The sequence below is a fragment of the Vreelandella subglaciescola genome, from assembly GCF_900142895.1.
GTDB classification, from domain to species: domain Bacteria; phylum Pseudomonadota; class Gammaproteobacteria; order Pseudomonadales; family Halomonadaceae; genus Vreelandella; species Vreelandella subglaciescola.
The window spans coordinates 971,548-1,202,233 of the sequence record NZ_LT670847.1; the positions used below are offsets into that span (position 1 = coordinate 971,548).

At 60.1% G+C, this 230,686-nt stretch carries 203 protein-coding genes, 4 tRNA genes, 9 pseudogenes and 2 riboswitches (2 of these 218 running past the window's edge); of the genes and pseudogenes, 93 read left to right on the plus strand and 123 right to left on the minus strand.

The annotated features are described in order from the left end of the window. The 13 genes from B5495_RS04500 to B5495_RS04560 form a co-directional block, all read right to left on the minus strand. A protein-coding gene (locus B5495_RS04500) for an ABC transporter ATP-binding protein (RefSeq protein WP_079551680.1) crosses the window boundary here: on the minus strand, positions 1-469 show its 5' portion. 428 nt of this gene lie to the left of the window's left edge; only the first 469 of its 897 coding nucleotides appear in the window; the start codon lies at positions 467-469; its stop codon lies off the left edge, out of view. Between the two features lie 41 nt (positions 470-510). After that, positions 511-1,320, minus strand: coding sequence for an ABC transporter permease (locus B5495_RS04505; protein WP_079551682.1), 810 nt, complete (start codon positions 1,318-1,320; stop codon positions 511-513). A gap of 8 nt (positions 1,321-1,328) precedes the next feature. Then, complete coding sequence (locus B5495_RS04510) at positions 1,329-3,107, minus strand: polysaccharide biosynthesis/export family protein (RefSeq protein ID WP_231897228.1); 1,779 nt, start codon at positions 3,105-3,107, stop codon at positions 1,329-1,331. Next, a complete protein-coding gene (locus tag B5495_RS04515; protein WP_079551684.1) occupies positions 3,104-3,544 on the minus strand; it encodes a DVU3141 family protein in 441 nt (146 codons plus the stop codon). The genes B5495_RS04510 and B5495_RS04515 overlap by 4 nt, the downstream gene beginning before the upstream one ends. 246 nt (positions 3,545-3,790) lie before the next feature. Continuing rightward, positions 3,791-5,059: a serine hydroxymethyltransferase gene (gene glyA / locus B5495_RS04520; protein WP_079551686.1), complete on the minus strand. Its 1,269-nt coding sequence runs from the start codon at positions 5,057-5,059 to the stop codon at positions 3,791-3,793. 329 nt (positions 5,060-5,388) lie between these two features. Continuing rightward, positions 5,389-7,131, minus strand: coding sequence for an ABC transporter substrate-binding protein (locus B5495_RS04525; protein ID WP_079551688.1), 1,743 nt, complete (start codon positions 7,129-7,131; stop codon positions 5,389-5,391). A gap of 57 nt (positions 7,132-7,188) precedes the next feature. Next, on the minus strand, positions 7,189-7,461 hold the full coding sequence (locus B5495_RS04530; RefSeq protein WP_079551690.1) for a DUF2160 domain-containing protein: 273 nt from the start codon (positions 7,459-7,461) through the stop codon (positions 7,189-7,191). Positions 7,462-7,473: 12 nt separating this feature from the next. Next, positions 7,474-8,367, minus strand: a complete 894-nt coding sequence (locus B5495_RS04535) for a carbohydrate ABC transporter permease (RefSeq protein WP_079551692.1) — start codon at positions 8,365-8,367, stop codon at positions 7,474-7,476. A 1-nt stretch (position 8,368) separates the two neighbouring features. After that, on the minus strand, positions 8,369-9,247 hold the full coding sequence (locus B5495_RS04540; RefSeq protein WP_079551694.1) for a carbohydrate ABC transporter permease: 879 nt from the start codon (positions 9,245-9,247) through the stop codon (positions 8,369-8,371). After that, the gene (locus tag B5495_RS04545; protein WP_079551696.1) at positions 9,240-10,340 is read right to left on the minus strand and encodes an ABC transporter ATP-binding protein; all 1,101 of its coding nucleotides are present in this window, start codon (positions 10,338-10,340) and stop codon (positions 9,240-9,242) included. The genes B5495_RS04540 and B5495_RS04545 overlap by 8 nt, the downstream gene beginning before the upstream one ends. Position 10,341: 1 nt before the next feature. Then, on the minus strand, positions 10,342-11,430 hold the full coding sequence (locus tag B5495_RS04550) for an ABC transporter ATP-binding protein (RefSeq protein WP_079551698.1): 1,089 nt from the start codon (positions 11,428-11,430) through the stop codon (positions 10,342-10,344). Positions 11,431-11,717: 287 nt separating this feature from the next. Beyond that, entirely contained in the window at positions 11,718-13,202 is a 1,485-nt protein-coding gene (gene glpK / locus B5495_RS04555) for a glycerol kinase GlpK (protein ID WP_079551700.1), read from the minus strand. A gap of 179 nt (positions 13,203-13,381) precedes the next feature. Beyond that, entirely contained in the window at positions 13,382-13,981 is a 600-nt protein-coding gene (locus tag B5495_RS04560) for a LysE/ArgO family amino acid transporter (protein ID WP_079551702.1), read from the minus strand. A 98-nt stretch (positions 13,982-14,079) separates the two neighbouring features. On the opposite strand from B5495_RS04560, the gene B5495_RS04565 reads away from it, so the two are divergent. Further along, positions 14,080-15,027, plus strand: coding sequence for a LysR family transcriptional regulator ArgP (locus tag B5495_RS04565; protein ID WP_079554906.1), 948 nt, complete (start codon positions 14,080-14,082; stop codon positions 15,025-15,027). Positions 15,028-15,116: 89 nt separating this feature from the next. On the opposite strand, the gene B5495_RS04570 is transcribed toward B5495_RS04565, so the two are convergent. Beyond that, complete coding sequence (locus B5495_RS04570) at positions 15,117-15,932, minus strand: RNA-guided endonuclease InsQ/TnpB family protein (protein WP_331712897.1); 816 nt, start codon at positions 15,930-15,932, stop codon at positions 15,117-15,119. On the opposite strand from B5495_RS04570, the pseudogene tnpA (B5495_RS04575) reads away from it, so the two are divergent. Then, a pseudogene (gene tnpA / locus B5495_RS04575) lies at positions 15,916-16,233 on the plus strand (IS200/IS605 family transposase); the annotation flags it as partial. The gene B5495_RS04570 and the pseudogene tnpA (B5495_RS04575) overlap by 17 nt on opposite strands. A gap of 146 nt (positions 16,234-16,379) precedes the next feature. Here tnpA (B5495_RS04575) and B5495_RS04580 read toward each other — a convergent pair. Continuing rightward, complete coding sequence (locus B5495_RS04580; protein WP_079550240.1) at positions 16,380-17,798, minus strand: IS1380 family transposase; 1,419 nt, start codon at positions 17,796-17,798, stop codon at positions 16,380-16,382. A 68-nt stretch (positions 17,799-17,866) separates the two neighbouring features. Between B5495_RS04580 and B5495_RS04585 the strand changes: the two genes are divergently transcribed. The 11 genes from B5495_RS04585 to B5495_RS04625 all read left to right on the plus strand — a co-directional run bounded on the left by B5495_RS04585 (position 17,867) and on the right by B5495_RS04625 (position 23,696). Beyond that, the gene (locus B5495_RS04585) at positions 17,867-18,385 is read left to right on the plus strand and encodes a hypothetical protein (protein ID WP_079551704.1); all 519 of its coding nucleotides are present in this window, start codon (positions 17,867-17,869) and stop codon (positions 18,383-18,385) included. A gap of 60 nt (positions 18,386-18,445) precedes the next feature. Then, a complete protein-coding gene (locus tag B5495_RS15110; protein ID WP_079551706.1) occupies positions 18,446-18,640 on the plus strand; it encodes a helix-turn-helix transcriptional regulator in 195 nt (64 codons plus the stop codon). After that, on the plus strand, positions 18,637-18,906 hold the full coding sequence (locus tag B5495_RS04595) for a hypothetical protein (protein WP_079551707.1): 270 nt from the start codon (positions 18,637-18,639) through the stop codon (positions 18,904-18,906). The genes B5495_RS15110 and B5495_RS04595 overlap by 4 nt, the downstream gene beginning before the upstream one ends. Then, the gene (locus tag B5495_RS04600; protein WP_079551709.1) at positions 18,899-21,274 is read left to right on the plus strand and encodes a bifunctional DNA primase/polymerase; all 2,376 of its coding nucleotides are present in this window, start codon (positions 18,899-18,901) and stop codon (positions 21,272-21,274) included. Before B5495_RS04595 ends, B5495_RS04600 begins: the two co-directional genes overlap by 8 nt. A 444-nt stretch (positions 21,275-21,718) precedes the next feature. After that, the gene (locus B5495_RS04605) at positions 21,719-21,916 is read left to right on the plus strand and encodes a hypothetical protein (RefSeq protein WP_079551712.1); all 198 of its coding nucleotides are present in this window, start codon (positions 21,719-21,721) and stop codon (positions 21,914-21,916) included. Then, a complete protein-coding gene (locus tag B5495_RS04610; protein WP_079551714.1) occupies positions 21,906-22,298 on the plus strand; it encodes a DUF5681 domain-containing protein in 393 nt (130 codons plus the stop codon). Before B5495_RS04605 ends, B5495_RS04610 begins: the two co-directional genes overlap by 11 nt. After that, on the plus strand, positions 22,295-22,510 hold the full coding sequence (locus B5495_RS04615) for a hypothetical protein (protein ID WP_079551716.1): 216 nt from the start codon (positions 22,295-22,297) through the stop codon (positions 22,508-22,510). Before B5495_RS04610 ends, B5495_RS04615 begins: the two co-directional genes overlap by 4 nt. Further along, positions 22,497-22,667: a hypothetical protein gene (locus tag B5495_RS14580; RefSeq protein ID WP_154045217.1), complete on the plus strand. Its 171-nt coding sequence runs from the start codon at positions 22,497-22,499 to the stop codon at positions 22,665-22,667. The genes B5495_RS04615 and B5495_RS14580 overlap by 14 nt, the downstream gene beginning before the upstream one ends. Beyond that, positions 22,664-22,804 carry a hypothetical protein gene (locus B5495_RS14585; RefSeq protein ID WP_154045218.1) on the plus strand — a complete coding sequence of 47 codons (141 nt, stop codon included), beginning with the start codon at positions 22,664-22,666 and terminating at the stop codon, positions 22,802-22,804. Before B5495_RS14580 ends, B5495_RS14585 begins: the two co-directional genes overlap by 4 nt. Continuing rightward, a complete protein-coding gene (locus tag B5495_RS04620; protein WP_079551718.1) occupies positions 22,801-23,166 on the plus strand; it encodes a hypothetical protein in 366 nt (121 codons plus the stop codon). The genes B5495_RS14585 and B5495_RS04620 overlap by 4 nt, the downstream gene beginning before the upstream one ends. Then, complete coding sequence (locus B5495_RS04625) at positions 23,166-23,696, plus strand: hypothetical protein (RefSeq protein ID WP_079551720.1); 531 nt, start codon at positions 23,166-23,168, stop codon at positions 23,694-23,696. Before B5495_RS04620 ends, B5495_RS04625 begins: the two co-directional genes overlap by 1 nt. 167 nt (positions 23,697-23,863) lie before the next feature. Here the strand turns inward: B5495_RS04625 and B5495_RS04630 are convergent. From B5495_RS04630 to B5495_RS04640, 3 genes are all read right to left on the minus strand, one after another. After that, a tRNA-Arg gene (locus B5495_RS04630) sits at positions 23,864-23,940 on the minus strand. Between the two features lie 95 nt (positions 23,941-24,035). Beyond that, a complete protein-coding gene (locus tag B5495_RS04635; RefSeq protein ID WP_079551722.1) occupies positions 24,036-24,980 on the minus strand; it encodes an AEC family transporter in 945 nt (314 codons plus the stop codon). Next, complete coding sequence (locus B5495_RS04640; protein ID WP_331712891.1) at positions 24,980-27,031, minus strand: diguanylate cyclase; 2,052 nt, start codon at positions 27,029-27,031, stop codon at positions 24,980-24,982. Before B5495_RS04640 ends, B5495_RS04635 begins: the two co-directional genes overlap by 1 nt. Before the next feature lie 327 nt (positions 27,032-27,358). Between B5495_RS04640 and B5495_RS04645 the strand changes: the two genes are divergently transcribed. Next, complete coding sequence (locus tag B5495_RS04645) at positions 27,359-28,534, plus strand: hypothetical protein (RefSeq protein WP_079551724.1); 1,176 nt, start codon at positions 27,359-27,361, stop codon at positions 28,532-28,534. A 12-nt stretch (positions 28,535-28,546) separates the two neighbouring features. On the opposite strand, the gene B5495_RS04650 is transcribed toward B5495_RS04645, so the two are convergent. The 7 genes from B5495_RS04650 to B5495_RS04680 form a co-directional block, all read right to left on the minus strand. After that, positions 28,547-29,569 (minus strand): hypothetical protein, encoded by a 1,023-nt coding sequence (locus B5495_RS04650; RefSeq protein WP_079551725.1) that lies wholly within the window; start codon positions 29,567-29,569, stop codon positions 28,547-28,549. Between the two features lie 188 nt (positions 29,570-29,757). Continuing rightward, a complete protein-coding gene (locus B5495_RS04655; RefSeq protein ID WP_079551727.1) occupies positions 29,758-30,909 on the minus strand; it encodes a porin in 1,152 nt (383 codons plus the stop codon). 292 nt (positions 30,910-31,201) lie between these two features. Continuing rightward, complete coding sequence (locus B5495_RS04660) at positions 31,202-32,041, minus strand: ProQ/FINO family protein (protein WP_079551729.1); 840 nt, start codon at positions 32,039-32,041, stop codon at positions 31,202-31,204. Between the two features lie 19 nt (positions 32,042-32,060). Further along, positions 32,061-32,615 (minus strand): dihydrofolate reductase, encoded by a 555-nt coding sequence (locus B5495_RS04665; protein ID WP_079551731.1) that lies wholly within the window; start codon positions 32,613-32,615, stop codon positions 32,061-32,063. Further along, on the minus strand, positions 32,612-33,385 hold the full coding sequence (locus B5495_RS04670; RefSeq protein ID WP_231897267.1) for a thymidylate synthase: 774 nt from the start codon (positions 33,383-33,385) through the stop codon (positions 32,612-32,614). Before B5495_RS04670 ends, B5495_RS04665 begins: the two co-directional genes overlap by 4 nt. 118 nt (positions 33,386-33,503) lie before the next feature. Then, positions 33,504-34,325: a prolipoprotein diacylglyceryl transferase gene (gene lgt / locus B5495_RS04675; protein WP_079551734.1), complete on the minus strand. Its 822-nt coding sequence runs from the start codon at positions 34,323-34,325 to the stop codon at positions 33,504-33,506. Positions 34,326-34,412: 87 nt separating this feature from the next. Beyond that, positions 34,413-35,210 (minus strand): sulfite exporter TauE/SafE family protein, encoded by a 798-nt coding sequence (locus B5495_RS04680; protein WP_079551736.1) that lies wholly within the window; start codon positions 35,208-35,210, stop codon positions 34,413-34,415. Positions 35,211-35,349: 139 nt separating this feature from the next. Between B5495_RS04680 and B5495_RS04685 the strand changes: the two genes are divergently transcribed. Further along, on the plus strand, positions 35,350-36,123 hold the full coding sequence (locus B5495_RS04685; protein ID WP_079551738.1) for an NRDE family protein: 774 nt from the start codon (positions 35,350-35,352) through the stop codon (positions 36,121-36,123). 26 nt (positions 36,124-36,149) lie between these two features. Here the strand turns inward: B5495_RS04685 and ptsP are convergent, their stop codons facing one another. Then, complete coding sequence (gene ptsP, locus B5495_RS04690) at positions 36,150-38,429, minus strand: phosphoenolpyruvate--protein phosphotransferase (RefSeq protein WP_079551739.1); 2,280 nt, start codon at positions 38,427-38,429, stop codon at positions 36,150-36,152. Between the two features lie 39 nt (positions 38,430-38,468). Further along, positions 38,469-38,963 carry an RNA pyrophosphohydrolase gene (locus B5495_RS04695; RefSeq protein ID WP_079551741.1) on the minus strand — a complete coding sequence of 165 codons (495 nt, stop codon included), beginning with the start codon at positions 38,961-38,963 and terminating at the stop codon, positions 38,469-38,471. A gap of 234 nt (positions 38,964-39,197) precedes the next feature. Between B5495_RS04695 and B5495_RS04700 the strand changes: the two genes are divergently transcribed. Beyond that, positions 39,198-39,854, plus strand: coding sequence for a histidinol-phosphatase (locus tag B5495_RS04700; protein ID WP_079551743.1), 657 nt, complete (start codon positions 39,198-39,200; stop codon positions 39,852-39,854). Positions 39,855-40,140: 286 nt separating this feature from the next. Here the strand turns inward: B5495_RS04700 and B5495_RS04705 are convergent, their stop codons facing one another. After that, positions 40,141-42,741 (minus strand): ABC transporter permease, encoded by a 2,601-nt coding sequence (locus tag B5495_RS04705; RefSeq protein WP_079551745.1) that lies wholly within the window; start codon positions 42,739-42,741, stop codon positions 40,141-40,143. After that, the gene (locus tag B5495_RS04710) at positions 42,741-43,472 is read right to left on the minus strand and encodes an ABC transporter ATP-binding protein (RefSeq protein WP_079551747.1); all 732 of its coding nucleotides are present in this window, start codon (positions 43,470-43,472) and stop codon (positions 42,741-42,743) included. The genes B5495_RS04705 and B5495_RS04710 overlap by 1 nt, the downstream gene beginning before the upstream one ends. A gap of 100 nt (positions 43,473-43,572) precedes the next feature. Between B5495_RS04710 and B5495_RS04715 the strand changes: the two genes are divergently transcribed. Next, complete coding sequence (locus B5495_RS04715; RefSeq protein ID WP_154045219.1) at positions 43,573-44,172, plus strand: arylesterase; 600 nt, start codon at positions 43,573-43,575, stop codon at positions 44,170-44,172. A gap of 14 nt (positions 44,173-44,186) precedes the next feature. Here the strand turns inward: B5495_RS04715 and B5495_RS04720 are convergent, their stop codons facing one another. Next, complete coding sequence (locus tag B5495_RS04720; protein ID WP_079551749.1) at positions 44,187-45,059, minus strand: DMT family transporter; 873 nt, start codon at positions 45,057-45,059, stop codon at positions 44,187-44,189. 105 nt (positions 45,060-45,164) lie between these two features. Between B5495_RS04720 and B5495_RS04725 the strand changes: the two genes are divergently transcribed. The 3 genes from B5495_RS04725 (at position 45,165) to ettA (ending at position 48,738) form a co-directional block, all read left to right on the plus strand. Further along, positions 45,165-46,478 carry an MFS transporter gene (locus tag B5495_RS04725; protein ID WP_079551750.1) on the plus strand — a complete coding sequence of 438 codons (1,314 nt, stop codon included), beginning with the start codon at positions 45,165-45,167 and terminating at the stop codon, positions 46,476-46,478. 45 nt (positions 46,479-46,523) lie between these two features. Beyond that, the gene (locus tag B5495_RS04730) at positions 46,524-46,970 is read left to right on the plus strand and encodes a PAS domain S-box protein (RefSeq protein WP_079551752.1); all 447 of its coding nucleotides are present in this window, start codon (positions 46,524-46,526) and stop codon (positions 46,968-46,970) included. A gap of 106 nt (positions 46,971-47,076) precedes the next feature. Next, positions 47,077-48,738 carry an energy-dependent translational throttle protein EttA gene (gene ettA, locus B5495_RS04735; RefSeq protein WP_079551754.1) on the plus strand — a complete coding sequence of 554 codons (1,662 nt, stop codon included), beginning with the start codon at positions 47,077-47,079 and terminating at the stop codon, positions 48,736-48,738. 1,125 nt (positions 48,739-49,863) lie between these two features. On the opposite strand, the gene B5495_RS04740 is transcribed toward ettA, so the two are convergent. The 3 genes from B5495_RS04740 to purD all read right to left on the minus strand — a co-directional run bounded on the left by B5495_RS04740 (position 49,864) and on the right by purD (position 52,507). Next, entirely contained in the window at positions 49,864-50,205 is a 342-nt protein-coding gene (locus B5495_RS04740) for a histidine triad nucleotide-binding protein (RefSeq protein ID WP_079551756.1), read from the minus strand. Positions 50,206-50,315: 110 nt separating this feature from the next. Next, positions 50,316-51,188, minus strand: a complete 873-nt coding sequence (locus tag B5495_RS04745; RefSeq protein WP_079551758.1) for a phosphoribulokinase — start codon at positions 51,186-51,188, stop codon at positions 50,316-50,318. Continuing rightward, complete coding sequence (gene purD, locus B5495_RS04750) at positions 51,188-52,507, minus strand: phosphoribosylamine--glycine ligase (protein WP_079551760.1); 1,320 nt, start codon at positions 52,505-52,507, stop codon at positions 51,188-51,190. The genes B5495_RS04745 and purD overlap by 1 nt, the downstream gene beginning before the upstream one ends. Positions 52,508-52,644: 137 nt before the next feature. On the opposite strand from purD, the gene B5495_RS04755 reads away from it, so the two are divergent. Next, positions 52,645-53,358: a 16S rRNA (uracil(1498)-N(3))-methyltransferase gene (locus B5495_RS04755; protein ID WP_079554909.1), complete on the plus strand. Its 714-nt coding sequence runs from the start codon at positions 52,645-52,647 to the stop codon at positions 53,356-53,358. A 17-nt stretch (positions 53,359-53,375) separates the two neighbouring features. Here the strand turns inward: B5495_RS04755 and rloA3 are convergent, their stop codons facing one another. The 12 genes from rloA3 to rnr all read right to left on the minus strand — a co-directional run bounded on the left by rloA3 (position 53,376) and on the right by rnr (position 64,532). Then, the gene (gene rloA3 / locus B5495_RS04760; RefSeq protein ID WP_079551762.1) at positions 53,376-53,942 is read right to left on the minus strand and encodes a retropepsin-like aspartic peptidase RloA3; all 567 of its coding nucleotides are present in this window, start codon (positions 53,940-53,942) and stop codon (positions 53,376-53,378) included. 12 nt (positions 53,943-53,954) lie between these two features. Further along, positions 53,955-55,262 (minus strand): lytic murein transglycosylase, encoded by a 1,308-nt coding sequence (locus tag B5495_RS04765; protein ID WP_079551763.1) that lies wholly within the window; start codon positions 55,260-55,262, stop codon positions 53,955-53,957. A gap of 81 nt (positions 55,263-55,343) precedes the next feature. Further along, on the minus strand, positions 55,344-56,417 hold the full coding sequence (hemH, locus tag B5495_RS04770) for a ferrochelatase (RefSeq protein ID WP_079551765.1): 1,074 nt from the start codon (positions 56,415-56,417) through the stop codon (positions 55,344-55,346). Between the two features lie 201 nt (positions 56,418-56,618). Next, positions 56,619-56,921, minus strand: a complete 303-nt coding sequence (locus tag B5495_RS04775; protein WP_079551767.1) for a DUF6482 family protein — start codon at positions 56,919-56,921, stop codon at positions 56,619-56,621. A gap of 216 nt (positions 56,922-57,137) precedes the next feature. After that, on the minus strand, positions 57,138-57,431 hold the full coding sequence (locus B5495_RS04780; protein ID WP_079551768.1) for a hypothetical protein: 294 nt from the start codon (positions 57,429-57,431) through the stop codon (positions 57,138-57,140). 149 nt (positions 57,432-57,580) lie between these two features. Then, positions 57,581-58,969: a replicative DNA helicase gene (dnaB, locus tag B5495_RS04785; protein WP_079554911.1), complete on the minus strand. Its 1,389-nt coding sequence runs from the start codon at positions 58,967-58,969 to the stop codon at positions 57,581-57,583. Positions 58,970-59,191: 222 nt separating this feature from the next. Continuing rightward, positions 59,192-59,638: a 50S ribosomal protein L9 gene (gene rplI / locus B5495_RS04790; RefSeq protein WP_079551770.1), complete on the minus strand. Its 447-nt coding sequence runs from the start codon at positions 59,636-59,638 to the stop codon at positions 59,192-59,194. A gap of 15 nt (positions 59,639-59,653) precedes the next feature. Beyond that, positions 59,654-60,505, minus strand: coding sequence for a hypothetical protein (locus tag B5495_RS04795; protein WP_079551772.1), 852 nt, complete (start codon positions 60,503-60,505; stop codon positions 59,654-59,656). A 12-nt stretch (positions 60,506-60,517) separates the two neighbouring features. Then, positions 60,518-60,745 (minus strand): 30S ribosomal protein S18, encoded by a 228-nt coding sequence (gene rpsR, locus B5495_RS04800; protein ID WP_079551774.1) that lies wholly within the window; start codon positions 60,743-60,745, stop codon positions 60,518-60,520. A 59-nt stretch (positions 60,746-60,804) separates the two neighbouring features. Continuing rightward, the gene (gene rpsF, locus B5495_RS04805) at positions 60,805-61,203 is read right to left on the minus strand and encodes a 30S ribosomal protein S6 (RefSeq protein ID WP_079551776.1); all 399 of its coding nucleotides are present in this window, start codon (positions 61,201-61,203) and stop codon (positions 60,805-60,807) included. Between the two features lie 159 nt (positions 61,204-61,362). Next, positions 61,363-62,163, minus strand: coding sequence for a 23S rRNA (guanosine(2251)-2'-O)-methyltransferase RlmB (gene rlmB, locus B5495_RS04810; RefSeq protein WP_079554912.1), 801 nt, complete (start codon positions 62,161-62,163; stop codon positions 61,363-61,365). Between the two features lie 2 nt (positions 62,164-62,165). Further along, a complete protein-coding gene (rnr, locus tag B5495_RS04815; protein ID WP_079551778.1) occupies positions 62,166-64,532 on the minus strand; it encodes a ribonuclease R in 2,367 nt (788 codons plus the stop codon). A 281-nt stretch (positions 64,533-64,813) separates the two neighbouring features. On the opposite strand from rnr, the gene B5495_RS04820 reads away from it, so the two are divergent. From B5495_RS04820 to B5495_RS04830, 3 genes are all read left to right on the plus strand, one after another. Further along, a tRNA-Leu gene (locus B5495_RS04820) sits at positions 64,814-64,900 on the plus strand. Positions 64,901-64,962: 62 nt separating this feature from the next. After that, positions 64,963-65,049 (plus strand) — tRNA-Leu (locus B5495_RS04825). Between the two features lie 61 nt (positions 65,050-65,110). After that, a tRNA-Leu gene (locus B5495_RS04830) sits at positions 65,111-65,197 on the plus strand. Positions 65,198-65,433: 236 nt separating this feature from the next. Here B5495_RS04830 and B5495_RS04835 read toward each other — a convergent pair. Together B5495_RS04835 and B5495_RS04840 are read right to left on the minus strand one after the other, a co-directional pair. Continuing rightward, positions 65,434-66,279: a DNA/RNA non-specific endonuclease gene (locus B5495_RS04835; protein ID WP_079554914.1), complete on the minus strand. Its 846-nt coding sequence runs from the start codon at positions 66,277-66,279 to the stop codon at positions 65,434-65,436. Between the two features lie 104 nt (positions 66,280-66,383). Continuing rightward, positions 66,384-66,659, minus strand: a complete 276-nt coding sequence (locus B5495_RS04840) for an Lrp/AsnC family transcriptional regulator (protein ID WP_079551780.1) — start codon at positions 66,657-66,659, stop codon at positions 66,384-66,386. Positions 66,660-66,950: 291 nt separating this feature from the next. Between B5495_RS04840 and B5495_RS04845 the strand changes: the two genes are divergently transcribed. Continuing rightward, entirely contained in the window at positions 66,951-67,262 is a 312-nt protein-coding gene (locus tag B5495_RS04845; protein ID WP_079551782.1) for a high-potential iron-sulfur protein, read from the plus strand. A gap of 88 nt (positions 67,263-67,350) precedes the next feature. Here B5495_RS04845 and B5495_RS04850 read toward each other — a convergent pair whose 3' ends face one another. Further along, entirely contained in the window at positions 67,351-69,369 is a 2,019-nt protein-coding gene (locus tag B5495_RS04850) for an oxidoreductase (RefSeq protein ID WP_079551783.1), read from the minus strand. Positions 69,370-69,701: 332 nt separating this feature from the next. Between B5495_RS04850 and B5495_RS04855 the strand changes: the two genes are divergently transcribed. Both B5495_RS04855 and B5495_RS04860 read left to right on the plus strand, forming a co-directional pair. Next, positions 69,702-70,034, plus strand: coding sequence for a hypothetical protein (locus B5495_RS04855; protein ID WP_079551785.1), 333 nt, complete (start codon positions 69,702-69,704; stop codon positions 70,032-70,034). 191 nt (positions 70,035-70,225) lie between these two features. Then, a complete protein-coding gene (locus B5495_RS04860; protein WP_079551786.1) occupies positions 70,226-71,824 on the plus strand; it encodes a bifunctional GNAT family N-acetyltransferase/carbon-nitrogen hydrolase family protein in 1,599 nt (532 codons plus the stop codon). Positions 71,825-71,847: 23 nt separating this feature from the next. On the opposite strand, the gene B5495_RS04865 is transcribed toward B5495_RS04860, so the two are convergent. Together B5495_RS04865 and B5495_RS04870 are read right to left on the minus strand one after the other, a co-directional pair. Beyond that, positions 71,848-72,144, minus strand: coding sequence for an MGMT family protein (locus B5495_RS04865; protein WP_079551788.1), 297 nt, complete (start codon positions 72,142-72,144; stop codon positions 71,848-71,850). A gap of 27 nt (positions 72,145-72,171) precedes the next feature. Beyond that, the gene (locus B5495_RS04870) at positions 72,172-73,641 is read right to left on the minus strand and encodes an alanine/glycine:cation symporter family protein (RefSeq protein ID WP_079551790.1); all 1,470 of its coding nucleotides are present in this window, start codon (positions 73,639-73,641) and stop codon (positions 72,172-72,174) included. A 56-nt stretch (positions 73,642-73,697) separates the two neighbouring features. Here B5495_RS04870 and B5495_RS14590 point away from each other — a divergent pair, with 56 nt between their 5' ends. The 6 genes from B5495_RS14590 (at position 73,698) to B5495_RS04895 (ending at position 78,415) form a co-directional block, all read left to right on the plus strand. Then, positions 73,698-74,024 carry a hypothetical protein gene (locus tag B5495_RS14590; RefSeq protein WP_154045220.1) on the plus strand — a complete coding sequence of 109 codons (327 nt, stop codon included), beginning with the start codon at positions 73,698-73,700 and terminating at the stop codon, positions 74,022-74,024. Between the two features lie 14 nt (positions 74,025-74,038). Next, positions 74,039-75,061, plus strand: coding sequence for a succinylglutamate desuccinylase (locus B5495_RS04875; RefSeq protein WP_079551792.1), 1,023 nt, complete (start codon positions 74,039-74,041; stop codon positions 75,059-75,061). Between the two features lie 165 nt (positions 75,062-75,226). Further along, positions 75,227-75,997 carry an ABC transporter ATP-binding protein gene (locus tag B5495_RS04880; RefSeq protein WP_079551794.1) on the plus strand — a complete coding sequence of 257 codons (771 nt, stop codon included), beginning with the start codon at positions 75,227-75,229 and terminating at the stop codon, positions 75,995-75,997. Between the two features lie 96 nt (positions 75,998-76,093). After that, positions 76,094-76,798, plus strand: coding sequence for an ABC transporter permease (locus B5495_RS04885; protein WP_079551796.1), 705 nt, complete (start codon positions 76,094-76,096; stop codon positions 76,796-76,798). Beyond that, complete coding sequence (locus B5495_RS04890; protein ID WP_079551797.1) at positions 76,798-77,526, plus strand: ABC transporter permease; 729 nt, start codon at positions 76,798-76,800, stop codon at positions 77,524-77,526. Before B5495_RS04885 ends, B5495_RS04890 begins: the two co-directional genes overlap by 1 nt. A gap of 121 nt (positions 77,527-77,647) precedes the next feature. Then, positions 77,648-78,415 carry a transporter substrate-binding domain-containing protein gene (locus B5495_RS04895; protein ID WP_079551799.1) on the plus strand — a complete coding sequence of 256 codons (768 nt, stop codon included), beginning with the start codon at positions 77,648-77,650 and terminating at the stop codon, positions 78,413-78,415. A gap of 106 nt (positions 78,416-78,521) precedes the next feature. Here B5495_RS04895 and B5495_RS15000 read toward each other — a convergent pair whose 3' ends face one another. The 3 genes from B5495_RS15000 to purE all read right to left on the minus strand — a co-directional run bounded on the left by B5495_RS15000 (position 78,522) and on the right by purE (position 82,257). After that, the gene (locus B5495_RS15000) at positions 78,522-80,120 is read right to left on the minus strand and encodes a sensor domain-containing diguanylate cyclase (protein ID WP_331712892.1); all 1,599 of its coding nucleotides are present in this window, start codon (positions 80,118-80,120) and stop codon (positions 78,522-78,524) included. 466 nt (positions 80,121-80,586) lie between these two features. Beyond that, positions 80,587-81,702 carry a 5-(carboxyamino)imidazole ribonucleotide synthase gene (locus B5495_RS04905; RefSeq protein WP_079551803.1) on the minus strand — a complete coding sequence of 372 codons (1,116 nt, stop codon included), beginning with the start codon at positions 81,700-81,702 and terminating at the stop codon, positions 80,587-80,589. A gap of 54 nt (positions 81,703-81,756) precedes the next feature. Continuing rightward, complete coding sequence (gene purE, locus B5495_RS04910) at positions 81,757-82,257, minus strand: 5-(carboxyamino)imidazole ribonucleotide mutase (RefSeq protein ID WP_079554916.1); 501 nt, start codon at positions 82,255-82,257, stop codon at positions 81,757-81,759. 172 nt (positions 82,258-82,429) lie between these two features. Between purE and B5495_RS15080 the strand changes: the two genes are divergently transcribed. From B5495_RS15080 to B5495_RS04930, 4 genes are all read left to right on the plus strand, one after another. Further along, positions 82,430-82,711, plus strand: a complete 282-nt coding sequence (locus B5495_RS15080) for a helix-turn-helix domain-containing protein (RefSeq protein WP_079551805.1) — start codon at positions 82,430-82,432, stop codon at positions 82,709-82,711. Between the two features lie 302 nt (positions 82,712-83,013). Beyond that, positions 83,014-83,790 carry a sulfate reduction electron transfer complex DsrMKJOP subunit DsrO gene (dsrO, locus tag B5495_RS04920; protein WP_079551806.1) on the plus strand — a complete coding sequence of 259 codons (777 nt, stop codon included), beginning with the start codon at positions 83,014-83,016 and terminating at the stop codon, positions 83,788-83,790. Continuing rightward, a complete protein-coding gene (gene nrfD / locus B5495_RS04925) occupies positions 83,774-84,946 on the plus strand; it encodes an NrfD/PsrC family molybdoenzyme membrane anchor subunit (protein ID WP_079551808.1) in 1,173 nt (390 codons plus the stop codon). Before dsrO ends, nrfD begins: the two co-directional genes overlap by 17 nt. After that, positions 84,939-88,061 carry a molybdopterin dinucleotide binding domain-containing protein gene (locus B5495_RS04930; RefSeq protein WP_079551809.1) on the plus strand — a complete coding sequence of 1,041 codons (3,123 nt, stop codon included), beginning with the start codon at positions 84,939-84,941 and terminating at the stop codon, positions 88,059-88,061. Before nrfD ends, B5495_RS04930 begins: the two co-directional genes overlap by 8 nt. Before the next feature lie 15 nt (positions 88,062-88,076). Here the strand turns inward: B5495_RS04930 and ilvD are convergent, their stop codons facing one another. Beyond that, on the minus strand, positions 88,077-89,756 hold the full coding sequence (gene ilvD / locus B5495_RS04935) for a dihydroxy-acid dehydratase (RefSeq protein ID WP_079551811.1): 1,680 nt from the start codon (positions 89,754-89,756) through the stop codon (positions 88,077-88,079). Positions 89,757-89,874: 118 nt separating this feature from the next. Here ilvD and B5495_RS04940 point away from each other — a divergent pair, with 118 nt between their 5' ends. Then, positions 89,875-90,237 (plus strand): DUF5362 family protein, encoded by a 363-nt coding sequence (locus tag B5495_RS04940; RefSeq protein ID WP_231897230.1) that lies wholly within the window; start codon positions 89,875-89,877, stop codon positions 90,235-90,237. 132 nt (positions 90,238-90,369) lie between these two features. Beyond that, positions 90,370-91,002: a DUF1523 family protein gene (locus B5495_RS04945; RefSeq protein WP_079551814.1), complete on the plus strand. Its 633-nt coding sequence runs from the start codon at positions 90,370-90,372 to the stop codon at positions 91,000-91,002. A gap of 93 nt (positions 91,003-91,095) precedes the next feature. Here B5495_RS04945 and B5495_RS04950 read toward each other — a convergent pair whose 3' ends face one another. After that, positions 91,096-92,220 (minus strand): RNA-guided endonuclease InsQ/TnpB family protein, encoded by a 1,125-nt coding sequence (locus B5495_RS04950; protein WP_079551816.1) that lies wholly within the window; start codon positions 92,218-92,220, stop codon positions 91,096-91,098. A gap of 199 nt (positions 92,221-92,419) precedes the next feature. Here B5495_RS04950 and recC point away from each other — a divergent pair, with 199 nt between their 5' ends. The 5 genes from recC to B5495_RS04975 all read left to right on the plus strand — a co-directional run bounded on the left by recC (position 92,420) and on the right by B5495_RS04975 (position 103,970). Continuing rightward, complete coding sequence (gene recC / locus B5495_RS04955; protein WP_079551817.1) at positions 92,420-96,052, plus strand: exodeoxyribonuclease V subunit gamma; 3,633 nt, start codon at positions 92,420-92,422, stop codon at positions 96,050-96,052. Beyond that, entirely contained in the window at positions 96,049-99,732 is a 3,684-nt protein-coding gene (gene recB / locus B5495_RS04960; RefSeq protein WP_079551819.1) for an exodeoxyribonuclease V subunit beta, read from the plus strand. The genes recC and recB overlap by 4 nt, the downstream gene beginning before the upstream one ends. Then, entirely contained in the window at positions 99,729-101,816 is a 2,088-nt protein-coding gene (gene recD, locus B5495_RS04965; protein ID WP_079551821.1) for an exodeoxyribonuclease V subunit alpha, read from the plus strand. The genes recB and recD overlap by 4 nt, the downstream gene beginning before the upstream one ends. Before the next feature lie 45 nt (positions 101,817-101,861). After that, on the plus strand, positions 101,862-102,863 hold the full coding sequence (locus B5495_RS04970) for a bile acid:sodium symporter family protein (RefSeq protein WP_079551822.1): 1,002 nt from the start codon (positions 101,862-101,864) through the stop codon (positions 102,861-102,863). A gap of 135 nt (positions 102,864-102,998) precedes the next feature. Beyond that, entirely contained in the window at positions 102,999-103,970 is a 972-nt protein-coding gene (locus B5495_RS04975) for a glycerophosphodiester phosphodiesterase (protein WP_079551824.1), read from the plus strand. On the opposite strand, the gene B5495_RS14905 is transcribed toward B5495_RS04975, so the two are convergent. Together B5495_RS14905 and B5495_RS04985 are read right to left on the minus strand one after the other, a co-directional pair. After that, entirely contained in the window at positions 103,959-104,255 is a 297-nt protein-coding gene (locus B5495_RS14905) for a hypothetical protein (protein WP_079551825.1), read from the minus strand. The two genes, B5495_RS04975 and B5495_RS14905, sit on opposite strands and share 12 nt — an antisense overlap. Positions 104,256-104,468: 213 nt before the next feature. After that, complete coding sequence (locus tag B5495_RS04985) at positions 104,469-105,086, minus strand: Na+/H+ antiporter NhaC family protein (RefSeq protein ID WP_331712893.1); 618 nt, start codon at positions 105,084-105,086, stop codon at positions 104,469-104,471. A gap of 479 nt (positions 105,087-105,565) precedes the next feature. Between B5495_RS04985 and B5495_RS04990 the strand changes: the two genes are divergently transcribed. The 17 genes and pseudogenes from B5495_RS04990 to B5495_RS05070 all read left to right on the plus strand — a co-directional run. Continuing rightward, a complete protein-coding gene (locus B5495_RS04990; protein ID WP_079551828.1) occupies positions 105,566-106,975 on the plus strand; it encodes an aspartate aminotransferase family protein in 1,410 nt (469 codons plus the stop codon). Further along, positions 106,972-108,480, plus strand: coding sequence for an aldehyde dehydrogenase (locus tag B5495_RS04995; protein WP_079551830.1), 1,509 nt, complete (start codon positions 106,972-106,974; stop codon positions 108,478-108,480). Before B5495_RS04990 ends, B5495_RS04995 begins: the two co-directional genes overlap by 4 nt. 252 nt (positions 108,481-108,732) lie before the next feature. Next, positions 108,733-109,907 (plus strand): IS3 family transposase gene (locus tag B5495_RS05000; protein ID WP_154045292.1). Its coding sequence is split into 2 segments (ribosomal slippage): positions 108,733-108,988 and positions 108,988-109,907, totalling 1,176 coding nucleotides; the frame shifts between segments, so codons are not numbered across the junction. A gap of 617 nt (positions 109,908-110,524) precedes the next feature. Further along, on the plus strand, positions 110,525-111,811 hold the full coding sequence (locus B5495_RS05005; protein ID WP_079551832.1) for an NAD(P)/FAD-dependent oxidoreductase: 1,287 nt from the start codon (positions 110,525-110,527) through the stop codon (positions 111,809-111,811). A 31-nt stretch (positions 111,812-111,842) separates the two neighbouring features. After that, positions 111,843-112,973, plus strand: a complete 1,131-nt coding sequence (locus B5495_RS05010; RefSeq protein WP_079551833.1) for an ABC transporter ATP-binding protein — start codon at positions 111,843-111,845, stop codon at positions 112,971-112,973. Between the two features lie 10 nt (positions 112,974-112,983). Beyond that, a complete protein-coding gene (locus B5495_RS05015; RefSeq protein ID WP_079551835.1) occupies positions 112,984-113,907 on the plus strand; it encodes an ABC transporter permease in 924 nt (307 codons plus the stop codon). Further along, the gene (locus B5495_RS05020) at positions 113,904-114,701 is read left to right on the plus strand and encodes an ABC transporter permease (protein ID WP_079551836.1); all 798 of its coding nucleotides are present in this window, start codon (positions 113,904-113,906) and stop codon (positions 114,699-114,701) included. Before B5495_RS05015 ends, B5495_RS05020 begins: the two co-directional genes overlap by 4 nt. A 40-nt stretch (positions 114,702-114,741) precedes the next feature. After that, positions 114,742-115,806 (plus strand): ABC transporter substrate-binding protein, encoded by a 1,065-nt coding sequence (locus B5495_RS05025; protein WP_079551838.1) that lies wholly within the window; start codon positions 114,742-114,744, stop codon positions 115,804-115,806. Between the two features lie 63 nt (positions 115,807-115,869). Further along, positions 115,870-117,234, plus strand: a complete 1,365-nt coding sequence (locus B5495_RS05030; RefSeq protein WP_079551839.1) for a glutamine synthetase family protein — start codon at positions 115,870-115,872, stop codon at positions 117,232-117,234. Between the two features lie 17 nt (positions 117,235-117,251). After that, positions 117,252-118,067, plus strand: coding sequence for a hypothetical protein (locus B5495_RS05035; RefSeq protein WP_154045222.1), 816 nt, complete (start codon positions 117,252-117,254; stop codon positions 118,065-118,067). Next, the gene (locus B5495_RS05040) at positions 118,064-118,990 is read left to right on the plus strand and encodes a LysR family transcriptional regulator (protein WP_079551842.1); all 927 of its coding nucleotides are present in this window, start codon (positions 118,064-118,066) and stop codon (positions 118,988-118,990) included. The genes B5495_RS05035 and B5495_RS05040 overlap by 4 nt, the downstream gene beginning before the upstream one ends. Before the next feature lie 153 nt (positions 118,991-119,143). Then, positions 119,144-120,490, plus strand: a complete 1,347-nt coding sequence (gene aptA, locus B5495_RS05045) for an omega-aminotransferase AptA (protein WP_172824593.1) — start codon at positions 119,144-119,146, stop codon at positions 120,488-120,490. Between the two features lie 24 nt (positions 120,491-120,514). Beyond that, positions 120,515-122,011: a CoA-acylating methylmalonate-semialdehyde dehydrogenase gene (locus tag B5495_RS05050; protein ID WP_079551846.1), complete on the plus strand. Its 1,497-nt coding sequence runs from the start codon at positions 120,515-120,517 to the stop codon at positions 122,009-122,011. A 518-nt stretch (positions 122,012-122,529) separates the two neighbouring features. Further along, entirely contained in the window at positions 122,530-123,819 is a 1,290-nt protein-coding gene (locus tag B5495_RS05055; protein ID WP_079551848.1) for an NAD(P)/FAD-dependent oxidoreductase, read from the plus strand. A 147-nt stretch (positions 123,820-123,966) separates the two neighbouring features. Beyond that, complete coding sequence (locus B5495_RS05060; RefSeq protein ID WP_231897231.1) at positions 123,967-125,241, plus strand: Na+/H+ antiporter NhaC family protein; 1,275 nt, start codon at positions 123,967-123,969, stop codon at positions 125,239-125,241. A gap of 37 nt (positions 125,242-125,278) precedes the next feature. After that, positions 125,279-126,685: an NAD(P)/FAD-dependent oxidoreductase gene (locus B5495_RS05065; protein ID WP_079551851.1), complete on the plus strand. Its 1,407-nt coding sequence runs from the start codon at positions 125,279-125,281 to the stop codon at positions 126,683-126,685. A gap of 105 nt (positions 126,686-126,790) precedes the next feature. Beyond that, positions 126,791-127,834 (plus strand): annotated as a pseudogene (locus tag B5495_RS05070) (IS3 family transposase); the annotation flags it as partial. Between the two features lie 68 nt (positions 127,835-127,902). On the opposite strand, the gene B5495_RS05075 reads toward B5495_RS05070, so the two are convergent. From B5495_RS05075 to B5495_RS05135, 13 genes and pseudogenes are all read right to left on the minus strand, one after another. Then, on the minus strand, positions 127,903-128,454 hold the full coding sequence (locus B5495_RS05075; protein ID WP_079551853.1) for a cupin domain-containing protein: 552 nt from the start codon (positions 128,452-128,454) through the stop codon (positions 127,903-127,905). Positions 128,455-128,466: 12 nt separating this feature from the next. Then, positions 128,467-128,589 carry a hypothetical protein gene (locus B5495_RS15005; protein ID WP_079551855.1) on the minus strand — a complete coding sequence of 41 codons (123 nt, stop codon included), beginning with the start codon at positions 128,587-128,589 and terminating at the stop codon, positions 128,467-128,469. Between the two features lie 573 nt (positions 128,590-129,162). After that, positions 129,163-129,810, minus strand: a complete 648-nt coding sequence (locus B5495_RS05085) for a DDE-type integrase/transposase/recombinase (protein WP_172824526.1) — start codon at positions 129,808-129,810, stop codon at positions 129,163-129,165. 52 nt (positions 129,811-129,862) lie between these two features. Next, the gene (gene ltrA / locus B5495_RS05090; RefSeq protein WP_231897217.1) at positions 129,863-131,284 is read right to left on the minus strand and encodes a group II intron reverse transcriptase/maturase; all 1,422 of its coding nucleotides are present in this window, start codon (positions 131,282-131,284) and stop codon (positions 129,863-129,865) included. Between the two features lie 383 nt (positions 131,285-131,667). Then, positions 131,668-132,111 carry a helix-turn-helix domain-containing protein gene (locus B5495_RS05095; protein ID WP_154045225.1) on the minus strand — a complete coding sequence of 148 codons (444 nt, stop codon included), beginning with the start codon at positions 132,109-132,111 and terminating at the stop codon, positions 131,668-131,670. Positions 132,112-132,116: 5 nt separating this feature from the next. After that, on the minus strand, positions 132,117-132,623 hold the full coding sequence (locus tag B5495_RS05100; protein ID WP_154045226.1) for a hypothetical protein: 507 nt from the start codon (positions 132,621-132,623) through the stop codon (positions 132,117-132,119). Between the two features lie 76 nt (positions 132,624-132,699). Beyond that, positions 132,700-133,472: pseudogene (locus B5495_RS05105) on the minus strand (DDE-type integrase/transposase/recombinase); the annotation flags it as partial. Positions 133,473-133,619: 147 nt separating this feature from the next. After that, positions 133,620-134,918, minus strand: coding sequence for a 4-aminobutyrate--2-oxoglutarate transaminase (gene gabT / locus B5495_RS05110; RefSeq protein WP_079551862.1), 1,299 nt, complete (start codon positions 134,916-134,918; stop codon positions 133,620-133,622). A 24-nt stretch (positions 134,919-134,942) separates the two neighbouring features. Continuing rightward, a complete protein-coding gene (locus tag B5495_RS05115) occupies positions 134,943-136,436 on the minus strand; it encodes an NAD-dependent succinate-semialdehyde dehydrogenase (RefSeq protein ID WP_079551864.1) in 1,494 nt (497 codons plus the stop codon). A 51-nt stretch (positions 136,437-136,487) separates the two neighbouring features. Continuing rightward, positions 136,488-137,711, minus strand: coding sequence for a CaiB/BaiF CoA transferase family protein (locus tag B5495_RS05120; protein ID WP_154045227.1), 1,224 nt, complete (start codon positions 137,709-137,711; stop codon positions 136,488-136,490). Between the two features lie 12 nt (positions 137,712-137,723). After that, positions 137,724-138,902: an acyl-CoA dehydrogenase gene (locus B5495_RS05125; protein ID WP_079551868.1), complete on the minus strand. Its 1,179-nt coding sequence runs from the start codon at positions 138,900-138,902 to the stop codon at positions 137,724-137,726. 120 nt (positions 138,903-139,022) lie between these two features. Then, entirely contained in the window at positions 139,023-139,709 is a 687-nt protein-coding gene (csiR, locus tag B5495_RS05130) for a DNA-binding transcriptional regulator CsiR (protein WP_079551869.1), read from the minus strand. Positions 139,710-139,793: 84 nt separating this feature from the next. Further along, positions 139,794-140,288 (minus strand): annotated as a pseudogene (locus tag B5495_RS05135) (transposase); the annotation flags it as partial. Positions 140,289-140,506: 218 nt separating this feature from the next. Here B5495_RS05135 and B5495_RS05140 point away from each other — a divergent pair. The 3 genes and pseudogenes from B5495_RS05140 to B5495_RS05150 all read left to right on the plus strand — a co-directional run bounded on the left by B5495_RS05140 (position 140,507) and on the right by B5495_RS05150 (position 143,376). Continuing rightward, positions 140,507-141,946, plus strand: a complete 1,440-nt coding sequence (locus B5495_RS05140) for an APC family permease (RefSeq protein ID WP_079551871.1) — start codon at positions 140,507-140,509, stop codon at positions 141,944-141,946. Positions 141,947-141,967: 21 nt separating this feature from the next. After that, positions 141,968-142,143 (plus strand): annotated as a pseudogene (locus B5495_RS05145) (acyl-CoA dehydrogenase family protein); the annotation flags it as partial. Between the two features lie 51 nt (positions 142,144-142,194). Then, positions 142,195-143,376, plus strand: a complete 1,182-nt coding sequence (locus B5495_RS05150) for a thiolase family protein (RefSeq protein WP_079551873.1) — start codon at positions 142,195-142,197, stop codon at positions 143,374-143,376. Between the two features lie 391 nt (positions 143,377-143,767). On the opposite strand, the gene B5495_RS05155 is transcribed toward B5495_RS05150, so the two are convergent. The 3 genes from B5495_RS05155 to B5495_RS05165 all read right to left on the minus strand — a co-directional run bounded on the left by B5495_RS05155 (position 143,768) and on the right by B5495_RS05165 (position 147,508). Next, positions 143,768-145,783 (minus strand): TRAP transporter permease, encoded by a 2,016-nt coding sequence (locus B5495_RS05155; protein WP_079551875.1) that lies wholly within the window; start codon positions 145,781-145,783, stop codon positions 143,768-143,770. A gap of 27 nt (positions 145,784-145,810) precedes the next feature. Then, on the minus strand, positions 145,811-146,485 hold the full coding sequence (locus B5495_RS05160; protein WP_422822023.1) for a DUF1850 domain-containing protein: 675 nt from the start codon (positions 146,483-146,485) through the stop codon (positions 145,811-145,813). Positions 146,486-146,548: 63 nt separating this feature from the next. Then, on the minus strand, positions 146,549-147,508 hold the full coding sequence (locus B5495_RS05165) for a TAXI family TRAP transporter solute-binding subunit (RefSeq protein WP_079551877.1): 960 nt from the start codon (positions 147,506-147,508) through the stop codon (positions 146,549-146,551). A gap of 193 nt (positions 147,509-147,701) precedes the next feature. On the opposite strand from B5495_RS05165, the gene B5495_RS05170 reads away from it, so the two are divergent. Beyond that, positions 147,702-148,453, plus strand: a protein-coding gene (locus B5495_RS05170; protein ID WP_231897195.1) for an IS5 family transposase whose coding sequence is annotated in 2 segments (ribosomal slippage) — positions 147,702-148,008 and positions 148,008-148,453 — 753 coding nt in all. Because the reading frame shifts where the segments join, the coding sequence is not laid out codon by codon here. A 47-nt stretch (positions 148,454-148,500) separates the two neighbouring features. On the opposite strand, the gene lhgO is transcribed toward B5495_RS05170, so the two are convergent. Both lhgO and glaH read right to left on the minus strand, forming a co-directional pair. Beyond that, on the minus strand, positions 148,501-149,700 hold the full coding sequence (lhgO, locus tag B5495_RS05175) for an L-2-hydroxyglutarate oxidase (protein WP_079551880.1): 1,200 nt from the start codon (positions 149,698-149,700) through the stop codon (positions 148,501-148,503). Positions 149,701-149,805: 105 nt separating this feature from the next. Further along, positions 149,806-150,783, minus strand: coding sequence for a glutarate dioxygenase GlaH (gene glaH / locus B5495_RS05180; protein ID WP_079551882.1), 978 nt, complete (start codon positions 150,781-150,783; stop codon positions 149,806-149,808). A 192-nt stretch (positions 150,784-150,975) separates the two neighbouring features. Between glaH and B5495_RS05185 the strand changes: the two genes are divergently transcribed. The 5 genes from B5495_RS05185 (at position 150,976) to B5495_RS05205 (ending at position 155,450) form a co-directional block, all read left to right on the plus strand. Further along, positions 150,976-151,284 (plus strand): cupin domain-containing protein, encoded by a 309-nt coding sequence (locus B5495_RS05185; protein WP_079551884.1) that lies wholly within the window; start codon positions 150,976-150,978, stop codon positions 151,282-151,284. 167 nt (positions 151,285-151,451) lie between these two features. After that, on the plus strand, positions 151,452-152,204 hold the full coding sequence (locus tag B5495_RS05190) for an electron transfer flavoprotein subunit beta/FixA family protein (RefSeq protein ID WP_079551885.1): 753 nt from the start codon (positions 151,452-151,454) through the stop codon (positions 152,202-152,204). After that, positions 152,201-153,127, plus strand: coding sequence for an electron transfer flavoprotein subunit alpha/FixB family protein (locus tag B5495_RS05195; protein WP_079551887.1), 927 nt, complete (start codon positions 152,201-152,203; stop codon positions 153,125-153,127). The genes B5495_RS05190 and B5495_RS05195 overlap by 4 nt, the downstream gene beginning before the upstream one ends. 105 nt (positions 153,128-153,232) lie before the next feature. After that, complete coding sequence (locus B5495_RS05200; RefSeq protein WP_079551889.1) at positions 153,233-154,900, plus strand: electron transfer flavoprotein-ubiquinone oxidoreductase; 1,668 nt, start codon at positions 153,233-153,235, stop codon at positions 154,898-154,900. An 82-nt stretch (positions 154,901-154,982) separates the two neighbouring features. Beyond that, positions 154,983-155,450: a 3-hydroxyacyl-CoA dehydrogenase family protein gene (locus B5495_RS05205; RefSeq protein ID WP_079551891.1), complete on the plus strand. Its 468-nt coding sequence runs from the start codon at positions 154,983-154,985 to the stop codon at positions 155,448-155,450. Here the strand turns inward: B5495_RS05205 and B5495_RS05210 are convergent. From B5495_RS05210 to B5495_RS05245, 10 genes and pseudogenes are all read right to left on the minus strand, one after another. Beyond that, a protein-coding gene (locus tag B5495_RS05210) for an IS3 family transposase (RefSeq protein ID WP_154045228.1) occupies positions 155,423-156,576 on the minus strand; the annotation gives its coding sequence in 2 pieces (ribosomal slippage) (positions 155,423-156,342 and positions 156,342-156,576; 1,155 coding nt in all). The genes B5495_RS05205 and B5495_RS05210 overlap by 28 nt on opposite strands. Further along, a complete protein-coding gene (gene tnpC / locus B5495_RS05215) occupies positions 156,576-158,117 on the minus strand; it encodes an IS66 family transposase (protein WP_079551892.1) in 1,542 nt (513 codons plus the stop codon). Before tnpC ends, B5495_RS05210 begins: the two co-directional genes overlap by 1 nt. A 75-nt stretch (positions 158,118-158,192) precedes the next feature. Further along, positions 158,193-158,528, minus strand: a complete 336-nt coding sequence (gene tnpB / locus B5495_RS05220; protein WP_172824506.1) for an IS66 family insertion sequence element accessory protein TnpB — start codon at positions 158,526-158,528, stop codon at positions 158,193-158,195. After that, positions 158,525-158,881, minus strand: coding sequence for an IS66-like element accessory protein TnpA (gene tnpA, locus B5495_RS05225; protein WP_079550617.1), 357 nt, complete (start codon positions 158,879-158,881; stop codon positions 158,525-158,527). Before tnpA (B5495_RS05225) ends, tnpB begins: the two co-directional genes overlap by 4 nt. A 326-nt stretch (positions 158,882-159,207) precedes the next feature. Further along, complete coding sequence (gabT, locus tag B5495_RS05230; protein WP_079551894.1) at positions 159,208-160,506, minus strand: 4-aminobutyrate--2-oxoglutarate transaminase; 1,299 nt, start codon at positions 160,504-160,506, stop codon at positions 159,208-159,210. Positions 160,507-160,530: 24 nt separating this feature from the next. After that, positions 160,531-162,024: an NAD-dependent succinate-semialdehyde dehydrogenase gene (locus B5495_RS05235; RefSeq protein ID WP_422822024.1), complete on the minus strand. Its 1,494-nt coding sequence runs from the start codon at positions 162,022-162,024 to the stop codon at positions 160,531-160,533. A 49-nt stretch (positions 162,025-162,073) separates the two neighbouring features. Next, on the minus strand, positions 162,074-162,310 hold the full coding sequence (locus B5495_RS14735; protein ID WP_197685641.1) for a CoA transferase: 237 nt from the start codon (positions 162,308-162,310) through the stop codon (positions 162,074-162,076). 3 nt (positions 162,311-162,313) lie between these two features. Continuing rightward, positions 162,314-162,483, minus strand: a pseudogene (locus tag B5495_RS14910) (CoA transferase); the annotation flags it as partial. Between the two features lie 24 nt (positions 162,484-162,507). Continuing rightward, a pseudogene (locus tag B5495_RS05240) lies at positions 162,508-163,137 on the minus strand (transposase); the annotation flags it as partial. A gap of 68 nt (positions 163,138-163,205) precedes the next feature. Continuing rightward, entirely contained in the window at positions 163,206-163,961 is a 756-nt protein-coding gene (locus tag B5495_RS05245) for a gamma-glutamyl-gamma-aminobutyrate hydrolase family protein (RefSeq protein ID WP_079551897.1), read from the minus strand. Positions 163,962-164,227: 266 nt separating this feature from the next. Between B5495_RS05245 and B5495_RS05250 the strand changes: the two genes are divergently transcribed. The 6 genes and pseudogenes from B5495_RS05250 to B5495_RS05275 all read left to right on the plus strand — a co-directional run bounded on the left by B5495_RS05250 (position 164,228) and on the right by B5495_RS05275 (position 171,628). Next, positions 164,228-165,604, plus strand: a complete 1,377-nt coding sequence (locus B5495_RS05250; protein WP_079551899.1) for a glutamine synthetase family protein — start codon at positions 164,228-164,230, stop codon at positions 165,602-165,604. Positions 165,605-165,749: 145 nt separating this feature from the next. Continuing rightward, complete coding sequence (locus B5495_RS05255; RefSeq protein ID WP_079551901.1) at positions 165,750-167,234, plus strand: Na+/H+ antiporter NhaC family protein; 1,485 nt, start codon at positions 165,750-165,752, stop codon at positions 167,232-167,234. A 220-nt stretch (positions 167,235-167,454) separates the two neighbouring features. Continuing rightward, the gene (locus B5495_RS05260; RefSeq protein ID WP_079551903.1) at positions 167,455-168,747 is read left to right on the plus strand and encodes an NAD(P)/FAD-dependent oxidoreductase; all 1,293 of its coding nucleotides are present in this window, start codon (positions 167,455-167,457) and stop codon (positions 168,745-168,747) included. Positions 168,748-168,926: 179 nt separating this feature from the next. Continuing rightward, entirely contained in the window at positions 168,927-170,237 is a 1,311-nt protein-coding gene (locus B5495_RS05265) for an NAD(P)/FAD-dependent oxidoreductase (protein WP_079551904.1), read from the plus strand. 29 nt (positions 170,238-170,266) lie between these two features. Then, positions 170,267-170,718: pseudogene (locus B5495_RS14915) on the plus strand (transposase); the annotation flags it as partial. Positions 170,719-170,854: 136 nt separating this feature from the next. Further along, a complete protein-coding gene (locus tag B5495_RS05275) occupies positions 170,855-171,628 on the plus strand; it encodes a DUF1499 domain-containing protein (RefSeq protein ID WP_079551906.1) in 774 nt (257 codons plus the stop codon). Here B5495_RS05275 and B5495_RS05280 read toward each other — a convergent pair whose 3' ends face one another. Further along, positions 171,629-172,258 carry an NAD(P)H-binding protein gene (locus B5495_RS05280; RefSeq protein WP_079551908.1) on the minus strand — a complete coding sequence of 210 codons (630 nt, stop codon included), beginning with the start codon at positions 172,256-172,258 and terminating at the stop codon, positions 171,629-171,631. A 183-nt stretch (positions 172,259-172,441) separates the two neighbouring features. Here B5495_RS05280 and arfB point away from each other — a divergent pair, with 183 nt between their 5' ends. Both arfB and B5495_RS05290 read left to right on the plus strand, forming a co-directional pair. Continuing rightward, positions 172,442-172,855 (plus strand): alternative ribosome rescue aminoacyl-tRNA hydrolase ArfB, encoded by a 414-nt coding sequence (arfB, locus tag B5495_RS05285; protein WP_079551909.1) that lies wholly within the window; start codon positions 172,442-172,444, stop codon positions 172,853-172,855. 26 nt (positions 172,856-172,881) lie between these two features. Continuing rightward, the gene (locus B5495_RS05290; RefSeq protein ID WP_079551911.1) at positions 172,882-173,079 is read left to right on the plus strand and encodes a DUF1289 domain-containing protein; all 198 of its coding nucleotides are present in this window, start codon (positions 172,882-172,884) and stop codon (positions 173,077-173,079) included. A gap of 105 nt (positions 173,080-173,184) precedes the next feature. On the opposite strand, the gene B5495_RS05295 is transcribed toward B5495_RS05290, so the two are convergent. Then, a complete protein-coding gene (locus B5495_RS05295; RefSeq protein ID WP_079551912.1) occupies positions 173,185-174,321 on the minus strand; it encodes an RNA-guided endonuclease InsQ/TnpB family protein in 1,137 nt (378 codons plus the stop codon). Positions 174,322-174,375: 54 nt separating this feature from the next. On the opposite strand from B5495_RS05295, the gene tnpA (B5495_RS05300) reads away from it, so the two are divergent. From tnpA (B5495_RS05300) to B5495_RS05310, 3 genes are all read left to right on the plus strand, one after another. Then, on the plus strand, positions 174,376-174,789 hold the full coding sequence (gene tnpA, locus B5495_RS05300; protein ID WP_079551914.1) for an IS200/IS605 family transposase: 414 nt from the start codon (positions 174,376-174,378) through the stop codon (positions 174,787-174,789). A 93-nt stretch (positions 174,790-174,882) separates the two neighbouring features. Further along, positions 174,883-175,365: a methylated-DNA--[protein]-cysteine S-methyltransferase gene (locus tag B5495_RS05305; protein ID WP_079551916.1), complete on the plus strand. Its 483-nt coding sequence runs from the start codon at positions 174,883-174,885 to the stop codon at positions 175,363-175,365. Positions 175,366-175,512: 147 nt separating this feature from the next. After that, positions 175,513-176,187, plus strand: a complete 675-nt coding sequence (locus B5495_RS05310) for a hypothetical protein (protein WP_079551917.1) — start codon at positions 175,513-175,515, stop codon at positions 176,185-176,187. An 88-nt stretch (positions 176,188-176,275) separates the two neighbouring features. On the opposite strand, the gene B5495_RS05315 is transcribed toward B5495_RS05310, so the two are convergent. From B5495_RS05315 to fabV, 10 genes are all read right to left on the minus strand, one after another. Next, the gene (locus B5495_RS05315; protein ID WP_079551919.1) at positions 176,276-176,983 is read right to left on the minus strand and encodes a DUF3581 family protein; all 708 of its coding nucleotides are present in this window, start codon (positions 176,981-176,983) and stop codon (positions 176,276-176,278) included. A gap of 112 nt (positions 176,984-177,095) precedes the next feature. After that, entirely contained in the window at positions 177,096-177,803 is a 708-nt protein-coding gene (locus B5495_RS05320; RefSeq protein WP_079551920.1) for a trimeric intracellular cation channel family protein, read from the minus strand. A 14-nt stretch (positions 177,804-177,817) separates the two neighbouring features. Then, positions 177,818-179,164, minus strand: coding sequence for an N-succinylarginine dihydrolase (astB, locus tag B5495_RS05325; protein WP_079554919.1), 1,347 nt, complete (start codon positions 179,162-179,164; stop codon positions 177,818-177,820). A gap of 44 nt (positions 179,165-179,208) precedes the next feature. After that, positions 179,209-180,681 (minus strand): succinylglutamate-semialdehyde dehydrogenase, encoded by a 1,473-nt coding sequence (astD, locus tag B5495_RS05330; RefSeq protein ID WP_079551922.1) that lies wholly within the window; start codon positions 180,679-180,681, stop codon positions 179,209-179,211. Between the two features lie 42 nt (positions 180,682-180,723). Further along, complete coding sequence (gene astA / locus B5495_RS05335) at positions 180,724-181,752, minus strand: arginine N-succinyltransferase (protein ID WP_079551924.1); 1,029 nt, start codon at positions 181,750-181,752, stop codon at positions 180,724-180,726. Next, the gene (locus tag B5495_RS05340) at positions 181,752-182,828 is read right to left on the minus strand and encodes an arginine N-succinyltransferase (RefSeq protein WP_079551926.1); all 1,077 of its coding nucleotides are present in this window, start codon (positions 182,826-182,828) and stop codon (positions 181,752-181,754) included. The genes astA and B5495_RS05340 overlap by 1 nt, the downstream gene beginning before the upstream one ends. Before the next feature lie 23 nt (positions 182,829-182,851). Further along, complete coding sequence (locus B5495_RS05345; RefSeq protein ID WP_079551928.1) at positions 182,852-184,066, minus strand: aspartate aminotransferase family protein; 1,215 nt, start codon at positions 184,064-184,066, stop codon at positions 182,852-182,854. Between the two features lie 151 nt (positions 184,067-184,217). Next, positions 184,218-185,195 (minus strand): GlxA family transcriptional regulator, encoded by a 978-nt coding sequence (locus tag B5495_RS05350; RefSeq protein ID WP_172824528.1) that lies wholly within the window; start codon positions 185,193-185,195, stop codon positions 184,218-184,220. Between the two features lie 136 nt (positions 185,196-185,331). Then, the gene (locus tag B5495_RS05355; protein ID WP_079551930.1) at positions 185,332-185,535 is read right to left on the minus strand and encodes a hypothetical protein; all 204 of its coding nucleotides are present in this window, start codon (positions 185,533-185,535) and stop codon (positions 185,332-185,334) included. Positions 185,536-185,628: 93 nt separating this feature from the next. Then, positions 185,629-186,837, minus strand: a complete 1,209-nt coding sequence (fabV, locus tag B5495_RS05360; RefSeq protein WP_079551932.1) for an enoyl-ACP reductase FabV — start codon at positions 186,835-186,837, stop codon at positions 185,629-185,631. A gap of 233 nt (positions 186,838-187,070) precedes the next feature. Here fabV and B5495_RS05365 point away from each other — a divergent pair, with 233 nt between their 5' ends. Continuing rightward, positions 187,071-187,457 (plus strand): DUF7079 family protein, encoded by a 387-nt coding sequence (locus B5495_RS05365; protein WP_079551933.1) that lies wholly within the window; start codon positions 187,071-187,073, stop codon positions 187,455-187,457. Positions 187,458-187,493: 36 nt separating this feature from the next. Here the strand turns inward: B5495_RS05365 and B5495_RS05370 are convergent, their stop codons facing one another. From B5495_RS05370 to B5495_RS05385, 4 genes are all read right to left on the minus strand, one after another. Further along, positions 187,494-187,979, minus strand: coding sequence for a glutathione peroxidase (locus B5495_RS05370; RefSeq protein WP_079551935.1), 486 nt, complete (start codon positions 187,977-187,979; stop codon positions 187,494-187,496). Between the two features lie 88 nt (positions 187,980-188,067). Then, the gene (locus tag B5495_RS05375) at positions 188,068-188,685 is read right to left on the minus strand and encodes a LysE family translocator (protein ID WP_079551937.1); all 618 of its coding nucleotides are present in this window, start codon (positions 188,683-188,685) and stop codon (positions 188,068-188,070) included. 84 nt (positions 188,686-188,769) lie between these two features. Continuing rightward, positions 188,770-189,846: a tellurite resistance/C4-dicarboxylate transporter family protein gene (locus tag B5495_RS05380; protein ID WP_197685642.1), complete on the minus strand. Its 1,077-nt coding sequence runs from the start codon at positions 189,844-189,846 to the stop codon at positions 188,770-188,772. Between the two features lie 211 nt (positions 189,847-190,057). Further along, positions 190,058-191,518, minus strand: a complete 1,461-nt coding sequence (locus B5495_RS05385; RefSeq protein WP_079551939.1) for a catalase — start codon at positions 191,516-191,518, stop codon at positions 190,058-190,060. Between the two features lie 141 nt (positions 191,519-191,659). Next, a riboswitch (TPP riboswitch) is annotated at positions 191,660-191,769 on the plus strand. 92 nt (positions 191,770-191,861) lie between these two features. On the opposite strand from B5495_RS05385, the gene B5495_RS05390 reads away from it, so the two are divergent. Further along, complete coding sequence (locus tag B5495_RS05390; protein WP_079551941.1) at positions 191,862-193,313, plus strand: sodium:solute symporter family transporter; 1,452 nt, start codon at positions 191,862-191,864, stop codon at positions 193,311-193,313. 200 nt (positions 193,314-193,513) lie between these two features. On the opposite strand, the gene B5495_RS05395 is transcribed toward B5495_RS05390, so the two are convergent. Beyond that, complete coding sequence (locus B5495_RS05395; protein WP_231897232.1) at positions 193,514-194,809, minus strand: LLM class flavin-dependent oxidoreductase; 1,296 nt, start codon at positions 194,807-194,809, stop codon at positions 193,514-193,516. Next, entirely contained in the window at positions 194,809-195,609 is an 801-nt protein-coding gene (locus B5495_RS05400; RefSeq protein ID WP_079551948.1) for a 3-oxoacyl-ACP reductase, read from the minus strand. Before B5495_RS05400 ends, B5495_RS05395 begins: the two co-directional genes overlap by 1 nt. Before the next feature lie 70 nt (positions 195,610-195,679). Then, a riboswitch (TPP riboswitch) is annotated at positions 195,680-195,779 on the minus strand. 154 nt (positions 195,780-195,933) lie between these two features. Here B5495_RS05400 and B5495_RS05405 point away from each other — a divergent pair. Continuing rightward, the gene (locus B5495_RS05405) at positions 195,934-196,662 is read left to right on the plus strand and encodes a YebC/PmpR family DNA-binding transcriptional regulator (protein WP_079551950.1); all 729 of its coding nucleotides are present in this window, start codon (positions 195,934-195,936) and stop codon (positions 196,660-196,662) included. Here the strand turns inward: B5495_RS05405 and B5495_RS05410 are convergent. The 6 genes from B5495_RS05410 to ybaK all read right to left on the minus strand — a co-directional run bounded on the left by B5495_RS05410 (position 196,659) and on the right by ybaK (position 203,667). Further along, positions 196,659-197,513 (minus strand): mechanosensitive ion channel family protein, encoded by an 855-nt coding sequence (locus B5495_RS05410; protein WP_079551952.1) that lies wholly within the window; start codon positions 197,511-197,513, stop codon positions 196,659-196,661. The genes B5495_RS05405 and B5495_RS05410 overlap by 4 nt on opposite strands. A 40-nt stretch (positions 197,514-197,553) precedes the next feature. Beyond that, on the minus strand, positions 197,554-198,714 hold the full coding sequence (locus B5495_RS05415) for a hypothetical protein (RefSeq protein WP_079551954.1): 1,161 nt from the start codon (positions 198,712-198,714) through the stop codon (positions 197,554-197,556). Positions 198,715-198,759: 45 nt separating this feature from the next. Further along, a complete protein-coding gene (locus B5495_RS05420; RefSeq protein WP_079551955.1) occupies positions 198,760-200,670 on the minus strand; it encodes an ABC transporter ATP-binding protein in 1,911 nt (636 codons plus the stop codon). A 65-nt stretch (positions 200,671-200,735) separates the two neighbouring features. Continuing rightward, positions 200,736-201,605 (minus strand): PA4780 family RIO1-like protein kinase, encoded by an 870-nt coding sequence (locus B5495_RS05425; RefSeq protein WP_079551957.1) that lies wholly within the window; start codon positions 201,603-201,605, stop codon positions 200,736-200,738. Positions 201,606-201,630: 25 nt separating this feature from the next. Beyond that, positions 201,631-203,028: an ATP-dependent RNA helicase DbpA gene (dbpA, locus tag B5495_RS05430; protein ID WP_079551959.1), complete on the minus strand. Its 1,398-nt coding sequence runs from the start codon at positions 203,026-203,028 to the stop codon at positions 201,631-201,633. Between the two features lie 171 nt (positions 203,029-203,199). Continuing rightward, the gene (gene ybaK / locus B5495_RS05435) at positions 203,200-203,667 is read right to left on the minus strand and encodes a Cys-tRNA(Pro) deacylase (protein ID WP_079551961.1); all 468 of its coding nucleotides are present in this window, start codon (positions 203,665-203,667) and stop codon (positions 203,200-203,202) included. A gap of 398 nt (positions 203,668-204,065) precedes the next feature. Here ybaK and B5495_RS05440 point away from each other — a divergent pair. Further along, positions 204,066-205,471 (plus strand): annotated as a pseudogene (locus B5495_RS05440) (PhoH family protein). Positions 205,472-205,495: 24 nt separating this feature from the next. Here B5495_RS05440 and B5495_RS05445 read toward each other — a convergent pair. The 4 genes from B5495_RS05445 to B5495_RS05460 all read right to left on the minus strand — a co-directional run bounded on the left by B5495_RS05445 (position 205,496) and on the right by B5495_RS05460 (position 209,411). Beyond that, positions 205,496-206,494: a YihY/virulence factor BrkB family protein gene (locus B5495_RS05445; protein WP_079551962.1), complete on the minus strand. Its 999-nt coding sequence runs from the start codon at positions 206,492-206,494 to the stop codon at positions 205,496-205,498. Between the two features lie 3 nt (positions 206,495-206,497). Continuing rightward, positions 206,498-207,163: an alpha/beta hydrolase gene (locus tag B5495_RS05450; protein WP_079551964.1), complete on the minus strand. Its 666-nt coding sequence runs from the start codon at positions 207,161-207,163 to the stop codon at positions 206,498-206,500. 74 nt (positions 207,164-207,237) lie between these two features. Then, positions 207,238-209,007, minus strand: coding sequence for an SLC13 family permease (locus tag B5495_RS05455; RefSeq protein ID WP_079551966.1), 1,770 nt, complete (start codon positions 209,005-209,007; stop codon positions 207,238-207,240). 197 nt (positions 209,008-209,204) lie between these two features. Continuing rightward, positions 209,205-209,411: a cold-shock protein gene (locus B5495_RS05460; protein WP_079551968.1), complete on the minus strand. Its 207-nt coding sequence runs from the start codon at positions 209,409-209,411 to the stop codon at positions 209,205-209,207. A 306-nt stretch (positions 209,412-209,717) separates the two neighbouring features. Here B5495_RS05460 and msrA point away from each other — a divergent pair, with 306 nt between their 5' ends. Beyond that, positions 209,718-210,362 carry a peptide-methionine (S)-S-oxide reductase MsrA gene (gene msrA / locus B5495_RS05465; protein WP_079551970.1) on the plus strand — a complete coding sequence of 215 codons (645 nt, stop codon included), beginning with the start codon at positions 209,718-209,720 and terminating at the stop codon, positions 210,360-210,362. Here msrA and B5495_RS05470 read toward each other — a convergent pair. The 4 genes from B5495_RS05470 to B5495_RS05485 form a co-directional block, all read right to left on the minus strand. Continuing rightward, positions 210,359-210,847 carry a phosphatidylglycerophosphatase A family protein gene (locus B5495_RS05470; RefSeq protein ID WP_079551971.1) on the minus strand — a complete coding sequence of 163 codons (489 nt, stop codon included), beginning with the start codon at positions 210,845-210,847 and terminating at the stop codon, positions 210,359-210,361. The two genes, msrA and B5495_RS05470, sit on opposite strands and share 4 nt — an antisense overlap. Positions 210,848-210,909: 62 nt before the next feature. Further along, positions 210,910-212,229, minus strand: coding sequence for a prephenate-dependent tRNA uridine(34) hydroxylase TrhP (gene trhP / locus B5495_RS05475; protein WP_079551973.1), 1,320 nt, complete (start codon positions 212,227-212,229; stop codon positions 210,910-210,912). 164 nt (positions 212,230-212,393) lie between these two features. Beyond that, positions 212,394-215,453, minus strand: coding sequence for an AAA family ATPase (locus B5495_RS05480; protein WP_079551975.1), 3,060 nt, complete (start codon positions 215,451-215,453; stop codon positions 212,394-212,396). After that, complete coding sequence (locus B5495_RS05485) at positions 215,450-216,598, minus strand: exonuclease SbcCD subunit D (RefSeq protein WP_079551977.1); 1,149 nt, start codon at positions 216,596-216,598, stop codon at positions 215,450-215,452. Before B5495_RS05485 ends, B5495_RS05480 begins: the two co-directional genes overlap by 4 nt. A 110-nt stretch (positions 216,599-216,708) precedes the next feature. On the opposite strand from B5495_RS05485, the gene B5495_RS05490 reads away from it, so the two are divergent. Continuing rightward, positions 216,709-217,323: a CDP-alcohol phosphatidyltransferase family protein gene (locus tag B5495_RS05490; RefSeq protein ID WP_079551978.1), complete on the plus strand. Its 615-nt coding sequence runs from the start codon at positions 216,709-216,711 to the stop codon at positions 217,321-217,323. A gap of 43 nt (positions 217,324-217,366) precedes the next feature. Here B5495_RS05490 and B5495_RS05495 read toward each other — a convergent pair whose 3' ends face one another. Continuing rightward, on the minus strand, positions 217,367-218,275 hold the full coding sequence (locus B5495_RS05495) for a LysR substrate-binding domain-containing protein (protein WP_079551980.1): 909 nt from the start codon (positions 218,273-218,275) through the stop codon (positions 217,367-217,369). A 186-nt stretch (positions 218,276-218,461) separates the two neighbouring features. Between B5495_RS05495 and B5495_RS05500 the strand changes: the two genes are divergently transcribed. From B5495_RS05500 to B5495_RS05520, 5 genes are all read left to right on the plus strand, one after another. After that, on the plus strand, positions 218,462-219,466 hold the full coding sequence (locus B5495_RS05500; RefSeq protein WP_079551982.1) for a YeiH family protein: 1,005 nt from the start codon (positions 218,462-218,464) through the stop codon (positions 219,464-219,466). A gap of 281 nt (positions 219,467-219,747) precedes the next feature. After that, positions 219,748-220,752, plus strand: a complete 1,005-nt coding sequence (locus B5495_RS05505) for an FMN-binding glutamate synthase family protein (RefSeq protein ID WP_231897233.1) — start codon at positions 219,748-219,750, stop codon at positions 220,750-220,752. A 56-nt stretch (positions 220,753-220,808) separates the two neighbouring features. Next, positions 220,809-222,227 carry an IS1380 family transposase gene (locus B5495_RS05510; protein WP_079550256.1) on the plus strand — a complete coding sequence of 473 codons (1,419 nt, stop codon included), beginning with the start codon at positions 220,809-220,811 and terminating at the stop codon, positions 222,225-222,227. 244 nt (positions 222,228-222,471) lie between these two features. Further along, positions 222,472-222,945 carry a glutamate synthase-related protein gene (locus B5495_RS05515; RefSeq protein WP_231897234.1) on the plus strand — a complete coding sequence of 158 codons (474 nt, stop codon included), beginning with the start codon at positions 222,472-222,474 and terminating at the stop codon, positions 222,943-222,945. 63 nt (positions 222,946-223,008) lie between these two features. Then, positions 223,009-224,784, plus strand: coding sequence for a thiamine pyrophosphate-requiring protein (locus tag B5495_RS05520; RefSeq protein ID WP_079551986.1), 1,776 nt, complete (start codon positions 223,009-223,011; stop codon positions 224,782-224,784). Between the two features lie 18 nt (positions 224,785-224,802). On the opposite strand, the gene B5495_RS05525 is transcribed toward B5495_RS05520, so the two are convergent. From B5495_RS05525 to B5495_RS05540, 4 genes are all read right to left on the minus strand, one after another. Continuing rightward, entirely contained in the window at positions 224,803-225,810 is a 1,008-nt protein-coding gene (locus B5495_RS05525) for an ArsA family ATPase (protein WP_079551988.1), read from the minus strand. A 27-nt stretch (positions 225,811-225,837) separates the two neighbouring features. Continuing rightward, complete coding sequence (locus B5495_RS05530; RefSeq protein ID WP_079551990.1) at positions 225,838-226,128, minus strand: cory-CC-star protein; 291 nt, start codon at positions 226,126-226,128, stop codon at positions 225,838-225,840. A 48-nt stretch (positions 226,129-226,176) separates the two neighbouring features. Next, on the minus strand, positions 226,177-227,850 hold the full coding sequence (locus B5495_RS05535) for a carbon starvation CstA family protein (protein WP_079551992.1): 1,674 nt from the start codon (positions 227,848-227,850) through the stop codon (positions 226,177-226,179). A 121-nt stretch (positions 227,851-227,971) separates the two neighbouring features. Further along, positions 227,972-228,526: a YfaZ family outer membrane protein gene (locus B5495_RS05540; RefSeq protein WP_079551994.1), complete on the minus strand. Its 555-nt coding sequence runs from the start codon at positions 228,524-228,526 to the stop codon at positions 227,972-227,974. A 293-nt stretch (positions 228,527-228,819) separates the two neighbouring features. Between B5495_RS05540 and B5495_RS05545 the strand changes: the two genes are divergently transcribed. Further along, a complete protein-coding gene (locus tag B5495_RS05545) occupies positions 228,820-229,515 on the plus strand; it encodes an MgtC/SapB family protein (protein WP_079551995.1) in 696 nt (231 codons plus the stop codon). Positions 229,516-229,630: 115 nt separating this feature from the next. Here the strand turns inward: B5495_RS05545 and B5495_RS05550 are convergent, their stop codons facing one another. Further along, positions 229,631-230,686: the 3' portion of a uracil-xanthine permease family protein gene (locus tag B5495_RS05550; protein WP_079551997.1), read on the minus strand. The gene runs 288 nt beyond the window's last position; 1,056 of the gene's 1,344 nt are visible here — the last part of the coding sequence; its start codon lies beyond the right edge, outside the window; its stop codon occupies positions 229,631-229,633.

Consider the following 230,686-nt stretch of genomic DNA (forward strand, 5'->3'; position numbering starts at 1 on the left):
GATCGCCAACCGAGGTCGCCTCGTCAGAAAGGTAGACGTCAAAATCAAACGCCAGCGAAAGCCCGAAGTTAAGCCGCGCGCGCATGCCGCTGGAGTAGGTGCGTATGGGTTCGTCAAAGGCGTCGCCCAGCTCGGCAAATGCCCGCACCTTATCAATAACCGGCTGTACGTTTTGCCGCCCGCCGTGAACTCGCGCTACAAACTTGACGTTCTGCCGCCCGGTCATGCTGCCTTGAAAGCCGCCGGCCAGGCCAATGGGCCAGGAAACGCGGCAGCGGCGGCGGATGTTGCCCCGCTCAGGGCTATCCATGCCGGCAATAAGGCGCAAAAGCGTTGATTTACCCGCGCCGTTGCGCCCCACCAGCCCAACGCTAACGCCGGTGGGTATGCTCAGGTTGATATCGCGCAGCACCCAGTCGCTGCCGTGATGGTTGTGGTAGCGCTTGTAAAGGCCGTTAATTTCAATCATGGCTCATTGGCACCGGGGATAAAGAAAGGAGCTTAACGCTGTTACTGTGCTTTCAGCGCTGCTTTAAAGCGCACGTGCAGCAGCAGACCCAAGGCGATAACGCCCAGCGTGCATAGCCAGAAGTAGGTAGCGCTGGTGCCGTGTACCGTTTGGTAGCCGTCAAAAAACGCGGCGCGCAAGAGCTCCAGACCGTGCACAATGGGGTTATACATCAGGTATTCAAGCAGCCAGTGCGGCAGCTGGTTCAGCGGAAAAATAACCCCTGAGAGAATCAACAGCGGCATGTTGATCATGCGCACCACTTTCCCGACTTCAGGCACCAGGCTGCCTAATACCGAGACACTAAGCCCAAGGCCAAACCCCAAACACCAGAGGGAAAACCACCAGCCAAACGCTTGAACGCCGCTATCGGGAAATAGCTTCATGCCCAGCATTTCTGCCCCGAGAATAAACAGCATAAAAATAAAGGTACGCAGCATGCCTTCCAAAAAGTTACGCACGATGACCGGGTCTACCGGCTGCACCTGGCGGTAGGCAAACAGCGCGCTGTTGGAATCTACCGCGCCCAAGCCGCGCATCATGCCTTCGCGGATCAGGAAAAACCCCATGAGACCGGTGATCATCCACGGAATAAATTCAGCGTTGACGATTAACTTGTCACCACTGATAAACCCGCGAATCGCTACCATAATCAGCGTGAAGGCAAGCGGCTCGACGAGCATCCAGAACCAGCCCATGCGGTCAGTCATGGTGCGCGAAACCGCTTCACGCATGAACATGGCAAACCATACGCTGCGGGTTACCTGCCAGGGCGTGCGGGATGCTGTCCGCTTAGGTGTTGTATCAGTCATAGGGTGCGCTACAGGTCTACGGCAACTTTGGTGGCCACGGCAATTTGATAAAGGATTTGCGTCAGGCTGCTGGCAAGCTGCAGGTTGTGGGTCGGTGCCTTGGGCATCACCAGAATTTCATCGCCCGCGCGCACGTCAGTATCGTCTGCATTCACTACCGCACCGTTTTGGCGCACCAGCAGGATATGATCATCATCCGCACGCTGGGTAAGGCCGCCGGCGCCTTCGATGTAGTCTTCCGCACTCATGTTCGGACGATACACCACGGCCTGAGGTACAACGACTTCCCCACTGATGAGCAGTGAGTCGCTCGTTTCAGGAATGGTAATAACATCGCCATCGCGCAGGCGAATATTGGCAATCGACCCGCCGTGAGCCACCACCAACCGGCCGCTGGGTTCCAGCTCGCGGGCGCGCTGGATAAAGTTCTGGATCAGCTCGGCTTCCTTGGCGCGCACCTGGGCTTCTTCATTGGTGCTTGACGGCGCCCCCAGGTAGGTCGTTTCCAAACGGCGCAGACTTTCCTTCAGCGATTTTGCCTGCTGCCGTTTGACGCTTTCACGCTGTAGCGAAATATTATTGACCGATGTCATGGTCTTGGGCACGGCCACCGAGTCCAGCAGCTCGCCCAAACGTGCATCGCGTGGTAACGCGTAGCGCGATGGACCCAGGTAGCTGCCTTCAAGCTCAACGACGATAGTTTCACTACGCTGATCAGCGCTGAACATTACTTCATCACCGCTTTGTACCGTTTGGCGACTAAAACGCGCAAGCGGGTAATACTCGGCGATTGGGCCGTCACCTCGGCTGCCACGTAGCAGCACGTGAGATACGCCGCTTTCCAGCCGGGCCAGCCGGGCAATTTCTTCGCCGCTCAGCTGGGTACTGGTCAGTTCATAGCGATACGCCTGGTGAACATCTCCGGTGACGGCAATGGCCGGCCCGCGCTCTTCCACCACAATGGTATCGCCGTCTTTAAACTGAATATGCGGGATGTCACCGCTGATGAGAAAATCGTACAGGTCGATGGTTGATACGACTCGCCCACCGCGCTTGACGTGGATTTTGCGGTAGCTGCCAAGCGCCTGGTCAATGCCATTGGCCTGATCCAGAAAGTACAGCAGCGAGTCATTCGGCGTACCGGCATAGCGTCCGGGGTTTTCCACGTAGCCCGTCACGTAAATGGCAACCGGCTGAACGCCTTGCAGATTGGTATATACCTCGACCTGCTCCGGATAAATCGAGGTGATCGCCTGGCGTACGCTGGCGTCTACCTGCTGGCTGGTTTGCCCTTCGATGTCGAGCGGCCCGTAACCGGGAATAAAAATGTTGCCCTGTACGTCTACCGGCAGCGCCTTATCCAGAGTAATGGCGCCCCAGGCTCTTACGTTTACCTGATCACCCGGCTTAACACGATAGCCAGGATTGAGGCCATCGCCCATTGCCCCACGAAACCCTCCGGTAAACAGGTTAGCGCCAAACGGCTGCAGGCTTTCGATCAGTTCGTCCTGTTTCTGTTGCGAGACAGGGCCGTAAGTGCCGCTGCGCCAATCGGTACGTGAACTCGCTGCGTCCGTTTCGGACTGTTCGCCAGTCTCGCCACTGTTGCGGTTTGATTCTTGCGGCACAATGCTGTCGGGCAGGCTCAGTGTTTGCGCACTCGCGGTGGGAGATAACAGCGCACAGCCTACGGCAAGGCTTGCTAGCCATGCGGCTTTTTTACACGCGGTTTTGAGCGATACCACCACGCTATCAGGCGTCGTGACGGCGGGCATATATGGTGTCATTGGCTAACGCCTTTTGCTGTTTGGGTCACCAGGCGCTGCTCTACCCAGCCGTTGGGCCCGCGGCATACCAGCGCCTGACGGGTTTGCTGCGACGCCGTAACAATGCGCAGCTTACGGCACTCTCGCCCGCTGGCGGCAAAGTAGCGTGCCTCAGCCACCACTTCCACATTATTGCCCCAGGGGCTGGTGGCGGCCGTCACGGCGCTATTACCCGGCGTTTGATCGAGAAAGCCGTTAAGCGTGACGTTCTGGATCGGTTGCGCGTTATCGCCGCTTAAGACATAGCCTTGCTCGCTCGCCGGTGAGTTAAACGGCGCTTGGGCACAGCCAGCGAGCAGCACGGCAGCGGCCAGCGCGCACGCCGGCTTCTTCAACGTGGCTAACAAGCCCGGCGCGGCATGGGCCGCGGGCAATAATAAACGCTGAGGTATCAACATGCGGGTTTCCTTAAAAAAGACACGCTACCGCCCGGGGATTACACTGGACGCATTCCCTTGCCCTATCGATATAGCGATGTTTAGCGTAGACGGCACGCTTCCTTGTCCTGAAAACGCAGGCAGTAGTTTAGAGAATTAAGCCATCAAGTACTACGCCCACGTCAGCCTTGCCACATTTGGGGGCTATATGACGCAGGGAAGCCGGCTACGCGCTGCGGCGTAGCCGGTGAAAGGAGGGGCGTGTAATCAGTCGGTATAAACGGGGAACAGCGCGCAGAGTTTGGCAACTTCTGCTTTTACGCTGGTTTCAATCGCGGTGGTGTCATCGCCGTTGGTTAGCACGTCGAGGACATCGCAAATCCAGCCGGCCAGGCGGCGGCATTCGTCTTCGCTGAAGCCGCGGGTGGTGACGGCAGGCGTGCCGATGCGCAGGCCGGAGGTGACGAACGGGCTTTGCGGGTCGTTGGGCACGGCGTTTTTGTTGACGGTGATGTTGGCGCGACCCAGGGCAGCATCGGCATCTTTACCGGTCACGCCCTGCTTGATCAGCGAGAGCAAAAACAGGTGGTCTTCGGTGCCGCCGGAGACAATGTCAAAGCCGCGCTCGACGAACACTTCCGCCATGGTCTGGGCATTTTTGACCACCTGCTGCTGATACACCTTGAACTCGGGCGCCATGGCTTCTTTGAAGCAGATGGCCTTGGCCGCGATGACGTGCATCAAGGGCCCGCCCTGCCCGCCGGGGAAAACGGCCGACTGGAGCTTTTTCTCCATGGCTTCGTCGTTTTCGGCGGAGAGAATCACGCCACCACGGGGGCCGCGCAGGGTTTTGTGCGTGGTTGAGGTGACCACGTGGGCATGGGGCATCGGGTTGTCATAAATGCCCGCGGCCACCAGCCCGGCCACGTGGGCCATATCGACCAAAAAGTAAGCGCCGACTTCATCGGCGATCTGGCGGAAGCGCGCCCAGTCAACGATATGCGAATAGGCCGAGAAACCGGCAATAATCAGCTTGGGCTTATGCTCACGGGCAAGCTCGGCCACCTGATCGTAATCGATCAGTCCTTTATCATCGAGGCCGTACTGGATGGCATTGTAGTGCTTGCCGGAGAAGCTCGGGCGGGCGCCATGGGTGAGGTGGCCGCCGGCGTCGAGGCTCATGCCGAGAATGGTATCGCCGGGCTTGATCAGCGCCTGAAATACCGCGCCGTTGGCCTGGGAGCCGGAGTGCGGCTGGACGTTGGCGTAGGTGGCGCCAAACAGCTCTTTGGCGTAGTCGATCGCCAGGCTTTCGGCGATGTCGACAAACTCGCAGCCGCCGTAGTAACGCTTGCCGGGGTAGCCTTCGGCGTACTTGTTGGTCAGCTGAGTGCCCTGGGCTTCAAGCACGCGGGGGCTGGCGTAGTTTTCGGAAGCGATCAGCTCAATGTGATCTTCCTGACGCTGCTCTTCTTGCTGAATGGCGTCATAAAGGACGTCATCGAATCCGGCAATGGTCATGCTGCGGCTAAACATCGGCGATAAACCTCGTAGTAAAAGGTCAAGAATGAAGGGCAAACAGAGACAAATCCAGCCGCCATCATAACGCAGCCCATGGCGGGTTTCATCGCATGTTTCTCCGCCTGCGGATGAACGGTTTTCATGCGCAAAACATCGCGCCCTCAGCAACGGTAGTGGCCAGAAACACTTGACCACTACATTCTGGCCCTTTTTCAAAGCAAAAGGCTCCACTCGGTATGCACCGAGTGGAGCCTGGTTTTGTTCAGGCAACCCGTTACACGATCTTTAAGTGCCCCGGGAACGCCCGGGGCAACGGCGAGCGGGTCAGATGCCCCGCCCATACATCATTCGCGAGAACCGGCGGCCATCCACGCCTCCATCATGTCGTCGTAAGGCACCGTCGTGCCCTGCGGCATCTCGTTATCCAGCTTCGGCTTCGGCGACCCCGGCTGGTCGAGCCAGTACTGCGGATCACGCGCTTCGTTCAGGTTGGGGGCATAGGTATCGAAGACCTTGGCTCGCGCCAGGCGCTCCATGATGCCGTCAAGATCCCCGGCCAGGTTGTCGAGCGCTTCCTTGGGCGATATATCGCCGCTGACGGCCGGCGCCAGGTTCTGCCACCACAGCGGTGCCATGCGCGGGTAGTCCGGCACGTTGGTGGAGGACGGCGTCCAGTTGGACTCATTCGGGCTGCGATAGAATTCCACCAGACCACCCAGCTTGGGCGCCATCTCGGTCATCTGCTCGGAGAAGACGTCAGACTCGCGAATCGGCGTGAGGCCTTCCATGAGCTTCTCCAGGGAAACCGTCTTGGAGACGGTAAACTGGGCAAACAGCCAAGCGGCCGTACGACGATCCTCTGGCGTCGAATCGAAGAAGGTCCAGCCCCCAACGTCCTGATAACCGACCTTCATGCCTTCTTCCCAGTAAGGCCCCGTCGGTGACGGCGCCATGCGCCACTTGGGGTTGCCCTCTTCATCGGTGACCGGGAGTTCAGGGTCGGTCATGTCCGCCGTGAAGGCGGTGTACCAGAACATCTGCTGAGCGACATTCCCCTGGGCCGGCACCGGCCCGGCTTCGCCAAAGGTCATGCCGCTGGCTTCGGGCGGGGCATACTTGTCGAGCCAATCAACCATCTTGGTGACGGCGAATACCGCGGCCGGCGAGTTGGTGGCCCCGCCGCGAGACACGCTGGCCCCGACCGGTTGGCTCTGTTCGTTGACGCGAATCCCCCAGTCGTCCACCGGGTTGCCAAACGGCACGCCGGGGCTGCCCATGCCCGCCATGGAGAGCCAGGAGTCGTGAAAACGCCACCCCAGCGATGGGTCACGACGCCCATAATCCATGTGGCCATAGATCTTGGTGCCATCGATCTCGCCGACATTCTCGGTGAAGAACTCGGCGATGTCTTCGTAAGCAGTCCAGTTGGTCGGCACACCCAGATCGTAGCCATAAATCTCGCGGAACTGCTTCTGCAGATCCTCGCGCTGGAACCAGTCGTAGCGGAACCAGTAGAGGTTGGCGAACTGCTGAGTGGGCAACTGATAGACACTGCCATCCGGACCGGTGCCATACTGCAAGCCGATAAAGTCATCAAGAGCCAAGGTCGGCAAGGTATAGTCGGCCCACTCGTTCTCCATGGCATTGGAGATATTGACGGTGGTGCCGTAACGGATGTGTGTCCCGATGGAGTCGGTATCATTGACGTAGCCATCGTAAATATTGCGACCCGACTGCATCTGGGTCTGCATGTTGTTGACGACATCACCCTCACCAATGATGTTGTGCGTCAACTCGATACCCGTCAGCTCGGTGAACGCCTCGGCCAGCACGTCCCGCTCATAGATGTGCGTGGTCAGGCCCTCGGCGACGGTGTTGATCTCCATGCCTCGAAAGGGCTCGGCCGCCTTGGCGAACCACATCATTTCCTCGATCTGTTCCTCGCGGGAAAGCGTCGAGTCCTGGAAATGTTCATCAACCAGGCGCTCGGCGACGGCGCGAGCATCGTGACTGTCGGCATGCAGGGCACCGCTTGCCAGCATCACTCCGGCAGCCAGTAGAGAGAGTCTTATTGTTCTCGTTTTCATGTTGACCTCATTGGTTGTTGTCGTCCGTTCCTGGACATTCGGCTCCATGCGTTTCTGTCAGCCCCAGCGCATCAGGATCAGTAGCCAGAGCACCGATGCGCCCAGTGCCAGCCAGATGCTGAGCGGGGTGAACCCCACCACCGCCAGGTGAATATAGGCGGCTGAGAGCAGTCCGATGAAGAAGCGGTCACCACGAGTGGTCGAAATCGGCAAGAAGCCCTTGCGCTCAATCGTCGGCGAGATGACTTCCCAGGCCGTCATACCGGTCAGCATGGCCGCTATGGCGGAGAAGAAGATCGTAGTGGGCGTGGTCCAGACCATCCATTCCATAGCGCGTCCTCCTCAGGTCCGGCCCAGGGCAAAGCCCTTGGCAATGTGGTTACGAACGAAATAGACCACCACGATACCTGGCAGAATCGTCAACGTGCCCGCAGCGGCCAGGACCCCCCAGTCGACCCCCGAGGCCCCTTTGGTCTGCGTCATTACCGAGGCGATGGGCTGGGCACTGGTCGAAGTCAACGTACTGGCCAGCAGCAGCTCGACCCAGGAGAACATGAACAGGAAGAACAGGGTCACACCGATCCCCGAGCTGATCATGGGAATGAAGATCTTCACGAAGAATCGCGGAAAGTTATAGCCATCGATGAAGGCGGTCTCATCGATTTCCTTGGGGACGCCGCTCATGAAGCCCTCGAGAATCCACACGGCCAGCGGAATATTGAACAGACAGTGGGCCAACGCGACCGCTACATGCGTATCGAACAGCCCGACAGTGTAATAAAGCTGGAAATACGGCAGCAGGAATACGGCCGGCGGCGCCATCAGGTTGGTCAGCAGCCAGAAAAACAGATGCTTGTCCCCGATGAACTGATAGCGGCTGAAGGCATAGGCAGCCGGCAGCGCCACCACGATGCTGATCAGCATGTTCATCAGCACGTAAGTAATAGAGTTCACATAGCCCATGTACCAGCTGGGCTCGGTGAGGATCTTGGCGTAGTGCTCGGTGGTGACGTTCTCGGGCCATAGCGTCAGTCCACCGAGAATCTCGGTGTTGGACTGAAACGACATGTTGAGCAACCAGTAGATCGGCAACAGCACGAACACGATATAGGCTGCCATCAGCCCACGACGGCGCCACTTCCGAGAGGCTGGGCGGGCCTGGCGACGCCGCCGATTATCGGCGGCCGCGGCGCGCTGGCGTACGGCATCGGGAGTCGTGGGCGATGAATGACTCATGTCATGCCTCCTTGTTGTCGTCTTTCTGCATGTTCATGATCGCGGTGTAGAACACCCAGGTGACCAGCAGGATGATCAGGAAATAGATCAGCGAGAACGCCGCCGAGGGCCCCAGATCCTGCTGACCGATGGCCATGGTCGTCAGCGACTGGCTGAGGAAAGTCGTGGAGCTGCCGGGGCCGCCCCCCGTGAGTACGAAGGGCTCGGCATAGATCATGAAAGAGTGCATGAAGCGCAGCAGCACACCGATCACCAGCACATTGGTAAGCTTGGGCAGCTGTATGTAACGGAAGACAGCCCACTTCGAGGCACGATCGATACGCGCGGCTTGATAGTAGGCATCGGGAATCGAGCGCAGGCCGCTGTAGCAGAGCAATGCGATCAGCGGCGTCCAGTGCCAGACATCCATCAGAATGATGGTCGCCCAGGCATCCACCGGACTCGCCGTGATGTTGTAACCATAGCCGAGCTGGCGAAGGCTCCAGCCCATCAGGCCGATATCCCCCCGGGTAAAGATCTGCCAGATGCTGCCCACCACGTTCCAGGGAATCAGTAGCGGCATGGTAACGAGGATCAGCACGGCCGAGGCCTGCCAGCCCTTCTTGGGCATGATCAGGGCAATACCGATCCCCAGTGGCACCTCGATGGCCAGCACCGTTATCGAGAAGGCGAACTGACGCAACACGGCCGCCTGGAGGGCCGGGTCGTTGAGCATCTCCTTGAACCATTCGGTGCCGGTGAAAAAACGCGTATTGGCATTAAAGACGTCCTGGACCGAGTAATTCACCACGGTCATCAGCGGGATGACGGCCGAGAAAGCCACCAGCAGTAACATGGGCAGGATCAGCCACCATGCCCGGTTGTTATAGACCTTATTCATGGTCGATCTCCACGCGGTATTCGTCGACGTAAAGGCCGAGTCGCTCATCGGGAAAGCGCAGCCATGCTTTCCCGCTGGGCGTCGCCTGGTCTTCCCCGATACGGGCCTTGAGCGCCATGCTGCCCAGCGTCAAATAGACAATCGAGTAGGTGCCCAGATCCTGGGCGTGCTCGACCCTGGCCTCCATGCCAGACTCGACCGGCTCGGCATGCACCTCGATGAATTCGGGACGGATTCCCAGCTTGATATGGGCGGAACGCGCCTGAGCGACGGCATCATGAACGTGCTTCCCGACCCTCAGCTCGGTGTTACCGGCCATCACCTGCCCGTCACGGGCCATGACCTCCAGGAAATTCATGCCCGGGCTGCCGATAAAGTAGCCCACAAAGGTGTGGTTGGGCCTCTCAAAGAGCTCTCTGGGTGTGCCGAATTGCACCACCTGCCCCTCGTACATCACGGCAATCTTGTCGGCGAAGGTGGAGGCCTCAAGCTGATCATGGGTCACGTAGACCATGGTGATCTCGAAGCGCTGGTGGATCTCCTTGAGCTTGCGACGCAGCTTCCCCTTGAGCTGAGGGTCGATAACCGTAAGCGGCTCATCGAAGAGGATCGCCGAGACATCCTCGCGCACCAGCCCCCTGCCCATGGAGACCTTCTGCTTCTCGTCGGCGGTGAGGTTCTTGGCCTTGCGCTTGAGTTGGTCGGTGAGCTCCAGCACGTCGGCGACTTCCATGACGCGCTCATGGACCCGGGCCTCGGGGGTCTTCACGTTACGCAGCGGAAAGGCCAAGTTGTCGTAGACGGTCATGGTGTCGTAGATGACGGGGAACTGGAACACCTGGGCAATGTTGCGGGCCTCGGGGGGCAGGTCATTGACGACCTCGCCGTCGAAGAGCACCTCGCCACTGGAGGGCTCCAGCAGGCCGGAGATGATGTTGAGCAGGGTCGACTTGCCGCAGCCGGATGGCCCGAGCAGCGCATAGGCCCCGCCCTGGTGCCAGACGTGATCCATCTCGCGAATGGCATAGTCCTCCGGCGCAGTCGGGTTCGACAGGTAGGTGTGGGCCAGCGACTTCAGGGTGATTTCGGCCATGTCACACGCCTCCTAGATGCGTCGGGATATGCACCACCGCACCCTGGCGATCGAAGGCATAGACCTTGTGGGTCGGGAAATACAGTGTCACAGGGGCATCGACCGGGAACTCGTGGACCCCCTCGAGGTGTACCGTCATATGGAAGAGGTCGTTGTGCACATGAAGGAAGGTCTCGGAGCCGCTGATCTCCGCCAGATCGACGGTCATCTTCACCTCGACGTCATCCTTGTCGCGGGGCGTGAGCGAGATGTGCGATGCGCGCACGCCAAAGCGATACTCCCCCGGCGTCAGAGTGCGCAAGTCGTCGTTGATGGGGAAATGCAGCGTCTTGTCGAAGGTTACCTCGGCCCCGGAGATGGTCCCCTCGACGATGTTGATGGGGGGCTCGGAAAACATCTCCGCGGTCAGGATATCGCGCGGACGATGGTAGACGTCTTCCGTCCGGCCATACTGCAGCAGGCGCCCTTCATTAAGAACAGCGGTGTTGCCACCCAACGCCAGGGCCTCAGCGGGTTCTGTGGTGGCATAGACGGCGATGCAGTTGCGTTCGCTGAACACTGAACGCAACTCGTCGCGGAATTCCTCGCGCAGCTTATAGTCGAGGTTGACCAGTGGCTCGTCGAAGAGCACGACATCGGCATCCTTAACCAACGCGCGCCCCATGGCGGTCCGCTGCTGCTGACCGCCGGACAGCTCGAGAGGCAGACGATCAAGCAGATGCTCGATATGCAACATCTCGGCGACATCCCGCACCCGGCGGTCGATCTCGGCGCGCTCGACCTTGGCCAGCTGGAGGGGCGACGCGATGTTGTCGTAGACGGAGAGGGCCGGATAGTTGATGAACTGCTGGTAGACCATGGACACATTGCGCTTGCGCACAGAGCGCCCGGTCACGTCCTCCCCATCCATCAGGATGCGCCCCCGAGTCGGCGCATCGAGTCCCGCCATCAAGCGCATCAGGGTAGTCTTGCCGGCCAGCGTCCGCCCCAGCAGGACGTTGAAGGAACCCGGCTGCAGCTCCAGGCTCACGCCCGAGATGTGAGTGGCGCCACCGACCACGTGGTCGATGTTATCTAGGATCAAGGACATACAGATCTCGACAGTTCGTTGTTATGTTATGAGTTCTGAGACTGTTCAACACAACCTAGTCGAGATTCGCTTTCAAACACAAATATCTTCAACCGAAAACACTATCGATTTGACTGACGAGTCCGTTATTTTCAAGTTATATCACTGTTTCAAAATGGTATTTTGGATATATCAAACTTTTGTCCAAGAGCAATAGATCGGAGGGTGGCCGAAAGACTGGCATGCATACTGCGCTGCATAATGATCGAAAACGAACATTATATGCTTACAGCACGAACAGCAGCCGGCTATTGAGTACGCACCCGCTCGACGGCCTCTTTCCAGCCATCGTATAGCCGCGCGCGTTCTGCCTCGGCCATCTGCGGCGAAAAGCGCCGCTCGCACTGCCAAAGCCCGGCAATCTCGTCGAGGTCGCGATACCAGCCCAGGCGCAGCCCGGCGAGATAAGCGGCCCCTAGCGCCGTGGTCTCCAGTACCGTCGGCCGATCCACCGAGACGCCGAGCATATCGGCGAGAAATTGCATGACCCAATTGTTGGCTACCATGCCGCCATCGACCCTCAGGATGCCAGGCGATGCCGCCATATCGTCATCCATACACTCCTGCAGGTCTCGCGTCTGATAGCAGACGGCCTGGAGACCGGCGGCGACGATCTCGGCAATCCCGGTGTCCCGAGTCAGGCCAAGAATGGCGCCTCGCGCCTTGGGATCCCAGTGCGGTGCCCCGAGACCGGTAAACGCCGGCACCAGATAGACGCTGTGACCACTGCGCGTCTGGCATGCCAGGGCCTCCGTCTCGGCGGCATCGGCAAACAGTTGCAGGCCATCGCGCAGCCACTGCACAGTGGCTCCCGCCACGAAAATACTGCCCTCTATGGCGTAGGTGGGCGTGCCATTAAGCCGATAGGCCACCGTAGTCAGCAGGCGATTACGCGAGATCTCGGGGCTCTCACCGGTGTTGACGATCATGAAGCAGCCGGTGCCATAGGTGCTCTTGCCCATGCCCGGCGAGAAACAGGCCTGACCGACCAGGGCAGCCTGCTGGTCACCCGCCACGCCGGCGATGGGCAGTTCATGCCCCAGCCACTGGCGTTCTACTATACCGAAGTCGTCACTGGAATCCTGGACTGTCGGCAACAAGCTCGCCGGAATATCGAACAGATCCAGCAGCACTTCGTCCCAGCACTGCTCATGGATATTGAACAGGGCCGTACGCGAGGCGTTGGTCGCATCGGTGGCATGCACTCGGCCACCGGTCAGGCGCCAGATCAGGAAGGTATCAACGGTGCCGAAGGCCAGCTCGCCCCGTTCGGCCCGAGCCCGGGCACCAGGCACCTCATCGAGCAGCCAGGCCAGCTTGGTAGCCGAAAAGTAGGGGTCGATCAGCAGTCCCGTCCGCGCCTGAACATCATCGAGATGACCCGCCCGGCGCAACTCGTGGCAGGCCTCATCGGTGCGACGATCCTGCCAGACGATAGCGTTATACAGCGGCTTACCCGTGTACCGATCCCACACCAGGGTCGTCTCGCGCTGATTGGTGATACCGACCCCGGCGATCGCCTGGGAGGCCACCCCAGCCTCGGCCAACACCTCGCGGCAGGTGGTGAGAACGCTCTCCCAGATATCCTCCGGGTCATGCTCGATCCAGCCATCATGAGGAAAGTGCTGGGGAAACTCACGCTGCGCCATGGCGATGCGGCATCCCTGCCGATCGAAGAGGATGGCGCGGGAGCTGGTAGTGCCCTGGTCAATGGCCAAGAGATATGAAGCCATGGCAAGCATCCTGTTGTTGTAGTGGCCTGCGGATTTCGCTTTTAAACGCTAATGTTCGTTTGTGATCATTCAGACTACTCCAGCTGCCTACCTCGCTCAAATACCTCATGCCGCAGCCACTACGACGTTGGATCAAGAACCAGTTAATAACCCCCGCGCCACTGAATCGCTCGGACGCTTCAGCCGAGGGCCAGATTCAGGGCAATCACTGCCAACATCAGCGCAATTACGCCATCGATCAGCCGCCAGGCACGAGGCGTCGATAACCAGGGAGACAACAGGGCGCCACACCAGGCCAGTAGCCCGAACCATAGCATCGAGGCACTGCCCGCGCCCGCCACAAAGGCCACCTCACTCTCCTGCTGGGCTCCCACCGATGGAATCAGCAACAGGGTATCCAGATAGACCTGGGGGTTCAGTACCGTCACCGCCAGAGTGGTCAGGATAATGCCCAGAACACTCCGCTTTTCGGCCTCTGCCCGCTCCAGCCCCTGGCGTCCCATAATCGCTCGATAAAGGCCCTGGGCTGCCAGCCAGGCCAGAAACACCACGCCCAGCCAACGCATTATCGCCATGGCTTCCGGCATCGCCAGCAGCACGGCGCTGACGCCGAACATGCCAACGGTGATCAGCAACAGGTCGGTACTCATGCAAAGTCCGGCTGACCACCAATGGTGCTCACGACGCACGGCCAGACCAAGCACATAGGCATTCTGTGCGCCAATGGCAATAATGATGCCACCACTCACCAGCAGGCCTGTAAGATAACTTTCCCACATCGATATCATCCTTTATTGATCATTCAGCATGAATGACAGAATAGCGATACATCGTTATGATAAAAAATCATCTTTCTTATCCTGTATTAAATTTTCTTATGCTTGATTACAAATTGCTCAGCGCTCTGGCAACGGTCATCGAATGTGGTGGCTTTGAACGTGCCGGCGAGGCGCTCGGCCTCTCCCAGTCTGCGGTGTCACAGCGGATCAAGACTCTGGAAATTCGGCTGGGTCAGCCCGTGCTGGTGCGCCACCCGCAACTGACCGCCACACCAGCCGGACAACGCCTGCTGAATCATTATCAGCGAGTTTGCCTGCTTGAACGCGAGCTGGGCCAGACGTTACCCACGCTGGAGGCGGCCTCACCCCGCCTGCGAATCGCCCTGAACGCCGACAGCCTGGTGACATGGTGGGCCTCGGCCGTCAGTGCTTTCTGTCGACGCGAGAACGTTCTGATGGATCTGGTGATCGAAGATCAGGATGTGGGGCTCAAGCGCCTGCGAGATGGCGATGTGGCTGCCTGCCTGTGTGCCAGTGACCAGCCAATAGCCGGCGCTCGATGCGTATCACTGGGCACGATGACCTATCATCCCATGGCCACTCCCGACTATGTCGCCGATTATTTTCCCGATGGCCCCGGCGAGAAAGCCTTTCGTCAGGCACCGGCCATCGTTTATGGACCCAATGATCAGCTACAGCATCGTTTTCTGTCCCAGTTTGGCTACCACGGGCCCTTTCCGTATCATCTCTGTCCGGAATCGGAAGGCTTTGTACGTCTGGCCAGCGCCGGCATGGGGTACGGCATGATACCGATAATACAGGTACAAGAAGCCGTCGAACGAGGCGAGTTGATCAGCCTGGCACCGGGCCATGCGCTATCTGTGCCCCTCTACTGGCACTTTTGGCGCCACAGCGGGGATCTCATGGAGCGCCTGACTCAGGAACTTGCCGCCACCTCATTAGACGCTGACGGTGGCTTGCGAGGCCATGACGATAGGAAAAATCATCCTGAAAAAGGCTCTGCCGCCGCACTTGGCTATTCGTGACTGCTCCCCGCCCTAAGCGCTGACGCGCCACGGACGGGGCTTCCCACTTCAACGGCTGCTACCGACAACGTGCCGGCTTTACGCGAGCCTCAATGGGCAGAGACGGACAGCCCTTCCGCCTTTAACTGGATCAGGCCCTGACACTTGATGTTCAGGGCCGCGTTGATATCCCGATCATTTGAGGATGCACAATGAGGACAATCCCACGATCGAACATTCAGCGGCATTGAGGCCATCTTGTGCTGGCAGGCATGGCAGGTTTTGGAGCTGGGAAACCATTGATCTATTTTGACCAGGTGCTTGCCCTGTTCCTTCGCTTTGTACGCCAGCTTGGTGATCAAAGCATGCCACGACGCATCGCCAATATGCCTGGCGAGTTTGCCGTTCTGCATCATGTTTTTAACTTTCAGTGTCTCGACGATCACCGCTTGGTTGTCGTCAACGATCTGTCGAGAAAGTTTGTGCTGGAAGTCGTTGCGGGCATTGGCCACCCGCTCGTGAGCTTTGGCAACCAATAGGCGGGCTTTAGCCCGTTTGGCACTGCCTTTTGTCTTGCGCGATAGTGACTGCTGTTTACGCTTGAGGTTCTTCTGCGCCTGCTTGATAAAGCGCGGATTCGCTGTTTTCGTGCCATTGGAATCAATGGCCAGGTGCGAGAGCCCCATGTCGAGGCCGACAACATTAGCGGCCTCAATATCCATTAACGGTGCCGGTTCGGCTTGTTCCGTTTCAAACAGCAACGAGGCGTAGTGTTTGCCGGTGACAGTGCGAGACAGCGTGATGCTTTTCAGCTTACCGGCTATCGGACGGTGGATACGGGCTTTTATCGCCTTGAGCTTGGGCACCTTGATCCAGCTATCACCGGCCTTGACGCCGACACAGTGATAGCTGGACTGCCGTATTATTGAGTTCGATGGCGAGGAAGACCACGTTCATGTTCTTGTCGAGTATCCGCCAAAGCTAGCGATTAGCGTGTTGGTCAATAATTTGAAATCTACGTCATCCCGACGTATTCGATTATTAAATGGCCACATTCCGCGATTGAGTAAAAGTGCCGCACTGTGGTCGCGGTCGTATTTTGCGTGTAGCGCAGGAGGAGCGACGATCGAGACGCTTAAACCCGCCTTATTCATCAGGACGCCGAACGAGCGTTTTACGTCCCGTGGTGACCGGGACCGACCGGCTTTTATGTCATACGGTCGCTGAGTAGCCGATTAGCACATAGCTTTATCGTATCAATGCCGTGATATTTATAACTGAAGTTCATTGGTTTCGAGTGACGGCGCAGCCGTGGTCGTCGGCCTCCATAGTGGCCGTTTTGTCTGCTGGAAAAGGCTGAGTAATGCGACGTGTCAGGTCAATGCCGTCAGCCGCGGCAACCCTTTCAGTAAAGATGGCCACCATTTATCGGCGGCATCGCCGAGGTGCACGGTGATGCGCCGGGCGTGCACTGTCAGCGTGGCGGCCACCTTAAGCACCTGCTCGCGCATCCGCTTCAGGCTCCAGCCCTGCCGGGTCTGTCGTTCCAACAGGCAACGCAGCCCGTGTAGCACCTGATAAGCGCAGAGAGTCAGCAGCAGGTTTACCTCGTTGCGGGCCATGACGTCCTGGACGGTGGAGACACCGCGATCAGTCGAGGAGAGATGCAGGTCGAGCGCCGACTTCACCTCGCCCATGTGGGCTTCGGCGCTGCCGCGCTTGCGATAAAGCGCCAGGACCTTTTCCGGCGGCCAGTTGAACTTGCCGAGGTTGGTGACCAAAAAGAAGGCATGCAGCAGCAGATCATCGGGCCGCTCTTGTACCACCAGCACCACGCGCCGCGGCGCCGGCCAGGTACCGGCTTGGTACGCCAGGTCATGGCACCATTCCCGAGGTTGCTCGGGGGGCCGGCCGCGTGGCCGCTTCAGATGTGGCGCTGCCAGTGTCTGCAGGCCCGTATGACTGCGCAACCGGCCCAGATACTCGATGTCGCGATCTTCCAGCGCCTCAAGCGTGTCGTTGTCGGTGAAACCCGCGTCGATGCGTACCTTGACCTTGGCCCCGGTGCTCTCGTTGAGTCGCCGCACCAGATGTGGGATCCAGGTATCGGCATTCTCGGCTGGGCCGGCGTTACCTTCACGCAGCAGACCGCCCACCATGTCGCCGGTCTCTGCCAGCGAGGCCACCAAAGGCGAGTAGATTCTGGCCCCGTAAAGTCCATGAAACGCCGAACCGCCCTGGTGGCCGTGGACGTCGATCGGCAAGCCGTCGATGTCCAGCGTCAGATGCTCGGGGCGTTCGCCGCCGTCCAGCGAGGTCAGTCGCCAGACCGCCAGCCGCAGCAGGCCCTCATGCACGGTATCGATATTGTCGTCGCGGCCCAGGCACGTCAGCAGCCGCGACAGCGTCGCTTGAGATGGCCGGTCCTGAGCCAACGGCGTTGTCCCGCGGGCATCACTGCAGGCTAGCTGCCAGAGCGGGTCACGGCGGAGCGTGTCGGTATCGCTGAGGTCGATCCAGCCCATCGAACGCTGCAGCACCAGGGTACGCAGCTGGCTGGCTAACGAGTGGCGGACGCGATCCGGGTCGCGATGATCGACCAGATGGTCGTCCAGCGCATCGATCATGCCGCTGTTGTCGAGGGCTTCACGCAACAGCAAAGCACCGCTGTCGCTGGTGGTGCGATGGCCGCTGAGCTCGACGCGGATGGACCCGTTGCATGACGGGGTCCAGGGGGATAGGCTTTCACCCATGGCGAGTGGTCCTCTTGAGTCAAGTTCGGTTAGGAACATATTGATTCTACAAGAGAAACTGCTCGCCATCTTCTTTTCTGTCTCAGCCCGGTGAATAAGGCGGGGTGATGGATAGTGCAGTACTGGATAACGTCAGGGACAACGCCTTAACACAAGCCGCGATGAAGGCCACCGGCCTGACGCTTGAGGAGCTGGCGGCAAACGTAAAGATAGAGCCGGGCGAACCTATGTTTCCCGAAACATGGCCGCTTTCCTTCCCGGCTGGGCTTTTCCCGGATGCGTGCCTGCTAGCTGTGCATCCGCTAGCCGTCATGCTGTGGCTTTATTCCAACAACGCAGAGCACCACCCCGACTGCCAAGCCGCCGCCGGTCGTTACCTAGTCAAGCATGAGTATGCACTTGCGTACTCCGATGGGGTTGCCGTTCAAAAAGGACGCAGCACCGGCGGGGAAAACGCAGGCGTTGAGCGCAGGGAGGCAGCGCAGCAAAAGCACAGCGAAATAATCGAGCGTTGGCACAGCTTGGGCAGCAGGCCAGAACGCAACCGCGCCGCCATAATTGCGGAGCGGCTGGGCTATACGTCAAAGCATGTTAGAGAGGTATTGAGAAAAGCGAACCTGCGCTAAGCGCCCCCACCGCCCCCTACCAGAACCTTAGCAGCGTCCTACAACTGCCGAGGTTTACCGATGACTATCCAAGCAACATTCCTTAAAGACGTAGAAGCCTGCGAGCGTTACGGCGTGGCCCGTTCGACCTGGTGGCGCTGGCTGGCTGAAGGCGTGATACCTGCACCCGTGAAGATTGGCCCCCGCGCTACCCGTTGGCGCTTGGCTGACCTTGAGCGTTGGGAGCAAGCCCGCGCTGGGGAGGTGGCCCCATGAGCCCGCGCCTAACCCGCCTTGCTGCCGTTCTGGCGGCTGGCCCTATTACCCGTGAGCAAGCCGACGTTATCGCGCCAGCGAGCAATGGCCCGCACTACATCGGGGAGCTACGTCGCAAGCTGGGCATAGAATTAGAGTGTGACCGCGTGCCGTTCGTGACTAAAGACAACACCCCGTCATGGTATGGCCGCTACACCCCGACCCTTAAGGAGCGCGCCAAGCTGAGGGCGTTCGTGATTGAGCAAGGGGGCAGCCTTGATGACTAGCGCACAAAAAAACCCCGTCGTGGCAGCAACCACTGGCGAGGCTCAAGGTATTAATTCACCCCAGCAGGATAGCACCCCAGCCGCTGCCAAGCGACTGATAGAGGCGTTCCCGTGCTGCAACATCAAGCCCGGCAGCAAGCGGCCCAGCGGTAACGCATGGCAAGAAAACCCTATCACCCCTGAGCAGTGGGCAGGTGCTGGCGTTGGCGTCGTGTGCGGCCCCGTTGAGGGCTTCACGACGGCTGTGCATGGGCTGGATGCTGACATACCGCACCCCGAGGCCGCCGCCGCCTTCAAAGCGTGGCTAGACCAATACTTAGCCGAGCTCGGGGGTATGCCGCTGGAGCGCGTCGGCAAGGCACCCAAGTTCCTGGTACCGTTCCGCTTCGACGATGGCGAGCCGCTGGCAAAAGGCGAGTTCACCAGCAAGGCGCTATGGAAGGACGGGATCAAGGGCGACAACGCCGACAAGGTACAGCTTGAGGTGCTAGGCGCTGGAAACCAGTTCGTGGCGTATGCCACGCATCCCGACACCGGCAAGCCCTACGAATGGAGCGGCGGCCAGATTCACGACATTGAGCCGCACGAGTTGCCCGCCCTGAGTCGCGACAACCTGGCAGCGATAAAAGCCGAGTTCCTGCGCATTATGGCAGAGCACGGGCTGGCAGAGGACACGCTAGCCGTGGCTAAAGCAGCACCGGCCAAGCCCCGAGCCAACGTGAGCGCCAACGATGGCGGCATTATCGAAAAGGTGGTCGAGGCGTACCGCATTGGCGATATCCTGAGCGGCGCCGGATACACCAAAACCGGCACGCGCTGGCGTTGTCCGGATAGCTCAAGCGGCATTCCCGGCGTCGTGCTGCTGACCGGAGACGATGGTAAGGAGCGCGTTTATAGCCACCACGGCAGCGACGCGCTGGCGAACGGCTACGCGAATGACGTGTTCGATGTGGTAGTGGCGCTGGAGTACGGCGGTGCCTTTAGCCAGGCAGTGCGTGCCGAGGCTAACAAGCTAGACCCCGAAGGCCAAAGGCAACGCCAGCAGGAATACATGGCCGCCAATGGCGCAGAAAGAAAAAAGCTGGAGCGTGACGCCGCCAGCGCTGATGCCAAGGCAGGCCGCAAGGCAGCCGACGATGCCGAGCAAGAGGCCGCTACAAGCGACGACTTGCCACCGTTCCCCGACGACTTGATAGCCCTACCGCACGGCCTTGGCGAGCTGCAAAACTACGTTTACGGCACGATGATTTACCCAAGCCCGGCGGCTGCCGGCTTCACCGCGTTGGCTATCTATACGTCGCTGGCACAGTCGCACCTGACCATCAACAGCATGGGCGGGTTGGGCTTCAATGAGCAGTACATGATGCTTGGCGGCACTGGTAGCGGCAAGGAAGGCACCCGCAAGCCGTTCCGGTACATCCACGAACGGCTAAAGCGCCAGGTGTTTAACGCGGGCGCGTTGCCGCAAATCCTGCGCTCGGCACCATCCAGCAAGCAAGGGCTACACAAGCACCTGGAGGATGACAACTCGCTAGTGATGCTGAGCGATGAGTTTGGCGAATGGCTTTGCACCACCGAGAGCGGCTCACCCACACAACAAGCGCTTGGCTACCTGATGGAGATATACAGCTCGGCGCTGGAGACAGTTCACCCAGGCGGGGCCGTGATGAACAGATACGCGCCCGTCAAAAACCCCCGCGTCACGCTGTACACGACAAGCACCGCAGAACGGATGATTGAAACGATGACCGCCAGCCAAGCGGATAGCGGCTCATATAACCGTTTCGTTTATCTACCGATGGGCAAAACGCCCTCCGAAAAGCGTTATGAGGGCTTCGAATTTGAACCATGCCAGCGGACGATGGAGCCGCTTGAGTGGCTAGTAGCACAATCGGGCACGGTATACATATCACCCGAGGCAGGGGAACGGTTCAAGGAGCAGGACATGAGCGTAACCGAGCCCATCAAGCACATTGACCCGCCGTTCGGCGGGCGCCTTGGCGAGCAGGCAATCAAGCTAGCCGGGCTTGTGGCGCTGTCTGACAAGCGCACCACGATAAGCGCCGATGATATGGATACCGCCTTTGCGTTGCGTGTGGGGCTGTACAAGCGCACTAGGGCGCTATTTGCTGGCGAGGATGCAATCAGCGACAAGCATATATCTGTGAAGGCTGCCGACCAGATTCGCGGGCGCCTTGAGCAGAAGGCAGTTCTGTACCGCAGCCAATTACCGGCATTTAGCCGCGCTTACCGGCGGCTTTCCGTCGCTGAGCAAAACGCGGTGGTGGTGTCGCTTGTTGAGGATGGCTCAATGATTCAGGCCGAAGGCAGCAAGGCTCGCTTTGAATCACAGCTTTTTGACGGTTAAAGCGGTATGACGCACCGAAGCCCGGCCATTGTGCCGGGTTTTTTGTTTTTAGACGTCTAAAAAACGCCATTTATACAGTGGCGTCTAAATGCTAAAGCCCACAACCACGCGGGTTACAGGCGACATTTAGACATTTAGACGCTTTTAGGGGACACACCCCCTAGCGCCCATATTGGCGAACGCCGTGGCCGGTGTGTGTGTGTCTGTCTAAGTGTCTAAATATATATATAAAATAAACAACAAAGCCCACAACCATGCGGGTTACAGCATTTAGACGCTTAGCGCCTAAATGCGTCTAAAACGCCTAAAATCCCACACACAACCAGCCCGGCTAAGATTCCGCCGCCTACTGCCAACAAACCCAATAATAGCCTTAAACTACTGGAATAAACCACACAATAGCTTTATACTATCTGTAAGCCTGCACCGATAGGAGCCGGAATCATGAGCACAACGAAATCAAAAGGCGGACGCCCGGCAGGCAGCCGTAACGTCAGGCCAAGCAAAGAGGCCATTGCCGGCTACTACAGGCAGCTACAGCACGCCGCCAACCGTGGGGACGCAATGGCCCAAGCCGCGCTGATTCAGATTTATGAGCGGCATTGTTCAGAGCAGGCGGGGAGCAAGACGCATGGCGTTTGAGAAAGGCCGCAGCGGCAACCCGGCAGGCAGGCCCAAGGGCGTTAAAGATCGCCGCACAGAGTGGCGTGAGGCGCTGAACAAACACGGCAACGAGCTGGTGGCCAAGGCCGTCGAGCTTGCCCTGGAGGGAGACGCGCAGGCGCTAAAACTGTGCATTGATAGAGCTATTCCCGCCTATCGCCCGGCAGCCGAGCCGGTGGCCTTCAAGCTGACTGGCGACACCCTGACCCAGAAAGCAGAAAGCGTGCTGGCCGCCGTGGCCGCCGGGACATTGGACCCGCAGACCGGTAAGGCGCTGATGGATAGCATCGCCGGCTTTGCCAAGCTGGCCGAAATTGACGAAATCCGGCAGCGGCTCGACACGCTGGAGGAGCGGCAATGACCAGACGCAACACCACCGCCCGGCTAACGGCACTGGAGGCCCAGAGCCCAGAAAAAAGCGACCCGTGGAACATCCACGCCGGCTGCCAATCGCTTGGCCTTGAGGCACCCGAGCCGTACCCAGGCGAGACAACGCAGGAATGGCTACCACGGGTGCCGTTCGCGTCGCTGGAGGCGCTGGTGGCATGGGGAGATGCTAATGGCCGCCTTTGACACTGGCCGCCGTCTAGCCGCGCTTGAGCGCGAACACACGCCCGACAAGGTGACACGGATCATCATTCAGGGCGCGGGCAAACCCGACGGCCCCGCCGCTACCATGCAGCAACAGCCCGACGGCACGTGGATAAACACCAAGGAGCCAAAGGAATGAAACAGAAAACGCTTCGGGCGTCTGGCTTCCACAAGGCGCGTACTGGTGCCCAGGGCCGTAACGGCGGCCATATGCCCGGCCAGTCCAAAAAGCATTTAGCAAAGCAGCGAAAAGCCCAGGAGGGCAAGCGCACATGATTAAGCAACACAGCCCGAAGCTAGTCAGCACCGTAGCCGGACGCCTAGCGGCCATGCACGGCGATTTAAGCCCGGATAAGCTGCACCAAATCGCAGGCGACGCGATCCGGGAAGCGCTAATTCTAGGCGGCGGCACGGCCACCACAGACAGCGCCCGCACCGATGCCGCCATGCCGGCCCAAGGCTCGCGTAATGACAGCCGCCGCCATGCCGCTGCCGATGATATGGCCCAGCAGTGGAAGCGCCCCAAGGCTGCCACACACAGCGACACCGCGCCGCCTGCGCAAAGCAAGCGCGATGCTGCCACCACCGCCATGACCGAGCAATGGCGAAAGCCCACCGGCAATGCAGGGGGGCGCTAATGAATACAGTAGAGCAGGTTAAGCAAGAGATTACCGACGCCCAAGCCCGCCTTAAATCTGACGAGTCGGCACTGGGCAACGCGCTTGCCACAGGCCGCCCAACGGACGCGCTGGAGAGCCGTTGTGCTGGATTGCGTACCCAACTGCACCAGCTAGACCTGAAGCGTGACGCGGCCCAGCAAATTGCCGACGATAAGCAGGAAAAAGCGGATCTGAAAGAGGCCCGCCGGCTGACCAAGGCCGCCGAACAACACCGCGCCACGATCCTGACCCAAGGCGAAAAGCTGGCCGCCCTGGTGGAACAAATGGAGGCCGTGGCCGCTGAGATAGGCAAGGCTAACGCAATCCGCGACTGGCAGATTCCACTGAGCGAAGCGCACCGGCTAGGGATCGACCGTGACGAAACGAAAGCGGCGCGTTATTCGCTGCCCGACTTTGGTGGCTTGGGGGGCCGGGCGAAAAATGCGGTAGGAATGTACGTTGGCACGCAGGAGACAATGGCACAGCGCGGTACCCAGCACCTGACATAGCCGCACCATGAGCAAAGACGCCCGGCCAAGTGTCGGGCTTTTTTATGGCTGTACACCCACCCAGCCCAGCAGGGTAGCGAGCATTTTCTGTGGGGGCGTGTGTGGGGGCGAAGCGAGAAAAAGCGATTCAATGCCGGCGCTATATAGACGCAAGTCATTGATTTTATTGGTACCCCCATCAGGATTCGAACCTGAGGCCTTCCCCTTAGGAGGGGGACGCTCTATCCAGCTGAGCTATAGGGGCAATATGCGAGGGCTTGAAAAAGCGCGGCTAGTGTAACGCTTTGCGCCGTGGCCGCCAACCGCCTGCTCCGCTTGGATGTCTTCCATCCCGGAAAACTACACCCACCCAAGCACCTGTAGCACGAAGATGCCCAGCGTTACCGTGGCGCTGGCAGCGAGCGTGGTGATGGCGATGATATTGGCAGCCAGCGCCGGGTTGCCGCCCAGCACTCGGGCCATGACAAAGCTGCCCGCCGCCGTGGGGCTGGCAAAGTAGAGAAACAGCAGGCCCAGCTCGCGGTCGCGGAAACCGCAGAGAACGGCGCCCAGCGTCGCCAGCCCGGGCAGCCAGAGCATTTTGAACAGGCTGGCGCTGATGGCGACGCGACGACCCTCCCGGAGCGAGGCAATGGACAGCGTGCCGCCAATGCAGATAAGCGCCAGCGGCAGCGTGAGTGAGGCGAACAAATCACCGGTATGCATCAGCCAGCCGGGCAAGGTGATGCCCAGCGCAGCAAACGGCAGAGCGGCCAACACAGCAAGAATCAGCGGGTTGGTGGCAATGTTTTTGACCAGCGCGCCGGTACTGGCCTGACCTGGCTGAAAAGTGACAAGCGCCACGACCGAGAGGCTGTTGTAGAGCACAATCACTACGCCCAGCAGCACGCTGCCCGTCGACAGGCCGTAGTCACCGTACATGGCGGCGGCCAGCGCCAGCCCGACAATGCCGCAGTTGCCGCGAAACGCGCCTTGAATGTAGACACCGCGGTCGGCCCTGGCCACGCGATAGCGCGCCCACAGCCAGCACAAAGCAAACTGGGCGACGGTGGCCAGCGCGAAAAACGCCAGCATCGGTACATTCAGCGCCACGCTTAAATCTGCGCGAATCAGGCTGAGAAACACCAGCGCCGGCAACGTGGCCTTGAATACCAACGTTGAGGCGGTAGCCACAAAGGCTCCGTCAATCCAGCCGATACGCCTTAAGCCAAGGCCGACGAATACCATGGCGAAAACCGGCAGCGTCACCTCAAGCGTACGCGCAAAAATATCAATCAGGTGCATCAGCCGAACAACGCTCGCATACCGCCCTCGTTGGGGACACTGACCACCAGCGCGTTGCGCCCGCGCGCCTTGGCTTCATAGCTGGCCGCATCGGCGCGGGAGAGCGCCGCGTCTACCGTTTGGTCCGCGTCGTCAAATGTCGTCACGCCAATGCTTAACGTAACCCCGTACTCCTGGCCTTCATGAGTCACGGAAATTTCGCTCACTGCCACGCGCAGCGACTCGGCAATGCGCTCGGCTTGACCCAGCGTACAGCTGGGCAACAGCACGCCGAACTCGTCGCCGCCCTGGCGCGCGACGTGGTCACTGCGGCGCACTTCCCAGGCTACCACCTGGGCAATGCGGCGCAGCATTTCATCGCCCAGCGCATGGCCACCTTCATCGTTGATCGGTTTGAAATGATCAAGATCAAACAGCAACAGCGCCGAGGGCGTGCTGGTTTTCTGGTACTCGGCAAAGGCCTCGCCCAGCCGACGCTCGAAGCCGCGGCGATTCAAAAGCCCCGTGAGCGGATCATGCTCGGCTTCCCAACGCGCCAGCGCCTCCTCCTCACGCCGCTGGGTAATATCTTTCATCATGCCCACCAGCCCCAGCGAATGCCCGCCCTTGGAGAGCATGACAACCCGAGCATGCACCTCAAGCCATAGCGTTTCATGATCAGGCCGGATAAAACGCAGCTGGCGCTGAAAGTCGTTGTGGGTGATCAAGCTGTGGCGCCACATATCAACGGTGCCGGCGCGATCCCCCGGATGAATGTACTCAAGCCATTGCGACGTGGCCAACGTCTCTGAACTACCCAGCAGGGCAATCAACGGCGGGTTCATATAGGTGATTTCACCGTCAAAATTAGCCACGAACATGCCCTGTGGCGTGGAATCAAGAATCGCGTTAAAGAACGCTTCGCGCTCTTTAAGGCTGCCCAGCAGCACCTTGCGCTCGGCTTCTACGCGATTGAATGTCTCGGCAATTTCCTGAAACTCGACCACGTCACTGGTCAGGTCAAGGCGTTCACGACGCCCGTGCCCCACGTCACCGATCTGGATTTCCAGGTGGCGCAGGGGTTGCAGCATACTGCCCAGCACCCACCACAACAGAGGCAGCATCCAGAGCGCCATGATCCCCCAGACCCACCACAGCCGCTTGATAAAACCCGCCAGCGGCAGCTGTGCCTGCTCCAGGGTCATGAAACGCCCGACCACCCAGTTGGCCGGCCATACCTGAGCGTAAGACTGCAGGCCTGCCTTGCCGTTGAACAGCTTGCCCACGGCATCGCCCTGCCAGCCGCTCATGGCCAGCTCCAGCTTGGGATTACCCGATAACGTTTTGACGTTAGACAGGATTTTTTCACGCTCCGGGTGGTATAAAATCGTGCCGGCGGCGGTAAATATATTGATATAGCTGCCGTCACCTACCTGTTTGCGTGCCAGTCGGGAAAACAGCCCGCCGCTGCGCAGACTCATGGCCCCGCCCACCATGCCGGCAAACTCGCCGCTTGCATCCCGGCGCGGCACACCGATCATCACCATGGGAACCTTGCTTGCGCGCCCCATAAACGGCTCACTGACGTAGGAGTAACCGGCACCCTTGATCATACGGAAGTACTCACGATCACCTATGCTCATACCGCGTGAATTATCAATGAACGGCCAGCTGGCGTCTATATTGCCTTGCGCATCGGTGATAACCAGCCGTTCAAACCACTCCAGCAGCGCATCGTTGTGTTCCAGCCGCCACTGCAGCGATTCTTTTGATACGTGATCAACGGTCACTTCAGCCACATGTTCAAGCGCACGTGTACGCGAGTTGACCTGATGAGTGATTTCATCAGCCAGCATGCTGGTTTCGTAACGCAGGTGCGCAAGGCTGGTCTCCTGCACCATGTTTTTACCCAGATGCCAGGCCAGGGCCAACACCAATGCAACGACCAGAATCCAGGTAAAGGCAAGCCCCAGCACCAAGCGCCCGCGAAGTGAGCGCAACGCACCCATATTTTTCAACCACGAGATCAGCCGCGGTTTTAACCACTGGGTTGTCCATTGCTTCAGAGCCACGCGCTCCCCTTTAGCTGATCGTTAATACACGCCGTCAAGCGCTCACTGCCTACCGTACGGAGGCTGTACATTACACGAAACTTGAGTCCGCGTGGAGGTTCAGGCCCAGCGTCTATGCTGAATACAAAACCCGACGCAGATCAACGCCATAATCTTTCTTTAATATAAATAACAGAACATTCAACCAATAATTTATTATTTAACAATAAAAACAGCGTAAATTGACGACAATCAACATCATACGCATGGCATTCCCCGTATTCTTGCCCCGGCTGACTTAACACCACGCCCATCCGCCACGCGGGGGCCACTCAAGGATACGCTGCCATGACACCTTATTTCCGTCTGACACGTGCGGCCCTGCCCGCCGGCATGCTCGCGCTTTTGCTCAGCCAGCAGGCCGGCGCGGTCGAGTTCAAAATGGGCACTACCACGGCCAGCGTTTACGGCTTTGCCAAGCTCGACCTGATTTACGATGTGGATAACGATCTGGGCGATCTCGCGGCAAGGCCGCGCATTCTGATTGACGGCCAACGCGGCAGCGACGGGCATTTTACCATGCACCCTTACCAAAGCCGGCTGGGATTCAAAACACAAACGCCCGTTGAGGGAAGCCCGCTGGTGACCCGGGTAGAAATCGACTGGATGGATAACCCGCCCGAAGGCGGCGATTTGCGCCTGCGCCACGCCTACGGCAGCTGGAACGATGTACTCGCGGGCAAAACCTGGACCAACTTCGGCAGCCGCCTGAGCCGCACGCCGATCATCGATTTCGCCCCCAGCCCCGGGCAGAGCAAAAGCGGACGCAAAGCGCAGCTGCGCTACTCGTGGAACGGCTTTCACGTGGCGCTGGAAAATCCCGACCCCGATGACTTCAAAGACAGCGTAGCGGCCAAATTCAACCCCGCGCGCGGCGGCTATGCCCCGCACCCCGACGCCAAGCAGGAGGTGCCCGATATCACCCTGCGCTATCAGGCCGCAAGCGAGCGTCTGGCCTACTCGGCCGCCGCCGTTGCCCGCCGGTTAAGCGTTGAGGCCGATGGCACAGGCATTGACGACAGCACCACCGGCTGGGGGCTAAGCACCGCCGCACGCCTTCAGGCTACCGAGCGTCTGGCGCTGCGCGGGGCGCTCACCTACGGCGACGGCATTGGCGAATACCTGCAGAATAATCCGTCGGCGCCCGCGTTTGTTAACGGCGACTCAATTAACACCATCAGCGCCTGGGGCGCCAACCTGGGCATGAGCCTTGCCGTAGGCCCGGGGGCAATAAACCTGGGCTACGGTATATCACGCGCCGACGTTGACGACCTACGCAACGCCGGGCTGGCCGGTGCAGAAGGCGCCAACGAGCAGTTTCAAGCCGTGCACTTGAACTACATCTGGTCGCCGGCCAAGCGCATCAGCTACGGCATGGAAATGGGCTACCACACCCGCGACGTGGCCGACGGGCGCGACGGCAACGCCCTGCGCCTGCAGGGCATGGTCAAGTACGCCTTCTGACGGCTGTTTCCGTTAGTCGAGCTGCTGCACTTTAAGCTCGTAGTTGTTCACGCCGCTGCGGGCGCCGCCGAACTTCTGCCCGCGTACGCGGATGCGGTACTCACCGGGGGCCAGTTCGGTGCGCAGGTCGATATCACCGTCGAACCCTTCGCCGGCATCACGCGCCACCACGTTGCCCTGGCTGTCCAGCACATCGGCTTCAATGCGGTAGGTGCCCTTGTTGCCGGGGAAGGTCGCGGTAGTAATCGCAATGGTGCCCTTCTGCAGCACCTCAAAGGTCATGACCTCGCCGCTGGCGCGTATCTTGACGTCGGTGACAACTTCTTCAAAGCCCTGCCTGGGCGCCGGTTGCTCTGCCGCGGCGGCGTTATCTGTCGAGGCGTTTGCGGCCGGCGCTGACGCACTTGGGCTAGCCGAACGCTCAGCGGCGGACTGAACCGGCGCTGTCTCTGGCGTCTCTGACGTTTGGCTGGGCGGCGCCACGGCTGCCACGGCGCTTGAGCGGCGCACAAACGCGGTTTTGCCGCCACCACGGCGGTTGCCGATAAAGGCAATGCCGTCCCCGCTGGATACACCATCGTCAACGTCGGCGCCCTCTACCGTCACGTAGAAGCTGTTGCCACCCGAATTGCCGCTGGAGCCAAACTTGTGCCCTTCTACCTGCAGCGTGTAGTCGCCTTGGGTCAGGCGCTCTTGCAAGGCGAGCCCTTCGGCGTTGCCCAGCCCTTCGCCACGCGCCACCACGTTACCCGCGCTGTCCAACAGCACTGCGGACACGCGATAGTCCTGCGACTCCCCGCCCTGTACGTGGCTGGCAAATACGTAGGTGCCGTCTTTTTCCACGGTGAAGTCGTGCTCGTGAACGCGTCCGTAGAAAAAGCTGCGGCTGCGCGCATCGTTGTTTGACTGTAAAAAGCGCGTCAGGTCCAGCTGCTTGCCTTCCTCGCGGAAACGCTCCTGCATATCGCTGGCAAGCGTTGGGGCACTGGCCACGCCAAGCCCTAGCGCCAGCGTGATGATAACGACGGATTTCATTGGCTCTACTCGCTGTTGGATGCAAAAAGGGAAAACAAAGGTGGAGAAACAAGAAGCAGGATAACAAAGGACAAAAACAAAAGAAAAACACAAAAAAGCCGGCCCTGGGGGCCGGCTTTGATCTTTCAAACCCTACGGGGCTTCCTACGAGACGTAGGCCGCCCGGTACTATCGGGCTCAGGAGCGGTTTAGAACAGGTAAACCGCACCGACTGCTACGCCGTCGTCTACATCGTCTTTACGATCGTACAGGCCGCCTTCAACGAAGGTGTACATCGCGTCAGAGATGTTGTAAGTCGCGCCGAGCGTGATTTCGTTGTAGCTTTCGCCGCCGTCGTTCGGGAAGTCATTATGCCCCAGGCCATCTTTAGCCGTGTCGAGGAAGCTGTCGCCGCCGACGTCAACGTACTGGTAAGAACCGTAGATGTCGCCCATGCCGTAGCCGTAGCGCGCGCCGAAGCCGTAGTAGTTGACGTCTTCGATCAGGTCGTCACCGGCTTGAAAACGCTCGAGCTTGAGCGCCAGGCGCAGGGTGTCAACGGTGTACTCGGCGGTGATGCCGTACTGGTCGCCAGCGTCATTATCGAGAGTATCCGGATTGTCGTTTTTGTCAAAGCCCGAATAGGTACCGTCATAGTTATCGAGGTTATCGTAAACCGCGGCGATGGAGAACGCGCCGGCGGTGTACTTGACACCACCGAAGAAGGACGCGTTGCTGTCCGAATCCTTTTGGACACCTTTGCTAGAATCCTTCTGACCTGTCAGACCAGCGACGTTGGTATCAACATCGGGGTTGAAGCTTTCGGCATCGCCTTCAAACTGGGTACCCACGGCGAACTGGAAGCCGCTGAAGGACGGCGAGGTGTAGGACACCTTGTTGCCTTCGCGATCTGACAGACCAATAATGTTCTGGGTGCTGTCTTTAACGTCGAAGGATTCGTTATTGGAGATCGGATCCTGAATCCAGTCGTCGATCAGCGGATCCCAGGAACCTACACGGGTGTCACCGAAGTTGCCTTTCAGGCCGGCGTAGGCCTGGTCACCGGTGTTCAGGCCGCCGGCAGTCTTCGCTTCGTCGGCGTCGTGCTCGAACTCGGCCTTGAAGTAGCCCTTCAAGTCACGGGTGATCAGGTGCTCACCGGCAAAACCCACGGTAGAACCGTTGTCGGTCAGCGTATCTTTGCTATCACCGGCGGCGTCGTTAACGTCGTAGTAGGCAATCTGGATGTTGCCGTAGAGGTCGAGCTTAGTGCCATCTTCGTTGTAGATAGTTGCAGCTTGAGCGCCGGCAGAAGCGAAGGCAGCACCCGCGATAGCAGTCGCTAAGAGTGTCTTTTTCATGGGATAAATTCCTTAACTAGCTTACTGTTTCGATCGTTTATCAGGCGTTACGCCCGCTATTGGCTTGAAAGCATGCTCTTCTTGTATTTCCGGCGTGTTACCTGCCAAAAAACGTCATGTTCTGCTCAAGCCTTGTTATATTCCAATGCTCGCAGGGAGAACTCTATACCGGGATTCAAGGGAACGCAATAGAAAAAACACTGTTTCTTTATGATTTGCGTCTTTTTGAGGAACTTGCTCCCTCTTTTCATGTCGCAAGCGCGATGACTCGACAATTCTCGAGACTATCTATCTAGCTATCGCCCCTGCCGAAACGGTGCTGAAGGCTGGCGAGCTTGTCTTCCATGCTTTGGGGCGGCTGCGCTGTTTCCCTACTTTGCGGCTTGGCGCCGCTTTGCGCTTTGCCTGCCGGCGTTTCGGGCTGTGCCGCCCTGGGCTTGTGCGGGCGACGGGGCTTTTCTGTACTGTCTTTTCCAGTACGTTCTTTCCCGGCGCCTCCTTTCCCGGCAGGCCCCTTGTTACTCGCCTGGCGGCGGCGCTTTTCTATTGCGGCCTGAGCGGCGGTGGCATCCACCACGCCGGCGGAGATGCCGTCCAGATCAATCCGCGGTGCGCCTTCACGCAGCGCTTTGACGTAGCGCGGTAAGTTGACGTAGTGCGCCAGCGCGCGACGAATCAGCTTGTTTGACCAGGGCTCGTGACGCGCCAGATCTTCGTGAATGCCGACTTTCAGCGGGCTGGTATGGTCGGTTAAAAATGCCTGCGGGTAGCGCACATACCACTGCTTGAGCAGCGCCTGGGGCGAAGGTGCCTCAGGTTTGGGCGCCTCATGCGCGGACTCAGGCTCGTCCGCCGGCATTGTGGGGTTATCTGTTGCTGCTGTGTTTACTTCCACTTCTTCAATACCTTCTTCCTTGGCCTCTGCTGGTCTTCCGGCGATGGTCTTCCCCTCCGCGATAGCCTCAGCTACGGGCGCCGCTGGTGCTGATAGCTCTGGCTCTGGCGCGAGCGCTTTTTGTTCCAGGCGGTACTTCAAGCGCCGGTTTTCATCGCGCAACGTAGCCAGCTCGGCATGCGCTTGCTCGAGGCGTGCCTCCAGGTCGTCCAACAGGTGCGTAACGCTTGCGGGCATCACGTAACTCCTCTTCCCTTTAGGCGTGCTCAAGACGCTCGTATATCACAAAATCATAGCCGGGCTGGCCGTCGGCCGGCGTACCGGCCACGCGCTGGGTTTCTTGCCACTGGGTGAGGTCGATAGCGGGAAAGTGCGTATCACCCTCTACGCTGGCATCAACCTCGGTGATATACAGCCGCTGCGCGTAGGGCATGGCCTGTGCGTATATCTCACCGCCGCCCATCACCATGACTTCTTCTGCGGCCTCGATGGTGGCGTGGTGTTCGGCAAGCGCTAGCGCGTCGTGCAGGTTATGGCACACCCGCACGCCGGGGTGGGCAAACGCGGTGTCACGCGTGACCACGATGTTCAACCGGTTGGGCAGCGGCTTGCCGATGGAGGCAAAGGTTTTGCGCCCCATCACCAGCGGCTTGGCCTGGGTCATGCGTTGGAAAAACTTGAGGTCTTCGGGCAAGTACCAGGGCAGCTGGCCGTCAACGCCGATCACGCGATTGCGCGACATCGCGGCGATCATCGCCACGGGAATCAGCGGCTCGGATAGCGGTGAAGGCAATGCGGAACTCTGACTCATACGGCTACCTTGGCTTTAATGTGCGGATGGGCATCGTAGCCTTCCAGGCGGATGTCGTCGAACGTAAAGGCGAACAGGTCATCTACGTCTGGCGCAAGCACAAGCCGGGGCGGCGCTTTGGGCGTGCGCGACAGCTGTTCGCGCGCCTGTTCCAAATGATTGCTGTAGAGGTGGGCGTCGCCCAGGGTGTGGATAAACTCCCCCGGCAAAAGCCCCACCACCTTCGCCACCATGCTCAGCAGCAGCGCGTAGCTGGCTATGTTAAACGGCACGCCGAGAAAAATATCCGCGCTGCGTTGATAAAGCTGGCACGAAAGCCGCCCGTCTGCCACATAAAACTGAAACAAACAGTGGCACGGCGGCAGCTGCATGTCATCGACCTGGGCGGGGTTCCAGGCCGACACGATCAGCCGGCGCGACTGCGGATTAGTACGAATTTGTTCGATCACCTGAGCAATCTGATCCACATGGCCGCCGTCGGGACGCGGCCAGCTGCGCCACTGGTAGCCATATACCGGGCCCAGATCGCCGTTTTCATCGGCCCACGCGTCCCAGATGCGCACGCCGTTATCTTTCAGGTAGGCAATGTTGGTATCGCCGCGCAGAAACCACAGAAGCTCGTGAATGATCGAGCGCAGATGCAGCTTTTTGGTGGTGACCAGCGGGAACCCGCGTGACAGGTCAAAACGCATCTGGTGGCCAAACACCGAGCGCGTGCCCGTCCCCGTGCGGTCGCCGCGGTCGCTGCCTTCTTCCAGCACCGTGCGCATCAGGTCGAGATAGGGTTGTTCCAGTGGCTGTTCCAGTGGCTGTTCCAATGCTGAGGGCTGCACTACGGTGGGCTCGTTTGCCGTCACAAGACGCTCCTGTTGGCTATACTTTTTCTGTTCAAGACTCATGCTGTTTTTCACCGGTGCCGGTGGCAAGGCGGGCATCAATCGGTTGGCGGCGCGACCAGATCACCAGCAGCAGGCCGAAAGCTATCATCGGCAGTGTCAGCAACTGGCCCATGGTCAGCCAGCCAAAGGCGATGAATCCGAGCTGGACATCCGGCAGGCGGACAAACTCCACCATGAAACGAAACACGCCGTAGCCGATCAGAAACAGCCCCGACACCAGCCCGCGCCGGCGCGGACGCACGGATACCCACCAGAGCAGCGCAAACAGCACCGCGCCTTCCAACAGTGCCTCGTACAGCGCGGAGGGATGACGCGGCTGCCCGTCGGTGCCGGGAAACGGCATGCCCCAGGGCAGCGAGGTCACCCTTCCCGGCAGCTCGTGGTTGATGAAGTTGCCAATGCGCCCGGCGCCCAGGCCGATGGGTACCAACGGGGCGATGAAGTCGGTCAGCGTGAAAAAAGCCAGGCGTTTTTTGTGCGCAAACCAGCCGGCCGCCAGCAGCACGCCGATCAGGCCGCCGTGAAAGCTCATGCCGCCGTCCCACACGCGGAAAATCCACAGCGGATCGTCCAGCCACTGGCCCAGCCCGTAAAACAGCGCGTAGCCCAGCCGCCCGCCGAGCACCACGCCCAGCGCGGCATAGAATAAAAAGTCGCTGACATCATCTTTGGTCAGGCCAAACCGTGCGGCACGACGCCCACCCAGCCACCAGGCGGCGACAAAGCCCACCACGTACATCAGGCCATACCAGTGCACCTGCAAAGGCCCCAGCGAGATGGCAACGGGATCAATTTCGGGATAAGCAATCATACGCAATAGCCGGTCATAAAAATCTCAAGCCCAGTCATAAAAGTCTCACATACAGCAGGGAGGAAGCCACAGGCTACACGCGCCGGCTTAACTCACGATGAAACGCAGCCCGACCACCAGCAGCAGGCTGGCGAAGGCGTAGCGCAATACATGCCCCGGCAGCACGTGGGCAAGCCTTACGCCCACGCGGGCAAACGGCACGCTTGCCAGCACGATGCCCAAAAACGCCGGCCACATGACAAAGCCGGTGGCCGCCGCCGGCAGCAGCGGGTTGCCCCACCCAACGACAATGAACGTGCCTGCCCCGACCAGTGCGATAGGCAGCCCACAGGCCGACGAGGTGCCAACGGCCCGGGTCATGCTGGCCCCGCAGCGCGACAGCCACGGCACGCTCAACGTACCGCCGCCAATGCCGAAGAGGGCCGATACCGCACCGATTACCACGCCGGCTACGCTCATCGTCGCCGTCGCGGGTGGCGTGCTGCCGGGTTTGGGCGACAGCCCCAGCAGCATTTTGATTGCCACCAGCAGCACAAACCCGCCAAACAGCGACCCCAGCACCGTGCCGGAAAGGCTGCCCGCCACGAAAACGCCCAGTATCGCGCCAAGCGCAAGCCCCGGCAGCAGCGCCTTGAACCAGGGCAGGTGAATGCTGCCTTTCTGCCAGTGACCCAAGGCGGATGACGCGCCGGTAACCACGATGGTGGCAAGCGACGTACCCACCGCAAGGTGCACCAGCACCTCGGGGGCCACGCCCTGCGCCTCAAAGGCAAACACCAGCGCGGGCACGATGATAATGCCCCCGCCCACGCCAAACAGCCCCGCCATGGTGCCGGCCGCAGCGCCAAGCGCCAGATACCCCAACAGGGTGACAACTATACTCATGGCGCGGACGCCTCCTCTGTTACGCTAGTGATCGTGCCGCCGCTCGGCGTGCGTTAGTGTACGTGGCCGCCGACGAGCTGTCATCGCGCCGGATCAATGCGGCGCTAACATCCTGCAGAACAACCCCAAGGAACCACGCATGTGTTTGCTGGCCTTTGACTGGCAGCCCGGCACGCCCACGCCGCTGCGCCTGATTGGCAATCGGGACGAGTTTCATGCCCGCCCCACGCAGCCGCTGCACCATTGGCCGGATGCACCGCTGCTTGGCGGGCGCGACGCGCAGGCCGGCGGCAGCTGGCTGGCGGCCAATGCCCGGGGCGTGGTTGCCACGCTGACCAACGTGCGCGACCCGCGCCTGGAAACACCCGCCGGCGCGCCCAGCCGGGGCGAGCTGGTCTGCCAGGCGCTGACCTGCCCTGACCTGCCCCGCTGGCTTGATGAACTCGTCGACCACGCCAACCACTACGCCGGCTTCAACCTGCTGGTCGCGACACCCGACAGAATGTGGCACCTGCACCGCGGCCGTGAGCGCACGGCACTGACCGAAGTAGCCCCCGGCGTTCACGCGCTTTCCAATGCAGATCTTGATACGCCCTGGCCCAAGGTCGAAGCGCTGAGCCACGCCCTGCGACAACGGCAAAAGTTCGGCGAGCCCGCGTCCGGCGATTTTCCCGGGCAGGCGCTGGCGGTGATTCAGGATGACCGGCAGATGCCGGAACACGCGCTGCCGGATACCGGCGTGGGGCTGGCGCTTGAACGCTCGCTTTCCGCCGCGTTTATCCGCGGCGAGCAGTACGGTACTCGCGCCACCACCTGGCTGGAGCTGGATGCGAGCCGGCGCGTGACCATGACCGAGCAGCGCTTTGGCGAAGGCGGGCACTTTGCCGGCAGCACAATGAGCCGGATCGGCTAGCGTGGGCGCTCCGCCCTGCGAGCGCGTCAGTCCTGTGGGGGCAACAGATGCGCCAGCTGCCACTGCGTCATGCGTTCACGCAGGTGCTGATGCACTTCGTCGGGCGTGTCTTTGCCCATGACCTCGACAAGCAGCGTCCGGGCATCGCTAAAGGAGACCCGACGAATCGCGGCGCGTACCTTGGGCAGGCTGGGTGCGTTCATCGACAGGCCGGTAAAGCCCATGGCCATCAGCAAAAGCGCGCCGGCCGGATCACCGGCCAGCTCGCCGCACAGGGTAATCGGCCGGTTCAGCCGCCGAGCATCTCGGGCGAGCTTATCCAGCGCGGTCAAAAGCGCCGGGTGCAGCGCATCGTAAAGGTCTGACACCCGCGGGTTGTTGCGATCCACGGCGAGAAAATACTGGGTCAGATCGTTGCTGCCCACCGAGAAAAAGTCGACCCGTTTGGCCAGCGCATCCATCTGGTAAAGCGTCGCCGGCACTTCGATCATGACTCCCACGCGAGGTCGCCTGACCGCCATGCCCTCCTCGCCCAGCTCCACAATCGCGCGATCCATCAGCCGCAGGGCTTCGTCCACCTCGGCGACGTTGGTAATCATGGGAAACAGCACGTGAAGATTATCCAGCCCCTGAGACGCCTTGAGCATGGCGCGCAGTTGCACCATCAGCACCTCGGGGTGATCAAGGGTAACGCGCATGCCGCGCCAGCCCAGAAACGGATTGGCTTCATCAATGGGGAAATACGGCAGATCCTTGTCGCCGCCGATATCCAGCGTGCGCATGACCACCGGCAGCGGGGAAAAGCCTTCAAGCTGATCGCGATACAGGCGCGTTTGCTCTTTCTCGCCGGGAAACCGCTCGGTAATCATGAACGGCACTTCGGTGCGGTAAAGCCCCACGCCGCTGATGCGGTTTTTCAACAGCGCAACGGCGTCCACGGCCAGGCCGGTGTTCACCATCAGCGGCATCGTATAGTCGTCGGTGGTGGTACTCGGCAGGTCCTGCTCGTGTTCCAGCAGCTCGTTCAACTCCTGCTCTTCGGCCACCAGCGTGGCGTAGTGGCTTTCAAGCTCCGGCCCCGGCCGCACAAACAGCCGGCCACGGTGGCCGTCCAGCACCACCGGCGCGCCCGACAGGCGCGGCAGCGGCAACTCCACCATGCCCAGCACCGTGGGAATCCCCATGGCACGCGCCACAATTGCCACGTGCGAGGTACTGGAACCGCGCACCGACACCAGCCCCTTGAGCTTATCGCGCGGCACCTCACCCAACAGCGCCACGCTGAGCTCATCGCCCACCAGAATGGTGTTGTCGGGGTAGGTTTCCGGCGTTGACGGCGTATCCTGCTGCAGGTGCGCCAGCACTCGCCGCCCCAGATCGCGCACGTCAGCGGCGCGTTCGCGCAGGTAGTCGTCGTCTACCCGCTCAAGATACTGCACGTGACGGCGCACCACGTCGGCCAGCGCCCCCGGCGCCCACTGCCCCTCGCGGATACGTTTCTCCACTTCCTTGGACAGCGCCGACTCGCCCAGCATCTGCTGGTAGGCGTCAAACAAAGCCAATTCCTGGGCGGATATGCGATTCACCAGACGCTTCCCGGCGGCGCGAATTTCCTCGCGGGTTTTCTCAAGGGCTTCCTTGAGCCGGGCGATTTCAAACGCTTCGTCGCTGGGGATCAGGTCAGGCACGCTGTCCAGATCCGCTGGCGGGGTGATAACCACCGCCTCGCCCATGGCAATGCCCGGCGACGCAGGCACGCCCTTGAACATGGTCTGGCGCTTGGCCTGCGTGGGGCTTGTCAGATTGCCGGTGGCCAGCGAGTGAGCCAGCACTCCGGCCAGCTGCGCGGCCATGGTGACCAGAAAGGCTTCGTCTTCGTCGTCGTAGCAGCGTTTTTCCGCCTGCTGCACCACCAGCACGCCGAGCATACGCCGCTGATGGATAATCGGAATCCCCAGAAAGCTCGAGTAGCGTTCTTCGCCGGTGGATTCAAAATAACGAAACTGCGGGTGCGCCTGGGCATCTTCCAGATTCAGCGGTTCGCTGCGCTTGGCCACAAGCCCTACCAACCCCTCGCCCAGCGGCAGTATCACTCGCCCTACCGCCTGAGTCCGCAGGCCGATGGTTTCCATCAGCACCAGCGATTCAAACGCTTCATCATAAAGATAAAACGAGCATACATCGGTGCGCATGGCCTTGCGGATACGGCGCACCATCGTCGCCAGTGCGGCGTTCAGGTTGCGCGCGCCGTTGACTTCCTGAATAACGCGTCGCAGCACCGCTAGCTTGGACGTTTTCGTGTTCACTTGAAGGCCTCGCTGAGGGATGGGTGCAGCCCGCCGCGGCTAATAAGCGCCATCCAGAGCGATGCGCTGAAGACGTGGCGAAAGCTCGCGCAACGCGCGCCGGTACACTTCACGCTTGAACGGCACAACCTGGCCAAGCGGATACCAGTAGCTCACCCAGCGCCAGCCGTCGAACTCCGGCTGGGGCGTTGCCGTCATGCAGATCCGGCTGTCCTGACAGCGAATCTGGAGTAAATACCACTTTTGCTTCTGGCCGATACACACCGGCCGTGAATGGGTGCGAATCATGCGTCGCGGGAGGCGGTAGCGCAGCCACCCCCGAGTGCAGGCAACAATGGTGACATCGTCGGCGGTCAGGCCGACCTCTTCGTAAAGCTCACGAAAAAGGGCTTCTTGAGGTGTTTCGTTTGCCTTGATGCCCCCCTGGGGAAACTGCCACGCATTTTGCCCGACCCGACGCGCCCAAAGCAGTTGCCCCCGGGCGTTGGCCATAATAATGCCAACGTTGGGGCGAAAGCCGTCTGCGTCGATCACGGACATCACCTTAATAAATTATCAGTTGCACCCATTTTTCCACAACGGTGACAGCACTATCAATACATTCGTTATACCGTTGGGGCTTGAGGCCGAAAACCCCGGTGAAAAGCGCCGATGGATGGGCAAACCCGACGGCTTTTGCCATACTCGCGCCGCGGCGCCGGACGCCGTTCAAGCCGCGCGCTACGCATGGCGCGACGACAGATGCCATTAACATTCAAGGGGAGTGCCGTGAGTCTGGCCATTTTCGATCTGGATAATACGCTGCTATCCATCGACAGCGATCACGCCTGGGGAGAGTTTCTGCTCGAACAGGGCGCGGTGGACGCCAATGCGTACCGGGAAGCCAACGAGCGTTTCATGGCCGATTACGCCGCCGGCACGCTGGATATCAACGCGTTTCTCGCCGTGGCGTTGAAACCGCTGGCCGACAACACGCCGGAGCAGCTTGCCGCCTGGCACCAGCAGTTCATGGCCGGCAAGGTCGAGCCGCACATCCTGCCCAAGGCCGAGGAGCTGATTGCCCGCCACCGCGCCCAGGGCGATACGCTGTTGATCATCACCGCCACCAACCGCTTTATCACCGCGCCGATTGCCGAGCGGCTGGGCATTGATAACCTGATTGCGGTGGAGCCGGAAGTCAAAAATGGCCACTACACCGGCAAGGTATCGGGCACCCCCAGCTTTCGCGAAGGCAAGATTACGCGCCTGAACCAGTGGCTGGAAACCCAGAACGACACCCTGGACGACGCCTGGTTCTACAGCGACTCGCACAACGATATCGCGCTTCTTGAACAGGTGGACAACCCCGTGGCCGTCGACCCTGACGACACCCTGCGCCAGACTGCCATCGACCGCGACTGGCGCATCATGACCCTGCGCCGCTAGCACATATCAGGCCGCCGGCAAATTTACTATGCCACTACAGCACATCACTCAGCAGGCCTCTGGCCTGCATCGCCCGGCAGAGCCGGCCTCCTACGCAAACCGGATAGCGCACCATTCTGTTGTAGGAGGGCAGCTACGCTGCGCGACTCAGTGCGGCAGGCCTGCGGCCTGCATCGCCCGGCAGAGCCGGCCTCCTACGCAAACCGGATAGCGCACCATTCTGTTGTAGGAGGGCAGCTACGCTGCGCGATCGGCATTGCCACAATGCCAGACTCCTTATCGCCTTCTACACCTCCCCCAGCAGGCCGAGGCTTGCCGCGGGGGCTTGGCGGCGCAGGCCGCGGGACAGCGCGTGGCCGATGACGCCAATGGCCAGCGCGCCGCCCAGCGGCAGTACCAGCCACAGCCAACCGTGCAGCGTCAGCGGTAAATCCAGCCAATAGCGGTATAAAAGCGCGGTAGCAAGCTCGGCAAGGGCTGCGCCCATCAGTCCGCTGGCGCCGCCCAGTAGCGCGTACTCCGCCCCTTGAACGCGCGAAATCAGCCGGTTGCCGGCACCAAATACGCGCAGCAGCCCGCTTTCGTGGGCGCGCACCGGCTGGCTGGCGGTCAGCGCGGCGTAGAGCACGCTGACGCCGGCCAGCAGTACCAACAGCAGAATCAGCTCCACGGCACGAGTGACCTGGCTCAGCATTCCGCGCACCTGCCCCAGCAGCGCATCGACGTTTAACAGCGAGACGCCGGGAAAGCGTTCGACCAGCCGGTTCACCAGCTCCTGCTCGTCGTCGGGCAGATAAAAGGCGGTAATGTAGCTGTGGGCAAAGTCATCGAGCACGCCGGGCGGAAAAATCACGTAAAAGTTGGGCTGGAAGCTGTCCCAGTCGAGACTGCGCAGGCTGGTGATTCTCGCGGTCAGCGCATCGCTGCCCACGTCAAACGTCAGCGTATCGCCAAGGTTCAGCCCCAGCCGCTCGGCCAGGCCATCTTCCATCGAGACCGGCACCGGCGCTGGGGCATCGGCCTTTTGCGGCACCGCCTGAACTTCGTTGAGCCAGCCGCTGGGCGCGCCATCTTGAGCGGCGTCGTCTGTTGAAGCGCCATCACTCGCCGCAAACCATTCGCCGGCGACCACGCGGTTGCCGTCGGGCACGGTGGCCCGCCAGGTCAGGTTCAGCTCCCGATGCAGGGCGTTTTCGGCAAGGGCTTCGGGCGACAGCGTGTCTTCCGGCGGCGCGCCGTTCACCGCGCTGATACGGCCGCGCACCATGGGGTAAAGCGCGCTTTTTGTGTCGACCCACGGGTCAACCGCCGCCTCGAACGCGTCGCGCTCGCCGGGCTGAATGTTGATCGCAAAGTAGTTGGGGGTGTCGTCGGGCAGCTGGGCTTGCCAAGTGGTCAGCAGGTCACCGCGCACCAGCACCATCATCGCCATGGCAAAAAACGTCACCGCAAAGGCCAGCATCTGACCCAGCCCGGCCTGACGCCGCCGCGCCAGCTGACGCCCGCCCAGGCGCAGCGCCTGCGACCACTCTCCACGCCCCGACAACCGCCCGGCCAGCGCCAGTACGCCGCCCAGCAGCAGCTGGCTGCACGCCCACAGCACGCCAAGCGCTGCCCCGCCGCCCAGCAATAACGCCAGCGCTAGCGAAAAGCTGCCCGAGTACAGCCACAGCAACCCGCCAAACACCGCCGCCGCCACGCCCACCATCAGCCATGCCGACGGCGGCAGCGGGTCGAGCTCGCGGCGCAGCACCTTTAACGCGCTGACGCGCTTGATGCGTAAAAGCGCAGGCCCGGCAAAGCCCACCAGCACGGCCAGCGCGGTAAAAATACCCAGAAACAGCGGCGCCGGCCCCGGCGAGGGCAGCGTGAGCGGCAGAAAATTGGCCAGCAAACGCACCATCAGCGCCTGGCCGATAAGCCCCAGCAGCGCCCCCAGCAAGGAAGCCGCAAGCGCCAGCCCGGCCAGCTGGCCGGCAAAAATCAGCGCTAGCTGACGCTGGCTGGCCCCAAAGCAGCGCAGCAACGCGGCGGTATCCAGGTGGCGCTCCACGTAGCGCCGGCTGGCCATGGCCACCGCCACGCCGGCAAGCAGCACGGCGGCCAGACCGGCAAGGCCCAGATAGCTCTCGGCCCGCGCCAGTGCGCTGCCCAGACGCGGGCGGTCGGTGCGCACGTCGCGCACCTGCACACCGTTTTCCCGCAGCGACGCCACCAGCGGTGCGACGCGGTCAACCGCCTCGGACGAGCCCGCCGCCAGCAGCGAAAAAGCAATCCTTGAGCCCGGCTGCACCAGCTCGGTCGCGGGCAGGTCGGTGGCATTCAGCATCAACCGCGGGCTGAAGCTGCCAAAGCCGCCGGAAGGGTTGGGCTCACGCCGGATAAAGCCGCTGACGCGCAGCTCGGCCTGCCCCACGCTCAGCGTGTCGCCCAGCTCAAGTCCTATGAGCGTTTTAAGGCGCGGATCGGCCCAGACGCTGCCCGCCGCTGGCGGGCCTTTAACGTCTTCCGTGGCGCTTTTACGCTCGACCGTTGAGTTGCCGTAGTGCGGCCAGGCCTCATCTACCGCTTTCAGACCCGCCAGCTGAAAGCGCTCGCCCCGGCGGATCATCGACGTCAACTCGGTCTGGCGGCTGAGCCTCAGCCCGGCGTTTTCCAGCGGTTCAATCAGCGCGGGGGCAAACGGCTCGGACTGTTCCAGCACCAGATCACCGCCCAAAAGCTGGCCCGCCTGACGCTCAAGACCGCGTTCCAGCCGGTCAAGAAAAAAGGCGATCATGGTCGCGGCAGCCACCGCCAGCACCAGCGCAATAAACAGCGCGCGCACGTCGGCGACGCGGGCATCGCGCTTGAGACTGGTCAGCGCCAAACGCACAGTAGGATTCATTAGCGCGCCTCCTGTTCGGCGTCGGGGTCAAACGCCTCAAGGTGCCCGTCGGCCAGGCGCAGGCAACGGCTGCAGCGCCGGGCCAGGGCGTAGTCGTGGGTCACCAGCACCAGCGTGGTGCCGGCTTCACGGTTCAGGGTGAACAGCAGCTCGATCACCTCGGCGCCGGTTTCGGGGTCAAGGTTGCCGGTGGGTTCGTCGGCAAACATCAGTTCGGGCTCGGTGACAAACGCCCGGGCCAGCGCCACCCGCTGCTGCTCGCCGCCGGAAAGCTGCTTGGGCAGGTGCGAGGTGCGCGCGCCCAAACCGACGCGTTCAAGCCACTGCCGGGCCGCCGCACTTCTGTTCTGATGAGGCGTCAACTCCAGCGGCAGCAGCACGTTTTCCAGCGCGCTGAGCGTGGGTAACAGCTGAAAGTTCTGAAACACAAAACCCACGCGCCCCGCGCGCAGCGCTGCCCGGGCGTCTTCGTCCAACTGGCTCAGCGGCTGGCCAAACAGGCTGAGTTCGCCCTCAGTGGGCGTATCCAGCCCGGCCAGAAGCCCCAGCAGCGTGGACTTCCCCGAGCCGCTTTTGCCCAGTATCGCCACGCTTTCCCCCGCCGCTACGCACAGCGACAGCTCGTGTAAGATGGCAAGCGCACCGCCGCCGCTTACCACCCGCTTGGTCAGGTGCTCGGCGCTAATCAGCGGGGCTGCCTGGGTAACGGTCGCATCAGAGGAGTCGGACATGAAAGCTAGTATCCCTGTCGTAGTTAAGAACCGAATAGGTAAGAACCGAGTATGGAAAAACCGCGCGTGGAAAAAACGCGCTCTGCCCTGGCTGGGCAGCATGGCACTGGGCCTACTGCTGATTGCCCCCGCCAGCGCCGCCGAGCGCCCGACGCTTCTGGTCATGGGCGATAGCCTGAGCGCCGCGTATAACATCGAGCAAGACGCCGGCTGGGTAAACCTGCTCAGCGAGCGCCTGGGCGATTCAGCCGGCGTGGTTAATGCCAGCATCAGCGGTGAAACCAGCAGCGGTGGCGCCGAGCGCTTCCCCCAGCTTATCAGCGAACATTCGCCCGATCTCGTGGTGCTCGAACTGGGCGGCAACGACGGCCTGCGCGGGCTGCCGCCCGGCGAGCTTTACGCCAACCTCGCGGATATGATCGAGCAAAGCCAGGCGATGGATGCCCGGGTGCTGGTGCTGGGTATTGATATTCCGCCCAACTACGGCCGCGCCTATCGCACCGCGTTTACCGCCGTCTACCCCCGCCTGGCCGCTGCCTACCACGTAGCGCTGGTGCCGTTTTTGCTCGACGGCATCGCGCTTGACGACGCGCTGATGCAAAGCGACGGCATTCACCCCGTCGCCGAGGCGCAGCCGGCCGTGCTGGATAACGTCTGGCCGGTACTCAAGCCGCTGATTGAAGCTGTGACGCACCGTTAATCCGCGCCCAAGCGTCACGCTTTCTGGCGCTGCTGCAGCCCTAGCCCGACCAGAATAAGTACCAACCCGGCCAGCGTCGACAGCCGAATCGGCTCGCCAACAATAAAATACAGCAGCATCAGCGACACCGGCGGCGAGAGGAAAATCAGATTGGAGACTTTGGCCGTGCGCGAAATATTGTGCATTGCCAGCTGCCAGAGAATAAACGCCACGCCCATTTCAAACAGGCCCACGTAGACGCCAGCCGACAGCGCCTGCCAGCCGTGCCATTGAAACCCCGGCCCGGCGACTAGCAGCAACAGCGTCAACACAGGCAGGCCAACGCTGAAGTTCTGCCACTGGCCGACCAGCGGCTCGCGCCGGTCGCGGGTGTTGAGCAGCCAGTAAAGCGCCCATAACAGCGTGGAGATCAGCGCAAAGACCACGCCCATCGGATCAGCAAAAGCGACGTTAAACACCGCCCCACGCGTGGCGATCACCCACACGCCGGCGTAGGCCGTAAGCCCCGCGACCACGTCCATACGCGTGAGCCGCTGGCCCAGCAGCGGCACGGCCAGAAACGCCATGGCCAGCGCCCAGGTGTAGTTAAGCGCCATGGCTTCCTGGCCCGGCAGGCGGTCGTAAGCAGCAAACAGCACTAGATAGTAGGCCACCGGATTCATCAGCCCCGCCCACAGCGCCGTGCGCCAGCCGCTTTTCAGCGCGCGCCCCAGCTGGCCGCGCTTGATCACCAGCGCGCCCATTAGCGCCCACGAGACCAGCGCGGCGATCCAGATAAGTTCCAGCGGGCTCATATGGCCCAGTGCGATCTTGAACGCCGTGGCCACGGTTGACCACAGCGCCACCGCGCCCAGCCCGTAAAGCATCGCCTGGCGGTCTTGATTCATCGGTGTCTGTCCTCGGCGGAGTAAAATGCAACAATAGACCGCGGCCTATATAAAGCGGGGCGCCACGGTAGTGTATAAAAGCAGCATAACAGCCAAGGAGCCCTCATGGCCGATCAGGATGTTTCACAATCACGCCTTTACGAATGGCTCACCGGCGACGAAGACAGCCGCATGTGCGATGACATTCCCGACGGCGCGTGCAGCGATCAGCCGCAAAACTTCATGCGCCACCTGTGGGCGGCGCTGGGCAACAAGCTGGCCGACGAGTTGTCGAGTGCGCGGCTGGTACTGCCGTGGCTGATGGGGATTATCGGCGCGCCGGTGTGGATGGTCGGGCTTCTGGTGCCCATCCGCGAGGCCGGCGCGCTGCTGCCGCAGCTATTTATCGCCGGTTTTATTCGCCTGAAACCCCAGCGCAAGTGGGTGTGGGTCGCCGGCGGCGTGCTGCAGGCCGTTGCGGCGCTTGCCTTGGCCGGTCTGGCCCTTGCCGGTCGCGGCAGCGTAGGCGGCGCGCTGGTACTCGCCGCACTCGTGGTGCTCTCGCTTGCGCGCGGGCTTTCCTCCATCGCCACCAAAGACGTAATGGGCAAGACCATCGCCAAAAAACGCCGCGGCACGCTGATGGGCTACAGCGGCAGCGTGGCCGGCGGCGTCACCCTTGCTGCCGGTGGCGTACTGATGCTGTTTGGCGACCGCCCCGGCGAGCTTGCCCTTGCCGTGCTGCTGGGCGTGGCAGCGTTGGGCTGGGCGCTGAATGCGCTGTGCGCGGCGCGTATTATCGAACAGCCGGGAGCGGTCGCCGGCGGCGAAAACGCCTGGGACAGCATCAAGCTCGGCCTCACGTTGCTGAAAGAAGATCGCGCCTTTCTGCACTTCAACCTGTCGCGCGCGCTGCTGCTCTCAAGCGCACTGGCGTTACCTTATCTCGCGCTACTTGGCCAGCAGCAAAGTGGCACCGAGCTTGGCGGCCTCGGGCTTTTGGTGGTGATCTCGGGGGTCGCCGGCATGGTAGCAAGCCCGATCTGGGGCAAGCGCGCCGATGCCTCCAGCCGTCAGGTGATGTGCACCGCCGCACTGGGGACGCTGGCCTGCTGCCTGCTGGGCGCCAGCCTTGTGTGGCTACCCGGCGAGTGGTCGTCGCACGTGGTGCCCTACGCGCTGGTTTACGGGCTGTTGGTGATTGTCCATCACGGCGTGCGCATCGGGCGTAAAACTTACGTGATCGATATGGCCAGCCAGGATAACCGCGCCCTTTACGTCGCGCTTTCCAATACGCTAACGGGTGGTTTAATGTTGGTGTTTGGTACGCTGCTTGGCCTATTCGCCCAGTGGCTGGGCAGCGCTGCGCTGCTGGCGGTACTTGGCATCGCCGCGCTGGGGGCCTTTTTCAGCGCCCGGAGGCTGCCCGAAGTCGAGTAGGCGCTGTCGGACTCACACCCTATAAAGCGGGAACAGGAAAAAAATATGCAACGATCTCCCTTGATCAGCCCGGCACTGCTCGAACGCATTATCGACGCGTCAGAAGACGGCATCGTGGTGGCCGAGCAGGAAGGCGACGAGAATATTATTATCTACGTCAACAAGGGCTTTGAGCGCCTGACCGGCTACAGCGCGGATGAGATTCTCTACCGCGACTGCCGCTTTCTGCAGGGCGATGACCGCGACCAGGACGCGATCAGCGCCATTCGTCGCGCGCTGAAACAGGGCGTGCCCTCCCGCGAGGTGCTGCGTAACTACCGCAAGGACGGCAGCATGTTCTACAACGAGCTTTCCATTACGCCGGTGTTCGATGAAGCCGATAACCTGATGTATTACATCGGCGTACAAAAAGACGTGAGCGAACGCGTCGAGGCTCAGCGCGCGCTTGAAGCGTTGCAACAGGCCGACGCTGGCGCCCGGACCACCCCCTGAGTCAGCGTCAACAGCGCTGGCCTTTCCCTTCGCTCGGCACTATCATCGGGCGCTATCATCATCGTGGTTTTATCACCGCTTTCGTTTACCAACCTAACGGATATCCATGGCGCAATACGTTTTTACCATGAACCGGGTCGGCAAAATCGTGCCGCCCAAAAAGCAAATTCTCAAGGATATTTCGCTGTCGTTTTTCCCCGGCGCCAAAATCGGCGTACTGGGGCTTAACGGCTCGGGTAAATCCACGCTGCTGCGCATTATGGCCGGTGTCGACACGGAGTTTGAAGGTGAAGCTCGTCCGATGCCGAACCTCAATGTGGGCTACCTGCCTCAGGAGCCGGAGCTCGACAACGAGAAAAACGTCCGCGAGACGGTAGAAGAAGCCCTGGGTGCGATTAAACAGGCGCAGGAAGACCTCGACGCCGTGTATATGGCCTACGCCGAGCCGGACGCCGACTTCGACGCGCTGGCCACCGAGCAGGCGCGGCTGGAAAATATTATCGAAGCCTCCGACGCACACAACATCGAGCGCAAGCTGGATGTAGCCGCCGAAGCGCTGCGCCTGCCGCCCTGGGATGCCATCGTCGGCAACCTGTCCGGCGGTGAGCGCCGCCGCGTCGCACTCTGCCGTCTGCTGCTCTCAAGCCCGGATATGCTCCTGCTCGACGAGCCGACCAACCACCTGGATGCCGAGTCCGTGGCCTGGCTTGAGCGCTTCTTGCACGACTACAGCGGCACCGTGGTAGCGATTACCCACGACCGCTACTTCCTCGACAACGTGGCCGGCTGGATTCTCGAGCTCGACCGCGGCGAGGGCATCCCGTTTGAAGGCAACTACTCGCACTGGCTCGAGCAGAAAGACGCGCGTCTGGCCGGCGAAGCCAAGCAGGAAGCCTCGCGCCAGAAAGCCATCAAGAAAGAGCTTGAGTGGGTACGCTCCAACGCCAAAGGCCGTCAGGCCAAGAGCAAGGCACGTCTCAACCGCTTTGAGGAAATGCAGTCCGGCGACTTTCAAAAGCGTAACGAAACCAACGAGATCTACATTCCGCCCGGCCCGCGTCTGGGTGACAAGGTCATCGAGTTTCACAACGTGGCCAAGCGCTTTGACGACAAGCTGCTCTACGAAGACCTGTCCTTTGCCATCCCGCCCGGCGCGATTGTGGGCATCGTCGGCGGCAACGGCGCGGGCAAGTCGACCATGTTCAAGCTGATCAACGGCGATGACACACCCGACGCCGGCGATGTAATTATCGGCGACACCGTGGAAATCGCTTACGTCGAGCAGCTGCGCGACAACATGGAAGACAAGCAAACCGTGTGGGAAGCCGTTTCCGGCGGCCAGGATTCACTCAACATCAACGGCTACACCGTGTCGTCGCGGGCCTATGTCGGCCGCTTCAACTTCAAGGGCAACGACCAGCAAAAGCGGCTCGACGAGCTTTCCGGCGGCGAGCGCGGCCGCCTGCAGCTGGCGCAAACCCTCAAGCAGGGCGCCAACGTGCTGCTGCTCGATGAGCCGTCAAACGATCTGGATATCGAGACCCTGCGTGCGCTGGAAGAAGCGCTGCTGGCCTTCCCCGGCTGTGCCATGGTGATCTCCCACGACCGCTGGTTCCTCGACCGCATCGCCACGCATATTCTGGCGTTTGAAGGCGAATCCCAGGTGGTGCTCTTTGAGGGCAACTACACCGATTACGACGAAGACCACAAAAAGCGCGTTGGCAACGACGCGCCCAAGCGCATGAAGTACAAGCGCATCGACGCGTAACGCCGAAAAGCGACATGCACGACCAACAAAGGCGCCCAAGGGCGCCTTTGTTGTTTGATCCCGCTGTATCGTCTGACTCGCTACCCCCGCCGTTGTAGGAGGGCAGCTCTGCTGCGCGACCGTGTAGCCACTTCATTCAGGCAGGCCAAAAGCCTGCATCGCCCGGTAAACCGGCCTCCTACGAACACCCGACCGATGCCACCCGCCGTTGTAGGAGGGCAGCTCTGCTGCGCGACCGTGTAGCCACTTCATTCAGGCAGGCCAAAAGCCTGCATCGCCCGGTAAATCGGCCTCCTACAAAACCCGACAGCTGCCACCTGCCCTTGTAGGAGAGCAGCTCTGCTGCGCGACCGTGTAGCCACTTCATTCAGGCAGGCCAAAGGCCTGCATCGCCCGGTAAACCGGCCTCCTACAAAACCTGACCGATGCCACCCGCTCTTGTAGGAGGGCAGCTCTGCTGCGCGACCGTGTAGCCACTTCCATTCAGGCAGGCCAAAGGCCTGCATCGCCCGGTGAACCGGCCTCCTACAAAACCTGACCGCTGCCACCCGCTCTTGTAGGAGGGCAGCTCTGCTGCGCGACCGTGTAGCCACTTCATTCAGGCAGGCCAAAGGCCTGCATCGCCCGGTAAATCGGCCTCCTACAAAACCCGACAGCTGCCACCTGCCCTTGTAGGAGAGCAGCTCTGCTGCGCGACCGTGTAGCCACTTCATTCAGGCAGGCCAAAGGCCTGCATCGCCCGGTAAACCGGCCTCCTACAAAACCCGACAGCTGCCACCTGCCCTTGTAGGAGGGCAGCTCTGCTGCGCGACCGTGTAGCCACTTCATTCAGGCAGGCCAAAAGCCTGCATCGCCCGGTAAACCGGCCTCCTACAAAACCTGACCGCTGCCACCCGCTCTTGTAGGAGGGCAGCTCTGCTGCGCGACCGTGTAGCCACTACAACAGGCAGGCCAAAAGCCTGCATCGCCCGGTGAACCGGCCTCCTACAAAACCCGACAGATGCCACCTGCCCTTGTAGGAGGGCAGCTCTGCTGCGCGACCGTGTAGCCACTACAACAGGCAGGCCAAAAGCCTGCATCGCCCGGTAAACCGGCCTCCTACGGACACCCGACCAACGTCACGTTTTACCCCGCCGGCCAGGTGAATGCGCGGCCGCCCAGCAGGTGCATGTGGATATGATAGACCGTCTGCCCGCCCAGCTCGTTGCAGTTCATCACTACGCGGTAGCCGTCTTCGGCAAAGCCGTTCTCTTTGGCCAGGTGGGCGGCAGTATGCTGCAGGCGCCCTACCGTCGCCAGATCGGCCGGCTCAATATCGTTGAGCGTGGCAATGTGCTTTTTGGGAATAATCAGCACGTGGGTCGGCGCCTGGGGGTTGATGTCGTTGAACGCCAGCACGTGCTCGTCTTCGTAAACGATGTCAGTCGGGATCTCACGCTCAATCATTTTGCAGAACAAACAGTCCATAACACCCTCCTTGCGATAATCGGCCGCGCGGCGCACCGCGCTTAACGCCTGATACCGTAGCGTCTTTCCACGGCGTATGCCATTAGCTGGCTCAACGGGTACCACGGCACTTAACGAAAGCGCCGTTCGGCCAGCAGCTGGCGCAGCAGCGGCCCCAGGATCAGCTCCATGGCCAGCGCCAGCCGCGCGCCGGGCACCACCAGCGTATGCGGCCGGGTCATGAACGAATCGTGAATCATCGCCAACAGCCACGGGAAATCGACCCGCGAGTGCTCGCGAAAGCGGATCACCACGAAGGATTCGCCGTCGGTGGGAATATCCTGCACCTCAAAGGGGTTCGAGGTATCCACCGTAGGCACGCGCTGGAAATTGATATGCGTGCGCGAAAACTGCGGCTGAATGCAGCGCACGTAGTCGCCCATGCGCCCCAGAATGGTGTCGATCACCGCCTCCTGGGAGTAGCCGCGCATTTTGGTATCGCGGTCGATCTTTTGAATCCACTCAAGGTTCATGGCCGGCGCCACGCCAATGAGCAAATCGACGTGGCGGGCAATGTCGTAGTCTTCGGTGACCAGCCCGCCGTGCAGCCCTTCGTAAAACAGCAGATCGGTCCCGCTGGGCAGCGGCTGCCATTCGGTGAAGGTGCCGACCTGATAGCCGGCTTCGATTTTCTGTTTGTCTTCGGCATGAATATAATGGCGGTAGTCACCGCTGCCGTGCTCGCCGTATTCCACAAACAACGATTCCAGCCGGTCGAGCAGGTTGGCTTCTACCGAGAAGTGGGAGAGTTTTTCGTAGCGTTCAGGCGCCGAACAGTACATACGGTGCAGATCATTGCGGGTATAGCGGTGGAACGCATCGCCGTCGACCATCGCCGCGTGAACGTCTTCACGCTGAAACATGCGCTCAAAGCTGCGCCGCACCGTGGTGGTGCCGGCACCGGACGAGCCGGTGACGGCGATAACCGGGTATTCGCGTGACATCAGGTGCCTCGCGCCTTGGCCTGAGCCGCCTGATCCCGCTCACGCGCAATGGCGCGGTGGGCGATATCACGGCGGTATTCCACGCCTTCCCAGCGCACGTTTTCTACCCCCTGATAGGCGAGCTCGCGCGCCTCGAGCACGCTGGAGCCAATCGCCGTGACGCACAGCACGCGCCCGCCCGCCGTCGTGAGTTCGCCGCTCGGCGAGTGCGCGGTGCCGGCCTGAAACACCTTGCAGCCGGCGCGTTCCGCCGCGTCAATGCCGGTAATGACATCGCCCTTGCGATAGCTGTCAGGGTAACCGCTGGCGGCCATGACCACGCCCACCGCGGCGCGGCTGTCCCAGTGGCATTCGTGTCCGGCAAGCGTGCCGTTGGCGCCGGCCAGGCAGAGCTCGGCGAAATCCGAGGTCAACCGCAGCATGATCGGCTGGGTTTCCGGATCGCCAAAGCGGCAGTTGTACTCGATGACCTTGGGATTGCCTTCGGTATCGATCATCAGCCCGGCGTAGAGAAAGCCCGAGTAAGCGTTGCCCTCGGCGGCCATGCCGCGCACCGTGGGCACGATCACCTGCTCCATGATGCGCGCGTCCACCTTGGGGGTGATCACCGGCGCCGGTGAATAGGCGCCCATGCCACCGGTATTGGGGCCAGTGTCGCCGTCAAAGGCGCGCTTGTGGTCCTGGCTGGTGGCCATGGGCACGATGTTCTCGCCGTCGACCATGACGATAAAGCTGGCTTCTTCGCCAGTGAGAAATTCCTCGATCACGACCCGGGCGCCGGCACCGCCAAAGGCGTTGGCTTCCAGCATGTCGCGGATGGCCGCCTCGGCCTCAATTTCGGTTTCGGCGACGATGACGCCCTTGCCCGCGGCCAGGCCGTCAGCCTTGATGACGATCGGCGCGCCGACCTGAACCAGGTACTCAAGCGCCGGCGCCACGGCGGTAAAGGTCTGATAGTCAGCGGAAGGAATCGCGTGACGGGCAAGGAAATCCTTGGTGAACGATTTGGAGCCTTCCAGCTGGGCGGCCGCACGCGTGGGGCCGAAAATTGCCAGTCCGGCGGCTTGAAAGCGATCAACCACGCCGTCTACCAGCGGCGCCTCGGGGCCTACCACGGTGAGGCTCACCTGCTCTTTTGTGGCCAGTGCCACCAGCGCCTCGATGTCGGTCGCCGCCACGGCGACGTTTTCCAACTTGGGCTCGTCTGCGGTGCCGGCGTTACCCGGCGCTACCAGCACCCGTTCAACGCCTGCCGACTGGGCCAGCTTCCACGCCAACGCGTGCTCGCGGCCACCGCCGCCTATCAGTAAAACCTTCATGCTGTTCCTTTCTGGCTAGAGTTTCATTGGGCCGGTGCCACATTCGCAGCGCACGTTGCATGCGCGTATTATGCCACAGCCAAACGCCACACCTGCATACGCAGCGACCGATCAACCATGCCACGGTTTTAGCCACCATGAACCTGATTTTACTCAGCCCGCAGGACATCATCGCCGAAGGCTGCGCGGTAGTGCGCGACCCGCGCCGCCTACGCCACCTGCGCGACGTGCACCGCGTCACGCCCGGCGCGCGCCTCACCGTTGGCCTTGCCGGCGGGCAGATGGGCAAGGCCGAACTCACCGCGCTCAGCGATGAACAGGCGACTTTCCACTTTGAACCGCTTGCCGAGACGCCACCGCCGGCGCTGCCCGTGCACCTGGTGCTGGCGCTGCCACGCCCGCGAATGCTCGCGCGTACGCTGGAGCACGTCACCGCGTTGGGGGTGAAAGACATCACCCTGCTGCATACCCGACGCGTGGAAAAAAGCTACTGGCAGTCGCCCGAGCTGATGCCGGAAAAAATCCATCAGCATCTGGTGCTGGGGCTTGAACAGGCGCGCGATACGCAACTGCCCGACGTAACGCTGCGGCGCGGCTTTCGCCCTTTTGTCGAAGACGTGCTGCCCGAGCTTTTGGCTAACCGGCGCGGACTGGTCGCCCATCCGGGCATGGCCCAGACCTGCCCGCGAGCGCTGACAGAGCCGACGCTTCTGGCCGTGGGGCCCGAGGGCGGCTTTATCGACTGGGAAATAGACCAGCTGCTCGCCGCCGGCTGTGAAGGCATGCACATGGGGCCACGTATTCTACGGGTGGAAACCGCCGTTACTGCCCTGTTAGCACGGCTGTTCTAAAAGCTGCCAACAGGCGCCTAATCGTCTTCCGGTTCGTGCTCGACAAACTCGGCATCCTCACCGCAATTGGCATCGTTTTCAAAGGTCTCGCGCACGTCAAGATGCCCCAGATGGCTGATGGTGCGCCGCCCCAGGAGTACCGGATAATTCATTTTACCGCGGTTGCGCAGGCTGAACTGTTCTTCATACACGGTATCGCCCACGCACAGGTTGAGCAGCACGACCGGACGCTCGTCGCGGCCGCCGGCACCACGCACAGTCAGGATGCGATACAGCGGCCGCTCAACGTCTTCGCTAGCTTCCTCTCCCGTGTCTTCATCTTCCATCTCGAAACGAAAGCGTACCCAGTCATCGCCGTCTTTTTCAAAGCGCTCGATGTCGCGCGCATCAAGGGAAGATGTCAGCGCGCCGCTATCGAGCTTGGCCTTGACCATGATGTCCCAGGGCTTGAGCTCGGCTTTTTCTACCCAGCCAAACACCTTGGGCGAATCGTCTGCGCTGGCCGCGCCGGCACTCAGCAGGCAGCCCACTGCGAGGCCTACGGCAATGCGCGCTATTGATGAAGGCATCAGTGATGGTCGCATATAGCGTCTCCATTAAATGTTTTCCAGCCGCTTGAGCAGCCCCTGGGTGGCAAAGCCGTCCGGCGTCAGCCCCTGGCTACGCTGAAACGCACGCAGCCCGCGGCGGGTATTCGGCCCCATAATGCCGTCGGCGCCGCCCACGTCATAACCGGCAAGATTGAGCAGCCGCTGCAGCGCGTTGACGTCGTCGCGGGTCAGCGGCGCTTCTTCTCGCGGCCAGCTCTGGCTGATACCCGCGCGCCCGGCAATGGCATCGCTTAATTTGGCCACGGCCAGCGCGTAGCTGGTGGCATTGTTGTAGCGCAGAATGGAACGGAAATTGGGGCCCACAAGAAAGGCGGGGCCGTGCGCGCCGGCAGGCACAATTACTGCCGCACTGTCGAACTCTGGCAGCGCGCCGTCGATCGCACGCACGTCCTGACTGCGCCATTCCGCCGTACTCAACCGCCCCGTCTGGGCATAGTCGAAGCTGCCCGGCAGTTGGACTTCGGTGCCCCAGGGCTGGCCGGCTTGCCAGTTGGCGCGCTTCAGATAGTTGGCGGTAGATGCCATCACATCAGGAATGCTGTCCCAGATGTCGCGGCGACCATCGTCATCGCCATCAACGGCGTAGGCCACAAAGCTGGTGGGAATAAACTGCGTATGCCCCATCGCCCCGGCCCAGGAACCCACCATATCGTCGGCGGCAATATCCCCGGCGTCGATGATCTTGAGCGCGGCCAGCAGCTCGTCGCGGGCAAAGTCGCGGCGGCGCCCTTCAAAGGCCAGCGTGGCAAAGGAATCCAGCGTGGAAAAGTCACCAAAGTGGCTGCCGTAGTTGCTCTCGATCCCCCAGATGGCCACGATCACCTCGGCCGAAACGCCGTAGCGACGCTCCATTTCACGGGCGGTATCGCGGTGGGCTGCGAGTTTTTCGCGCCCGGTATTCACCCGGGTGCTGGAGACGGCGGTATCCAGATACTGCCAGATCGGCCGGACGAACTCCGGCTGATAACGGTCGTGCTCGATCACTTTAGCGCGAAAGCGAACGCCGTCCAGCGCGCGCGTCAGCGTACGTTCGCTGACGCCCTGATTGGCGGCATAGCGACGAAAATCGGTCAGCCAGGCTTCAAAGTTGGCATGGTGCTCGCCCGCTTCCGGCTGCGGTGCGGCCTGGCTGTCCACTTCGGCCATCAGTCCCTTTTCTGCCTGTGCTGCCTGTGCTGCACCGGCTGCCAGCAAAAGCCCCAGCAGCGAGGCGCGAGCCAGGCCTGACGCGTTTAATACAGGCCGGTCAAAATCCGGCTGAACGGCCCGTATTTTCTTCGTGAAAGACAACATGTAAATCCTCAGCATTCCGTAGCGATGTCCGCGATGATCGCTTAGAAAAACCGATGCTGCCAGTCACGTCAAGCACCGTCGCTACGTCAGCCAGCCGCCCAGCTCGTTGTTGGCGATATCCACCAGCGCGTCGATATGGTCGTCACGATCATTCAGACAGGGAATGTAGGTGAAGGTCTCGCCGCCGGCGGCCATGAAGCTGTCGTGAATTTCTTCCTGAATTTCTTCAAGGGTCTCCACGCAGTCGGAGGAAAACGCCGGTGAGATGACCGCAATGTGCTTATGTCCCTGCCGCGCCAGTTCCGCAACGTGGTCCACCGTTGCCGGCCCCACCCACTTTTCCGGGCCAAACTTCGACTGAAACACGGTGTCGATCTCACCCTTTTCCCAGCCCAGCTGCTCACGCAGCAGCCGCGTGGTTTTCTGGCAATGGCAGTGGTAAGGATCGCCATCGAGCAAAAACCGCTCGGGCACGCCGTGGTAGCTGGCCACCAGCTTGCTGGGACGCCCGTCAAGGGTCTGGTAAACCTCCGTAACCGAGCTTGCCAGCGCCTGCAGAAAGCCGGAATGCGCAAAATACGCCGGCACCGTGCGGATGGACGGCTGCCACTTCATCTTCATCAGGGTGCGAAACGCCTGATCGTTGGCCGTGGCCGTGGTCGGTGAGCCGTACTGCGGATACAGCGGGAAGAACACGATGCGCTCGCAGCCCTTTTCCGCCAACCGCTTGAGTACGCTGTCGGTCGACGGATTGCCGTAGCGCATACAGAAGTCCACTTCCACATCATCGCCGTACAATGCTTTCATGCGCTCGGTGACTTTTTCCGTTTGCGCCCGGGTAATGGTGAGCAGCGGGCTTTCATCTTTCTCGGTGTTCCAGATGCTTTTGTAGGCTTTTCCCGAGACAAAGGGACGGCGCGTCAGGATCACCAGCTGCAGAATTGGCTGCCACTTCCAGCGCGCATAGTCGACGACGCGCTGATCCGATAAAAACTCGCCCAGGTAGCGGCGCAACGACCAGTAGTCGGTATTATCCGGCGTGCCCAGATTAGCCAGCACCACGCCGACCTTGGCACGTGCGATGGGGGGATGGTCACTTTGGGTATGGCTCAGACGGCCTTCGCCCGGCTGGTCCTTGGCGGCGTTCTCGCTCATGGCTAGTCTCCTGAATCCGGCAATTTAGCGATGCCCGATGATAGCATTTTTGAGCAAAACTACAGCACCATGTTATGCAAACACACTACAAAAATACCCGCCATGTATAACAGCGAGTCAATTTAAGGCAGGAAAAAGACAGCTCAGACACGCGCCACGGCAGGTCTGGAAAAGATCGACCGAAAAGCAGGACGACAGGGATTAGAATGACAGCGGCATGCGCGGCGTCACCGGCTCGTGGTGGTAAGCCTCATGGCCGATAAGCTCATCGTGGGCCACGTGCTGGATCAGATAGGCACGATGAATGCCGGCGCGCTTGAGCTCGGTGTACACTTCGTCGAGGGCGCGAAACAGCATGGGCTTATTACGCTGCATTAACAGATGACGACACCCTTCCACGTCTTCAAGCTCCACCTGATAGAGATGGCTGCCGGCGTGGGTAATCACGCGAATATCAAAATTGTCGTGACGGCCGGCAAACTGCTTGAGTTCTTTTAGCTCCATGAGCCCCTCCTGTGGATAACACTATTATTGGCGTTGTGATGTTAACGGCGGTGAGCGACGTTGCATCCTCACCGCCTGTGCGGCACATGATGTGCCGCGGCCAATGACATCTGTATTACACGGACATGTCGACATTGTGACGACAAAATCGCTGGAGAGTTTCGGCACGTTGGGGATTCTGAACGCCGGGGTTCTGAACGTTAACTAAATGCGGCGTTATTGATATTCCGACGGATCAATGGCTTTACCCAGCGAGTTACGGTCTACCCACCTGCCGGCTTTGGTTTCCTTGTAGCGGAACACGACCCGATCGCCAATCACCACCGGAAGTTCGCCATCTTCGGTTTGATAGCTGTATTCTTCGCCGTCTACCGTCAACGCATAGCGGAACAGGTCGGGCATGCCCAACCATTCCTTGAATGGCCCTTCGCGTTCCAGGGCTTCCAGGGTTCCACGGGCTTCCAGTTTGGGTATGCGCGGCCGATTACCGCGTCGAAAACCACCTGCCATCCTCGATCCTCTTTGCTGTTTAGTCGCTGCTAAAATAAGTACGCGCTGTTGAAATAGGGGCGCCTGGGTGCATGCCGTGTGCTCATCCGGCTCCCCGGAAGGGCCGGGCATTATACGTGCTCGCCGGCGAGTCTCAAGCCGGCACCGGATCAGCCGCCAAAGGTCTCGCCATAGCTGTCCGGCGCCAAATCCTCAAAGCGCGTGTACTTGCCGATAAACGCCATATGCACGGTGCCGATCGGCCCGTTACGTTGCTTGCCGATAATCAGCTCGGCAAGACCCTGATTATCAGGATTATCCTGGTTATACACTTCATCGCGATAAACGAAGGCGATGACGTCGGCGTCCTGCTCGATCGCGCCCGATTCACGCAGATCCGACATTACCGGGCGCTTGTTGGGGCGCTGCTCAAGTGAACGGTTGAGCTGGGAAAGCGCGACCACCGGGCAGTCAAACTCTTTGGCCAGCCCCTTGAGCGAGCGGGAAATTTCCGAAATCTCGCCGGTGCGGTTTTCGGAAAAGCCGGGTATCTGCATCAGCTGCAGATAGTCGATCATGATCATCGCCATATTGCCGTGTTCGCGCACCACGCGACGAATACGCGAGCGCATCTCGTTGGGCGACAGCGCGGCGGTGTCGTCAATAAACAGCTGCTTGTCCTTGAGCAGGTTGACCGCCGAAGTCAGCCGCGGCCAGTCTTCATCCTCAAGCTGACCGGTACGCACGCGGGTCTGATCAATGCGCCCAAGCGATGACAGCATCCGCAGCATCAGCGACGGCGCCGGCATCTCCATGGAAAACACCATGACCGGCTTGTCGTTGGAAATCACCGCATGCTCAACCAGATTCATCGCGAAGGTGGTCTTGCCCATCGAGGGGCGGCCGGCAATGATCACCAGGTCCGATGGCTGCAACCCCGTGGTCATCTCGTCGAGATCACGAAAGCCCGACGACAGCCCGGTCATTTCGCCCTTGAGGTTGAACAGCTCGTCAATGCGGTCCACGGCCTTGGTCAGCAGGTCGCTCATGCCGATCGGGCCGCCCGTTTTGGGGCGCTCTTCGGCAATCTGGAACACCAGCCGCTCGGCTTCGTTCAGCAGCTCATCCGCCGGCCGGCCCTGGGAGGCAAAGGCGCCGTCGGCAATCTGATTGGCTGCCCGGATCAGCTTTCGCAGCGTGGCGCGCTCACGCACGATGTCGGCATAGGCGCGAATATTACTGGCCGAAGGCGTGTTACGCGCAAGCTCTGCCAGAACGCCCAATCCGCCCACGGACTCCAGCTGATCGCGGGCCTCAAGCCCCTCGGAAAGCGTCACCACGTCAAGCGGTTGGCCGGCCTCGGCCAGATGCAGCATCACGTTGAAGACCAGGCGATGCTCATAGCGGTAAAAATCATCCGCGGCGAGCCGGTCAGCGATGTGCTCCCAGGCCTGATTGTCGAGCATCAGCCCACCCAGCACCGACTGCTCGGCCTCGAGGGAATGAGGCGGCAGCTTCAACGCTGCCGTTTCCTGATCCACCGACGGCGCGGACTGCATGGCGTCCTGCATGGAAGGCTCCTTGGCAATTAAGCGAATACGATCGGGAAAGGCGCATGGTCATGGCGCTGGGGTAATACGCCAGGCCAGTTTATCAGGCGCAACACCACGCGCCAGCACGAACGCCGAACCGAGACGAGAAAGGGCGCGGAGGAAATTTCCCCCGCGCCCTTTTACATCGTCTTGAGCAGCGGCACGGCGTGCCGCCTACCCGGTTATGGTTTATTCACCCACAACGACGATGCGTACAACGGCATGGACTTCAGCGTGCAGACGCAGGTCAATGTCGTATTCGCCGGTCTGGCGAAGCGGGCCCTGCGGCATGCGGACTTCGCTCTTGGCGACGTCGAAGCCGGCAGAAGAAATCGCATCGGCCAGGTCACGCGGACCAATCGAACCGAACAGCTTGCCTTCTTCACCGGCCTTGGAGACCAGCGACAGCTCAATGTCGTTGAGCTGTTCAGCGCGCGCTTCGGCTTCTGCCTTGCGCTCGGCGGCCTGAGCTTCAAGCTCGGCACGCTGCGCTTCAAAAGCAGCGATGTTGTCTTTGGTTGCCGGAACGGCATGGCCGTACGGTACCAAATAGTTACGACCGTAACCGGGCTTAACGGTGACTTTGTCACCCAGGCCGCCCAGCTTACCAATTTTGTCGAGCAGAATGACTTCCATCTCGTAAACCTCTTGTCAGGTGCTGCGGGCCAGACGTCCGCGAATGTTCGCGAATGAGTCAACCAGCCCTAACAGCAGCACAATGAGAATCATGGGCCAGGTGGTAATCAGCAGCGCATAAAATGCCGCGAGCCACAGCCCGTTCATCCCCTTTAAACCAATAATACCGTGTACCAGCGCCACACCGGCAATCAACAGCGGCACCCAGCCAAGCAGTACAAAGCCCGCGACGCCAAACAGCATGCTGATAACCCCAAGGCCTATCAGTATGGCAAGCTCGCGTGGCGCCAGACGCAACGCGTGGAATTCCTGGCGAAACCCGCCGGGATTATAAATCCCGGCCTGCCAGCTGCGCGCAATCGCCAGACAGACAACGGTTGCCAACAGCACCACAAGACCGGTCACACCGCCAACGACCAGTTCGGCCAGAAACGCCGTGTCGTAGCCTTGCGTGCCAAGCTCGGTGAGCATGCCATCAAACTCGGCTGAACTTTGGCGTAGCTGCTCCAGCATGGCCTCGGTGCCGCCTGGCGGGCTGAAAATGCCCAGCTGAATCATGCCGGCACACACCAGCGTGCCTACAATCAGCGTCTCGCCCCAGCGCATGCGCTCGCGCAGGACAACACCCATCAGCGTTACCAGCAGCACGCTTGTCAGAGGCACCACATCGCCTTGAGTCCACCACCAGCCAGCCGGGATGGCCGCAGCCATAATCACCGGCAGCGCGGAGACAAACCCTTTGCGCAACGTGACCAGTGCGGCAATCGCCGCGCCCAGCCAGAAAAGCCAGGGCACAAGCGACGCCAGCGCAGCTGCGCCAACGGCGTAGCTCGGGCGCTGCATCAGCCAACGGGCGAAAGCCAGCATGACGTTAGCGGCTTACTGGTGGCTATCGGTGTAGGGCAGCAGGGCCAGGTAGCGCGAGCGCTTGACCGCGCTTGCCAGCTGGCGCTGGTAACGTGCTTTGGTGCCGGTAATGCGGCTGGGTACAATTTTGCCGGTCTCGGTGACGTAGGCTTTCAGCGTGTCCAGATCTTTGTAGTCGATCTGCTTGACGCCTTCAGCGGTAAAGCGGCAAAACTTGCGGCGACGGAAAAAACGTGCCATGGAGTAGCTCCTTAATACGTACGGTGAATAAAACGTTGGCCGGTATCGGTCAGGACGTTTTAGGCAGACTCAGCGCTGGGCTTATCGTCACGCGGCTTATCGTCACGCGGCTTGTCTTCGCGACGCGGGCGCTTGTCTTCAACCGGCTTCATCATCGGCGACGCTTCGGTAACGGCTTCTTTGCAGCGCAGTACCAGGCTGCGGATGATGGCGTCGTTGAAGCGGAAGATGCTTTCGATTTCTTCAAGCGTCTCGCCTTCGCACTCAACGTTCATCAGCACGTAGTGGGCTTTGTGGATCTTGTTGATCGGGTAAGCCATGTGGCGACGACCCCAATCTTCCAGGCGATGCACAGTACCGCCGTTTTCGGTGACGATGCTGGTATAGCGCTCGACCATAGCCGGCACCTGCTCGCTCTGATCCGGGTGGACCATAAACACGATTTCGTAATGACGCATGGAATCTCCTTGCGGTTTGACAGCTTCCGTTGAGCGCGCACGCCACAGGGAAGCAAGGAGTTAAACCGGATGCCCGGTCCGGGTCACGCGAGCGCGACCCGGACCGGGCATCCAGCAGAACAAGGGCGCCCGCTTGCGACACAAACGGGCGCTGGCATCTTAGAGAAGTGGCGCGTGACTTGCAAGCCGACGCTGACGCAATGCCTCGAACAGGCAAATGCCGGTGGCCACCGACACGTTCAGGCTGGATACCTGCCCGGCCATCGGCAGCTTGGCCAGGTAATCGCAGGCTTCACGGGTCAGCCGGCGCATGCCTTTCGCTTCCGCCCCCATGATCAGCGCCACGGGGCCGGTGAAGTCGATATCGTACACGCTTGCGCGGGCCTCGCCGGCGGTCCCGGTAATCCACACGCCGGCGTCTTTCAGGGCGGCAAGCGTACGCGCCAGATTCGTCACCTGATACACCGGCACGCTTTCAGCGGCACCGCAGGCCACCTTGCGCACGGTGGCGTTCAGCGGTGCGGCTTTATCCTTGGCCACAATAACGCCGTGAGCGCCGGCGGCATCGGCGCTGCGCAGGCAGGCGCCGAAGTTGTGTACGTCGGTGACGCCATCAAGCACCAGAAAAAGCGGCGGCGTGTCCGCCTGCCAGGCGCGCAGCTTGAGCATCAGCGAGGCTTCACTTTCCGGCGTAAGCGGCTGGCAAAAGGCGACGACGCCCTGATGCGACGCCCCCTGGGTAAGCTGATCCAGCGCTTCACGCGGCTGCTCTTGCACGCTGGCACCCAACGCCTTGGCCCGGCTGACTACCGCCTGCAGGCGCTTGCCCGCGCCCTGCTGCGTCCATAGCACCTTGGGCGCTTCGCCGCGCTCAAGCAGGCTTTCCAGCGCATGTACGCCAAAGACGTGATCCAGCCCTTCCGGCGGGCGCGGCCCGCGCCGCGCTGAGGACGATTTCACGCTCACTGCGACGACCCCGACTCCGTGGGCGAGGATGACTCCGCCGATGCCGATGGACGCCGCGGCCCACGGCGCTTGCGCGATGAGCGACGCGAATTCGAGCTCGGCTTCGGGCTCGGGCTCGGTGGCCTTTCATCGGCCAGGTTGAAGTCGATCTTGCGGTCGTCCATATCGACCCTTGCCACCTGCACGCTGACGCTGTCGCCCAGCCGGTACGTGGTGCCGGTACGCTCGCCTTTGAGGCGGTGCTTCTCGGCTTCGTAGTGGTAGTAATCCGAGGGCAGCGAGCTGATATGCAGCAGCCCTTCGATGTAAAACGCGTCCAGCCGCACAAACAGCCCGAACTGCGTCACCGATGCCACGGTGCCGTCAAACGTCTCGCCCAGCTTGTCAGACATGAACTCGCACTTGAGCCAGCCTTCGACGTCGCGGGTGGCGTCGTCAGCGCGGCGCTCGCTCATCGAGCAGTGCTCGCCCATTTCCAGCATCTGCTCGAAGGTGTAGGGGCACCACTGGCTCGGCGGCTGCACCGGCGCGCCTTCGGCACGCAGCACGGTATCGGTCTTGCGCGGGCCACGCACCACCGAACGGATGGCGCGATGCACCAGCAGGTCGGGGTAGCGGCGAATCGGCGAAGTGAAGTGTGCATAGGCCTGATACGCCAGACCGAAGTGGCCTTCGTTCTGCGGCGAATACACTGCCTGATTCATCGAGCGCAGCATGACGGTCTGAATGATGTCGGCGTCGGGCCGGTCGACGACGCTGGCACGCAGCGCCTGATAGTCCTGCGGCGTGGGGTCGTCGCCGTTGGGCAGAGTCAGTCCCAGCTCGTTCAAAAACAGCCGCAGCTTGTCCAGCCGCTCCGTCGAGGGCTTTTCGTGGATGCGATAAAGCGCCGGCAAATCGTGCTTGTCGAGAAAACGTGCGGTGGCTACGTTGGCCACCAGCATGCACTCTTCGATCATCTTGTGGGCATCGTTACGGCGGCGCGGCACGATTTTTTCAATCTTGCGCTCGTCGTTGAACACGATAGCCGTTTCGGTGGTATCAAATTCGATCGCACCGCGCTTGCTACGCGCGCCACGCAGCGCTTCATAAAGCTCGTGCAGCTGTTCAATCGGCTTGACCAGCGCACTGTGCTCATCGCGCAGCGCGGCGCCATCTTCGCTGTTGTCGTCGAGCATCGCCGCGACCTTGTTGTAGGTCAGCCGCGCGTGGGAATTCATCACCGCTTCATAAAAGCGGTAGCCGGTGAGTTCGCCAGCGGATGAGATCGTCATCTCGCACGCCATCACCAGCCGATCCACTTTCGGGTTCAGCGAGCACAGGCCGTTGGACAGAAGCTCCGGCAGCATGGGTACCACCTGGCCGGGGAAATACACCGAGTTGCCGCGCCGGCGGCCTTCATCATCCAGCGGCGTGCCGGGGCGCACGTAGTGCGACACATCGGCAATGGCGACCAGTAGTTTCCAGTCTCCCGCGTCGCTTTTCCAGGCGCACACGGCATCATCAAAGTCCTTGGCGCTCTCGTCATCGATGGTCACCAACGGCACGTCGCGCAGGTCAATGCGGTTTTGCTTGTCTTCTTCGAGGACTTCGGCGGCGATCGTGGCGATCTGGTCAATCACCTCGGGCGGGAACTCGGCAGGAATCTCGTAGCTTCTGATGGCGATATCGATTTCCATGCCCGGGTCCATACGCTCGCCCAGCACTTCAATCACCTCGCCCACCGGCTGTACCCGGGTGGCGGGCTGCTGGGTGATATTGACCGAGACAACCTGCCCGTCCTGTGCACCGGCGCAAACGCTGTGCGGGATGATGACTTCCTGGGTGATGCGCGGGTTTTCCGGAATCATCACGCCGAATTCCGGCGTGTTGCGCCGATAAACGCCCACCATGGTCGGCGTATTACGCGCCAGCACTTCAACAATAGTGGCTTCTTCACGCCCGCGCCGGTCGCGACCGCTGACTCTCACCAGCACGTAGTCGCCGTGAAAAACGCGCCGCATCTGCCGTGGCGGCAGCACAAGATCGGGTTTCTGGCCATCGTCGCGGAGCAAAAAGCCAAAGCCGTCACGGTGACCCAGCACTTTGCCCTTGATCAAATCCAGCTTGTCGATCAGCGCATAGGCGCCGCCGCGGTTACGCAGCACCTGGCCATCACGCTCCATGGCGGCCAGACGACGACGTACCGCCTCCTGCAGGTCTTCATCATCAAGACCCAGCATGCGGCTCATGCTGTCGTGAGTGATCGGCTTGCCGTAGGTTTCCAGCGCCGCCAGCAGGTATTCGCGGCTGGGGGCAGGATTGGGGTACTTGTGCGCTTCACGGCTGGCGTGCGCGTCATCACTTAACGTCCATTCTTTCATGCGGTAAGCATCCTTGAAGGCGTGCATGGAAGGCGGTGGAGCCTGGCAGGCGCGACGCGCTGCGAGCAACGAGATTCAGCGATCAAAGCGCTGACGAAATAGGGTGTTTGTTTGGTCATGGGTGCAGTATAGCGTTGCGCGGGCAATCACCCAACCGCCGAATACCGCATGTCTTCAACTAATAGCTTTCTTAATGGCTTTCTTGATGGCTTTCTCGCTGCAATCTCCTGCGTTAAAAAGACTTGCATTTTACCACCACCCCGGTAGTATACGCGCCACTTGCCCGGGTGGTGGAATTGGTAGACACGCTAGCTTCAGGTGCTAGTGTCCGTATGGACGTGGAGGTTCAAGTCCTCTCCCGGGCACCAATTCATTGTTTGACAGCAGGCATAACGCTGTGAAAAATGCATTGGTGCGCAAGATTGTATTCGCCCAGGTGGTGGAATTGGTAGACACGCTAGCTTCAGGTGCTAGTGTCCGTATGGACGTGGAGGTTCAAGTCCTCTCCTGGGCACCATACGAATACAATCGGCAAGTCAGACAGACTAGAAGTGGAAAAGCAGCAACAGCATTGATGCGCCCAGGTGGTGGAATTGGTAGACACGCTAGCTTCAGGTGCTAGTGTCCGTATGGACGTGGAGGTTCAAGTCCTCTTCTGGGCACCATAATTGAGAACATTGTTTTTATGGACTGTGTTCATGGTGAGTGTCGCGCATCTTGTATTGCTTTTAGCTTCATCTCTATAGATTGATCCCTTCGTTATTCCCTCTCGCTGTACGCTATACCCTCTCTTCGCTATACCCTCTATTCGCTATACCCCCTATTATTGCGTCTGTTTTCCGCTATTTTCTGTGTATTTCCCGCTGTACGCCTATTTTGTCGCGTTGTTGACACGCTGCGCCTACTGAAAGCGTCCCGGCTTGCGCGCCACAGCGTCGAGCGCCCAGCCTTTTACCCGCAGCTGACTTTCGAGCGCCGCTTCCATCGCGGGCGTTAAATCGGGGAAAAAGTTGAGCCCCGTGCGCGCTTCAACCGCATCAATACTGACGGCATAGTCGTCGAGCGGCTCATTGCCCTTAACGTCCTGGGGCATGATAAACGCCAGCGCCCTCGGAGACTCGGCATCCGGTGCGACAATAATCTTGTAAAACGCGCTGGGGACTTCCACCAGCCCCACGCGATTAAACACGTTATCCATGAAATGTTCGGGATAAACGGGGCCGCTGATGACCTGCAGCCGCTCAAAGCGCGGGGCAAAATGATCCATTACCGACTCTTCCAGGCGCTGCCAGAGCTGACGGTTCAACTCCGGCGTTTGCGGCAGCATGTTACTCATCAAAAACGTACTCACCTGCGCCTCGCGGCCATGCACGGCGGCAATGGCGTAGTTGGGCGCCAGATGCCCGCGATCATAGCCACTTTTGAAATAGCTGTCGGTTTTCACCGGCCACAGCGTGCGCCAATCGGTTTTAAAGCCGGGGCGCCCGCCAATCCGGTTATCCTCCACGGCGTTCAGCTGATAGCTCACCCAGAGCGCGCCCACGCGCACGTCTGACCAGCCCACCAGATAGCCATCGTTGCGCAGTACGCGATGCATACTGGTGGGCGTCAGACTTTCCCAGGTGGGCACGCCCATCCAGGTGTAATCGTCGCGGTACTGACGCTCCTGAAACTGCCACAGCCCGGTACCGGCAATCACGAACAACAACGAAATACCCAGGCGACGTCCTTGTCGTCGCCAGCGCAAAAAAGGCTTGGCCACAGGTTAGCTCCAACAGCAGGATGAAAAACAACAGCAACGGCAAAAAAGGCAAGAGCCGCCATGCGGGCGCGGTCAGCGCGTGGAAAACGCTACCATCCGAGAGAAAACATGCTTTCCAGATCGTGGCGCGAATGTACCTGCATCGCGTTCAGGGTTTCCGTATCGCTCACGCCCTCTACCGCGTTCAGCCGTTCGGTGACGAGCTCGGCCAGGCTTTCAAAATCGCGGGTGCGGGCAATGGCCACCAGATCATAGCGGCCGCAGGTGGAATACACTTCGCTGATACCCTCAACGTCGGCCAGCCGCTCAGCCACGGACTTGACCTGGCCTTTTTCGGTGTTGATCAAAATGACTGCGTTTTGCATGGCACCCCCTGAGCACTCGTCTTGAAACGATCGTCGCGTAAAAAGGTCAGTATATCAGCGCGCCGGCATATCGCGCAGCTTTGCGACACCCGCTGCGCGACAGATTGCCGCAGTTCTTCCACAAGCCGGTCGCACAGCGCGAGCGGTTCCGCTAGCATGTCAGACAAGACTGCCCGAAAGAGGCGGCAAGCAGGGTAAGACCGAACATAACAGGATTGCCCTGATGCAATAAAAAAAGGTGGACTCACCACCCGAGCACCGTGACCCGCAACGAGAATAACAGGAGACATCATGGCTAATCAGAGTCGACGCAATTTTATGCGCACCAGCGTGCTGGGGCTTGCCGCCCTGCCGCTAGGCGCCGGCATCCTGTCCCAGACGGCCTTTGCCCAAACGCTTCCCCGTCTGGACCCATCATCCAGCAATGCCAAAGCGCTTAACTACGTGGAAGTGGCCAGCGAAGCCAGCGACCATCCGGCGTTTGAAGAAGGCGAGCACTGCGCCAACTGCATGTTCTATACCGCCGATAGCCAGGGCTGCCAACTGTTCCCGCAGAACAGCGTAGAGCCTCAGGGCTGGTGCCAGTCCTGGACCGCTGCCTAACGGCCGACGCGTTTTACCCAATGCCCGCACAAGCCCGCCGCGACCTTAACGGTCTGCCGGCGGGCTTTTTTTCTGCTCAACGTTCGGATTACAGGGCGGCGGCCAGCCGGGTGCCCTGCTCGATGGCGCGCTTGGCATCCAGCTCAGCCGCTTCATCCGCGCCACCGATGACGTGCACACCGCGCGCGGCAAGCGGCGCCACCAGTTCGCGCACCGATTCCTGACCGGCACACACGACAATGGTATCCACTTCCAGATGCTCGGCCTGACCTTCGCGCTGGAAATGCAGCCCCGACGCATCAATGCTGTCGTACTCACAGCCTGACAGCATGGTGACTCCGTGTTTTTTCAGCGCCGCACGGTGTACCCAGCCGGTGGTGATGCCCAGCCCCTTGCCGGGCTTGGTGGTCTTGCGCTGCAGCATTACCACGTTGCGAGGCACACGCGGCGGCTCGGGGGCTTGCAGGCCACCCGGCGCATTAACGCCCAGATCCACGCCCCATTCGCGACACCAGGCGTCGATATCCAGCGCGGTGGCCGCCTGGTTGACCAAAAGCTCGGCGACGTCAAAGCCGATGCCGCCGGCGCCGATAATCGCCACGTTCTGCCCGACTCGCTCGGGGTGTTCAATCGCCTCGGCGTAAGACAGTACCCTGCCTTCCTCGGCCCCTTTCTCAATGCCGGGAAGGTCAATGGCACGCGGGCGCACGCCAGTGGCCAGTACGACGTCATCGAAGCCGGCCAGGGTTTCAGCATCAGCGGCGGTATTCAGACGGATCTCGACGGCGTGCTTATCGAGCATGGTGCGGTAGTAACGCAGCGTTTCGTTAAACTCCTCCTTGCCGGGAATCTTGCGCGCGTAGTTGAACTGCCCGCCAAGCTCGCTTTGCTGTTCAAACAGCACCACGCGATGCCCACAGCTGGCAGCGGTAACAGCGGTTGCCAGCCCCGCGGGCCCACCGCCCACCACGGCCACCCGTCTGGAGGTTTGCGCCTGCTCCACGATAAGCTCGGTTTCGTGGCAGGCACGCGGATTCACCAGGCACGAGGTCAGCTTGCCGGCAAAGGTGTGGTCCAGACAGGCCTGGTTGCAGGCAATACAGGTGTTGATTTCATCAGCGTTGCCGGCACGGGCTTTGGCGACCCATTCAGGGTCGGCCAGAAACGGCCGCGCCATGGAGACCATATCCGCATGGCCGTCAGCCAGCACGCGCTCGGCCACTTCAGGCATGTTGATCCGGTTGGTGGCGATCAGCGGAATCGCAAGCTCGGCTTTCATGCGCCGGGTCACGGCGGTAAAGGCGGCCCGCGGCACGCTGGTAACAATCGTCGGCACCCGCGCTTCGTGCCAGCCAATGCCGGTGTTGATGGCATCTGCCCCGGCGGCCTCAATGGCACGGCCTAACGCCACGACTTCTTCCCAGGTGCTGCCGTCTTCCACCAGATCAATCATCGAGAGCCGGAAAATCAGTGCAAAATCTTCGCCCGTGGCCTCGCGAATCCGGCGTACTACGTCCACGGCAAAGCGCGTGCGGTTGGCAAAGCTGCCGCCCCAGTCGTCATCGCGCTGGTTGGTACGCCGGCAGATGAACTGATTGATCAGGTAGCCTTCCGAACCCATGATTTCGACGCCGTCGTAGCCGGCCTGTTGGGCCAGAGTGGCACAGCGCACGTAATCGCTGATCTGCTGTTCGACTTCATCGCTGCCAAGCGCCCGCGGGGGAAACGGATTGATCGGCGCCTGAATCGCCGATGGCGCGACAAGTTCCGGCGAATAGGCATAGCGCCCGGCGTGCAGAATCTGCATGCACAGGTGCCCACCCTCCGCGTGCACTGCCTCAACCACCTGCCGATGCTCGGGCAGCTGCGCTGCCTCCGTCAGCGCGTGGGCGCCCTGAAACACTGCGCCCTCGGCGTTGGGCGCAATACCGCCGGTGACAATCAACGACACGCCGGCGCGGGCACGCTCGGCATAAAACGCCGCCAGGCGCGCAAAGCCGCCGGACACTTCTTCCAGATTGGTGTGCATGGAGCCCATCAGCACGCGATTGGCCAGGGTCAGCGAGCCAAGCCTGAGCGGCTGAAACAGCTGGGGGTATGCAGTCATCACGATCTCCTAACGCCTTTTTTCAAACAAGCGTATGACATCCTGAGCGATGCGTATAGCCCTCTCCCGTCCGGGTATAAGCATCGATATAAGACCAGGCCCTCGCCACCAGGCCGCCGACAGACAAAAAATCAGGGAACAAAATACGCTCGTCACAGACCAAAGGAGTAAGAGTAAAAGTCATTGCTCAAGGCTTCGGAAAACAGAAGCGATGCCTTATTTTTTGCAACCTTTATACTTGAATAAATTTCTGTATCATTTATGGTTAACAACACGTCCCAGAAAATGATGATCGATGGACGAGTCTTTCAACCGCACGACACGAGGTGTCTATGACGATTTCCATGAAACAGGGCCTCAAGACAGTAGCAGTCGCAGGTGCATTCAGCCTTTTCTCCGGCATGGCGTTCGCTGACCATCACAACGAAAACGCCGCTAACCCGGAAACCGGCACAGACTCAGCCAACGATCCCACTGATGTACAGCCGGAAACACAGCAGCACGGCACCATTGATCCCGACGAGCCGGTGGTCAGCGCGCAGGAAAACACCATGAGCGACAACGACCCCTCAAGCGAAATGAGCCCCGACGGCATGCTGCCCGAAGAGGACGGTCTTGATGACGATCACGGCGTCGATTCCGATAACGTTCCGTACGACGAATAACTACCCCAGCCTGAACGGCAACGACAAACGCAGCCCCGGCTTTTACCGCCGGGGCTTTTTTATACCTGCCCGCCGCCCGGCATTCAGCCTCGGGGACTCACGGCTTTGCGCTGCCAACGCGCGTGCTACCATGCCCCGACTGTTTTGCTTGACCTGTTTTTTTCGACGGCCTTTTCAACCGGGGTATTGCCATGTCGCTTGAAGATCTGCACCTGAATCTGCGCAACCTGACACCCGCCGACTATCCGCCGCTAAAGGCATTGATGGACGCCGTTTATCACGATATTGGCGGCGCCTGGTCAAACCTCACCATCGACAAGCTGATTCAGGCCTTTCCCGACGGGCAGATCGTGATTGAAGACGACGGTGTGCTCGTAGGCGTGGCGCTCACCGTTCAGGTGGACTACGACGAGTTTTCCAACCCCCACCGTTACGATGATCTTATCGGGCACCGTGAGATCATTCTCAACAACGCCGAAGGCGATGCGATGTACGGGCTGGACGTGCTGATTCACCCGGACTACCGCGGCTACCGTCTGGGGCGCCGGCTTTATGAAGCGCGCAAGGAGCTGTGCCGTTCGATGAACCTGCGCGCGATTCTTGCCGGCGGGCGAATTCCCGGGTATCACCAGCACGCCGACGCGTTAAGCCCCGCCGCCTATATTGAAAAAGTCGCGCGCAAAGAACTCCACGACACGATTCTGTCCTTTCAGCTGGCCAACGATTTTCAGGTCAAGCGCCTGCTGCGCAAATACCTGCCGGAAGACGCCCAATCCCGGGGCTACGCCACGCTACTGGAATGGAACAACATCCTGTTCGAACCGGCCGAGCGCGTGATCAACACCCGCCCCACCCAGGTGCGCGTGGGGGCGGTGCAGTGGCAGATGCGCGAATTTTCTTCAGTAGACGCCGCGCTGCAGCAGATTGAATACTTCGTTGACGCCTTGTCGGATTACCAGAGCGACTTCGCGGTGTTTCCGGAGCTGTTCAACGCACCGCTGATCGGACTTCAGGATCGCGCCGCCCAGCAGGACCCTATCGGTGCCATCCGCTTTCTAGCCAGCTTTACCGAGCGGTTCAAGACCGAGCTTTCACGCATGGCGGTGGCCTACAACATCAATATTGTCGGCGGCTCGATGATCGAAATCGGCGACGATGACCGGCTCTACAACATCGCCTACCTGTTCCACCGCGACGGCAGCGTCGAGCGCCAGGCCAAACTGCATATTACCCCGCAGGAGCGCCGCGACTGGGTGATTGAAGGCGGCGATGACCTCCAGGTATTTGACACCGACGCCGGCCGGGTGGGGATTCTGATCTGCTACGACGTAGAGTTTCCCGAACTGTCACGCCTGCTGGCCGATCAGGACATGGACATCCTGTTCGTGCCTTTCTGGACCGATACCAAAAACGGCTACCTGCGCGTACGCCACTGCGCTCAGGCACGGGCGATTGAAAACGAGTGCTACGTGGTGCTGTGCGGCAGCGTCGGCAACCTGCCGTCGATTGAAAATCTGGACATCCAGTATGCCCAGTCGGCGGTGTTTTCCCCGTCCGACTTTGCCTTCCCCCACGACGCGGTGCTGGCCGAAACCACGCCCAACACCGAGATGATCTTTTTCTCGGATCTGGACCTCACGCGCCTGACCGTGGTGCGCGCCGAAGGCTCGGTCACCAACCTGAAAGACCGCCGCAAGGATCTTTTCGACCTGCGCTGGCGGGACTGGTCATGGAAGTCCGGCGCCAATCTCGAGCACGAGAAAAAGCGCGACGACGACAAGCACCGCTAGCCGCCGTCACGCCAAATGCCACCTCAGGGCCACAGCAAATGCGCGGGGATACGCCCCGCCGCATCGAAAATCACGCCCTCGGCGGTGAGCCTCTCGCGCTGACGAGACGCACCGCCGTGGTCGGCCAGCCGCCGCGAAGCGGACACCACCCGCTGCCAGGGCAGCGTGCTGCCGTCAGGCAGTTTGCGCATGGCGGTACCTACCATGCGCGGCGTGGCGCCTTCCGTCATCTGCGCTACGCGCCCGTAGGTGGTCACGCGCCCCGGCGGAATCTGCGCCACCACGGTATATATCTGCTCCAGAACTTCCGGGCGCGCCATATGGCCTCCTGCGCTGGTTTAAAAGATTTACTCGGCGCTGTGTCGATCCGTCAGCCCGGGCCAGGCAGCAGGATCCACCTTATCGACCAGCCCGGGAAACTTCGCCGGATCAAAGGTCGGCTCAAGGCCGGCTTTCAGCTGGCGTTCATAGTCGCGAAACAGCGCGAAAGCAATCGGCGACAAGAGCAAAATCGCGATCAGGTTGATGATCGCCATCATGCCCATGGACAAGTCAGCAAAGTTCCAGATGGGCCCAAGGCTTGCCACTGAGCCCACCATCACCATCGCCAGCACCGCCAGACGGTAGATCAGCACCGCCAGCGGCGCACGACGGCCGGCCAGATACTCAACGTTGGTCTCGCCGTAAGAGTAGTTGGCAATTACCGAGGTAAAGGCAAACAGCAGAATCGCCACGGCGATAAACATGCCGCCCCACTCACCCACATGGCTGGAAAGCGCCATTTGCGTCAGCTTGATGCCGTTGGCCTCGTCGCCGGCCAACAGCTCGGGCCCAGCCATGATGATGATCGCCGCTGTGGCGGTGCAGATCACCAGCGTATCCAGAAAGACACCGAGCATCTGAATAAAGCCCTGCGCCGCCGGATGATTGGGCCGGGTGGTCGCCGTTGCCGCCGCATTGGGCGCCGAGCCCATGCCCGCTTCATTGGAAAACAGCCCGCGCTGAATACCGTTCATGATCGCCTGGGACACCGCAAAACCCATTGCCCCGCCGGCGGCCTGCTCAAGCCCGAACGCGCTTTTGATGATCGTTGCCATCGCCGCGGGAAGCTCGGCCGCGTTGATACCCACGACCACCAGCGCCAGCACCAGATACAGCAGCGCCATCAGCGGCACCACCAGCTCTGCGACGCGGGCGATGGATTTAAGCCCGCCAAAGATAATCGGTGCCACCACGATCATCAGCAACACACCGATCACCCAGGGCGGCACCGCAAACGCCTGCTCCATGGCCTGCGCAATGGAGTTGGCCTGCACGCTGTTGAAGGCCAGCCCAAAGGCAATGATCAGGCACACCGAAAACAGCATGGCCAGCCAGCGTAGCCCCAGCCCGCGCTCAATGTAGCGCGCCGGCCCGCCGCGAAAGGTGTTGTCGCCGTGATCGGTTTTAAACGCCTGGGCGAGAGTCGATTCGACAAAGCTGGTCGCCATGCCCAGCATCGCTGTGACCCACATCCAGAACACCGCGCCCGGGCCGCCAAAGTAGATCGCCACCGCGACGCCGGCGAGATTGCCCGTGCCCACCCGGGCAGCAAGGCTGGTGGAAAGCGCCTGAAACGATGAAATACCGCCGCTTGACTGGCGCGAATAGCGCAGCAGCTTGAACATGTGGCCGAAATAGCGCACCTGAATGCCCCGGGTCATGACGGTAAAATAAAGGCCGGCACCCAGCAGCAGATAAATCAGCACGCTGCCCCATAAAAGGCCGTTTCCGGCATCAACCAGCCGCGTCAAAGCGGCGGGTAAAGTGATATCCATGGTGTTTATACCTGTTGGCAATTGCACGTTGAAAAACAAGAAAAACGCTGCGGTTCTTGCCTGAAATGAGTTCAAGACCACAGCGCCGGCACGGCAAAAAGGCGTGCTGGCCGCCTATTTTTCACGCATCGGGAAAAATAGCAATAACCGCTATCATTCACACCTCGCTCAACACCATTTCTTATAAAAACAAAGAAAAACAGATTATTAGACCAAGGTTTAAGATTACGGATTTTTCGGGAAGCACCTGCTTTCATCTGTGCACCGGCTTTTTCATCGCCACGACGCGCGCGCTTGCGCCACTGCCGACACCGCGCAAGAGTGAGGCCATAACAATGACAGCAACGAACGACCGCAGCGCCATCATAACGGCGGCAGTCTGAACAAGGAGCGCGACATGCTCAACGAATGGCTGGACTGGACGCTTGACGGCGCCGCGCCGCGCGCCTCATCGGGAACGCTGCCATCAGGCCGCTATACACTGCACGCACCCGGTGTGCTGGAGCTTTTACCCACCGCCTGCGCCACCGCTGACGCAAACCAGGCATACGCCTGCGTGTTTTCCACCGCTATTCACGGCAACGAAACCGCGCCGGTGGAGCTTATCGGCGAGCTACTCTGCGCTCTTGAAGCCGGCACGTTACGCCTGGGCGCACCGATTCTTGTCATTCTTGGCAACCTGCCGGCGCTGCGCGCCGGCACGCGCTTTATCGACACCAACCTGAACCGGCTCTTCCAGCGCGATCTTGACGCCCACGGTGACGAACCCGACCGCGCGCGCGAGCTCATGGCTCAGGTCGATGCGTTTTACGCGCGTCACTCGGCACTGACACCGCTGCATTACGATTTGCACACGGCCATACGCGAAAGCCTGTACCCGTACTTTGCGGTCGTGCCCTACGCCAGCGCGCCCACGCATCCGGCCCAGTGGCGCTTTCTGGCAGGCGCCGGCATTCAGGCGGTGCTGCATCAGCATCAGCACAGCTGGACGTTCTCGCACTATAGCAAGCACTATCACGGCGCTCAGGCCTTTACCCTGGAGCTTGGCCGGGTAGCCGCCTTCGGGCACAACGACCTGGCGGCACTGGCACCCATGCTCGCGCTGTTAAGCGCCCTGAGCCGTGGCGAGCCCCCTGTGGAAGCGCCTGCCAACGCGATGGCCTTTTTTCAGGTGGAACACGAGCTAATGCGCCAAAGCGTTGATTTTCGCCTATGCTTTGCCGACGCGACACCCAATTTCACCGCCTTTGCGCCGGGGGAACATCTGGCATACGACGCCAGCGCGGGAGAGACAATAGTGGAGCACAGGTCACTTCACGTGGTGTTTCCCAACGCCCGGGTTGAAGTGGGGGCAAGGGCAGCACTGTTGGTCGCGCCGGCATCGCCGCCCGACGCCACCACTAAAACCAAAGTCGAATAAATAAAACGCCGGCATGAGACGCTATATACAAGGCTGGCCTGTTAGAATCGCCTGCTTTTTTGTACCCGCCGTCTCGGGCGTATGCGTTCACCTTTTGCGCTCATCGTTTGCACTCACACCGACCTTGAAGGTTGCTGCGGCAATCCCTGTTTTGGAGCCTCTGCTATGGCCACCACGCCTCTTCCCCTTGAAGTGCGCAACATTACCAAGCGCTTTGGCGATACGGACGTCTTGAAAGGACTCTCGCTTGAAGCCCACAAGGGCGACGTGATCACCCTGATCGGTGCCTCCGGCTCGGGCAAAAGTACCTTTTTGCGCTGCATGAACCTGCTGGAACAGCCTGATGAAGGCGATTTGATCGTTCACGGCGACACCATTCGCTTCAAAAAAACCGCCAAAGGCCGCGAGCCCGCCGACTGGAAACAGGTGGTGAGGATGCGTGCCAAGCTGTCCATGGTGTTCCAGAGCTTTAACCTCTGGGCGCACATGACGGTGCTGGAAAACATCATCGAAGCGCCGATTCACGTGCTGGGAAAGCCCCGCAAGGAAGCCGTGGAACACGCCGAAGCATTGCTCGAACGCGTCGGGCTCAGCCACCGCGCCAACGCCTATCCGGCGCAGATCTCCGGCGGCCAGCAGCAGCGCGGCGCCATTGCCCGGGCGCTGGCGATGGACCCGGAAGTCATGCTGTTTGACGAGCCGACCTCGGCCCTCGATCCCGAGCTTGTCGGCGATGTGCTCAAGGTCATGCACGGCCTGGCCGATGAAGGCCGCACCATGGTGGTTGTCACCCACGAAATGGGCTTTGCCCGGGATGTTTCAAGCCAGGTGATCTATCTCCACGAAGGGTTGGTGGAAGAGTCCGGCACGCCCGCCGAGGTACTGAAAAACCCGCAGTCACCGCGCCTGCAGCAATTTCTGGCCCCCAAGTACTGAAACCGGATACTGACAGCAAGTACTGAGAAAAAGCACTGAGAAAAAGTACTGAAAACAAGCATTAATACGCCGAACGCGGTTTTCTGGAGACGACTTATGCTGGATTTACAGGGCTACGGCCCAAGGCTGCTGGAAGGTGCCGGCGTTACCCTGTCGCTTGCCGTGCTTTCGCTTACGCTTGCCGTGGTGCTGGGCCTTTTCACCGCCAGCGCCAAGATGTCGGGCAACGTGGTCGCCCACCGCCTGGCCACGCTCTACACCACGCTGATCCGCGGCGTGCCGGATCTGGTGCTGATGATGCTGCTGTTCTTCGGCGGACAAATCGGCGTCAACGCCCTGACCGACTGGCTGTACGACGCCACGGGGGTGGATATTTTCATCAACATCAACGAATTTGTCGCCGGCGTCGTGACCATCGGGCTGATTTTTGGCGCCTACATGGGCGAGACCTTTCGCGGCGCTTTCATGGCCGTAGAGCACGGCCAGATTGAGGCCGGAAAGGCTTACGGCATGAGCCCCCGGCTGGTTTTCTGGCGCATTCGCTTTCCCCAGATGATGCGTCATGCGCTGCCGGGGCTTTCCAACAACTGGATGGTGCTGCTCAAAACCACCGCGCTGGTCTCGGTCATCGGGCTTTCCGACATGGTGCGCATCGCCGCCGAGGCCTCCAAGGCCACCCGCGAGCCGTTCACCTTCATGATGGTGGTGGCCGTCATTTATTTGTTGATCGCCAGCGTCTCGGAGTGGATTTTCGCTCGCCTGCAAAAACGCTACAGCATCGGCTACGGGGAGATGGACTAATGCAAGCGCTTCTCGACTGGCTGGATGGCCTGCTCGCCAACAACAGCATCTTCACCCTGCAAACGCTGTCTTTCTACGGCGACGGGCTGACGACCACCGTACAGCTGGTGTTTCTCTCGCTGATTATCGGGCTGGTGATGGCGGTGCCGCTGGCCATTGGCCGCAGCTCGCGACACGGCTTCATCAAGTGGCCGATTTTTCTCTACACCTACGTGTTTCGCGGCACGCCGCTGCTGATACAGCTTTACCTGATCTACTACGGCGTGGTGTTTGTGGAGGGCATTCAGGACACCTGGCTGTGGGCGATCATCAAAGAACCGTTCATGCCGGCGCTGTTCGCTTTCACGCTCAACACGGCGGCCTACACCACAGAGATTTTCCGCGGCGCAATAAAAGCCACGCCCCAGGGTGAAATCGAAGCCGCCCGTGCCTATGGCATGTCGCCGGCGCTGGCACTCAGACGTATCGTGCTGCCCAGTGCGTTTCGTCGTGCCCTGCCGGCCTACGGCAACGAAGTCATCTTCATGCTCCACGCCAGCGCCATTGCCAGCGTCGTGACGCTGATGGACCTGACCGGCGCGGCCCGTTTCGTCTACGCACGCTTTTACGCACCCTTTGATGCCTTTCTGTTCGTCGCGGCGATTTACCTGTGCCTGACCTTTACCATCCTGTATTTCTTCCGCTTTCTGGAGAAAAGGCTGCTCGCACACTTAAGGCCGATGACGTAACCGACAGGTATCGGCTAGTCACATGAACACCAAAGAGTGAAAAGGTTTGCCTCGGCGCTTTGCTGGGGTAAGTTGAACGGGATCACCGTCTGCGGTGACTCCCCTTTGCCTGGAGACTACAATGAAAAAACTACTATCTCTTTCCCTTCTGAGCCTTGCCGTGGCCGCCACCAGCGCACAGGCACGCGACGACGACCAGATTCGTATCGGCGTGGATGTCCCTTACGAGCCCATGGAATTTCGCACGCCGGATGGCGAGCTTACCGGCTTTGATATCGATCTGGGCAACGCCATGTGCGCCGAAATGAAGGTCGAGTGCGAATGGATCGTACAGGGCTGGGACGGCATCATCCCCGGGCTGATGGCGCGCAAATATGACGCCATCATGTCGTCGATGACCATCAACGACAAACGCCGCGAACAGGTACTCTTCTCTGACCCCTACTTCACGCCGCCCTCGGCCTGGTTTGCGCCGTCTTCCACCGACCTGACCGAGGCCACCGAAGGCTCGCTCGACGGCATGACCATTGGCGTTCAGCGCGGCACCCTGCAGGATAACTACGTCACCGACATGTACGGCAGCGTGGCCGACGTCAACCGCTACTCCACCGCCGACGACATGGTGCTGGATATGGAAGCCGAGCGGCTGGACATCGTTTTTCTGGATTACCCCGTCGGCCAGTCGACGCTGCTGGAAAGCGATAACCGCGACTACAAGGTCGTCGGCAAGATGCTCACCGAGCCCAAGCAGTACTTTGGCGACGGGTTCGGCATGGCGTTTCGCAAGCGCGACAAAGACCTGGCCGACCAGTTCAACCAGGCGCTTGAGACGCTGAAAGACAACGGTACCTATGACGAGATCAAGGCAAACTACTTTGACGAGTCGTAAGACCTGATAGAACGGGAGACATCTCGTTATACCGCCCGGCCTTGACGCATCGCATCAAGGCCGGGCTTTTTTATGGTGGCCTTCAGGCCATGCCAATCCTGCTGATTTACTCCAACGCCTTCTGACACGCCAGCGTCGCGGTGAAAGCCGGTTGATCCGATTGAAGCCCCTGAACCGCTTCCGGCGACGTATAACGCGCCGCCGACTGTTGAAACGCCTCCCGCATGGCCGGACGATAACAGCAGACATGGTTACGTCCCGCCGTCTTGGCGCGGTACATGGCGATATCCGCCTGTTTAAGCGCTTCCTCATGATCGCCCGTGCGCGTATCCAGGCAGGTATAGCCGATGCTCGGCGTCACGCTGACCCGCTGCCCCTCCAGACAATACTCAGCGCCCAGCGCTCGCTCAACGCGTGCGGCATAAGCGGCCGCCTGTTCCTCAATGCCCGACTCATCAGCATCGGCGTCAAACAACGCCAGCAAAACAAACTCATCACCGCTTAGCCGCGCGACCTGATCGTCCGGGCGCAAACAGCCCTGCAGGCGCGTTGCCACCTGCACCAGCAAATCATCGCCCGCGGCGTGGCCCAGGGTATCGTTAATCAGCTTGAAGCGATCAAGATCGAGAAACATCAGCATTCCCCGGCTCGGCGGCGTCTGCTGCCATAGCGCCTGCACGCCTTCGATAAAATGCCGCCGGTTGGGCAAGTCAGTCAGCACGTCATAGTAGGCCTGACGATAAATGATCGCCTCCTGACGCTTGCGCTGGGTAAAGTCTTCAACGATGGCGATACCGCCAACCTGTTGATGACCATCGCTATGCACCACGTTGAAAAAAGCCCGCAGCGGCGTGCCTTCACTGGCATCCGGTAGCGTGTAGGTGCCCTCATAGTATCCCGTGCCACCACGAAGCATTTTACCAACCGCACGCCCAACGGCCGGATTAGCCGCGTCATTCAGCAGGTTATAACCGATGACCTGCGCCCGGGCAACGCCCAACACGTCCAATAACTTGGCATTGCAGTCGGTGATGCGCCCTTTACGATTGAAATGCAGCACGCCGAGGGGCGAGTGCTGAAAAATCGAGCGATAGCGATTTTCGCTTTCCCGCAGCAGCACCTCGCGTGCCGCCATGCTAACGCGCAAATAAATATTTGCGTGGATAATACGATTGAGCCGACGACTGGTGAGCAATACCAGCCCGAGAAACAACGTGAGAATGGTGCCCAGCAGCATGGAAAGCGTCGTGCCCATCCAGAAAAACTGCGCCAGCAAAGGCAGAATGATCGGCACGGAAAAACAAGCGGCCACCCACCAAATAGTCGAAAGCGTGGTAACGCCGCCGGCAATAATACCTGAGAAAACAATGCATAGTGCCGCCAGCTGGCCGTAGTGATCGGGAGTAAACAGCAAGAAGCTGCCCGCGCCCCATACGCAGCCCACTACCAGCGTCCCGATGGCAAACCGCCACAGCCAGCGCGGGTGCTGACGCTGTTCTTTGGGCAGGCGCGCATAACAGTGTGCAAGCCCCAGACGCAGTAGCGAAACGAGAGACAGCGCACCAAGCCAACCGAGCAGCGTGGCGGCGGGTACCACCGGCCACAGGGTAATCACCAATAGGCCAGCGACAACCACGCTCAGAACAACGGGCTGCCACAGGTTTTCGTAAAGCAGGTGGACTTTTTCGCTGCGTAATTGCTGCACCGTGTGCTCATGGTCTCGGCGGCATTCTTCGCTAAAATCCCCTCGCAGCTTTCCTCTCAGCTCCGATCCGGCGAAAAAAGGCGACATCGGCGGCATATAAAGGCTCCTGTGCTGTAATGCCAATCAGTTAAGGTTGATTCACGAACCGATTTTTGAATTGGGATATTAGCCGGCAGGCCATGGGCCTGCTTCGCCCGGCGCTTGTGCCCGGGGTGTGGGTAGAGCCGGCCTCTTACAACACCGGTTGGCAGGCAGATGAAAAGCTTAACTGACTGGCATTACTCCTGTGCTGCGGTTTTTTTCCACCAATAAACCCAGCCCGAACGCAGGACGTTCAGGCATGGCGGACTTGGGGCGACGCCGCAGCTTTCTTATAGTGTGGCCTTGCGTGCTCGAAGGCTTAGCCTATAAAGGCGTAGCCTGTATATGTAGCGCCTTTTACGCTCAGTTGCGAATCGTAAAGTCGTTACGGCACAAAGCTGAACGCCGGCGCCGGCGCATCGGGCAATAACGCCGCGCAGACATCGAGCTTTTCTTTCAATGCGGCATGGTCGTGCGCCACCACGTTGATATGCCCAAGCTTGCGTCCGGCGCGCTCGGCTTTGCCGTAACGGTGCAGATGAGCGTCAGCCAGACGCAGCACTTCGACGCTCTCAGGCTCTTGGCCAATTACGTTGATCATGCAGGTAGGCGACAGCGCGCGGGTCTCGCCCAGCGGCAGCCCCTGCACCGCCCGCAGGTGGTTTTCAAACTGGCTGGTCACCGCGCCGTCCATGGTCCAGTGGCCGGAATTGTGCACCCTTGGGGCCATTTCATTGGCCAGCAGCCTGCCGTCGCGGGTCTGGAACAGCTCCAGCGCCAGCACGCCGACGTAGTCTAATTCGTCGAGCAGCGTACGGATGTAGCCGTCGGCCGTTTGTTGCACGCCTGCGTCCAGATCCGGCAGCGGCGCGATGGAGTAGCGCAGAATACCGTCAACGTGCTGGTTTTCTGCCATCGGATAAAAGCGCACTTCGCCGTCGCGGCCACGCACGGCAATCATCGACACCTCACGAATGAAATCGACAAACGCCTCGACGATCAGTTTTTCGTGGCCAATGGTCGCCCAGGCGTCGGCGGCTTGATCGGGGGTTTGTAGCACCGCCTGACCTTTGCCGTCGTAGCCTTCGGTCACTGATTTGGACACTACCGGGCAGCCCAGCGTGCGCGCGGCGCTTTCCAGCTCAGCGGCATTGGTGACCACACGATACTCGGGCGTGGGAATCTCCAGCCGGTCAAACAGCGCTTTTTCTTCCACGCGGTTCTGGCACACGGCAATGGCGCGGCTGCTAGGGTAGACGGGTTTATGCGCCTCGATCTCACGCAGCAGCGCCACCGGCAGATGCTCGAATTCGTAGGTGACCACGTCGACCCGATCGAGAAAATCGCTTAGCCGCTGGTTCTCGGGGTCGCTGATGATCTCGCCAATCGCCGCGCTGTGGCCGCCCGTGGTATCCAGAAAAGTGAAGCGGTTGCCCAGCGGATAGCCGGAAAGCGCCAGCATCTGCCCGAGCTGACCCGCACCGAGTATGCCAATGTTCATGTAAAGCCTCCGGAAATATCATTGCCCGTGTTGTCGTTACGTCAGGCCCAGCGCCTAGGGGCGCGGGTCCGGGTTGTCGAGCACCGCCTGTGTCTGCTCGGCGCGAAAGGCCTCGACGGCGGTACGCACCGGCGGATTGGCCAGCCCCACCACCTGCGCGGCCAGCAGCCCCGCGTTGGTTGCGCCGGCCTTTCCGATGGCCAGCGTCCCTACCGCGACGCCACCGGGCATCTGGGCGATCGAGAGCAGCGAATCAAGCCCCTTCAGCGCCTTGGACTCCACCGGCACGCCGAATACCGGCAGCGGGGTTTGTGACGCCACCATGCCCGGCAGGTGGGCGGCTCCGCCGGCGCCGGCGACAATCACCTGAATACCGCGCGCGGACGCCCCTTTGGCGTAGTCAAACAGCAGATCCGGCGTGCGGTGCGCCGAGACCACGCGAGTCTCGTAGGCCACGCCCAGACGCTCGAGCATGGCGACCGCGTGTTCCATGACCGGCCAGTCCGACTTTGACCCCATGATCACTCCGACAACGGGTGGGCTTTCTGACGCCATGGCATTGATCTCCGGCTGGTTCGCGTTACTCAAAAAAATGAAGGCGCACAGTTTACCAGCATGGCGCCATCTGCGGGCATCGGCACAGAACGAAATTTTCCTCGGCCGGGCATTGAAAAGCCGCCCGCTTAGCGGCATTGTTAGCGGTGCCACTTCCCATCAATGGAGACTCATGAGTACGGCACGTTCGTCTGCCCATGCAGAACTGACCGACCCTCCGCGAACCAGCCCTGACGATTTTGACGTCAGGGAATTGGAAAAACGCACGCGCCTGATGCGCATCATTACCCGGCTAATTGCCATCTCCGATCTCGGCAGCCGTGAAATCGCCCGTCGCGCGGGACTTCCCGTGCAAAAGATAAGCGATCTACTGGCCGGCAGGCTTGAACACCTGCACGCCGATGAGCTTAACGTGCTGCGCCGCACGCTGGAGCCGGAGGCGCCATTGTACTGAGTCGACACAGACGACCCGAGAAAGACGGTCAACATTGACTGACCTCACAACGAAAACCAGCCCTCGCGGCTGGTTTTTTTGTGCCTGCTCCTCCCGGTCAGCGGGCCAACATCGTTATTTAAAGAACAACCGGTTTTATCTTTATAAACAAAAGCTTACTCCAGAAGATTAAGGCAGCATTAAAAATACCGAGATAAACCCTTGATGGGTATCAACTTTTAACGTTGATCAGCGGCGTATCCTTGGCCTGTCCCGACGATTCATTGATGCAGCCAACAGAGCTGCCCTACCAAGGAGGCGCCATGGACCCCATACGCCGTTCACTTCTCGGCCAGCTGGCGCGCCTGAGCGCCGGCGCGGCGATGGTTCCCTTGTCCAGCGTGGCCAGCGCCGGCATCAACGACCAGCCCCCACGCCGCGAAGGCGATCCCAGCAAGCGCTACGGCATGCTGATCGACCTGCGCCAGTGCATCGGCTGCCAGGCCTGCACCGTTTCCTGTCATATCGAAAACGACGCCCCGCTGGGCAACTTTCGCACCATTGTCTCGCAGCTTGAAGTCGAGCAGGAAGGCACCGGCGAGGTCGCCACTTTCATGCTGCCGAGGCTTTGCAACCACTGCGACAACCCGCCCTGCGTGCCGGTATGCCCCGTTCAGGCCACCTATCAGCGTCAGGATGGCATCGTGGTGGTTGACAGCGACCGCTGCGTGGGCTGTGCCTACTGCGTTAACGCCTGCCCCTACGACGCGCGCTTTATCAACGAAAAGACCCAGACCGCGGACAAATGCACCTTCTGCGCCCACCGTCTGGAAGCCGGGCTGCTGCCGGCGTGCGTGGAGTCCTGCGTGGGCGGCGCACGCATCATCGGTGACATGCGCGACCCCGAAAGCGAAATCAGCCGCCTGATGGACAAGCACCGCGACGAGCTGATGGTGCTGCAGCCCGAAAAAGGCACTCTGCCCCAAGTGTTTTATCTGGGGATGGACGAGCGCTTTACCCAGCGCCCCGACGCCGAACCCGGCATCTGGAACGTCATCAACGAAGCGGGCAAGGAGTTGGGCTATGAGTTTGGTCACTGAGGTTGTCGTGCCGCGCTACGGCATTGCCTGGTACCCCTGGGCGGTGCAGTACTTCTTTTTGATCGCGCTGTCTTACACCAGCCTATGGATTGCAGCCCCGGGCATTATTCTGGGCAAGAAACACTGGCTGGCCACCTCACGGCTGGCGCTTTTGGCCTGCGTGTCGACCACGCTGGTAGCACCCGTGGCACTGCTCGCCGACCTGCACCAGCCGCTGCGTTTCTGGCATTTCTACGCCCATCCGACGCCCTGGTCGTGGATGTCGCTCGGCAGCTTTCTGCTGCCGCTACATCTGGCGAGCACCGTGCTGCTGGCCTGGCTGGCCTGGCGCCCGGCGCTTAAAGCGCGCAGCCAGGAAAACGACGGCTGGTTTTCACTCATTGCCGGCTGGATCGCCTGGGGCGACTGGCAGGTCTCGCGAAAGATCATGGTGCTGGTCGGGCTCGCCGCGCTTGCTACCTCCGTCGGCATGATGATTTATACCGGCGCCGAAGTCGCTATCGTCAAAGGCCGCCCGCTGTGGCACACCATCTGGCTGCCGCCAATGTTCGTGGCCACCGGCATCGTTGGCGCCTGCGGACTGATTTTGCTGCTCAACCGGATTTCCGGCATGCGCCAAGCCGACACCAACCGGCAGATGCTCGCCATCATGGTCGGCGCCTGCGTGGTCGCGGGCTTTATCGCGCTGACCTGGTTTCTCGACGGTGCCAACGCCGTCTCCGGCTCGGTCGCAGCCGCGCTGGATTCCATTGACCAAAGTGCCGCCTGGCGTAGCACCGCCATCGAAGGCGGCATTGCCGGCGTTCTGCTGGCCGCGCTCGCTTTTGTCGTGCGCCGCACCCCCGCTCGGCGCAAAGCCTTTGGCTGGGTGCTGGGCCTGCTGGCGCTGCACGTGGCGTGGATGTTCCGCTGGGTAGTGCTGATGAACGTGCAAACCGTTGCCCGCAACAGCGCCGGCTTTCACGACTATCACGTCGCTTTCGGCTCCTACGGGCTGACCGGCATCATCGGCATTTTCGGCCTGTGGCTTACCGCCCTGCTGCTGATCGAACTGTTCGTGCCCTGGCGCGAGGCCTCGCTCGATCCGCAGCGCGACGCCCCTGCCTCTAACATTTCCGTTTCCGCCGCTTCACAAGGAGCTCCCCGCCATGGATAACTCACGTCGTCGCCTGCTCAAGGGCGCTGCCGCGACCGGCGGTGCCGCCGCCTTTGCCGTCGGCTACTCGGGCCCGCTGGTCAAAATGGCCAAGGGCGTTAGCGGAAGCGCAGGGGAAAAACCCAACCACCCCATCCACGGCAATTCGCTGGCGCCGGAATATAGCGTCGACCTCGAGTCCGGCGAGCTGACCCTGAACCCCGACCAGCGCACGGCCTTTACCGTGTGCTACGGCTGCACCACCAAGTGCGGCGTGCGGGTACGTGTGGATAACAATAGCGACGAGGTGTTGCGCACCATCGGCAACCCTTACCATCCGCTATCCAGCGAGCCGCACCTGCCCATGCGCACACCGGTGATCGAGGCGCTGAAAAACGTCAGCGCCTATCAAGACCAGGGGCTTGCCGGCCGGTCTACCGCCTGCGCCCGGGGCAACGCCATGATCGGCCAGATCACCAGCCCCCACCGCGTCAAGCACTGCCTAAAGCGCGTGGGCGAGCGCGGCGAGCGGCGCTGGGAGCGCATCTCCTTCGAGACGCTGATCGAAGAAATCTGCGAAGGCGGCGACCTGTTCGGCGAAGGTCAGGTCGACGGCCTGCGCGCGATTCATAACCACGACGAACCCGTCGATGCCGCCAACCCCGAGTACGGCCCCAAAGCCAACCAGCTGCTGCTGATGGAAGCGACCGACTACGGCCGTTCGGCGCTTCTCAAACGCTTTGGCTTTAATGCCTTCGGCACGCGCAACTACGGCCACCACGGCTCCTACTGCGGGCTCGCGTTCCGCATGGGCTCGGGCGCACTGATGGACGACATGGCCAAATTTGCCCACGTCAAACCCGACTACACCCGCGCCAAGTTTGCGCTGTTCATCGGCACCGCACCGAGCCAGGCGGGCAACCCGTTCAAACGTCAGGGCCGGCTGTTGGCCGAGGCGCGTTCCAAAGGCACGCTGGACTACGTCGTTATCGACCCCGGGCTTAACGCCAGCGCCTCCCACTCCGCCGGCGATCGCAGCCGCTGGGTGCCAATCCGCCCGTCAAGCGACACCGCCTTCGCCATGGCGATGATCCAGTGGCTAATCGCACACGAAGCCTACGCCGCCGACTACCTCGCCATGCCCAGCCCCGAAGCGGTGGATGCCGCGGGCGAAAACGGCCACACCAACGCCACCCATCTGGTGATCGAAAGCAAAGACCATCCGCGCTTCGGCCACTTTTTGCGCCGCTCGGATATGGGCGAACTTGAAGGCAGCATTGCAGCCGGCAGCGACGCCGACGACGTCATGGTAGTGGACAGCAACGGCGCACTGAAGCCCAGCCGCGATGTGCGCAAGGCCGAACTTTTCGTCGAGCGCGAGGTAGTGATACCGGGCAGCGGCGAGACGCCTGACAGCACCGTTCGGGTCAAAAGCAGCCTGACCAAGCTGCGCGAGACCGCCAACGAGCACAGCCTTGAAGACTACGCCGAGCACTGCGGCATCGACCCCCGCATGATCAAGCACATCGCCGAGCGCTTTGCCGCCTACGGCCGCGACGCCGTGGTCGACACCCACGGCGGCATGATGTCGGCCACCGGTTTTTACGGCGCCTATGGGCTGATGATGCTCAACCTGCTGGCGGGCAGCTTCAACCGCCAGGGCGGCGCGGCGCTGGGCGGCGGCAAGTTCAACGGCACCGGCAAAGGGCCGCGCTACGATCTGGCCGACTTCCCTGGCAAACGCGGCCCCAAGGGCGTGTTCGTTTCGCGCACGCGCTTTGCCTACGAAGACACCGCCGAGTATCAGCGCAAGGTCGACGCCGGCAAAAACCCCTACCCGGCCAAAGCGCCTTGGCGGCCGCTCGCCCCGCCGATTTTGACCGAGCAGCTGGCCTCGGCGCTCGACGGCTACCCCTATCCGATCAAGGCGGTTATCGGCTGCATGGCCAACCCGCTGTACGGTCAGGCCGGGCTGTATAAAACCATCATCGACAAGCTCAAGGACCCGAAACACCTCGGGCTTTACGTTGCCATCGACGGTTTTATCAACGAAACCAACCGCTTTGCCGACTACATCGTGCCCGATTCGGTGATGTACGAGGTCTGGGGCTTTACCGGCGCGTGGAGCGGTACGCTGACCAAGATGACCACCGCCTGCTGGCCGATTATCGAGCCGCGTCAGGACAAGACCGCCGACGGCGAACCCATCAGCATGGAGAGCTTCTTCATTGCCACCGCCAAGCGGCTGGGGCTGCCGGGCTTTGGCGACGACGCCATTCCCGGCGCCGACGGCAAGCTGTATCCGCTCCACCGCGCCGAGGATTTCTTCCTGCGCGCGGCGGCTAACATCGCGCACATGGACGAGCCGCTGCCCGAGATCAACACAAGCGACGCCCTGCACAGCGGCATCGAACCGCTGCTGCCGCATCTGACCCGCACCCTGCCGGCAAACGAACGTGGTCGGGTGGCCTACCTGTACGCCCGCGGCGGGCGCTTTGAAGACCACAGCGCCGCCCTCGGCGAAGGCAAAAAACTGGGGCACGCCTGGTCGCGGGCGCTGTGCGTGTACAACCCCCAGGTGGGCACCACGATCAACAGCCAGACCGGCGAGCGCCTCTCGGGTACGCCGTGCTTCCAGGCGCCGCGCTTTGCCGACGGCACGCCGATGCGCGACATCTATACCGAGGAAGAATGGCCGCTGCTGGCATTCTCGTACAAGTCCAACGTGATGAACTCCTACGCCATCGGCCTGGAGCGGCTGCGCATGATCAAGCCGTATAACCCGGTACTCATGCACACCGAGGACGCCGCACGGGTGGGGGTGAAACACGGCGATACCGTGCGCATCGAAAGCCCCGGCGGCGAAGTGTTGGCGCTGGCGCTGGTCAGCAACGGCGTGATGAAAGGGGCGCTGGGTATCGAGCACAGCTTCGGCCATACCGAGTTGGGTGCCAGCGAGCACCTGATCGACGGCCAGCCGTTTGCCGGCAACGACTGGGTCGGTGCCGGGGTCAACATCAACGATCTGGGCTTTGCCGACCCGACCCGTAAGGTCGCCGGCACCTGGCTTGAAGGAGTCAGCGGCGCATCCGTGCGCCAGGGGCTGCCCATCCGTGTCAGCTTTGTTGAAGGATAACTGAAGAAATAGCGGTTACTCGTCGGTGACCGCACCGGTGCTGGCCGAGCTGACCAGCTTGGCATACTTGGCCAGCACGCCCTTGGTGTAACGCGGCGCGGGCTGCTGCCACGCGGCGTGGCGGCGCTCAATATCTTCGCCGCCGATTGCCACATCGATGGTGTTGGCTTCGGCGTCGATGGTGATCACGTCGCCGTCTTCCACCAGCGCCAGCGGGCCGCCGTCAAAGGCTTCAGGCGCGACGTGGCCCACCACAAAGCCGTGGCTGCCGCCGGAGAAGCGCCCGTCGGTAATCAGCGCCACGTCGTTGCCCAGCCCGCGCCCCATAATGGCCGAGGTCGGCGTGAGCATTTCGCGCATGCCCGGCCCACCTTTGGGGCCTTCGTAGCGAATCACCACCACGTCACCGGCGACCACGGTGCCGTCGTTGATTCCCGCCTGAGCCTCCTCTTCAGAGTTGAACACCCGCGCCGTACCGCGAAAGTGCGTGCCTTCCTTGCCGGTAATCTTGGCCACCGCGCCCTCGGGGGCGAGGTTGCCGTGGAGAATGCGCAGGTGGCTTTCCGCCTTCACCGGCTTGTCCAGCGGCGCGATGATTTCCTGGGCGTCGGGGTAGCCCGCAACGTCGGCGAGGTTCTCGGCCAGGGTATTGCCGGTCACGGTCAGGCAGTCGCCGTGGAGCAGGCCCGCCTCGAGCAGCAGCTTCATCAGCGGCTGAATCCCGCCGATGGCGACAAGCTCGCTCATCATGTAGTGGCCGCTGGGGCGCAGGTCGGCCACCACCGGCACGCGCTTGCCGATCTCGGTGAAGTCGGATAGCGCAAGCTCAACGCCCGTGGTGCGCGCCATGCCGATCAAATGCAGCACCGCGTTGGTCGAGCCACCCAGCGCGATCACCACGGTAATCGCGTTTTCAAACGCCTGACGCGTCATGATGTCCGACGGCTTGATGTCGCGCTTCAAGAGTTCGAGCACCGCTTCGCCGGCGGCTTCGCAGTCGTCGCGCTTGTCATTCGACACGGCGTTTTGCGCCGAGCTGCCCGGCAGGCTCATGCCCAACGCTTCAATCGCCGAGGCCATGGTGTTGGCGGTATACATGCCGCCGCAGGAACCGGGGCCGGGAATTGCGGTTTCTTCGATGTTCTTGAGCTCGATGCGGTCGATATCGCCGCGCGAATGCGCGCCCATGGCCTCGAAGACCGAGACAATATCGGTATGCCCCTTGCCCGGCAGAATGGTGCCGCCGTAAACAAACACGCTGGGGCGATTAAGCCGCGATAGCCCCATCATGCAGCCGGGCATATTCTTGTCGCAGCCGCCGATGGCGACCAGGCCGTCAAAGCCTTCGCAGCCGGCAACCGTTTCGATGGAGTCGGCGATCACTTCGCGCGAGACCAGCGAATATTTCATGCCTTCAGTGCCGTTGGCGATGCCGTCGGAAATGGTGATGGTATTGAAAATAACGCCTTTACCGCCGGCGCGGTCGGCGCCGTCGCGGGCGTGTTCAGCCAGCTCGTTGATATGACTGTTGCACGGCGTGACCATGCTCCAGGTCGAGGCCACGCCCACCTGGGGCTTGGTGAAATCTTCATCGGTAAAGCCCACCGCGCGCAGCATGGCACGGCCGGCGGATTTTCCCACGCCGTCAACGACGTTGGAAGAATAACGACGCGAAGCGTCTTGTGTATCGGTCATGTTATTGCTCTCATTCTGGGGTGCAGTCACTCTTGAAGCCGGTCTGGTCTCAGCAATGGCCAGGCGATGTTACTTAACGTAAAGTATACCGCTGATGAAACCCAACAAGGAGGTTAATGTGAACACGCCCAACCAGCAAGAATTGGTACGTCCGCTCATCGAACCGCTGTATCGCGGCAAATTCTGGATGCAGCTGATCGGCGTCATGCTGATCCTCTCGGGCATCCTCACGGCGCTTTCTATTGTCGGCATCATCATTGCGTGGATTCCCATCTGGGCAGGCTGGACTCTCATGCAGGCGGCCAAAGCCACGGAGCGAGCCTTCAATCAGGGCGATGAGCTGGAAATGAAGTTTGCGCTGGGCAAGCTAAAGACCTATTTCACCATCTTTGGCGTGCTTGTGCTTATCTATATCCTGATGATGATTATCGGCCTTGTGATGGGCGCCAGCGGCATGATGGGTATGATGGGCAACTATTAACAGAGCTGATAAGAGAGCTGAATTAAGCTGCCGTCATTCCGCGTTAACTTTCTTGCTTGAATTCAGGTTGTCAGGGTGTTCTCTGAGCGTACAGCCGGACGTTAAGCTTATACAAAAGGCGAGAAAACCGAGATGAAAAAAATACTGACCGTTCGTAACATCCTGATCGCAATCCCCGCCGTCATCCTCATAGCAGCACTCCACTATTCACTTCCACAGGTTGATGTGGTGCGGGCCGTTGGTGTTGAGGTAAAGCGTGTTGATGTCAGCGAAGGTAATGCAGACAAAACTCGTACACGTGACGTCTATCAGTTGCAGATGGAGACACTGGATGGAAGCCCCAGGGTCTATCGTAATGAGGATAATATTCTTTACGGTAAATTTGCTTCTGCTGATTTACAAACGCAAGTTCGATCGCTTGCGGCTGATAAACAATTGGTTGCCCTACGTCACTACGGCTGGCGTTTGCGGCTGTTTTCAACCTTTCCGAACGCCGTCAAGGTCTGGCCAGTCGAAGAGGGATATCGGCATATCCCGTTTTTCAACATTGTTTTCCTGACCTTTGTTGGGTTTCTCATCTTCATGCTGATTCGGCGCATCCGCCGCGTGTTTAAGAGACGGGACGAAAAACGTCGCTCCCTGGAAGCGGAACGTGAAGCCGAAGCATTGCGTGAAGAGCAAGCATCGGCAAAATCTCACCGAGACTCAGAAAAACAATATCAGGATGAAATTGATAAATTTCTGAACACTGACGATGACAACTGACACTCCCCGCCCGCCGCGCTAAGCGCTTTGGGCGAGGGTTCTTGGGTTGCCCCGAGAACCTTCCTGCTTCAACACGCCTTCACTAGACAGTGGCTACGCCGCTGCCCCCGATCCAGTCGCTCCACAGGCTAACCCCGCCAGCCCGGCGGTTCGGATATTGTTGGCTGCGTTAATGTCGCGGTCGATGGCCTGGCCACAGCCCTCGCAGTGCCAGTGGCGCTGCGATAGCGGTAGCTTTTTAACCTTGTGCCCGCAGCCGTGGCACATCTTGCTGCTCGGCAGCCACTGGCTCACTTGCACCAGTTGCCGGCCTGCCCATTCGGCTTTGTAGGTGAGCTGGCGCACAAACTCGCCCCAGCCCGCATCGCTGATCGACTTGGCCAGCGCCCTATTTTTTATCATGCCGGTGATGTTCAGCGTCTCAACGCAAATAACTTGGTTTTCGTTAATGAGCGTTCGAGTCGCTTTATGGATGGCATCGCGGCGGCAGTCGGCAATACGGGCATGGAGCCGCGCCACTTTTTGGCGCAGCTTATGGCGATTGTTCGAGCCCTTTGTCTTCTTGGCCAGGCGGCGTTGTAGGTACGCCAGCTTCGCTTCATAGCGTTTTAGATGACGAGGATTGCCGGACTTCTGGCCGTCCTGGGTGATGAACAGATCGGTCAGCCCCAGATCAATACCCACGGTGTTGGGTATGATCGGTAGCGCCTTGGGCGTGAAATCGCACAGGCAGCTAATGAAATAGCGACCGGCGCGATCTCGTGAAATAGTGATACTGGAGGGTGCGCTGACTAACGGGCGGCTCCAGCGGATCGGCAGCGGCACCTTTGTCTTGGCAATGGTGATTTCGCCGTCCCGATAACGAAAGGCGGCTTTCGTCAACCGGATCGACTGGCGGCCATCCTTGCACTTAAAGCGCGGATAGCGTGCCTTGAGCTGGGGATTGAAGAAATTATCGAACGCGGCTTTTTGATCGCGCAGCGTTTGTTGCAGGATCACGCTGGAAACGTCTTTCAACCAGGGGTGTTCGGCTTTTAGAGCGACCAGCCGTTTTTCCGCTACCGAATGCGATACGGATTCGTCCCGCTGCTGATAAGCCTCGGTGCGATAATTCAGGGTATTATTCCAGACAAACCGCGCGCACCCGAACGACTGTGCTAGCAGCAAAGCCTGCTCGGGGGTGGGATAAAATCGTTCTTTGTAGGCGCGCTTTGTCATACTGTATATTTATCAGGTATTGATGATCATATCAAGACAAGCACCGCGTTGCGGTGCGCCCTTATATCACCGCCCGCATTGGGCGATGCTTTACGGGCGATTTGGTAAAGTGGGGCGCTCCGTCCGTTAGGGCGGAGAGCAGTCACTTATGGCAACATATGCCTTTGCGTTTATGTCCCCGCCGTGAAGGAATACCGCCATGTCGCTGTTTGCCGCCGCCCCGCTAACGCCCGGCTTTATGGTCGTGCATGCCAATCGCCTGGAAGATTTGCGCGGGCTGGCCATCGAGTGGATGCGCCGCTACCCGCTCGCGCCGCTGGAAAACGAAACCTTGTTGGTCCAGAGCAACGGCATTGGCCAGTGGCTGAAACTGGCGCTGGCGGCGGACCCCAGTGAGGGCGGTGCGGGCATCGCCGCCGCGCTCGACGTCACCCTGCCCGCACGTTTTTTGTGGCAGTCCTACCGCACGGTGCTTTCGCATTCGACAAGCGACGCTTCCTCGACAGGCGATACCCACGCCGTTCCCGAAACGTCGCCGTTTGATAAATCACGACTGGTGTGGCGACTGCTGCGCCTGCTGCCGGCGCTTGCCGGCCAATCGGTTTTTGCGCCGCTGGCGCGCTTTCTCGATGTCGACCGCGAACAGCGCAAACACTACCAGCTGGCCGAGCGGCTGGCTGACCTGTTCGACCAGTATCAGGTCTATCGCGCCGACTGGCTCGACGCCTGGGCGCAGGGCGACGACGTGCTGATTACCGCTCGGGGCGAAGCGCAGCCGCTGGCCGAGCACCAGCGCTGGCAGCCGGCGCTATGGCGGGCGCTGCGCGACGACGTCGCTGCCACCCAGGGCGACAGCGGACTGACCAGCAGCCGCGCTGAGGTGCACCGGCGCTTTCTCAAAGCGGCCCAGGCCTTGACCCCCGACAACCGCCCGCCGGAGTTGCCGCGCCGGCTGATCATTTTCGGTATTTCGTCGCTGCCCCAGCAAACCCTTGAGGCACTGGCGGCGCTGTCGCGCTGCTGCCAGGTGGTGCTCTGCGTGCACAACCCCTGTCAGTTTTACTGGGCCGATATCATCGAGCACAAGGACTTGCTGCGCGCCACGCGTCACCGCCAGTCGCGCAAGGCCAGCATGCCCGGTGAACTGGATGTGCTCGGCACCAACGACGCCGACGGCGCGCTGCACCTTCACGCCCAGCCGCTGCTCGCCGCCTGGGGCAAGCAGGGGCGCGACTACCTGCGCCTGCTCGACGAACACGACGACACCGGCGACTACCAGCGCTTATTCGAACAGCAGGCGCTACGCATCGATATCTTCGAGCCGTTCAGCGATCCGCAAACGCCGCGTCTGCTCAACCAGCTGCAGGACGACATTCGCGAACTGCGCCCGCTGGGCGAAACCCAGTCCCACTGGCCGGCAGTCGACGCCGAGGACGACGATTCCATTGTGTTTCACGTCGCCCACGGCGCCCAGCGCGAAGTCGAGATTCTCCACGACCAGCTGCTCGCCGCGTTCAGCGCCGACCCTTCCCTGCGCCCGCGCGATGTTATCGTCATGGTGCCCGATATTGACCGCTACGCGCCGCACATCCAGGCGGTATTCGGCCAGTACCCGCAGAGCGATGCTCGCCATATTCCCTTCACGCTGTCGGATCAGGCCAGCCGCCAGCGCCAGCCGCTAATGATCGCGCTGGAAAAGCTGCTGCGCCTGTCCGAGCTGCGCGTCTCGGTCAGCGACGTGCTGGAACTGCTCGACGTGCCGGCGCTGCGCCAGCGTTTCGGGCTTACCGAGCACGACCTGCCGATACTCGCGCGCTGGATAGAAGGCGCGGGCATTCGCTGGGGGCTGAACGCCGCCCAGCGCGAACGCCTTGATTTACCCCAAGGGCTTGACCAGAACACCTGGGCTTTCGGCCTGCGCCGCCTGCTGCTGGGCTACGCTACCGGCAGCGCCGAGCGCTGGCAGGGTATCGAGCCCTACGACGATATCGGCGGGCTTGACGCCGCACTTGCCGGCCCGCTCGCCGCCCTGCTGGAAAAGCTCGAAGAGACCTGGGCGACGTTTTGCCAGCCCACCGACGCCGCCAGCTGGGTCACGCGCCTGCGCACCCTGCTGGACACCTTCTTTCTTACCGACGACGCCCAGGAAAGCGCGCTGTTGGCCCGGCTCGAAAGCGGCCTTGAGCAGCTTTTTGACAGCACCCGGGAAGCCCAACTCAATGCGCCGCTGCCGCTTTCCATGGTACGCGAACACTGGCTTTCGCAAATTGACGAGCACAGCCTTTCCCAGCGCTTTCTCGCCGGCGCGGTCAACTGCGCCACGCTGATGCCCATGCGCGCCATCCCGTTCAAGCGCGTGTGCCTGCTGGGCATGAACGACGGCGAATACCCGCGCTCCCAGCCGCCGCTGGACTTTGACCTGATGGGCAACGACTACCGTCCGGGCGACCGCTCAAGGCGCGAAGACGACCGCTACCTGTTTCTCGAGGCGATGCTCTCCGCACGCGAGCAGTTCTACCTCAGCTGGGTGGGGCGCAGCCAGGTCGACAACGCGCCGCTGGCGCCATCGGTGCTGGTCGGCCAGCTTCGCGACCACCTGGCCGCCGGCTGGAAAAGTACAGCGAGCGAGCTCTCCTTGCTCGAAGAACTCACCGTCGAGCACCCGCTGCAGCCGTTCAGCCGCGCCTATTTTCAGCAAGCGGCCGACGCCCGGCTATTCACCTATGCGTACGAATGGCGCGACGTTCATGCAGGGCGCGACGCTCAGGCACCGCGTTTGCCGGAGAACGCGTCTGGCACCAAGCTCGCTGCCCCCGGCCAGGATGCGCCCGTTGAGCTTTCGCTAATGCAGCTCAGCCGCTTTTTGCGCGAGCCGGCCAAGGCGTTTTTCAACGCCCGCTTAGGTGTCTACTTTGAGCCGGAAGCCGTCGCCGAGCTCGATAGCGAGCCCTTCACCCTGGACGGGCTGCAAAACTGGCAGCTGCAAGACCGCCTGATTGCCGCCCAGCGCCGCGCCGTGGATCGCGGCGAGCCGCGAATTGATGCGCTGCACGCCACGCTCGAGCGTTTTTCCGGGCAGGGCGTGCTCGCGCTTGGCGCCTTTGGCGAGCGCATGCGCGAGGCGCTGGCCGAACCCATGGAGCCGCTGTTTGACGCCTACGTTCAATCGCTCGATGAATGGCCCATCGCCGTTGACGCCGGCCTCGCCGTGCATCACGCAGTGGAGCACAACGGCGCTAACCTCGTGCTCGACGAATGGCTGGGCGAGCTGCGCCAAAGCGCCGCCGGCGAGCGCTGTCGACTGATTCTTTTCAGCTCGAGCCTGATCAGCAAGGGCAAATACCGCTGGGACCAGCTGCTGCGGCCCTGGGTCGCGCACCTAGCCGGTAACCTAGATGCCCCCATGACCACCCAGCTGCTTTCCAAGGCCGGCCACGTGCGCCTTGAGCCGCTGGGCGCCAATGAGGCCCGCGCCCGTCTCGACACACTGATGCGCCTCTGGCAAGACGGCATGACCGCGCCGCTGCCGCTGGCCCCGCTGGCGGGTTTCGCCTGGCTGGGCAAAGACGGCACGGCAGACAGCGGCACGGAAAGCGCCGCCTACGCGGCCGCCCGCCAGGCCTATGAAAGCGGCTACCAATATACCGGCGAGGCCCAGCGCAGCGCGTACTTGACGCACCAGTGGCCCGATTTTGCGCGGCTTTACAGCGCCCAGAGCGCACACGGCCACACCTTCGCCCGCCTGGCTGAGACGCTTTATGCCCCGCTTTACGCCCACGTCAAAAGCAAGCAGGGCTCGTCACAACAGGACTCGTCAGGAGGCACGCCATGAGCGCCGCTACGCTAAATCCGCTAACGCTGCCGCTACACGGCAGCCGCCTGATTGAAGCCAGCGCCGGTACCGGCAAGACGTTCACCATTGCGCTGCTCTACGTGCGCCTGGTGCTGGGCGGGCAGCACCGCGACGACGCCACCGCTTTCGTGCGCCCGCTAACGCCGCCGGAAATCCTCGTGGTGACCTTTACCAACGCCGCCACCCAGGAGCTGCGCGAACGGATTCGCCACCGGCTGGTGGAAGCCGCCGAGGCGTTTCTCGACGGCACGAATGCAAGCCCCCACGACAGCCTGCTGCTCGACCTGCGCAGCCAATACGCCAGCAACACCTGGACGGCCTGCGCACGCCGGCTCGCACTGGCCGCCGAATGGATGGACGAAGCGGCGGTATCCACCATCCACAGCTGGTGCTATCGCATGCTGCGCGAGCACGCCTTTGATAGCGGCAGCCTGTTCTCGCTCGACCTGGAAAACGACCAGAGCGAGCTTGAACAAGACGTGGTGCGCGACTACTGGCGCTGCTTTTACTACCCGCTCGACGCCGATTCGCTGGGCAGCATTACCGCCTGCTGGAAATCCCCCTATGCGCTACACCAGACGCTGCGCGGCCTGCTGAGTGAGAGCGAAGCGCTGGGCGAGGCGCCGCCGCCCGCCGACACCCTCGCCCACGCCCGCGAAAAGCGCGCGGCGATGCTTGCCGAGCTGAAAGCGCCGTGGCCAGCGATGCTCGAGACGCTGGTGCCAGAACTAGAAGACGCCGCCCAGCGCAAAGCCTTCAAAGGCCAGAGCTTCAACGCCAAAAGCCGTACCAACTGGCTCGGCGCGCTGCGCGAGTGGAGCCAGAGCGACGCCGACCGCCCGGCGCTGACGCCCGCCGCCTGGAAACGCATGACGCCCGACGGCATGGCTGCTATCTGGAAAGACGGCGAGCCGCCCTGTCCCGAGGTGTGGGCAGCGTTAGCAGCGCTTCCCGCCGCGCTTGATGCGCTGCCCGAGCCCCGCCACGACCTGCTGATTCACGCCGTAAAGTGGTGTCGCGCGCGCCTTGAAGGCGAGCAGGAACGCCGCGCCGAAATGGGCCCCAATGACCTGCTTACCCACCTCGATCGCGCGCTAAAAGGCCCCAACCGCGACGCACTTGCCGCGCAGATTCAGCGCCAGTTTCCGGTCGCGCTGATCGACGAGTTTCAGGACACCGACCCGGTGCAGTACCGCATTTTTAATGCGGTCTACGACATCGCCACGCCGCGCCGCGACACCGCCATCATGCTGATTGGCGACCCCAAACAGGCGATTTACGCCTTTCGCGGGGCGGATATTTACACCTACCTGCAGGCGCGCCGCGACACCGACGGCCGCCACCTCACCCTGGGCAAGAACTTCCGCTCGAGCGAGCCGATGATCGTGGCGGTTAACCACTGTTTCAGCTACGCCGACGCCCAAGACGCCGGCGCGTTTCTGTTCCGCGACGGTGACGACAACCCGCTGCCGTTCAACCCGGTAGACGCCAAAGGCCGCCCCGAGCAGCTGACTCTTAACGACGAAGCGCTGCCGGCGATGACGTTTTGGCAGTTAGACAGCGACGACGGCAAACCGCTGTCCAAAACCGCCTACCAAGCCGGCATGGCCGAGCGCTGCGCCTCACGCATGGTCGCGCTGCTCAACGCCGGAGAGCAGCGCAGGGCCGGCTTTACCCGAGAGCAAACGCTCACTCCGCTGAAGCCGTCGGACATGGCGGTGCTGGTCAACGGCCTGCAGGAAGCCCGCGCGATCCGCCAGGCGCTTTCTCGCCGCGGGGTGAAAAGCGTGTACCTGTCCGACCGCGACAAGGTGTTTGGCTCGCCCATCGCCGCGCAGGTCGAGCACTGGCTGGCCGCCTGTAGCGAGCCTTTAGCCAGCTCGCGCCGGGCACAGGCGCGCCTGCGCGCCGCCCTTGCCACCCCGGCGCTGGGTCTTGGCCTTGATGAGCTTGAGCGCCTCAATCAAGACGAGCTTGCCTGGGAGGCCAAGGTCGAGCAGTTCAGCCGCTACCATCAGCTCTGGCAGTATCGCGGCGTGCTGCCGCTGCTGCGCCGGATGATGGTCGATTTTGCCATTCCTTCGCGCCTGCTGGGCAGAGGCAGCGACGGTCACCAGAGCGACGACGGTGAGCGCTTGCTAACCGACCTTTTGCACTTGGGCGAGCTCTTGCAGCAGGCAAGCCAGGAGCTTGACGGCGAGCACGCGCTGCTGCGCTTTCTCAGCGAAGCTATTGCCGACCCCGAAGGCCACGGCGACAGCCACCGGCTGCGGCTGGAAAGCGACGCCGATCTGGTCAAGGTGGTGACCATTCACAAATCCAAGGGGCTTGAGTATCCGCTGGTGTTTCTGCCGTTTATTAGCAGCCACCGCCCGGTCAAACCCGACGACGTACCGCTGCGCTGGCACGATGCCAACGGCGCACCCAAGCTTAGCCTGAACGTGGACGACGCCATCCTCGCCACGGCCGACCGCGAACGCCTCGGCGAAGACATGCGCAAGCTTTACGTCGCCCTGACCCGCGCCCGCCACGCCGTGTGGCTGGGCATCGCGCCGCTGAAAGAGAGCGAAAATAGCGCCATCGGGCACCTGCTGGCGGGCAGCACATTGGCAGAGCTGGCGAATAGCGGCCCCGTCACCCTGGAACCCGCCCCCGAGGCCACCGTTGAGGCTTTTACCCCGCCGGCAGAAACGTCCCCGCTGGGCCACGCCCGCACACCTAAGCGGCGAGCCAAAGAGCACTGGTGGATTGCCAGTTATTCGGCTCTGACGCTTTCGGGCGCGCTGACCGGCAGCACAACATTGGCCGCCGCCGAGCCCACTACCGCCCGTGAAGCCACCGCGCTTGAAGTGCTGGACGAGCCCCAGGATACCCTCGCCGACACCGCCGAGACGTTTCATCTGCACCGCTTCCCGCGCGGCCCCGGCCCCGGCACATTTTTACACGGGCTACTGGAATGGGCCGGCCGCGAGGGCTTTGCCACGGCGGTCAGCGACACCCCCGCCCGCGATGACATGCTGCACCGGCGCGTGCAGCTGCGCGGCTGGCAAACCTGGCAACCCGAGCTTTCGGGGTGGCTTGCCGCCCTGCTCGAAGCCCCCTTTCCGCTGCCCGGTACGCCGTCGCCCGTCGCGCTTACAGAGCTCGAGCAGTATCAGGTCGAGCTCGAGTTCTGGTTTGCCGCCGGCCGCGTGGATACCCGCGCGCTTGATGCCATCGTCAGCGAGCACTTACTCCCCGGGGTCGAACGCCCGGCGCTCGAGCGCGACACGCTCAACGGCATGCTCAAGGGCTTTATCGACCTGGCGTTCGCGCATCGGGGGCGCTATTACGTGCTCGACTGGAAATCCAACTACCTCGGCGCAAATGATGACGCCTACACCCCCGAGGCCATGCGTCGGGCGCTGCTGGAAAAACGCTACGACGTTCAGGCCGCGCTTTATCTGCTGGCCATGCATCGATTGCTCAAGGCGCGCCTGCCCGACTACGCGCCCGAGCAGCACCTGGGCGGCTCGATGACCGTATTTCTGCGCGGCAGCCGCACACCAGCGCGCGGCGTTCACGCCGAGCCCGCCACCGCCGCGCTGGTTAACGCCTTGGACGACCTGTTCGCCGGCATCCCCACGCCCCACAAGACGCCGCAGGAGGTCACTTCATGAGCCAGTCGCAAACGACCGAACTTTTTATCCAAACGCCGCATCCGGCACTTGGTGATACCCAGGCGCTGCTGGCGCTTTTTGAGCGCTGGGTGGCGCGCGGCTGGCTGCGCGATCTCGATCGCGCGCTGGTGCGCTTTCTGGACGCCGAGGCCGATAACGCTCCGCCGCTACTGCTGCTTGGCGCGGCGCTTGCCAGCCACCAGCTGGGTCACGGCCACGTCTGCCTCGACCTGGCCGCGACGCTGGCCGCGCCCGACTTCGCGCTGTCGCTACCGCCCGAAGGCGATGACGTCGCCGATCCGCCGGCGCTTCCCAGCGAGCTGCTCGCCACGCTTACGCTGCCCGACTGGCAGGCCGCGCTTGCCCACCCTACGCTGATCGGCGAAGGCGCGGGCAACTCGCCGCTGGTGCGCCGTGATGCCGAGCATACGACGCGGCTCTACCTGCGCCGTTACTGGCAGTACGAGCAGACGCTGCGCGACGAAATCGACCACCGACTGGCGCCCGACGCAGACGCGGAAGAGACGCTCGACGCCGACGTGACCCGCCAAGCGCTGGAAACGCTGTTTCCCACTACTGAGGTTTCTACTACCGGCGAGCCCGACTGGCAGAAAGCCGCCTGCGCGCTGGCCGCCCGCCGCCGCTTTGCGGTGATTACCGGCGGCCCCGGCACGGGAAAAACCACCACCGTGGTGCGCCTGCTGGCGCTGCTGCAAACGCTCCAGCTGGCGCATACGCCCGAGCGCGCGCTGCGCATGCGCCTGGCCGCACCCACTGGCAAAGCCGCCGCGCGGCTGAACGAGTCCATCGCCAATCAGGTCGACGGGCTGCCCGTGGCCGAGTCGCTCAAGGCCGATATTCCCGTTGAGGTCACCACCCTCCACCGGCTGCTCGGGGCGAGGCCCGATACGCGCCATTTTCGCCACCACGCGGACAACCCATTGAGCCTTGACGTACTGGTGATCGACGAAGCCTCGATGGTGGATATCGAAATGATGACCGCCGTGCTGCGCGCGCTGCCCGCCGGCGCGCGGCTGTTGCTACTGGGCGATAAAGACCAGTTGGCCTCGGTTGAGGCCGGCTCCATTCTCGGGGATTTATGCCGCCGCGCCGAGGCCGGCCACTACCTTCCCGCCACGGCCCAATGGCTGGAAGAAACCACCGGCCAGCCCCTGCCAGCCGCGTATATCGACCCCGACGGCCAGCCGCTGGACCAGGCCATTGCCATGCTGCGCAAAAGCTACCGCTTTGACGCCGCCAGCGGCATCGGCCAGCTCGCCCACGCGGTCAATCGTTCTCCAGAGTCGCTATCTCAAGAGCCGTCGTCTCAAACGCAGGTGCGTAACGTGCTGGCACACGGCTACGCCGACCTGCGCCACCTGGTACTCGACGGCGAACACGACCGCGCCCTAACCAAGCTCGTCCTCGACGGCTACCGCCACTACTTGACCGTCATGGCCGAAAAGCGCCCGGATAGCGCCCTCGATTTTGCCGACCACGGCGAGACCTACGGCGGCTGGGCCAGCGCCGTGCTCGACGCCTACGGTCACTTTCAGCTGCTGTGCGCGGTGCGCAAAGGCCCCTGGGGCGTCGAAGGGTTGAATCGGCAAATCGCCCAGGCGCTCCGCCAGGCTAAGCTCATTAACGCTGCAGACGCTGCGCTGGAACACGGCTGGTACGCTGGCCGCCCCGTTCTGGTCACGCAAAACGACTATGGCCTGAAGCTGATGAACGGCGATATCGGCATTACCCTTGCCGTGCCCGAAGCCGGCGGCACGCGGCTGCGCGTGGCGTTTCCCTCGGGTGATCCGCAAAGGCCGATTCGCTGGGTGCTGCCCTCGCGCCTGCACGCGGTCGATACCGTGTTTGCCATGACGGTGCATAAATCCCAGGGCTCGGAGTTTCGCCATACGGCGCTGCTGCTGCCAAGCAGCATCAGCCCCGTGCTCACCCGCGAACTGGTGTACACCGGCATTACCCGTGCCCGCCACTGGCTGACCCTGATTGAAGCCCGGCGCGGCATCCTCGATAGTGCGGTCGCGCGGCAGGTGGTGCGCGTCAGCGGCCTGAGCGGCTCGTCCTGACACGCTACGTTTTGACATGACATCTGCCCAAGCAAGGAGCCAACCATGCGCGCCCGCCTTGACCCCTTTACGCTGATTTTGCTGGGCACCATTGCACTGGCCTCGTTGTTGCCCGCCGGCCCTACGCTTGCCGGCTGGCTCGACCACGCGGGCGTATTTGCCGTGGCGCTGCTGTTTTTTCTCCACGGCGCGGCACTCTCCCGCGATGAAGTGCTCAACGGCGCCATGCACTGGCGGCTACACCTGGTGATTGCCTCGCTGACGTTTATCGTCTTTCCGCTGCTGGTGCTGCCCACCACGCTGCTGGCCCCGCACCTTATTCCCAAGGATCTGGCCGTGGGCTTTCTGTATCTGGGCGTACTGCCGTCGGCGGTGTCGTCGTCAATCGCCTTTACCGCCATGGCGCGGGGCAACGTGCCCGCCGCCATCTGCAGCGCGGCGGCGTCCAACGTGTTTGGCATGATGCTCACGCCGTTTTTGTTGATCCTGTTGGTCAGCTCGTCGGGGGGTAGCTTTGCGGTCGGCGAAGCGCTGCGCGATATTGCCCTGCAGCTGTTGCTGCCGTTTGCCGCCGGCCAGGCCGTGCGCCCGCTGCTTGGCGGCTTTCTCAACCGCCACAAATCGTTGACCGGCCGCTACGACCGAAGCGTGATTTTGCTGATCGTCTACACCGCGTTCTCGCAGTCCGTGGTTGACGGCCTGTGGCAGAAGCTGCCGCTGCTGTCGATTTTCGCGGCCATCGCCCTGTGCGGGCTGCTGCTGGCGGTGGTTATCACGCTGGCGCGCTTTGTGTCGCGGCGCTTCGGCTTCAGCCTGGCGGACGAGGCCGCCGTGGTATTTTGCGGCTCGAAGAAAAGCCTCGCCTCGGGGCTACCCATGGCCAAGGTGCTGTTCGCCGGCCACCCGGGGTTTGGCATGATCGTGCTGCCGATCATGTGCTACAACCAGATCCAGATCCTTGCCGGGGCGTTTATTGCCCGCCGCTACGAACGCCGCATTCTTGACGAGGCCAGTGCAGAAGGTCATACGCAAGACGCTGCCCGGTAGTTTTCAACCCAGGCATCGCGCGGCGCGTCTTGAGGGCTGACGAAAATACGGCCGTCTACCCAAACGATCGTTTGGCCGTTGGCGCAGTCGCCGTGTAGGATATTAATTGATCATTCAATAAAAAAGGTTTATCCCATGCTACAGCGCTTGTCGTCTTTTTCTTCCCCTTCTTTGCCTAATGCTGCCGGTGGTCTGTCGGTCTTTCTGGTGGCGGCCGGCATGGCGACGCCCGCCCTTGCCGCGACGCCTGCGTCCGCTCTGGAACAACAGCAAGACGACCTCGCGGCGTTTCAGGTGATTGCGCATCGCGGCGCCAGCGGCCATGCGCCGGAAAGCACGCTGGCCGCCTTTACACTGGCACACGAACAGGGCGCGGACTATCTGGAAATGGACGCGCAGCTAACCGCCGACGGCAAGCTGGTCGTGTTTCACGATGACACCATTGAGCGCACCAGCGACGGCACCGGCCACATCAACGACTACACCCTGGCCGAGCTGAAAGCGCTGGACGTGGGCACATGGTTTAATCAGGCGAATCCGGAAAAAGCCGACGACGCCTTCAAAGGCGCCCGCCTGCTGACCCTCGACGAGGTCTTTGAAGCGTTCGGGCACGACGCGCGCTACTACATTGAAGCCAAATCGCCGGCGCTCAATCCGGGGCTGGAAGACGCGCTGCTCGCCAAGCTGAAAGAATACGACATGATCCAGGCCGGGCGCGTGCTGGTGCAGTCGTTCAATCAGCCAAGCCTGCTCAAGCTGCACGAGCAAAGCCCCGCGCTGCCGCTGGTTCAGCTGCTGTGGTATTACCCCGACGAGGAGAATGCCGGGCAGCTCAAGGAATGGACCGACGTCACCCCCGGGTCAGGCAACGTGGATGACACCGACTTCCAGACCATTGCCGACTACGCCGTAGGCATCGGCACCAACTTCATCTACGAAGGCGCGCCGGTCATCAGCGCCGACTTTGTCGATCAGGCACAGGACAACGACCTGCGCGTGCACGTTTATACGGTGAACGACACTGACGATATGCAAACGCTGCTGGACTGGGGCGTGGACGGCATGTTCACCAACTACCCCGACCGGCTGCTTGAGTTAGCGCGTTAACTTCCGACAAGGGAGTTGAACGGGCACCCTGGACCCCATCCGCTGATTCTGAGTCATCAGCATGGCGACGACGCAGGCGGCCAGTGACCCCCACATCATCGAACTGAAAGAATCACCCTCGCCGAATATGTCCTTCAGTTCATGCGTGCCCGGCCCCAGTGCCGCGCCCCCGGTGGCATAGATGCCGCCCAACGTAATGCCCGCCAAGATAAGCATCGGCACGATGGCGTTCATGGCGCGAATAGGGACGTTGGGCTTGGTGGTAATCTCCGCCTCCTCGACCATGGCTTCGCGACTGCTGAGCGTAGTGCGTCGGCCACCCACATCGATCGCCCGGCGCTCCGCCGGCGAGCATGGGGCCGAAATCTCGACCTAGCCAGGTCGTCATGAATACGAAGGCCAAGGCCAGCAGTGGGTAGGCGTTGTAGGGAATGGCGTTGACGAACACCGAGTACGCTGACTCGTTCCAATTATCGATATGGCTCATTGCCTCGCTGATTAGTCCACTTGAAAGCCGATCCAGGTGCTCACCAGCATGATCGACGATACCGGAGCCGCGGTGCTGTCGATGATATAGGCGAGTTTGGCGCGAGAGAGCGCCATCTTGTCGGTACTGGCGCGCATGGTGTTGCCCACGATCAGCGCGTTGGCGTAGTCGTCGAAGAAGATTGCAATACCCAGCAGAAAGGTTGAGATCTGTGCCTGACGGCGCCCGCGAATGACCCGGAAAATACGCTGGGCGATGCCTTGGGTGCCGCCGTTGCGCGAGACGATCCCCACCATGCCGCCGATCAGCAGACAGAACAGCACGATGGACATGTGTTCGCTGTCGCTGGCGGCCTGCAGCACGTGCACGTTGACCGAGCCGAGCAGACCGCGGACACCCATGCCGTGCAGGATCCAGCCTCCCAGCAGGATGCCGACGAATAGCGCTAGCAGCACCTGACGAAAAACCAGAGCAAGAACGATTGCGACTATAGCGGGCAGCAGCGACAGCCAGGCGGGAATTGCATGGAGCTCTAGGCTGGCCAGCGTGTGCTGCTGGGTCCGATGAGCGTGAGAGTGGCGGTAGCGTCGTCGACCTGTATGCCTTTGATTACGCCGCCCCCTGATCATCGAGATTTAGGTCTAAGCGCTGGTCGCCGATGACGGCAGGTGTGGGGGGCCGTCTCCGGGTAGCTCCTGTACATCAACGTTGAAGGCCAGGCCGCGCAGGATCACGCTGGGTTCCTCTAGCTGCGTGGCGGCCCTGGACTAGGCGCACGTTCCCAGCGTGATCAGTAGCAGGCAGAGCAGCAGGGCTCGCCCCAGGGTCTGATTTTTCATTGTCACCTCCTAAATCTGCCATCGTCGGTGGATGACGTAGAGCTGTATCTGCATTGTTGTTTTTGAAGCAACAATGTGGTCGAAGGGGTCTTCTTTGATAAAGATTATTATCATTTATAGATGCTGGTCCTGATGAAATAAAATATAAAATTTATTTAAAATCAATAGATTGATATTTTAATAAAGAGAATTTTGAAAAAAGATGGCACAGCCTGCCTTGGGTTGATATGTTGAGTAAACAATAACATTACCTTTTCGCAGGATGCCTCATGGCTAATCAGGATACCGCCCGTCTACAGCAGCTCGACCGAGACCATTACTTGCACCCATTTACTGATTTCAAGTCACTGGGAGAAGAAGGTAGTCGTGTCGTAACACGTGCCGAAGGTGTGTATATCTACGATAGCGAGGGCAATCGCATCCTAGATGGCATGGCTGGGCTGTGGTGCGTCAACATCGGCTATGGCCGCAAGGAGCTGGTCGAGGCGGCGACGTCTCAGCTCGAGCAGCTGCCCTACTACAATAGCTTTTTCAAGACCACGCATCCGCCGGCTGTGGCACTGGCCGAAAAGCTCTGCCAGCTGGCACCGGCCCACATGAACCGTGTGTTCTTTACCGGATCCGGATCTGAGGCCAACGACACCGTGTTGCGCATGGTACGCCGCTACTGGACGATCAAGGGTAAACCCGAAAAGCAGTGGGTGATTGGTCGCAAGAACGGCTATCACGGCTCCACTGTGGCTGGCATGAGCCTGGGTGGTATGGCGCCGATGCACGAACAGGGTGGCCCCTGCGTGCCGGGCATTACTCATATCCGACAGCCTTACTGGTTCGGTGAGGGGCGCGATATGAGCCAGGACACCTTCGGGCGCGAATGTGCCGCTGCGCTGGAAGAGAGAATTCTGGAGTTGGGCGAAGAAAACGTCGCCGCCTTCATTGCCGAACCGGTGCAGGGCGCGGGTGGTGCGATCATGCCGCCAGAAAGCTACTGGCCGGCGGTCAAGGAAGTGCTGGCCAAGTACGATATCCTGCTGGTGGTGGACGAAGTCATCTGTGGCTTTGGGCGACTGGGCGAGTGGTTCGGCAGCCAGCATTACGATCTGGAGCCAGATCTGATGCCGATTGCCAAGGGGCTCTCGTCGGGTTATTTACCGATCGGTGGCGTGCTGGTTGGCGATCGCGTGGCCGATACCCTGATCAACGAGGGCGGTGAATTCTTCCATGGCTTTACCTACTCCGGGCATCCGGCCTGCGCCGCCGTAGCGTTAAGGAACCTGGAGCTGCTGGAAGCCGAGGGCATTGTAGACCGCGTGCGCGACGATCTGGGCCCCTATCTAGCGAAACGCTGGGCCAGTTTGGCCGATCATCCGCTGGTCGGTGAAGCTCGCTCTCTGGGGTTGATGGGCGCGTTGGAGCTGGTGGCCGACCAGCAGACCGGTGAGCGCTTTGATGAGTCGTTGGCGGCAGGCAACCTGTGCCGTGATCTGTGCTTTGACAATGGATTGGTGATGCGCTCGGTCGGCGATACCATGCTCATCTCGCCGGCGCTGGTGATCACCCGTGAAGAGATCGATGAGCTGATCGGGCTGACGCGCCAGGCGCTGGATGAAACCGCGCGTCGCCTGATCCGGTGGCAGCCGGCACCTCAAGACATCGCAACACAGGAGAAGCACGTATGAGTTTCACCCATCTTCCGACCAGTCGTGCCGACTGGCAGGCATTGGCTGCTTCACTCGAGTTCGAGACCCGAGCTTTTGTCGATGATCAGTTCGTGGATGCGCTGAGTGGTGAGACATTCGCCACCGTCAACCCCGCTACTGGTGAAAACCTGGCCGAGGTTGCGAGTTGTGACACCGCCGATGCCGAGATGGCGGTCGCTGTGGCGAGGGCCGCCTTTGAGCGCGGCGAGTGGTCGCGCCTGGCCCCCGGCAAACGCAAGTTGGTGATGCTGAAGCTGGCCGACCTGATGGACGCCCATAAGAGCGAGCTGGCGCTGCTCGACACTCTGGACATGGGCAAGCCGATCGGCAGCTCGCTGGGCGACTTGTCCGGGGGTATCGGCTGCATGCGCTACCAGGCCGAGTCCATTGACAAACTTTATGGCGAAGTGGCACCGACTGGTGAAGACAATCTGGCGCTAGTCCTGCGTGAGCCGCTGGGCGTGGTAGCCTCCATTGTGCCTTGGAACTTCCCGCTGATGATGACCGCGTGGAAGATTTCACCGGCGTTGGCCGCTGGTAATAGCGTGATTCTCAAACCCTCGGAAAAATCACCGCTGTCGGCGTTGCTGCTGGCTAAGTTAGCCCGTGAGGCTGGTATTCCGCGCGGCGTATTTCAGGTGCTGCCCGGTTTTGGCCACACCGTGGGTAAGGCGCTGGCGCTGTCCATGGGAGTCGACTGTCTGGCCTTTACCGGCTCCACCGGCGTGGGCAAGCAGCTGATGCAGTATGCCGGTCAGTCCAACCTCAAGCGGCTATATCTGGAGTGTGGCGGCAAGAGTCCAAACATTGTGTTTGCCGACTGCAAGGATCTAGACAGTGTCGCTCGACACGCCGCCGAAGCGATCTTTCATAACCAGGGGGAGGTTTGCATCGCCGGCTCGCGGTTGCTGGTGGAAGATTCGATTCGTGGCGCCTTCGTCGACAAGGTGCTCAGTGCCGCTAAATCTATGCAACCCGGCGACCCGCTCGACCCGGACAGCTTCATGGGTGCCATCGTCGATGAAGCCCAGCACGGGCGCATTCTCGACTATATTCGCCGCGGCGCGGAAGAGGGGGCGACCCTGCGTGCCGGCGGTCAGGCGGACGATGCCGACAGCAAGGGCCTGTTTATCCCGCCGACGGTGTTCGACGGCGTTACCTCGACGATGACCATCGGCCGCGAAGAGATCTTTGGCCCGGTGCTCGCGATCTTCGGCTTCGACAGCGAAGAGGAAGCCGTGGCCCTGGCCAACGACAGCGACTTCGGCTTGGCAGCGGGTCTGTGGAGCCAGGATATCGACCGCATCATGCGGGTCACGCGCCGGCTGGAGTCCGGTCAGGTGTTCGTCAATAACTGGGCGGGCGGTGACCAATCAGTGCCCTTTGGCGGGGTCAAGCAGTCCGGCAACGGACGCGATAAGTCACACCACTCGCTTGAGGAATACTCCAGCCTCAAGAGCGTGTGGATCTCGCTCACGCTCTGATGGCGCCATGTCGTGTTTGAGCATGCTTCGACCCGGGCAGCGAATGCTCGGGCCGGTTTTTGGTTCATAAAGTGGCTATAGCTTCCCGGACACACAAACGCCGGTAATCTCACCTGCCCATCGATGTGTGTCATGAATCAGAACAAAGCCACTTCATATCTCGCTGATTCCCTGAATTCTGTAGTGGCATAGTCAATTTGGCCAGCTGGTTTTGAGTGTATGATCACTCCGAGAGAAAATCAGGTGGACATGATGACCAAGAGAAGAAATTTCAGCCCGGCATTTCGTCTGGAAGCGGCGCAACTTGTCGTTGATCAAGGCTATACGCTGAAGGCAGCTTGCGAGGCCATGGGGATAGGTAAAACCACCATGGAATCCTGGGTTCGCAAGCTACGCGCAGAGCGGGCAGGCAATGTGCCGCAAAAAGGTGAAGCGCTGACACCTGAGCAGCGTGAAATTCAGGATTTAAAGCGGCAGCTACGGCGATCTGAGGAAGAAAAGACCATCCTAAAAAAGGCTACCGCTCTCTTGATGTCCGACTCCCTGAGCAATTCTCGTTAATCGAGCGACTTGAAGAGAGCTATGCGGTGCAGCGCTTGTGTAGCGTATTTGGGGTGCACCGCAGCAGTTACCGCGCATGGCGTAACAGAAATACGGTACCAAGCCAGGAAGAGCGAGCCCTGCTGCAGCGAATCGTCGATACCCATGCAGCCAGCAAGGGCTCTGCAGGGGCGCGGAGCATTGCCAAGATGGTGACCCACGCGGGAGTGCCGCTGAGCCGCTACCGTGCCGGAAAACGGATGAAACGGCTTGGGTTGGCGAGCACACAGCCGCCGCGCCATGCCTACCAAAAGGCGGTACAGCCGCACCTGGCTATTCCGAATCGGCTCGACCGGCAGTTCGATGTAAAGACGCCCAACAAGGCTTGGACTGGTGACATCACTTATATTTTGACCGGATCACGCTGGGCGTATTTGGCGGTGGTTATTGACCTTTTTTCACGCAAGCCGGTGGGCTGGGCGCTGTCGCCGTCACCGGACATAGATCTCGTCAACAAGGCGTTGATGATGGCGTATGAATCTCGCCATGAACCCAAGAACGTTCTTTTTCATTCGGACCAAGGTTGCCAATACACCAGCCTGGGTTTCCGGCAATGCCTATGGCGTTATCAGATGACGCAGAGCCTGAGTCGCCGAGGGAATTGCTGGGATAATGCGCCAACGGAGCGCTTTTTCAGAAGCTTGAAAACAGAGTGGGTACCCGAAACAGGCTATCTGGATATGGCGGCAGCGAAGCAATCTATAACTGAATATATAATCAGCTACTACAGTTGCCTCAGGCCACATACGCATAACGATGGGTTGCCGCCAAATGCGGCAGAAACGACATACTGGAATGCTCAAAAGGCGGTGGCCAAAAATACTTGACCACTACATTCAGGTTTAAAGAGGCCGTGGTTAAATTGGCGATGGAATCAGATTCACCGATTAACGCACCACTCGAGACCTTCCTTTTCACTACTCCCAAATATTTCCACCCTAAATCCGCTCAACACTCATCATCAATTGTTAACGCTCTCTAGCAGAGGACAACTCCTATAGGCGATTCGATCATCCGGCACCCTACAAGGATGCGCTACACCTGAACCCGCTGGGGCGCCTCGACGATTGCCGACGATCATCATCGAGAGGTGATCGATGCCTGGGCACGCGTTGATCGTGAGGGCCTTTGTGCGGCGGTCGCCGCGGATATCGAGCAGGGCATGATGCTGCTGAATTAGCGGAACCCTTTGTGTCGGCATTAATTGTTGACACTTTTCTCCATGCATATAAAAAAATCATATAAAACAGCTATAAATAAATATCTGTTATTTTTTTGTTATCTTATACTTGACAATTTTCGGCGGCTTGAACTAGAACTGGTATTGAGTGTTGCTTCCACGATGCCGGCTCGATCATCGCACAATCCTTGGTGGGTCGCTTCTCAATAACAAGCACAACGGGCGACGGTAACTGACCCGTGGTGCATGCACAGGATAGATCCCATGGTAAGAACCGCCTCGCCTCCCCCTTCCTGGTACCGCGACTCCATCGTCGTCCAACTCGGCGACTGCCCTCCGCTGGAGGGCGAGGTTCGGGCAGATGTCTGTGTGGTGGGTGGCGGCATCACCGGCTGCTCGGCCGCCCTGCATCTTGCCGAGCGGGGTTACTCGGTGGTGCTGCTTGAGGCCGGCGAGATCGGCCACGGTGCTTCCGGGCGCAGCGGAGGCCAGATCCTGCCGGGCCTGGGTACCGACATCGCCACCGTGGAGAAGGCGCTAGGCCGGGAACGGGCCCGCGAGATCTGGGAAATGAGCCGTGAGGCGGTACGACTGACCGCCGAGCTGATCGAGCGTCACGAGATTCCCTGCGAGCTGGCCTGGGGCTATCTGCACGCAGCGGTGAAGCCTCGCCATGTCGGCGAGCTCGAGGAATTCCGTGAGCGTATGGCCCGCGACTACGACTATTCGGCCCTTACCCTACTCGAGGGCGATGCCCTGCACGATCATGTGGTGAGTGATGCCTATCCGGCAGCCCTCCGTGATGACGAGGGCGGTCACCTGCATCCCCTCAACTACACCCTGGGCTTGGCTCGGGCGGCCCGTCGCGCTGGCGTGGCCATCCACGAACACAGCGCCGCCGTCGATATCCGCCGCGGCCAGCCGGCCAACGTGGTCACCGATCGAGGGCAAGTGACTGCTGACTTCGTCGTCCTGGGCGCCAACGCCTACCAGGTGGGCCTAGTGCCGGAGCTCTCCGGGCGCATCATGCGCGCCTCTAACTACATGGTCGCAACCGAGCCGCTCACCGCCGCACAGGCAGCGCGTGTGCTGCCGAAGAACGATGCCCTGTCGGATGCCAATTTCGTGCTCGATTACTACCGGCTATCCGCCGATCGTCGCCTAGTCTACGGCGGCGAGGTCAGCTACGACGGGCGGGAGCCACGAGGGATGCAAGCGCGAATGGATGCCAAGATTGCCCGAATCTTTCCCGTACTCAAAGGGGTGCGCATCGACTATCGCTGGGGCGGCGAAGTGGCCATCACTCTCGACCGAGCGCCGGATATCGGCCGGTTGGGGAGTAATATCTACTACGCTCAGGGCTACTCCGGCCATGGTATGGCCCTGTCGGGGCTCGTCGGCAAGCTGCTGGCCGAAGCCATCGCCGGTCAGAGCGAGCGCTTCGATGTCTTCGCGGCTATGCCCCACCGTCGTTTCCCCGGTGGTCGCCTATTGCGCAAGCCCTTGCTGATGCTGGCTACTCATTACTACAAACTGCGGGACCGGCTGTGAGCCGGGCCATTGAAAACCGAGAGGACCCCTCATGAGTGACACCATTGCAGCGGAAGCCATCAAGTCACCGGGCACACGTCCGATCAGAGAGGAGGCGATGCAGGGCGAAGCGATCCGGCAGGCCTCATCCATCGAGATGCAGGGCCTGCACAAGCGCTTTAGTCGTGACACCGTGGCACTGGACGGAGTCGATCTGACCATTGAGGCCGGGGAGTTCTTCACCCTGCTCGGACCCTCGGGCTGCGGCAAGACCACCCTGCTGCGCATCCTCGCCGGCCTGGAGGAGGCCGATGATGGCCGCCTGTCCATCGGTGATAAGGATATCACCGAGGTGCCGCCCCATAAGCGCAGCGTCAACACGGTCTTCCAGTCCTATGCGCTCTTCCCCCACCTCTCGGTGCGCGAGAACCTGGCCTTTGGCTTGAAGATGCGCGGTATGGCCGCCAATGAGCGCGATACTCGGGTGGCACAGATCGCTGAGTTCATCAAGCTGGGCGACCTGGTCGACCGGCGGGTCGATCAGCTCTCCGGTGGCCAGCGCCAGCGCATCGCCCTGGCACGCACCCTGGTCTGTGAGCCCGACGTGCTGCTCCTAGACGAGCCGCTGTCGGCGCTGGATGCCGGCCTGCGTAGCCAACTGCAGGTGGAGCTGCTGCGTGTCCAGAAACGTCTCGGCATGACCTTCGTCTTCGTTACCCATGATCAGCAGGAAGCCATGGTGATGTCCGACCGTATCGCCGTGCTCAATGGCGGGATCATCCAGCAGGTCGGCTCTCCTCGCGAGGTTTACGAGCACCCGCTGAATGCCTTCGTCGCTCGTTTCATGGGCCACGACAACCTCTATCCGATCATCGCCCGTCAGGGCACGCGCCTGACCACTTCGCTTGGCGAGATGGTTGTCGAAGAGGCGGAAGAGGGTGAAGTGCTGCTGATCCGCGCCGAGACCCTGGACCTGCTGCCCGGCGAGGTGGCCGGGGAGAACCACGTGCTAGCCACGGTGAACGAGCGGCTCTATCGCGGCAGCCATGCCGAGTATCGCCTGGAAGTGGGGGAAACCACCCTGCAGGCGACCCTCAACAACCGGGGGCGGCGCCTGCCCGAGGTGGGCGACCGCGTCACCGTGGTCGTGGCACCCGAAGACCTGGTTACTCTAAGCAAGTGAGGAGACGAACATGGCCTACACCGGCGTAACGCCTTCCGCACGCAGCCGTGGCATGGTGCGTGAGGCGCGGCATCTACTGTTCACAGTGGCCCCCGGCGCGACCTGGATCATAATTTTCCTGGTCCTGCCCAGCGCCTACCTGATGGGCGTGGCCTTCATGACCAACGGTCCATATGGCCTGCCTGAGATGCCGCTGTCGCTCGAGTCGTTCCGGCGCCTGGCCGGCTTCGGCTTCCTGGGCTGGAGTCCTGGCAATCTTTATACGCTGCTGCGCTCGCTGTGGCAGACACTCATCTCCACCGGCCTGGTGGTGATCGTGGCCTATCCTATCGCCTACTACATCAGTACCTGCCGCGCCAGATGGCGGCCGATCATGCTGCTGCTAGTGGTGGTGCCTTCGTGGACGAATCAGGTCATCCGCACCTTCGGCTGGATGAACTTGCTCGCACCGGGCACGCCGTTCGCTAGCCTGGCCGAGAGCTTGGGGCTGATTGCTCCCAATATGGGCCTCTATCCCTCCAATTTTGCGGTCACCCTGGGGCTTGTCTACAACTTCCTGCCCTTCATGGTGCTGCCGCTCTATGCGGCCTTCGAGAAGCTCGATACCACCCAGGTCGAGGCCGCTCAAGACCTTTTCGCCTCGCCAGTGCGTACCTTCTGGCATGCGGTCTTTCCCCAGACCCTGCCGGGGCTGCTGGCCGGTATCGTGCTGGTGGCGATACCCGCCTTCGGCATGTATGTGATCCCCGAGCTGCTCGGCGGGGGCAAGAGCATGATGCTCGGCAACTTGGTGGCCACGCAGTTCTCCGGCGGCGCCAACTGGCCGCTGGGCGCGGCCGGCGCGATTCTGATGCTGATTGCCACCTTCATCGGGCTGTTCGCCATGCGTCGCATCGGCAAGCGCCTGGGCGGCGGTGAGGAGGTGGTGATATGAGAAAGCACACGCTGAAGCGCGGCCTGGCCAGCTTCTGGTGGTTTACCCTGGCCTTCCTCTACCTACCGCTGGCGGTAGTGGTGTTGTTCTCCTTCAACGCAGCCAACAGCGCGGCTAGCTTCACCGGGGTGTCGTTTCGCTGGTATCGGCAACTGATGGGCAACGAACAGATCCTCTCGGCCTTCGGCAACAGCATGATACTCGCCATCACCTCCTCGGTGATCGCCCTGTGCATCGGCTGCCTGATCGGCTATGGCATGTACCGCCATCGCTACCGCAAGCTAGGCTGGCTGATCGTGCTGATCTACTTGCCCATCGTGCTGCCAGACATCGTCTTCGGCATCTCGGAGATGGCCTTCTTCGTGCAGATCCATCGCCTGACGGGGCTTCTACAGCCGGGCCTTATGACGATGATCATCGCCCATGTGACATTCCAGATTCCCTTCGTGGCACTGATTGTCTACTCGCGCTTCGTGGGCCTGGACCCGGCGCTGTTCGAGGCCGCCAAGGACCTCTACGCCACGCCATTTAAACGGGTGGTGCACTTCATGCTGCCGACCATCAAGCCCGCGTTGATCTCGGCGTTCTTCCTGTCGTTCACCCTGTCGATCGACGACTTCGTGATCAGTTTCTTCACCGCAGGACCCGAGAGCGCAACCCTGCCCATCTACATCTGGGGGGCAATCAAGAAGGGGGTGTCGCCAGAGATCAACGCCATCGCCGCGCTGATGATCGGCGCGGTGGGCATCGCCGCTATCATGAGTCTGCTGTTCAGCCTTCGCCGGCGGGCATGAGCCGGCATTTCTTCCCACGGGGAAACGAGGAGAGTCCGACATGACAAAAAACAAGACCACACTGGCCCTCTCCCTGGGCGGCCTGTTGCTCGCAGGCAACGTCCAGGCTCAGGAATCCAAACTCTACCTATTCAACTGGACCGAATACATGGATCCGGAGATCATCACGGCATTCGAAGAAAAATACGACGTTGACGTGGTGCAGAATTACTTCAACTCTAACCCGGAAATGTTTGCCAAGCTCAACGCCGGCGGGGCCTCCCAGTATGACATTATCGTGCCCTCTAACTACTTTGTCCCCCGCTTGATTGAGACGGGCCTGGTGCAGAAGCTCACAAAGTCGAAGCTCGAGAATCTGGGCAACGTCATGGAGCAGTTCCGGGACCCCTCTTACGATCCCGGTGGCGAGTACAGCGCGGCCTATCAGTGGGGCACCACGGGTATCGTCTACAACGCCGAAACCCTCCCGGACGCGCCCAAGAGCTGGTCGGTACTCTTCGATTCCGAGGTCAATCCCGACCATCCCTTCAGCATGATGAGTGACGGCCAGGTCATCATGGGAGGCGCCTGCGCCTACCTGGGTCACGGCTATGACTGCACCGGTATGGAGGCCTGGAAGGAGGCAGCCCGGCTGCTGATCGACACCAAGAACCGCAACACCTTCAGCGGTTTTACCGAGGGCACCCCGACCCTACAGCAGCTGGCTCGAGGTGTGACGCACGTGGGGCTTTCCTATAACGGCGATTACCTGTTCTACAAGGAAGAAAACCCAGACTCGTTCAAGAACCTCGAGTTCATGATTCCCGACGAGGGCGCCGAGAAGTGGGTAGACGTCATGATGATCCCTGCCAAGGCGCCCAACCCTGATATGGCCCACAAGTTTATCAACTTCATCCTGGATGCCGAGGTAGGTGCCCAGCTTTCCAACTACAACTACTATGCTAGTCCCAACATCGCCGCTGAACCCTACCTTGACGAGGTGGTGACCCAGCCGCCGGTCAGTCCCAGTAAGGCAGACATGGCTCGCCTGCGCTTCACGCCGTCCCTGGAGGGCGATCAGCTGCAAACCTTTCAGCAGCTGTGGGCCGAGGTAAAGTCGCGGTGAGAGAAGGAGGCCCCGGCAGCGCACCGGATGCATTAAAAAAGCAAGTAAATCAAGGAAGCACTCATGAGCAATCAACAAGAACAGCCGTTCCTTAACGACTGGTTTCAGACTCACGGCATTACCGAGGTGGAGAGTCTAGTTTCTGACCTGACCGGTATCCTCAAAGGCAAGATCATGCCCGCCGGCAAGTATCTGGGCGACGGTCGTCCGCGGCTGCCGGATTCAATCTTCATCCAGACCGTCACCGGTGGCTTTCCTGACGATGAGGACGTTCAGTTCTGGAATTCCGCTGAGCGGGATATGGAGCTGGTGCCAGATCTCGATGCTATTTTCCTGGTGCCCTGGGCCAAGGATCCCACAGCGCAGATCATCCATGACTGCTTCTACCTGACCGGCGAACCGGTGGAGCTTGCTCCGCGTTACGTGCTCAAGCGCATACTGGCACTGTACGAAGCCCGTGGCTGGACGCCGGTAGTGGCGCCAGAGGTCGAGTTCTATCTGGTCAAGACCAACATTGACTCGGACTACCCGCTGGAACCACCGGTGGGACGAAATGGCCGTCAGGAAACCAGTCGCCAAGCGTTCTCCATCGATGCGGTCAATGAGTTCGACCCGCTGTTCGAAGAGATGTACGACTACTGCGACGCCATGGGTCTCGACTTGGATACGCTGATTCATGAAGAGGGCGCCGGCCAGATGGAAGTCAACTTCCAGCACGGCGATCCGCTGCAGCTGGCCGACCAGGTGGTAATGTTCAAGCGCACCCTGCGCGAAACGGCCCTGCGCCACGGCATGTACGCCACCTTCATGGCCAAGCCCATGGCCGATCAGCCGGGAAGCTCCATGCACATTCACCAGAGCCTGCTGGACAGCCAGGGCTGCAACCTGTTCAGCAATGAGCAGGGCGAGCCCAGCCGGCTTTTTCTGCACTTCATAGCCGGCCTGCAACGCTATCTGCCAGCGGCCATGCCGCTGCTGGCGCCCAACATCAACTCCTATCGACGCTTCGTGCGCACCGAGACCAGCGGATCGGCGCCAGTCAACGTGGAGTGGGGCATGGACAACCGCACCGTGGGTCTGCGGGTGCCGGTTTCATCGCCCCGTGCCTTGCGCGTGGAAAACCGCCTCGGTGGGGCCGACGCCAATCCCTACTTGGTAATGGCAGCATCGCTGGCCTGCGGCTATCTGGGCATGCTCAACCAGCTTGAAGCCAGACCGGCCATGGTCGGCTCGGCTTGGGCCAGTGGCAGCAAGCTGCCGAACGATATCGGCCGCGCTCTGGACATGATGGAAGAGTGCCAGCCACTGGCCGAAATTCTTGGCGAGCACTTCACCCACAGCTTTCTGGCCGCCAAGCGTGCTGAGCATCGTGAATACTTCCAAGTGATCAGTTCATGGGAGCGCGAGCATCTGCTGTTGCGAGTGTAGTCCAGCATGTGTTTTGTATGGCTTCACTGACGATTATCCTTGATCCTGCCCAGCTTGCAGTGGACACCTCATTAACAACGTACATTGATGAGGTGATCCCATGGCAAAGCAACTGGACAACTACGCTGACAGAAGGGGCTACAACATCAGGAACCAAAGGTCGACGTTGCCATTCCTTGCGTCTGCGACATACACTGCCAAAATCTCACAGGCACACCGATATGCCCTATCATTCCACTGCTATGCTCGTCGCTTCGGATCCGCTTTATGCGGATATGCAGCTGTGCATGGCTATAAGTCGACAGCGTAATTCTCGCGAAGAAATGGCTAGCGTGCTCAGGGATATCAAGCTCGTTTTCATGTGGTTTTTCTGTAGCGCTGAATACTTCCGGACAGCACTCTTCAATACCCTGAGTGAGACTTTTATCAGTGGTGCTACCACTGGAGAGATCGCTCAGGACGATGATAGACGCATCTGCTTCGGTGCCATAGGCCTTGACTGCCGCCACCTCACTGGCTCTTGCGCGCTGCCCGAAAATGCGAGGGGTTTCGACTTGTTGGGTGCCCAACAGATGGGCAGCAGTCTGTTCGATGACTGCCGCAATCGCGAGCGTGGCTGGGTGTTGGAGATACACGCTCTGTTGGTTGACGAAGAGTGTGGCCGCCTAGTGGGTTTACAGGCGCTGAAGATGGTTACGTGCGTCAGCGGAGTCGGTTCGCCCCACCAGAATTTCTCTACTTTCAAAGGTCTAGCCAATCAATGGCGCCACTTCCGTGTGTCGCGGATCCCTGCCTTCCCGGACGGCATGTCGATTCGACGAAAATGCCTATGACTGAGCGTCAGCCTACTTCTCTCGGTCAAGTTAGCGACTTCGATATACGTCTGCTGCGGGTGTTTAAGGCGGTAGTGGAGTGCGGTGGTTTCACTGCCGCCGAGACAGCGCTTGGTATCAGCCGTTCAGCGATCAGCATGCACATGGGCGACCTAGAGAAGCGTCTTGGTCTGCGGCTGTGCCAACGTGGGCGCGGTGGATTCTCGCTGACCGAGGAGGGGCGTGAGGTGTTCGAGGCCGGGTTGACCTTGCTGACTTCGCTCGAGACCTTTCGTACTGAGGTCAATGGCCTGCATCACACCCTGCGAGGGGAACTCAATATAGGCATTACCGATAATTTGATCAATAAGCCTGAAATGCGCATCACTCGCGCCCTGGCAGACCTTAGAACTGAAGGGGCGGGAGTGCGCATTAATATTCATATGGAACCTTCGGACGTGATCGCTCAGGGGGTGCTGGATGCGCGGCTGCATGTCGGGGTGGTGCCCCAAGTTAACCTGCTAGCCAACCTCGATACACAGCCCCTGTATGATGAGCGTTCACTGCTTTATTGCGCCGATACGCATCCTCTCCACGCAGTCTCCGACGCCTCGTTATCTGCAGGCTGCCTGGCTGAATATGACGCGGTCATTCCCGGTTATCCTCTGCCTAAAGCCGCCCGTGATGCCCACGCTTTGCTTAACGGGACGGCCACCGCTTCAGATAGGGAAGGAGCTGCCTTTCTGATCCTCACGGGCTGTTACCTGGGCTATCTGCCAGATCATCTTGCAGAGCCCTGGGTTGCTGCTGGACGTCTCAAGCCACTAGCTATACCTAGCTGCCATTATCTAACCTCTTTTGTGGTCATTACTCGCCGTGATCGGCGTTTCCACCGCGTGCTCGAGGCATTTCTTAACGCACTGGGGCGTCAGCTCGCGACCTGAGTGTGCTGTTTAAACGGTTGCGTCAGCATTTTCTGACGTAAACGTTATTAAAACGACATTTTCCTTTCGTGAAAGCGAGGCCATGCTGGAACTCATCCATGACAAGCAAGATAGGAGTTCCAAGTTATGCTGCAGACACAGCAGTTAAATGAAATGGCGTTCCAAGAAAAACGCACATCTGCTGCTAAACCGTCGACGATGCTCAATCATCATTTTTGGATGCCGTTCAGTAGTAACCGCGACTTTCATGCCCACCCGAGAATGATCACTGGAGCCGAAGGTCGCTATTTTATCGACGACCAAGGGCGCAAGCTATTTGACTCGTTGTCGGGACTTTGGTGCTCTGGTGCTGGTCACAATCGAAGCGAGATCCAGCAAGCCGTGGCCGCTCAGCTCGGCAGCTTGGATTATGCACCAAGTTTCCAGGTCGGCCATCCACTGGCCTTCCAGTTAGCGGAGAAGGTTGCGAGCCTCACCCCGACGGGACTCGACCATGTCTTCTTTACCGATTCCGGCTCGGAAGCCGCGGATACTTCAATAAAGATGGCTAAGGCCTACTGGCGGCTCAGAGGAAAACCCGAGAAGACTCGAATGATCGGCCGCGCTAAGGCTTATCATGGCGTTAATATTGGCGGTACTAGTCTTGGTGGCATTGGTGGCAACCGTAAGCACTATGGCCAGCTGATGGACGTTACACACCTGCCTCATACCCTCCAGCCGCAGCTGGCGTTTACCCAAGGCCAGGCCGAGACAGGCGCGGCGCTTGCTGATGCCCTGCTTGATCAGATCGCGCTGCACGACGCTTCAAATATTGCCGCGGTGATCGTGGAGCCAATGTCCGGCTCGGCCGGCGTTCTCGTGCCGCCCAAGGGATATCTTGAACGACTCCGTGAAATATGCGATGCCCACGATATCTTGCTCATCTTCGATGAAGTGATTACCGCGTTTGGCCGCTGTGGCGCGAACACTGGTGCCGAGGCCTTTGGCGTTACGCCGGATATTATGAACGTCGCTAAACAGATGACCAATGGGACGGTGCCAATGGGTGCGGTGATCGCCTCGAATGAAATCTTCGACACATTCATGCACGCCAGTGGGCCCAGCCATGCCGTCGAGTTTTCTCACGGTTATACCTACAGTGGCAATCCGGTGGCCTGTGCTGCTGGGCTGGCGGCACTCGACCTGTTTGAGCGTGAAGATTTTCCTGCCCAGGTGCGTGCATTAGCTCCTACCTTCGAAGAGAAGTTGCATGCGCTTAAGGGGCGACAGCATGTCGTCGATATTCGTAACTACGGCTTAGCTGGAGCCATCCAATTGGCACCTCGCGATGGCGACCCGACGATCCGCCCTCGAGATGCCCACTTGGCGCTGTGGGATGCCGGTTTCTATGTACGTTTCGGAGGCGACAGCCTACAGTTTGCTCCTCCGTTTTCATCGACGCCCGAAGAGATTGAACGGCTGTTCGACGCCGTCGCCACGACTCTTGATCGATTGAACTGATTCAAGACCACACAGGAGAAAATAATGGAACAGATTACCCACTTGATTGGCGGAGAGCGCCTTACCAGTCACCGCACTCTCGAGGTGGCCAATCCGGCGACTGGTCAGACGACTCGTCAATTATCCTGTGCCGATAGCACTACTGTGGAACAGGCCGTTGCAGCCGCTAAGGCCGCTTTTCCGGCTTGGCGCGATAAGCCACCGGCCAAACGCGCCCAGGTAATGTTTCGCTTTAAGCAGCTGCTCGAAACGCATGCCGAGCACCTAGTTCAGCTGATCAGTGAAGAACATGGTAAGACTGTGGAAGACGCCATGGGGGAACTCAAGCGCGGCATCGAGAATGTTGAGTATGCTTGTGGTGTGCCGGAGCTGATCAAGGGCGAATATTCTCACAATGTGGGACCCAATATCGATGCGTGGTCCAACTTCCAGCCGCTGGGAGTGGTTGTCGGTATCACTCCGTTCAATTTCCCGGCCATGGTACCTTTATGGATGTATCCTATGGCGATCGCCTGTGGTAATACCTTCATCTTGAAGCCTTCGGAGAAGGATCCTACCTCGACACTGGCGATCGCCGAGCTGTTGGAAGAGGCCGGCCTCCCCAAGGGTGTGATTAACGTAGTACATGGCGATCGCGAGGCAGTGGAAGCGTTGGTCGATGCGCCCGACGTCAAGGCGATCTCCTTTGTCGGCTCCACCCCCATTGCCGAGAGCCTCTATGCGCGCGGCTGCGCCAATGGCAAGCGAGTGCAGGCACTGGGTGGTGCTAAGAACCACGCTGTGGTGCTGCCAGATGCTGATATTGATAACGCTGCTAACACTCTGATGGGAGCCGCCTACGGCAGCGCTGGCGAGCGCTGTATGGCAATTTCGGTGGCAGTATGCGTGGGCGATGAGACCGCCGATCGGCTGATTGAGGCCATGCAGCCGAAGATTGCTGAATTGAAGATCGGTCCTGGCACTGACAAAGGCCTGGATATGGGGCCGCTTGTTACTAGCGAACATCGAGAGAAGATCGCGGGTTATATCGAGGAAGGGGTGCGCGCCGGTGCTGACTTGCTTTCCGATGGACGCGGTCTGAGCGTGCCCGGCCATGAAGAAGGTTTTTTCATCGGTGGCTCCCTGTTCGATCGGGTGACGCCGGAGATGAGCATCTATCAAGAGGAAATTTTTGGCCCAGTACTCTGTGTGGTGCGCGTTAACAGCTTGGATGAGGCTATTGCCCTAACCAATGCTCATGAATACGGCAACGGCACTTGTCTGTTCACTCGCGACGGCGAGGCGGCACGGCGTTTCGCTGACCAGATTGAAGTTGGAATGGTCGGCATCAACGTACCGTTGCCCGTACCAGTGGCCTACCACAGCTTCGGCGGCTGGAAGCGCTCGTTTTTTGGTGATTTGCACGCCTATGGTCCGGATGCGGTGCGGTTCTATACGCGGCGTAAAGCGATCTCCCAGCGTTGGGCGGCACCGTTCGAGAAGGCACACGCCGAGTTTAACTTCCCTTCCGGCGGCAGTTGATCAACACGATGCACTCAATGGGCGCTTTATGGCGCCCGTTGAGTGCAGTGCTGATTTCCATATTTAATAAGATGCTTGGCCGCAGATACTGAGTGCAACACCTAAAATCTTAATTAAGGTATTGTCCCTATGTCCTACGCCGAACTTAGCACCGAAGAACGCGTCACTAATTTTGGTCATTCGTGCTCAAGATGCGAGCCTCCGACAAGTTCTCCGCGTCTTGAACCGATCTCCTTACCCTGTCTCGTGCTCGCCGTTACATGGCTGCCCTTTAACGAACTCTAGTGTGATAATACATTGCAAACCAACACTGCGAAGTGTCGTATTCAGCCAGCTCCACGGGCAGATAGCCATGAGAGAATAACCTTTATTTATAGGTCTCTTCGACGTTCCATGTGGATCATGTCAGATATCAACAAGAAAAACAGGTGCTGTCGTTACCTCTCGTCACGCTTTTTAATATCAGCCTCATGCACTAATTACACCTATTCAATCAGTCCTATGAGCATGGAGACTTTATGCCTCAGCAACGCTGCGCCTCTTACTATACCGCCTCGCTTACTGAGGATTCTGCCTACCCCAGGCTAGAAGGCGATCACCGCGTCGATGTCGCCATCATCGGGGGCGGCTTTACCGGTGTTGCAACCGCCGTTGAGCTCGCCGAACGCGGCTACCGCGTGGCTATCATTGAGGCCGAAAAGATCGGATGGGGAGCCAGTGGCCGCAATGGCGGTCAGGTCACCGGCAGCCTCTCTGGACAAGAGGCCATGACCAAGCAAATGCGCAATATTGTAGGAGGCCAGGCAGAAGAGTTTGTTTGGAACATGCGCTGGAAGGGGCATCAAATCATCAAGCAGCGCGTTGAAAAATACGCGATCAATTGCGATCTTAAGCACGGCCACCTGCAAGCTGCCTATAAGCCAAGCCACATCAAAGAATTACGTCAGGACTTTGATCAATCGCAGCAACGTGCGATTGGCGAGCACCTGCACTGGTTGGGTGCTGACAAGGTACGCCAAGTAGTCGGTACCGAGCTCTACCACGGTGCTATTCGCAACGACTACAATATGCATTTACACCCACTTAACCTTTGTCTTGGTGAAGCTCGCGCCGCCGCAGGGCTAGGTGCGCTGATCTTCGAGAACTCGCCGATCATCGATATCGAGCACGGCGACACGCCAACGGTGGCTGGAACGCATGGCCGCGTCACAGCGAACAGCGTAATTCTGGCCGGCAACGCTTATCACCGGCTGGAGCGCAAACGTCTGAGTGGCATGCTTTTTCCGGCGGCACTTGGCATTGTCACTACTGAACCACTGGAGCATGACACCGCCATGGCCATTAATCCGGATGACTTGGCCGTTTACGACACCCGCTTTATCCTTGATTACTACCGAATGACTGCTGATAAGCGCCTGCTATTCGGTGGTGGCGCCAACTACTCAGGACGGAACTCGGACGACATTGGAAATGAAATTCGCCCACGCCTTGAGCACACCTTTCCGCAGCTAAAGGGTGTGAAGCTGGACTTTCAGTGGCAAGGGATGGCGGGAATCGTCATTAATCGAATTCCACAGCTTGGGAAGATTTCTGACAACGTATATTACGCTCAAGGCTACTCGGGTCACGGCATCGCCACATCACATATTGTCGGCGAGATCATGGCCAATGCCGTCAGCGGCAGCCTCGAAAAATTTGATACGTTCTCAAAAATAAAACACATCCGTATTCCGCTTAATGACCGACTGGGAAATGTACTCCTTGCGTCGGGCATGTGGTATTACAGCCTACTAGAAAAACTACGCTAATTACTAACCAACTTATATAACCCCACCCAAAAATCATAATAACAACGTTTAAGGTGATATATGGATACAAATAGTTCGCTGGTTCTACTTCCTACGGCAATGGTCTTGATACTCGCGCTTTGGACACGACGCGCCCTTGAACCGCTAGTGTTTGGTGCCTTTGTCGGCACCCTGATGATCGATCCCGGAAACGCTCTCAGCAGCATCACAGAAACCCTGATGACTGTGATGACAGACGAAGATGTTGCCTGGGTCATCATGGTTTGCGGCTTGATGGGCAGTATCATTGCCCTACTGCTCAAGTCAGGATCATCGCGTGCCTTTGCCAGTAGCATGATGCGCTTCACAACCAGCAAGCCTCGCGCATTAATGGGCTGCTGGTTCATGGGCATTATCCTATTTGTGGATGATTACTTGAATTCTTTGGCTGTCGGAACGTCTATGCGTCAAGTCACCGATCGCTTCAAGACCTCGCGCGAGATGCTTGCCTACGTTATTGACTCCACGGCGGCCCCCATCAGCGTATTAATCCCAATTTCAACCTGGGCCGTATTCTTTGGTGCGCTGATGGAGAAGAATGGTGTTGCCGAAACCGGGCAGGGCGTATTCACTTATATCAAGGCCATACCCTTCATGTTTTATCCTTGGGTCGCCGTCATTATGGTCCCCTTGTTTATCTGGATTATCCCTTCCTTTGGTCCCATGAAGAAGGCCGAACAGCGTGCCGAAAAGACCGGTCAGTGCATTCCTCCAGGTGCAGAGCATATCGACCAAGAAATCGGCCATCTTGAAGACGGCGCCCGGACAAATGGCACACTCTGGACCTTTCTCCTGCCAATGGCCTCGCTGGCGTTCTTCACCTGGTGGTTTGACTTCGACTTCCTGATGGGTATTTTTGTGACGCTGGGCGGTATGATCGTCGGCTTTATCGGTCTGAAAAAACTGTCTGCCAAGCAGACCTTTGATAACATACTGAGCGGTTTTAAATCGATGCTCGATGCCTTGGCGGTACTGGTGGCAGCCTTTGTCTTTAACGAGGTCAATACTGCTCTGGGGCTTGCCGACTACGTGATCCTCACCGCTCAGCCACTGATTAGCGCCGAGATGCTACCCTTTATCATCTTCACCATCATGGGTTTTGTCTCCTTTGCGACCGGCTCGAACTGGGGCGTATTTGTCATCATCCTGCCGATTGTTACTGTGCTTGGGCACAACCTTGATGCCAACATGACTCTTGTAGTTGGCGCCACGCTTTCGGCGAGCACCTTCGGCAGCCATGCCTGCTTCTATTCTGATGCCACAGTACTCACCGCCCAAGCCAGCGGCTGCACCCCTTTCCAGCACGCCTTCACTCAGCTGCCCTACGCGGCGCTAGCGGGCTGTATTGCTGCTGCGGGATACCTGGTACTAGGACATATGTAATCAACTTTTTGAAACCGACTGTGTGGAAGATCCCTTTATGCAATATGACCAGCTGAGCAACTACTGGGTCTCCACCATTGCCGAGCGACAGGAGGATCGTCCTCGGCTGGTGGGTAACACTCAGGCCGATGTAGTCATTATCGGTGCTGGATTCACCGGGCTATGGACGGCCTACTATCTGAAAACGCTGTCACCGACGCTGGACGTCAAGGTCATTGAAGCTGAACGCGTCGGTCATGGCGCGTCAGGCCGCAATGGCGGCTGGGTCATAGGTAGCTTGGCGGGTCTGGAGCGCCACGTCAGCTCACTGCCAATGGCTCAGCGGCAAGAATGCTGTCAGATACTCGCCGACAACGTTGATGAGATTGGCCGGGTACTAGCACACGAAGGTATTAGCGCCGACTTCAACAAAGGTGGCGCAATCTATGCCGCAGCGCGTTACCCAGGCCAGATCGCCATTCAGCGAGACTATCTTCGCCACTTACATACGCTTGGTTATGACGAAGAAAGCTGCTATTGGCTAAATAGCGAACAGCTGGCTGAAAAGGCCAGCTTTCGCAACGGCTACGGCGGCATCTATCATCGCGATGTGGCCACACTGAATCCTGCCAGACTGCTGACTGGCCTGGCACAGGCCGTCGAGCAGGCAGGTGTGACAATCCTCGAGCGCAGCCGGGTAAACACCATTGAAAGACATCGAGTGGATACTCCCGAAGGTAGCGTTCAGGCAGCCATGATTGTGTGTGCTACAGAAGGCTATACCGAGGGGCTTCACTCCCTAAAACGACATATTATTCCCGTACAGAGTCTGGTAGTCGCTACCGCGCCGCTGTCAGAAGCGACATGGAAAGAGATCGGCATGACCGAGCGTCCAGCCTTCGCCGACGCCAGCCGTCTCGTCAACTACGGTCACCGCACGGCAGACGGCCGTTTTGTCTTCGGCGCTCGCGGGGCCTATGCCTTCGGCGCCAAGTCGAAACATACGCTGGGCATTAGCCAAGCCGATATACAAATGCGCCGCAAGCTGTTGGAAGACCTATTTCCTGCTTTCAGAGACGTTGAAATCAGTTACGGCTGGGGCGGCTCGCTGGGGCTGTCACGCAACTTTCGCCCGCATGCCATTGTTGACCGACAACGTGGCATAGCCACCGCCGGCGGTTATGCCGGCGAAGGGGTCGCTGCATCACATCTGTTTGGCAGAACTCTCGCCGAACTGATCCTCAAACGAGAGTCAGCGCTGACGCATATGCCTTGGGTCTTCGCCAGTGCCGCTCAACAGCCACTAAAACGCTGGGAGCCTGAGCCACTACGCTGGCTTGCCGCTCAAACCATCAGCCTCAGCTACGTCGCAGAAGACGTACTGATGCAAAAAAGGCGATCGGTACCATTTCTCAAACCAACGCTGACGAAAATAAACGATCTTTTTGCTTCAATCATTGAGTAGAGTGAAGAAGGAGGTACTCGATACTCTGCTTGAATCGCCCCTGATTTCGTAGACGCCTGAAGGCCTTATAATAGAGGCACCCAGGAGGTCATTATGAGTCGCTAGCGATATACCGAAGAATTCAAAATCGAAGCCATCAGGCAAGTCACTGAGCAAGGCCACTCCGTCGCCGGGGTTGCCGCCCGACTCGATATTTCAGGTCATAGCCTGTACCGGTGGATTAAACGTTACTCGAAGCCTGCCGGCCAGCGCGAGCAGGATGACACACTAAAAACCGAAAATCGTCGTTTGAAAGCCGAGCTAAAACGGGTAACCGAAAAGCGAAATATATTAAAAAAGGCCACCGCATACTGCGCAAGGGAGTCCGACTGAAGTATGCGTTTATCGATGGTCGATGCGGACGAATATCTGGTGCGACGCCTTTGCAGCATGATGGCTGTGCACCCTAGCGGCTCGTCGCAAGATCTTGTCAGACCGGGCTCGAGAGGATAAGCGCTTAATTGGGGCTGATTAAGCATGCTTGGCTCGAGAGCGGTGGTATGTACGGCTATTGCAAGGTTCACCAGGGTCTGCGGGAGGCCGGTGAAGCCTGTGGAAAGCACCGCGCAGCCCGGTTGATGCTATACTAACAAACCAGCTATCGACGGCGCCTTGGCCGCTATGGGGGTAAACCCGCGGTGGTGTCACCCAATCATTTGAATCGTCAATTCGATGTGACTGCGCCCAATATTGCGTGGGTTACTGACATTACATATATCCGTACCTACGAGGGCTGGCTTTATTTATCGGTGGTCATCGACTTGTTCTCTCGCCAGGTTGTTGGCTGGTCGATGAAACCGCGCTATGACCACTGACTTGGCATTGGATGCCTTGCTTGCTGAGGTTTGGCGCCGCAAGCCCCAAGAATGCGGCACGGTGCATTCAGACCAGGACAGCCAGTTCAGCAGCGGAGAGTGGCAAAGCTTTTTCCAGCTGCTTAAGCGGGAGCGAATAAAGCAGCACGTCTATGCGACACAGGAAGCTGCCAGAAGCGATGTATTTGATTATATCGAGATGTTCTACAACCCAAGGCGTCGTCATGGCACGAGTGATAACCTGTCACCTGTCGAATATGAACGACGCTACTTCCAAAGCCTGTCGCGTATCTAGAATAGCGGGGGCGATTCAAGCGATCGTGCAGGAACGTTGGGTGGTATCGCAGACCGGCGTTAGGACGCTCAGAATGCCCGAGCCGGGGTCGTGCAGCTGACCAGCCGACAGGGGGTATCGCCGACGTTGCGGAAACGATGAGGGATATTGGTGTCGAAGTAGTAGGCCTCGCCGGCCCCTAGTACCCGAGTCTCGGCACCAATGGTAATCTCGATCTTACCTTCTAGAACCACACCGGCTTCCTCGCCCTGATGAGTGATCATTTCACGGCCGGTGTCGGTGCTGGCAGGATAGGTTTCGATCATAAAGGAGAGGGCTCTATCGCGACGGTCAGCGCCTACTAGCTTAAAGATGACATCACCAGAGCCCATATTGGCAAGCTCGTCGGGCGAGTAGAAGACCCGGTGACCGTTCTGCAGCTCTAGGGTAAAGAAGTCACCCACGCTTATCGGAATGGCGTCGAGGATTTTCTTCAACGAACTCACAGAGGGGCTGACCTTGCCTTGTTCGATCAACGATAAGCTGGAATGGGTGACCCCGCAGCGCTTGGCCAACCCTCGTTGGGACATCCCCTTCAGGGAGCGCAGGGCCCGTAGTCGCGTGCCGAGGTCATCTGACATCTGGTTCTCCTTTCATCGGTGCGAGCTTATTTCAACACAGTGCGTTGAGTTTACTTTCAGTAATGCGTTGACTTGCTGGGGACTGACGGTGTTCCTGAGAGCTTTCATCACTTGCCCTACAAAAACACCAAGCATCTTGCCGCGCTCGGTATCACAGTACTGTGGCTACTAGGGTGCAGCTATCCGCGATCGACTTGGCCAATCATTGACTCGGTGGTGCCGCTGTAGACGACCTGCTTAGGTGGCTTGGCTATTGATGTCTGGTCCACCACCCCAGCATTAGCTCGATGAGACCGGGGTATACTAAAGTGGCAACTTGGTTACGCGCGCTGGCAAACTCGTTTTGCTCCAGTTGGCAGCCAGCTTAGCGTCGCCGCAGAACTCATGGAATCGGCCAAAGCATTCCGCTAAGGCACGGGTCACTGAGAGCCCCCGCGCATTTTATGTCTGGCAGTAGCTAAATGACATTATTAGTACAACGAGATCCCTCGGGTGTCTATTACGTTATATCATTGGGTAGCTGCAGATCCTGAGTATAACACGGACATGGGCGGTTGATGACGCTTCATAACATTTTGCCATCATTTCAACGGAATGATTGAGGTGTGGGATCCCGTGTGATTAACCACCCGTTTGGTAAATAACTCAGGCAGCCTGCTCTGCCACTCCTTCCGGTAGTTTTCAACCCAGTTGTCCAAATAGCCACGTTTAAGCGGCCAGTTTATTGAGCTCTATTTCCTGTTGCTTGCCAGGATTGAGCGATACCGATCCGGTGGCCTCCCAGCGTCGGATATCGCCCGACCAGCGCCCGGGATTCAGGCGCTTGGCACGTTCATATACGGCTTTTCGGTGGGCCAGGCGCTGGGTATCCACGCCTCGATGCCGGTCGGCGGGCGTAACGAAGTTGATGCCGCTGTGAAGGTGCTGTTTGTTATAGGCGTGCTCGAACGTCAACATCCATTTACGCACGGCGGCCAGCGATGCAAAGCCCTTTGTGGGCCACGCCGGGCAGTATTTGACGGTGCGGAACAGCGCCTCTGAATAAGGATTATCGTTGCTCACCCGGGGGCGGCTGTGGGACATCAGCATACCCAGTTCCGCCAGCCTAGCGCGCAGAGTGTACGAGGTCATCGGCGCACCGTTATCCGAGTGCAAAATTGGTGGCGTGTGCCAGCAGCTTTCACGCAATAGAGCGCGCTCCACCAGTTGCTTCGCCAAGTCGCCGGACTCGTTGTCATACACGTCCCAGGCAATGATCTTGCGACTGTAGACGTCCATGATCAGGTAAAGGTACCAGTGCTCGCCACGGACTACAGAGGGGCAGTAGCTGAGGTGAGTAGACCAAGGGAGTCGCACCCTCAGTCTCTCGCAGAACGGTGCGTGAACCTCTCGGCTCACACCGCTCCCATCAAGCAAACGCACCCGACATCCCTTGCGACCAGTGTGCGAACAGTTTTGGTCTCGCTTGTGCCAGTCGCTCCAGTGTGGCCACCGCTTTCTTCTTCCGTCCTCGAAGATGCTTGTACTTCCGCATAGCCCACCTGACCAGTCGCTTATTTACATAACGCGATACACGGTACATTAATGACCGGTAATAGCGTCCATAGTAATTCCACCAACCGTGCAGGTAGGGGTTGATAAAGCTCGCAATATCCATGATGGATAGACTTGTACGCTGCCCTATCCGCCACTCGCGTACCTTTTGAATAACATCCTTGAGAGAAGATCGACTGATGCCCGGGGAAAATCCCATAAAGAGATTCCCTGACCGGCTTTTCACGATGCGCTTCTCGAACGTATAACCAAGGAAGTCAAAAGACGTATGCATATGGCGTTGAGTTCTACGGTGATCCTGGCAGTAAACAATCTTGGTTTTCTCTGGGTGCAGCTCCAGCCCACAAGCCTTGAACCGTTCACGCAGTCGGTCTAGCAGGAAATTCGCCTGCTTTTGTGTGCTGCAGTGAAGCAGTCCATCGTCAGCATACCGACACCATTCAATGGTCGGAAAATGCTGACTCATCCAGTAATCAAAGGCGTAGTGCAGAAAAAGGTTTGCCAGAACGGGGCTGATCACCCCGCCTTGTGGCGTTCCCTTATCACGCGTCGCCATTTGACCACCAGCGTGGATCATTGGGGCCTTCAACCATCGTCGGATATAAAGCCTGACCCATGGGTTTGTGGTGTGTCGATCGACCGCTTTCATCAGCAGACGATGCGGAATGTTGTCGAACAGACCACGAATATCAAACTCCAGCACCCATGAGTATCGCCAGCATCGTTTCCGAGTGACTCCAATCGCTTGTATCGCCGATTTCCCCGGGCGATACCCGTACGAGTCTGGCAGAAAATGTGGCTCTACTTGGGGTTCAAACTGAAGTTTGACGGCCATCTGGGCAATCCTGTCTGACACAGTCGGAATGCCCAGTATTCGTTCGCCTCCTGATTTCTTGGGAATGGAGACGGCTCGAACAGGAGGTGGCATATAGCTACCCGACGACATTCGGTTCCAGATCTTGTAAAGATTGTTGCTGCGATCACGATCAAAATCCTTCAGAGATTGCCGATCGACACCGGCAGCCCCCGCATTGGCTTTGACCCGCTTGTACGCTTCAACGATTAGCCATTTATCAATGTCGTATGGTTTTGCCTGATGCCGACCCTCCTCCTGCTTTCGCAGTTGAGATCGGCTTTCAGGCGGCTTGATGCTGCCCCTTCGCTCCACCTCCATTACAGAGGCTTCATCACTACTACGAGCAGCTCCGTCCCAGTATCGTGCCTCGGTACTCTCGGCCTTATGGTGGTCGCCATTTGTGCCTTCTCCCTTGAACATCACGATGACTGGTTCCCGCAGTTCCCAGCAAGAGCCTGATATTGAGTCGCGCCCACTTTATGCCGGACACCACTTGCGCAGCATTCGGAATACGCCCACAAGCTTATCCCGAGGATGGGACACGCCCTCGGTTTTGATGTCACATATGGTTTTCGACACGTCTTCATGGGTTCGCTTTCGCTCGCCTCTCAATATCACACCTGACTGCATCAACTGTGCAGCCTTTTAACCCAACGCTCACCACAAACACTCTTAATGCATGCAGCTTGGGCTGGTTTGAAGCCTGCTTCCGACAGCCGACTTCGGTGGGCCCTACCACCATCTCTTGCTGAGCTTATGGCTCAGTCGAATATCTGCCTCCTTGCAGCCATTCTCCATTGCCTCTACGGCACACTGTCCCAACTCCACACCTGGTTCGGGCCCGAGGCGGTAAAACTGGTCGGCTCAGCGAGCTTTCGGGCCGGTTTCATGCGGCCTCGGTGGTTTAGCTGTTGGTGCTTTTTCAGCACCCGATAAAACGACGATTCCGAGGCCAAATAACGGCCTTGGTCTGCCAGTCGCGGGACTATTTGCGACGGTGGCAAGCTCCGGTATTCCGTTTGGCAGCAAGTGGTTAGAATCGCCTCTTCTTCCGCTTGAGTCAGCTGATGGGCCTGCACAACCCGCACGGCCTGTGAGCGCTGATCCGTGGTCACATCGCCATTGGCCTGCCGCCAGCGTTTTAACGTGCGCTGGCTTAGCCCCATCAGTTCTGCCGCCTTGTAGCGAGCGGCGCCACCAGCTACCGCTTCATCAACGTCTTGTAGCAGCCTTGTACGTTCGCTCAACGGCGTCAGTTGTCCTCGTTGTCCGGGTCTTCGCCGTACAAGGCTTCGAGCTTTTTTGACAGCACCAGTAACGAGGTCGTCTCCGCCAAGGCCCGGTCTTTACGGCGAACCTCCGACGTCAGCTTCTTGATCGTCTGGCGGTCTTCTTTACGCTGTTTTTGGGCCGTTTTTTCCTGATCTTCGTGCCGATCGGCGCCTTGGAGGCAGGCGTCTTTCCAGCGCTGCACCTGCTCAGGATATACGCCCTTTTCCCGGCAATAGGCGCCAAGCTCGGTCTCCGACAGGGGAGCTGTTTCAATCACCACGGCCAGCTTGGCATCAGCCGACCATTCGTCTCCGGTCTTACGCTTGCCTGGCACAGGCACTCCTTGTTGTCGGCATGTTTTCAGCCAACCATACAGGGTTGCGTTCGCTATGCCTTCCTCGGCGGCGACCGACGCCACACTACGGTTTTCTGGCGGTAATAGTTTCTTCAGCACCGCGGCTTTACGTTCCTTGGAATAACGTGGCATGAACCATCCTATGCCGCCCATTCTGATGTTAATTTAGGCGAAATCGCCAGCTGGACAACTAGGCTGACAGAGGGGGCTTCATTGCAGCTAGCGGCGCTTGATGGTGCAGCGCCTCCTGCAGAATATGATAATTGTACAGCCAAGCATAGCGGTTGAATGTCTGTTCCAGGAAATATAGCGACGAATCGCCAGCACGTTGCTGATACGGCCATTGAAGCGTTCCACCATGCCGTTCGTCTGAGGGCGTCCCGGCTTGATCAAGCGGTGCTAAATGCCATGGGCATGGCACTCTTGGCCAAATAGATGGCGACCGTTGGGCTTACGCTCACCCGCCCGCGTGAAGCGGTCGGTGAATGATTTGCCGTTATCCGTCAGCACCATCTGGATCTTGAAGGGAGCTTTCGCCTTCACCCGCTTCATGAACGCCCGTGCATCCTGCGCGGACTGACTACGCCTGACGTCCAGATAGACCCAGCGCGTAGCACGGTTGATGGCAACGTACAGGTAGTGCTTCTGCTTCTCGTCGGGCATCTGAGGCAGATGTTTGATGTCGATGTGCACGTAGCTTGGTTCGTAGTCCTTGCAGGGCTTGTGCCGAGGCTTTTCACCCTCTCCGGCGTCCTTCCGAGCCAGTTCTGCCAGCGTCGGCACTTTGCGCCGCTTGAGCATACGGTGCAGGCCTGAGCGCGACAGCCGAGGATTCAGAAACTCGCGCGCCATGACGAGGAGGTCATCCAGGATGAGCCGAGGAAGTTGGCGAAAAGCGATCAGCACCTCCTCCTGTTCGGGCGTGAGCGTGGCCAGTAGGTTGTGACGCGCGTGCGACCGGTCATGGACATCGCCTCGATATGTAGTGGGCACGTGTTTTCTTTATGGGAGGCGTTTGCCTTGCCATGTGGCACCTCATCAGTGTACTTCGTTCATATAGAGGTGCCACAGCTACTGGGCAAGAGCAGCTCGTCTAGCAACAAAAGCCAAGCGGAGCTTTGCAGGTACTCAATTTGTAGCAGTCGCCTCTACCTTGACTAACTCTTCAAGGCTATTCTCGATGATATCCAGCCCTTCCTCCAGCACTTCATCGCTGACGGTAATCGGTACCAGGATACGGATCGAATTTCCCCAGAACCCGCAGGAGAGCAAAATCAAGCCTTTCTCCTTAGCTTTGGCACACAGCGCCGCTGCTAATTTAGGATCCGGTGTGCGCGATGCTTTGTCGGTGACCAGCTCGAAGGCGGCCATGGCGCCCAGGTGACGCGTATTATCGACGGCATCGAATTGCCCCTGCCAGGTCTCAAAGCGCTGAGAGAGCTTGTTGCCTAGCGCCTCACTCTTTTCCAATAGGTTGTCTTCCTCAATGACGTCGATCACTGCCAGAGCCGCGGCACAGGATAAGGGGTTGCCGCTGTAGGTACCGCCCAATGAGCTGGGCCCGGCGGCATCCATCACCGTTGCGCTACCGACCACTGCAGACAGCGGCATGCCGTTTGCCAGGCTCTTGGCCATGGTCATGATGTCCGCCTGCACGTCGGTATGCTCCAACGCAAAAAACTTGCCCGTACGCGCGAAACCGGACTGCACTTCATCGACGATCAGCAGAATGCCGTGTTCGTCGCATAACGCGCGCAGGGCCTTGAGAAACGCAGGGGACGCTGCATAGAAGCCCCCTTCGCCCTGTACCGGCTCGATAACGATAGCGGCGGTACGGCTTGGGGCAAGATCAGTTTTAAACACTTTCTTCAGCCCATTTAGCGCGTCTTCATCGCTAATGCCATGGTAGGCATTGGGGAAGGGTGCGCGGAACACATCCCCTGGCATCGGGCCAAAGTCATTTTTGTAAGGCAGCACCTTACCGGTCATCGCCAACGTCATAAAAGTGCGGCCATGGAAGCTGCCGTCAAAGCAGATCACGCCGCTGCGCCCGGTGGCGACTCGGGCGATCTTGACGGCGTTTTCCAACGCTTCGGCGCCAGCGTTGACCAGCATCGCCTTGGCGTCGTTCTTGACCGGTGACAGATGACACAGCTTCTCGGCAAGCTGTACATAAGGCGCATAAGGCATCACCGTCTGGCAGGTGTGCATCAATTTATCGAGCTGGGCTTTGACGGCCTCAACCACTTTGGGGTGACGATGGCCCAGGTTGAGCACGCCGATGCCCCCAGCGAAATCGATGAAGCGCTCGCCATCCGCATCCCATAGTTCTGCATTTTCTGCGTGGTCGGCGAATTGCGTCGACGCGCTGGCGGCACCGTTGGCCACGTAGCGATTCTTGAGTTCGTTGAGCTGTGCGTTATTCATGATGTTCTCCTAAGAACAGGATCGTTAAAGACCACCGATACAGACGTATTTAAGCTCCGTGTATTCTTCCAACCCGTACCGTGAACCCTCACGCCCCAGGCCGGACTCCTTGACCCCACCGAAAGGGGCAAGCTCTGTGGACAGAAGCCCTTCATTGACCGACACCATGCCGTATTCCAGGCTTTCCGAGACATGCCAGATACGCCGGTAATCCCGGGCGTAGAAGTAGGCCGCCAGGCCAGATTCCGTGGCATTGGCTGAGGCAACGGCCTCCTCGTCGGTGGTAAAGCGAAACACCGGGGCCAAGGGGCCGAACGTTTCGTCGTGCGCTACCTGCATGCTCTCGTCTACGTCCGCGATCACCGTGGGCTCGAAGAAGGTGCCCCCAAGAGCGTGGGGTTTACCCCCGCAAACCAGGCGGCCACCTTTATCCAGGGCATCGTTGATATGCGTCTGGACTTTTTCCACCGCCGCTTGATTGATCAATGGCCCCTGGACGACGCCGTCTTCCAGCCCATTGCCCACCTTGAGCGCCTTGACCCGCGCCGCCAGCTTGTCGAGGAAGGCATCATAGACGCCGTCTTGCACCAGAAAGCGATTGGTGCACACGCAGGTCTGGCCGGAATTACGGTATTTGGAGACCAGTGCTCCCTCCACCGCCGCGTCCAGGTCCGCATCGTCAAAAACGATAAAGGGGGCGTTACCGCCGAGCTCCATGGAGGCCTTCTTGACGGTATCGGCACACTGGGATAACAATTTCTTGCCCACGGCAGTAGAGCCGGTGAAGGAGATCTTGCGTACCCGGGGGTCGGTGCTCAGCACTTTGCCGACGTCGGCGCCCTGTGAGGCGGTAATCACATTGAGCACCCCGGCAGGCAGCCCGGCGTCCTCGGCGAGTTTGGCGAGTGCCAGGGCAGTGAGAGGCGTGGCCTCTGCCGGCTTGATTACCACGCTGCAACCTACCGCCAGTGCCGGCGCACACTTGCGGGTAATCATCGCCAGAGGGAAATTCCAGGGAGTAATCGCCGTCACAACGCCGATAGGCTCGCGGAATACCAAAATGCGCTTATCGACCCCGTGGCCGGGCAAGGTTTCTCCGGCAACCCGTTTGGCTTCTTCGGCGTAATATTCGACAAAACTGGCGCCGTAGGCGACCTCACCCCGGGACTCTGCCAAGGGTTTGCCCTGCTCCAGCGTCATCAGCTGCGCGAGTTCTTCCTGATGCGCCATAATCGCGTCAAACCAGCGACGCAGCAGGCTGGAGCGCTCCTTGGCGGTCTTTTTACGCCATGCCGGGAAAGCCTGATCTGCCGCGGCAATCGCTTCTCGAGCTTCCTCGGCGCCCATATCCGGCACCTGAGCCAGCGCTTCACCATTGGCCGGGTTGGTCACGGCAAAGGTATGCGTTCCTCTGTGCCACTGGCCATTGATATAGGCTTTGGGTATGACGAGATCAGCCAGGCTTTCCGGCAGCGTAGACGCGCCTGGAGATGTTAGGTTTGTTATCGAGTGTGACATGAATAGTGTGTCTCCCAAGGCCCGCCTAAGGGCAAAAAAAATGATAAAGCATCAGATGATACCTTGTTGCTTCAATATGGCGATTTGTTGTGCATCGAGTTGTAGCATTTCTTCAAGAATCTGATGCGTGTGCTGGCCCAGGCCGGGTGGGGGTATATCGGCATTCAAGGCAATATCATTGAAGCGAATCGGGTTGGAAACCAAGTTCACCTGTCCGGCTTGAGGGTGAGGCAAGGTTTGCTTGAGTTGGCGCGCCTTGACATGGGGATCATCGAAAACCCGGTCCAAGGTGTTGATCGGCCCGCTGGGGACACCTACGGCTTCCAGCGCCGCCAGCCAATGCGCGGTGTCATGACGTAAGAAGGCAGCCTGAAGGGTAGGTATCAGGTGTTCGCGGTTAGCCACTCGTGCGCCATTACTGACAAAGCGCGGATCGTGAGGTAGCGCACTCAGTTCGAGTACTGTGCAGCAGCGCTGGAACTGGTCGTCGTTACCTACAGCAAGGATCATGTGGCCATCTGCTGTAGCGAACGCTTGATAAGGCACAATATTGGGGTGTGCGTTGCCCAAGCGTTGCGGTACCTGATGAGAGGTCAGGTAGTTCAATGCCTGATTGGCAAGTACCCCGACTTGAACATCCATCAGCGCCATGTCGATATGCGTACCGCTATTGCTGCGTTCGCGTTGAAACAGGGCCGCGAGAATCGCATTGGCGGCATACAGGCCGGTAAAGATGTCTGCCGTCGCCACACCGGTTTTCATCGGGCCGCCTCCGGGAGTATCGTCCGACTGACCGGTCAGGCTCATGATGCCGCCCATGGCTTGAATCATGAAGTCGTAGCCGGCACGGTGAGAGTATGGACTTTGTTGCCCGAAGCCCGTGATCGAACAGTAGATCAAACGCGGGTTTTCGGTCTTGAGACTAAGGTAATCCAGTCCGTATTTCGCCAGTCCGTCGACCTTGAAATTTTCCAGCAAGACGTCGGACTGAGCCACCAGCTGTTTGATTAGCTGTTGGCCTTCGGGTTTGGCCATGTCTACCGTAACCGAGCGCTTGCCGCGATTGGCAGAGAGGTAATATGCAGACTCCCTAGTGCCCGGGAGCCACGGTGGCCCCCAGTGGCGAGTATCATCGCCGCTGCCGGGGCGCTCAACCTTGATCACGTCGGCGCCCATGTCAGCCAACAACTGGCCACACCAAGGACCGGCCAGCACCCGAGAAAGATCGAGCACCTTGACCCCGGCTAGCGGCTTGGGTATAGAGGTATCGTTCATAGACTCATTCATTCAGAAAAACGCCTGAATACCGGTCTGGGTGCGGCCCAGGATCAAGGCATGAATATCATGGGTGCCTTCGTAGGTGTTGACCGACTCCAGGTTGACCATATGGCGGATCACGCCGTACTCATCTGAGACACCATTTCCGCCATGCATGTCCCGAGATTGACGGGCAATGTCCAGGGCCTTGCCGCAATTATTGCGCTTCACCAGCGAGACCATCTCCGGTGCCCAGTTATCGCTATCCATCAAGCGCCCGACCTGAAGAGCAGTCTGCAAGCCCAGGGTGACATCGGTCTGCATGTCAGCGAGTTTTTTCTGGATCAGCTGGTTGGCGGCCAGGGGGCGTCCGAACTGTTTGCGATCCAGAGTGTATTGACGCGCAGCATGCCAGCAGAATTCAGCGCTGCCCATCACGCCCCAAGCAATGCCGTAGCGTGCCTTGTTTAGGCAGCCGAAAGGACCTTTTAGGCCTTCCACGTTGGGCAACAGGTTTTCTTCCGGGACAAAAGCGTTATCCAGTACGATTTCCCCGGTGATAGAAGCACGTAGCGAGATCTTTCCCTCTATTTTGGGAGTGGTGAAACCCTCAACGCCACGCTCAACGATAAAGCCTTTAATGTGGTTATTGTGGGCGGCAGATTTGGCCCATACAACCGCAACGTCGGCTATAGGACTGTTGGTGATCCAGGTTTTGGCGCCGGTGAGGCGATAGCCACCGTCAACTTTTTCGGCACGTGTGACCATTGAGCCTGGATCAGAGCCGTGGTCAGGTTCGGTTAGACCGAAACAGCCGACTATCTCGCCGCTGGCAAGCTTGGGCAGAAACTTTTGCTTCTGATCTTCCGAGCCATAGGCTTCTATTGGGTACATCACTAGCGACGACTGCACGCTCATGGCCGAGCGATAGCCTGAATCAATGCGCTCTACCTCGCGAGCTATCAGGCCATACGCAACGTGATTGACGCCCGCACCACCGTATTCCGGCGATACTGTCGCGCCCAGTAGGCCGAGCTCGCCCATCTCGGACATAATTTCACGATCGAAGCGCTCTTCACGAAACGCTGATAACACGCGCGGCTGCAGGTTTTCTTGGCAGTAGTCATGCGCGACGTCGCGAATTTGGCGCTCCTCGTCGGTCAACTGCTGTTCCAACAGTAGTGGATCATCCCAGTTGAAGTGGGTCATGGCGTAACTCCTTGGCGCGATCTAGGCAAAAGATTCAGATGACGATAAAACCTCGAAATCCAGCATGGCACCAATGTATCGCTATTATTTTAAAATTTCTACACTTTTGCCCGCCTGTTTTCAAGCCATGCCTTGGCGACGCATTACCCCGGTAATGATGGGCACCGGTGTCATCAGGTGTTCGCGTACCATATCGGTCGCAAGCTGGGTCTCTCGCGCTAGAATGACGTTGACCAGAGCGGTGTGTTCCTGACGCTTTTTTTCAAGGGCGGCATCGGAAAATACCGTTTCCCGCAGCCAAAGGTGGCGATAACGCTCCACCTTATCGAACAGACCTTCGCGAACTTGGAGTAAATGCGGCGAATTGCACCCGGCGGCAATAGCGCTATGAAAATCTTTATGTCGGGAATCCCATATCTCCAGGAGGTCATCTGGTGTGTTGACTTCGGTGACCTTGGCCAATGCATGAGCTTTGGCCAGAATTTCCGCTTCCCATATATCGTCACCGCGTTCAATGCCCAGTTTGAGGATCATGGCTTCGAGTTGGGCGCGGGCGTCGTAGATATCTTGGAGTTCGGCCAGCGACATGGGTGCGACCTGATAACCACGTTGGCTTCTCGCCACCACTAGATGCTCCGCCACTAGCTGCGAAAGGGCTTCACGTAATGGGCTGATACCTAAGCTGTAGGTATCTTTCAGGCGGCTCATCAACAGTTTTTCACCGGGTTGATATACGCCTCTAATAATGTCGTTTTTCAACCAGCGATAGGCACTGATGCCTAGATTCTGCCGGGGAGTGTTGTCCATACAGGTATTGTGTCCATAAAACAGTAAATAATAGAAATTATACCACCATCATAACGGAACACTCGATAGCTTATTACATGGGCGGATGCTGACCATGTTCAGGATTTGGCCCCGACGATCAACGTCGCCATGGCGTGATTTGTGCGTTTTTTTACCTTGGCGCAGGCAATGGATCAGCTCCTTGCGGAGCTGGCCAACGGGCAAGGCATAAATGGTGTTGTAGATCGTTTCGCGACAAACATAAGCATGGCGCCGGTCGGGTATGTCCATGGCCTTGAGCTTGCCGCTAATCTGCTCGGGAAACAACCGCCGACGCAGCATATGGATCATCAGTTCAAAGCGCTCAGTGCCGGGCATCAGCTTGCACCTTGGGCGGCACAGTATACGTCGCTTTTGCCACTGCTGCTGAGCATGCCGGGCACAGTAAGCACGCTGATCAGCCTGGTTACGGCGTACTTCACGGGAGGTGGTAGAGGGAGCGCGCTCAAGAAGCCGGGCAATGTGCTTCAGGCTCATGCCTTGAGTGCGGCTGACTTGGATGGTGGCGCGCTCTTCAATACTAAGTTCGACATATGACATGGAGCAACGCCATAGCGGCATGGTCAGGTGTTGCACCCAGTTTCTGCGGCCAAGGAATCTCTTTATATATTCCATATTCGACCAAAGATATAGGTACCAGATGACATTTTTCTCGACGGTAAGGTTAAGTTATGCAAGCGTATTGTCGATGTTATTTAGAATAAAAGATATTTTATCCATCGCCTAGCCATATTAAGGCTTACGAGAGGAACTGCGATATGAGTAATCAACCGCAAGGCGGCGTAGAGTTTTCGCGAGTATTGGCGCGCACAGACGTGCTGGCATTGGCCTTCGGCGCCATGATCGGCTGGGGCTGGATCGTGCTGACGGGAGGCTGGATCCAGTCCGCAGGCAGTCTCGGTGCCATTACTGCTTTCCTGCTCGGCGGCACGGTCGTGGTGCTGGTGGGGCTGACCTACGCGGAACTCGCCTCGGCGATGCCCCAGGTCGGGGGCGAGCACGTCTACAGCTATCGGGCGATGGGGCACTTCGCCTCCTTTCTCTGCACCTGGGCCATCACCCTGGGCTACGTGAGCGTGGTGGCCTTCGAGGCTGTGGCGTTGCCCACCGTGGTGGAGCACCTCTTTCCGAACTACGCCGTGGGCCAGATGTGGAACATCGCCGGCTGGGACGTGAAGGCCACCTGGGTCGCCGTCGGCGTGGCCGGGTCGATGCTGATGATGTGGATCAACTACATCGGCGTGCGCACCGCCGCCCTGGTGCAGAAGGTCGTGACCCTGCTGATCCTGGCGGTCGGCGTGATGTTCATCACCGGCGCCCTCTTCCAGGGCAGCACCGAGACCATGCAGCCGCTGTTCAGCGTCGAGGAGGGCGTGATGGGTGGCATCATGATGGTGATCATCATGGTGCCCTTCATGTTCGTCGGCTTCGACGTGATCCCCCAGGCGGCCGAGGAGATCGACCTGCCGTTCAAGGAGATCGGACGCGTGCTGATGATCTCGGTGATCCTGGCGGTGTTCTGGTACTCCTTCATCATCCTGGGCACCGCGCTGATGCTCGACCCCGAGGCGCTGGGCGCGAGTTCCCTGGCGGTGCCGGATGCCATGCAGGCGGTCTTCCAGGCGCCCTGGGCCGGCAACCTGATGATCCTGGCCGGCATCGCGGGCATCATCACCAGCTGGAACGCTTTCTACATCGGCGGCTCTCGGGCCATCTACGCCCTGGCGCACTCCGGCATGCTGCCGGCCTTCCTGGCCAAGCTGCACCCCAAGCATCGCACCCCGACCAACGCCATCCTGTTGATGGGCCTGTTCTCCTCGATCGCGCCCTTCTTCGGCCGGCAGGCGCTGGTGTGGCTGGTGGTCGCCGGCGGCCTCGGCATTGTCGTTGCGTACCTGTGCGTGTCGCTATCCTTTGTACTGCTGCGCCTGCGCGAGCCGGACATGCCGCGTCCTTTCCGTGTTTATCGGGGCAAGACGGTGGGAACGCTGTCGGTACTGATGTCAGTACTGATGATCGGACTCTACATGCCGGGTAGTCCCTCGGCGCTGACACTGACCGAATGGTCAATTTTTGTTGGCTGGATGCTATTTGGTTTGGTGCTCTATAGCTGGTCCCGGATGCGCTACGGCGTCGACTATACCGAGAAGGTTATGCAGCGAGAGTTGGCCGAGCAGAGTCCCTATGAGGGGCGTTGATGCTCAAGATGCTGCAGCGCAACGGAAATGCAGTGCCGGGTAACCGACGGCTACCTGCAGCTGTTTGGCGGTACGGTTACACCAGCGAATACCCGATTTCACGGGCCTTTGCAGATGCGCGGGTGCAACGTATTTACGGCGGAACCTCAGAAATCATGAAGGAGGTCATTGCACGCTCAATCTTGGGGCGGGCGTGATTTTTGGAAATATCAAACACATTTTCTGACTGACAGATGGGACACATAACGATGAGTGACAACACCGTAGTCATTGCCGGCGCCGCCCGCACCCCCATGGGTGGCATGATGGGCTCGTTGAGCAGCGTATCCTCACCGCAGCTGGGCGCTGTAGCGATAAGAGCCGCCATCGAACGCTCCGGACTGAAACCGGTCGACATCGACGAGGTGATCATGGGATGCGTATTGCCAGCAGGCCTTGGCCAGGCCCCCGCGCGCCAAGCCTCACGAGCGTCCGGCATCTCTGACAGCGCCGGCTGCAGCACCATCAACAAAATGTGTGGCTCCGGCATGCAAGCGGTCATCATGGCCCACGACCAGATCAAAGCCGGCACCAACAACATCATGATAGCCGGTGGCATGGAAAACATGAGCCAGGCACCGTACCTGCTACCCAAGGCCCGCGCCGGCATGCGCATGGGCCACGGCCAAGTAATGGACAGCATGTTCCTAGATGGCCTGGAAGACGCCTACGACGGCAGCCTGATGGGTGTGTTCGCGCAACAGAGCGCTGACGATTATAAAATCACCCGTGAGCAGATGGACGATTTCGCCATTCAGTCGCTGGAGCGCGCTAACGCCGCCATTAACAAGGGTTGGTTCGAGCCGGAGATTAGCGCGGTCACTGTGTCTGGTCGCGGTGGCGATACTCAGGTGGACATCGACGAACAGCCAGGTAATGCATGCCCCGAGAAAATTCCGACACTGAAACCGGCGTTCCAGAAAGACGGCACCGTGACAGCCGCTAACGCCAGTTCCATCAGTGACGGCGCCTCAGCGCTGGTGCTGGCCTCCAGTGAAGAAGCAAAAGCCCGAGGCTTGACCGCTCAGGCAAAAACTGTCGCCCACGCCACCCACGCCCAGGTGCCGGAAGAGTTCACCCTAGCCCCGATCGGCGCCATCGAAAAAGTGCTGAAAAAAGCAGGCTGGAATAAGAATGACGTCGACCTATACGAAGTCAACGAAGCCTTCGCTGTGGTGTCCCTACTGGCGATCAACGAGCTGGAATTGGATGCGGATAAGGTGAACGTCTACGGCGGCGCCTGTGCTCTGGGGCACCCCATCGGTTCTTCTGGCTCGCGCATTATGATCACATTGATGAACGCCTTGCAGCAAAAAGGTCTGAAGCGGGGCGTTGCCGCGCTCTGCATCGGCGGTGGCGAGGCAACAGCGGTCGCTATTGAGCTGATCTGACGCCGACTGGAAGCCGGCCTTAGTCTTCCTGACTATCCAGCCGGCGCATTGACCAGAGTCCCAGCACGGGGTCGGTTAACAAGTAGAGGAATCAGCGTCAGTGCGGCCTGCATTCGGAGCACTTCCGGGGTGATCGACAACGGTGTCAGCATCCAAAAATCGTAAGGTTCCCAGCAATGGCCGAAATAGCCACCAGCTACCACCATCGGCACAGCCGCCAGGCGATGAAAATAGTGGCGACGGTACTGAGGCCGTAGTCGAGGCAAGCGACAAGGGCATTCAAGACTGAGTTCTCTTCATAACTGAACGCGTACCGTAAAATCTAATCTCCCGCTCGCAGTTGAACTGCAAGTGGGGGCTCAACGTAGCGCCTGTTGATATAGGGAGTCGGTCAGGCGCCGGCGGGAAGCTCGCGGCGGCTGGCTAGCCAGTTGCCGGTAATGATCGCAAGCATCACCACCACCCCGGCGGCCTCGGCCGCCAGACTCGGGTAGAACACACCCACGATAGCGGGCAGCAACACGATACGTGATACCACCGACAAGCGCGCGAACAGGTAGCCCTCTAGCGCCGCGGCGAAGGCACCCAGCGCCAGCAGCCCGCTCAGGCCGGTCCAGATCAGCAGCGGCAGCGGACCGCCGATGATGATTTCGGGGTTGTAGACCATAAACAGCGGAATTAGATACAGGCCCTTGGCGAATTTCCAGGCCTGAAAGCTGGTGGGCATCGGCTTGGCCCCGGCGATCGCCGCCCCGGCGAAGCCGGCAAGTGCAATCGGCGGCGTCACGTTGGAGTCCTGGGAGTACCAGAAAACCACCAGGTGAGCGACCAGCAGCGGCACGCCAAACTCGTTGGACAGCGCTGGCCCCACCAACACGATCAGCACGATGTAGCTGGCGGTTACCGGTAGTCCCATGCCCAGCACTAGGCTCGCCATCAGCACAAGGACCAGCGCCAGCAGCAGGTTGCCACCGGAGAAGGCCAGCATCATCGACGAGAATTTGAGCCCCAGCCCGGTCAGCCCTACCACGCCGACGATGATGCCGGCCACCGCACAGGCCATGGACACCGACACGGCGTTGCGCGCACCGAGCTCGAGTCCCTGCAGTAGCTTGATGACACCGGCCTTGATCGCCTCCCATAGGCGTGTGGACGTCACCGGCTCGCCGCGTTTCGGTGCGACAAACAAGAACGACACCGCAAAGCGCAGCACCGCCACCGCCAGCATGGTGATAATCGCGTAGTAGCCCACCCGCATCGGTGACAGGTTCATTACCAGCAGCCACACCAGTACCGCCAGCGGCAACAGGAAATGCCAGCCGGCGGACATCACATCGCGCACCTTCGGCAGCTCATCCTTGGTCATGCCCTGCATGCCCTGCTTCAGTGCAATGATGTGCACAAACAGATACACGGTGGCGAAGTACATGATCGCCGGGAAGATGCTGACCTTGACAATATCGAGATATGGCATCCGAGTGTATTCGGCAATCAAGAACGCGCCCGCGCCCATCAGGGGTGGCATGATCTGCCCACCGGTCGAGGCCGCGGCTTCAATGCCGCCGGCCTGTTTCGGCTTGTAGCCCAGGCGCTTCATCAGCGGAATGGTAAAAGCACCTGTGGTCACCACGTTCGCAATGGCACTGCCGGAGATCGAGCCCATGCCGGCCGAGGCGATGACCGCCGCCTTGGCAGGGCCGCCGCGCTGGCCGCCGGTGGCGGCATAGGCCAGGTCAATGAAGAACTTGCCCGCGCCGGTGATCTCGAGAAAGGCCCCGAACAGCACGAAGATGAAGATGTAGGTCGCTGCCACGCCCATGGGTAGACTAAAAATGCCCTCTTGCCCGAGATAGAGCTGGCTTGCCAAACGATCGATGTTATAGCCGCGATGCTCCAGTACGCCGGGCAAAAACTGGCCGAGCCAAGGCAGCTCACCGCGCGGTCCGGCAAGGGCATACAGGATGGCGATGATACCGATGACCATCATGCTAAGCCCTACCGCGCGCCGGCTGGCCTCGAGCACGGTCAGCGTGGCGATGCAGCCGATCACAATATCGGTCTGGCTCCAGAAACCGGCGCGCTGGAAGATGGCATCGAGGTTCAATATCAGATAGCCGCCGGTAATCACCGCGCCGGCGAAGAATGCAAGGTCGATAGCCCCGCCAAATAGCCCGCGTTTGTGCTCGGCCCCGAACACTGGAAACATCAGAAAGGCCAGCATCATGATCAGCGACAGGTGGATGCTGCGCTGATAAAACAGGCCCAGCGGTTCGATGCCGGCGGAATACAACTGGAACAGCGATAGCGCAATGGCCACCAGACTGATCAGCCACAGCACGGAGCGCGAGTGATTGGCCTGACTGCCAGGAATGGCAGGAATGGCAGGGGATGCCGCCGTTTCGCTCATGGAGATAGTCTCACCGTTGCGGCGCTCTCAGGAGCGCCTCTGATAACAAGATGTGCTGGCCACTAGCTGAACCGTAACGCCTTGGTTGGCGGCCAGATTACTCAGAGAAATCACCGTGGCCGCTCCAGCGTCCATTCTGGCTTCAGCACTGCTTTCAGTCCTAGTTTCAGCCCTAGCCTCCATCCTTGGTGCCAGTACCACGCAGCGGGTCTGCTCGGCGTCTTCAAACAGCCGGGTTAACTGGGCTAGCCCGGGCTCTCCGTGGCTGACCAGCCGATGGTTTACCTTTAGACTGCCGACGCGCAGCCGATAGCGATTGTCCGGTACCGCCTCGTTGATGTCTTCGATCCAGTAGCCGCCCTGGCCGTCGGAGATCTGTCGTCCCCGGCCGGGAATATGATCCAGCCCGGCGGCAAAATCCGGCAGATGACTGCGCTCAAGCACCATTCGACCGGCCTGATTGCGATAGCAGTCGTGCACTGTGAAGCCTTCCACCGAGTGATTCCAGGCTAGGCACCAGCCGGCACCAACAGGCATCGGCATGCTCACCAGCAACTCGCCGTCGGACTCGGCAACCTGCAGCCACCAGTTCCAGCCATCTCTTTCTTTACTGTTGGCCTGCGCCGGCATGGCCAGCCCTATCAGCAGCAGGATGCCTAATAGCAAAAAAACGGGCTTCAATAACAAGAGGTCGAGCCTCACGGCTCGCCCCTTATCATTTGCTTTGATGATTCTGGTTACACTCGACACGCTGACGCACCCGAATCACTGGCGCTGATGGTCGGCCACTTCTGTCCCGACTTCCTCATAGTAGCGCAGCGCGCCCTCATGGAAGGGGATCGGCGTGGAGTTGACGCTGAACTCGACGGTAGTGTCATTGGCTGCCGGATGGATGGCGATCAGCTCGTCGGTACGTTCGAACAGCAGCTTGGTGATCTGATACGCCACCTCATCATCCAGCTCGCTGCTGGCGACCAGCACGTTGGGAATGCCGATGGTCTGCACCGCCTCGTCCATGCCGTCGTACATGCCGGCACGCAGTTCATAAGGGGCGAACACCGGTTCTTCGTCCATGGCGTTGCGGATTTCCTCTTCACTCAGGCTGACAAGACGCACATCGCGAGTGGTGGCCAGGTTGAGGATCGAACTGGTCGGCGGTCCTACGCTCCAGAAACCGGCTTCGATATCGCCATTGCGGATAGCATCCGCCGTCTCGTTGAAGTTCAAACGTCGCGGATCGATATCGTCATAGGTAATGGCGTTTGACTCGAGCAGCGCTCGGACATTGAGCTCGGTGCCACTACCCGGGGCGCCGACGGAAATCGTTTTGCCCTTGAGATCAGCCAAGGACTCGACGTCAGAGTCGGCCATGGTGACGAGCTGCACGGCATTGGGATAGATAGATGCTAGGGCGCGAATATTGTCGAGCTGGCGCCCTTCAAAAGCATCAGTGCCGTTGTAGGCCTGATAGACCGTATCGGCCAGCGCCAGTGCAACGTCGGAATCACCGCGCCACACCAGTCCCATGTTTTCTACCGAGGCGCCGGTCACTTCGGCCACGGCGTTATAGCCCTCGAGATGCTTGTTGATCAGTTCGGCAAGGCCGCCGCCGTAGGGGTAATAAGTGCCGCCGGTACCGCCGGTGGCAATAGACACTTGCTGGGCCGCTGCCAGCGGCGCTATCGCAATGGCTGACGCTGCCAAGGCGTATCGAATAGCTCGCATGATGCTTCTCCGTTCCGTCCAAAATATTATTGTGATTGGCTACACTGGATCGTAAAACTAACACAACCCGTGACTCACCAACCTCAACCATTCCATGCTTTATGTCGATATTTTTGTTAATTTCTTTAGGGGGCGTTAACAATTGATGATGAGCGTTGAACTGATTTAGCATGGAAAGATTTGAGGATAGACTATGGCTCGGCTACTCCTGCGTGATGATCAATGGCGTCGAATTGAGCCCCTCCTTCACGGCAAGGCCTCGGACCGCGGGGTGACAGCCAAGGACAATCGGCTATTCGTAGAAGCCATTCTCTGGATTGCCCGGACAGGCGCTCCTTGGCGCGATCTACCCGACGCCTTTGGTCGTTGGCATACTGCCTATATGCGCTATAACCGCTGGTGTAAGAAGGGGGTATGGCAGCAGATTTTCGACACGCTAGCCGATGATCCCGACCTGGAACAGCTGATGATCGATGGCAGTATTGTCAGGGTCCATCAACAGGGAGCGGCAAAAAAACCGCTCAGAACGCGGAAGCCATGGGCACGTCTCGAGGGGGCTTGAGCACCAAGATCCATGCCGCGGTCGATGCGCTGGGTAACCCGGTACGGTTGGTTCTTACACCGGGCCAGGCATCGGAGTATGGTGCCGCTCCCGCGTTACTAGACGGTTTTTCCCCGCAAGCGGTGCTGGGCGACAAGGGATACGATTCCACTGCTTTGCGGGACCTTATTCAGGCCGTGGGTGCAGAGCCGGTGATTCCTCCGAAAAAGAATCGCTTGGCGCACATCGAAGTAGACTGGCACTGCTACAAAGATCGCAATCTGGTAGAGAGGTTCTTTCAGAAAATCAAGCAGTTCAGGCGATTGGCTACACGCTATGAGCGACTGGCAAGAAACTACCAGTCACTACTCTGTCTCGTGTCAGCGGTTATATGGCTGGCCTAATTGTTAACGCCCCCTAGTCATATAAGGCTATCGACATTTGTAAAATATCACCCGGCCTCAACCTGCGCCTTCACCTTGTTGACTATATGCGCGCCGATCGGCAGCGCCGAGGTGGCCGCCGGCGACGGTGCGTTGCCAACGTTGATCGTGCGCGGGGTGTTAACGAATAGAAAGTCGTCCACCAGCTTGCCGTCACGCGACACTGCTTGGGCCCGAACGCCCGCCGGATAGGGGGTGAGATCATCAAGTGTCAGGCTCGGGCAGTACTTGTTCACCAGTTCCAGGTAACCCTTCTTGTACAGCGAGTTTTTCATTTCGACGAGGCCGGGCTTCAGGTTCGCCTTCAGCACCTTGAGAATGCCCGGATTAGTCAACATGCCTGCCAGGTCGCGCGGCGAGATATCGCGGCGACGATAGCCTTCACGTTTGAGTGCCAGCACTGCATTAGGGCCAACCGTCACGGTGCCATCGATCATGCGCGTCAGGTGCACACCGAGGAACGGCATCGACGGATCCGGAACCGGGTAGATCAGATGATTGACGATCTGGTTATGCTGCTCCGGTAATAGGTAATACTCGCCGCGGAAAGGACAGATGGTGAACCCCGGATCCTTGCCCAGCATGCGCACGACCCGATCGGCCATCAGTCCCGAACAGGACACCAGATAACGGCTATTGAACTCATCCTGGCGGGTGGTCACTACCACCTCTCGGTTGCGTTCTTCAATAGCGGTGACCTCGCTGGAGTAGCGGACCTCGCCACCCATGCGTTCGAACTCGGCGGCCATGGCCCGGGTTACAGCGGAGTAATCGACGATGCCGCTGGAGGGCACTAGAATGCCGCCGATACCGGTAATATTCGGCTCGCGTTCGCGCAGGTTATCCGCGCTGAGCCATTCGCGCTCGAGCCCGTTGGCTTCAGTGCGTTCCCACAACGCCTGCATGCGCTGCATTTCCATCTCGCTGGTGGCAACCAACAGCTTGCCGCAGATGTCATAGGCGACATCGTGGGCATCGCAAAACTCGCGAGTCGCGCGATTGCCCGCCAAGCAAAACTGCGCCTTGAGACTGCCCGGCGTGTAGTAAACGCCGGCATGGATCACGCCGCTGTTATGCCCCGTCTGGTGGCGCGCGGGTGCGTCCTCCTTCTCTACCAACAACATGCGGCGATCGGGGTAGGCCTGCTTGAGCTGCATGGCAGTAGACATCCCCAGGATGCCACCGCCAATGATGATGAAGTCGTACATCGGTTGCCTTTAGATGCTGAATAGAAAAGTCTGCTGAACGGCAAATGCCACGCCGTTGAGCGTGGCATTCGTCACTTCATATCCACAAGCGCTGCGCCGTCAACATCAAGCCTGGCGGGAGCTGAGCGTGCTGGCATGGGTAAAGCATCCGCGCTGGCGCATCAGCTCGCGGCGCAGATCCGGATGCGCGGTGAAGCGATCGCGACCGTGCAGCCAGAAATGGTTGTTAATCAGCAGGAAGCTGCCTACCGGGTTGGGCACCGACAGAATCGCCGGGCTGTTTTCCAGCGATTTCGATAGATCGGTCAGCCAGTTGCCTTCTTCAAAATCCTGGGGCTGCACAAACTGATCGATATAGGCCATGATCGGCCGGCCGTTATTATCGACATCGAACACCGCATGGTAGACGTCTTTGCCCACGTTCTTGCTTGGCGGTACGCTCCAGCGCATTTCGCGATGGGCCAGCGGATGGTGATAGAAGCGCTCCAAATCTTCCCAGTCGTCCAGATGCAGCAGCAGCGAGTTGCCACCTTCCATATTCTGCTCGTCGAGCTTCATCATCAGCACATAGTCGGTGTCCTGCTCGACGAAAGTACCGTCGTTATGTAGCTCCATCACCCGGTGCGGCTGACGCAGGTAGCTGTCGGAGCTGTCCACGTTCTTGACCACGAAGCGTGCATAGTACTGGCTGCTCATGGCGTCGAAATTGGAGCGCCCCATTAGGTGAGCCACGGCGGTAGCGACCTTGACCATGTCCTCGGCCTGCTCGACGCTGTCGAGCCCTTCGGGAACTACCTGCAGACCGCCGGTATTGCGATCCACCAGAGTGTTGACCAGCACCGCCTGCAAGGTGTTGTCGCACAGGTCATCCAGAATTTTGGCGACTCTGAAACGCAGCATCGACTTGTACTCAAGCGCCTGCACTGGCCACTCCGCTACCGCCTCGAGGAAAGTCTCAACCACTGAGCGGCTGATGGTCAGCTGCAGCAGGCGAGTAGAGTGGGTGGATGGCGCTAGGGTAAAGCCTTGAATATTGGCAGGCAGAGGCATGGCAGTTTCAGGAAGCTGAGTCAGCACGGTCATGTCGGATTCTCCGTCGGGAATGATGATTGTTTTATAAAAGTATCTACACTTTTGCTTTTCGTCAATTATAATGTAAATTATCTACTACCAATGTCTAGGCTCAACCGCTGCACAGACACGGTAGCCTTCAATATGCAGACATAAGCCCGATGTAAACCACTCTTCACCGTGCATGCTCATCAGGAGCCATCCATGACGACACAAAGAGAGAAGGCCACCGCCTGCGTCCAACTCGACAACCACCAGGTTATCGTCACCCGCTGGGACTTTCCTCCAGGCAGCGAAACCGGTTGGCACACCCACGGTCATGATTACGTGGTGGTGCCGGTCGCTGACGGCAGCATGCAGCTGCAAACTCCCCAGGGCGAGCGACAGGTCACTCTCACCATAGGTGAGTCTTACACTCGCCAGGCGGGCACCGAACACAACGTCATCAATGATGGCAGAGAGCCGTTCGCCTTCGTGGAGGTAGAGCTCAAGGCTGGTTCCCAGGCTGAGTAGCTAGATACACGACGTTGCCCCTTTGTTGTCCTGTTCCATCTATGCGCTGCTGGTCTTGCACACTAAGAGCCACCTCTGTTCCAACAAAAAAAAGCCCCGAATCCGGGACCTGTGCAAAATATGATGGTCTCAAATCCGCCATGGATATTTGAATGGAGCCTTTCCCAATGAAAGTACTCGTCGCGATAAAACGCGTCATCGATTACAACGTCAAGATTCGGGTCAAACCGGATCAATCGGATGTCGATCTCACCAACGTCAAAATGGCCATGAACCCCTTCTGCGAGATTGCCGTGGAAGAGGCGGTGCGGCTGAAGGAGAAAGGCGTTGCCAGCGAAGTGGTTGCCGTGACCGTCGGCCCCAAGGCCGCCCAGGAGCAGCTGCGTACGGCATTGGCGCTGGGTGCCGATCGTGCCATTCACGTACAGACTGATGAGCGCGTCGAGTCGCTGGGGGCCGCCAAGGCGCTGGCCAAGTTGGTCGAGGAGGAACAGCCTGAGCTGGTAATTCTTGGCAAGCAGGCCATCGACACCGACAACAACCAGACCGGCCAGATGCTGGCTGCACTGACTGGGCGTGCCCAAGGTACCTTCGCTTCCGACATTACGGTCGAAGATAGCAAGCTCCAGGTGACGCGAGAGATCGACGGCGGTCTGCAGACCCTTGAGCTAACCTTGCCGGCGGTTGTTACCGCTGACCTGCGCCTGAACGTGCCACGCTATGCGAAGTTACCTGACATCATGAAGGCCAAGAAAAAGCCGCTGGACGTCAAGACCCCGGACGAGCTGGGCGTCGAGGTGGCCAGCAAGCTTGCACTGCTCAAGGTCGAACCACCTGCAGAGCGTCAGGGTGGCGTCAAGGTGAGTTCCGTCGATGAGCTCGTAGACAAACTCAAGAGCGAAGCCAAGGTGATTTCATGAAGATTCTGGTCCTGGCCGAACATCAGGATGGCGCATTGGCCGGCGCTACTGCCCATGTGGTTGCGGCTGCTAGAGCCATTGGCGGTGATATTGATGTGCTGGTAGCCGGTGAGAATATTGGCACCGTGGCCGAGGCGGCCGCCAAGCTCGACGGTGTGAGCAGGGTGCGCGTGGCCGATGCCGCCGTTTTCACCCACCAGCTGGCCGAGCCGTTGAGCGATCTTCTGGTCTCGCTAGCTGATGAATACAGCCACGTGTTGGCAGCAGCCTCCACTAATGGCAAGAACGTGCTGCCGCGTGTCGCAGCCTTGAAGGACGTGGCGCAGATCTCCGACATCATCGCCGTCGAGTCCGCTGATACCTTCAAGCGGCCGATCTACGCCGGTAATGCCATTGCCACCGTACAGAGCAGCGATGCGCTCAAGGTGATCTCTGTGCGTGCCACCGGCTTCGATGCGGTCGCCGAGGGTAGTAGTGCAACCATTGAGGCGGTTGAGCAGAGCATCGACAACGGCCTATCGGCTTTCGTCAAGGAAACGCTGGCCGAGAGCGACCGCCCCGAGCTGGGTGCCGCGCGGGTAGTGATCTCCGGCGGACGCGGTATGGGCAGTGCCGACAACTTCACGCTGCTCAGCGGTATCGCCGACAAGCTGGGCGCCGCCATCGGTGCCTCGCGGGCCGCGGTAGACGCTGGCTTCGTGCCTAACGACATGCAGGTCGGTCAGACCGGCAAGATCGTCGCGCCCGAGCTGTATATCGCGGTGGGTATTTCTGGCGCCATTCAGCACCTGGCGGGCATGAAAGATGCCAAGGTGATCGTGGCGATCAACAAGGACGAAGACGCGCCGATTTTCCAGGTGGCGGACTACGGTTTGGTCGCCGACCTATTCGAGGCCGTGCCGGAGCTTGAGCAGAAACTTTAACCCCCCCCCCCCGACGCGCGGCTGTGATTTTTTTCTAGTTGTCGACAGTGATTGGGGTATGTCGTCACTGTCGGCTATCTTCTTTATCTGGGATATCCTATGACAATGGAAACCGAACGCGAATCAATGGATTTCGATGTGGTTATCGTCGGTGCCGGCCCCGCCGGGCTAGCTGCCGCTTGTCGGCTGATGCAGCAGGCAGATAAGGCTGAGCAAGAGCTAAGCGTCTGCGTGGTTGAGAAGGGGTCTGAGGTTGGTGCTCACATCCTGTCTGGCGCCGTGTTCGAGCCTCGTGCCTTGGAAGAACTGTTCCCGGGCTGGGAAGAACGCGGCGCACCGCTCAATACGCCGGCCACTCGCGATGAACTCTACCTGCTCAGAAGTGCCGACAAGGCCCAGAAGCTGCCCAACACCCTTGTGCCTAAGACCATGCACAACACCGGCGGCAGCCAGACGCGCTACGTGATCAGCGCCGGTAACATGTGCCGTTGGCTCGCCGAGCAGGCCGAAGAACTCGGCGTTGATATCTTCCCCGGCTTTGCCGCCCAGGAAGTGGTTCAAGATAAAGACGGCACCGTCCGCGGCATCTTGGTCGGTGATATGGGCGTCGGTGCCGATGGCCAGCCCAAGGACGGCTACACGCCGGGCATGGAGCTGCGCGCCAAGTACACCCTGTTCGCCGAAGGCGCTCGTGGTCATCTGGGTAAGCGTCTAATCGAGCGCTTCGCGTTGGACAAGAACAGCGATCCACAGCACTACGGCATCGGCCTCAAGGAGCTGTGGGACATCCCCGCCGATAAGCACGAGCCCGGCCTGATACTACACGGTTCAGGCTGGCCGCTAGACAGCAAAACGCATGGTGGCTGGTTTCTCTATCACGGCGAAAACAGCCAAGTTATGGTCGGGCTGATCATGGACCTGTCCTACCAGAACCCCTGGCTGTCGCCATTCGATGAATTCCAGCGCATGAAGCACCACCCGGTGCTTGCCAAGCATCTCGACGGTGGTAAGCGGGTCGCCTATGGCGCGCGTGCGCTCACCAAGGGTGGCCTCAACTGCTTGCCTAAAATGACCTTTCCGGGTGGCCTGCTGATCGGCTGCGACGCCGGCACCCTGAACTTCGCCAAGATCAAGGGACTGCACACGGCGATGAAGTCCGGCATGATCGCCGCCGAGACGGTATTTGACGCCATTGCCGCAGGCGATGAAGGTGGACAAGAGCTGACCACCTTCACCGAAAAGTGGGAGCAGAGCTGGGCCTACGCCGAGCTCAAAGAAAGTGCCAGCTTTGGCCCGGCGATCCACAAGTACGGCACGGTAGTCGGCGGCGCTTACAACTTCGTCGATCAGCTGTTTGGCGGTGGCAAGCTGCCCAATATCCGCGACGCTACCCCGGACTACGCCACCCTCAAGCCGGCCGCCGAATTCGAAAAGATCGACTACCCCAAGCCCGACGGCAAGCTGTCCTTCGACATACTCTCCTCGGTCTTTCTCTCCAATACCAACCACGAAGAAGATCAGCCTTGCCACCTCAAGCTCGACGACCCGGCCGTGCCGATCCGCGACAACCTGCCCGAATATGCCGAACCGGCTCAACGCTATTGCCCGGCGGGGGTCTATGAGGTGGTCGAAGACGATGATGGCAAGCCGCAGTTCCAGATCAACTTCCAAAACTGCGTGCACTGCAAGACCTGCGACATCAAGGACCCGGCTCAAAATATTACCTGGGTCGCCCCAGAGGGTGGCGGAGGGCCGAACTATCCCAATATGTGAGTGGCATGCTGAATCAGGCTAAATCCACATAAAGCATCGAAGAGTCTTTTTTAATCGTCATCTTCCGCCCAGGAGAGAGTGAATGAGCAAGCAGCAGATCGGCGTAGTAGGCGCTGGCACCATGGGCCAAGGTATCGCCCAGGTGCTGATGACCAGCGGCTTTGAGGTACAGGTTTTCGATGTGGCGGAGGTTGCACTCGAGCGTGCCCGGAGTGCTATCAACAAAGGTCTAGAAAAGCTGGTCGCCAAACAGCGGTTGAGTGAAGAGGAAAGGCAGGCGGCAGTGCAGCGCTTGGCCACCCTGACGGCTTTAGAAGGACTCGCCGGCTGCGAAATAATCATTGAAGCCGCACCGGAAACCCCTGAGCTCAAGGAACGGCTGTTCCGCGACCTGAGTACGCTTGCCCCGGAGGCCATCTTGGCCTCTAACACCTCTTCACTGTCGCTGACCCGCCTGGCAGCGGTCTGCGACAATCCTGAGCGGGTTGTCGGCATGCACTTCTTTAACCCGGTGTGTATTGGTCAAGTGTTTTTGGCCACGGCCTTTTGAGCATTCCAGTATGTCGTTTCTGCCGCATTCGGTGGCAGCCCATCGTTATGTGTGTGCGGCCTGAGGCAGCTGTAGTAGCTGATTATATATTTAGTGATGGATTGCTTCGCCGCCGCCATATCGAGATAGCCCGTTGCTGGTACCCACTCTGTTTTCAGGCTTCTGAAAAAGCGTTCCGTTGGCGCATTATCCCAGCAATTCCCTCGGCGACTCAGGCTCTGTGTCATCTGATAGCGCCAGAGGCATTGCCGGAAACCCAGGCTGGTGTATTGGCAACCTTGGTCCGAATGAAAAAGAACGCTCTTGGGTTCATGGCGAGATTCATACGCCATCATCAACGCCTTGTTAACGAGCTCTGTGTCCGGTGACGGCGACATCGCCCAGCCCACCGGCTTGCGTGAAAAAAGGTCAATAACCACCGCCAAATACGCCCAGCGTGATCCAGTCCAAATATAGGTGATGTCACCAGTCCAAGCCTTGTTGGGCGTCTTTACATCGAACTGCCGGTCGAGCCGATTCGGAATAGCTAGGTGCGGCTGCACCGCCTTTTTGTAGGCATGGCGCGGCGGCTGTGTGCTCGCCAACCCAAGCCGTTTCATCCGTTTTCCGGCACGGTAGCGGCTCAGCGGCACTCCTGCTTGGGTCACCATCTTGGCAATGCTCCGCGCCCCTGCAGAGCCCTTGCTGGCTGCATGGGTATCGACGATTCGCTGCAGCAGGGCTCGCTCTTCCTGGCTTGGTACCGTATTTCTGTTACGCCATGCGCGGTAACTGCTGCGGTGCACCCCAAATACGCTACACAAGCGCTGCACCGCATAGCTCTCTTCAAGTCGCTCGATTAACGAGAATTGCTCAGGGAGTCGGACATCAAGAGAGCGGTAGCCTTTTTTAGGATGGTCTTTTCTTCCTCAGATCGCCGTAGCCGCCGCTTTAAATCCTGAATTTCACGCTGCTCAGGTGTCAGCGCTTCACCTTTTTGCGGCGCATTGCCTGCCCGCTCTGCGCGTAGCTTGCGAACCCAGGATTCCATGGTGGTTTTGCCTATCCCCATGGCCTCGCAAGCTGCCTTCAGCGTATAGCCTTGATCAACGACAAGTTGCGCCGCTTCCAGTAAGCGTCCGGCCATCACGCCTTGCTAATGACCGTCGGTTTCCAGTTGTGCGGTAGCAACTCATCAATGGCGTTGTTCTTCTGCGTCGGCAGCCTCGTCAACACGTCTTTTAGATAGGCATACGGGTCGTGCCCATTGAGCTTGGCGGACTGGATTAGCGTCATCACCGCCGCCGCACGCTGGCCACTTCTCAGTGAGCCCGCGAACAGCCAGTTGGAACGCCCCAGTGCCCACGGGCGTATCTGGTTTTCCACCCGGTTATTATCGATAGGCACCGCGCCATCATCGAGATAGCGCGTCAGCGCTTTCCAGCGTTTGAGACTGTAATCCAACGCCCTGGCGGTGCCGGAACCATCCGGCACTTTCTGTCGTTGAGCCAGCATCCATTGATGCAGCGCATCGGCAATGGGCCGGGCCTTTTTATCTCTGATGGACTGCCGTTTATCCGGGGGCAGGTCTTTGGCTTCCCGCTCGATCTGGTACAGCTGACCGATGTATTCGAGCGCTTGTGCCGCAAGGGTGCTCTTATGGGTCTGGTGAAGGTCGTAGAACTTGCGGCGGGCATGAGCCATGCAGCCGATTTCGGTGATGCCGTTACCGAAGCCGGCCTTGTAACCTGAATAATCGTCGCAGACCAGCTTGCCTTGCCAGTCGCCCAGGAAGGTACGAGCGTGCGCACCGGCGCGGCTGGGGGCGAACGCGTAAATCACCGCGTTGAGATCTGAAAACGGTGTCGTGCAGTACGCCCAGACGTAGGCGCGATGGGTTTTCTTCTTGCCCGGGGCCAGCATGCTGACCGGTGTTTCGTCGGCGTGCAGGACATTGCGTTGCAGAAGGATGTCTCTCAGTGCATCCACCAACGGCTGCAACTGGACCCCGCCGTTGCCTACCCACGCTGCCAGGGTGGAACGCGGGATGGTAAGACCGGCGCGACCGAAGATACGTTCCTGACGATACAGCGGCAAATGATCCGAGTATTTGGCGACCAGCACTTGAGCCAGCAACCCGGCAGTCGGAATGCCTTTGTCGATGACCTGGGCCGGTGCCGGCGCCTGGATTAGGGTGTCGCACTGTTTACAGGCCCATTTACCCCGAATATGGCGCTCGACCGTGAACTCGCCAGGGACGTAATCCAGCTTTTCACTGATGTCTTCCCCCACACGCTTGAGCTGGCAGCCGCAGCGGCACTGGGTGTTCTCAGGCTCGTGGTGGATCAAGGTGCGGGGCAGCTCGGGCGGCAGTGGCGCCCGCCTGGGCTGTTTTTTAGGTGGGGCCGGTGCGTCATCGGCGGTTAGCTGTGCCAGTTCAGCTTCGATGGCGGCAAGGTCGCCGTCGACCAGCTCATCCAGCAGGCTGCCCTGAGCCGCGTCCCGTTGTTCGCTGCGTTGGGCATACTGGTGGCGCTTGAGAATGGCCACTTCGTGAGTCAGTTTTTCGATAACCGCATCGCGGTGAACGAGCGTCCGATCTTTATGCTCCACGCGATCGAACAGCGCCGCTGCGAGTGCGCGGAGCTGGTCGGGGGAGAGATGGTCAAGATCGGGACGTTGTGACATGGTGAGCAGTATGCCAAGCCACGGCCACCGTGGCGATGCGCCCTTCTGATCATGGTCAGAAGGCTCGACGTGTGGTTACAGCACCGAGATAACGCCGGCGGCACCCAGGCGCTGCCAGGGAAGCCCCTGAACCAGAGCGGCCAGCTGCTCATCGGTCAAACGCAGTTGATCACCGCGCCAGGATTCGCCCCAGTGGAACTTGCCACGATTCAGGCGGCGGGCACAGAGCCAGACGCCCAGACCATCGTGGATCAGCACCTTCATCCGATTGCCGCGTTTATTGGCGAACAGGTAAGCACAGTGTGGCCTGGCCGAGCCGAACACTTGCACCACACGCGCTAACGCCGTGTCTGGTCCAGCGCGCATGTCTAATGGCTCTGTGGCCAGCCAGATTTCATCGATGCGGATCATTGCAGCAGGTTCCGTAGAAGCGCCACGCACTGATGCGCCTGGTCGGCTGGCCATTCCACCACAACCGGGCCGCCGGCCCGGGGGATTTCGATACGGATGGTGCCCGGTTTTTCTACGACCGGGGGCGTCGCCGCCGGTGCATTGATAGGCACAAACGCGGGCGACAGGTTTTTACCTGTTTGCTTCGCCTCGCTGATCCAGCGCCGAAGCAAGTTGGCGTTGAGGTCATTATCCAAAGCAACACGGGCAACAGACGTTCCAGGCTGTTGGCTTTCAGCCACCCGTTGGGCCTTGAATTCTGGGGTGTATTGCCGGCGCTTGCGGTAAGGTCGGAGTGCTCTTGTGTCGCTCATGATTAGTGTCCACCAAGGAATAAGTGGACACTATCTTGCCGGCTGCGGCACCAGGCTCAAGATGGGATTACCAGACGCTTACCGCTTCCAGACGAAATGCCGGGCTGAAATTTCTTCTCTTGGTCATCATGTCCACCTGATTTTCTCTCGGAGTGATCATACACTCAAAACCAGCTGGCCAAATTGACTATGCCACTACACTTTATGGGAGGCGCTTGCCTTGCTATGTGGCACACTCATCAGTGTACTTCGTTCATGAGGTGCCACAGCTACTGGGCAAGAGCAGATCGTCTAGCGATGCAAACCAAGCGGAGCTTTGCAGATACTCAATTTGTGGCAGTCGCCTCGACCTTGACTAATTCTTCAAGGCTACTCTCGATGATATCCAGCCCTTCCTCCAACACTTCATCGCTGACGGTAATCGGTACCAGGATACGGATCGAATTTCCCCAGAAGCCGCAGGAGAGCAAAATCAGGCCCTTCTCCTTGGCTTTAGCACACAGCGCTGCCGCTAATTCAGGATCCGGCGTGCGCGACGCTTTGTCGGTGACCAGCTCAAAAGCAGCCATGGCGCCCAGATGACGGGTATTATCGACGGCATCGAATTGCCCCTGCCAGGTCTCAAAGCGCTGAGTGAGCTTGTTGCCTAGCGCCTCACTCTTTTCCAATAGGTTGTCTTCCTCAATGACGTCGATCACTGCCAGAGCCGCGGCACAGGATAAGGGGTTGCCACTGTAAGTGCCGCCCAATGAGCTGGGTCCGGCGGCATCCATCACCGTTGCACTACCGACCACCGCGGAAAGCGGCATGCCGTTTGCCAGGCTCTTGGCCATGGTCATGATGTCCGCCTGCACGTCGGTATGCTCCAAAGCAAAAAACTTGCCCGTACGTGCGAAACCGGACTGCACTTCATCGACGATCAGCAGGATGCCGTGTTCGTCGCATAACTCGCGCAGGGCCTTGAGAAACGCGGGGGACGCTGCATAGAAGCCCCCTTCGCCCTGTACCGGCTCGATAACGATGGCGGCGGTACGACTTGGGGCAAGATCAGTTTTAAACACTTTCTTCAGCCCATTTAGCGCGTCTTCATCGCTAATGCCATGGTAGGCATTGGGGAAGGGTGCACGAAACACATCACCCGGCATCGGGCCGAAGTCATTTTTGTAGGGCAGCACCTTACCGGTCATCGCCAACGTCATAAAAGTACGGCCGTGGAAGCTGCCGTCAAAGCAGATCACGCCGCTGCGCCCGGTGGCGGCGCGGGCGATTTTGACGGCGTTTTCCAACGCCTCGGCGCCGGCGTTGACCAGCATCGCCTTGGCGTCGTTCTTGACCGGTGACAGATGACACAGCTTCTCGGCAAGCTGTACATAAGGCGCATAAGGCATCACCGTCTGGCAGGTGTGCATCAATTTATCGAGCTGGGCTTTGACTGCCTCAACCACCTTGGGGTGACGATGGCCCAGGTTGAGCACGCCGATGCCCCCAGCGAAATCGATGAAGCGCTCGCCATCCGCATCCCATAGTTCTGCATTTTCTGCGTGGTCGGCGAATTGTGTCGATGCGCTGGCGGCACCGTTGGCCACGTAGCGATTCTTGAGTTCGTTGAGCTGTGCGTTATTCATGATGTTCTCCTAAGAACAGGATCGTTAAAGACCACCGATACAGACGTATTTAAGCTCCGTGTATTCTTCCAACCCGTACCGTGAACCCTCACGCCCCAGGCCGGACTCCTTGACCCCACCGAAAGGGGCAAGCTCTGTGGACAGAAGCCCTTCATTGACCGACACCATGCCGTATTCCAGGCTTTCCGAGACATGCCAGATACGCCGGTAATCCCGGGCGTAGAAATAGGCCGCCAGGCCAGATTCCGTGGCATTGGCCGAGGCAACGGCCTCCTCGTCGGTGGTAAAGCGGAACACCGGGGCCAAGGGGCCGAAAGTTTCTTCGCGCGCTACCTGCATGCTCTCGTCTACGTCCGCGATCACCGTGGGCTCGAAGAAGGTGCCTCCGAGCGCGTGGGGTTTACCCCCGCAGATCAAGCGGCCACCCTTCTCCAGGGCATCGTTGATATGCGTCTGGACTTTTTCCACCGCCGCCTGATTGATCAATGGCCCCTGGACGACGCCGTCTTCCAGCCCATTGCCCACCTTGAGCGCCTTGACCCGCGCCGCCAGCTTGTCGAGGAAGGCATCATAGACGCCGTCTTGCACCAGAAAGCGATTGGTGCACACGCAGGTCTGGCCGGAATTACGGTATTTGGAGACCAGTGCTCCCTCCACCGCCGCGTCCAGGTCCGCATCGTCAAAAACGATAAAGGGGGCGTTACCGCCGAGCTCCATGGAGGCCTTCTTGACGGTATCGGCACACTGGGAAAGCAGCTTCTTGCCCACGGCAGTAGAGCCGGTGAAGGAGATCTTGCGTACCCGGGGGTCGGTGCTCAACACTTTACCGACCTCTGCCCCTTGCGAGGCGGTAATCACATTGAGCACCCCGGCAGGCAGCCCGGCATCTTCGGCAAGCTTGGCGAGTGCCAGGGCAGTGAGAGGCGTGGCCTCTGCCGGCTTGATTACCACGCTGCAACCTACCGCCAGTGCCGGCGCACACTTGCGGGTAATCATCGCCAGAGGGAAATTCCAGGGAGTAATCGCCGTCACAACGCCGATAGGCTCGCGGAATACCAAAATGCGCTTATCGACCCCGTGGCCGGGCAAGGTTTCTCCGGCAACCCGTTTGGCTTCTTCGGCGTAATATTCGACAAAACTGGCGCCGTAGGCGACCTCACCCCGGGACTCTGCCAAGGGCTTGCCCTGCTCCAGCGTCATCAGCTGCGCGAGTTCTTCCTGATGCGCCATAATCGCGTCAAACCAACGACGCAGCAGGCTGGAGCGCTCCTTGGCGGTCTTTTTACGCCATGCCGGGAAAGCCTGATCTGCCGCGGCAATCGCTTCTCGAGCTTCCTCGGCGCCCATATCCGGCACCTGAGCCAGCGCTTCACCATTGGCCGGGTTGGTCACGGCAAAGGTATGCGTTCCTCTGTGCCACTGGCCATTGATATAAGCTTTGGGTATGACGAGATCTGCCAGGCTTTCCGACAGAGTAGAAGTACCCGGAGGTTTTAAATTCGGCATTGAATGTGACATGAATAGTGTATCTCCCAAGACCCGCCTAAGGGCAAAAAATGATAAAGCGTCAGATGATGCCTTGTTGCTTCAATGTGGCAATTTGTTGCGCATCAAGTTGCAACATGTTTTCAAGAATTTGATCCGTGTGTTGGCCCAAGCCGGGTGGGGGTATATCGGCATTCAAGGCAATATCATTGAAGCGAATAGGATTGGAAACCCAGTTCACTTGTCCGGCTTGAGGATAAGGCAAGGTGTGCTTGAGTTGGCGCGCTTTGACATGGGGGTCATCGAAAACCTGGTCCAAGGGATTGGCGGAGAGGTAATACGCAGATTCCCTAGTGCCCGGGAGCCACGGTGGCCCCAGTGGCGTGTATCATCACCGCTGCCGGGGCGCTCAACCTTGATCACGTCGGCGCCCATGTCAGCCAGCAACTGGCCGCACCAAGGACCGGCCAGTACCCGAGAGAGATCGAGCACCTTGACCCCAGCCAGCGGCTTGGGTCTAGTCTTTGCTACGGCGATCGCTTCCAAGCGTGCTTCACGCCGGGCCATCTCGGCAGGAATATCCATGCCGTCGGCAGCGTCATCCTTATCCGCCGACTCGGCCCGCTGGGTCAGCTCCTTCACCTCGGCCTTGAACTGCGCCTCCAGCTTCTTGGCATGATCATATGGCAATGCCTTGTGCTTGCTGGCATTGGCGTTGAGTTTGGTACCGTCCAACGCGATGGTGCCGAGCGTGAGTAGCTTCATTTCTCGGGCCAGCAGCAAAAATTGAACGAACAGCTGCTCCAGCGTCGGCAGAAAACGTCGACGAAAGGTAGCCAGGGTGTCGTGGTCGGAGTGGGTGTTGGCGGCCAAATAGCAAAACGTCACCGAGTCATAGGTGGCACGCTCAATCTTGCGGCTAGAGACCACGCCGGTAGCGTAGCCGTAGACCAACAGACTCAGCAGTACCGCGGGATGATGGTCCTTGGAGCCCCGGCCGGCGTAATACCGAGTCAGGGCTGAGAGGTCCAGTTGCTCGACGACATCAACGACGAACCGCGCCAGGTGGCCATCCGGCAACCACTTGTCTACCGAAGGCGGCAGTAAGTCATCGGTCTGACGGTCCACAGGGATAAAGCGGCTCATGGCGGTTTTCTCAGTTCGGAGTGGCAGCGGTTAGTATCTCACGGTGCGGCGGAAAGTCCGACAGACTGCTATCGAGCGCTCAAACAGGCCTCGGCGAAGCCTTTGAAGATAGCGTCATACAAGGGATGTTCGGTGGGCTGCCACTCGGGATGCCACTGTACGCCAAGAGTAAAGGTCTTGGCATCACTCACCGAGACGGCTTCGATCAGGCTGTCCGGCGCTACGCCCTCAACCGTCAACCCGTTGCCAAGCCGGTCGATACCCTGCTGATGCAACGAGTTCACCCTGGCGCCGTGCTCGGGGTAGAGGCCGGCCAGCACACCGCCTGGCTTGATCGCCAGCTCATGGGTCGGGACATACTGCTGCTGAGTCTTCCCCTTTGGCTCGCGGTGGTCGAATTTACCGGGTTGGTTCTGCACCGCTTGGTAGAGGCTGCCGCCGAAGGCCACGTTGAGCTCCTGAAAGCCGCGACAGATGGCCAGTAACGGCAACCCACGCTCAAGGACCGCAGGGATCAGCGCCAGAGCGACTGCATCCCGATCTGTATCGGCTCGCTCGTTCTCCGGCGCGCACTCTTCCCTATAGCGCGAAGGGTGCACATTAGTCGGGCTACCGGTCAGCATCAGACCATCGAAATGGGAGAGCAGCCGCTTGGCGCGCTCGACGTCAACATCCTCCCACACTGGCAGTACCACCGGGTCCAGCCCATAGGCACGCAAGGCAGTCAGATACTTGTCGGTCACAATATGAGCAGGATGGCCTTCGACGTCGCGGCGGCATGCAATCACAGCCACCAATGGACGGATCTGCGGACGGATCTGCATTAATTTCTCCTTAAATTTTGTACAGCAAGACCGTGAAGATTGTTATGCTTTATTCAACATACCTTGAGTATGTATCTTTGCCAACACCACCACATCAAACCACATGACAAATAAATATAAACTCATGTATTAAAAGGGTAATTAAAAAAAAATACACACTGCACTCGACTAAAGACTCAGCATCTATGTCATTAAAAATTTGACAACATCAAGCAATGATCAAAAGATGACCCATCGATAACGATGAGAACGCAAAAGGTACCCACATGTCTTCTCGCAGTACTGACGAAGTGAATAACTTTCTCGAGCAGCATCCAGATATTTCTAGCATCGACCTGCTGATCAGCGACCTCAACGGCGTAGTACGCGGCAAGCGCATACCCAGAGACAACCTCGTAAAGGCCTGGCTCGACGGCATTTTTTTGCCAGCATCGTTATTCGCCCTCGACACCCTCGGCAACACCGTTGAGGAAACCGGGATAGGGCTTGATATTGGTGACGGCGACCGAGTATGCCGGGCAATTCCCGGCACACTGATGCCCACTCCCTGGCTGCGCAATGGCAAACACGCCCAGCTGCTGATGAGCATGGAAGAAAACGACGGCAGTCCATTTTTCGCCGATCCTCGCCAGGTGCTGTCACGCATGCTCAAGCGTATGGGTCGGCGCGGCCTGACGCCGGTAGTGGCGCTAGAGCTGGAATTTTATCTGGTCGACCGCCAGCGCAACGATCTAGGCATGATTCAGCCGCCCTGCTCACCATCCAGCGGCGAGCGGGCTACTCAGAGCCAGCTGTATTCAATCAGTGAGCTGGACGAGTACGCCGAATTCCTGGAAGACATCCAGCAAGCGGCAAAGGTTCAGAACCTGCCGCTGGACACCACGCTGAAGGAGTGTGCTCCCGGTCAGTTCGAGATCAATCTGATTCACTGCGATGATGTGCTAGTGGCCTGCGACAGCGCCGTACTACTCAAGCGCCTGATCAAGGGCGTGGCACTCACGCATGGCTTCGAGGCCACCTTCATGGCCAAACCCTATGGCAATGAAGCTGGTAACGGCACCCATGTACACATAAGCATGGTCGACGAAAGCGGCCACAATGTGTTTGCCGCCGACGATGGTCATGAGCTGGGCACCCAGACCCTGAAGCAAGCGGCCGCTGGGCTGCTTGCGCTGATGCCGGCTTCCATGGCGCTGTTTGCGCCCAACCTGAATTCCTATCGTCGCTTCCAGCCGGGGCTCTATGTGCCGATGACTCCGACTTGGGGTCATGACAACCGCTCGGTGGCGATTCGCATCCCCTCCGGCCCCAACGAGGCGCGCCGCATCGAGCATCGTGTCGCCGGCGCCGACGTTAATCCTTATCTGCTGTTGGCCACCCTGCTGGCCGCTATCGATCACGGCTTGAGCCAGGAGTTGACGCCCGACAAGGCGATCACCGGCAATGCGTACGACCAGCACGCGCCGAGCCTGACCAACAGTTGGTCTCAGGCGCTTGATCTGCTCGAAGAAAGTCAGTCGCTGACCGAGGCGCTAGGTAAAGATTTTTTGCACGTGTTCATCGCCAACCGCCGAGCCGAGCGTGACCTAGCCATGCGGAAAGTCAGTCAGCTTGAATACGACTGGTACCTACGCCACGTCTAAGCGGCTTTTCGAATACTCAAGCCTCTTCCTTATTTGCTACTCATTTATCAAAACCAAGGGACAACAGGATGACAATCATAATATTCCCTGCTTCACCCTTCTTGGCCGACATGCACCTCCTAACAGCACCTGCAGGAGGTCAGCCATGAGCCATACAAACCACGCCTTTGCACCCTCCTATCCTACCCAGCGAGGCAAGGGCAAGACGCTGATGCTGGTGACCGGCATATTCGCCGCGGTGGCCAGCCTAACTCTCTATCATGAAGCCGGCACCGAGTTTGGCTGGATCAGCATAATGCCTTCGCTGATCGTGCTAGTGGTGGCCATTTCCACCCATCGCACACTGGAGGCGTTGGCCATCGGCGCGCTGTCCGGGTTAATCATGCTGCAGCCAGATGACTTCATCGGCGAGCTGGCCGATATCTCGCTGTCAGTGATGATGAACGAGACCATCGCTTGGCTGATTCTAGTCTGCGGACTGATGGGTGGCTTCATCGCTATGCTCGAGAAATCAGGCTGCACAATGAGCTTCAGCCACTTCATGTCTCGCCTAGTTAAAACGCGGCGTCAGTCACTGCTCAGCACCGCCACGTTGGGCGTGATGATCTTCATTGACGACTATCTCAATGCTCTAGCCACGCCCGCAGCCATGAAACGCCTCACTGATCGCTTCGGTGTGTCCCGAGAAAAACTGGCCTACATTGTTGACTCCACGGCCGCACCCATCTGCATTTTAGTCCCGATCTCAACTTGGGCAGTCTATTTCTCCGAGCTACTTGAAACTAACGGCGCTACCGAAAGCGCCGGCATGTCACTCTATATACAGTCGATTCCCTTTATGCTCTATGGCTGGGTAGCCATAGGACTAGTGCTGTTAATGGCCACCGGTAACATGCCGGACTTTGGACCGATGAAAGCTGCCGAGGCCCGCGCTCAAGCCGGCCAACCAATTCCCGATGGCGCGCCCGATGTTGAACTGGATACCGATGACGCCCCCCGGACTAGCCCTTGGGTCGGCATGCTCAATTTCCTGGTACCGATGGCAGTGCTAATCGGTGCCAGCGCTTGGTTCGAGATCGACCTACTTAAGGGGGTGATTGTAGCGACCCTATTTACCATCCTACTCTACCTGATCCAGCGTCTAGCCACCTTCAACACTCTAATGGACGCTATCATGGATGGCTTCCGTACCATGATGCTTCCACTGGCTATCGTAGCTGTGGGCTTTGTACTACGCGAAATCAACGATCAGCTGGGCATGACCACCTTCTTGATTGATTCCCTAACCCCCTATATGACGGTCGCCTTGCTGCCAGCCATCGTCTTCCTATCCATGGCCGTAGTAGTTTTCGGTACCGGTTCTTCCTGGGGTGTGTTCGTGATTTCGATCCCTATCGTGGTCCCAATTGCACAACACATGGATGCACCTATGCCCTTGATCATCGGAGCGCTACTCTCCGCCTCGAGTTTCGGCAGCCATGCCTGCTTTTTCTCCGACTCTTCAGTCCTCTCCGCCCAAGGAAGCGGTTGCCAGCCGATGCAACACGCGCTTACCCAGTTCCCTTATGTCTTGCTGGGAGCCGGCATCACCACTTTGGGCTTTCTAGCGTTAGGCTACCTTATGACCTAAGATTTCTTAGCTGTCACAAACTACAGCGCCTTGACCATTATTGACCTAGGCGCTGCTTCTCTTACAGTAGCCGATATGACGGCGGTGAGAGGAAAGGTTTTGCAAATCGTTTTTTCATATTTTTGGAAAATATTGCATATCATTATTTCTTTTTTTCATTAACACCAACCCCGTAGCATAGAGGAATGAGTGTTAAGTAAAGCTTCCACTGGAGATTTCAATGAACGCCACATCATTTTCGCAACATGCTGCGTCTTGGTACGCTGCTACGGCTAATTCGGCGTCTGAGCGCCAGGCCCTACAGGGCGAGGCCCACTGCGATGTGTGTGTAGTCGGTGCTGGTTTCACTGGTATTTCTGCGGCCCTGCACTTGGCCGAAAAGGGGCTTAAAGTGATTGTATTGGAGGCTTCGCGGGTGGGCTTTGGAGCCTCAGGTCGCAACGGTGGACAGATCGTCAATAGTTACAGTCGTGATATGGACGTAATCGAGACTAAGTATGGTGAGCAGACTGCCCGAGCATTAGGGGATATGGCCTTCGAAGGCAATCGTATCATCCGTGAACGAGTGGATACATACAACATCGATTGCGACCTGCGCGATGGTAACCTCTTTGCCGCTTGCAATGACAAGCAACTGCGAGGGTTGCGTGAGCACAAGGCCCTCTGGGAGCGCTACGGCCACGACCGGCTAGAGATGCTCGAGGGCAACACCTATCGCCGCGAGGTGTCCAGCGACCGTTATGTGGGCGCCCTAGTGGATCATTCGGGCGGCCATCTGCATCCGCTCAATCTGGTGCTTGGTCAGGCCGCAGCGTTTGAGTCTATGGGAGGCGTTATCTATGAGCAAACACCCTTAGTCAAATTGGAGCACGGTAGTCCTGTGACACTAAGAACCCCCGAGGGTGAGGTTAATGCCGAGCGTGTGGTGATGGCTGGCAATGCCTATCTGAGCGGCGTGCTGCCCGAACTTGAAGGTAAGTCCATGCCCTGTGGGACGCAGGTCATCACCACTGAGCCGCTGGACGAGGCGCAAGCGAAGGAGGTGCTGCCCAACGGCATGGCCGTCGAAGACTGCAACTACCTGCTCGACTACTACCGGCTGACCCGTGACAATCGCCTGATATACGGCGGTGGTGTTAACTATGGCGGCGAAGACCCAGCCGATATTGAGGCTTTAATTCGCCCCAAACTGGAAAAGACCTTTCCCCAACTCAAAGGGGTGAAGATCGATTATGCTTGGAGCGGGACATTCCTGATGACGCTCAACCGTCTTCCACAGTTAGGTGTACTTAATGACAACGTCTACTTTGCTCAAGGTTATTCTGGCCACGGAGTGACTTGTACCCACTTGGCCGGGCGGTTGATCGCTGAAGTAATGACCGGGCGTGACGAGCGATACGATGCCTTCGCCGGGCTGCCTCATATGCCCTTCCCCGGCGGACGCTTGCTGCGCGTGCCGCTCTCAGCCGTCGGTGCCTGGTATTACCAGACACGCGACCGACTTGGTATCTGAGTTAGGAACGCAGTGGCCGTCCGGCGTCAGAACAACCCGTGGTCTTGAACTACCTCAGCCCCATGAATTATGAGCTGGCAACCCGTGCTCCTGAGCTCACGCAATAAGTGCAGAAACTCCGTACATTCGCCGGCCATGTGACCAACTACGAACATCATAGCTAATATGGAGATCGTGTGATGACTCTGCAGAAGCATCCTTATGCCGGCGATGGCAACCACACCGCAAGCTATTATGCTGCCTCCGCCAACCCCGCGCCGGAGCGGCCGGAACTGATCGGTGACCACCAGATCGATGTCTGCATCATTGGTGCCGGTTATAGCGGACTATCGACCGGTCTGCACCTCGCAGAAAAAGGCTACAAGGTAGCCATCATTGAGGGTGCGCGTATCGGTTGGGGCGCCTCGGGGCGCAACGGCGGGCAGATCGTCAACGGGTTGAACGCCAGTCTACAGACGATCAAAAAGCGTTATGGGCAGGACACCGCGACATTCGTTGCCGGCATTGTGCAGGAGGGCAGCAAGATCATACGCGAGCGGGTCAACACCTATAGTATTAAGTGCGACCTGAAGGACAAGAACATCTTTACCGGTCTGACAAGCGCTCATATGAGCGAATTAGAAGAGCGGATGAATCTCTGGGCCGGCTACGGCATCAAGAACCAAGAAATGCTGGATAAGGATCAGGTGAAGAAGCATGTGAACTCTGACGTCTATGCCGGAGGGCTGATCGATCATTCCGGCGGTCATATGCATCCGTTGAACCTGGCTCTCGGCGAGGCGGCAGCGTTTGAGAAGAACGGCGGCTTAATCTATGAGATGTCCCCGGTGATCGACGTAGATCATGCTGCGGCACGGCCTGTGGTCAGAACCTCCAAAGGGACAATGACCTGCAAGACTCTGGTCCTTTGCGGCAATGCCTATCTGGGTCACGTGGTGCCGACGTTGACATCGCGAGTGATGCCGGTGTCAACTCAGGTGATGGCGACTGAGCCTTTGGGCGAGGCGCGCGCACACGATCTGATGCCGACAGACACATGCGTCGAAGATATCCGCTATATCCTTGATTACTATCGCCTGTCTGGCGACAAACGAGTGCTGTTTGGCGGCGGCACGGTTTATGGTGGAGCAGACCCCAGCGACATCAAAGCCAAGTTGCAGCGCAACATGAACAAGGTGTTCCCGCAACTCAAAGGGGTCAAAATCGACTACGCTTGGAGCGGTAATTTCGCCCTCTCGTTCAGCCGCGTTCCACAAATGGGTCGCATCGGTAACAACACCTATTTTGCGCATGGCTATAGCGGGCATGGCGTCACAGGGTCGCACACCTTCGGACGCATCTTGTCCGAGGCGATCGACGGCGACCTGACCCGGTTCGACGTCTTCGCCAAGGTGCCGTGGCTCTCATTCCCCGGTGGGCGCATGTTTCGCGTTCCTTATTCTATGATGGGCTCATGGTGGTATGGATTGCGCGACAAATTTAGCATATGACGCTAGTTTTGCCGGGTATCGGGCACAGCCGCCGTTCACGCAGCCTTGGCCAAGATCATCGGCAATAGATCCCAGATCTGATCAGCATCCATCAGCGGCCGCCTGAAATCGAAGACCGCCTGATGCCGAGGCACTGGGAAGTGCGACATGATAATCGGCGCCAATAATGGTTCTGCCGTTAAAACGCTGGTTGGGCGCACCACGAGCTTGATCATCCTGACCAAGTCGGATGGCACCACGACGACGGCCGCGGCCGTCGGATTCAGCGATAAGCTGAACGAAGTACCGCGAGCTCTGCGGCTGAGCATGTGACCCTCATGGCCCCTGGCAACGTGGCTCCAACGAGAACACCAATGGCCTCTTGCGGCAATACCTGCCGAAAGGTACCGATCTCTCGGTCTACAGCCAGTAAAAGTTTGATGCCATCGCCGATTCACTGAACACACGACCTCGCAAGACGCTGGACTGGCGAACGCCAGTTGGCCACTACATTCTTACGAAAGCGTATTATCCGGTGCGAGCTCGCATTGCCTTGGCAGTTTGCCCGGCCAGATGGCCTGTGCAAGTCTGGCCGCCAGATGCCAAGCTATACCTATTTGAACCAACAAGGACTAACGATGGCAACACAATCGATTATCGACCGCCCCACCAAAAGCGCCGTGCCGCGCCGGCTGGCATGGCTCAGCGTGCTGTTACTGCTCGCCGCCGCGCTGCTGCTCGCCGCTGCCGGCCCCGCGTACCGCTCGGAAATGCTGGAACTTGGCGATGCCTTCAGCCTGCTGCGCTATGCCACCTATACCGCCATGGCGGCCGCCGCCGTGGGGCTTATGGCGCTGCTGGCCGGCATCATCAAGCGTCGTTTTGGCCCGGGCTTTACCGCCGTACTGGTTATCGCCTGCGCCGTGGCCGTCCTCTATGTGCCGTGGCAACACTGGCAGCGCGCCCAGGCGGTGCCGGCCATTCATGACATTACGACCGACATGGACAACCCACCGGCGTTCACCGCGCTGGCCAATGCCCGCGAAGAAGCCCCGAACGAGATGGAGTACCCCGGCGAAAGCACCGCCGAGCAGCAGCGCGCCGCCTACCCCGAGATTCAACCGCTGACCCTTGATGCGCCCATGAACACGGTGCTGGCGGCTGTGCAGGCCGAAATGCAGGATGCCGGCTGGCAAATTGTTGATGTCAGCCAGAATCATATCGAAGCGACCGCCACGACCCGCTGGTTCGGTTTCAAGGATGACGTGGTGGTGCGGCTAAGCGAGGAAGACAGCGCCACGCGGGTAGATATGCGTTCGGCCTCACGGCTGGGCAAAAGTGACGTGGGCACCAACGCCGCCCGCGTGTACACCTTCCTCAATGCGCTCAAGGCGCGACTGACGCAGAGCTGATCAGGCCATGACCTCGGCGGCGCTGCGCGTGCCGTCAAGCAGCGTGAACTCCGTGTTTTCCAGTACCGCGTGCTGCACGGCGTAAAGCAGCGCGCAGGCCACGTTGGCGCGAGAAATCCGGTTGTCGCCAGCTTCGTCAACGCTTGCGGCAAATAACTCGGTGGCAGCGTCATCGCTCAGCCGGCCTGGCTTGAGGATGACATGGGGCAGCGGGCTTAGCCGCAGGTGCGCATCGGCGGCAAACTTGGCCGCCATGTAGGGGCGCAGTTTTTCCGGCGCGGTCATGGGGTCTTCCGCGCGCATGGCGCTGACCATGATGAAGCGTTTGAGGCCCTTCTCAGCGGCGATACCCGCCGCCCGAATGGCGCCGTAAAGATCAATCATCAGGGTTTTATCCGGCCCGGTATCAGGGCCGGAGCCGGCGGTAAAAACAACCTGCTCGCAGCCGTCAAACGCATGGGAAAAATCTCCCTCCAGATCAGCGACAACCGTGTCAATTCCGCGCTCGGCAAACCAGCCGGTCTGTTCTTCACGGCGCACCATCGCCTTGACCGGCTCCCCCGCCTTTTGGGCACGTTCGCAAAACTGTTTGCCGATCTGGCCGTTGGCGCCGATTACCAATGTGGTCATATTGCCTCCTGTCTAATCACTGCTTTTACGGCCTTTGATACGCGCCGCTACCATTGTGTATGCGGCCACTTGCCGCCCGCTTCAACCAGACGCATAACGAGGCATCGTGTTAAATTGTGACCACTTTTTTGATCGGCGAGGCACTATGCTGCGTATATCCAACCATTCTGCGTATATCTAACCATGCTACGTATATCCAATAACGTGATACTGGCCGATTGGGAAATCCACATCGAACAAATTCGCGCGCAAGGTTCCGGCGGACAAAACGTCAACAAGGTGGCGTCCGCCGTCCACCTGCGCTTTGATATTCAGCGCTCGACGCTGCCGCCCTTTTACAAGGAGCGGCTGCTGGAACTGTCTGATCAGCGCATTACCCGCGACGGCGTGATTGTGATCAAGGCGCAGAAACACCGTACTCTTGAGCTGAATAAAGAGGATGCGCTGGCGCGCCTGAAAGCGCTGATTAAAAGCGCGGCGGCAGAGCAAAAAGCCCGCCGCCCGACCCGACCCAGCCGCAACGCCAAGCGCAAACGCGTAGACAGCAAAACACGCAAAGGCAAAACCAAGGCGCTGCGCGGCAAGGTCAAGCTCTAACGATAAGCATCAAGAGGCGAACGACGATGCCCGGAACACTCCCCGAGCGCCCGCTTTCACCGTGCGTGCAAATCTGTCAAATACATCAACCCAGCCAGACTTGCCAAGGCTGCGGGCGCACGCTGGATGAAATTGCCTGCTGGAGCCAGATGACCGAGGCGGAAAAGGCCCCGGTATGGGAACGGCTGGAAGCAGAAGGTCACGCAACGCCCGTTAACGCATAAGCTACTATGCTGGTGACTGCTCCCCGCCCTAAGCGCTGACGCGCCACGGACGGGGCTTCCCACTTCAACGGCTGCTACCGACAACGTGCCGGCTTTACGCGAGCCTCAATGGGCAGAGACGGACAGCCCTTCCGCCTTTAACTGGATCAGGCCCTGACACTTGATGTTCAGGGCCGCGTTGATATCCCGATCATTTGAGGATGCACAATGAGGACAATCCCACGATCGAACATTCAGCGGCATTGAGGCCATCTTGTGCTGGCAGGCATGGCAGGTTTTGGAGCTGGGAAACCATTGATCTATTTTGACCAGGTGCTTGCCCTGTTCCTTCGCTTTGTACGCCAGCTTGGTGATCAAAGCATGCCACGACGCATCGCCAATATGCCTGGCGAGTTTGCCGTTCTGCATCATGTTTTTAACTTTCAGTGTCTCGACGATCACCGCTTGGTTGTCGTCAACGATCTGTCGAGAAAGTTTGTGCTGGAAGTCGTTGCGGGCATTGGCCACCCGCTCGTGAGCTTTGGCAACCAATAGGCGGGCTTTAGCCCGTTTGGCACTGCCTTTTGTCTTGCGCGATAGTGACTGCTGTTTACGCTTGAGGTTCTTCTGCGCCTGCTTGATAAAGCGCGGATTCGCTGTTTTCGTGCCATTGGAATCAATGGCCAGGTGCGAGAGCCCCATGTCGAGGCCGACAACATTAGCGGCCTCAATATCCATTAACGGTGCCGGTTCGGCTTGTTCCGTTTCAAACAGCAACGAGGCGTAGTGTTTGCCGGTGACAGTGCGAGACAGCGTGATGCTTTTCAGCTTACCGGCTATCGGACGGTGGATACGGGCTTTTATCGCCTTGAGCTTGGGCACCTTGATCCAGCTATCACCGGCCTTGACGCCGACACAGTGATAGCTGGACTGCCTGCCCCGCTTGCTTTTGAAACGCGGGTAGCTCGCCTTCTGCTTGGGGTCGAAAAACCGCTGGAAGGCTTTATCGAGGTTGATGCACGCCTGTTGCAGTGCGATTGAGTCAGCCTGTTTTAGCCAGCCGTACTTGCGCGACTTTTTCGCCACCGGCAACAGTTTTTTGATGTGATGTTTCGCACTTAATGACTCACCGTGACGCTGATAGCGATGGGACATAATGCGAAGGCCAGTATTATACGCAAAGCGCACGCTGCCGAACTGGCGGTTCAACATACCCGCCTGCTCAGTCGTGGGGTAGATGCGTACTTTTGTGGCTTTCAGCATGTCAGTGTCCTTGCTATAGTGCCTTTATATTAAGGGCTACAGCAGGTAAGTCAAGTGAGTGTGAGCAATGAATATCGGCGAGGAAGGCATAGCGTGACCCGACTCGTCACGCACCTTATTTTTACCACGAAGTATCGAAGAAAGGTTTTTGACGGCGATATAATGGGCCAGATCAGGGCATCCTTCGAGTCAGCATGCGAAAAACTGGACTGCCGTATTATTGAGTTCGATGGCGAGGAAGACCACGTTCATGTTCTTGTCGAGTATCCGCCAAAGCTAGCGATTAGCGTGTTGGTCAATAATTTGAAATCTACGTCATCCCGACGTATTCGATTATTAAATGGCCACATTCCGCGATTGAGTAAAAGTGCCGCACTGTGGTCGCGGTCGTATTTTGCGTGTAGCGCAGGAGGAGCGACGATCGAGACGCTTAAAGCCTATGTGGAAGGGCAGAAAACACCGGACTAGAATTGCGTTGCAGTTTCCGCTTGTATCCCCGCCCGCTGGGCGAGGGTTTACGCGGATTTTTGCTAAAAATCAGCATAAAACCCGGAGCCCGGCATGTATCTTGATTACTTTGAACCCCCGAAAGACTCGCCGCTCGGCCGCCTGACGCTTTGCGCAAGCGATGACGGCCTTTTAAGCGTCGAGTTCTCCCGAGGACTTTTTGGCACCCGGCGCGAACACCCGCTACTCGAACGCTGCAAGGCGCAGCTGGCGGAATACTTTGCCGGGTTACGCATGGTCTTTGACCTGCCGCTGGCGCCTGTCGGCACGCCGTTTCAGCAGACGGTATGGGGCGCGCTCGGTGACGTCCCCTACGGCGAAACGCGCAGCTACGGTGAACTTGCCGAGACGCTTGGCAAACCCACGGCGTCGCGGGCGGTGGGTATGGCCAACGGCAAAAACCCGCTGCCCATCATTGTACCCTGCCACCGCGTCGTCGGGGCCAACGGGCGGCTGACCGGCTATTCAGGCGGGCTTTCGCGCAAGGAATGGCTGCTTGCCCACGAGGCTCTCCATGCCAAAGGCCGCGCGCATTGAAGTGACGCATGCCAGCCACTACTCTCCGTGACCCCACAGCTTACGCTACAGACTTGGCGACGTTTTCGCTCTTGCGCTATGCTTGGCTGCTTAAAAGCTAATACATATGCGGCGTAACAACGTCCGCCATGCGTGAAGGGATGAGTCATGCACTACACAGAAGCAAAGGAACACATTCACGGCCGCCTCCATGAGCTCTTCAGCGACCCTTATGAAGCGTTTGATAACGACAGCCAGGAACGGCTTTTGCACCTGCGCGTCATGCTGTATCTGTTTGTGGTGCGCCCCATGGAGCGTGAACTGCTGACACTGCGGGTGATACACGGCTGGGAAAACGGCGGCTGCGAACCGGCCGACCTGGCCTGCACCGAGTATCCGCTGAGTAGCCTTGAGACCTTTGAACACGCGATGGAAGACTTCAACGGGACTCAGCGCGCGCCCTCACGCCAGCTGTTTACCCAGCCGCTGGATAAAGCCCTTGCCGCCGCTCGTGCCAAGGGTCAGGCGTTTGATGATGACATCGAGCAGCACCCCGCCCGCTGGCCGGCGTTTGAGCACGGGCTGGCCCTTTATACGATGTTCAAGATGTATCACCGGCTGGTCTACGGGGAAGATGACTTCTACCGCAGCAGCCTGTGTCACCTGGCCGCCGGCCTGCGCGAAATTCACGAATTTCATATGGAAGAAGGCGAGTTTGCTTTTCTGATCCCCCAGGGAAAAGCCTTTACTCAGGAAGAAAGCGTGCTGGTGCTCCACCAGAGCCAGCTTGAACCGATCAAGCAGCTGCTCGCAGACAACCTGCCGCTATTCCGCAACATCTGACGCAACCCGCCAGGCGTCAAATGCTCAACCCAAAGCCCCGACGTTCAACAGACGTCGGGGCTTTTTAGTGCAACGATGACCAAAAAATTCAGGCGGCTTCGTAGGCGGCTTTCAGCCGGTAAAACTCTTCCACGATGGCATCCATCTCCGTCGCGTCGTAGTCACATATCCCGCTGACCACCAGTTTCTTCGAGCCGACGCCAAACGGCTTGCCGGCCGATTCAATGGAAAAATCCAGCAGCGCGTCAGCACGTTTGCCCTGCACCTCAAGCGAGGAGCGAGAGAGCGCGAGATCCGGTGCCAAGCCGTCCAGCCGCTCCAGGGTAAAGCCCATGCTGTGGTAGATCACCAGCGGACGTTTGGGGTTGAACATCACCCCGTGGGCTTCCATCAACGGCTTTAAATAGTGGGGAAAGTTCTTCCCCGAAAACGCCACGTAGCAGCGGGTAAAGGCATCAACCGCTTCCTTGTCAAACGTCGTGTCGCCGCTGCGCGTGACGTCCAGGTAGCATTTTCCTGATGTATCAGTGACGTGGATGTCGCCACTGACTGACTGCGAAAAGGTCAGCGGCGTATTGGCGCCGACCATGCTCAGAAAACGGAACTCCATGTGCTGGGATAGCCCGAAGCGCTCAAGCACCAGCGCAAAAAGCAGATCGCCGGGCACACAAAAGCGCCGCGCATCGGGGTTATGAATCGGGTTGTAGTCACCGGCGACGCCTTTGGCGAAGCGGCTGGCCTGCTCGGCGGAGATGGTTATTTCATCGCCGCACTGCGCATAAAAATCCTTGAACATGGCGTTCGCTGCCTGCCTGGTGTTGTCATTGAAAGTCCATCGCTACCAACGCCGCGCATCATGCCATAAAACAAGGATCAACAGCAGAGGCTTTCTATTGAGGCGTGCGGCACTATCGACGTTTACGCTCGCGGCGAATCATGCGCACCCGTTCCTTGGCCTTCTTTGCGACCACTTGCTCATCGTCGTTCGGCTTAGGCGGAATCGTGACCCAGGCAAATACCGGCAGCGACAAACGCCAGTAGATCGCTGCCAGCCGCAGGCTCAGCGTGGCCGTCAGCGAGGCGCCGATGGTCAGCAGCAGCGGCGCACCGAGCGCATACAGCAGCACGTAGACCATGCCGCCGGCAAAGGCCGCCGTGGCGTAGATTTCTTCGCGCAACACCATGGGCACACGCTGGGCGAGCACGTCGCGGATCATGCCGCCGGCCACGCCGGTCATCATGCCCATCAGCGTGGCCACGCTGTCGGCGTACCCAAGCTCCAGCGCCTTGTGGGTACCCAGCGCGGTGAACAGCGCCAGCCCGAAGGCATCGGCCACCGGCATGAACCCGCGCGAAAGTCGGTGAATATAGTGAAAGCCGACCATGGCGAGCGCTACCGTGATAAAAATCACCCACAGATAAGTAGGGTCGCTCACCCAGAAGACCGGCCGCACGCCAAGCACCAGGTCGCGCAGCGTGCCGCCGCCAATGCCGGTCACCGCGGCCAGCACCAGCATGCCCACCGGGTCCATCCGGTTGCGGCAGGCCAGCACCACGCCCGACAGGGCAAAGACGATCACCCCGGCCATATCCAGCCAGTACACTATGCCACTCACTCGTGTGTCTCTCCTCAGGCGTCCCGCTGAAACGGATAAATCGCGCCCAGCTGCAATATCCAGGTCAGTTCGTCGAGAGCCGTCAGCGACTCTTCAACCAGTAGCGGATCGGCGAGATCTTCCGGCGCCAGGCGATCGCGGTAGTGGCGCTTCACCCAGCCGACAAGCTCGGCGTAGAGCGCCTCGGTGAGCAGCACGCGGCCAGACAGCGCAGCGCGCTCGGCCTCGCTCAGCGCCACCCGCAGGCGCAGGCAGGCAGGGCCACCGCCGTTGCGCATGCTCTGTTTGACGTCCTTGACGATAATCTCGCCAATCGGATTATGACCGGCCAGCACCAGATCCTGCAACGTGCGCCACACGGCTTCGTTGGTCTCGCATTCGCCCGGCACTACCAGCGTCATACTGCCGTCCGGGTTGGACAGCAGCTGTGAGTTGAACAGGTACGTGGCTACCGCATCTTCAAGACTTACCGCTTCCAGCGGCACGCGCACGGGGATCAACGGCTCGGGCATTTTCTCGCGCAGCGCATCCAGCGTGCCCTGTTCATCGGCAAAGGCCATGGCGTGATACAGCAACACCGGGCCGTTGCCCACCGCGATCACGTCGTTGTGGAACACCCCGGCGTCAATGGCGTCCGGATGCTGGCGGGCAAACACCGTCTGCGACTCAATAAGGCCGTGCTGCCGGGCGACCGCTTCGCTGGCCTCGCGGGTTTGCCGCGCGGGAAAGCGCTTGGGCGCAGGCGCGCTGCCAAAGGCCTCGCGCCCATAAACAAACAGGTGCACGCCGGCATTGCCATAGTCGGCGCACAGCCGCGTATGGTTGGCCGCGCCTTCGTCAGAAAATGCCGGCGTGGCCGGCAGCGGTGCGTGATGCGCGAAATGGCACGGATCGTTGAAAATGGCCTGCAGTACACGCCCCGTAGTGGCCGGCTCCAAATAACGATGAAAGCTCGACTGCAGGTTGGCCGGGGTAAATTGGACGCGGCCGTCCGGCGAATCAGCGCCCGGCGTTACCGTGGCCGCATTGGCCGTCCACATGCTCGAGGCCGAACACACCGCGCGCAGTATTGCCGGCGCCTGTTTTGCCGCCTGCTCCAGCATCGCAGCATGGCTGCCGGAAAAGCCCAGCGCGTGCAGCGCGGCCATATCCGGACGCTGCTGGGGCGGCAGCACCCCTTGAGCGTAGCCGGCACGGCTCAGCGCGTGCATTTTCTCCAGCCCCTGAAGCGCGGCCTCGCGCGGGTTGGATACCAGCCCGGCATGACGCTTTGAGGCTACGTTGCCTGCCGCCAGCCCGGAGTAGTTGTGCGTGGGGCCGACGAGGCCGTCAAAGTTGACCTCGCAGACGTTCTCTCCCATGCGCTCATTCTCGGTGGCAACCTGAGCTGCCTGTGCCTGACGGGTCATAGCGTCACCCCGGGCGGTAGCGTCTCCGGCAGCGCGAGGGTGTCGGTTTCCATCGAGGCCACCGGGTAGGCGCAGTAGTCCGCCGCGTAGTAGGCGCTGGGGCGGTGGTTGCCGCTGTCGCCGACGCCGCCAAAGGGTGCATCGCCCGAGGCGCCCGTGGTCTGGCGATTCCAGTTGACGATGCCGGCGCGAATGCGCAGCAGAAAGTCATCCCAGTCGGCCTGTTCGCCGCCGATCAACCCGGCCGAAAGCCCGTAGCGGGTATCGTTGGCAAGCTCGATGGCCTCATCCCAGTCGGCGTAGCGCCGCACGGTCAGCAGCGGGCCGAAGTGCTCTTCGTCGGGTACTTCAAGACCGGTCACGTCGAGCAGCGCGGGGCTGAGCAGGCTGGTGCCGTCCTGCAGCCGCTGCATGCGGTGGATAACGGTGGCACCTTTGTTTTCAAGCTCACGCTGCGCTTCCAGCAGGCCGTCGGCAGCGGCGGCGCTGACCAACCCGGCATAAAACGGCGGGTTCTGCTCGTCAAACGGCTCGGCCACGCGCAGCTTGCGGATGGCCTCCGCCAGCGCCTCGATCAGCCGGTCGCCCACCTCACCCTTGGGCACCAGCAAGCGCCGCGCGCAGGTGCAGCGCTGGCCACCGGAGGCAAACGCCGACTGCAGAATGGTCAGCACTGCGGCGCGCTGGTCGGGTACGCTTTTCACCACCAGCGGGTTATTGCCGCCGAGTTCCAGCGCCAGAATCTTGTCGAGCTGGCCGGCAAACTGACGGTGCAGCATGCCGCCCACCTTGGCGCTGCCGGTAAACAGCAGCCCGTCGATGTCCGGGTCGCCGGCCAGCGCCTGGCCCACCGGCACGCCACCTTGCACCAGGTTGATCACGCCCGCCGGCAGGCCGGCTTCCAACCAGCACTGCAGGGTCAAATCGGCGGTGAGCGGCGTTTGTTCGCTGGGTTTGAACACCACGGTATTGCCCGCCAACAGCGCCGGCACGATGTGACCGTTGGGCAGATGGCCGGGGAAGTTGTACGGACCGAAGACCCCCATCACGCCGTGCGGGCGATGGCGCAGCACGGCGCGAGCTTCGCCCACGGCTTTGCCGCGCTCTCCGGTACGCTCGTTAAAGGCGCTGATCGACAGCGCCACCTTGCCAACCATTGCGCCAGCCTCGGTACGCGCTTCCCACAGCGGCTTGCCGGTTTCCGCCGCAATGGCCACGCCAAGTGCCTCCTGACGGCTTTTCAGCACCTCGGCAAAACGCTCTACCAGTGCCTTGCGCTCGGCAAAAGGCGTTTTCGCCCAGCCGGAGAACGCGCCCCGGGCCGCTTTTACCGCGGCCTGAACCTGGGCCTCATCAGCGGCGCCGCCCTGCCATAAAAGCGCGCCGGAAACGCCGTCGTGTTTGGTCAGCGCCGTTGCGCTACCGTCGACCCATTCACCGTTGATCAGCTGCTGTTGCGTGGCGTGCATATCAGTCTCCCTTGGCTATCAAGTTGGCTCAGTGTGTCAGCGTCAGGTTTCCAGCAGGCGAAGGGTATCGCCCGTGGTGACGTTCAGGCGCCGGGCTTCGGCGGGGGTCAGTACAATGTTTTCGTCGCGGGGCGCGCGGCCTACCCAGGCGGCGGTAAAGCCCAGCATCGTGGTAGTCGCGGCCAGCCAGCGGCTGACACTTTCATCAACGGCATTGGCGTCGATCTCAACGCGATAGCACTGCGAGTTGCGCACCGCGCGCACGTCGTCAATGTAGGCTTCCACCGTGGGGCCGCCGTCAAAAATGTCGATGTAGCCTTCCCAGCGCAGCCCTTCTTTCTTGAGCATTTCAAGCGCCGGGCGGGTGTGGCGGTGCACCTGGCCGATGCAGTCGCGCGCTTCGTCGGGCATGAAGGTGGTGTAAATCGGAAATTTGGGCATCAGTTCGCCGATAAAGCTCTTTTGCCCCAGCCCCGTGAGGCGGTCGGCCTCGTCAAAGTCCATGGGGAAAAAGTGCCGACCCAGACTGTCCCAGAACGGGCTGCGGTTGTTGTCGTCAAACAGCCCGCGCATTTCGGCCAGCACCTTGTCGGGGAAGCTGTCGCGGAATTCGGCGATAAACAGCCACCGCGCCTTGGACAGCAGCGCGCCGTTGCGCAGGTGGCGGTTAGCCTCGCCGCGGTACTCGGGGCGCACAAACAGCGAGCACACCTCGGTGTCGCCGGTGTGATCCGAGCTTAAAAACAGCGTATCAATCGTACGGTGAAGGTCCAGCTGCACCGACGAATGCGCCAGCGAGCCCAGCCGGTAATGATAAAACGGCACCTCGTGGCCGACCTGCCCTTCTATAGCGCAGCAGCCGGCAAGCTCGCCGTCGGTTTCGTCTTCCAGCACGAAAAAATACAGCCGGTTATCCCGCGCGGTGCGCTCTTCGAAGGCGCTGGCGGCGGCTTCAATCTTGCCGGCGAGAAACTCGCGGTTATCCGGCAGCGAGGTGAACCCCACGCCGGCCTGCTGCGAAAGCGCCTGCAGCCCATCCAGATCGTCGCGGGCAATGGGTCGAATGCGCATTACATTTCTCCTTCATCCAGCGCGTCTTCCGCGGCGGGCAGCGTGAGCGGGGCGGCCAGCACGGCGCGGCCTTTTTCCACGCCCAGCTGCTCGGCGTGCTCGGTGGTCAGCATCAGCTGGCCGGTGGGCGACAATGCATAGCGCGCCACCACGCAGCGAAACCCGTCGCGCTTCTGGTTGGCGACCAGCGCCGGCTCGGCATCGGGCAGCGCGTGCGCGGGACGAATGCGCACCGGATGCCACGCCGCACCGCGCACGCTTGCCAGCCGCTCGCGATCAGCCTTGACCACCGGGCCGGCGTCGAAAATATCCACGTGGCGCGAGCGTACAAAGCCCTCGGCGAGCATTTCCGCCAGCGCCCGCTCGTGCGCCGGGTGCTCGCGGCCAATGGCCGCCCGCGCCGACGGCGTGAGCAGCGGCAAATACAGCGGAAACTGCGGCATCACCTCGGCGATAAAGCTTTTTGAGCGCACCCCGGCAATGTGATTCATGTCCTGATAGCTGCGGGCAAAAAAGTGCCGCCCGACGCTTTCCCAGAACGGCGATTCGTCGCTGGCATCCAGATAGCCGGGAAACGCCACTGCCAGCACGTCGGAAAAGCGCTCGGGATACTGGGCAATGAACATCAGCCGCGCGCGGCGCAGCAGGCTTTCCGCGCTGGTGCCCTTGTATCGCGGATTGATCGACATGGCGCACAGCAAGGTCGCCTCTGATACCTCGTGGGACAGCGCCAGCGTTTGCACTTCGCGGCGCACGTTGAGCTGCTGGGAGGCGTGGATCAAGGTTTCCTGACGGTAGGTATAGTAGGCCTCGCGGGCGCCGGCACGCGCACGAATCGTCGCGGTGCCCAGCACTTCGCCGTGCCCGGCCGCATCAATGATATCCACCAGCACAAAGGTGTAGTGCTCGTCGCCGGGGTAGTCCACCTTGTCGCTAAACGACGCCTGTGAGCGCGCGATGCGCTCCTCAAGGCGTTCGCGATGCGCCGGCAGGTTGGTCAGCTGCGGTGTGGCGTGAGAGGCCAGCGCTTCAAGCGCGGGCAGATCCGTTAGCTCTACGGGTCGGATGATCAGCATCGCCGGCTCCTTGTTGGCCCTGTTTAACCCTTGGCAACCAGGCGCTCAATGGCGCGTTCAAGCCGTGCCATGCCTTCTTCGATGTCGGCCTCGGGCATCACCAGCGACGGCGCCAAGCGCAGCACGTTGGGGCCGGCGATCAACGCCATCGCGCCTTCTTCAATCGCCAGCGGCAGGATTTCCTTGGCGCGGCCTTCAAAGGCGTCGGACATCTGTGCGCCCATCAGCAGGCCCAGGCCACGAATGTCGCTGAACACGCCGTGTTTCTCGTTAATGCGTTCAAGGTGACCGCGCAGCAGATCATGCCGCTTGTTTACGCCTGCGAGCACGTCGGGCGTATCAATGAATTCAAGCGCGGCCAGCGCTACGGCCGAGGCCAGCGGGTTGCCGCCGTAGGTGGAGCCGTGGGTGCCGATGGCAAGGGACTTGGCGACGTCATCGGTGGCGAGCATCGCGCCCACGGGGAAGCCGCCGCCCAGCGCCTTGGCACTGGTGAGGATGTCGGGCGTTACGCCGTAATGCTCGTAGGCGTAAAGCTTGCCGGTGCGGCCCACGCCGGTTTGCACTTCGTCAAATACCAGCAGCGCATTGTGCTCGTCGCACAGCGTGCGCAGCCCCTGCAAAAACTCGGGGTCGGCCGGAATCAGCCCGCCTTCGCCCTGCATCGGCTCGACCATGATGGCGCAGGTATCATCGCCCATCAGCTGGCGTACGCTGTCCAGGTCGTTGTAGTCGGCGTGCAGAATACCGCCCGGCACCGGACCAAAACCCTGTGAATACTTGGGCTGGCCGCCCACGCTGACGGTAAAGAAGGTGCGGCCGTGAAACGACTTGGCGAACGAAATGATCTTGTCTTTGTGCTCGCCGTGGTGCTCCACCGCGTAGCGACGCGCGAGCTTCAGCGCGGCCTCGTTGGCCTCACCGCCCGAGGAGCACAGAAACACCTTGTCGGCGAAGGTGCGCTCTACCAGGCTTTTGGCCAGTTTGAGCGCCGGCTCGTTGGTAAAGACGTTGGAAAGATGCCACAGCGTTTCCCCCTGGGTCTTGAGCGCATCGACCAGCACCGGGTGGCAATGCCCCAGCGCGTTAACCGCGATACCGCCGGCAAAATCAATGTACTCGTGCCCTTGCTGGTCCCACAGGCGGCTGCCTTCACCGTGCACCGGGATTACCGGCTGAGGGGAATAGTTGGGCGCCATGTACTGGTCGAAATCCTGCCGAGTCGGGGTAGTGCTCATGGATATCTCTCCGCTTTTTCTGCGTTTGGAACGAGTTTCAGTATACGGTGCGCCGCCAGCGCCCCGCTTTCAGTAATGTGACGCCAAGTTATGAAATAAGGGTGATGAAATAAAGGCTATGAAATAAGGGTTATGAAAACCATGCCCGGCGCTAGCTCAGCCGCTCTTCGCGCGGGGCAATGCCGAAATGGTTGCGGTAGGCGGTAGAAAAGTGCGCGCCGGAGGAAAAGCCGGTGGCAAAGGCGATATCGCCCACCGGGCGGTCGCTTTTACGCAGCAGCCGGCGCGCCTGCTGCAGGCGCAAGTCCAGGTAATAGCGGCTGGGCACCGCTTGCAGATGCTTTTTGAACAAGCGTTCCAGCTGGCGGCGCGAAATGCCCAGATGCTCGGCCAGCTCGAGGGTGGAAAGCGGCTCTTCGATGTTGGCTTCCATCAGCGCGACGGCGTCCAGCAGGCTTTGCGGGGCGTGATTGAGGCGGTTTTTCAGCGGGACATGTTGACGCTCGTCGGCCAGCCGGATGCGCTCGCAGGACAAATGCTCGGAGACCTGTTCGGCCAGCCGCGGGCCGTGTTGGCGAGTAATCAGCATCAGCATCATGTCGAGCGCGGCGGTGCCCGCGCCGCAGGTCAGCCGGTCGCGGTCAAGTTCGTAAAGCTGACGCGACAGCGCCACCTGCGGGTAAGCTTGGGCAAACGCCTCAAAGCGCGGCCACGGCAGCGTGGCCCGGTAGCCTTCCAGCAGCCCGCAGCGCGCCAGCACTTCGGTGCCGCCGGCAATGCCGCCGAGCATTACGCGGCGGCTTTGCATCTGGCGCAGCCAGTCGTTCAGCCGTGGGGGCAACGGATAGGAAAGCGGCGTGGGCGCGCACACCAACAGCATGTCGATCTCGCCCAGCGGCGTGGTCAGCGCCTGAGGCGCGCTCAGCCCAATCTGGCCGGCGCTGCGCACCGGCGCCTCGTCCAGCCCCAGCGTCAGGGTGGCATACAGCATCCGCCCGCTTAGCTGGTTAGCCATGTGCAGCGGCTCAAGCGCGCAGGCGTGCGCCAGCAGCGAAAACCCCGGCAGCAGCAAAAACGCCACCCGACGCTGGGTGTCAGCAGGCAGAGAAACGGGGAGACGTTCAGGCATGGCGCATCGCTTATGCTGGGCAAAGTCCCATCTTACGCAATTTGGCCGGTGAAGACAGGGCGCCCCGCTGGCGCCCCTATAAACACCCCGCGCCGACCCAGGGCCGGCGCGGGGTCAGGTAGGGAGTTAATGCGGCCTAGCGGGCGCCAAAGAACCAGAACGCGAGGAGCAGTACAATGGCCACCACCACCGCTACAGGAAGCAGCCGGTACATCCCGTTATCCGAGCGCTGTGCTTCCGGCTGCTCTTCGGGGTGGGAATCGGTACCGTGCTCGGGCTCGCACTGCCATTCGACAAGCTCTTTCAGCTCTTTCGGGGTCTTGCTCTCTTTGGTGTCCATACGCCCTCCTGATACCGAGACGGTACGCACAATCCTTCAAGCCTTGATAGCCGGCAGGCTGGCCCGCAGATACCACAGCCACACTCCCCTTGACTATAGACTCACTACGTCAAACTCTGCCACCGGGCTGACGTCGGCTTCGTAATCCACGTCGTCGCGCTCAAAGCCGAACAGCTTCAAAAACTCGTGCTTGTAGCCGGCGTAGTCGGTGATATCAAACAGGTTCTCGCTAGTGACCTGCGGCCACAGCGCTTTGCACGCCTGCTGGACGTCATCGCGCAGCTCCCAGTCGTCCAGACGCAGGCGGCCGACCTCATCGGTGGCTTTACCGGCTTTTTCATCGGCGGCGTAAAGACGCTCGCCAAACAGGCGGTTGAGCTGATCGATGGTGCCTTCGTGCAGCCCTTGCTCTTTCATGGTGCGATACACCATGGCGATGTACAGCGGCATCACCGGAATCGCCGCGCTTGCCTGGGTGACCACTGACTTGAGCACCGCCACGTTGGCGCCGCCGCCGCTTTGCGCCAGCCGCTTGTCGATCTCGGCAGCAGCGCGGTCAAGGTCTTCCTTGGCTTTGCCCAGCGCCCCGTGCCAGTAAATCGGCCAGGTGATTTCGGTGCCGATATAGCTGAAGGCCACGCTTTTCGCGCCTTTGGCCAACACGCCGGCGCTATCCAGCGCGTCCATCCACAGTTCCCAGTCTTCGCCGCCCATCACCTCGATGGTGTCGTCGATTTCCTGCTGGGTAGCCGGCTCGACTTCGGCTTCGATGATGGCGTCCTTGTTGGTATCGATGGCGGTGGCGCGGTAGGTCTCGCCAATCGGCTTGAGCGCCGAGCGCTTGAGCTCGCCGCTGTCGGGCAGCTTGCGCACCGGCGAGGCCAGCGAGTACACCACCAAGTCGATTTCGCCCATATCGCGCTTGATCAGCTCGATGGCCTGTTCGCGCGCGGCGTGGGAGAAGGCGTCGCCGTTGATGGCGTTGCTGTAAAGCCCTTCCTGCTTGGCGAGCTTGTCAAACGCCGCCGAGTTGTACCAGCCGGCCGTGCCCGTGCGATTTTCAGTGCCCGGCTTTTCAAAAAACACGCCCAGCGTATCGGCGCCGTAGCCAAAGGCGGCGGTAATCCGCGCCGCCAGGCCGTAACCGCTGGACGCGCCGATCACCAGCACTTTTTTGGGCCCCCGGCTTTTATCCAGACCGCGGGCGCGGGTGGCTTCAATTTGTTCGCGCACGTTTTGTTCGCAGCCTTGCGGATGAGACGTCGTGCAGATAAAACCGCGTACCTTGGGTTTAATAATCACGTAAAACCTCGCTGTTCAAGTCATTAATAAAGCAGATGAAAGTTGGCCAATAGCCGGTGACGCCATTCTAGCGGCCTTGCCGCACGCTGTCCGCTTTTGTCCGCTGCCGGTGAACTCAGGGCGCAACGCCCTTGCTCCACAGGCGTGCGCGGCACGATAATGGATGACTGAGACACAATGTATTTTGTCCGTTATTTTGGCCCTTGATGCAAAGGGCATGCTTTGAGGCGCGTATGAACGCACAGCAATTGGTCGATGAACGTGGCGAGCTGTGGCTTGCCCTGACGCCGCTATGGCTTGATCGCGAACCCGGCGAGCGCGACTACGCCGCCATGGTCGAGACCATCGAGCGCTACGCGCTGACGCTGCATGAGCTTGAGTGGATGTTCCGGCTGGAACTGGCGCCGGTAATGTCGCGCCACCAGCTGTCCATTGCCAGCGAGTGGCGCCAGTTTGACGACCGCCGGCTGATGGGGCAGTTGGTGGGCCATAACCTGCGCCTGAAAGGCTGGCGGCGCAAAAGCTGGGCGCTGTTTTCAGGCCTGACCACCATGATGGTACGCCACCGCTGGCAGGAGCTGATGACCCGGCTCATGGTCGCCCGCGGGCAGCAGGACTAAACCTGCTTTCTTTACAACGCTCTTTACAGTGCTTGCTCAGTGCTCGTCCAGCGCCTGTTCGATCGCCAGACGCAGCGCGGTGCCCTGCTCGCGGGGGGAGAATCGCCGGATTACTCGGCCATCGCGGCCCACCAGAAACTTGGTGAAGTTCCACTTGATCATTTGGGTGCCAAGCACGCCGGGCGCATCGCGCTTAAGGCCGGCAAACAGCGGATGCGTCGCGGCGCCGTTGACCTTGACCTTCTCCATCAGCGGAAACGTCACGCCGTGGTCACGCTCACCAAAGGTGCAAAACGACTCGGCATTTTCCGGCGCCTGCCGGCCAAACTGATTGCACGGAAATCCCAGCACGGTAAAACCGCGCTCGCGGTAGCGTTGGTAACACACTTCCAGCGTTTCCAGCTGAGGCGTAAAGCCACAGCGGCTGGCCACGTTCACCACCAGCAGCACCTGCCCCTGCAAAGCACGCAGGTTAAACGGCTGCCCCTGATGCGTATGGCACTCCTGTTGGTAAAAATTCATAGCACACCTGCCGGTTCTCTAGGCCTTTACGACTTATGCTCTTACGATTGATGCCCCTACACTATAGGCCTTGGCGTCGCTCGGCGCGTCAGGCCACAAGCCCCCACGCCACGCGCAGCGCAAGCCCGATCAACATCACCCCGGTGATACGATTGATCCAGTGCGAGCGCGCCCGCAGCCATTCAAGCACTCGGGACTGCGACAGCGCCACGGCCACCAGCACATACCAGCTGGCATCAATCACCATGGCCGTAACTACAATGATAGCGCGTGCGGCAACGCTCATCTCGGGGTTCACGAACTGGCTGAGCAGCGCCACAAAAAACAGGATCAGCTTGGGATTGGCCAGCGCCACCAGCACGCCTTCGCGCGCGGCCTGGCGGCGTGTGGTCACGGCCGCTTCTGGCGTCAGCGCGGCGGCCTTGCCGGCACGCAGCGCCTTGACTCCGAGCCACGCCAAATACACTGCCCCGCCGATGGATACGATCTCGAACAGCAGCGGAAACCGCGCCATCAGCGCGCCCAGCCCCAACACCGTCAACAGCGCATAAAACCCCACGCCCAGCGCATGAAAAAGCCCGGCGGTCACCCCTGGCAGCCGCCCGCCGCCCAGCGTATGGCGCAGCACCAGCGCAAGACTCGGCCCGGGCGACATCGCCCCAACGGTACAAATCGCGGCTAGCGACAGCCACAACGAAAACGGCATCTTGGCTCCTTGTTAACGGCGTAGCTTAAAACGTCATAACGTAAAGCGTCGTATTTGAACGTATCGCATTTTAAAACATCGTGCTTAATCCGTTCTGGCACGTTCAGTGCGTGAGGCCAGCATGCCCCAAAGCCATTTGCACAGCCCGTAAAACGTTACCGTCCAGGCGGTCAGGGCCACGTATAAAAACACCGTGGCCAGCGTATCCAGAAACGGCATGGCCAGCGCGCGCTGCATGTTATGGGTGCTGGCCGCGTACATGCCCAGTGGAAACACCGCGCCCCAGTAAAGCGGATCGTAGCGCAGCGGAAAGCGCTGATACACATAGCGCCACACCGCGAGAATCAGCAGCATGGGAATCCACCAGGTGCCGGTGGCCCAGTAAAACACGGTAAAGCCCTTGAGAAACGGACGCAGCGAGAGCAGAAACGGCGCGTCCGGCGCGTTGATGATCAGCTGCGCGCCGGCCAGCGTCGAAATCGCCATCGCGCCCATATTGATCCAGTACGGCGGCGCCAGATCGCCCGGCGAAAAATGGAAAAAGCTGTAGCGATAAAAAATCAGCGACATCATCCAGATATACAGCATGCCGCCCCACAGCCACATCGACAGCGCGAGGAAGTTCACTTCCAGCCGGTAAAGCGGCGGCATGTGGGCGGCCACCAGAGCGCCCAACAGCGCAATCGACTGGGTCGCCACCACGGCCAGCAGCCAGCCACCGCTGATGCTTTTTTCAAACGCCGGCTTATGCGTTTTAATCGTGAAGGCGGTAAAAATGGTGTAGGTCAGCGCCAGCCACAGCACCAGTGCAACGCCCCACAGCGTTAGCGCGAGCCGGTACCAGCCCATCAGCAGTAAGCACTGGCTGCCCAAGACGCAGGACGCCGCCACCAGGGTAAAAAAGCCCGATGCGCTCTGATGGCTGGTCAGGTCACTCACCACTCGCCGCGGGAAGCGCCAGAGACGCAGCGCATAAAGCACCCACAGCAGCGGATACGCCACCAGATTGAGCGCAAACAAAACGCCGGCAATCACCGGCCGGTCCATAAAGTGCGCCGCCAGCGATACGATACCGGTGGCCATCACCATGCCGAAATACGCTGGCGACAGCTCTTCCAGCGCCCGACAAAAGCGCCGGTCTTCTCCTTGGCTGCTTTCCACCTTGGCCCTCTTGTGCTGATTGTTTGCGCTAACGAATGCATTAATTGCCTATCAGTATGCGCCGCCGCTTGAGTATTAACCAAATCGTGCTGGCAAAACGGTTAAAAGAACGCTACTGACAAAAAAGCCCGCCAGCGCGGGGCTGACGGGCTTGGCTTAGTTATATAAAACCAGGGTCTTTTCCGACTAGCGCGATGGCATTAGCGCAGCGCTAGGCGTTTTTCGCCCGCACGCCCTGAGCGATTTTCTCGCCGATATCGGCGTCAATATTGCGCCAGTAATCGAGGGCGCGCTCCAGCACCGGTTCGGTGACGCCGCCCGACAAATGCCCGACAACGTTACTCACCAGTCGGTCCCGAGCGGGCTGATCCATCACCTCGTTAACCAGCGCGTTGGCCTGGCCGAAGTCGTCGTCATCGCGGCGCAGCGTATAGGCCGCGCGCACCATATCGCCGCTGGATTCCCAAGTGGAATCCGTCGGATAGCGCTCGCCATCGGCCTGGGGGCCGCCCTTGGAGTTGGGCGCATACACCGGATCGGACACATTGTGCATCCGCATCGCGCCGTCTTTGCTGTAGCTGTTAACCGGCGACTTGGGCGCGTTGACCGGAATCTGTTTGTAGTTCACCCCCAGCCGGTGGCGGTGCGCATCGGCGTAGGCAAACACCCGCCCCAGCAGCATCTTGTCCGGGCTGATGCCGATGCCGGGCACCAGATTGTTGGGCTCGAACGCTGCCTGTTCAATCTGGGCGTGGTTATCCGTAGGGTTGGTATCAAGGGTTAGCTTGCCGACCTTGATCAGCGGATAGTCGTCATGGGGCCACACCTTGGTCAGATCGAACGGGTTGAACCGGTACGTCTCGGCATCGGCAAACGGCATGACCTGCATGTGCAGCGTCCAGCTGGGGCAGTCGCCGCGCGCAATCGAAGTGTACAGATCGCGCATGTGGTGGTCGCCGTCTTCCCCGGCCAGCCGGTCGGCCTCTTCCTGAGTCAGGCACTCGACGCCCTGATCGGTCTTGAAGTGGTATTTGACCCAGAACTTCTCGCCGTCGGCATTCACCCACATATAGGTATGGCTGGAATAGCCGTTCATGTGGCGCCAGGTCTTGGGAATCCCACGATCGCCCATCAGCCAGGTGACCTGGTGGGCGGATTCCGGCGACAGCGACCAGAAATCCCACTGCATGTCGTTATCGCGCAGGTTGTTGTCGGCGCGACGCTTTTGCGAGCGGATGAAGTGCTGGAACTTCATCGGATCGCGGATGAAGAACACCGGCGTGTTGTTCCCCACCATGTCGTAATTGCCCTCGCTGGTGTAGAACTTGATCGAAAAGCCGCGCGGATCGCGCCAGGTGTCGGGGCTACCGCGCTCGCCGGCCACGGTGGAAAAGCGCATCACCACGTCGGTTTTCGTTCCCGGCTGAAACACCGCCGCTTTGGTGTAGCGGCTGACATCCTCATTCACTTCAAAGTGGCCAAACGCGCCGCTGCCCTTGGCATGGGGCTGGCGCTCGGGGATACGCTCGCGGTTGAAGGTCGCCATCTGCTCGATCAGGTAGTGGTCGTGCAGCGCGATGGGGCCGTTGGGGCCGACCGTCAGCGAATGCTCATCGCTGGCAACGGGAATGCCGGCATCGGTGGTAGTGGGCTTGCGTTTATCGTCGGACACGGTAGCGCCTCCTGATTGGCTTTATAACGACTTGGCAGTACAAACACAGAGTCCTAGCGTAGCCGTTTCAGGCTAAAAAATGCGCTATCCGTTCGATAGTCGACGTTAGTTTGACATGCCCGCCCCGCCTGCCTAGGCTTGGTGTTCTCCTGGGGGTGCCTTAACGGGCTGAGAATCCGCCGCTTTCGCGACGGTAACCCTTCGAACCTGATCCGGGTCATTCCGGCGAAGGGAAGGAACGTACACGCCAGACTCTCCTCTTCCTTGTCGCGCCTCGCTGCGACGTTCGCCCGAACGATCATCGACGATCCCCGGCTGTCACAAGGAAAGAGGACGTATCACCATGCAGCTTGACCCCACCTGGACGGCACTTTGGCTGGTGCTTTACGCCGTCGTGTTTGCCGTACCCGGCCTGCTTTATGCCCGCCGCCACCGCGACGATCTGGACGACTACATTTCCGCGCGCAACAGCCAGAACACCCGCGCCACCGTGCTGACCCTGCTGGCTACCACGCTTGGCACCTGGATACTCTTTGGCCCCGCGCAGGCCGCGACCTGGGGCGGCGTTGGCGCCATTCTGGGCTATGCGCTGGGCTCCTGCGTGCCGCCCTTGATCATGATTCCGCTGGGGCGGCGCATGCGCGAGCTGATCCCCGAAGGCCACGGGCTGACCGAATTCGTGTTCCACCGCTACGGGCGTCCCATGTACGCCTTTACGCTGTCGATCATGCTGTTTTATCTGTTTATTTCACTGGCCGCGGGGCTTACTGCGGTAGCCTTTATGGTCACGCTGCTGTCGCCCATTCCACTGTGGCTGACAGCAAGCGTGGTCATGCTCGCCACCGTGATTTATACCTTCTACGGTGGCCTGCGCGCCTCGATCTTCACCGATAAGGTGCAGATGATCGTGATTCTGCCGCTGCTGGCATTGCTGCTGTTTTTCGGCTGGCAGGCCGCCGGCGGCGCAGGCCCCACGCTTGAAGGGCTTGCCCGGAACGCGCCGGCGCTGCTGGATATTACCGATGCCGGCGGCATACGCGGGGGACTGACGTTCTTTATCGCCGTGGTGCTGACGGGGCTGTTTTATCAGGGCACATGGCAGCGTATTTACGCGGCCAAAAACGTCAGCGTGCTGCGTAAAAGCTTCTGGATCAGCAGTCTGTTCAACCTGCCGGTGGTCATCCTGATGGGGCTGTTCGGGCTGGCGTTTGTCGGGCTGGGGCTTGACGGCGACGGCTCGGTGGCGCTGTTCAGCGTGTTGCTGGCCAAGGTGCCGCTGTGGTTTGCGCTGGCGCTGATTCCGCTGGGGCTGGCATTGGTGATGAGCAGCGCCGACTCCACCATCAACGCCACCTCGAGCATTATTGCAGTCGATATGCACCGCCTGCTGCCCAACGCCAACGAAGCCACGCTGATGCGCCTGGCCCGCTGGCTGATCGTTGTCGCTGCGGTGCCGATCACCTGGGTTGCCTCGCAGGGATTCAGCGTGCTGTACCTGTTCCTGCTCGCTGACCTGCTGTGCTCAGCGGCAGCGTTTCCGGTGTTCTTCGGGCTGTTTAACCGCCGCTACGACGGGCGCAACGCGGTGATCAGCACCGCCTGCGGGCTGGTCGCGGGGCTTATCATGTTCCCCGCACCCAGCGCCGGCACCGATACCCTGCTGGAAAGCTTTTTGCTCGCCGCCCTCGTCCCGGTCGCCGTCTCCACCGTGCTGATGCGGATAATGCCCGCCCGCGAGCATTACGATTTCGCAAGCCTGGCCACGCTGGTGCGTCGCTTTGGGCGGCAGTCGTGATGTTTTGACATGACACAGCAGGTCGCGCGGCGTAGCCGCCCTCCTACAATGCATTGATATTAAGAGATTTTCGTAGGAGGCCGGTTCACCGGGCGACGCAGGCCAAAGGCCTGCCGGGGTTCGGTGGGGATGCGGTCGCGCAGCACTTGTGCCCGGGGTATGGGTAAAGCTGCCCTCCTACAACAACATATCGATATTACTCACGCGCCCGGCCGTTCCAACCCTAAATGCCCGCGCAGGGTTCGCTCTGCGTAGTCGTGCCGGAACAGGCCGCGTTTTTGCAGCACCGGCACCACCTGCTCGGCAAAGTCCTCGATGCTCGAAGGCAGCGACGGCGGCATCAGGTTGAAGCCGTCGGCGCCGCCCTGCTCCACCCAGCGCTGCATTTCATCGGCAATGCTCTCCGGCGTGCCGACCATGGTGCAGTGCCCACCGCCCGCGGCCAGCCGTCCCAGCAGCTGGCGCAGCGTGGGCCGTTCGCACTCGATGATGCGCAGAATGGTCGCGTAGCGCCCTTTGGGGCCGGTAAAGTCTTCCAGCGGCGGAAGCTCGGGCACCGGCGCGTCGAGCTCCCAATCGCTGCAATCCTGACCGATAAACTGGCTTAGCTGGTTGAGCGAATCCTGCGTGGGCAGCAGCTCGTCGAGCTCGCGCTGGCGGGCTTTGGCTTCTTCCTCGGTGGCGCCGACATAGGTCACCAACCCCGGCATAATCGGTACCGGCGGGCGCCCCGCGGCGGCCACCCGCGCCTGAATATCGCGGTAGTAGTCCTGCGCCGATTCCAGATCATAAGCCACGGCGTAGATCGCTTCGGCGTGACGGGCGGCAAGGTCGCGGCCCTGATCGGAGGCGCCGGCCTGAAACAGCACCGGCCTTCCCTGAGGCGGGCGCGGAACGTTAAGCGGGCCGTCCACCAGAAAATGCTCCCCGTGGTGATTGATCGGGCGCACCCTGTCCGGGTCGGCAAACATGCCGTTGCGGTCAAAGCGCAGCGCGTCGTCGGCCCAGCTGTCCCACAGCGCCAGCACCGTGTTGGCAAACTCTTCGGCGCGGGCGTAGCGCTCAGCGTGGGGCGGCATCGCCGTGTAGTTGTGGTTACGCGCCTCGGCGTCAAACATCGAGGTCACCAGATTCCAACCCATGCGCCCGGCGGAAATATGATCCAGCGAGGCCAGCATCCGCGCGGCGTGAAACGGCGTATAGAAGGTGCTCGACACCGTTGAAATCAGGCCGATACGTTCGGTGGCCCGAGCCATGGCGGCAAGCGCAGTGAGCGGTTCCAGATACCACAGCGGCCCACCGGCAACGTTGCCCGCGGCGTGGCCGTCGGCAAAGAACACGGCGTCAAACTTGCCGCGCTCGGCGGTACGCGCCAGCGCCTCGTAATAGCCGATATCGCCCATCCGCTCGGCGGCGGAATCGGGGTGGCGCCAGGCGGCGCGGTGGTGGCCGCAGCCCATGATAAACAGGTTCAAGTGCATAGAGGGCGTAGCCATCAGTCTTTCACCAGCCCGCCGTCGACCACCAGATTCTGGCCGGTGACCGCACGACTCCAGGGCGAGGCAAACATCAGCGCGGCGTCGGCAAACTCTTCGGGGGTGACCACGCGGCGCAGCGGCGTATTGGCAGCGATCAGGTCAAACACTGCGTCGGGCGTTGCAGCCGAAGCGTCGGTGGTGCGCAATAGCCCGCCGGAGATCATGTTGACGGTGATGTTGTCCGGCCCTAGATCATGGGCAAAGGTGCGCGTCAGCGAGAGCAGCGCGGCTTTGCCGGCGGTGTAATCGTGGTAGGGCACGATGGGGTTTTGAAACAGATTGGTGCCCACGTTGATCACCCGGCCAAAGCCCTGCTCGCGCATGCCGGCAAGCGCGGCTTGAATCGCGTTCAGCGCGCCCTGATTCACACCTTTCAGCTGCTGCTCGAGGTGCTCCCAGGTCAGCGCGTCGGCGTTGGGGCGGGCGTCGCCGTTGAACGAGAAATCGGGCAGCGCGTTGTTGATCACTGTGGTCACCGGCGCGCCAAAATGCTCGCGCGCGGTGGCCAGCATGGCCTTGACCGCCTCCGCGTCGCAGACGTCGGCCTGCACCGCCAGCGCCCGCTCGGGCACCTCGGCGGCTAGCGCGTTGGCAGCGTCAACGCTATTGCGATAGTTGACCACCACCCGCGCGCCGGCGTTGAGAAACGCCCGGGCAATGCTTGCGCCGAGCCCGCGGCCGGCACCGGTCACCAGCACAACCTGCTGGTCGAGCGGCAGCGCGACGGGAGAAGAAGAAAGGTGTGAAGCAGTACTCATGGCGTGGCCCTTGTGATGGCAGATGTGAGTCACAAATGCGGGGCGAGGGACGCACGCCGAGCGCCCTTTTCAGGCACTGCGCTGACATCCCTTCGCCGGTATGAACTGGATCAGGTTCGTCGGGTGTTGTCTCAGCCCCGCCGTTCGGCGGGACACCCCGTGTCATGCAGGCCAGACCTTAGCCCATCGCCCGGTTCCCAACAAGCCTGCCCCCACACGGCTCGGGAAAGCCCATAGCCGCGTAGGCGGTTGTGGCGTAAAATCGTGCCTCTTTAATGTCGTGACGACTGCCGGCACGGCACGGAACCAACACAGGACGACAACATGGGTAGGGCTTTTCAGAACCGTAAAGAATCCATGGCCAAGACGGCCGACGCCAAAACCAAGGTGTACAGCAAGTACGGGCGCGAGATTTACGTGTGCGCCAAGTCCGGCGGCCCCGATCCTCACAACAACCTGGCGCTGCGCGGCCTGCTGGATCGCGCCAAGAAAGATCAGGTGCCCGCGCACGTGATCGACAAGGCGCTGGACAAGGCCACCGGCGCCGGTGGTGAAGACTTCTCCCCCGCGCGCTACGAGGGTTTCGGGCCGGGCAACGTGATGCTGATCATCGAGTGTCTGACCGACAACCCCAACCGCACTTTCGGCGACGTGCGCGGCTGCTTTACCAAGACCAAAAGCAAGATCGGCACGCCGGGCACCGTCAGCCACATGTTCGATCACTGCGCGATTTTCGCCTTTGCCGGCGAAGACGAGGAAAGCGTGCTGGAAGCGCTGATGGAAGCCGACGTTGACGTTACCGACATCGAGTGCGAAGACGGCCAGATTACCGTGTTTGCCCCGCACACCGAGTACGCCAAGGCGCGTCAGGCGCTGATAGATGCCTTCGGCGCACTGGATTTTGACGCCGACGACATCCAGTTTTTGCCCCAGACCACCACGCCCATCGAAGGCGACGACGTGGCCGGTCTGGAGAAGCTGATGGCGATGCTTAACGACTTCGACGACGTGCAGAACATCTACCACAGCGCCGAGTTTCCCGAAGAGGCCTAACGGCCAGCCCCAAAACGACTATCGCGAGCGGGCATTGCGGCATCCGGCGGCAACAGCGCCGGTCGGATGCCCGCAGCGCTAAGCACGGCCTTGCTGCGCACGGTCAGGTCGGTCACGAAGTCGAACTGCTGGCGCGGGTCGATGGGGTAGGCGCGAATGCGGTAGTGCGTTCCCCATGGCTGCTCTTCGGCCACCACCACGACCGGTTTGTCGAACCTGAGATAGGCGCTGGTCAGCGCTACGTCGCGCAGCGCCGTGCGCACCCATCCGGCTGCGTGTTCCGGATGCAGATAGAAACTCGCAACGCATTGCAGGCTGAGCTCGCCGTTGTTGGCGTTGTATATCGGGGAGTCCCACAGTTTCAGGTGCGGGATGGCCACCAGATCATCGTCCGGCGTGACGACGTCAACGGTGCGCAGGCCGACGTGCTTGACCTCGCCGTAAACGCCATCAATTTCCACCCAGTCGCCCGGGCGGTACGGCATCTCGACCGCCGAGACCACGCCGGCAATCAGGCTGCTGACGTAATCCTTGAGCGCAAAGCCAATGGCCAGCCCCGCGACCCCGAGCAGCGCCACCATATTGCTGAAGGACGGCTCGATGATAATCGGCACGCTGATCACCACTGCCGTCAGCAGAATGATCAGCCGCGTTACCGGCACCAGCGCAAAGGTGCGAAAACGCGCCTGCCCGTGTAGCCGGTTGGCTAGCCAGTTAAGCCCGCGCTGGGAGAGTATGATCAACAGTATGGTGGCGCCAAGCACCAGCCCCAGGGTTATCAGCGCCTCGCTGTCGAGGTCGTTAAACAGCTTGGCGTATTGCCCTTTGTCATCTACAGCAGTTTCGTCCATTGCAGCCTCTTTCAGCGCGTGGTGCCAGCGGCATCATGGATTACAGGGCATCAACCAGATAATGCCGCGCGGTTAACAGCTGGCGGACGCCGGTATAGCACAGCGGTGCGACCTGCCAGCGCCGCTCCCGTTCGCACAGCACGCCCCGGCGCGTAAGCCCGAGCCGGGTCTGAATCGTCTCGTGGCGGGAAAACGGCAGCACCTGACACAGCGATTCATCATCAAGGCCGCCGTGAATCAGCAGCGCGTGCAGTACCAGCAGTAACGTATCCTCGGCATCGGCGGGTAGCGCCGCATCACCCTGCATGGGCACATACCACAGCGGCGCATCGGCCTGACTGTCCTCTGTACCAGGCTCGCGCAGGCTGGCCTGAAAACTTTGCCAGGCAAGCCCCCAGTGCCCACGGCAGTTGGCGGCCAGACGCTGCAGCGCTCGGCCGTCGCCCCCGGCGCCGCTGGTATCGGGCAGCAGCGGTTTTTGGGTGCGGCTACTCAGCAGCGTCGGGCAGTGCGGGCTCAGGCGGGCCGCCAGCAGATCGCCCAGGGCTTCGCCGTCCAGTGCCTGAGGCGTTAACGCCGGCACGCCTTCAAGCCCTACCGCCTGTTGCAGGTAGGCGTAGCTCCAGCTGTCACAGCCGATCACTCCGCTGCCCAGCGCGCCGCTCTGGGCACGTTCGAGAAAATCACGCACACTCTGCAGGCCATCCACGCGGCGTAAAAAATGCCGCTCAAGCGCCGGTATCGCCCAGCGCGACTGCGCCGACAGCGACTGCATCCAGGTCATGTCACCGTTGAGCAGCGCCGTTTTCGAGGGCGCGGCCAGCCGCGTCAGCCCTTCGGCCTCGGCGAGGGTGTCGATGGCCTGAGCGTGGCCGCCGTAAGGCGGGGTAATCAGGAAGGTGACGGGGTGGGCGGCAAGATCCAACGATTGCTGCAGCGCGTGCGCCAGCGCTGCCCCGCGCCCTGGCACAAGCCAGCGGTCCAGCCGATCAGCACTCGGCCGGCCCAGCGTCTTTTCGCGCGCCGCGCGAGCTTTCTCGCCTTCATGGCCGACAACCCAACGCCCGACGGCGCGCCACGAGCGTTGCCACTGGCTCGCCCGGGTGAGTCCCGGCGGGGAAAATTCCGCGAGTGCTTCAAGCGCATGGCCGGTGCCATCATCTTCCTGCGGTGAAGCGTTGATCGCCGTGCGTCCTGCCATGCAGCTATCCTTCGTTAACCGGCTATACAGGCAACATAGCATGCTTTATGCCGGATCAAGGTAACCTTTATCGGTGGACGCCTGGTCGGGCGCGTCGAGGCCGATAAATCCGCCCGACTGGTGTTTCCACAGCCGCGCGTAGATGCCGTTTTTGGCCAGCAGCTCGCGGTGGGTGCCGGCCTCGACAATCTGACCGCCGTCCACCACCAGCAGGCGGTCGAGCATCGCGATGGTCGACAGGCGGTGGGCAATCGCGATCACCGTCTTGCCCTGCATCAGGTGCTCAAGCTGCTCCTGAATCGCCGCTTCGACCTCGGAATCCAACGCCGAGGTCGCTTCGTCGAGCACCAGAATCGGCGCGTTTTTCAGCAGCACCCGGGCAATCGCAATGCGCTGGCGCTGCCCGCCGGAAAGCTTCACCCCGCGCTCACCAACGTGGGCGTCCAGCCCGCGGCGCCCTTCGGGGTCGACCAGATCATTGATAAAGCCATCGGCGTGGGCCTGTCGCACCGCGTCCCAGACGGCATCATCGCCGGCGTCGGGGCTGCCGTAGCGGATGTTATCGCGCAATGAGCGGTGCAAAAGCGAAGTATCCTGGGTCACCATGCCGATCTGGTGGCGCAGCGAGGTCTGGGTGACCTCGGCAATATTTTGCCCGTCGATGCGTATCGCCCCGCCCTGCAGGTCGTAAAAGCGCAGCAGCAGGTTGGCAAGCGTTGACTTGCCCGCCCCCGAGCGGCCGATCAGCCCGACCTTCTCGCCCGGGGCAATGGTCAGATCGAGGCTGTCGAACACCGGTTTGTAGGCGCCGCCGGCTTCGGCGTAGCCAAAATGCAGCGCATCGAAGCGGATTTCGCCACGAGGCACCGCCAGCGTTGGGGCCTCGGGCGCGTCACGCACCGCCGGCGCATTGGCAATGGTATTCATGCCGTCCTGTACGGTGCCCACGTTTTCAAACAGCCGCGCCACTTCCCATAGAATCCAGTCGGACATGAAGCGCACGCGCATCACCAGCGCGATGGCAATCGCCAGCACGCCAAGCGAGATCACCTGCGTATACCAGGCCACCAGCACCGTCGCCGCCATGCCCACCAGCAGCAGCGTATTGAGCAGCGTCAGGCACACGCTGAGCACGGTCACCAGACGCATCTGGCCGTGTACCGTGGTCATGAAGCCTTCCATCGCTTCACGCGCATAGTTTTGTTCGTGTCGGGTATCGGCAAACAGCTTGATGGTCTGAATATTGCTGTAGCTGTCGACCACGCGGCCAGTCATCTGCGCGCGGGCGTTGGCCTGAGCCATGGATACGTTGCGCAGACGCGGCACAAAAAAGCGCATGATCGCCAAATACCCCAGCAGCCATACGAACAGCGGCAGCGCCAGCCAGATATCGGCCTTGATCAACAAAATCGCCGCGCCGGTAAAATACACGATGGCGTACACCAGCAGGTCCATGACCTTGGTCACGGTTTCGCGAATCGCCAGCGCCGTTTGCATCACCTTTTGCGACACGCGGCCGGCAAACTCGTCCTGATAAAAGGCCAGACTCTGGCCCAGCATGTGACGATGCGAGAGCCAGCGGCCAATCATCGGATAGTTGCCGAAAATGCTCTGGTTGGTCACCAGCGACTGCAGCAGCACCAACAGCGGCAACCCGATCAGCATGGCGATACCGACGCCAATCAGCGCGGCGCCGTGCGCCTGCCAGAAGCCCACGCGCTCAACGCCGGCCAGCCAGTCGACCAGCTCGCCCATGTAATTGAAAAACACGACCTCGGTGGCCGACACCAGCGCGGTAAACAGCGACATCCACAGAAGCATCGGCCACACCGGGCGCGAAAAATGCCATAAAAAGGCCATCAGCCCCTTGGGCGGCGTTTCCACACGGCCGTCGGGGTAGGGGTTAATCCGCGCCTCAAAGTAGTCAAACAGCGGCGCTAACACACGGCTGAACATGCAGTCTCCTACTGTTTATACCCACCTTTTATACCAACCCTTTATACCGGCCTTGCGCCTGCCCGTCAGTATGACGGCGCGTCATCATCCGGCTCACCGCGCATGCGCTCAAGGCGCTCTTCCTCTTCTTCCTTGACGTCGTCGATGATTTCCAGCATCTCACCGACGTCGGCCAGGTGGCTGGCAAAGGTAAAGTCGCCGGTCAGCGTCGTGTCGGGGTGCAGCTCGCCGGCTTCATACAGCGCCCACATTTCTTCGCCGTAGTACGTCTCGGCAAGCTCGGGGGCAAAGCGGGCAAAATAGCCGCGCATGTTGTTGACGTCGCGCTCAAGCATTGCCTCGGCGCCGTTGTTGCCGGCGGCGTCTACCGCCTGAGGCAGGTCGATAATCACCGGGCCGTCGGCATCCACCAGTACGTTGAACTCGGAAAGATCACCATGAATAAGCCCCGCGCAGAGCATGCGTACCACGTCGCGCAACACCTTCTGGTAATACTCGCGCGCGATTTCCGGCGTCAGGGTGACATCGTCAAGGCGCGGCGCGACGTCACCGGCGGCGTCGGTGATCATTTCCATCAGCAGTACGCCATCGACAAAGCCGCGTGGCTGCGGCACGCGAACGCCTGCCGAAGACAGCCGATACAGCGCGTCGACCTCGGCGGTGAGCCAGGCCTGCTCCTGTTGTTGCTGCCCGTAGCGGGTCTTTTTGGCCATGGCGCGGGCGCGGCGGCTATTACGCTCCTTGCGCCCTTCCTGATACTGCACCGCCTGCTTGAAGCTGCGCTTGTTGGCCTCTTTGAACACCTTGGCGCAGCAGGTTTCATCACCGCAGCGCACCACGTAAACCTGCGCTTCCTTGCCGCTCATCAGCTGCTGTTCTACCGCGTTGATCAGACCGTCGTCGATCAGCGGCTGTAACCGTTTGGGTATTTTCATAAACGCTTGCGTTGGCTCCTCCGCTCTAACCGTTAACGCGGCGTGCGCGCACGTTACGGCCTTTAAGTTGATCGCGCTCAAGCTTGGCCAGCGCGCTTTTGGCGACGCCACGCTCAACCGCCACGTAGGCACTGCGGGCGAGCACCTTGATCTTGCCTACCTGCTCTCCGCGAATGCCGCCGTCGCCGGTCAGCGCGCCGAGAATATCGCCGGGGCGCAGCTTGTCTTTCTTGCCCGCGCCCAGCTGCAACGTAGCCATGGGCGCCACCAGCGGCCGCTCGTCTTCCACGTCGGGCAGCGCTTCGCGCTCAAAAACGCTGTCGCTCATTTCGGCCAGGCGCTCAAAGCGGTAGTTTTCTTTAGCGCTGACCAGCGTACAAGCCACACCGCTTTTACCTGCGCGGCCGGTACGCCCGACGCGATGGGTGTGAACCTCAAGCTCGTGGGCAATCTGCAGGTTGAAAACGCCGTCTATGCCGGCGATATCCAGCCCCCGGGCGGCCACGTCGGTGGCCACCAGCAGCGACACGCTGCGGTTGGCAAACATCACTACGATGCGCTCGCGGTCTTTCTGCTCCAGATCACCGTTCAGCGCCAGCGCACTCATGCCCGACGCGTTCAGGTCCTCCGCCACCCGCAGGGTGTCGCGCTTGGTATTGCAAAACACCACGCCGCTTTCCGGGCGGTAGTGCAGCAACAGCCGGCGCAGCGCAGCAAAGCGCGAGGCCTCGTCGGCCACGGCGTAAAAATGCTGATCGATAGTCGTGTCATCGTGGGCGTCTTCGACCTGCACGATGCACGGCTCGCGCAAAAGCCCGCGGGTAAAGCCCGCCAGCCCGCCCTGCGCCGCGTCGGCCGGGTAGGTCGCGCTGAACAGCAGCGTCTGCCGGCGCGGTGGCGTTTGCGCCACGATGGCGTCAATTGCGGTTTGAAAGCCCATATCGAGCATGCGGTCGGCTTCATCGAGCACCAGCATGGTGACGCCTCTCAGCACCAGCGTGCCTTTGCGCAGGTGGTCTTCCACCCGCCCGGGCGTGCCCACGACGATATGCGCGCCGTGCTCAAGAGATGCCAGCTGTGGGCCAAACGGCGCGCCGCCGCATAGCGTCAGCACCTTGACGTTGGGCAGCTGGCGGGCCAGCCCGCGCAGCGCCTCGCCAACCTGCTCGGCCAGCTCACGGGTGGGGCACAATACCAGCCCCTGTACGCGGCTGTTGGCGACGTTAAGCCCGGCCAGCATCGCCAAGCCAAAGGCCGCGGTCTTGCCCGAGCCGGTTTTGGCCTGTGCCAGCACGTCCTGGCCGGCAAGCGCCGGCGGCAAAGCGCGCGCCTGTACCGGTGTCATGGTGTGATAGCCAAGCGATTCAAGGTTCGCTAATAGCGCCTGAGGCAGCGCCAGGCCCGTAAAGGAAGTCGTAGACACAAATAATACCTGAAACGGGGCGAAAACGCCCCAAAAACGTAAGCGGGGAGAGGCGCGCAGGCGATAAGTCCACCTGTTGCGCGCCTGCCAATATGTAACGCAGCCTAACAGAAAACGCGGCGCGAGATGGCGTTCTAGCGGGCAAACCCACCCGCCGCTGACTAACAAGCATCAGCTCGCCAGCGGCACAAACTCAGCCCAGGTGAGTGCTGCCAAGTCGGCGGGGGCAAGCGCGATCTCAAGCCCGCGCCGCCCGGCACTGACGTAAATCCGCTCGACGGACTCGGCAGAGGCGTCAATAAACGTGGGCAGGCGCTTTTTCTGCCCCAGCGGGCTGACGCCGCCGAGCACATAGCCAGTGGCGCGTTCAACCTCGGCGGGCAGCGCCATCGCGGCCTTTTTAGCCTTTGCCGCCCGGGCAATGTGCTTTAAGCCAAGCTGTGCGGTCACCGGCACAATGCCCACCGCCAGACGCTTTCCATCCAGCACCACTACCAGCGTTTTGAAAATATGCTCGGGGGCGACGCCCAACTTTTCCGCCGCTTCAAGGCCGTAGGAGGCCGCACTTTCGTCGTGCGTGTAGGTGTGGGTCGTAAAGGCGACGCGGGCTTTTTTGGCGGACTCAATGGCCGGTGTCATGGCTCGCCTCCAACGTGCTAGTTCAGGGTAATCGACGTCACCGGGCGCAAGGTTTCAAAAGGCGGCGCCCAGCGATGCCACGCACATCTGCGCAATCGTTACGGCACTCACCGTAAGAACTCCTGAATAAAACGCATAATTGCCGTGTAATTATCCCCCATTCGACGATTTTAGGGAACATTTTTCGCCTGGCGCCAGCTGTTCTCGCCCCGCTGTACGCTTTCCATGCGCCGCGACATGGCAAAAAGTCGCGCGTTATCCGACACTAAGGCTAACGCCCGCCACACACCAAGACCCGCAGAAGAGGAGCCACCGGAACACGCCAGGGAACGACACGGCAGTCTCAACAATTTTTTGTCCGTGTCGATGTTGCTATCAACGCAGGAGTGCTTCCAACGATGGTCCGACTCGAAAAGAAAGCCACCCGGCTTTATGTGCTCGACACTAACGTACTCATCCACGACCCCATGGCGCTTTACCACTTCGACGAACACGACGTGGTAATCCCCATGACGGTGCTTGAGGAGCTGGACAAGCACAAGAACGGCATTCGTGATATTGCCCGTACCGCGCGTCAGGTTAGCCGCACGCTGTCAGATTTGACCCACCGCGCCAGCTTTACGGATATTGAACGCGGCATTCCCCTGCCCCGCGCCACCGGCGAGCCGGGCCGGCTGCGTTTTCTGTGCTATGACGATTTAAAACCCCTTGAGCACTTGTTCTCCAGCGCCGACAACCGTCTGCTCGCAGAAACCTGCCGTCTGCGCGACGAGCGCCCCGATGCCTCGGTCATTCTGGTATCGAAAGACATCAATCTGCGCATCAAGGCCGCCGCGCTGAACGTGCCGGTGGAAGACTATCTGAGCGACCGCGCCTTCGACGACAGCGACAGCATGATCGAAGGTGCGGCGGTTTACAGCCGGGAACAGCACGCCGCGCCGCTGTGGGAGACGCTGGACGTTCAGGTCAACGTCGAGCGCGTAGAGAAGCGCACCTTCTACCAGCTGCAAGGCGACATTCCCACGCATTGGCACCAGGGCATGCTGGTCTCGGACAGCGAAAACGGCGCCGAATTCGAAGCGATCGTGCGCGAAATATCATCCTCTACCGCACGCCTTGAACTGCTCACCAACTACCGTCACCACGGCGGCGTATGGGGCGTTCACGCCCACGACAGCCGGCAAAACTTTACCCTCAACCTGCTGATGGATAAAGACATTGATCTGGTCACTATCGCCGGCAATGCCGGCACCGGCAAAACCTTCATGACGCTGGCTGCCGCGTTTCAGCAGACGCTTGATCATCGCGACTTCGAGCGCGTCGTGTTTACCCGCGCGCCTATCCCCATGGGCGAGGACATCGGCTTTCTGCCCGGCACCGAAGAGGAAAAGATGTCGCCGTGGATGGGCGCCTTTCACGACAACATGGATAACCTGCTGCGCAGCGATGAGGGCGAATCCAGCTGGGACGATAGCGCCACCCGCCAGCTGATCGGCTCCCGGGTGCAGATCCGCGCGCCCAGCTTTATGCGCGGACGCACGCTCAACGACACGCTGCTGATCATCGACGAGGCGCAGAACTTTACCCCCAAGCAGCTCAAGGCGTTGATCAGCCGCGCGGGGCGAAATACCAAGATCGTGTGTCTGGGCAACGTCGGCCAGATTGATACGCCCTACCTCACCGCCAACACCTGCGGCATGGCCGCCGTCGTTGAGCGCTTTCGCGACTGGCCCCACGCCGGCCACATCACGCTGAAAGCGTCGAACGCTCGCGCCTGGCGCTGGCCGCCGAAGAGCTTTTGTAGCCATAACACCAACCGCCACAGCAGCTACTCATTCTCATCCCGCTTTCCGGCACCGTCGTTCTGGCGGTGCCAGGGATGTTCAGCACCCAGCGTATCGGCCGCGTGGGCGCGACGGCTGCCCATCGGCCGATCGCGACCAACCGTCGTATCTCTGCGCGTCTGGCGCTCCATCTGGGCGTTGATTTCGGCGCCCAACAGCACCACGAAGGCCGACAGCCAGAACCACAGCATCAGCACCACCACCGCCCCCAGCGAACCGTAAAGTTCGCTGAAATTGGCAAAATAGCGCACATAAAGCGACAGCCCGCCCGACCCCAACAGCCACAGCACAGTGGCGAGCAACGTGCCTACACTCAGCCACTGCCAGCGCGGCGCACGGCGATATGGCGCAAAACGGTACAGCAGCGCAATGATCAGACTCATGGCAATCAACAATACCGGCCAGCGCAGCCAGTAAAGCAGCTGCTCCAGCAGCGACGTCAGCGGCATGTACGCAACGCCAAACGGCACCAGCGCAATAAAGCCCAGCGTCAGAAGCGTCATCACGATCAGCCCGAGCGTCAGCGCCATCACCATCACGCCGCGCTGCATCCGGCCACGCTGATCGGGCTCGCCGTAGACCACGTTGAGCCCGGTAATCAGCCCGCGCACCCCCTTGGAGGCCACAAACAAGGCGATCAGCGAACTGATCAATGCCGCCGTGCCGCTGCGTTTTTCTGCACTTTGCGCCACTTTTTGCGTTTGCTTGGCGATCAGCTCGGCGGCGTCCGGCGGCATGAAATGGCTCAGTTCGCGCAGCTGCTGGCTGGCCTCATAAGGATCAAATACCAGGCCGCCGATAGACACCACCGCCGCAATCGCAGGAAACAGCGACAGCAGCGCATAAAATGCCACGCCCGCCGCCAGCATGGTGATGCGATCCTGCTCGGCTCCATGCAACACGCGCCAGGCAATATCACACCAGCCACGGCGTGGAATCTGCTCGGGATGGCGGGCATTGCGCCCGCGCTGTGCGTCGCTCACGGGTCAGCCCAGCCGCGCACTGATAAAGCGGCTAATGTCATTAATTTGCGCGGGGCACAGCGAATGCGCCATTTCATAGCGCCGGAACTCAACCGCATAGCCTTGTGTCCGGAGCGCCTCAACGCCCTGATAGCCCAGGCTTTCAGGCACTATCGGGTCAGCGGTGCCGTGATGCGCCTCGATGGGCAACGCGCGGTTAGCTGCAGATAGCCTTAGCGCCTGAGGATTAGCCAGATAGGTCGACATCGCCAGCAGCCCGGCAAGCGGCTGAGCAAACGTCAGCGCCGCCTGATAGGCCACCGCCCCGCCCTGGGAAAACCCCGCGACAATGATCCGCCGGCTATCAATGCCATGATCAATCTGCGCCTGAATCAGCTGCTGGATACGCTCGGCCGAGTCCGTCAGCTGTGCCGCATCCACCTTGCGGCCCAGATCCACGGATAAAATGTCGTACCAGGCCGGCATCGTCATGCCGTTATTCACGGTAACGGCAAGCGACGGCGCATGGGGCATGATAAAACGCATGTCCACGCCGTCAGGCAAATCAAGCTGAGGCACAAGCGGTTCGAAGTCGTGGCCGTCAGCGCCCAGTCCGTGAAGAATAAACACGCAGGCATTGGCGGGCCGTCCGGACGACGGCTCGATAATCAGCTCACTTTGTCGGGTCATTACAGTTTTTCCTTACCTTGGACAATACGCGCTACCCTAGCGCAAAGCGCCGGGTACGGCGAGAAAAGAGCCGGCTAGAACGGCCATATCAGCGGTATCAGCGACAGCGCAATCGCCGCCGTCAGCAGGTTGAGCCCGCTGCCCACGCGTAAAAAATCGCGCAGCTGGTAGCCGCCGGGGCCGTACACCATCAGGTTGGTCTGATAGCCCAGCGGTGTTAAAAAGCTGGTGGACGCGGCAAACATCAGCGCGACGACAAACGGCATGGGGCTAACGCCCAGACTTTCCGCCGCCGACATGGCCACGGGGAACATGATCACCGCCGCGGCGTTATTGGTCACCACTTCGGTCAACAGCGCCACCGTCACGTAGACGCAGATCAGCAACAACAGGGGGCTCCCCGAAGAAAGCGAGATAACCGCACCGGCCAGCGTATTGGCCGCGCCCGAGCCGGTCAGCGCCGCGCCGACACCGAACGAGGCCGCGATGGTCAACAGCACCTGAACATCCAGACTGCGTTTGGCACTACCCACCGAGCAGCAGCCGGTTAACAGCGCCGCCGCCGCCCCCATGACGGCCGCGTTGAGCAGGCTGGTCAGGCCAAAGGCGGCAAGGCCTGCCACGCCAAACAGGATGCCCCAGGCCAGCGGCGCTTTTTCATGCGCCGGGCGCGCCGCGCCGTTCAATTCGCTGACCAGCAGAAACTCTCGGGACTGGCGATGGCGGGCAAGAAACGGCGGGCGCACTTCCAGCAACAATACATCGGCCGGCTGCAGCCGCACGTGCCCTAGATTGCCGGTGACCCGCTCGCCGCCACGGCAGATGGCCAGCACCACCGCGCCATAAAGCGTCCGAAAGCGCCCGTCGCGTATCCGCTGACCGATAAACTGGCACTGTCGCGATACCACCACCTCGACCAGCCGGCGTTCCTTGAAGGCGGTTTCCAGATTTGAATGGGCATCGCGGGACGGCAACAGCCCGCGGATCTGCTGCAGCTCGACGGCCGCCGAGCGCGTGCCGGCAAACACCAGCCGGTCTTTGCCCTTGAGCACTTCTCCCGGCCCCACCACGCTGACGATATTGCCGGCGCGCTCGATCTCTACCAGAAACAGTTCGCGCAGATGGCGCAGGCCGGCCTCTTCTACCGTGCGCTCGGCCAGCGGCCCCCGGGCGTCCACCTCCATTTCGATGGTGAACTCGCGCGGGTTGGCAAAGGCTTGGGACGCGCCGCCACGTCGCGGCAACAGCATTGGCGCAATGGTCAGCAAATAGGCCAACCCGGCAAGCGCAACGGGAATCCCCACCCAGGCCAGATCGAAAAGCCCCATATCCAGCGCAGGGTAGCGTTCACGCAGCAGGCCATAGACGACGAGGTTAGTGCTGGTGCCAAACAGCGTGATGGTGCCGCCCAGAATGGAAGCAAAGCTTAACGGCAGCAAAAACCGCTGGGCCGAAAAGCCCAGCCGCCGGCTCCAGCTCAGCACCGCCGGCAGGTAAGCGGCGACAATCGGGGTATTGTTCAACAGGCCGCTCAGCGTGGCAACCGGCACCAGCAGACGAAAAAGCGCCCGACGCTCGCTGCGGGGGCGGCCCAGCACGTGGCGCACCAGCAGGTCGATGCCGCCGGTTTCACGAATGCCCGCCACCAGCACATACATGCACGCCACGGTAAACAGCCCGCTGTGGGAAAAGCCGCCCAGCGCCTCCTCCGGGCTGAGCACGCCCAGCACCAGCAGCAGCATGACCGCACCCAGCAAAATGACATCCGAGCCCAGGCGCGACAGCGCCATCAGCGGAAAAATCGTCAGTACCACGCCAATGGCAATCCAAGCATCCAGCGACATTACACACGCCCTTTGGTTATCCGTCAGGGTATTGTGCCGCCGCTTCAATATTCTAAAAAGTTATTTTTAGAACCAGATTAATTCACTTAAAGAATATACAAACACAGGGCAATAAAAAACCCCGCCGTAGCGGGGTTTTTTCAGCATGCCGACTGTTAGCCGGCAGCCAACATCTTGGCGGTTAAGTCATTTATGACTTAGTCTTCCGCTTTGATGTTGGAAGCCTGAAGGCCTTTCTTGCCCTGTGTGACGTCGAAGGAAACCTTCTGGCCGTCTTGCAGAGTTTTGAAGCCGTCAGCTTGAATTTCGGAGAAGTGCGCGAACAGGTCGTCGCCATTGTCGTCCGGAGAAATAAAGCCGAAGCCTTTAGTGTCGTTAAACCACTTAACGGTACCAGTTGCCATTATCGAAATTCCTCGATTTAGCGAAATATGGATCCGGGAAATACCCGAGTTGCAGTGGGTAGAACAAGAAACTTTCACCAGACTCAACGCTCGAGGCGCTTCAATGCTGCTGACAACGTTCGACTTGCTAACCAACTGCGAAGCATCATGGCCTTTTCCCGAGCGCACGTCAACACAATCCGTAAAATAATGTTGTTACGTCACAGCATATACACAGGCGATACAAACCGCGGAACTCGTATACGCTGCGCACATCCAATAACGTAGTACGCGATGGATTTCGCCCAATACCCCACAGGAGCGTCCATGATGCTATCTACCCGTTTTCGCCTGCTGCCTCTTGCCGCCGCAATCGCTGCCGGCATGGTCGCATCGACGGCTCACGCCGCTGAGACAACAACCGCCGCTGACGGTGCGAGTACGGCCGTTTTTGCCGGGGGCTGCTTCTGGTGCATGGAACCCCCGTATGACGATCAGGCCGGCGTCACTGCCACTACCTCTGGCTATATCGGCGGTGAGCTTAAAAACCCGAGCTACGAGGAAATTTCCGGCGGTGGTACCGGCCACGCCGAGGCGGTGAAGGTGACCTATAACGCCGACGAGATCGGCTACGCCAAGCTGCTGGAGATTTTCTGGCGCAACATTGACCCCTTCGCCGAGGATCGCCAGTTCTGCGATAGCGGCGCCGAATACCGCTCGGCGATTTTTTACTCAAGCGAGCGCCAGCGCGAGCTGGCCGAAGCCTCCAAAGCCGAGATGCAAGAGCGCTTCGATCAGGAGATTGCCACCCAGATTGTGCCCGCCAGCACCTTTTGGGATGCGGAGGACTACCACCAGAACTATGCCGAGAAAAACCCGCTGCGCTACAAGTTCTACCGCTTTGGCTGCGGGCGCGACGACCGCCTGGAAGAGGTGTGGGGTGATGAGGCCGGCGGCCCGACCTTCAATTAACGGCGGCAGTAGCGCCAGGCGCTAAGCAGGGCCGCCATGCAAGCCCACGCAAGCGCGGCGGCAACAAGGTCGTCGGCAACGATACCCAGCCCGCCGGGCAGTGCTTCTGCCCAGCTGACCGGCGGCAGTTTAAGCGCATCAAATGCGCGAAAAATAGCAAAGCCCACTATCAGCCACGGCCAGTGGCACGCGGCGGCTATCCCGCGCCGATTCGACAGCCCCAAAAGCGCCAGCGGAAACGCGACGATTTCATCCAGCACGATGCTACCCGCATCGCCGCCGGCAAAATACTGCACCGATGCCCAGTGGCATACTGGCACCGCCACAAGCGCCAATACGGCAATAACCGCCCCTTGGCGCCTTGGCGTTTTGCCTCCTAGCCACCATGCCAGCGCCACGCCCCACAGCGAGCCAAAGGTGCCCGGGGCAAAAGGCATGAACCCGACCCCCAAGCCGGTAGCCAGCCACAAATTCAGCGTTTCCATTACATCCACCTGTTAAGCGGCTAGGATAAGAGTTTATACGGAGCTTAAAGCTCGGCGGAGCTTCAGGCTTGTGAGGGCAGAATGCGTGTCAGATAACTGTGTTCCAGCGCACTGGGCGTTTGAGGCGGGCGAGGGATGCGAACGATATGGCCGCTGCCGGGCGCGTACTCCATAGCTACGCCGTTGCGGTTTTCCATAACCGATATCGAAAACGTTAGATTGCCCGAGGGTGTGATCAGCTCAAGCTGGTCGCCCGGTGCAAACTTGTTTTTCACATCGATGGTGAGCCATTGGCCGTCGTCATGGGTGATGGTGCCCACCACCTGCTGGGTGCCCAGATAGGATGAGCCTCTCTCGTAGGTCTGGTATTCCTGAGGCATATGCCGGCGCAGGAAGCCTTCGGTGTAGCCGCGATTGGACAGTGCTTCCAGCTCATTCATCAGGCCCATGTCGAAAGCTTTACCTTGAGTGGCTTCATCAATAGCCCGGCGATAAATCTGGGTAGTGCGGGCCACGTAATAGGTGCTCTTGGTACGCCCCTCAATTTTCAGGGAGTGCACGCCCATGGCTGCGAGCTCGGCCACATGCTGTACGGCCCGAAGATCCCGGGAGTTCATAATATAGGTGCCGTGCTCATCTTCATAAGCGGGGATGTAGCTGCCGGGGCGGTTGGGTTCTTCCAACAGGATTTCTTTTGGCTCGTAGCTTTGCACGTCGCTTTGGTCTGATGTGGCAATCAGGTCACCCGTGTGGTCGTGGGTGTGCTGAACTTCTTTGTAGTTCCAGCGACAGGCATTGGTGCAGGCGCCTTGGTTTGCGTCCCGGTGGTTCATATAGCCGGAGAGCAGGCAACGCCCAGAATAGGCCATGCACAGGGCGCCGTGAACGAACACCTCCAGTTCCATCTGCGGAACCCGCTCGCGGATGTCGCGGATTTCGCCTAGGGCGAGCTCCCGAGACAGAATCACCCGGCTGATGCCCTGGCGGCGCCAGAATTCCACGGTTGCCCAGTTTACGGCGTTGGCCTGTACCGAAAGATGTATGGGTTGATCGGGCCACTTTTCCCGCACCAGCATAATCAAACCAGGGTCTGACATGATCAGGGCGTCTGGCTTATATTCGAGTATCGGTTCCAAGTGCCTCAGGTAGGAGCGCACTTTGTCATTGTGGGGCGCTATGTTGGATACCAGATAGAACTGCTTGCCCAGAGCGTGGGCTCGTTTAATGCCTGCGCCCAGAGTGGCAGCGTCTTTGAAGCTGTTGTTGCGCACCCGCAAGGAGTAGCGTGGCTGGCCGGCATAGACAGCATCTGCGCCATAGGCGAATGCGGTTTCAAGGTGCTCTGGGGTGCCGGCAGGTGCCAGCAGTTCTGGGATAATCATGGGGGCTCCAAGTAGGTCAGTGGTTGGCTATTTTGCCGTAAGCTAATGCACTTTCCCTTGACCCTGCTCAAACGTCTTATTGATTGTTTTCAGGTGATCAGCATTCACCATGCCCGTGGCAAGGTGGGCGTTGAGGTGGTGGCGTCACAGTTACAATAGCGGTGTTAAACGCCGTGAATGGCGACCGTACTGCCCCGCCGGCTGGTGCTGACGTCAACTCGCAGCGGCATCTGTTCTTTCAGCTCGCTAACGTGGGAAATAATCCCGATCATGCGCCCGCCCATCTGCAGCTCGCTGAGCGTAGCGATGGCCTGATCCAGCGCGTCCTGATCGAGGCTGCCAAAACCTTCGTCGATGAACAACGTATCCAGCTGAATGCCGCCGGCGTAGGCCTGCACTACATCGGAAAGCCCCAGCGCCAGCGACAGCGCCGCCATAAATGATTCGCCGCCGGAAAGCGTAGCCACCGGGCGATTTTTGCCGGTATAGGTATCGGCCACGTCAAGCTCCAACCCCGACGCACTGTTGCCGCCGGTAGGTTCGTCGCGGCGCACCAGCTGGTAGCGCCCGCGGCTCATGCGTACCAGGCGCGCTGACGCCTGTATTAACACGTCATCGAGCAGCACGCCCAGCACAAACCGTTGCAGGCTGACGCGCTTCCCCGTGCGCCCGTTGGCCACTTCGCTGAGCGTGCCCCACACGCGATACTCGGCTTCCAGCGCCTGCTGCTCGCGGTGCGCATCAACCAAGCGCTTTTGAGTGTGCTCCAGCTGATTATGCCGGGCATCAAGCTTGCGCCACGTCTCGTTTTCCTGGGTTTCCCACAGGCGCGCCTGCACGGCCTTTTCATGCAGCGCGTCTACATCCGGCGGCGCCAGCCCCGTAAGGCGCGCGCGGCTCGCGTCTAACTGGCCGTCGAGCTTGGCCAATGTGTGCTGGTAGTGCTCAACCTCAGCGCTTAGCCGCTCGCTTTCGGCGTCGTCCAGCCGCGCGTGTAAAAAGCCGTGTTCGTCGTCAAAGACGCTTTGAGAAAGCGCCTGCTGCCAGTCGGTGTCTGCCTGTTGAGTTGCCTCTTCTGCGCTAGATGCCCGATACTGCGCGCCGTCCTGTGCGGCTTCAGCGCGCGCCAGCTCGGTGGCAGCCTGCTGCGCGCCATCCTGTGCTGCCTGCCAGGCGTGTTCGCGCTGGGTAATGTCGCCGGTAATACTATCCAACTGCTCACCGAGCACCTCGAGCGTGGGCTGGCCTTCGGGCAGTGCGTTGCGCAACTGTTCACACTGGGCCTCCAAGCGCTGATGCTTAAGCTCGGCGTCTTTAAGCGCGGGCTCAAGCTGTTTAAGCGCCTTATCTTGGGTGCTCCAGCCGTTGCGCAGCGCGGCAAGCGTCTTGTGCTGCTCGGCTATCTGTTCGGCAAGCGCGGCGTGGCGGGCAGCATCACGCTGTTTGTCGCCGCACGCCTGTGCCACCGCTTCAAGCGGCTGGCTGGCCCAGTCGCCCAGCGCCTCAACGTACTCGCGTCGCTGCACATCGTGCTGCTCAAGCCGCTGGCTTAAAAGCTGCACGTGCTGTTTCGCCGCGTGTTCGTCGTTTAGCGCCTGTTCGTGGGCGTAACCGGCTGCTTCAACCGCTTCTTTCGTCACCGTGACGGCGTCTGCCACCGCCGGCGCGGGGTGCTCAAGGCCGCCGCACACCGGGCAGGGCGCGTTTGGCTCAAGCGTGCGGGCAAGCCAGGCGGCTTGGCCCTGATGCCAGCGCATGGCCTGCTCGGTCGCGTGGGTTTTGCCGCGTGCGGCATCGCGGGTGCGCTGCTCGGCGTCCGCGTGAGCCGTATCAAGCGACTCAACCAGCGGCGGGCGCCGGGCGTCGTGCTCGGCAAGCGTCTGGCGCTGGCGATGCAGGGCGTTCAGGTGGTGAAGCGCATCAACGCTGCCGGCAAGCGTCTGCTGTTCTGCCTGCGCTTTCTCAACCACCGCCCCAAGCTCCTCGCCCTGCTGGCGAATGCCGGCCTGCTGCGCCTCGGCATCGGCGTATTGCTGGTGAAGTGTGCGCCACGTCTGGCTGGCCGCATGGCTGTCTTGTGCGTGCCGGGTTAACGCGCGGCGCTGGTCGAGCGCATGGCTCAACGTGTTGTGCCGCTCGCGCAGTGCGGCAAGCCCGTCGTGACGTTCCCGCGCGGCGCCGAGCGTCTGTTGCGCCCGGGCGTTTTCCTCGCGGCGCAGGTTAACCGTGGCGGTGTCGCGCTCAAGCGTTTGCGCGGCGCTTTCAGCGGCCTGCTGCGTCTGATGCCGGGCGTTAAACGGCGCGGCGAGTGTCCGGGTTTGCTCATGCGCCTTGAGGCGTCCCTGAGCATTGTCGATGCGCGCCTCGTCTTGCACGTGGGCGGCATGCGCCGTTTCCAGTTTACGCTGCTGATCAAACAGCGCCTGATGCTCATGGCCGCTGTGTTCGGCGCGCTCGGCACGCTGGCGTTCGGCACGGGCGTTCGTCAATGCCGTTTTTGCCGCGTCAATTTGCGGCGCCAGCTCTGCCAACGCCTCTTCCAGCACGGCTTCGCTTTCGACGCCGCTGGCGTCGAGAATCCCCTGCATCCGCTGGCGGTGATCGCTCACCTCCCGCGTAATGCGATTGGCGCGTTCGCGCAGCCGCTCTTCAATGCGCGAGAACAGCCGGGTTTGAAACAGCTGCGAGAAAATCTGCTCGCGCTCGGCCGAACCGGCCAACAGCAGCTCGCGGAACTGGCCCTGGGGCAGCACCATTACCTGACGGAACTGCCCCGCATCCAGCCCCAGCAGCGCCTGCACCTCGGCCGTGGCATCGCTTACCTTGCGCGCCACCAGGCATTCGTCAACCTCGCCGTCAGCGTTCAGCCGCCACAGCTGAGCTTCGGGCTGTTGGGTGGTTGTGCCTTCGCCGCGCGCCTTGGGCCGTTCCTGCTGGGGCACGCGGCGGACACGATAGCGAGTGCCGCGCAGGCGAAAATCCAGCGTGACTTCGGTGAGCAGGCTAGCGGCGGCCTGATCGCAGCGCATCTGCGCAGGTTCGCGTTCGTTGCCCGTGGTCTGGCCGTAAAGCGCGAAGCACAGCGCGTCTAGAATCGAGCTTTTGCCTGCGCCGGTAGGGCCGTTGATCAAGAACAGCGGGCTTTTCCCCAGCGCGGAAAAATCCAGCGTCTGGGTGCCGGCAAAGGGGCCAAAGGCCTGCAGGGTCAGCAAAACCGGGGTCATTCGGCGGTCTCCTCGTCGCGGTTGAGCGTCTCGATCAGCTCGGTCACGGCGGTCTCTTGCGCCTCATCCATCACGTCGCCTTTTACCTGCTCGAAAAAGTCGCCAAACATGGCCAGCGCATTGAACCCGAGCCGTTCGCGGTCCAGCCGGGCATTACCGTGGATTTCCAGCATGCCGGGCTTTTCCAGATGCAGCACGTTGGGATACACCGCGCGCAGCTTGCCCATGGGGTCGAGAATCGCGTGGCGGTCGGTCAGGCGCACCATCAGGTAGTCGTCCGGGGCGGGGTCATCCGCCGCCTCAGCGATGATCGTCTCCAGCTCGCCTTCGAGCACGCGCACGTTGCGTTCTGGCGTGAGTGCGACGTGGGCGATGTTCGTCACGCCGCTGGCGTCCATGTCCACCAGCGTCACGCCCTTGTTATGGCTGGCCTCGGAGAAGCTGTATTTCAGCAGCGAGCCGCTGTAGCGGATGTGGGCTTCGCCGCGATATTGCGGGCCGTGCAGATGGCCCAGGGCGACGTAGTCAAAGTTACGCATCGGCGCCCAGGCCACGCTTTCGGCGCCGCCCAGGCTCAAGGGCCGTTCGGAGTCCGACGCGCTGCCGCCGGCCACAAAACAGTGGCTCATCAGCACGGCGTGGCGCTTAGGGTCGCGATGTTCGTCAATCCGCTCAAGCAGGTAGCGGTGCGCGGCGTCAAAGTCGCGCACGTCAGCGCCAAAGTGGCTGCGCACGTGTTCGGGGTCGGCGTAGGGAATGCCGAACACGTCGACCTCCACGCCGCCGGCGGCAAGCGTCACCGGGGTAAAGGCGGCGTCCAGCTCCGAAATAATATGCAGCCCGGACTGGCGCAGCTGGCGGGCGCCAAAGCCCAGCCGGCGCGCACCGTCGTGATTGCCGGAAATCATCACCACCGGCAGGCCGCGCGTCTCGCATAAAGCGAAAAGCACGTCATCAAGCAGCGCCACCGCGGCGGCCGGCGGCACCGAGCGATCGTAAATATCGCCGGCGATCAGCACGGCATCGACCTGCTCGCGGTCAACAATGGCCAGCAGCTGGTCGAGAACAAAGCGCTGATCGTCCAGCAGCGAAAGATTGTGCAGCAACCGGCCCAAATGCCAGTCGGCGGTGTGCAATAGGCGCATCCCGGCCCCCGTGAGTGATGTAGCGTGTGGCGCCAGTTTAGCGCCGCCGGCGGCTCTGGTATACGCTGCGCCAGCGCATCGCTTCTCCATGACCATAAAGGAAGGTTCTCATGCTCGACCGCTTCACCATGCCGCTGACCCACCGACCGTTGGAACGGCTGGCACGCCTGTTCCACGGCCGGCTGACGCCCGATCAGGTGACGTTTGGCGCCTTTATCATCGGCATGGCCGCCCTGCCGCTGCTGGCGTTTGAGCACTACGGCTGGGCGCTTTGCGTTATTGTGCTCAACCGCCTGGGCGACGGGCTGGACGGTGCGCTGGCGAGGCTTGCGGGGCAGGTGAGCGACGCCGGCGGGTTTCTCGATATCGGGCTGGATTTTGTCTTCTACGCCGCGGTAGTGCTCGGCTTTGCGCTGGCCGACCCCGCCGCCAACGCATTGGCAGCAGCGTTTTTGCTGTTTTCCTTTATCGGCACCGGCACGTCGTTTCTGGCCTTTGCCATCGCTGCTGGCCGGCGCGGCATCGAGCGCCCGCGCTTTCTGCAAAAGGCCTTCTACTATATGGAAGGGCTGACCGAAGGCACCGAAACCGTGGCAGCACTGGTGTTATTTTGCCTGTTTCCCGAGCAGTTTGCGTGGATAGCCACGCTGTTTGCACTAGCCTGCCTGATCACCACCGCGACCCGGCTGTGGGGCGGCTACCGTGCCTTGAGCCTTGAGCCATGAACATGCGTCAGACGCGTAGCGCCGGCGTGCGCTGCTCAACCACTCACTGTTCGGTCAAAAAGACCTTGAACGCCTGCCACAGCGGGCTTCGATAGCGATCGGGATGCCATACCAGAGAAAACGTGCGCGACAGCGAAAGGCTATTCTCCAGTGCCACCAGCTCGCCGCGCTCAAGCTCGCCGGCCACGCTCAGGTGCGACAGGCAACCAAGGCCGAACCCCGCCATCACCGCCTGCTTGATCGCCTCGTGCTGGCTTAACTTCATGCGCACAGAAAGCCGCTTGACGTGATGGAGCACCGCCGCCTCAAAAACCTCCCGCGTGCCCGAGCCGGTTTCGCGCAGGATCCACTCGGCCCCGGCAAGGTCGGCGTCGCTTAGCGGCTGCTGCGTCTGTTGTTGTGACTGCTGCTGCGCCAGCGGGTGGCTAGGCGCGGCAATGATCACCAACCGGTCTTCGCACCAGGCTTCGCTTTGTAAGCGCGGCTCGTGGCAACGTCCTTCGATCAGGCCGATATCGGCGTCAAAGCGCAGCAGGTCGTTAATCACCTCGCCGGTATTGCGCAGGCGCAGGCGTAAGTCCACGCCCTGATGGGCGTCGCTGAAGCGCCCCGCCAGCATGGGTAGCAGGTAGGTGCCAACGGTCGCGCTGGCCGAAATGTTGAGCGTGCCGCGCAAGCGCCCGTCGGGCTCTTCGGCGGCAGCGACGAAATCGGCCATGCCGTCGAGCAGGCGCTCGGCGCGGGGCAATAGGTGGCGCCCCATGTCGTTTAAGCGCAGCTTACGCCCCGGGCGCTCGAAAAGCCCGACACCCAGCTGGCGCTCCAGCTCCCCCAGCGCCTGACTGGTCGCCGACTGCGACAGGCTCAAATAGCGCGCGGCCGCCACCACGGTGCCCTCCCGGGCCACGGCCACAAACACCTGCAGCTGGCGAAACGTGACGGCATGGCTCATAACAAACGACTCATAACAAACGACTCATAACAAACGACTCATGGCAATACGCTCTTCAACGGCCTTTCACTCCTTGTCGATAATCGCTTATCGGTTTTACCGAACAGTTATATATTTATTTCATGATAACCATATAACGACCAGCCGCATAGAATAGCCACAGACGTACACTCAAGGAGCACCGCCATGTGGCAAGGTCTTATTCTCTGCGCCGCCCTGACCCTTGCGGGTTTTGGTATTTCGCTGCTGCCCGGCATTAGCGACAGCGGCGTTAGCCCGCTGGTCTTTTCACTGCTGCTGGGGCTGGTGCTGGGCAATCTGCCCGCTGCTCGCGGCCTTGCCACTGCGGCCAAACCGGGGCTGGGGTTTGCCACCCGCTGGCTGCTGCGCGGCGGTATCGTACTATTTGGCTTCTCGCTGACCGTTCAGCAGATTTTTGTGCTGGGTCCGAAAATCATCCTGCTCGATGTGCTGGTGATTACCAGCGTGCTCACGGCGGGCTACTTCATCGGTACGCGGATCCTGGGCATGGATCGTGAAACCACCCTGCTGACCAGCGCCGGTAGCGCGATTTGCGGCGCCGCGGCGGTACTGGCGACGGAATCTACCATTCGCTCGCGCCCGGCGGCGGCATCCATGGCGGTAGCCACCGTAGTGCTGTTCGGCTCGTTGGCCATGCTGGTGCATCCACTGCTTTATCCGCTGACGCACATGAGCGAGGGGCTTTACGGGGTGTACATCGGCGCCACCGTTCACGAAGTGGCCCAGGTGGTGGCCGCCGGCGACGCGGTCGGCCCCGATGCCCTGACCAACGCCATCGTGGTGAAGCTGGTGCGGGTGATGCTGCTGGTGCCTTTCCTGCTGATCGTCGGCCAGTGGTGGCTGCGCAAAAACGCGACCCCAACGGAAGGCCCCGCTGGCGAAACAGCCAAGCTGACCATTCCTTGGTTTGCCTTCGGCTTTATGGCCATGGTCGGGGTCAACAGCGTCATTACGCTGCCCGAAGCGCTGCAGAGCGCGCTGATTCTTGCCGGCCAGATCGGCATGACCATGGCCATGGCAGCACTGGGCTTTGAAACGCGCATTGAAAAGCTCAAAGCGCTGGGCATCCGCCCGTTTATTCTGGGGCTTATCCTGTTCGTTCTGCTGATTGTCGGCGGCGGCGCGGCAAGCCAGCTTTTAATGGGATAATCCGTTAATATCAGCGTCACCAAGCGGCCCCAGCGGCCCCAGCGGCCGCTTTTGTGTACCCGCACCCCTAAGCAGCGAATTGAAGGTGTGCGCTGATAAGCGCACTATATTCGCTTTAAGCTGACTAACGAAACGACGATCCACCGACTCACCAGTGACTAACGAGAGGCGCTATGTTCGGCTACCCACGACTGATTTATTACGTATTTTTATGCCTGACCGCCATTGTAGGAATAGCGGTTGCTTTTTTGGCGCCACACTGGCTGTGGCTTTGGTGCGTAATGCCGGTACTTGCTGCCATCGGCGCCTGGGATCTTAACTCCACCAGTAACGTGCTGCGCAACTATCCCGTTATTGGTCACATGCGCTATCTGTTTGAGTTTATTCGCCCCGAAATGCGTCAGTATTTTTTTGAATCCGACGTCAGCGGCCGGCCGTTCAACCGCGCCCAGCGCGACATCGTCAACAGCCGGGCGCGGGGCAACGGCGATACCTCACCGTTCGGCACCCGACGCGACATGGAAGACACCGGCTTTCACTTCGTGCAGCACTCCATGGCGCCCAAATCCGTCCATATACGCTACGCGCGCCTGACCATCGGCAATGCCCAGTGCGCTCAGCCCTACGACTCCTCGCGGCTTAACATCTCGGCGATGAGCTTTGGCTCGCTGTCGGGCAACGCCGTGGCGGCGATGAACAAGGGCGCCAAGATCGGCGGTTTTGCCCAGGACACCGGCGAAGGGGCTATCAGCCCCTACCACCAAGAACACGGTGGCGACTTAATCTGGGAAATTGCCAGCGGCTACTTTGGCTGTCGCAACGACGACGGCTCATTCAACGCCGAAAACTTTGAGAAAAAAGCCCGCTTGGATCAGGTCAAGATGATCGAGCTCAAGCTCTCGCAAGGTGCCAAGCCAGGCCACGGCGGCCTGCTGCCCGGCTCCAAGGTGAACCGTGAGATTGCCAGCACCCGCGATATACCGGTCGGCCAAGACTGCGCCTCTCCGGGCACCCACCCCGAATTCAGCACGCCCACCGGCATGTTGCAATTTCTCCAGCGGCTGCGCGAACTCAGCGGCGGAAAGCCGGTGGGTTTCAAGCTGTGCCTGGGCCGGCGTCAAGAGTTCATGGCGGTATGCAAGGCGATTATTGACACCAACATCGTGCCCGATTTTATTACCGTCGACGGCGCTGAAGGTGGCACAGGGGCTGCACCCACGGAGTTTTCCGACTTTATCGGCACCTACCTCAACGAAGCGCTGCCCTTTGTGCATAACCCCGCCTAATTCACCGGGCTGAGACAGAAAAGAAGATGGCGAGCAGTTTCTCTTGTAGAATCAAGATGTTCCTGAACGAACACAATTCAAGAGGACCACTCGCCATGGGTGAAAGCTTATCCCCCTGGACCCCGTCATGCAACGGGTCCATCCGCGTCGAGCTCAGCGGCCATCGCACCACCAGCGACAGCGGTGCTTTGCTGTTGCGTGAAGCCCTCGACAACAGCGGCATGATCGATGCGCTGGACGACCATCTGGTCGATCACCGCGACCCGGATCGCGTCCGCCACTCGTTAGCCAGCCAGCTGCGTACCCTGGTGCTGCAGCGTTCGATGGGCTGGATCGACCTCAGCGATACCGATACGCTTCGCCGTGACCCGCTCTGGCAGCTAGCCTGCAGTGATGCCCGCGGGACAACGCCGTTGGCTCAGGACCGGCCATCTCAAGCGACGCTGTCGCGGCTGCTGACGTGCCTGGGCCGCGACGACAATATCGATACCGTGCATGAGGGCCTGCTGCGGCTGGCGGTCTGGCGACTGACCTCGCTGAACGGCGGCGAACGCCCCGAGCATCTGACGCTGGACATCGACGGCTTGCCGATCGACGTTCACGGCCACCAGGGCGGTTCGGCGTTTCATGGACTTTACGGGGCCAGAATATACTCGCCTTTGGTGGCCTCGCTGGCAGAGACCGGCGACATGGTGGGCGGCCTGCTGCGTGAAGGTAACGCCGGCCCAGCCGAGAATGCCGATACCTGGATCCCACATCTGGTGCGGCGACTCAACGAGAGCACCGGGGCCAAGGTCAAGGTGCGCATCGACGCCGGCTTCACCGACAACGACACGCTTGAGGCGCTGGAAGATCGCGACATCGAGTATCTGGGCCGGTTGCGCAGTCATACGGGCCTGCAGACACTGGCAGCGCCACATCTGAAGCGGCCACGCGGCCGGCCCCCCGAGCAACCTCGGGAATGGTGCCATGACCTGGCGTACCAAGCCGGTACCTGGCCGGCGCCGCGGCGCGTGGTGCTGGTGGTACAAGAGCGGCCCGATGATCTGCTGCTGCATGCCTTCTTTTTGGTCACCAATCTCGGCAAGTTCGACTGGCCGCCGGAAAAGGTCCTGGCGCTTTATCGCAAGCGCGGCAGCGCCGAAGCCCACATGGGCGAGGTGAAGTCGTCGCTCGATATGCATCTCTCCTCGACTGATCGCGGTGTCTCCACCGTCCAGGACGTCATGGCCCGCAACGAGGTAAACCTGCTGCTGACTCTCTGCGCTTATCAGGTGCTACACGGGCTGCGTTGCCTGTTGGAACGACAGACCCGGCAGGGCTGGAGCCTGAAGCGGATGCGCGAGCAGGTGCTCAAGGTGGCCGCCACGCTGACAGTGCACGCCCGGCGTATCACCGTGCACCTCGGCGATGCCGCCGACAAATGGTGGCCATCCTTACTGAAGGGGTTGCCGCGGCTGACGGCATTGACCTGACACGTCGCATTACTCAGCCTTTTCCAGCAGACAAAACGGCCACTATGGAGGCCGACGACCACGGCTGCGCCGTCACTCGAAACCAATGAACTTCAGTTATAAATATCACGGCATTGATACGATAAAGCTATGTGCTAATCGGCTACTCAGCGACCGTATGACATAAAAGCCGGTCGGTCCCGGTCACCACGGGACGTAAAACGCTCGTTCGGCGTCCTGATGAATAAGGCGGGATAACACCTTGGTGGGTATCGGCAAGCGCGACGAGATCACCGTGATCGCCAGCGGCAAGGTGGCGATGGGTTTTGACATGGTGGAAAAGCTCGCCCTCGGCGCGGACATGTGCAACGCTGCCCGCCCGTTCATGTTCTCGGTCGGCTGCATTCAGGCGCTGCGTTGCCACACCAACACCTGCCCCACCGGCGTTACCACCCAGAACCCGGCGCGCAGCCGCTCGCTTGACGTGGACACCAAGGCCGAACGGGTACACAACTACCACAAGGCCACCATCGCCTCGTTCATGGATATTGTCGGCACGCAGGGGCTGGATAGCCCCGACGAGCTCGGCCCCCAGCATATTTTCCGCCGCTCGCTCAAAGGCCCGTCGCGCCCGTGCACCTCCCTCCATCCGACGATTGAAGCCGGTGCGTTTCTACGCAATGAGGTGCCGGAAGAATACGCTGAGGCCTGGCAGCTAGCCAGAGCCGACCACTTTTAGCACCGCGACGGCCGCACAGCATGTGCGGCCGTCTTTTTTCATCGGTGAAGAAGGAGCTAGCGAATGACCGATACCGTCAGTGATTTTATCGTCAAACGGCTACGCGAGTGGAACATTCACCGCGTTTACGGCTACTCAGGCGACGGCATCAACGGCATGATGGAGGCTCTGCGCCGCGCCGAGGGCAACCCGCGCATGGTACAGCCGCGCCACGAGGAGCTGGCCGCCTTCATGGCCAGCGCACACGCCAAGTTTACCGGCGAGGTAGGCGTATGTATTGCCACCTCGGGCCCGGGTGCCGTGCATTTGCTCAACGGCCTTTACGACGCCAAGAAAGACCACATGCCGACAGTGGCGATTGTCGGCCAACAGGCGCGTATGAGCCTGGGCACCGACTACCAGCAGGAAATCGACCTGCTCTCGCTCTACAAGGACGTAGCCGGTGACTACGTCCATATGGTCAGCGACCCGGCGCAGGCGCGCCATCTGATTGATCAGGCCATCCGCATCGCCATTGCCCGGCGCACGGTCACGGCCATCATCGTACCCAATGACGTGCAAGACCTGCCCATGGTCAACCCGCCCCGCGAACACGGCGCGGTATTTTCCGGCAGCGGCTATCGTATACCGCACACCCTGCCCGATGCCGCCGACCTTAACGACGCCGCCGAGCTATTAAACGCCGGTAAAAAAGTCGCTATTCTCGCCGGCGCCGGCTGTAAGCATGCCGTTGACGAAGTGCTTGCGCTTGCCGACAAGCTCGGTGCGGGCGTAGCCAAGGCGCTGCTGGCCAAAACCATGTTCTCCGACGACGTCGAATATGTGACCGGCACGGTGGGTCTTTTGGGCACCGAGCCTAGCGCCGACATGATGGCCGGCTGCGATACCCTGCTGATGATCGGTACCCGCTTCCCCTACGCCGAGTTCCTGCCCGTGGAAGGCCAGGCGCGGGCGGTGCAGATCGACATCGATGCCGAAGCGCTGGGCATTCGCTACCCCACCGAGGTCAATCTGGCAGGCGATGCCCGCGGCACGGTGGCGGCTCTAACCGAGCGAGTCTCGCGCAAAGACGACCGCAAGTGGCAAAATACGCTGATCGAGAAAACCCGCGACTGGTGGGCGCTGATGGACAAGCACGCCCAAATCAAGGCCGACCCGATCAACCCGCAGGCGGTATTTGCCGGGCTTTCACGCCAGATGCCAGAGAAGGCCCTGCTCGCCTGCGACGTGGGTTCGGGTACTAACTGGTACGCCCGCCATTTGAAAATAAAGCGCGGGGTGATTGGCTCGGTATCCGGTGGGCTGGCGTCAATGGGTAACGGCGTGCCCTACCTGATTGCCGCCAAGTTCGCCTACCCCGAGCGCCCGGGGATCGCCATGGTAGGCGACGGCGCCATGCAGATGCTGGGTAACCAGGGGCTGATCAGCCTGGCGAAATACTGGCAGGAATGGGACAACCCCACCGCCGTGGTGCTGGTGCTCAACAACCGCGATTTGAGTCAGGTCAGCTGGGAACAGCGAGTGATGGAAGGCAACCCCCGCTTTGCCACCTCGCAGGATGTTCCCGACTTCGCCTACGACGAATACGCCGAACTTTTGGGGTTGAAAGGCCTGCGGCTGGAGCGCCCCGAGGATATCGAACGCGTTTGGGCTGAGGCGCTGTCGGCCGACCGTCCGGTGGTCATCAACGCCTACACGGATGCTGAAATCGCCCCGCTGCCGCCGCACATCAGCTTTGAGCAGGCCAAGGGCTTTATGAGTTCGATGTTCAAGGGCGACGCCGACGCCAAGCACGTCATCACCGAGTCCATGCGCCAAGTGGCGGCTAAATGGTTTTAAGGTCTAGAGGGTTTTAAGCTAGAAACCGGCCTGTTCGAGGTGACCGGCTAGCTCCTCAAGAATCTCCAGCCCCTGAACGTCGGTTTCCAGCATCGGCAGGCGGGGGCGCGGATAATCCCCCAGCTCCCGGTCAATGCGCGCGAGGTACTGCGCTTCCTGTTCGCGGCGGCGGCGTAAAAACTCGCCGTCGGCATTTTCGGGAATGACGCGGTTCACCAGCGTTGCCGCCACGGGAATCCCCGCTTCTTTCAGCGCCGCGACCGAACGCCCGGTTTCCAGAATCGGCAACCGCTCCGGCGTCATCACGAAAATAAAGTTGCTGACGGCGCTGTCTTCCACGGCGCGGCGCGCCTGCATAAATAGACGGCGCCGGCGCTTCAGGGTATCGGCGATCGAGCGGGCGCGGTCATCAAGGTCGCTGTCGGCGTCCTGGGTGGGATCGGCAAACGGCGAGGCAATGTCCTGGCCACCTTTGGGCGTCAGGTGTTTGAGCACCTTACCCAACTCTTCCGATTTACGACTGTGCGCCAGCAGCCCATCGGTCCAGGCGGCCATGGCTTCGGGCAGGCTCAACAGGCGCAGCGTGTGGCCGGTGGGCGCGGTATCGAAGACGATCAGGTCATACCCTTCGCCCTCTTCGGTGACCAGCCGCGCGATGCGCTCCAACAGCGCCGCCTCCTGGGTGCCCGGCGACTGGCGCGAAAGACGCATCTGGCGCTCCATTTCGTCCATCATCCGCGGCACGGTAAAGCGGCGCATCTGGCTGGTAACGCGTTGCAGGTGCGCCTCGACCTCAGCGTCGGGATCAATCTCCATCGCATCAAGGTCAGGCGCCAACCGGCGCGGCGCATCGCCCAGCGCGCGGTCAAACACATCGCCCAGGCTGTGCGCCGGGTCGGTGGATACCACCAGCGTTTTGCGCCCGCGCTTCGCAGACAAAAGCGCAAGCGAAGCCGCCACGCTGGTTTTGCCCACGCCACCCTTGCCGCCCACCCACAGCAGACGGCGATCAAGAAGTTGTTTCATGGTTGGCCTTTCGGGATTGTAAAAGAGTCAGCAACAGCGAAAATCATCCAGCGGCGAATGCTCCATGCCCATGCGCAAATGCCAGTCGTGAAAACGCTCAAGCATCAGCGGCTGCAGTTCGATGGTGTAATAAGCGACCGGATTGGGCACGCCCATCAGTTCGGAAAACACCATGAGCATGAACAGATCGTCTTCGTCGCGTTTGGCACGGGCGATAGCGCCCCGATACGGGGCGCTGTAATACTCTTCGGCAAGATAACGGGCCTGGCTGAGCCAGGCCTTGAGTTTTTCCCGCCGTGAGAGGTCGTCGTCACGCATAAGACCTCCTTGATACAGGACGTGTTAGCACAGTGTCAGAAGACAGTGTCAGGAGGTGGCGTCGACTTTTTCCTGACGCACACGTTTAAGCGCTGCGGCGCACTCCATCGCCACTAGAATCGAGGCCACCAGCACCACGATATCCAGCCCCAGCAGGAAGTAGTTTTCGGCTTCGTAGAAGCTTTTCAGCTGGGCAAACAGCGCCAGCACCGTCATCACCATCAAGAAAATCAGCGGCGCCAGGGTGTACCACATGGGGCGGCCCAGACGCACCAGTATCACCGTGACCACCAGCAGCGTAAGCCCTGCCAGCAGCTGGTTGGTGGTGCCAAACAGCGGCCAGATGATCAAGCCACCGGAGCCATCTGCACCGGCACCAAAGGCCAGCACCAGGCAGGAGACGACCGCCAGAAGCGTCGCTATCGCGGGCTTTTTCATCCACTGCTGGTTATAGATTTCGCCCCATTCCTGGAAGATGTAGCGCTGCAGGCGCAGGCCGGTATCCATGGTGGTGCCGGCAAACAGCGCGGCCATCACGGTCAGAAGCGTGGCTGCAGTGGTTTCCGGCAGGCCAATGCCGTTGCTGATGATGTAGGCGCCGCCTTCCACAAAGGCGTTAACGCCGCCCTTGCCGAATGCATCGTACATGGCGCTCCACTCACCGTAGGTGGCAAAGCCGGCGGTGGCGGCAAGAATCGCGCCCAGCGCCAGCATGCCTTCACCCACCGCGCCAAAGTAGCCAACAAAGCGTGCATCAGTCTCTTTATTAAGCTGTTTGGACGTCGTACCGCCAGCCACCAGACCGTGGAAGCCGGAAATGGCCCCGCAGGCAATAGTGACGAACAATAGCGGCAGCATCGACGGCGTGCCTTCGGGCAGGTTGGTGTTGTACATCGGCGCGACCAGCGCGGGGTTGAACATCACCAGCGCGCCGTAAAGAATAATCAGACCGATAAACAGCTGCAGGCCGTTGATGTAATCGCGCGGCTGCAACAGCATCCACACCGGCAACAGCGAGGCAATGGCGGCATAGCCAAACAGGATCAGAATCCATACGGCGTTACCCGACAGCGCGCCCACCTGCTCGGGCATTTGTACCGGCACCGACGGCCCGATACCGATCAGCGCATACAGCGCGACCACGCCAATTACCGAGACGACCGCCAGGCTCAGAATGCGCCGGTAAATCAGCTGTCCAATAATCAGCGCCACCAGAATCGCGCCCCAGACCGGTACCACCGCGCTGGAGAACTTCATCATCAGCCCGGCAATCACCACGGCAAATACCGCGTTAACCATCAGCAGCAGCAAAAAGATCACGATCATGAACACGCTGCGCGCGCGTTTACCGACCACATCCCCGGTCAGCGAGCCCACCGAACGCGCCTTGTTGCGCACGCTGGCCCATACCGCGCCGGTATCGTGCACGCCGGCAAACACCACGGTGCCGATGCTCACCCACAAAAAGGCCGGCAGCCACCCCCAGATCACCGCAATAGCCGGCCCCACAATGGGCGCGGCACCGGCTACCGAGGTAAAGTGGTGGCCCCAGAGCACGTAGCGGTTGGTGGGCACAAAATCCACACCGTCCTCGAACTCGTGAGCCGGCGTTTTAAAGTCCGGATCAAGCCGGAATATCTTCTCGGCGATAAATTTCGAGTACACAAAGTACCCAAGCGCCATCAGGCCAAGCCCCAGCGCCAGCAAAACGACTGCACTCATCGTGACGTTCCCTATAGCGATTTAATGTTTTTATACATCTGCCTGTTCCACAGAGGCCAACACGATAATCAATCGCCCGCACTGGTGTCACGTTAAAAAATGAGTCAATCCGGCCAGTCGCTTAAAACCCGACGCTAACGCCAAATACCGCACCGCTATCCAGCGTGCGCGCGCTCTGGTTATCAAACTCGGTGCGGTAGTAACGGTAACCGCCGAAGGCATAGGTCTGCGAGGTCAGCTTAATGCGCGCTTCGGCGCCGTAATCATAGCTTTCCTTGAGGTTGCCCTGAGTCAGCCCTTCGGGCGTATAAAAGCCGTAGCCACCCAGCTTGAGCAGGGGAATCGGCGTGGGGATAAACACCGAGCCGCCAAGCCCTACGCCGCCGCCATTACCGTAGTAGGTATCCTGATACTGATAGCGGGCGCCCACTTCAACATCAAACAGCGGCAGCGGCGGTAAAAACATCAGCGAGCCGGAATACACATCCGCGTGGTGGCCGCTGTCATCCGAGGTAAAGTATCCCACCCCGGCGCGTATCGTGGGCAGTATCGACTGGCTGGCCTGAACGCCGTAGCCGTTTTCGTGAGCATTGGCCGAAAAACTTAGCGCCATAGCGCTCTGGCTGAAAGCAAACAGCGCCGCTGAAGCGAGTAGCACACCGGATTTTTGGAACATGGCATGATTTCCTGGCAAAGATGAAGTTAACCGTGACGTATCAGCGACGTACGCTGATGCGCAATTATCATACACTTATGTATGTATAACGCCATGAAAACCGCTCGTTGGCGCACGAAAGACAAACCACCACCGCCGCACTATGCTACTGAAGTGATGCTTTCAAATGATGAGTTTCTTACGTACCTGGCTGCTTACGTGCGTATGTTTACACGCTCATGCTTACGTTCGCCGGCTTAAACCTTCATGCTGAAAACGCCTCATGCGCAAACCCTCACGGCAAGGAGACGCCGATGTCTGACGATGCTTTTACGATTTTGCTCTACCTCGGTGCCGCATGGCTGGCCGGCAGCCTGATTGGCCTGGAGCGCAGCTTTCACGGGCGCCCGGCGGGTTTTCGTACCCACGCACTGGTGTGTGCGGCCTCGGCGCTATTGATGCTGGTTTCCACGCACCAGGCTCAGTGGGTAGACCCGAGCCTGCCGATGTCGTCGATCCGCGCCGACCCGACCCGCATGGCGCAGGGCATCATGACCGGCATCGGCTTTCTTGGCGCCGGCGTGATTTTCAAGGAAGGGCTGACGGTGCACGGCCTGACCACCGCCGCGTCGATCTGGATGACGTCGGCGCTGGGCATTCTGTTCGGGGTAGGGTTTATGTTTCCCGCCGTGGTGGCAACGGTCGCCACGCTGCTGACGCTGTCGCTGTTTCGCCGTGTGGAATCGCTGATGCCAAGCGAGCTGTTTGCCGATCATGAGCTTTGCTACCCCATCGACGCTGTGGAAGAGGAGGATCAGGTACGCCGCATGATTACCGAGCACGGCTGCAAGGTCAGAACCATGAGCTACCGGCTGAGTAATAATGGTCAGCTGTTTCACTACTATATGGTGCTGCAGACCCACGACCGCAAAAACATCGCCCGGCTTGCCACTCACCTGCGCCAGTCCAGCACGATTTTGGAATACCACCTGTCACCCACCGGCGGGTAAAACGTCCCTTCAACGCAAAAGCGCCCGCTACCGTATGCCGATAGCGGGCGCTTTTGATTCATCACTGCATTGCGTAAAGGCTCATTATCAAGGATTTATTTTTAAGCCCTTGGCCTTAAACGCTTTCGGCGCCCTCGGTATGGTGAGGCAGAATCAGGTTCAGGACAATGGCGATCAGTGCACCGGGAATCAGGCCGGATTCGATAATCGCGCGCACGTTTTCCGAATACGCCGAAAACAGCTCCTGCTGCGCCGGCAGGCCAATGGCTGCGGAAAGCGAAAGCCCGATGATCACCATGTTGCGCTTGTTGAACTCGATGCCGCTAAGCATCTTGATGCCCGCGCTGGCAATCATGCCGAACATGATCAGCACCGCCCCGCCGAGTACCGCGCTGGGAATGCTGGAGACCACGCCACCCATTTTGGGGAACAGCCCCGCCAGCACCAGAAACGTCCCGCCGATGGCCACCACGTAGCGGCTAACCACGCCGGTCAGCGCGACCACGCCGACGTTCTGGCTAAAGCTGATTTGCGGGTAGGCGTTGAAAATGGCGGCGAAGACGCTGCACAGCCCGTCGGCCATGACGCCACCGGAAAGCTCTTTCTCAGTCGGTTCGCGGTTCAGTCCGCCCGCCGTGGTGCCGACGATATCGCCGATGGATTCCGCACAGGTCACCAGCGACAGCAGCACCACCGGCAGGATGGCCGCCAACTTGAACTCTATGCCAATGGCCAGCGGCACGGGCAGGGAAAACCACTCGGCCTTGCCCACGCTGGCAAAGTCCACGGCGCCCAGCAACAGCGCTGCCACATAACCAACAATCAGCCCGGCCAGCGGGGCGATTTCCGACCAAATGCCCCGGCCGAACTGGTGCATGACCACGGTGACGATCAGCACCACCGATGCCATGATGAGATGGCGAGGCGCACCAAAGTCGCTCGCCCCGAAGCCGCCGCCGATGTAGGCAAAGGCGACCGGCATGAGCAGCATCCCGATCATGATCACGAACGTGCCCGTGACCACCGGCGGAAACAGAAACCGGAACCAGGGCAACAACAGCCCCACCACTGCCATGGCCAAGCCCCCACACAGCGCTGCTCCCAGGGCGGCGGGCACGCCCATACCGACGGCAATGGGAATCAAAATCGGCACAAAACCAAAGCTGGTGCC

What these genes read in the sequence shown, in the direction of transcription:
- B5495_RS04605 (WP_079551712.1), top strand. Translation starts at nt 21,719, where the DNA reads ATGAGCACAACGAAATCAAAAGGCGGACGCCCGGCAGGCAGCCGTAAC.
- tnpB (WP_172824506.1), bottom strand. Translation starts at nt 158,528, where the DNA reads ATGATCCGCATCGATGAAATCTGGCTGGCCACAGAGCCATTAGACATG.
- B5495_RS05020 (WP_079551836.1), top strand. Translation starts at nt 113,904, where the DNA reads ATGAGAAAGCACACGCTGAAGCGCGGCCTGGCCAGCTTCTGGTGGTTT.
- B5495_RS04745 (WP_079551758.1), bottom strand. Translation starts at nt 51,188, where the DNA reads ATGTCACGCGAATACCCGGTTATCGCCGTCACCGGCTCGTCCGGTGCC.
- B5495_RS04945 (WP_079551814.1), top strand. Translation starts at nt 90,370, where the DNA reads ATGAAAAAAATACTGACCGTTCGTAACATCCTGATCGCAATCCCCGCC.
- B5495_RS04710 (WP_079551747.1), bottom strand. Translation starts at nt 43,472, where the DNA reads ATGTCCGACTCCTCTGATGCGACCGTTACCCAGGCAGCCCCGCTGATT.
- B5495_RS04865 (WP_079551788.1), bottom strand. Translation starts at nt 72,144, where the DNA reads ATGGCGCGCCCGGAAGTTCTGGAGCAGATATATACCGTGGTGGCGCAG.
- B5495_RS05235 (WP_422822024.1), bottom strand. Translation starts at nt 162,024, where the DNA reads ATGTCACATTCAATGCCGAATTTAAAACCTCCGGGTACTTCTACTCTG.
- B5495_RS04890 (WP_079551797.1), top strand. Translation starts at nt 76,798, where the DNA reads ATGCAAGCGCTTCTCGACTGGCTGGATGGCCTGCTCGCCAACAACAGC.
- B5495_RS04950 (WP_079551816.1), bottom strand. Translation starts at nt 92,220, where the DNA reads ATGACAAAGCGCGCCTACAAAGAACGATTTTATCCCACCCCCGAGCAG.
- hemH (WP_079551765.1), bottom strand. Translation starts at nt 56,417, where the DNA reads ATGAGCGAGAACGCCGCCAAGGACCAGCCGGGCGAAGGCCGTCTGAGC.
- B5495_RS05280 (WP_079551908.1), bottom strand. Translation starts at nt 172,258, where the DNA reads ATGACCACATTGGTAATCGGCGCCAACGGCCAGATCGGCAAACAGTTT.
- msrA (WP_079551970.1), top strand. Translation starts at nt 209,718, where the DNA reads ATGATGCTATCTACCCGTTTTCGCCTGCTGCCTCTTGCCGCCGCAATC.
- lhgO (WP_079551880.1), bottom strand. Translation starts at nt 149,700, where the DNA reads ATGTACGACTTCATCATCATTGGCGGTGGCATCCTGGGGATGTCTACT.
- B5495_RS04755 (WP_079554909.1), top strand. Translation starts at nt 52,645, where the DNA reads ATGAACCTGATTTTACTCAGCCCGCAGGACATCATCGCCGAAGGCTGC.
- B5495_RS05545 (WP_079551995.1), top strand. Translation starts at nt 228,820, where the DNA reads ATGTCTGACGATGCTTTTACGATTTTGCTCTACCTCGGTGCCGCATGG.
- B5495_RS05055 (WP_079551848.1), top strand. Translation starts at nt 122,530, where the DNA reads ATGCCTCAGCAACGCTGCGCCTCTTACTATACCGCCTCGCTTACTGAG.
- astA (WP_079551924.1), bottom strand. Translation starts at nt 181,752, where the DNA reads ATGCGCATTCGACCCATTGCCCGCGACGATCTGGATGGGCTGCAGGCG.
- B5495_RS05250 (WP_079551899.1), top strand. Translation starts at nt 164,228, where the DNA reads ATGTCTTCTCGCAGTACTGACGAAGTGAATAACTTTCTCGAGCAGCAT.
- B5495_RS05415 (WP_079551954.1), bottom strand. Translation starts at nt 198,714, where the DNA reads ATGGCAGGACGCACGGCGATCAACGCTTCACCGCAGGAAGATGATGGC.
- B5495_RS05530 (WP_079551990.1), bottom strand. Translation starts at nt 226,128, where the DNA reads ATGCGTGACGACGACCTCTCACGGCGGGAAAAACTCAAGGCCTGGCTC.
- B5495_RS04990 (WP_079551828.1), top strand. Translation starts at nt 105,566, where the DNA reads ATGGCTAATCAGGATACCGCCCGTCTACAGCAGCTCGACCGAGACCAT.
- B5495_RS05425 (WP_079551957.1), bottom strand. Translation starts at nt 201,605, where the DNA reads ATGAAAATACCCAAACGGTTACAGCCGCTGATCGACGACGGTCTGATC.
- ltrA (WP_231897217.1), bottom strand. Translation starts at nt 131,284, where the DNA reads ATGTTCAAGGGAGAAGGCACAAATGGCGACCACCATAAGGCCGAGAGT.
- astD (WP_079551922.1), bottom strand. Translation starts at nt 180,681, where the DNA reads ATGCACGCCACGCAACAGCAGCTGATCAACGGTGAATGGGTCGACGGT.
- B5495_RS05350 (WP_172824528.1), bottom strand. Translation starts at nt 185,195, where the DNA reads ATGCCTGAACGTCTCCCCGTTTCTCTGCCTGCTGACACCCAGCGTCGG.
- purD (WP_079551760.1), bottom strand. Translation starts at nt 52,507, where the DNA reads ATGAAGGTTTTACTGATAGGCGGCGGTGGCCGCGAGCACGCGTTGGCG.
- B5495_RS05200 (WP_079551889.1), top strand. Translation starts at nt 153,233, where the DNA reads ATGGAAACCGAACGCGAATCAATGGATTTCGATGTGGTTATCGTCGGT.
- B5495_RS05025 (WP_079551838.1), top strand. Translation starts at nt 114,742, where the DNA reads ATGACAAAAAACAAGACCACACTGGCCCTCTCCCTGGGCGGCCTGTTG.
- B5495_RS04895 (WP_079551799.1), top strand. Translation starts at nt 77,648, where the DNA reads ATGAAAAAACTACTATCTCTTTCCCTTCTGAGCCTTGCCGTGGCCGCC.
- B5495_RS05395 (WP_231897232.1), bottom strand. Translation starts at nt 194,809, where the DNA reads ATGGCTACGCCCTCTATGCACTTGAACCTGTTTATCATGGGCTGCGGC.
- B5495_RS04595 (WP_079551707.1), top strand. Translation starts at nt 18,637, where the DNA reads ATGAGCCCGCGCCTAACCCGCCTTGCTGCCGTTCTGGCGGCTGGCCCT.
- B5495_RS05030 (WP_079551839.1), top strand. Translation starts at nt 115,870, where the DNA reads ATGAGCAATCAACAAGAACAGCCGTTCCTTAACGACTGGTTTCAGACT.
- B5495_RS05520 (WP_079551986.1), top strand. Translation starts at nt 223,009, where the DNA reads ATGACCGATACCGTCAGTGATTTTATCGTCAAACGGCTACGCGAGTGG.
- B5495_RS04525 (WP_079551688.1), bottom strand. Translation starts at nt 7,131, where the DNA reads ATGAAAACGAGAACAATAAGACTCTCTCTACTGGCTGCCGGAGTGATG.
- B5495_RS04565 (WP_079554906.1), top strand. Translation starts at nt 14,080, where the DNA reads ATGCTTGATTACAAATTGCTCAGCGCTCTGGCAACGGTCATCGAATGT.
- ybaK (WP_079551961.1), bottom strand. Translation starts at nt 203,667, where the DNA reads ATGACACCGGCCATTGAGTCCGCCAAAAAAGCCCGCGTCGCCTTTACG.
- B5495_RS04845 (WP_079551782.1), top strand. Translation starts at nt 66,951, where the DNA reads ATGGCTAATCAGAGTCGACGCAATTTTATGCGCACCAGCGTGCTGGGG.
- B5495_RS04540 (WP_079551694.1), bottom strand. Translation starts at nt 9,247, where the DNA reads ATGAATAAGGTCTATAACAACCGGGCATGGTGGCTGATCCTGCCCATG.
- B5495_RS04585 (WP_079551704.1), top strand. Translation starts at nt 17,867, where the DNA reads ATGGATAGTGCAGTACTGGATAACGTCAGGGACAACGCCTTAACACAA.
- B5495_RS05495 (WP_079551980.1), bottom strand. Translation starts at nt 218,275, where the DNA reads ATGAGCCATGCCGTCACGTTTCGCCAGCTGCAGGTGTTTGTGGCCGTG.
- B5495_RS15080 (WP_079551805.1), top strand. Translation starts at nt 82,430, where the DNA reads ATGAGTACGGCACGTTCGTCTGCCCATGCAGAACTGACCGACCCTCCG.
- B5495_RS05185 (WP_079551884.1), top strand. Translation starts at nt 150,976, where the DNA reads ATGACGACACAAAGAGAGAAGGCCACCGCCTGCGTCCAACTCGACAAC.
- B5495_RS04620 (WP_079551718.1), top strand. Translation starts at nt 22,801, where the DNA reads ATGATTAAGCAACACAGCCCGAAGCTAGTCAGCACCGTAGCCGGACGC.
- B5495_RS04600 (WP_079551709.1), top strand. Translation starts at nt 18,899, where the DNA reads ATGACTAGCGCACAAAAAAACCCCGTCGTGGCAGCAACCACTGGCGAG.
- B5495_RS05340 (WP_079551926.1), bottom strand. Translation starts at nt 182,828, where the DNA reads ATGCTGATCATCCGACCCGTAGAGCTAACGGATCTGCCCGCGCTTGAA.
- B5495_RS05205 (WP_079551891.1), top strand. Translation starts at nt 154,983, where the DNA reads ATGAGCAAGCAGCAGATCGGCGTAGTAGGCGCTGGCACCATGGGCCAA.
- B5495_RS05065 (WP_079551851.1), top strand. Translation starts at nt 125,279, where the DNA reads ATGCAATATGACCAGCTGAGCAACTACTGGGTCTCCACCATTGCCGAG.
- B5495_RS05345 (WP_079551928.1), bottom strand. Translation starts at nt 184,066, where the DNA reads ATGAGCACTACCCCGACTCGGCAGGATTTCGACCAGTACATGGCGCCC.
- B5495_RS05120 (WP_154045227.1), bottom strand. Translation starts at nt 137,711, where the DNA reads ATGAACGATACCTCTATACCCAAGCCGCTAGCCGGGGTCAAGGTGCTC.
- B5495_RS05505 (WP_231897233.1), top strand. Translation starts at nt 219,748, where the DNA reads ATGCCGGTACTTGCTGCCATCGGCGCCTGGGATCTTAACTCCACCAGT.
- B5495_RS04610 (WP_079551714.1), top strand. Translation starts at nt 21,906, where the DNA reads ATGGCGTTTGAGAAAGGCCGCAGCGGCAACCCGGCAGGCAGGCCCAAG.
- B5495_RS05295 (WP_079551912.1), bottom strand. Translation starts at nt 174,321, where the DNA reads ATGCTGAAAGCCACAAAAGTACGCATCTACCCCACGACTGAGCAGGCG.
- B5495_RS05265 (WP_079551904.1), top strand. Translation starts at nt 168,927, where the DNA reads ATGACTCTGCAGAAGCATCCTTATGCCGGCGATGGCAACCACACCGCA.
- B5495_RS05450 (WP_079551964.1), bottom strand. Translation starts at nt 207,163, where the DNA reads ATGACCCGACAAAGTGAGCTGATTATCGAGCCGTCGTCCGGACGGCCC.
- B5495_RS04685 (WP_079551738.1), top strand. Translation starts at nt 35,350, where the DNA reads ATGTGTTTGCTGGCCTTTGACTGGCAGCCCGGCACGCCCACGCCGCTG.
- B5495_RS05040 (WP_079551842.1), top strand. Translation starts at nt 118,064, where the DNA reads ATGACTGAGCGTCAGCCTACTTCTCTCGGTCAAGTTAGCGACTTCGAT.
- B5495_RS04985 (WP_331712893.1), bottom strand. Translation starts at nt 105,086, where the DNA reads ATGATCAGGGGGCGGCGTAATCAAAGGCATACAGGTCGACGACGCTAC.
- B5495_RS05510 (WP_079550256.1), top strand. Translation starts at nt 220,809, where the DNA reads ATGTTCCTGAACGAACACAATTCAAGAGGACCACTCGCCATGGGTGAA.
- B5495_RS05500 (WP_079551982.1), top strand. Translation starts at nt 218,462, where the DNA reads ATGTGGCAAGGTCTTATTCTCTGCGCCGCCCTGACCCTTGCGGGTTTT.
- B5495_RS05365 (WP_079551933.1), top strand. Translation starts at nt 187,071, where the DNA reads ATGAACGCACAGCAATTGGTCGATGAACGTGGCGAGCTGTGGCTTGCC.
- B5495_RS04840 (WP_079551780.1), bottom strand. Translation starts at nt 66,659, where the DNA reads ATGCAAAACGCAGTCATTTTGATCAACACCGAAAAAGGCCAGGTCAAG.
- nrfD (WP_079551808.1), top strand. Translation starts at nt 83,774, where the DNA reads ATGAGTTTGGTCACTGAGGTTGTCGTGCCGCGCTACGGCATTGCCTGG.
- B5495_RS05190 (WP_079551885.1), top strand. Translation starts at nt 151,452, where the DNA reads ATGAAAGTACTCGTCGCGATAAAACGCGTCATCGATTACAACGTCAAG.
- B5495_RS05375 (WP_079551937.1), bottom strand. Translation starts at nt 188,685, where the DNA reads ATGCCGTTTTCGTTGTGGCTGTCGCTAGCCGCGATTTGTACCGTTGGG.
- B5495_RS05010 (WP_079551833.1), top strand. Translation starts at nt 111,843, where the DNA reads ATGAGTGACACCATTGCAGCGGAAGCCATCAAGTCACCGGGCACACGT.
- B5495_RS04885 (WP_079551796.1), top strand. Translation starts at nt 76,094, where the DNA reads ATGCTGGATTTACAGGGCTACGGCCCAAGGCTGCTGGAAGGTGCCGGC.
- lgt (WP_079551734.1), bottom strand. Translation starts at nt 34,325, where the DNA reads ATGATTGCTTATCCCGAAATTGATCCCGTTGCCATCTCGCTGGGGCCT.
- B5495_RS04680 (WP_079551736.1), bottom strand. Translation starts at nt 35,210, where the DNA reads ATGAGTATAGTTGTCACCCTGTTGGGGTATCTGGCGCTTGGCGCTGCG.
- B5495_RS04655 (WP_079551727.1), bottom strand. Translation starts at nt 30,909, where the DNA reads ATGAAAAAGACACTCTTAGCGACTGCTATCGCGGGTGCTGCCTTCGCT.
- B5495_RS04510 (WP_231897228.1), bottom strand. Translation starts at nt 3,107, where the DNA reads ATGACACCATATATGCCCGCCGTCACGACGCCTGATAGCGTGGTGGTA.
- B5495_RS04880 (WP_079551794.1), top strand. Translation starts at nt 75,227, where the DNA reads ATGGCCACCACGCCTCTTCCCCTTGAAGTGCGCAACATTACCAAGCGC.
- trhP (WP_079551973.1), bottom strand. Translation starts at nt 212,229, where the DNA reads ATGATTATCCCAGAACTGCTGGCACCTGCCGGCACCCCAGAGCACCTT.
- B5495_RS04625 (WP_079551720.1), top strand. Translation starts at nt 23,166, where the DNA reads ATGAATACAGTAGAGCAGGTTAAGCAAGAGATTACCGACGCCCAAGCC.
- rnr (WP_079551778.1), bottom strand. Translation starts at nt 64,532, where the DNA reads ATGAAAGAATGGACGTTAAGTGATGACGCGCACGCCAGCCGTGAAGCG.
- B5495_RS04615 (WP_079551716.1), top strand. Translation starts at nt 22,295, where the DNA reads ATGACCAGACGCAACACCACCGCCCGGCTAACGGCACTGGAGGCCCAG.
- glyA (WP_079551686.1), bottom strand. Translation starts at nt 5,059, where the DNA reads ATGTTTAGCCGCAGCATGACCATTGCCGGATTCGATGACGTCCTTTAT.
- arfB (WP_079551909.1), top strand. Translation starts at nt 172,442, where the DNA reads ATGCTACGTATATCCAATAACGTGATACTGGCCGATTGGGAAATCCAC.
- B5495_RS05035 (WP_154045222.1), top strand. Translation starts at nt 117,252, where the DNA reads ATGGCTTCACTGACGATTATCCTTGATCCTGCCCAGCTTGCAGTGGAC.
- recC (WP_079551817.1), top strand. Translation starts at nt 92,420, where the DNA reads ATGTCGCTGTTTGCCGCCGCCCCGCTAACGCCCGGCTTTATGGTCGTG.
- B5495_RS05305 (WP_079551916.1), top strand. Translation starts at nt 174,883, where the DNA reads ATGTATCTTGATTACTTTGAACCCCCGAAAGACTCGCCGCTCGGCCGC.
- B5495_RS05310 (WP_079551917.1), top strand. Translation starts at nt 175,513, where the DNA reads ATGCACTACACAGAAGCAAAGGAACACATTCACGGCCGCCTCCATGAG.
- B5495_RS04645 (WP_079551724.1), top strand. Translation starts at nt 27,359, where the DNA reads ATGACACCTTATTTCCGTCTGACACGTGCGGCCCTGCCCGCCGGCATG.
- B5495_RS05290 (WP_079551911.1), top strand. Translation starts at nt 172,882, where the DNA reads ATGCCCGGAACACTCCCCGAGCGCCCGCTTTCACCGTGCGTGCAAATC.
- B5495_RS05460 (WP_079551968.1), bottom strand. Translation starts at nt 209,411, where the DNA reads ATGGCAACTGGTACCGTTAAGTGGTTTAACGACACTAAAGGCTTCGGC.
- B5495_RS05260 (WP_079551903.1), top strand. Translation starts at nt 167,455, where the DNA reads ATGAACGCCACATCATTTTCGCAACATGCTGCGTCTTGGTACGCTGCT.
- B5495_RS05050 (WP_079551846.1), top strand. Translation starts at nt 120,515, where the DNA reads ATGGAACAGATTACCCACTTGATTGGCGGAGAGCGCCTTACCAGTCAC.
- astB (WP_079554919.1), bottom strand. Translation starts at nt 179,164, where the DNA reads ATGGGAGAGAACGTCTGCGAGGTCAACTTTGACGGCCTCGTCGGCCCC.
- B5495_RS05275 (WP_079551906.1), top strand. Translation starts at nt 170,855, where the DNA reads ATGGCAACACAATCGATTATCGACCGCCCCACCAAAAGCGCCGTGCCG.
- B5495_RS05125 (WP_079551868.1), bottom strand. Translation starts at nt 138,902, where the DNA reads ATGACCCACTTCAACTGGGATGATCCACTACTGTTGGAACAGCAGTTG.
- B5495_RS05195 (WP_079551887.1), top strand. Translation starts at nt 152,201, where the DNA reads ATGAAGATTCTGGTCCTGGCCGAACATCAGGATGGCGCATTGGCCGGC.
- tnpC (WP_079551892.1), bottom strand. Translation starts at nt 158,117, where the DNA reads ATGTCACAACGTCCCGATCTTGACCATCTCTCCCCCGACCAGCTCCGC.
- B5495_RS05470 (WP_079551971.1), bottom strand. Translation starts at nt 210,847, where the DNA reads ATGGAAACGCTGAATTTGTGGCTGGCTACCGGCTTGGGGGTCGGGTTC.
- B5495_RS05535 (WP_079551992.1), bottom strand. Translation starts at nt 227,850, where the DNA reads ATGAGTGCAGTCGTTTTGCTGGCGCTGGGGCTTGGCCTGATGGCGCTT.
- ilvD (WP_079551811.1), bottom strand. Translation starts at nt 89,756, where the DNA reads ATGACCGATACACAAGACGCTTCGCGTCGTTATTCTTCCAACGTCGTT.
- ettA (WP_079551754.1), top strand. Translation starts at nt 47,077, where the DNA reads ATGGCGCAATACGTTTTTACCATGAACCGGGTCGGCAAAATCGTGCCG.
- recB (WP_079551819.1), top strand. Translation starts at nt 96,049, where the DNA reads ATGAGCGCCGCTACGCTAAATCCGCTAACGCTGCCGCTACACGGCAGC.
- B5495_RS04530 (WP_079551690.1), bottom strand. Translation starts at nt 7,461, where the DNA reads ATGGAATGGATGGTCTGGACCACGCCCACTACGATCTTCTTCTCCGCC.
- B5495_RS04550 (WP_079551698.1), bottom strand. Translation starts at nt 11,430, where the DNA reads ATGTCCTTGATCCTAGATAACATCGACCACGTGGTCGGTGGCGCCACT.
- tnpA (WP_079550617.1), bottom strand. Translation starts at nt 158,881, where the DNA reads ATGAGCGACACAAGAGCACTCCGACCTTACCGCAAGCGCCGGCAATAC.
- B5495_RS05005 (WP_079551832.1), top strand. Translation starts at nt 110,525, where the DNA reads ATGGTAAGAACCGCCTCGCCTCCCCCTTCCTGGTACCGCGACTCCATC.
- B5495_RS04515 (WP_079551684.1), bottom strand. Translation starts at nt 3,544, where the DNA reads ATGTTGATACCTCAGCGTTTATTATTGCCCGCGGCCCATGCCGCGCCG.
- B5495_RS04725 (WP_079551750.1), top strand. Translation starts at nt 45,165, where the DNA reads ATGGCCGATCAGGATGTTTCACAATCACGCCTTTACGAATGGCTCACC.
- dsrO (WP_079551806.1), top strand. Translation starts at nt 83,014, where the DNA reads ATGGACCCCATACGCCGTTCACTTCTCGGCCAGCTGGCGCGCCTGAGC.
- B5495_RS05255 (WP_079551901.1), top strand. Translation starts at nt 165,750, where the DNA reads ATGAGCCATACAAACCACGCCTTTGCACCCTCCTATCCTACCCAGCGA.
- glpK (WP_079551700.1), bottom strand. Translation starts at nt 13,202, where the DNA reads ATGGCTTCATATCTCTTGGCCATTGACCAGGGCACTACCAGCTCCCGC.
- dnaB (WP_079554911.1), bottom strand. Translation starts at nt 58,969, where the DNA reads ATGCAGTCCGCGCCGTCGGTGGATCAGGAAACGGCAGCGTTGAAGCTG.
- B5495_RS05355 (WP_079551930.1), bottom strand. Translation starts at nt 185,535, where the DNA reads ATGGACACCAAAGAGAGCAAGACCCCGAAAGAGCTGAAAGAGCTTGTC.
- gabT (WP_079551894.1), bottom strand. Translation starts at nt 160,506, where the DNA reads ATGAATAACGCACAGCTCAACGAACTCAAGAATCGCTACGTGGCCAAC.
- B5495_RS04545 (WP_079551696.1), bottom strand. Translation starts at nt 10,340, where the DNA reads ATGGCCGAAATCACCCTGAAGTCGCTGGCCCACACCTACCTGTCGAAC.
- purE (WP_079554916.1), bottom strand. Translation starts at nt 82,257, where the DNA reads ATGGCGTCAGAAAGCCCACCCGTTGTCGGAGTGATCATGGGGTCAAAG.
- B5495_RS05370 (WP_079551935.1), bottom strand. Translation starts at nt 187,979, where the DNA reads ATGAATTTTTACCAACAGGAGTGCCATACGCATCAGGGGCAGCCGTTT.
- B5495_RS04580 (WP_079550240.1), bottom strand. Translation starts at nt 17,798, where the DNA reads ATGTTCCTAACCGAACTTGACTCAAGAGGACCACTCGCCATGGGTGAA.
- B5495_RS04905 (WP_079551803.1), bottom strand. Translation starts at nt 81,702, where the DNA reads ATGAACATTGGCATACTCGGTGCGGGTCAGCTCGGGCAGATGCTGGCG.
- rloA3 (WP_079551762.1), bottom strand. Translation starts at nt 53,942, where the DNA reads ATGCGACCATCACTGATGCCTTCATCAATAGCGCGCATTGCCGTAGGC.
- B5495_RS04775 (WP_079551767.1), bottom strand. Translation starts at nt 56,921, where the DNA reads ATGGAGCTAAAAGAACTCAAGCAGTTTGCCGGCCGTCACGACAATTTT.
- B5495_RS14905 (WP_079551825.1), bottom strand. Translation starts at nt 104,255, where the DNA reads ATGGTCGAGGAGGCGGAGATTACCACCAAGCCCAACGTCCCTATTCGC.
- B5495_RS04975 (WP_079551824.1), top strand. Translation starts at nt 102,999, where the DNA reads ATGCTACAGCGCTTGTCGTCTTTTTCTTCCCCTTCTTTGCCTAATGCT.
- B5495_RS04795 (WP_079551772.1), bottom strand. Translation starts at nt 60,505, where the DNA reads ATGCTGGCTTTCGCCCGTTGGCTGATGCAGCGCCCGAGCTACGCCGTT.
- B5495_RS05075 (WP_079551853.1), bottom strand. Translation starts at nt 128,454, where the DNA reads ATGTCAGATGACCTCGGCACGCGACTACGGGCCCTGCGCTCCCTGAAG.
- gabT (WP_079551862.1), bottom strand. Translation starts at nt 134,918, where the DNA reads ATGAATAACGCACAGCTCAACGAACTCAAGAATCGCTACGTGGCCAAC.
- B5495_RS04635 (WP_079551722.1), bottom strand. Translation starts at nt 24,980, where the DNA reads ATGCACCTGATTGATATTTTTGCGCGTACGCTTGAGGTGACGCTGCCG.
- B5495_RS04730 (WP_079551752.1), top strand. Translation starts at nt 46,524, where the DNA reads ATGCAACGATCTCCCTTGATCAGCCCGGCACTGCTCGAACGCATTATC.
- B5495_RS04930 (WP_079551809.1), top strand. Translation starts at nt 84,939, where the DNA reads ATGGATAACTCACGTCGTCGCCTGCTCAAGGGCGCTGCCGCGACCGGC.
- B5495_RS04850 (WP_079551783.1), bottom strand. Translation starts at nt 69,369, where the DNA reads ATGACTGCATACCCCCAGCTGTTTCAGCCGCTCAGGCTTGGCTCGCTG.
- B5495_RS05540 (WP_079551994.1), bottom strand. Translation starts at nt 228,526, where the DNA reads ATGTTCCAAAAATCCGGTGTGCTACTCGCTTCAGCGGCGCTGTTTGCT.
- rpsF (WP_079551776.1), bottom strand. Translation starts at nt 61,203, where the DNA reads ATGCGTCATTACGAAATCGTGTTTATGGTCCACCCGGATCAGAGCGAG.
- B5495_RS05115 (WP_079551864.1), bottom strand. Translation starts at nt 136,436, where the DNA reads ATGTCACACTCGATAACAAACCTAACATCTCCAGGCGCGTCTACGCTG.
- B5495_RS04720 (WP_079551749.1), bottom strand. Translation starts at nt 45,059, where the DNA reads ATGAATCAAGACCGCCAGGCGATGCTTTACGGGCTGGGCGCGGTGGCG.
- B5495_RS14585 (WP_154045218.1), top strand. Translation starts at nt 22,664, where the DNA reads ATGAAACAGAAAACGCTTCGGGCGTCTGGCTTCCACAAGGCGCGTACT.
- B5495_RS05165 (WP_079551877.1), bottom strand. Translation starts at nt 147,508, where the DNA reads ATGCGAGCTATTCGATACGCCTTGGCAGCGTCAGCCATTGCGATAGCG.
- B5495_RS04860 (WP_079551786.1), top strand. Translation starts at nt 70,226, where the DNA reads ATGTCGCTTGAAGATCTGCACCTGAATCTGCGCAACCTGACACCCGCC.
- B5495_RS04670 (WP_231897267.1), bottom strand. Translation starts at nt 33,385, where the DNA reads ATGCGCACGGTGCTGGAAGAAGGCAGCGACCGCGGCGACCGCACGGGG.
- B5495_RS15005 (WP_079551855.1), bottom strand. Translation starts at nt 128,589, where the DNA reads ATGCTTGGTGTTTTTGTAGGGCAAGTGATGAAAGCTCTCAGGAACACC.
- B5495_RS05400 (WP_079551948.1), bottom strand. Translation starts at nt 195,609, where the DNA reads ATGAGTACTGCTTCACACCTTTCTTCTTCTCCCGTCGCGCTGCCGCTC.
- B5495_RS05100 (WP_154045226.1), bottom strand. Translation starts at nt 132,623, where the DNA reads ATGCCACGTTATTCCAAGGAACGTAAAGCCGCGGTGCTGAAGAAACTA.
- recD (WP_079551821.1), top strand. Translation starts at nt 99,729, where the DNA reads ATGAGCCAGTCGCAAACGACCGAACTTTTTATCCAAACGCCGCATCCG.
- B5495_RS14580 (WP_154045217.1), top strand. Translation starts at nt 22,497, where the DNA reads ATGGCCGCCTTTGACACTGGCCGCCGTCTAGCCGCGCTTGAGCGCGAA.
- B5495_RS05485 (WP_079551977.1), bottom strand. Translation starts at nt 216,598, where the DNA reads ATGCGCCTATTGCACACCGCCGACTGGCATTTGGGCCGGTTGCTGCAC.
- B5495_RS04665 (WP_079551731.1), bottom strand. Translation starts at nt 32,615, where the DNA reads ATGAGTCAGAGTTCCGCATTGCCTTCACCGCTATCCGAGCCGCTGATT.
- B5495_RS04855 (WP_079551785.1), top strand. Translation starts at nt 69,702, where the DNA reads ATGACGATTTCCATGAAACAGGGCCTCAAGACAGTAGCAGTCGCAGGT.
- B5495_RS05405 (WP_079551950.1), top strand. Translation starts at nt 195,934, where the DNA reads ATGGGTAGGGCTTTTCAGAACCGTAAAGAATCCATGGCCAAGACGGCC.
- glaH (WP_079551882.1), bottom strand. Translation starts at nt 150,783, where the DNA reads ATGACCGTGCTGACTCAGCTTCCTGAAACTGCCATGCCTCTGCCTGCC.
- B5495_RS05420 (WP_079551955.1), bottom strand. Translation starts at nt 200,670, where the DNA reads ATGTTCAGCCGTGTGTTAGCGCCGCTGTTTGACTACTTTGAGGCGCGG.
- B5495_RS04560 (WP_079551702.1), bottom strand. Translation starts at nt 13,981, where the DNA reads ATGTGGGAAAGTTATCTTACAGGCCTGCTGGTGAGTGGTGGCATCATT.
- B5495_RS05015 (WP_079551835.1), top strand. Translation starts at nt 112,984, where the DNA reads ATGGCCTACACCGGCGTAACGCCTTCCGCACGCAGCCGTGGCATGGTG.
- B5495_RS04780 (WP_079551768.1), bottom strand. Translation starts at nt 57,431, where the DNA reads ATGGCAGGTGGTTTTCGACGCGGTAATCGGCCGCGCATACCCAAACTG.
- B5495_RS04970 (WP_079551822.1), top strand. Translation starts at nt 101,862, where the DNA reads ATGCGCGCCCGCCTTGACCCCTTTACGCTGATTTTGCTGGGCACCATT.
- B5495_RS04875 (WP_079551792.1), top strand. Translation starts at nt 74,039, where the DNA reads ATGCTCAACGAATGGCTGGACTGGACGCTTGACGGCGCCGCGCCGCGC.
- rpsR (WP_079551774.1), bottom strand. Translation starts at nt 60,745, where the DNA reads ATGGCACGTTTTTTCCGTCGCCGCAAGTTTTGCCGCTTTACCGCTGAA.
- B5495_RS04740 (WP_079551756.1), bottom strand. Translation starts at nt 50,205, where the DNA reads ATGGACTGTTTGTTCTGCAAAATGATTGAGCGTGAGATCCCGACTGAC.
- csiR (WP_079551869.1), bottom strand. Translation starts at nt 139,709, where the DNA reads ATGGACAACACTCCCCGGCAGAATCTAGGCATCAGTGCCTATCGCTGG.
- B5495_RS05490 (WP_079551978.1), top strand. Translation starts at nt 216,709, where the DNA reads ATGCTCGACCGCTTCACCATGCCGCTGACCCACCGACCGTTGGAACGG.
- B5495_RS04535 (WP_079551692.1), bottom strand. Translation starts at nt 8,367, where the DNA reads ATGAGTCATTCATCGCCCACGACTCCCGATGCCGTACGCCAGCGCGCC.
- B5495_RS04715 (WP_154045219.1), top strand. Translation starts at nt 43,573, where the DNA reads ATGGCACTGGGCCTACTGCTGATTGCCCCCGCCAGCGCCGCCGAGCGC.
- B5495_RS05155 (WP_079551875.1), bottom strand. Translation starts at nt 145,783, where the DNA reads ATGAGCGAAACGGCGGCATCCCCTGCCATTCCTGCCATTCCTGGCAGT.
- B5495_RS04995 (WP_079551830.1), top strand. Translation starts at nt 106,972, where the DNA reads ATGAGTTTCACCCATCTTCCGACCAGTCGTGCCGACTGGCAGGCATTG.
- B5495_RS05410 (WP_079551952.1), bottom strand. Translation starts at nt 197,513, where the DNA reads ATGGACGAAACTGCTGTAGATGACAAAGGGCAATACGCCAAGCTGTTT.
- B5495_RS05150 (WP_079551873.1), top strand. Translation starts at nt 142,195, where the DNA reads ATGAGTGACAACACCGTAGTCATTGCCGGCGCCGCCCGCACCCCCATG.
- B5495_RS04505 (WP_079551682.1), bottom strand. Translation starts at nt 1,320, where the DNA reads ATGACTGATACAACACCTAAGCGGACAGCATCCCGCACGCCCTGGCAG.
- B5495_RS05480 (WP_079551975.1), bottom strand. Translation starts at nt 215,453, where the DNA reads ATGACCCCGGTTTTGCTGACCCTGCAGGCCTTTGGCCCCTTTGCCGGC.
- B5495_RS04705 (WP_079551745.1), bottom strand. Translation starts at nt 42,741, where the DNA reads ATGAATCCTACTGTGCGTTTGGCGCTGACCAGTCTCAAGCGCGATGCC.
- B5495_RS04660 (WP_079551729.1), bottom strand. Translation starts at nt 32,041, where the DNA reads ATGCCCGCAAGCGTTACGCACCTGTTGGACGACCTGGAGGCACGCCTC.
- B5495_RS05315 (WP_079551919.1), bottom strand. Translation starts at nt 176,983, where the DNA reads ATGTTCAAGGATTTTTATGCGCAGTGCGGCGATGAAATAACCATCTCC.
- B5495_RS15110 (WP_079551706.1), top strand. Translation starts at nt 18,446, where the DNA reads ATGACTATCCAAGCAACATTCCTTAAAGACGTAGAAGCCTGCGAGCGT.
- aptA (WP_172824593.1), top strand. Translation starts at nt 119,144, where the DNA reads ATGGCGTTCCAAGAAAAACGCACATCTGCTGCTAAACCGTCGACGATG.
- B5495_RS05245 (WP_079551897.1), bottom strand. Translation starts at nt 163,961, where the DNA reads ATGCAGATCCGTCCGCAGATCCGTCCATTGGTGGCTGTGATTGCATGC.
- B5495_RS05390 (WP_079551941.1), top strand. Translation starts at nt 191,862, where the DNA reads ATGCAGCTTGACCCCACCTGGACGGCACTTTGGCTGGTGCTTTACGCC.
- B5495_RS05140 (WP_079551871.1), top strand. Translation starts at nt 140,507, where the DNA reads ATGAGTAATCAACCGCAAGGCGGCGTAGAGTTTTCGCGAGTATTGGCG.
- B5495_RS04650 (WP_079551725.1), bottom strand. Translation starts at nt 29,569, where the DNA reads ATGAAATCCGTCGTTATCATCACGCTGGCGCTAGGGCTTGGCGTGGCC.
- rplI (WP_079551770.1), bottom strand. Translation starts at nt 59,638, where the DNA reads ATGGAAGTCATTCTGCTCGACAAAATTGGTAAGCTGGGCGGCCTGGGT.
- B5495_RS04870 (WP_079551790.1), bottom strand. Translation starts at nt 73,641, where the DNA reads ATGGATATCACTTTACCCGCCGCTTTGACGCGGCTGGTTGATGCCGGA.
- B5495_RS04765 (WP_079551763.1), bottom strand. Translation starts at nt 55,262, where the DNA reads ATGTTGTCTTTCACGAAGAAAATACGGGCCGTTCAGCCGGATTTTGAC.
- B5495_RS05525 (WP_079551988.1), bottom strand. Translation starts at nt 225,810, where the DNA reads ATGAAACAACTTCTTGATCGCCGTCTGCTGTGGGTGGGCGGCAAGGGT.
- B5495_RS05455 (WP_079551966.1), bottom strand. Translation starts at nt 209,007, where the DNA reads ATGTCGCTGGATGCTTGGATTGCCATTGGCGTGGTACTGACGATTTTT.